This is a genomic window from Paenibacillus lignilyticus (genome assembly GCF_017942085.1).
GTDB classification, from domain to species: domain Bacteria; phylum Bacillota; class Bacilli; order Paenibacillales; family Paenibacillaceae; genus Paenibacillus_Z; species Paenibacillus_Z lignilyticus.
This window is the reverse complement of the sequence record NZ_JAGKSP010000001.1, coordinates 461,373-692,058: the sequence shown is the minus strand read 5'-3', so window position 1 is coordinate 692,058 and position 230,686 is coordinate 461,373. Positions and strand designations below refer to the sequence as shown.

At 50.4% G+C, this 230,686-nt stretch carries 184 protein-coding genes, 1 tRNA gene, 1 pseudogene and 1 riboswitch (2 of these 187 only partly in view); of the genes and pseudogenes, 153 read left to right on the top strand and 33 right to left on the bottom strand.

Annotated elements, in window-relative coordinates:
* Positions 1–694, top strand: partial view of an alpha/beta hydrolase gene (locus tag I8J30_RS03010; RefSeq protein ID WP_210655240.1) — the 3' portion only. It extends 110 nt beyond the left edge of the window; the window shows 694 of its 804 coding nt (coding positions 111–804); its start codon lies off the left edge, out of view; its stop codon occupies positions 692–694.
* 173 nt (positions 695–867) lie between these two features.
* A complete protein-coding gene (locus tag I8J30_RS03005; protein ID WP_210655238.1) occupies positions 868–1,866 on the top strand; it encodes an aldose 1-epimerase in 999 nt (332 codons plus the stop codon).
* A gap of 354 nt (positions 1,867–2,220) precedes the next feature.
* Here the strand turns inward: I8J30_RS03005 and I8J30_RS03000 are convergent, their stop codons facing one another.
* Together I8J30_RS03000 and I8J30_RS02995 are read right to left on the bottom strand one after the other, a co-directional pair.
* Positions 2,221–2,763, bottom strand: coding sequence for a GNAT family N-acetyltransferase (locus I8J30_RS03000; protein WP_210656052.1), 543 nt, complete (start codon positions 2,761–2,763; stop codon positions 2,221–2,223).
* A 15-nt stretch (positions 2,764–2,778) separates the two neighbouring features.
* Positions 2,779–3,639, bottom strand: coding sequence for an AraC family transcriptional regulator (locus I8J30_RS02995; RefSeq protein ID WP_210655236.1), 861 nt, complete (start codon positions 3,637–3,639; stop codon positions 2,779–2,781).
* Between the two features lie 187 nt (positions 3,640–3,826).
* Here I8J30_RS02995 and I8J30_RS02990 point away from each other — a divergent pair, with 187 nt between their 5' ends.
* The 6 genes from I8J30_RS02990 (at position 3,827) to I8J30_RS02965 (ending at position 12,245) form a co-directional block, all read left to right on the top strand.
* Positions 3,827–4,720 (top strand): sugar phosphate isomerase/epimerase family protein, encoded by an 894-nt coding sequence (locus tag I8J30_RS02990; protein WP_210656051.1) that lies wholly within the window; start codon positions 3,827–3,829, stop codon positions 4,718–4,720.
* A gap of 17 nt (positions 4,721–4,737) precedes the next feature.
* Entirely contained in the window at positions 4,738–5,751 is a 1,014-nt protein-coding gene (locus I8J30_RS02985; RefSeq protein WP_210655235.1) for a Gfo/Idh/MocA family protein, read from the top strand.
* A 128-nt stretch (positions 5,752–5,879) separates the two neighbouring features.
* Positions 5,880–7,304: a spore germination protein gene (locus I8J30_RS02980; protein WP_240547750.1), complete on the top strand. Its 1,425-nt coding sequence runs from the start codon at positions 5,880–5,882 to the stop codon at positions 7,302–7,304.
* Positions 7,305–7,311: 7 nt separating this feature from the next.
* On the top strand, positions 7,312–8,397 hold the full coding sequence (locus tag I8J30_RS02975; protein ID WP_210655233.1) for a GerAB/ArcD/ProY family transporter: 1,086 nt from the start codon (positions 7,312–7,314) through the stop codon (positions 8,395–8,397).
* Positions 8,394–9,509 carry a Ger(x)C family spore germination protein gene (locus I8J30_RS02970; protein WP_210655232.1) on the top strand — a complete coding sequence of 372 codons (1,116 nt, stop codon included), beginning with the start codon at positions 8,394–8,396 and terminating at the stop codon, positions 9,507–9,509. Before I8J30_RS02975 ends, I8J30_RS02970 begins: the two co-directional genes overlap by 4 nt.
* Positions 9,510–9,665: 156 nt before the next feature.
* Positions 9,666–12,245 (top strand): discoidin domain-containing protein, encoded by a 2,580-nt coding sequence (locus I8J30_RS02965; RefSeq protein WP_210655231.1) that lies wholly within the window; start codon positions 9,666–9,668, stop codon positions 12,243–12,245.
* A 63-nt stretch (positions 12,246–12,308) separates the two neighbouring features.
* On the opposite strand, the gene fabV is transcribed toward I8J30_RS02965, so the two are convergent.
* On the bottom strand, positions 12,309–13,499 hold the full coding sequence (gene fabV / locus I8J30_RS02960; protein ID WP_210655230.1) for an enoyl-ACP reductase FabV: 1,191 nt from the start codon (positions 13,497–13,499) through the stop codon (positions 12,309–12,311).
* A 232-nt stretch (positions 13,500–13,731) separates the two neighbouring features.
* Here fabV and I8J30_RS33870 point away from each other — a divergent pair, with 232 nt between their 5' ends.
* A complete protein-coding gene (locus I8J30_RS33870) occupies positions 13,732–14,535 on the top strand; it encodes a VOC family protein (protein WP_210655229.1) in 804 nt (267 codons plus the stop codon).
* Between the two features lie 49 nt (positions 14,536–14,584).
* On the opposite strand, the gene I8J30_RS02950 is transcribed toward I8J30_RS33870, so the two are convergent.
* Both I8J30_RS02950 and I8J30_RS02945 read right to left on the bottom strand, forming a co-directional pair.
* Positions 14,585–15,571, bottom strand: coding sequence for a phytanoyl-CoA dioxygenase family protein (locus I8J30_RS02950; RefSeq protein WP_210655227.1), 987 nt, complete (start codon positions 15,569–15,571; stop codon positions 14,585–14,587).
* Between the two features lie 92 nt (positions 15,572–15,663).
* Positions 15,664–16,563 carry an AraC family transcriptional regulator gene (locus tag I8J30_RS02945; protein ID WP_210655225.1) on the bottom strand — a complete coding sequence of 300 codons (900 nt, stop codon included), beginning with the start codon at positions 16,561–16,563 and terminating at the stop codon, positions 15,664–15,666.
* Between the two features lie 201 nt (positions 16,564–16,764).
* Between I8J30_RS02945 and I8J30_RS02940 the strand changes: the two genes are divergently transcribed.
* From I8J30_RS02940 to I8J30_RS02925, 4 genes are all read left to right on the top strand, one after another.
* Positions 16,765–17,466: a copper amine oxidase N-terminal domain-containing protein gene (locus tag I8J30_RS02940; RefSeq protein ID WP_210655223.1), complete on the top strand. Its 702-nt coding sequence runs from the start codon at positions 16,765–16,767 to the stop codon at positions 17,464–17,466.
* Between the two features lie 547 nt (positions 17,467–18,013).
* The gene (locus I8J30_RS02935) at positions 18,014–18,781 is read left to right on the top strand and encodes an IclR family transcriptional regulator (RefSeq protein WP_338044783.1); all 768 of its coding nucleotides are present in this window, start codon (positions 18,014–18,016) and stop codon (positions 18,779–18,781) included.
* Positions 18,782–18,794: 13 nt separating this feature from the next.
* Complete coding sequence (locus I8J30_RS02930) at positions 18,795–19,568, top strand: SDR family NAD(P)-dependent oxidoreductase (RefSeq protein WP_210655219.1); 774 nt, start codon at positions 18,795–18,797, stop codon at positions 19,566–19,568.
* A gap of 77 nt (positions 19,569–19,645) precedes the next feature.
* Positions 19,646–20,554, top strand: coding sequence for a fumarylacetoacetate hydrolase family protein (locus I8J30_RS02925; RefSeq protein WP_210655217.1), 909 nt, complete (start codon positions 19,646–19,648; stop codon positions 20,552–20,554).
* A gap of 30 nt (positions 20,555–20,584) precedes the next feature.
* On the opposite strand, the gene I8J30_RS02920 is transcribed toward I8J30_RS02925, so the two are convergent.
* Positions 20,585–21,355 (bottom strand): endonuclease/exonuclease/phosphatase family protein, encoded by a 771-nt coding sequence (locus I8J30_RS02920; RefSeq protein WP_210655215.1) that lies wholly within the window; start codon positions 21,353–21,355, stop codon positions 20,585–20,587.
* Between the two features lie 118 nt (positions 21,356–21,473).
* On the opposite strand from I8J30_RS02920, the gene I8J30_RS02915 reads away from it, so the two are divergent.
* The 13 genes and pseudogenes from I8J30_RS02915 to phoU (I8J30_RS02860) all read left to right on the top strand — a co-directional run bounded on the left by I8J30_RS02915 (position 21,474) and on the right by phoU (I8J30_RS02860) (position 33,509).
* A complete protein-coding gene (locus I8J30_RS02915; protein ID WP_240547749.1) occupies positions 21,474–22,319 on the top strand; it encodes an amidohydrolase family protein in 846 nt (281 codons plus the stop codon).
* Between the two features lie 158 nt (positions 22,320–22,477).
* On the top strand, positions 22,478–23,104 hold the full coding sequence (locus I8J30_RS02910; RefSeq protein ID WP_210655213.1) for a PadR family transcriptional regulator: 627 nt from the start codon (positions 22,478–22,480) through the stop codon (positions 23,102–23,104).
* Positions 23,105–23,159: 55 nt separating this feature from the next.
* Positions 23,160–24,701, top strand: a complete 1,542-nt coding sequence (locus tag I8J30_RS02905; protein WP_210655211.1) for an MDR family MFS transporter — start codon at positions 23,160–23,162, stop codon at positions 24,699–24,701.
* 137 nt (positions 24,702–24,838) lie between these two features.
* Positions 24,839–25,273 (top strand): hypothetical protein, encoded by a 435-nt coding sequence (locus tag I8J30_RS02900; protein WP_210655209.1) that lies wholly within the window; start codon positions 24,839–24,841, stop codon positions 25,271–25,273.
* Between the two features lie 100 nt (positions 25,274–25,373).
* A complete protein-coding gene (locus I8J30_RS02895) occupies positions 25,374–26,222 on the top strand; it encodes a hypothetical protein (RefSeq protein WP_210655207.1) in 849 nt (282 codons plus the stop codon).
* Positions 26,223–26,506: 284 nt separating this feature from the next.
* Positions 26,507–27,898, top strand: coding sequence for a stalk domain-containing protein (locus I8J30_RS02890; protein WP_210655206.1), 1,392 nt, complete (start codon positions 26,507–26,509; stop codon positions 27,896–27,898).
* 41 nt (positions 27,899–27,939) lie between these two features.
* On the top strand, positions 27,940–28,797 hold the full coding sequence (locus I8J30_RS02885) for a phosphate ABC transporter substrate-binding protein (RefSeq protein ID WP_091214197.1): 858 nt from the start codon (positions 27,940–27,942) through the stop codon (positions 28,795–28,797).
* Positions 28,798–28,882: 85 nt separating this feature from the next.
* Entirely contained in the window at positions 28,883–29,824 is a 942-nt protein-coding gene (gene pstC / locus I8J30_RS02880) for a phosphate ABC transporter permease subunit PstC (RefSeq protein WP_091220154.1), read from the top strand.
* 2 nt (positions 29,825–29,826) lie between these two features.
* Positions 29,827–30,726 carry a phosphate ABC transporter permease PstA gene (gene pstA, locus I8J30_RS02875; protein ID WP_210655204.1) on the top strand — a complete coding sequence of 300 codons (900 nt, stop codon included), beginning with the start codon at positions 29,827–29,829 and terminating at the stop codon, positions 30,724–30,726.
* Positions 30,727–30,762: 36 nt separating this feature from the next.
* A pseudogene (locus I8J30_RS34150) lies at positions 30,763–31,218 on the top strand (CBS domain-containing protein); the annotation flags it as partial.
* Complete coding sequence (locus I8J30_RS33490) at positions 31,204–31,926, top strand: methyl-accepting chemotaxis protein (RefSeq protein ID WP_420831204.1); 723 nt, start codon at positions 31,204–31,206, stop codon at positions 31,924–31,926. The pseudogene I8J30_RS34150 and the gene I8J30_RS33490, both read left to right, overlap by 15 nt.
* A 117-nt stretch (positions 31,927–32,043) precedes the next feature.
* Positions 32,044–32,814, top strand: coding sequence for a phosphate ABC transporter ATP-binding protein PstB (gene pstB, locus I8J30_RS02865; RefSeq protein ID WP_091214203.1), 771 nt, complete (start codon positions 32,044–32,046; stop codon positions 32,812–32,814).
* Between the two features lie 35 nt (positions 32,815–32,849).
* Entirely contained in the window at positions 32,850–33,509 is a 660-nt protein-coding gene (gene phoU / locus I8J30_RS02860; RefSeq protein ID WP_091220157.1) for a phosphate signaling complex protein PhoU, read from the top strand.
* 61 nt (positions 33,510–33,570) lie between these two features.
* Here the strand turns inward: phoU (I8J30_RS02860) and I8J30_RS02855 are convergent, their stop codons facing one another.
* The gene (locus tag I8J30_RS02855; RefSeq protein ID WP_210655199.1) at positions 33,571–34,491 is read right to left on the bottom strand and encodes a LysR family transcriptional regulator; all 921 of its coding nucleotides are present in this window, start codon (positions 34,489–34,491) and stop codon (positions 33,571–33,573) included.
* A gap of 186 nt (positions 34,492–34,677) precedes the next feature.
* Here I8J30_RS02855 and I8J30_RS02850 point away from each other — a divergent pair, with 186 nt between their 5' ends.
* The 15 genes from I8J30_RS02850 (at position 34,678) to I8J30_RS02780 (ending at position 52,047) form a co-directional block, all read left to right on the top strand.
* Positions 34,678–35,616 carry a phosphate ABC transporter substrate-binding protein gene (locus tag I8J30_RS02850; protein ID WP_210655197.1) on the top strand — a complete coding sequence of 313 codons (939 nt, stop codon included), beginning with the start codon at positions 34,678–34,680 and terminating at the stop codon, positions 35,614–35,616.
* A gap of 95 nt (positions 35,617–35,711) precedes the next feature.
* Complete coding sequence (pstC, locus tag I8J30_RS02845; RefSeq protein ID WP_091214209.1) at positions 35,712–36,650, top strand: phosphate ABC transporter permease subunit PstC; 939 nt, start codon at positions 35,712–35,714, stop codon at positions 36,648–36,650.
* Positions 36,647–37,534 (top strand): phosphate ABC transporter permease PstA, encoded by an 888-nt coding sequence (gene pstA / locus I8J30_RS02840; protein ID WP_210655195.1) that lies wholly within the window; start codon positions 36,647–36,649, stop codon positions 37,532–37,534. The genes pstC (I8J30_RS02845) and pstA (I8J30_RS02840) overlap by 4 nt, the downstream gene beginning before the upstream one ends.
* Positions 37,535–37,549: 15 nt before the next feature.
* Entirely contained in the window at positions 37,550–38,308 is a 759-nt protein-coding gene (gene pstB / locus I8J30_RS02835; protein ID WP_091214214.1) for a phosphate ABC transporter ATP-binding protein PstB, read from the top strand.
* Between the two features lie 22 nt (positions 38,309–38,330).
* Positions 38,331–38,990, top strand: coding sequence for a phosphate signaling complex protein PhoU (gene phoU, locus I8J30_RS02830; protein ID WP_210655193.1), 660 nt, complete (start codon positions 38,331–38,333; stop codon positions 38,988–38,990).
* 148 nt (positions 38,991–39,138) lie between these two features.
* Positions 39,139–39,540, top strand: a complete 402-nt coding sequence (locus I8J30_RS02825; protein WP_210655192.1) for a hypothetical protein — start codon at positions 39,139–39,141, stop codon at positions 39,538–39,540.
* 2 nt (positions 39,541–39,542) lie between these two features.
* Entirely contained in the window at positions 39,543–40,625 is a 1,083-nt protein-coding gene (locus tag I8J30_RS02820) for a GGDEF domain-containing protein (RefSeq protein WP_210655190.1), read from the top strand.
* Positions 40,622–41,794, top strand: coding sequence for an EAL domain-containing protein (locus I8J30_RS32780; protein ID WP_210655188.1), 1,173 nt, complete (start codon positions 40,622–40,624; stop codon positions 41,792–41,794). The genes I8J30_RS02820 and I8J30_RS32780 overlap by 4 nt, the downstream gene beginning before the upstream one ends.
* A gap of 1,610 nt (positions 41,795–43,404) precedes the next feature.
* Positions 43,405–46,062, top strand: a complete 2,658-nt coding sequence (gene polA, locus I8J30_RS02810; RefSeq protein ID WP_210655187.1) for a DNA polymerase I — start codon at positions 43,405–43,407, stop codon at positions 46,060–46,062.
* Positions 46,063–46,248: 186 nt separating this feature from the next.
* A complete protein-coding gene (locus I8J30_RS02805; protein WP_338044780.1) occupies positions 46,249–46,734 on the top strand; it encodes a GyrI-like domain-containing protein in 486 nt (161 codons plus the stop codon).
* A 76-nt stretch (positions 46,735–46,810) separates the two neighbouring features.
* Positions 46,811–48,946, top strand: coding sequence for an ADP-ribosylglycohydrolase family protein (locus I8J30_RS02800; RefSeq protein ID WP_210655185.1), 2,136 nt, complete (start codon positions 46,811–46,813; stop codon positions 48,944–48,946).
* 199 nt (positions 48,947–49,145) lie between these two features.
* On the top strand, positions 49,146–50,015 hold the full coding sequence (gene mutM / locus I8J30_RS02795; protein WP_210655183.1) for a DNA-formamidopyrimidine glycosylase: 870 nt from the start codon (positions 49,146–49,148) through the stop codon (positions 50,013–50,015).
* 97 nt (positions 50,016–50,112) lie between these two features.
* Positions 50,113–50,841 (top strand): MntP/YtaF family protein, encoded by a 729-nt coding sequence (locus tag I8J30_RS02790; protein WP_210655181.1) that lies wholly within the window; start codon positions 50,113–50,115, stop codon positions 50,839–50,841.
* Positions 50,842–50,869: 28 nt separating this feature from the next.
* Positions 50,870–51,469 (top strand): dephospho-CoA kinase, encoded by a 600-nt coding sequence (gene coaE / locus I8J30_RS02785; protein WP_210656044.1) that lies wholly within the window; start codon positions 50,870–50,872, stop codon positions 51,467–51,469.
* Entirely contained in the window at positions 51,466–52,047 is a 582-nt protein-coding gene (locus I8J30_RS02780; protein WP_338044779.1) for a lytic transglycosylase domain-containing protein, read from the top strand. Before coaE ends, I8J30_RS02780 begins: the two co-directional genes overlap by 4 nt.
* A 59-nt stretch (positions 52,048–52,106) precedes the next feature.
* Here I8J30_RS02780 and I8J30_RS02775 read toward each other — a convergent pair whose 3' ends face one another.
* The gene (locus I8J30_RS02775) at positions 52,107–52,319 is read right to left on the bottom strand and encodes an alpha/beta-type small acid-soluble spore protein (protein ID WP_210655179.1); all 213 of its coding nucleotides are present in this window, start codon (positions 52,317–52,319) and stop codon (positions 52,107–52,109) included.
* Positions 52,320–52,454: 135 nt separating this feature from the next.
* On the opposite strand from I8J30_RS02775, the gene nrdR reads away from it, so the two are divergent.
* The 12 genes from nrdR to I8J30_RS02715 all read left to right on the top strand — a co-directional run bounded on the left by nrdR (position 52,455) and on the right by I8J30_RS02715 (position 63,526).
* Complete coding sequence (nrdR, locus tag I8J30_RS02770) at positions 52,455–52,919, top strand: transcriptional regulator NrdR (protein ID WP_091214235.1); 465 nt, start codon at positions 52,455–52,457, stop codon at positions 52,917–52,919.
* Positions 52,920–53,085: 166 nt separating this feature from the next.
* Positions 53,086–53,751 (top strand): GOLPH3/VPS74 family protein, encoded by a 666-nt coding sequence (locus tag I8J30_RS02765; protein WP_210655177.1) that lies wholly within the window; start codon positions 53,086–53,088, stop codon positions 53,749–53,751.
* Between the two features lie 149 nt (positions 53,752–53,900).
* Positions 53,901–54,596 (top strand): winged helix-turn-helix domain-containing protein, encoded by a 696-nt coding sequence (locus I8J30_RS02760; RefSeq protein ID WP_210655175.1) that lies wholly within the window; start codon positions 53,901–53,903, stop codon positions 54,594–54,596.
* Positions 54,597–56,066, top strand: a complete 1,470-nt coding sequence (locus I8J30_RS02755) for a sensor histidine kinase (protein ID WP_210655173.1) — start codon at positions 54,597–54,599, stop codon at positions 56,064–56,066.
* The gene (locus tag I8J30_RS02750; protein ID WP_210655171.1) at positions 56,063–57,172 is read left to right on the top strand and encodes a WD40 repeat domain-containing protein; all 1,110 of its coding nucleotides are present in this window, start codon (positions 56,063–56,065) and stop codon (positions 57,170–57,172) included. Before I8J30_RS02755 ends, I8J30_RS02750 begins: the two co-directional genes overlap by 4 nt.
* A 209-nt stretch (positions 57,173–57,381) precedes the next feature.
* A complete protein-coding gene (locus tag I8J30_RS02745; RefSeq protein WP_210655169.1) occupies positions 57,382–58,830 on the top strand; it encodes an ABC transporter substrate-binding protein in 1,449 nt (482 codons plus the stop codon).
* The gene (locus I8J30_RS02740; RefSeq protein ID WP_210655167.1) at positions 58,823–59,704 is read left to right on the top strand and encodes a carbohydrate ABC transporter permease; all 882 of its coding nucleotides are present in this window, start codon (positions 58,823–58,825) and stop codon (positions 59,702–59,704) included. The genes I8J30_RS02745 and I8J30_RS02740 overlap by 8 nt, the downstream gene beginning before the upstream one ends.
* A gap of 14 nt (positions 59,705–59,718) precedes the next feature.
* Positions 59,719–60,597 carry a carbohydrate ABC transporter permease gene (locus I8J30_RS02735; RefSeq protein WP_210655164.1) on the top strand — a complete coding sequence of 293 codons (879 nt, stop codon included), beginning with the start codon at positions 59,719–59,721 and terminating at the stop codon, positions 60,595–60,597.
* Positions 60,598–60,612: 15 nt separating this feature from the next.
* Complete coding sequence (locus I8J30_RS02730) at positions 60,613–61,722, top strand: efflux RND transporter periplasmic adaptor subunit (RefSeq protein WP_210655163.1); 1,110 nt, start codon at positions 60,613–60,615, stop codon at positions 61,720–61,722.
* A gap of 215 nt (positions 61,723–61,937) precedes the next feature.
* Positions 61,938–62,951 (top strand): glycoside hydrolase family 130 protein, encoded by a 1,014-nt coding sequence (locus I8J30_RS02725; RefSeq protein WP_210655161.1) that lies wholly within the window; start codon positions 61,938–61,940, stop codon positions 62,949–62,951.
* 159 nt (positions 62,952–63,110) lie between these two features.
* Positions 63,111–63,183: transfer RNA gene (locus I8J30_RS02720), tRNA-Ala, on the top strand.
* Between the two features lie 178 nt (positions 63,184–63,361).
* Positions 63,362–63,526 carry a hypothetical protein gene (locus I8J30_RS02715; protein ID WP_210655159.1) on the top strand — a complete coding sequence of 55 codons (165 nt, stop codon included), beginning with the start codon at positions 63,362–63,364 and terminating at the stop codon, positions 63,524–63,526.
* 186 nt (positions 63,527–63,712) lie between these two features.
* Here I8J30_RS02715 and I8J30_RS02710 read toward each other — a convergent pair whose 3' ends face one another.
* On the bottom strand, positions 63,713–64,369 hold the full coding sequence (locus tag I8J30_RS02710) for a transcriptional regulator (protein ID WP_210655157.1): 657 nt from the start codon (positions 64,367–64,369) through the stop codon (positions 63,713–63,715).
* Positions 64,370–64,932: 563 nt separating this feature from the next.
* On the opposite strand from I8J30_RS02710, the gene I8J30_RS02705 reads away from it, so the two are divergent.
* The 3 genes from I8J30_RS02705 to I8J30_RS02695 all read left to right on the top strand — a co-directional run bounded on the left by I8J30_RS02705 (position 64,933) and on the right by I8J30_RS02695 (position 67,846).
* Positions 64,933–66,651: a sensor histidine kinase gene (locus I8J30_RS02705; protein WP_240547748.1), complete on the top strand. Its 1,719-nt coding sequence runs from the start codon at positions 64,933–64,935 to the stop codon at positions 66,649–66,651.
* A 182-nt stretch (positions 66,652–66,833) separates the two neighbouring features.
* Complete coding sequence (locus I8J30_RS02700; RefSeq protein WP_240547747.1) at positions 66,834–67,604, top strand: ABC transporter permease subunit; 771 nt, start codon at positions 66,834–66,836, stop codon at positions 67,602–67,604.
* 68 nt (positions 67,605–67,672) lie between these two features.
* Entirely contained in the window at positions 67,673–67,846 is a 174-nt protein-coding gene (locus I8J30_RS02695; protein ID WP_210655155.1) for a hypothetical protein, read from the top strand.
* A 98-nt stretch (positions 67,847–67,944) separates the two neighbouring features.
* On the opposite strand, the gene I8J30_RS02690 is transcribed toward I8J30_RS02695, so the two are convergent.
* From I8J30_RS02690 to I8J30_RS02680, 3 genes are all read right to left on the bottom strand, one after another.
* Positions 67,945–68,799, bottom strand: coding sequence for a carbohydrate ABC transporter permease (locus I8J30_RS02690; RefSeq protein WP_210655153.1), 855 nt, complete (start codon positions 68,797–68,799; stop codon positions 67,945–67,947).
* Entirely contained in the window at positions 68,799–69,680 is an 882-nt protein-coding gene (locus tag I8J30_RS02685; protein WP_091214288.1) for a carbohydrate ABC transporter permease, read from the bottom strand. Before I8J30_RS02685 ends, I8J30_RS02690 begins: the two co-directional genes overlap by 1 nt.
* Positions 69,681–69,780: 100 nt before the next feature.
* Complete coding sequence (locus tag I8J30_RS02680) at positions 69,781–71,097, bottom strand: type 2 periplasmic-binding domain-containing protein (protein WP_210655150.1); 1,317 nt, start codon at positions 71,095–71,097, stop codon at positions 69,781–69,783.
* A 262-nt stretch (positions 71,098–71,359) separates the two neighbouring features.
* Here I8J30_RS02680 and I8J30_RS02675 point away from each other — a divergent pair, with 262 nt between their 5' ends.
* The 14 genes from I8J30_RS02675 to I8J30_RS02610 all read left to right on the top strand — a co-directional run bounded on the left by I8J30_RS02675 (position 71,360) and on the right by I8J30_RS02610 (position 86,350).
* Positions 71,360–73,093, top strand: a complete 1,734-nt coding sequence (locus tag I8J30_RS02675; protein ID WP_210655148.1) for a sensor histidine kinase — start codon at positions 71,360–71,362, stop codon at positions 73,091–73,093.
* Complete coding sequence (locus I8J30_RS33865; RefSeq protein WP_210655146.1) at positions 73,090–74,670, top strand: helix-turn-helix domain-containing protein; 1,581 nt, start codon at positions 73,090–73,092, stop codon at positions 74,668–74,670. Before I8J30_RS02675 ends, I8J30_RS33865 begins: the two co-directional genes overlap by 4 nt.
* A 237-nt stretch (positions 74,671–74,907) precedes the next feature.
* Positions 74,908–76,422 carry an ABC transporter substrate-binding protein gene (locus I8J30_RS02665; RefSeq protein WP_210655144.1) on the top strand — a complete coding sequence of 505 codons (1,515 nt, stop codon included), beginning with the start codon at positions 74,908–74,910 and terminating at the stop codon, positions 76,420–76,422.
* Positions 76,423–76,506: 84 nt separating this feature from the next.
* On the top strand, positions 76,507–77,397 hold the full coding sequence (locus I8J30_RS02660) for an ABC transporter permease (RefSeq protein WP_240547746.1): 891 nt from the start codon (positions 76,507–76,509) through the stop codon (positions 77,395–77,397).
* A gap of 19 nt (positions 77,398–77,416) precedes the next feature.
* Positions 77,417–78,304: a carbohydrate ABC transporter permease gene (locus I8J30_RS02655; protein WP_240547745.1), complete on the top strand. Its 888-nt coding sequence runs from the start codon at positions 77,417–77,419 to the stop codon at positions 78,302–78,304.
* 62 nt (positions 78,305–78,366) lie between these two features.
* On the top strand, positions 78,367–78,645 hold the full coding sequence (locus tag I8J30_RS02650) for a VOC family protein (RefSeq protein ID WP_210655142.1): 279 nt from the start codon (positions 78,367–78,369) through the stop codon (positions 78,643–78,645).
* Positions 78,646–78,721: 76 nt separating this feature from the next.
* The gene (locus I8J30_RS02645) at positions 78,722–79,186 is read left to right on the top strand and encodes a VOC family protein (RefSeq protein ID WP_210655140.1); all 465 of its coding nucleotides are present in this window, start codon (positions 78,722–78,724) and stop codon (positions 79,184–79,186) included.
* Between the two features lie 145 nt (positions 79,187–79,331).
* Positions 79,332–79,700 (top strand): DoxX family protein, encoded by a 369-nt coding sequence (locus tag I8J30_RS02640; RefSeq protein ID WP_210655138.1) that lies wholly within the window; start codon positions 79,332–79,334, stop codon positions 79,698–79,700.
* 243 nt (positions 79,701–79,943) lie between these two features.
* On the top strand, positions 79,944–80,849 hold the full coding sequence (locus tag I8J30_RS02635; RefSeq protein WP_210655136.1) for an aldo/keto reductase: 906 nt from the start codon (positions 79,944–79,946) through the stop codon (positions 80,847–80,849).
* Between the two features lie 325 nt (positions 80,850–81,174).
* Positions 81,175–82,515 (top strand): ABC transporter substrate-binding protein, encoded by a 1,341-nt coding sequence (locus I8J30_RS02630; protein WP_210655134.1) that lies wholly within the window; start codon positions 81,175–81,177, stop codon positions 82,513–82,515.
* A 112-nt stretch (positions 82,516–82,627) separates the two neighbouring features.
* The gene (locus I8J30_RS02625; protein WP_210655132.1) at positions 82,628–83,503 is read left to right on the top strand and encodes a carbohydrate ABC transporter permease; all 876 of its coding nucleotides are present in this window, start codon (positions 82,628–82,630) and stop codon (positions 83,501–83,503) included.
* Positions 83,504–83,522: 19 nt separating this feature from the next.
* Entirely contained in the window at positions 83,523–84,362 is an 840-nt protein-coding gene (locus I8J30_RS02620) for a carbohydrate ABC transporter permease (RefSeq protein WP_210655131.1), read from the top strand.
* Positions 84,363–84,413: 51 nt separating this feature from the next.
* Positions 84,414–85,430 carry a LacI family DNA-binding transcriptional regulator gene (locus tag I8J30_RS02615; protein WP_210655129.1) on the top strand — a complete coding sequence of 339 codons (1,017 nt, stop codon included), beginning with the start codon at positions 84,414–84,416 and terminating at the stop codon, positions 85,428–85,430.
* 83 nt (positions 85,431–85,513) lie between these two features.
* Positions 85,514–86,350, top strand: a complete 837-nt coding sequence (locus I8J30_RS02610) for a phytanoyl-CoA dioxygenase family protein (RefSeq protein ID WP_210655127.1) — start codon at positions 85,514–85,516, stop codon at positions 86,348–86,350.
* A gap of 89 nt (positions 86,351–86,439) precedes the next feature.
* On the opposite strand, the gene I8J30_RS02605 is transcribed toward I8J30_RS02610, so the two are convergent.
* Positions 86,440–87,384, bottom strand: a complete 945-nt coding sequence (locus I8J30_RS02605) for an aminoglycoside phosphotransferase family protein (protein WP_210655125.1) — start codon at positions 87,382–87,384, stop codon at positions 86,440–86,442.
* A gap of 428 nt (positions 87,385–87,812) precedes the next feature.
* On the opposite strand from I8J30_RS02605, the gene I8J30_RS02600 reads away from it, so the two are divergent.
* From I8J30_RS02600 to I8J30_RS02530, 15 genes are all read left to right on the top strand, one after another.
* Complete coding sequence (locus tag I8J30_RS02600) at positions 87,813–89,060, top strand: Bcr/CflA family efflux MFS transporter (protein ID WP_210655123.1); 1,248 nt, start codon at positions 87,813–87,815, stop codon at positions 89,058–89,060.
* Between the two features lie 204 nt (positions 89,061–89,264).
* The gene (locus tag I8J30_RS02595; protein ID WP_210655121.1) at positions 89,265–91,340 is read left to right on the top strand and encodes a methyl-accepting chemotaxis protein; all 2,076 of its coding nucleotides are present in this window, start codon (positions 89,265–89,267) and stop codon (positions 91,338–91,340) included.
* Positions 91,341–91,388: 48 nt separating this feature from the next.
* A riboswitch (TPP riboswitch) is annotated at positions 91,389–91,499 on the top strand.
* A 72-nt stretch (positions 91,500–91,571) separates the two neighbouring features.
* Complete coding sequence (locus I8J30_RS02590) at positions 91,572–92,864, top strand: acetylornithine deacetylase (protein WP_210655119.1); 1,293 nt, start codon at positions 91,572–91,574, stop codon at positions 92,862–92,864.
* Between the two features lie 21 nt (positions 92,865–92,885).
* A complete protein-coding gene (gene tenA / locus I8J30_RS02585) occupies positions 92,886–93,563 on the top strand; it encodes a thiaminase II (RefSeq protein WP_210656033.1) in 678 nt (225 codons plus the stop codon).
* Positions 93,560–94,378, top strand: a complete 819-nt coding sequence (locus I8J30_RS02580) for an ABC transporter ATP-binding protein (protein ID WP_240547744.1) — start codon at positions 93,560–93,562, stop codon at positions 94,376–94,378. Before tenA ends, I8J30_RS02580 begins: the two co-directional genes overlap by 4 nt.
* A complete protein-coding gene (locus I8J30_RS02575) occupies positions 94,375–95,127 on the top strand; it encodes an ABC transporter permease (protein WP_210655115.1) in 753 nt (250 codons plus the stop codon). The genes I8J30_RS02580 and I8J30_RS02575 overlap by 4 nt, the downstream gene beginning before the upstream one ends.
* 13 nt (positions 95,128–95,140) lie before the next feature.
* Complete coding sequence (locus I8J30_RS02570) at positions 95,141–96,145, top strand: ABC transporter substrate-binding protein (RefSeq protein WP_210655113.1); 1,005 nt, start codon at positions 95,141–95,143, stop codon at positions 96,143–96,145.
* 18 nt (positions 96,146–96,163) lie between these two features.
* Positions 96,164–97,177 carry a ThiF family adenylyltransferase gene (locus tag I8J30_RS02565; protein WP_338044776.1) on the top strand — a complete coding sequence of 338 codons (1,014 nt, stop codon included), beginning with the start codon at positions 96,164–96,166 and terminating at the stop codon, positions 97,175–97,177.
* Positions 97,178–97,195: 18 nt separating this feature from the next.
* Positions 97,196–97,813, top strand: a complete 618-nt coding sequence (thiE, locus tag I8J30_RS02560) for a thiamine phosphate synthase (protein ID WP_210655112.1) — start codon at positions 97,196–97,198, stop codon at positions 97,811–97,813.
* A gap of 10 nt (positions 97,814–97,823) precedes the next feature.
* The gene (gene thiS / locus I8J30_RS02555; RefSeq protein ID WP_210655110.1) at positions 97,824–98,021 is read left to right on the top strand and encodes a sulfur carrier protein ThiS; all 198 of its coding nucleotides are present in this window, start codon (positions 97,824–97,826) and stop codon (positions 98,019–98,021) included.
* An 8-nt stretch (positions 98,022–98,029) separates the two neighbouring features.
* Positions 98,030–98,809, top strand: a complete 780-nt coding sequence (locus I8J30_RS02550) for a thiazole synthase (RefSeq protein WP_210655108.1) — start codon at positions 98,030–98,032, stop codon at positions 98,807–98,809.
* A 42-nt stretch (positions 98,810–98,851) separates the two neighbouring features.
* A complete protein-coding gene (gene thiO, locus I8J30_RS02545; RefSeq protein WP_210655106.1) occupies positions 98,852–99,964 on the top strand; it encodes a glycine oxidase ThiO in 1,113 nt (370 codons plus the stop codon).
* 458 nt (positions 99,965–100,422) lie between these two features.
* Positions 100,423–104,889, top strand: coding sequence for an S-layer homology domain-containing protein (locus I8J30_RS02540; RefSeq protein ID WP_210655104.1), 4,467 nt, complete (start codon positions 100,423–100,425; stop codon positions 104,887–104,889).
* 90 nt (positions 104,890–104,979) lie between these two features.
* Complete coding sequence (locus I8J30_RS02535; RefSeq protein ID WP_210655102.1) at positions 104,980–106,080, top strand: peptidylprolyl isomerase; 1,101 nt, start codon at positions 104,980–104,982, stop codon at positions 106,078–106,080.
* A gap of 79 nt (positions 106,081–106,159) precedes the next feature.
* Positions 106,160–107,071 carry an exopolyphosphatase gene (locus I8J30_RS02530; protein ID WP_210655100.1) on the top strand — a complete coding sequence of 304 codons (912 nt, stop codon included), beginning with the start codon at positions 106,160–106,162 and terminating at the stop codon, positions 107,069–107,071.
* A gap of 256 nt (positions 107,072–107,327) precedes the next feature.
* Here I8J30_RS02530 and I8J30_RS02525 read toward each other — a convergent pair whose 3' ends face one another.
* Positions 107,328–108,620 (bottom strand): homocysteine synthase, encoded by a 1,293-nt coding sequence (locus tag I8J30_RS02525; RefSeq protein WP_210655099.1) that lies wholly within the window; start codon positions 108,618–108,620, stop codon positions 107,328–107,330.
* 180 nt (positions 108,621–108,800) lie between these two features.
* Here I8J30_RS02525 and I8J30_RS02520 point away from each other — a divergent pair, with 180 nt between their 5' ends.
* From I8J30_RS02520 to I8J30_RS02485, 8 genes are all read left to right on the top strand, one after another.
* A complete protein-coding gene (locus I8J30_RS02520) occupies positions 108,801–109,910 on the top strand; it encodes a winged helix DNA-binding domain-containing protein (RefSeq protein WP_210655097.1) in 1,110 nt (369 codons plus the stop codon).
* Between the two features lie 20 nt (positions 109,911–109,930).
* Entirely contained in the window at positions 109,931–110,719 is a 789-nt protein-coding gene (locus I8J30_RS02515; protein ID WP_210655095.1) for a GNAT family N-acetyltransferase, read from the top strand.
* Positions 110,720–110,769: 50 nt separating this feature from the next.
* Positions 110,770–111,192, top strand: coding sequence for a DUF421 domain-containing protein (locus tag I8J30_RS02510; protein WP_240547742.1), 423 nt, complete (start codon positions 110,770–110,772; stop codon positions 111,190–111,192).
* Between the two features lie 220 nt (positions 111,193–111,412).
* Positions 111,413–113,515 carry a multicopper oxidase family protein gene (locus tag I8J30_RS02505; protein ID WP_210655092.1) on the top strand — a complete coding sequence of 701 codons (2,103 nt, stop codon included), beginning with the start codon at positions 111,413–111,415 and terminating at the stop codon, positions 113,513–113,515.
* Positions 113,516–113,641: 126 nt separating this feature from the next.
* A complete protein-coding gene (locus I8J30_RS02500) occupies positions 113,642–114,592 on the top strand; it encodes a helix-turn-helix domain-containing protein (protein ID WP_240547741.1) in 951 nt (316 codons plus the stop codon).
* Positions 114,593–114,736: 144 nt separating this feature from the next.
* Positions 114,737–115,576, top strand: a complete 840-nt coding sequence (locus tag I8J30_RS02495; RefSeq protein ID WP_210655090.1) for an MBL fold metallo-hydrolase — start codon at positions 114,737–114,739, stop codon at positions 115,574–115,576.
* Positions 115,577–115,657: 81 nt separating this feature from the next.
* Positions 115,658–116,344: an orotidine 5'-phosphate decarboxylase / HUMPS family protein gene (locus I8J30_RS02490; RefSeq protein ID WP_210655088.1), complete on the top strand. Its 687-nt coding sequence runs from the start codon at positions 115,658–115,660 to the stop codon at positions 116,342–116,344.
* A 4-nt stretch (positions 116,345–116,348) separates the two neighbouring features.
* Entirely contained in the window at positions 116,349–118,367 is a 2,019-nt protein-coding gene (locus I8J30_RS02485) for a TIM barrel protein (protein ID WP_210655087.1), read from the top strand.
* Between the two features lie 23 nt (positions 118,368–118,390).
* On the opposite strand, the gene I8J30_RS02480 is transcribed toward I8J30_RS02485, so the two are convergent.
* Positions 118,391–119,293, bottom strand: coding sequence for an AraC family transcriptional regulator (locus tag I8J30_RS02480; protein WP_210655085.1), 903 nt, complete (start codon positions 119,291–119,293; stop codon positions 118,391–118,393).
* Positions 119,294–119,452: 159 nt separating this feature from the next.
* Between I8J30_RS02480 and I8J30_RS02475 the strand changes: the two genes are divergently transcribed.
* Positions 119,453–120,589 carry a Gfo/Idh/MocA family protein gene (locus I8J30_RS02475; protein WP_210655083.1) on the top strand — a complete coding sequence of 379 codons (1,137 nt, stop codon included), beginning with the start codon at positions 119,453–119,455 and terminating at the stop codon, positions 120,587–120,589.
* A gap of 93 nt (positions 120,590–120,682) precedes the next feature.
* Here I8J30_RS02475 and I8J30_RS02470 read toward each other — a convergent pair whose 3' ends face one another.
* Positions 120,683–122,938, bottom strand: coding sequence for a helix-turn-helix domain-containing protein (locus I8J30_RS02470; protein ID WP_210655081.1), 2,256 nt, complete (start codon positions 122,936–122,938; stop codon positions 120,683–120,685).
* A gap of 229 nt (positions 122,939–123,167) precedes the next feature.
* On the opposite strand from I8J30_RS02470, the gene I8J30_RS02465 reads away from it, so the two are divergent.
* The 6 genes from I8J30_RS02465 (at position 123,168) to I8J30_RS02440 (ending at position 131,255) form a co-directional block, all read left to right on the top strand.
* Positions 123,168–124,091: an ABC transporter permease gene (locus I8J30_RS02465; RefSeq protein WP_210656025.1), complete on the top strand. Its 924-nt coding sequence runs from the start codon at positions 123,168–123,170 to the stop codon at positions 124,089–124,091.
* A 15-nt stretch (positions 124,092–124,106) separates the two neighbouring features.
* Positions 124,107–124,991 carry a carbohydrate ABC transporter permease gene (locus I8J30_RS02460; protein WP_338044774.1) on the top strand — a complete coding sequence of 295 codons (885 nt, stop codon included), beginning with the start codon at positions 124,107–124,109 and terminating at the stop codon, positions 124,989–124,991.
* Between the two features lie 55 nt (positions 124,992–125,046).
* Complete coding sequence (locus I8J30_RS02455) at positions 125,047–126,663, top strand: extracellular solute-binding protein (protein ID WP_210655079.1); 1,617 nt, start codon at positions 125,047–125,049, stop codon at positions 126,661–126,663.
* 88 nt (positions 126,664–126,751) lie between these two features.
* Entirely contained in the window at positions 126,752–128,500 is a 1,749-nt protein-coding gene (locus tag I8J30_RS02450) for a glycoside hydrolase family 35 protein (protein WP_210655077.1), read from the top strand.
* A gap of 51 nt (positions 128,501–128,551) precedes the next feature.
* A complete protein-coding gene (locus I8J30_RS02445; protein ID WP_210655075.1) occupies positions 128,552–129,820 on the top strand; it encodes a Gfo/Idh/MocA family protein in 1,269 nt (422 codons plus the stop codon).
* A 157-nt stretch (positions 129,821–129,977) separates the two neighbouring features.
* Positions 129,978–131,255 carry an L-cysteine desulfidase family protein gene (locus tag I8J30_RS02440; RefSeq protein ID WP_210655073.1) on the top strand — a complete coding sequence of 426 codons (1,278 nt, stop codon included), beginning with the start codon at positions 129,978–129,980 and terminating at the stop codon, positions 131,253–131,255.
* 58 nt (positions 131,256–131,313) lie between these two features.
* Here the strand turns inward: I8J30_RS02440 and I8J30_RS02435 are convergent, their stop codons facing one another.
* From I8J30_RS02435 to I8J30_RS02425, 3 genes are read right to left on the bottom strand one after another with little or no spacing between them, the layout of a single operon-like run.
* Positions 131,314–132,399 (bottom strand): Ger(x)C family spore germination protein, encoded by a 1,086-nt coding sequence (locus I8J30_RS02435; RefSeq protein ID WP_210655071.1) that lies wholly within the window; start codon positions 132,397–132,399, stop codon positions 131,314–131,316.
* Positions 132,396–133,484 (bottom strand): GerAB/ArcD/ProY family transporter, encoded by a 1,089-nt coding sequence (locus I8J30_RS02430; RefSeq protein ID WP_210655069.1) that lies wholly within the window; start codon positions 133,482–133,484, stop codon positions 132,396–132,398. The genes I8J30_RS02435 and I8J30_RS02430 overlap by 4 nt, the downstream gene beginning before the upstream one ends.
* A gap of 23 nt (positions 133,485–133,507) precedes the next feature.
* The gene (locus I8J30_RS02425; RefSeq protein ID WP_210655067.1) at positions 133,508–134,974 is read right to left on the bottom strand and encodes a spore germination protein; all 1,467 of its coding nucleotides are present in this window, start codon (positions 134,972–134,974) and stop codon (positions 133,508–133,510) included.
* Positions 134,975–135,126: 152 nt separating this feature from the next.
* Between I8J30_RS02425 and I8J30_RS02420 the strand changes: the two genes are divergently transcribed.
* The 7 genes from I8J30_RS02420 to I8J30_RS02390 all read left to right on the top strand — a co-directional run bounded on the left by I8J30_RS02420 (position 135,127) and on the right by I8J30_RS02390 (position 143,030).
* Complete coding sequence (locus tag I8J30_RS02420) at positions 135,127–136,155, top strand: ATP-binding cassette domain-containing protein (protein WP_210655065.1); 1,029 nt, start codon at positions 135,127–135,129, stop codon at positions 136,153–136,155.
* Positions 136,152–136,967, top strand: coding sequence for an ABC transporter permease (locus I8J30_RS02415; protein ID WP_210655063.1), 816 nt, complete (start codon positions 136,152–136,154; stop codon positions 136,965–136,967). Before I8J30_RS02420 ends, I8J30_RS02415 begins: the two co-directional genes overlap by 4 nt.
* Before the next feature lie 42 nt (positions 136,968–137,009).
* The gene (locus I8J30_RS02410; protein WP_210655061.1) at positions 137,010–137,468 is read left to right on the top strand and encodes a DinB family protein; all 459 of its coding nucleotides are present in this window, start codon (positions 137,010–137,012) and stop codon (positions 137,466–137,468) included.
* A gap of 153 nt (positions 137,469–137,621) precedes the next feature.
* The gene (locus tag I8J30_RS02405) at positions 137,622–139,634 is read left to right on the top strand and encodes a bifunctional diguanylate cyclase/phosphodiesterase (RefSeq protein ID WP_210655059.1); all 2,013 of its coding nucleotides are present in this window, start codon (positions 137,622–137,624) and stop codon (positions 139,632–139,634) included.
* A 116-nt stretch (positions 139,635–139,750) separates the two neighbouring features.
* Positions 139,751–141,604, top strand: a complete 1,854-nt coding sequence (locus tag I8J30_RS02400; protein WP_210655057.1) for a UbiD family decarboxylase — start codon at positions 139,751–139,753, stop codon at positions 141,602–141,604.
* A complete protein-coding gene (locus I8J30_RS02395; RefSeq protein WP_210655055.1) occupies positions 141,601–141,912 on the top strand; it encodes a hypothetical protein in 312 nt (103 codons plus the stop codon). Before I8J30_RS02400 ends, I8J30_RS02395 begins: the two co-directional genes overlap by 4 nt.
* A gap of 131 nt (positions 141,913–142,043) precedes the next feature.
* Positions 142,044–143,030: a cell wall hydrolase gene (locus I8J30_RS02390; RefSeq protein WP_210655053.1), complete on the top strand. Its 987-nt coding sequence runs from the start codon at positions 142,044–142,046 to the stop codon at positions 143,028–143,030.
* Between the two features lie 547 nt (positions 143,031–143,577).
* Here the strand turns inward: I8J30_RS02390 and I8J30_RS02385 are convergent.
* Genes I8J30_RS02385 through I8J30_RS02375 form a run of 3 tightly spaced genes read right to left on the bottom strand, consistent with a single transcriptional unit; the run spans position 143,578 to position 147,373 of the window.
* Complete coding sequence (locus I8J30_RS02385) at positions 143,578–144,738, bottom strand: Ger(x)C family spore germination protein (protein WP_210655051.1); 1,161 nt, start codon at positions 144,736–144,738, stop codon at positions 143,578–143,580.
* Positions 144,735–145,829: a GerAB/ArcD/ProY family transporter gene (locus I8J30_RS02380; protein ID WP_210655049.1), complete on the bottom strand. Its 1,095-nt coding sequence runs from the start codon at positions 145,827–145,829 to the stop codon at positions 144,735–144,737. Before I8J30_RS02380 ends, I8J30_RS02385 begins: the two co-directional genes overlap by 4 nt.
* Positions 145,826–147,373, bottom strand: coding sequence for a spore germination protein (locus I8J30_RS02375; RefSeq protein ID WP_210655047.1), 1,548 nt, complete (start codon positions 147,371–147,373; stop codon positions 145,826–145,828). The genes I8J30_RS02380 and I8J30_RS02375 overlap by 4 nt, the downstream gene beginning before the upstream one ends.
* A gap of 212 nt (positions 147,374–147,585) precedes the next feature.
* On the opposite strand from I8J30_RS02375, the gene I8J30_RS02370 reads away from it, so the two are divergent.
* Complete coding sequence (locus tag I8J30_RS02370; RefSeq protein ID WP_091214438.1) at positions 147,586–147,837, top strand: YolD-like family protein; 252 nt, start codon at positions 147,586–147,588, stop codon at positions 147,835–147,837.
* Between the two features lie 62 nt (positions 147,838–147,899).
* On the opposite strand, the gene I8J30_RS02365 is transcribed toward I8J30_RS02370, so the two are convergent.
* Complete coding sequence (locus I8J30_RS02365) at positions 147,900–148,334, bottom strand: hypothetical protein (RefSeq protein ID WP_210655045.1); 435 nt, start codon at positions 148,332–148,334, stop codon at positions 147,900–147,902.
* Between the two features lie 244 nt (positions 148,335–148,578).
* Between I8J30_RS02365 and I8J30_RS02360 the strand changes: the two genes are divergently transcribed.
* The 7 genes from I8J30_RS02360 to I8J30_RS02330 all read left to right on the top strand — a co-directional run bounded on the left by I8J30_RS02360 (position 148,579) and on the right by I8J30_RS02330 (position 160,386).
* A complete protein-coding gene (locus I8J30_RS02360) occupies positions 148,579–149,517 on the top strand; it encodes a phytanoyl-CoA dioxygenase family protein (RefSeq protein WP_210655043.1) in 939 nt (312 codons plus the stop codon).
* A gap of 385 nt (positions 149,518–149,902) precedes the next feature.
* A complete protein-coding gene (locus tag I8J30_RS02355) occupies positions 149,903–152,533 on the top strand; it encodes an SLC13 family permease (RefSeq protein WP_210655041.1) in 2,631 nt (876 codons plus the stop codon).
* Between the two features lie 302 nt (positions 152,534–152,835).
* Positions 152,836–154,248, top strand: coding sequence for an allantoinase AllB (allB, locus tag I8J30_RS02350; protein WP_210655039.1), 1,413 nt, complete (start codon positions 152,836–152,838; stop codon positions 154,246–154,248).
* Positions 154,249–154,270: 22 nt separating this feature from the next.
* Positions 154,271–155,518: a Zn-dependent hydrolase gene (locus I8J30_RS02345; RefSeq protein ID WP_210655037.1), complete on the top strand. Its 1,248-nt coding sequence runs from the start codon at positions 154,271–154,273 to the stop codon at positions 155,516–155,518.
* Positions 155,505–156,749, top strand: a complete 1,245-nt coding sequence (locus tag I8J30_RS02340; protein WP_210655035.1) for a pyridoxal-phosphate-dependent aminotransferase family protein — start codon at positions 155,505–155,507, stop codon at positions 156,747–156,749. Before I8J30_RS02345 ends, I8J30_RS02340 begins: the two co-directional genes overlap by 14 nt.
* Complete coding sequence (ggt, locus tag I8J30_RS02335) at positions 156,742–158,343, top strand: gamma-glutamyltransferase (protein WP_210655033.1); 1,602 nt, start codon at positions 156,742–156,744, stop codon at positions 158,341–158,343. The genes I8J30_RS02340 and ggt overlap by 8 nt, the downstream gene beginning before the upstream one ends.
* A gap of 165 nt (positions 158,344–158,508) precedes the next feature.
* The gene (locus I8J30_RS02330; protein WP_210655031.1) at positions 158,509–160,386 is read left to right on the top strand and encodes a methyl-accepting chemotaxis protein; all 1,878 of its coding nucleotides are present in this window, start codon (positions 158,509–158,511) and stop codon (positions 160,384–160,386) included.
* 1,346 nt (positions 160,387–161,732) lie between these two features.
* On the opposite strand, the gene I8J30_RS02325 is transcribed toward I8J30_RS02330, so the two are convergent.
* Positions 161,733–162,428 carry a FecCD family ABC transporter permease gene (locus I8J30_RS02325; RefSeq protein ID WP_210655029.1) on the bottom strand — a complete coding sequence of 232 codons (696 nt, stop codon included), beginning with the start codon at positions 162,426–162,428 and terminating at the stop codon, positions 161,733–161,735.
* Between the two features lie 94 nt (positions 162,429–162,522).
* Between I8J30_RS02325 and I8J30_RS02320 the strand changes: the two genes are divergently transcribed.
* The 18 genes from I8J30_RS02320 to I8J30_RS02235 all read left to right on the top strand — a co-directional run bounded on the left by I8J30_RS02320 (position 162,523) and on the right by I8J30_RS02235 (position 192,655).
* Positions 162,523–163,089, top strand: coding sequence for a DUF1697 domain-containing protein (locus I8J30_RS02320; protein ID WP_210655027.1), 567 nt, complete (start codon positions 162,523–162,525; stop codon positions 163,087–163,089).
* A 44-nt stretch (positions 163,090–163,133) separates the two neighbouring features.
* On the top strand, positions 163,134–164,744 hold the full coding sequence (locus I8J30_RS02315; protein WP_210655026.1) for a gamma-glutamyltransferase family protein: 1,611 nt from the start codon (positions 163,134–163,136) through the stop codon (positions 164,742–164,744).
* Positions 164,745–164,795: 51 nt separating this feature from the next.
* The gene (locus tag I8J30_RS02310) at positions 164,796–165,656 is read left to right on the top strand and encodes a phosphotransferase (protein WP_210655024.1); all 861 of its coding nucleotides are present in this window, start codon (positions 164,796–164,798) and stop codon (positions 165,654–165,656) included.
* A gap of 24 nt (positions 165,657–165,680) precedes the next feature.
* Positions 165,681–166,076: a VOC family protein gene (locus I8J30_RS02305; protein ID WP_210655022.1), complete on the top strand. Its 396-nt coding sequence runs from the start codon at positions 165,681–165,683 to the stop codon at positions 166,074–166,076.
* 604 nt (positions 166,077–166,680) lie between these two features.
* Positions 166,681–168,294, top strand: a complete 1,614-nt coding sequence (locus I8J30_RS02300; RefSeq protein WP_210655020.1) for a response regulator transcription factor — start codon at positions 166,681–166,683, stop codon at positions 168,292–168,294.
* Positions 168,291–170,030 (top strand): sensor histidine kinase, encoded by a 1,740-nt coding sequence (locus I8J30_RS02295; protein ID WP_210655018.1) that lies wholly within the window; start codon positions 168,291–168,293, stop codon positions 170,028–170,030. Before I8J30_RS02300 ends, I8J30_RS02295 begins: the two co-directional genes overlap by 4 nt.
* A 169-nt stretch (positions 170,031–170,199) precedes the next feature.
* Positions 170,200–171,150 carry an ABC transporter permease gene (locus I8J30_RS02290; protein ID WP_210655016.1) on the top strand — a complete coding sequence of 317 codons (951 nt, stop codon included), beginning with the start codon at positions 170,200–170,202 and terminating at the stop codon, positions 171,148–171,150.
* Between the two features lie 9 nt (positions 171,151–171,159).
* Positions 171,160–172,062 (top strand): carbohydrate ABC transporter permease, encoded by a 903-nt coding sequence (locus I8J30_RS02285; protein WP_210655014.1) that lies wholly within the window; start codon positions 171,160–171,162, stop codon positions 172,060–172,062.
* 280 nt (positions 172,063–172,342) lie between these two features.
* Complete coding sequence (locus I8J30_RS02280) at positions 172,343–174,010, top strand: type 2 periplasmic-binding domain-containing protein (RefSeq protein WP_210655012.1); 1,668 nt, start codon at positions 172,343–172,345, stop codon at positions 174,008–174,010.
* Between the two features lie 61 nt (positions 174,011–174,071).
* Positions 174,072–174,350 carry a hypothetical protein gene (locus I8J30_RS02275; protein WP_210655010.1) on the top strand — a complete coding sequence of 93 codons (279 nt, stop codon included), beginning with the start codon at positions 174,072–174,074 and terminating at the stop codon, positions 174,348–174,350.
* A 147-nt stretch (positions 174,351–174,497) separates the two neighbouring features.
* Positions 174,498–180,215 (top strand): S-layer homology domain-containing protein, encoded by a 5,718-nt coding sequence (locus I8J30_RS02270; RefSeq protein WP_210655008.1) that lies wholly within the window; start codon positions 174,498–174,500, stop codon positions 180,213–180,215.
* Positions 180,216–180,444: 229 nt separating this feature from the next.
* Entirely contained in the window at positions 180,445–183,660 is a 3,216-nt protein-coding gene (locus I8J30_RS02265) for a chitobiase/beta-hexosaminidase C-terminal domain-containing protein (protein WP_210655006.1), read from the top strand.
* Between the two features lie 175 nt (positions 183,661–183,835).
* Positions 183,836–185,479, top strand: coding sequence for a glycoside hydrolase family 140 protein (locus tag I8J30_RS02260; RefSeq protein ID WP_210655004.1), 1,644 nt, complete (start codon positions 183,836–183,838; stop codon positions 185,477–185,479).
* Positions 185,480–185,483: 4 nt separating this feature from the next.
* Entirely contained in the window at positions 185,484–187,931 is a 2,448-nt protein-coding gene (locus I8J30_RS02255) for a glucosidase family protein (RefSeq protein WP_210655002.1), read from the top strand.
* A gap of 41 nt (positions 187,932–187,972) precedes the next feature.
* The gene (locus tag I8J30_RS02250; protein ID WP_210655000.1) at positions 187,973–189,277 is read left to right on the top strand and encodes a glycoside hydrolase family 140 protein; all 1,305 of its coding nucleotides are present in this window, start codon (positions 187,973–187,975) and stop codon (positions 189,275–189,277) included.
* A gap of 40 nt (positions 189,278–189,317) precedes the next feature.
* Positions 189,318–191,438: a type 1 glutamine amidotransferase family protein gene (locus I8J30_RS02245; RefSeq protein WP_210654998.1), complete on the top strand. Its 2,121-nt coding sequence runs from the start codon at positions 189,318–189,320 to the stop codon at positions 191,436–191,438.
* A gap of 151 nt (positions 191,439–191,589) precedes the next feature.
* Positions 191,590–192,186, top strand: coding sequence for a TetR/AcrR family transcriptional regulator (locus I8J30_RS02240; protein ID WP_210654996.1), 597 nt, complete (start codon positions 191,590–191,592; stop codon positions 192,184–192,186).
* Between the two features lie 19 nt (positions 192,187–192,205).
* On the top strand, positions 192,206–192,655 hold the full coding sequence (locus I8J30_RS02235) for a DoxX family protein (protein WP_210654994.1): 450 nt from the start codon (positions 192,206–192,208) through the stop codon (positions 192,653–192,655).
* Here I8J30_RS02235 and I8J30_RS02230 read toward each other — a convergent pair whose 3' ends face one another.
* Complete coding sequence (locus I8J30_RS02230) at positions 192,656–193,333, bottom strand: cupin domain-containing protein (protein ID WP_210654993.1); 678 nt, start codon at positions 193,331–193,333, stop codon at positions 192,656–192,658.
* Positions 193,334–193,532: 199 nt separating this feature from the next.
* On the opposite strand from I8J30_RS02230, the gene I8J30_RS02225 reads away from it, so the two are divergent.
* Positions 193,533–194,612 carry an AbrB family transcriptional regulator gene (locus I8J30_RS02225; RefSeq protein WP_210654991.1) on the top strand — a complete coding sequence of 360 codons (1,080 nt, stop codon included), beginning with the start codon at positions 193,533–193,535 and terminating at the stop codon, positions 194,610–194,612.
* A gap of 29 nt (positions 194,613–194,641) precedes the next feature.
* On the opposite strand, the gene I8J30_RS02220 is transcribed toward I8J30_RS02225, so the two are convergent.
* Complete coding sequence (locus I8J30_RS02220) at positions 194,642–195,835, bottom strand: oxalate decarboxylase family bicupin (RefSeq protein WP_210654989.1); 1,194 nt, start codon at positions 195,833–195,835, stop codon at positions 194,642–194,644.
* Positions 195,836–195,931: 96 nt separating this feature from the next.
* The gene (locus tag I8J30_RS02215; protein ID WP_210654988.1) at positions 195,932–196,918 is read right to left on the bottom strand and encodes a LacI family DNA-binding transcriptional regulator; all 987 of its coding nucleotides are present in this window, start codon (positions 196,916–196,918) and stop codon (positions 195,932–195,934) included.
* A gap of 274 nt (positions 196,919–197,192) precedes the next feature.
* On the opposite strand from I8J30_RS02215, the gene I8J30_RS02210 reads away from it, so the two are divergent.
* From I8J30_RS02210 to I8J30_RS02185, 6 genes are all read left to right on the top strand, one after another.
* Positions 197,193–199,643, top strand: coding sequence for a GH116 family glycosyl-hydrolase (locus I8J30_RS02210; protein WP_210654986.1), 2,451 nt, complete (start codon positions 197,193–197,195; stop codon positions 199,641–199,643).
* Positions 199,644–199,798: 155 nt separating this feature from the next.
* Positions 199,799–201,058: a DUF5050 domain-containing protein gene (locus I8J30_RS02205; RefSeq protein WP_210654984.1), complete on the top strand. Its 1,260-nt coding sequence runs from the start codon at positions 199,799–199,801 to the stop codon at positions 201,056–201,058.
* A gap of 45 nt (positions 201,059–201,103) precedes the next feature.
* Complete coding sequence (locus tag I8J30_RS02200) at positions 201,104–201,943, top strand: nucleotidyltransferase domain-containing protein (protein WP_210654982.1); 840 nt, start codon at positions 201,104–201,106, stop codon at positions 201,941–201,943.
* 158 nt (positions 201,944–202,101) lie between these two features.
* Positions 202,102–202,776 carry an NAD-dependent epimerase/dehydratase family protein gene (locus I8J30_RS02195; protein WP_210654980.1) on the top strand — a complete coding sequence of 225 codons (675 nt, stop codon included), beginning with the start codon at positions 202,102–202,104 and terminating at the stop codon, positions 202,774–202,776.
* Positions 202,777–202,792: 16 nt separating this feature from the next.
* Entirely contained in the window at positions 202,793–203,554 is a 762-nt protein-coding gene (locus I8J30_RS02190; protein WP_210654979.1) for a DUF5692 family protein, read from the top strand.
* A 267-nt stretch (positions 203,555–203,821) separates the two neighbouring features.
* Positions 203,822–206,332, top strand: a complete 2,511-nt coding sequence (locus I8J30_RS02185; protein WP_210654977.1) for a carbohydrate-binding protein — start codon at positions 203,822–203,824, stop codon at positions 206,330–206,332.
* A gap of 78 nt (positions 206,333–206,410) precedes the next feature.
* Here the strand turns inward: I8J30_RS02185 and I8J30_RS02180 are convergent, their stop codons facing one another.
* Positions 206,411–207,178, bottom strand: coding sequence for a helix-turn-helix transcriptional regulator (locus I8J30_RS02180; protein ID WP_210654975.1), 768 nt, complete (start codon positions 207,176–207,178; stop codon positions 206,411–206,413).
* 346 nt (positions 207,179–207,524) lie between these two features.
* Between I8J30_RS02180 and I8J30_RS02175 the strand changes: the two genes are divergently transcribed.
* Positions 207,525–210,080, top strand: a complete 2,556-nt coding sequence (locus tag I8J30_RS02175) for a glycoside hydrolase family 2 protein (RefSeq protein WP_210654971.1) — start codon at positions 207,525–207,527, stop codon at positions 210,078–210,080.
* Positions 210,081–210,135: 55 nt separating this feature from the next.
* On the opposite strand, the gene I8J30_RS02170 is transcribed toward I8J30_RS02175, so the two are convergent.
* Genes I8J30_RS02170 through I8J30_RS02160 form a run of 3 tightly spaced genes read right to left on the bottom strand, consistent with a single transcriptional unit; the run spans position 210,136 to position 213,763 of the window.
* Positions 210,136–211,254 (bottom strand): Ger(x)C family spore germination protein, encoded by a 1,119-nt coding sequence (locus I8J30_RS02170; protein WP_210654969.1) that lies wholly within the window; start codon positions 211,252–211,254, stop codon positions 210,136–210,138.
* Entirely contained in the window at positions 211,247–212,341 is a 1,095-nt protein-coding gene (locus I8J30_RS02165) for a GerAB/ArcD/ProY family transporter (RefSeq protein WP_210654967.1), read from the bottom strand. Before I8J30_RS02165 ends, I8J30_RS02170 begins: the two co-directional genes overlap by 8 nt.
* Positions 212,342–212,350: 9 nt before the next feature.
* Complete coding sequence (locus I8J30_RS02160) at positions 212,351–213,763, bottom strand: spore germination protein (protein ID WP_210654966.1); 1,413 nt, start codon at positions 213,761–213,763, stop codon at positions 212,351–212,353.
* A 176-nt stretch (positions 213,764–213,939) separates the two neighbouring features.
* Between I8J30_RS02160 and I8J30_RS02155 the strand changes: the two genes are divergently transcribed.
* Positions 213,940–214,725 (top strand): phospholipase D-like domain-containing protein, encoded by a 786-nt coding sequence (locus I8J30_RS02155; protein ID WP_240547739.1) that lies wholly within the window; start codon positions 213,940–213,942, stop codon positions 214,723–214,725.
* A 166-nt stretch (positions 214,726–214,891) separates the two neighbouring features.
* Positions 214,892–218,038 (top strand): diguanylate cyclase domain-containing protein, encoded by a 3,147-nt coding sequence (locus tag I8J30_RS02150; RefSeq protein ID WP_210654964.1) that lies wholly within the window; start codon positions 214,892–214,894, stop codon positions 218,036–218,038.
* 353 nt (positions 218,039–218,391) lie between these two features.
* Here the strand turns inward: I8J30_RS02150 and I8J30_RS02145 are convergent, their stop codons facing one another.
* Positions 218,392–219,201, bottom strand: coding sequence for a helix-turn-helix domain-containing protein (locus tag I8J30_RS02145; RefSeq protein WP_210654962.1), 810 nt, complete (start codon positions 219,199–219,201; stop codon positions 218,392–218,394).
* A gap of 146 nt (positions 219,202–219,347) precedes the next feature.
* Here I8J30_RS02145 and I8J30_RS02140 point away from each other — a divergent pair, with 146 nt between their 5' ends.
* The 5 genes from I8J30_RS02140 (at position 219,348) to I8J30_RS02120 (ending at position 225,730) form a co-directional block, all read left to right on the top strand.
* Entirely contained in the window at positions 219,348–220,157 is an 810-nt protein-coding gene (locus I8J30_RS02140; protein WP_210654960.1) for a phytanoyl-CoA dioxygenase family protein, read from the top strand.
* 152 nt (positions 220,158–220,309) lie between these two features.
* Positions 220,310–221,056 (top strand): phytanoyl-CoA dioxygenase family protein, encoded by a 747-nt coding sequence (locus tag I8J30_RS02135; RefSeq protein ID WP_210654958.1) that lies wholly within the window; start codon positions 220,310–220,312, stop codon positions 221,054–221,056.
* Between the two features lie 76 nt (positions 221,057–221,132).
* Positions 221,133–221,981: a helix-turn-helix domain-containing protein gene (locus I8J30_RS02130; RefSeq protein ID WP_210654956.1), complete on the top strand. Its 849-nt coding sequence runs from the start codon at positions 221,133–221,135 to the stop codon at positions 221,979–221,981.
* Between the two features lie 255 nt (positions 221,982–222,236).
* Positions 222,237–223,376 carry a metallophosphoesterase gene (locus I8J30_RS02125; protein WP_210654955.1) on the top strand — a complete coding sequence of 380 codons (1,140 nt, stop codon included), beginning with the start codon at positions 222,237–222,239 and terminating at the stop codon, positions 223,374–223,376.
* A gap of 65 nt (positions 223,377–223,441) precedes the next feature.
* Entirely contained in the window at positions 223,442–225,730 is a 2,289-nt protein-coding gene (locus I8J30_RS02120) for an alpha/beta hydrolase (protein ID WP_210654953.1), read from the top strand.
* A 116-nt stretch (positions 225,731–225,846) separates the two neighbouring features.
* Here I8J30_RS02120 and nagB read toward each other — a convergent pair whose 3' ends face one another.
* Positions 225,847–226,587 (bottom strand): glucosamine-6-phosphate deaminase, encoded by a 741-nt coding sequence (gene nagB, locus I8J30_RS02115; RefSeq protein WP_210654951.1) that lies wholly within the window; start codon positions 226,585–226,587, stop codon positions 225,847–225,849.
* A gap of 276 nt (positions 226,588–226,863) precedes the next feature.
* Between nagB and I8J30_RS02110 the strand changes: the two genes are divergently transcribed.
* The 5 genes from I8J30_RS02110 to ptsP all read left to right on the top strand — a co-directional run.
* Positions 226,864–227,733: a PRD domain-containing protein gene (locus tag I8J30_RS02110; protein WP_210654949.1), complete on the top strand. Its 870-nt coding sequence runs from the start codon at positions 226,864–226,866 to the stop codon at positions 227,731–227,733.
* Between the two features lie 30 nt (positions 227,734–227,763).
* Positions 227,764–228,264, top strand: a complete 501-nt coding sequence (locus tag I8J30_RS02105) for a PTS sugar transporter subunit IIA (RefSeq protein ID WP_210654947.1) — start codon at positions 227,764–227,766, stop codon at positions 228,262–228,264.
* A 30-nt stretch (positions 228,265–228,294) separates the two neighbouring features.
* Complete coding sequence (gene nagE, locus I8J30_RS02100) at positions 228,295–229,743, top strand: N-acetylglucosamine-specific PTS transporter subunit IIBC (protein ID WP_210654945.1); 1,449 nt, start codon at positions 228,295–228,297, stop codon at positions 229,741–229,743.
* Positions 229,744–229,824: 81 nt separating this feature from the next.
* Positions 229,825–230,085, top strand: a complete 261-nt coding sequence (locus I8J30_RS02095; RefSeq protein ID WP_210654943.1) for an HPr family phosphocarrier protein — start codon at positions 229,825–229,827, stop codon at positions 230,083–230,085.
* 11 nt (positions 230,086–230,096) lie between these two features.
* A protein-coding gene (gene ptsP / locus I8J30_RS02090; protein WP_210654941.1) for a phosphoenolpyruvate--protein phosphotransferase crosses the window boundary here: on the top strand, positions 230,097–230,686 show its beginning. The gene runs 1,174 nt beyond the window's last position; only the first 590 of its 1,764 coding nucleotides appear in the window; it begins with the start codon at positions 230,097–230,099; its stop codon lies off the right edge, out of view.

Here is a 230,686-nt window from a genome sequence, read left to right as displayed (position 1 = left end):
CAGCAAGAGTGTCGTGATCGTCTGTCCGGGCGGCGGGTACGGCATGCGTGCCGACCATGAAGGGGAGCCGATTGCGCTTTGGCTTAATGGGCTTGGCATTTCGGCCTTCGTGCTCCGTTACCGGGTAGCGCCTTATCAATACCCTAGTGCGTTGTACGATGTGCAGCGGGCCATTCGATATGTTCGGCTTCATGCGGAAGAGCTTGGCGCAGACGCCGGGAAGATCGGCATATTGGGTTTCTCGGCCGGCGGACATCTGGTCTCTACGGCCGGTACTCACTACGATGCCGGAAATCCGGAAGCGGATGATCCGATTGAACGGATGTCTTGCCGACCCGATCTTGCGATTCTATGCTACCCGGTGATTACGATGCAGTCTCCGTTTACACACGAGGGCTCCCGTATGAATCTGCTTGGCGCGAATCCGTCGGCCGAGCTGGTTGAGCTGCTGAGCAACGAACTGCAGGTCACGCCTGACACACCGCCAACATTCCTCTGGCACACGTCCGATGATGGTGCGGTTCCGGTCGAGAACAGCTTATTGTTTGCGATGGCGCTGCGCCGTGCGGGAGTCCCGTTTGACCTTCATGTGTATGAGCAGGGCGCGCACGGTATGGGACTTGCGGAAGCAGACCCTCACGTGGCCAACTGGACGACGGTTTGCGGACTTTGGCTGAAGCGAAACGGCTATTAGGATAGGGAATGGAACAAGGCCTCTCTTGTGAAAGCGAGCTGTCCACATGAATGTGGACGTTCCTTGCAAGGGAGGTTTTTTTGAAAAATACGGGTGATTATCCCCTATAGGCTATGTTAATCTAGTGAGGTAGTCTGAGCGATCCAAGAAGCTAAAGGAGAGTAGAAATGACGATGAGCGAGAATCGAGCTTTTGTAGGCACTTATCAGGGAGAAAAGGCTGTTTGGTTGAAATATGACCGCTACGAGGCGGCAATTCTGCCCGAGGTTGGAGGGAATCTGATCGCTTTCCGCGATGTGGAAAGCGGTACACCATATTTGCATGAGCCAACGCTTGACGAAATGGAATCATTCAAAGCGAGACCATTTATACATGGCATTCCGGTATTGTTTCCTCCGAATCGCTTCGAGGATGGCAAGTTTCCTTGGAACGGACGCACGTACCAATTCCCGGTTAATGAGCCTGCGACGGGCAACCATCTGCATGGCTTTGTACATAGCGAGACTTGGGCAGTTGAAGAGTTCGGCACGACAGCCGGCGAAAGCTACGTTGTTGTTTCGTTAGCTGTGGACGAGCAAAGCGCCGTGTACACGTACCTGCCTCACAAATTTACAATCAAGCTGCGTTATGCGATCAGCGTCGACGGTTTGCACCAGCATGTCATGGTCCGCAATGAAGGCGACGATGTAATGCCATGTCTGTTCGCGTTCCACACCTCGGTGAATGCGCCGTTCGTTCCGGGCGGTTCTGCGCAAGATTACCGCTTGAAGCTGACGATCGGCGAGCGCTGGGAAATGAGCGAGCGCATGCTTCCGACAGGCAAACATCAGCCGCTATCAACCAACGAAGAGCTGATGAAAGGCGACGGTGTGTATCCTTTCTTCGAATCGCTTGACAACCATTACACGGCAGTGGCACAGAATGGCCGCAACCGGATGGAACTGACCGATACGAAACATGGCATCACGCTCGTTTATGATGTCGGTACTTCATATAAGCAATGGATGATTTGGAACAACGGCGCTACAGAAGGTTTCTTCTGCCCAGAGCCGCAAATCAACCTCGTGAACGCGCCGCATGTGGACTTGCCTGCTGATGAAATCGGCTTGTACAGCCTCGCTCCGGGCGAGATCTGGGAAGAGACGGGACGCCTTTACGTGAAGAAAGCTTAACTGGCAGCCTCTTTAAAAGCATCCCCTCGGTTCGTCAGACCGAGGGGATGTTTTTTTCGGGGAACTAAGGGCTTCTGGGTTCGTACTGCAGTTATTCGTTGCCGATTCTAACGGACCGCGGGAAGTGGAAATGTTGCGAAATAAGCAACATTTCATTCATTGGCAGCTCACATACTCGACAATGCTGCTCGAAATGCAACAATTGGCGGGGAAAACGCTTCAAAGTGGCAGTCGTAGGGGGAAATATTGCATTCCATGCAACATTTCCCCTCAAGAGGACCGGAAGGTTCAAAAATGCTGCATAATGGGCAATATTTGACTAGAAGAGTGCGCAGACTGCAGATGCGGACTTTTTTACTTGGAAGAATAACGAAGAATACTGTAGACATGCGTGTCATAAGACTTACCGTCTTGCACGATGTAATCGCGCAGTATTCCTTCCTGCTGAAAGCCGAGCTTCGTTAATACGGTTTGAGAAGCCTGATTTTCCCGAAAAACAACTGCACCGATTCTTGCCAGCTCAAGCTGATCAAAGCCGTAGGCAACGATCCTTGAAACAGCCTCCGTCGCATAGCCTCTGTGCCAATGATCCGGATGGAGCTCGTAGCCGATCTCGGCTCTCCGATGCTTGGGCATCCACGCATTAAATCCGATCGTGCCCATAATCCGGTTATCCGGGCTGTCTTTAAGCTGGATTCCCCACCGAATGCCGCGTTTCTCCTCATAATTCCGTGCGAAGAGTTCTACAAAAGCAGCTGCTTGCTCCAGCCGTTCAAGCGTTTCTTGCCCGTAATAACGCGTGACGTCCGCGTTTGAGAAACAAGCAAATATGTCGGCCGCATCCTCTTCAGTTAACTCTCGTAATATCAGTCTTTCGGTTTCTAATGTCGGAAACAGATAAGTCCCTCCTAATCATAGCTGCGACAGATGCCCCTTGCGAATCGCTGACGGCGTCAAATTGCGGACCTTTTTAAACACTCTGCCAAAATAAGTCATGTTGGAGAAGCCCGCACGCTCGGCAATTTCCGCGACAGGATAATCGGTATCGAGCAGCATCCGCTCGGCTTCCTGCACGCGCAGCATATGGATGTATTCTATTAACGTCTTCCCGGTCACCTGCTTGAAGATTTTGCAGAAATGCGTCGGACTCAGATTCACCATACGTGCAGCATCGTTTACGCTGATCGATTCCCGGTAACGCTCGCGCAGCGTCTGGAGCAGATGGGAGAAATCATAGGACTTCTGTGCGCGCGGCAGCGATAAGTCGGTGTGCTGCTGGGCATAGCGAAAATAAAGCCCGAAGATTCGCAGCAGCTCCGCCTTCACGAGCAGCTCGTACCCCGGCTGCTTCCCTTGGAATTCCTCTACCAGTCTCGCGAAGGAACGATTCATCTCATCGATGCAGGGGGCTGTCGCCTGCATCAAGCTTGGCCACTTCACCTGCTGCTGCAAATAGGGCACAAAATAATGATGTTCCGTAATATCAAGCCCGCTTCCCCGCACCAATGCCTCGTTAAACACGATGCAAATAAGCTCTGTATCCGGCTCGAGGGTCACCACGCCATGAAGCTGCTTCGTATTAATAAAAGCTAATTCGCCCTTATGCAGCGGCATAAACGAAGCATCGACTTGCACACGGGCGCGTCCTTCTTTGACATACACCCACTCCATATGATCATGCCAATGCAAATGCACGTCCTTCACAATGAACACATTGATGGGAAACGTACGGTCGGGAATCCAGGTATTCTCTTTAAACGGACTTACGGTCATAGGGACAGCCTCCTGTCTATACGTACGATTTTACGTCATAAGCAGGTTAAATCTCAATTGGAATCGCTTTAATTGTCTAAATGATCGTAAGATTGTATGAATAATTCGCAATTTTGTTTCTAGTTTCAACCTCCTACTTTCGGTACGATAGGAGCAGATACAGCATCTGGAATCGATCGGAAAGGTGATGAAACAAATCGTGAACAATATTCGAATTGGAACACTTGTTAACGGCAGCACTGCAGCATCGGTCATCCCGCAAATTATTCCTCATGGTTTCGAATCATTTGGCTTAACGTTCTGGCAAACCACGCAAGGCACAGATTTAAAGGAGCTTGCTCTTCGAGTAAGAGAGCAGCTGGCAGAGCGCGATATTGTGATCTCGACTTTAGGCGTATTCGGCAATCCTCTCACCGGCGCAGGCGACAACTATGATACATTAGCCAGCTGGGAGCGGTTAATAGATGCTGCAGATGCTTTTGGCACGGACCTTGTCACCGGATTTACGGGAAGAATGCCCGGCAGCATCGACGAGTCCTTGACGAGATTTGGTGAAGTCTTCGGTGAGTTGAGCAAACGGGCAGAGTCGCGCGGCGTTCGGATTGCGTTCGAGAATTGCGATATGGGCGGCACATGGGGGCGCGGCGAATGGAATATAGCGCATAACCCGACGGCATGGGAAATGATGTTCAATACGGTGAAAGCAGACAACATCGGCCTGCAATGGGAGCCTTGCCATCAGATGGTGAGCCTGATCGATCCGATTCCGCAGCTTCGCAAATGGACATCCAAGATATTCAACGTTCATGGCAAAGATGCTACAATCGCATGGGATGTCGTGAAGGAATATGGCATTCACGGTCCGCGCGAATTTGTCTGGCACCGGACGCCGGGGTTTGGCGATTCCAACTGGACCGATATAATCTCCATTCTGCGTCAAGCCGGCTACAAAGGCAGCATCGATATCGAGGGCTGGCATGATCCGGTCTACAGGGATGAGCTCGAGATGACAGGTCAAGTGCACGGTCTCAACTATTTGAAACGCTGCCGCGGCGGCGACTTTGTTCCTAATCCGGTATAGAAGGAGTTCGATAAACGATGAAGCATCGCATTGTGGTAGCAGGTTGCGGCGGCATGTCCAATACATGGATCGATTACGCGATGGAACGGGAAAATGCTGAGATTGTCGGGTTAGTCGACATCTATGAAGAGAGTGCCAAAGCGCAGGCAGCGAAACGAGGCTTGCAAGTACCGACCTTTACAGATCTTGCATCAGCGCTGGCTGAGACGGATGCGAATCTGGTATTTGACGTGACCATTCCGGCCAGCCATAAGCAGATCGTGACAACCGCAATGCGCGCAGGTTGTAACGTATTAGGCGAGAAGCCGATGGCAGAGTCGTACGCAGACGCGGAAGAGATCGTTGCCGTGAGCGTGGAAACAGGCAAAAGCTATGCCGTTATGCAAAATCGCCGCTATAACAAACAAATTCGATCTTTCCTGGATGTCATCAAGTCGGGTGCGATTGGAACGGTTGGCTCGATTCATGCGGATTTCTTCCTCGGGCCGCATTTCGGCGGCTTCCGCGATTTGATGGATAACCCGCTGATCGTGGATATGGCCATTCACACCTTTGACCAAGCCCGCTTCCTAAGCGGTGCTGATCCGGTATCGGTCTATTGCCATGAATATAACCCTCCGGGCTCCTGGTACAAAGGAAATGCATCTGCGGTTTGTATATTTGAAATGAGCGATGGTTCCGTGTTTACGTATAACGGTTCCTGGTGCGCAGATGGTCTGAACACTTCCTGGGAAGCAAACTGGCGGGTTACCGGCAGCGAGGGTGGCGCACGCTGGGACGGAGCAACGATGCCGTACGGCGAAAGCGTAGACCGTTCGAAAGCGGAGGGCTTTATCCGTGAAATGAAGCGGGTGGAAGGCAGTCAAGAATGGAACGGGCGTGAAGGTCACTTCGGCTGTATGGATGAAATGTTCGCAGCGCTGGAGGAGAATCGTCCGGCCGAAACGAACTGTCATGATAATATTAAGAGCGTTGCGATGGTGTTTGGCGCCGTAGAAAGCGCGCGTTTGGGACAGAAGATTAAACTATAAGCTGTAGTGGATTGGAAGCTGTAAGGAAGAGAGGGTCGGCCAAAGTGGCGGCTCTCTTTTTGTTATGCGGTTAGAGAGTTTCCATTCGATACATAATAACGGAAATCCCATCCAGCGGAGGCATGTGTATGACTTCATCACAAGAGCATAATCTACCTACGCTTGCACATACCCTTCATGAGTTTCAGGACTGTAGTGATCTCATTCACCGATCGATTCCTAGTTTAGGTGTCGATATACTCTTTATAGGCAACCTGATTTCAGGGGACAAACTTTACAGAGATTTGCTGAACCTGATCGAGAATACGGATCCAGAGCAGCTGCTGCAGCTCGTAACGCAGTCGCAGTTTGTTCCTGTGACGGATAGCAAGAAGCTCGTTATCAATATATTGTCCGGACATGCAGCCTTTTTTTATGAAAATATGGCATATGCAGTTGATGTTTCCGGCAACGAGGGACGCTCCGTTTCGCAGTCGGAACAGGAAACAACCATTACCGGCCCCCATGATGCGTTCACAGAGGATGCCGGTGTCGGTCTCGGCTTGCTGAGAAAGCGAATTAAGAGCTCCCACCTTAAAGTAATCCGACTCTCTGTAGGGGAAGTTACGAAGTCGGATGTCTATGTACTCTACATCAAAGACATTGCCAATATGGAGTATGTGAACGAACTGAAGAAACGAATACAGGACATTGAAATAGATGCGGTGCTCGATTCGAACATGCTGATTCAGCTTATCGATGACAGTCCTTATGCGCTTTTTCCGCAAATATTGACCTCGGAGCGGCCTGATGCCATCGCTTCTAAGCTTGTAGCCGGAAGAGTGGTCGGCTTCATGGACGGGAGTCCGACTGCGTTTAGCATCCCGGCTTCATTCGCGGAATTCTTCTCCTCTTCCGACGATTATTACATGCGCTGGATGCTCGGCTCGGCGACGCGAATTTTAAGGTTTATTGCCCTCTTCATCACGATGATCTTCACAGCGCTCTATGTGTCGGTCACAACCTATCATTACGAAATGATACCGCAAAACCTCATTTTGACTCTGGCGGAATCCCGCAGCAGGGTGCCTTTCCCTCCCGTGTACGAGGCGTTGCTGATGGAGCTTACAATCGAGCTGCTCCGAGAAGCCGGCGCCAGATTGCCGACAAAAATCGGGCAAACCATCGGTATCGTCGGCGGTATCGTTATCGGTCAAGCCGGTGTGCAAGCAGGTTTAACCAGTAATATTCTCATTATTGCAGTTGCTTCCTCGACCATTGCTTCATTCGTTATCCCGAACTATACCATGAGCGCTTCGATACGTCTCATCCGATTCGGTCTGATCTTGTTGGCCGGATTCTGGGGGAATCTCGGACTGGCATTGGGCCTGGCTGCTGTCATGATTCACCTGAGCGGTATGACCAGCTTCGGTTCTTCTTACTTGACTCCGATCGCACCTTCTCAGCCCAGCGAGTGGCGTGATGTGCTCTTCCGGGCTCCATTCAACAAACTGTACTACCGTCCTTCTCAGACGCGCACGAAGAATAAGATCAGAAACAAGATGAAGAGGTGAGCTGCCTATGAATGGGTCAGAGAAGCTGTCTGCATTTCATATGACCATACTTGTCTACATGATGCAGTTTGGAGTCGTTATCTTCATGCTTCCGCAGATGCTGAGCAAAACCTTCGGTACGAATGGGTGGATTGTACTGCCCGGCTATGGGCTGATTGTCATCATCAATTTGCTGCTGATCGGGGCTGTTTATAAGCTCGGCAAGGGTAAATCGATCTTCGATATTTTGGAACATGTGATTCCCAGAATGCTGTTGATGCCGCTTTATTTGTTTCTTGTCGGCGTGTGGGCTATGCTGGGTTGTTTGGTTGGCAAGGAATACGTGCTTATTTTTCAAATGCTGGCCTTTCCTACGACTAATCCGATGTTGTTCAAGCTTGTCATGGATGTGCTGATATTCTGGTTAATGATCAAGGGGCTGTACAATATTTCAAAAGCCGCCACGATGTTCTTCTGGTTCTCAGTGTGGATGCTGCTGCTGGTGTTTTTCTTCTATGGCGAATTCAGCTTTGCGAGGTTAACGCCGTTCTTTCTTAAAGGTGGAACAGGCTCTTTGGCGGACTTTGTCGGCATATATTCGGCTTATCTCGGCTATGAGCTAGTGATGCTTACCTTTCCTTCGACCGATGCCAAGACTAAATTTCTCCGCTCAAGCATCCTCGGCAGTCTGCTGACAACGATAATCTATACCTATATTTGCTTTGTCGCATTCGGCTTCTTAAGCCCGAAACAATTGAACCGAATGCTGTATCCACTGCTGGACCTCATGGCGTATATAAAATTCCCATTCGTCGAGCGGCTGGAGAGTTTATTCTGCGGGTTCTTCCTATTCACAACTGTGTTTACAGTCGTCATGTATTTATGGTCGGCAAAGGAGACGGGCCGCAGAATATTTCCGAAAATGAAAGAAAATGTGCTTGCCGGCATCATTGTGCTGCTGTGCTATATTGTCGCCTATGTCCCTGACACGATAAGCGATGTGCAGACATGGTTCAAGGTGTTCAGTGCCGTGGAGTGCATCATTGCGTTTACCTTGCCGCTGCTGCTCATTATAGTGTTGGCACTCACGCGGGAGAAAGTGGCGTCCGCATGAAGCTGAACATGAGAAAAATAATGCTGCTGCTGGTTACACTGACTGTTGCAATGACCTTAACGGGCTGCGGCGATCAGCGGATTCTCGAGAAGCTCGGTTTCTCCCAAACGAGCAGCTATGATTTGGTGGATGACAATAGGCTTGAGATTGCCGTTTCCATGCCGAAGGCGGATCCGCAAGCACGCACGCAGCGCGAGGTGCTGAGCGCGGTCGCAGCGAGTGGGAAAGAGGCCAGAACCAAGCTCGCGAAACAGACCAATCTGCTGCTGGTCAGTGGTCAACTCCGCAATGCGTTATTCAGCATGTCAATTGCGAGAAGCGGAATGATCAAGCATTTGGACACCTTACTGCGTGATCCTTCTATTTCTCCGCGGCTCAAACTATCCGTCGTGAACGGGAATGCCAAACAAATGCTGCAGAAGGACTACAAGCAGCATCCCATTACCGGTAAATACATCGATGGGATTCTGGATAAGGAAGCAATGGGCAGGACGATCCCCTTAACGTCGCTCTACTCGTTCACACGAGATCTGTATGATGATGGAATTGATCCTGTTATGCCTGTTCTCAGAGATTCCGGTGAGCATATTAATATCGATGGTGTGGGCTTGTTTCGGGATGACCGCTACATCACGATGATTCCTGCCAAAGAAGGGATCATTTTTGCTTTTCTTAGAGGTTCCTTCAAGCAGGGCGAGGTCGCAGTCCAATTGAATGGCCATCAGAGTATGGGAGATATTATCTTGTTCAGCTCTCTCATAAGCCGCTGGCGGGTGAAGGTCGGCCGCGATTCATCCGGAGTGCCTTCGGTTCACATTCACATCAAGATCAAGGGATCGGTTCTTGAATACACCGGCAAGCTCTCCCTCACTGAGCCCGGGGACCAGAAACGAATCGAGCAGCAGGTTGCGAAGAAACTGACTGAGCGGGGCCAGAAGCTGATTGCCTTTATGCAGAAAAACCGTGTCGACAGCATTGGAATGGGCATTCCGGTTCGTAATCATATGAGCTATGCCGCTTGGGAGAAATTGAACTGGCCTGAGGTTTATCCCTCAATAAAGGCAACATGCAGCTTCACGGTGGTGATTAATAATACCGGGAAGTCGGCGTAAGGAGAAGAAACAGAATCAAGCAAACAAATAGAAAAATGCAGCAATGTTCCGGCGGCCGACGATTTTCTATACTGAGAATAGGAGGGGAGTGCCTGCTATGGAGATAAGAAAGCAGGCTGGTCGGCATGCAGGAAAGGAGGGAAGCGGCGACCGCAAGTGAGCGGCTGGAAACCGAAGCATTACCATATGATCCGAGAGGAAGTGTATGATATGTTAACCGGTTTGCGCGTAGGTTTGAGAAAGCGGCGGTTCAGCTCGTTACTGCTGGCCTTTGCCATCATGATGGGGGCACTTGTCATTCCGCAGCAAGCATCCGCAGCAGATTACACCGTGCAGAAATGGCAGACTGTCGAGATTTCATTAACCAGCTCCAAGACGTACACAAACCCGTTTCAAGATGTGGATGTGACCGCGACTTTCAGCGGGCCAGGCGGAGTTACGATTACCCGTCCGGCTTTCTGGAACGGCGGAGCCGTTTGGAAGGTTCGATTTGCCCCGACGGTGACCGGTGCTTGGACGATGACGACAGCCGCAAACGATACGACGGATACCGGATTGCACAATGTCACGAAAACGATTCAAGCCGATGCCTATACCGGAAGCCAGGCGATCTATCAGAAGGGTTTCCTGAAGGTAAGCAGCAATGGCCGTTATCTCACGTACAATGACGGCACACCGTTCTTTTACTTAGGCGATACGCATTGGATTTTGCCGCATGAACGGTTCTCGACCTCGAATAAGGCAGGAGTGGCCTCACAATTCAAATATGTGGTGGATAAACGCGTAGGCCAAGGCTTCACGGTCTATCAATCCGAGCCGATCTGGCAGCCGCATGGCGGGGGCACGCATACCGGAGCGGATGAAGAAGCGGTAGCGAACCTTAGTGACGGCTTCTCGAGCACTGACTTGCCCGGCTTTGATAACTTGGATCGGAAATTCAAGTATATTGCCGATCAAGGGCTTGTCCATGCCAATGCGCAAGTAACTTGGGCACTTGATCCGGCTAGTTATAGCGGCGTGTATACGGATGCCTATATGGCGCGAGTTGCGAAATATTGGGTTGCTAGATACGGCTCCTATCCGGTGATCTGGACGATCGCGCAGGAGATCGACCGCAACATGTACAACAACTACAACACCACGACGATGAGCAAATGGTATGCCGTCGGTCAGAGCATTTCCGACAATGATGCGTATAACCAGCCGCTCATGCCGCATATGGAGAATACCGGCACATCGGTCGCATCGAATTCCACTTGGGCGAGCAAGGCTTATCATGATGGCTGGGCGGTTCAGTGGCAAGGGGATATGACCGGCATGAGTACGGCGAAGGACTTCTGGAACTTTGCGACGGCCAAACCTTCGGTCATGTATGAAAGCGCATACGATGGCTTCTGGACGGATTCTCGCGGTGCTTTGGGTGCCGCGTATAAGTCATTCCAGTACGGGATATACGGGTACGGGTATGGAGCTTCGGGCACGTGGAACGATGTGTATTCCGTGTCGGGCGCAGCAGAAGATTTCGGCACCGGCTACGAGCTTCCGGCGCGATATACCTGGTGGTATGATGGGGCGAACTATGTCACGGGCGACCAATTGACTTATTTCAAAAACTACTATACGTCGCTGGAGTGGTGGAAGCTCGTTCCTCGATTCGATGATGCGAGCTGGGGCGCATTCAGCGATACTTCGAGGTCGCTGCTTTCCTCCGACGGAAATTCGGTGTATTCGGTATTCTTCTTTAACGGTACAACCAGCACCGGTACATTAAAGCAGATGGATAATGCGTTCTTGTACAATGCCCGTTGGTTCAATCCGAGAACCGGCGGCTACACCGCGATTAGCAGCAGTGCGCAAGCTTCATCCGGACAGTGGAACATACCGGCCAAGCCGGATTCGAACGACTGGGTGCTGCTTGTTCAGAAGACTTCGACGCCAGCGCCTAACTTAACGAATATGGCCCTCGGCAAAACTTACTCCAGCTCCTCCTCGTGGGATGCGAATCAGCAAGCGCCTAAAGCATTCGATGGCACAACGGCGACGAACTGGCAGGCCTGCAATACCTGCTGGAACGGTCAGTGGCTGGAAGTGAATTTCGGTGCCAACACCACATTCAACAAAGTGGTGCTCACCGAGTATGACAGCCGGACAACCGGGTACCGGATCGAATATTGGAACGGCTCCGCGTGGCAGACGGCCTATACCGGTACGAGTATCGGCGCAAGCTTCGTGCCGAAGACGATTACGTTTAGTGCAGTAACCGGCAGCAAAGCGAGAATTTATTTCACTTCAGGTACGGCGAATGCTCCGATTATTTATGAATTTGAAATTTATTACGATGTCCCGAACCTGGCACTTGGCAAGACATATTCCAGCTCCTCCTCTTGGGATGCCAACCAACAGGCGCCTAAAGCCTTCGACGGCACGACCGCGACCAACTGGCAAGCATGCAGCGGCTGCTGGAGCGGTCAGTGGCTGGAGGTCAACTTCGGCGCGAACACCACCTTCAACAAGGTAGTGCTCACCGAGTATGACAGCCGAACGACGGGATACCGCATCGAGTATTGGAACGGCTCCTCGTGGGTGACGGCTTACACGGGAACATCCATCGGAGCAAGCGGTGTGCCGAAGGTCATTACGTTCAGTGCGGTAACGGGCAGTAAAGCCCGCATCTATTACACGTCGGGAACCAGCTATGCGCCTATTATTTATGAGTTTGAGGTTTATAATCAGTAAAAGAAAGCAGGAAAGGCCGGGCACATCGCTAGCAGCGAGGTGTCCGGCCTTTCTATTGTTGGATTAAAGGATGTTAGGTGCATCCACGTTCGGATCGGTATCTGCTTCATAATCGACGCCTTCGGTTTCGAAACCGAAGAGCTGGAAGAACTCTTTGCGGTAGCCTTCGAGATCCGAAAGCTGCTCAATGTTTTCCGTCGTAATGGCATCCCAGATCTTCGCCACTTCTTCTTGAACATCTTCGCGAAGCTCCCAATCGTCAATGCGAATGCGTCCTTCCGCGTCTACCGGAACCTCGCCGCCCGCATATAGGCGTTCGGTGAACAAACGGTAGGTTTGCTCGATGCAGCCTTCGTGCAGCCCTTTCTCCTTCATCACTTTATAGAGGGCGGAGATGTAGAGCGGTACAACAGGGATCGCGGAGCTGGACTGCGTTACAAGCGCTTTGCTGACGGTAACGAAGGCACGTCCGCCGATTGTGCTTAGCTGCTCACTGAGCTTCTTCGCGGTAGCTTCCAAATGATCTTTGGCTTGGCCGATGCTGCCCTCACGGTAGATCGCTTGCGTAATCTGCGATCCGATATAGGAGTAGGAGATGGTAGTAGCTCCTTCGGCAAGTACGCCGCCTTGCTGCAAGGCGTCCACCCACATTTGCCAGTCGTCGCCGCCCATCACCGTTACCGTATCTTGAATTTCCTGCTCCGTCGCAGGCTCGATCGAAATCGACGTCACTTCGCCGCTGTGGAAGTTGACGGTTTTGTTCGTGTAAGTGGTGCCGATTGGCTTCAACACGGAGTTTGCCGTTTCGCCTGTCTTCGGATCCGTTCTGCGCGCGGAAGCGACGCTGTATACGACCAGATCGACTTGACCCAGTTCCTGCTTGATCAGGTCAACCGCTTTCTGCTTGGTCTCATCCGTGAAAGCATCGCCTGTCACGCTGAACGACTTCAGGCCTGCCTGCTGCGCAGCCTGTTCGAATGCAGCGGAATTGTACCAGCCTGCCGATGCCGTGCGGTTTGCTTTGCTTTCGCTTTGGCGGTAGACGCCGACGGTATTGGCGCCGGCACCGAATGCCGCTACGATACGAGCTGCGAGGCCATAACCCGCGGACGCTCCGATGACGAGTACATTGCGAGGCCCATTGATGGCCGCGCGTTCTTTGACATAATCAATCTGTTCCTGCACTTGAAGGGCACAGCCCGTTGGGTGAGCGGTCGTGCAGATAAACCCGCGTGTTCTTGGTTTGATAATCATGTGTGTCTGTTCAATTCCTCTCATACGTTGTCTCGCATAATGAATAGGGGCAAGGCAATACTCAATGTTCTGATAGTACCTTTATTGAAGCAAATCCGCAACATTTGAAGCGATTTCCGCCGATTTCATGTAGAGTGGAAACATTTTCCTTTGCTATAATAGAACTAACGTTAAGTTGCCGGAGCAAGACGCGGAACAGGCTGGGACGAAGAGCGTAACCTAACGAACGTATGTGGGGGAGTGGATTCAGACGGTTAACGTTATCAGCCCGATTCAACAAGTTGTGGGAAGCGTGTTTGTCCATGTCTCGGACCTCCGCCGATCCGCAGCGTGGTACAGCATGGTGATGGGGCTTCCCGTATTGCAGGAGCGTCTAAACGGAGGCAATGTTTATTGGTTGGCCTTACGAGGAGGGACAGGCCTCATACTGGATGATAACAAGAGCAACACGCCGACTGACATGCCGCATGTCAAATTCATGTATAAAACCGAAGATATAGAAGCGGCTCGCCGATTCCTGGAGGAGAGAGGAATAAGCAGCATCAGCGAAATTGATCGGCCGCATCCGGGACTCTCGTTCTTCCGCTTTGAGGATCCGGATCGCAATTCGGTTATGGTTACGCAATCGGATTATGAGTCGGAGGTCGTGGAACGCGAAGCAGGCACGGAGAGTCCGATCATGAATCAGATCGGCAGTGTTTTTCTGAATGTTACGGATATGAAGCGGGCTGTGAGGTTTCATAGCGAGGCGCTGGGTCTGGCATACAGCCTAGAAGAGATTGGGCCGGAAGACTCCATCTATAGCCTGCGGATGAGGAGCGGCAGCGATATTCTACTTGATAACAACCGTTATCGGCATGGCGATACCTATGAGACGTTGTTTATGTTGGTAACGAATGATATTGAGGGGGCACGCGCTTATTTGGCCTCACAAGGTGTGCCTGTGTTTACCGATATTGAACGGCATGGCGATCGTCTGGCTTTCTTCACGGTGAAGGATCCGGATGATAACGTCATTATGGTCTGTTCGGAATAGAAAGAACGGCTTCTCTTCACATGAACTGCGAGGAGAAGCCGTTCTTGGTTTATTTCTTCTGGCCAATCGGCATCATCATGCCGTTGTCCATGCCCATCATGCTTACGCTGCCGTCCGTGTCATCGCCTTCGTACAGGTACACTTCAGTGCCGAAAGCCGGCTCGGCATAAGGAAGATGCGTGCGGCCGCGGGCGAGAATTTGGCGGTAGTTGCCGGAATCGCCTTCGTAGCCGTCATGATCCCACGGTATCCAGGAGCGGGCATTGCAATAGTGACAGACGTAAGAGCGACGGAAGCGGTCCGTTGTCTTATTCGGATAAGACCGGTGGAACAGATGCGAGTGGAAGAACAAAACGTCGCCAGGCTGCATCGGCACCGAGATCGGAGGCGGGTACTTGGCTACCACCTTCGATAACGTATTCACTTCATCGTCGAGGTGGCTTACATTCTGCACGCCGTTCAAATTCGAGAAGGCATCCAGGGCATGCACGTTGCCGCCGCCGATTTCGGCAGGCGGATAGATCGGTTCATGGTTAGAGCCGGGTGCGACCCACAGGCAGCCATTCTCCTCGTCGACTTCTTCGAGCGCGATCCATGCGCCGATGAGCGTGTCGGGATGCGTCTTGATATAACAAGCGTCCTGATGCCAGCCTTGGCCGCCGCGGCCGGGTGGATTCAGGAACATCATGGATTGTACGGCATATACATCCGGCCCGATGAGCGCCTCGGTCACATCCAGAATGCGAGGGTTCAGCATGCCGCGTTCAGCGGATGGCTCGATGCGAGATAGCATGTGCACGCGTGTCGCATCCAGAAATTCTTCGTGTAACGGGTCGCTGCCGCCGGACTCGCGAGCGGGTTTCTTATTCTTCGTTCTCGTCTTCTCGGCGAGCTCGTAGAGTTCGGCGATGTCTTCTTTTGACACCAAGCCTCTTACGATGAGGTAACCGTTGCGATGATAATGCGCATATTCCTCCACACTGACCAAATAACGGTCAACCCGTTCACGGGACTTAGGCGTATAGTAAGTTGCCATCGATTCTATTCCTCCAGTAACGAGATGATATGCTTTTATTGTGCAATATTAAGAGAGCGGTTTCAATGGAAGGAAAACGATTTTCGATGTGTTTATTTGATATCCGGATTAACAACAATGTGCCGGTTGACGAAAGTGCGGTCCGGATCGGCGCCAATTGCCGTATGGCGAAAAATCGGACCTTTGCAGCGCTCGATATATTCGGTAGCGGTAATGCCGCGGATGCGTTTGTACATTTTTGAGAAATGGTGCTCATCGCCGAATCCGGCCAGGTAGGAAATTTGCTTGACCGTACCCGCACCTTTCATCATCAACTCCTCCGCACGATGCAGCCTGCGTTCGAGCAGCATGCGTTTGGGCGACATGCCGACAGCTTCGACGAACATGCGCGTAAAATGCGCATGGGACCAGCCGGACTGATGAGCAATATTTTCGATCGTAATGGGCTCTGTCAGATGTTCCTCCATGTAGGCGATGCTGTTGGCGATTTGCACAGGGTAGCTGCTCATTGCGAATTCCGGCGTTTTATCGGCGAAAGCTGCCAATTCTTCGATTGCCGTCGTTAACAGGGAGGAGAGCCTGCGCCGCCAGTGGTGGGATTGATGATTGGCGACCACTACGATTTGATTCATAATGGCGCCGATCAAGCTGCCGGGTGCGGCCGGAACGACATGAATGGTGCTGAGAAGCGCGCTGAATCGCGGATCCTTCTCTCGCAGGAGGTCGTAGTCGAAGTGGACGAATAGATGCCGGACATTGCGGTCGCGGTCAAACAAATACCGATGTACAGTATCCGGCTGCGTGAACACGAAACAAGGAGCGCTTAGCCGATGCTGGATCCCTTGGATGTCATACAGCGTACCTGATCCTTCGGGAAAATAGACCAGTTCATAGTCGATAATTGTGCGTGGTCCAATATGGTGACCGCCTGCTTGTACGATAATATCTCCAATACTGTTGATGATTGGGGAACCGTTCTGATTAGGCAGCATACGGCGGACTTCCTTTCTGCGGTGGTTTCGATTAGGTGCGTAGTGCGTAGGGGATACGGTGCCCTTTGGGTATATTATTGCTGAGGTGCGGCACTTGGTGCAATAGATTTGCTGCGAAGGGGCTGGGCTCGCAACTGTTTGGTGCTTATAAGCGTCCATAGTAGATAGGTCCGATTATAAGGGATGCGAGGAGTTGTCTGGATGAAGAAGAAATGGATTGCTATATTGTGCGTCGTTTGTTCGCTTGCAACCGGAACGGCTGTATACGCCGCCGGCCAATTGTCGCTGAAAATAAATGGGGTAGCTGTCAAAGATAGTGGGGCGTATTTGCGTGATGATCGCGTATATGTGCCGCTTCGTATTGTGTCGGAACAGTTAGGCGGGGAAGTGGCTTGGAATTCGGCGAAGAAGGAAGTCAGCATCACGGGTGGAGGAAGCGGTGCGGTTGATATATGGAAGGATGATTCCTTTCCCGGCTATATCCAGTACAACAGCGTCATTAATGTAGTGAACCGCTACATGGCCGCGCTTCAAGGTGCTTTCTCCAGCTCGTATGATGCGGATGAAGATTTCAAACTCGTGCTCTCCGCGCAGGCGATTCAGGATGATGTGCGGGTGTGGCATCCGTTCTCGGGGATGGTAGGCTCATCGATGCGGAGCATTTCGAGCTATAAGATAATCGACGGCAGGACAGTTGGCAAGGATGCCGCGAACCGGCCGATCTATGAAGTCGCCGTGCGCTACAATGTCATCAACCCCGGGGATGACAGCACGTACAAGCAAGTAACGAAGGCATACACCGTAATCACGGAAGTGATAAACAACCAGCTGTTTTACAAAATCGATCAGGAACGCCTCCTCAGCACCGTTAAGCTGAATCAGGAGCCGAGTCCGTTTAAATGACGCGGCCAAGTCCGTTTATGTGATAAGTTGGCAGCGAGAGCGAATTGTCCGCTCTCGCTTTTTTGCGTTGCGCATGAAAAGGCGAACATAGGTGAGACTGCCCTAGTCCGGGTGATTGGAAGGTGATGGAAGATAGAAGGTAGCCCGCTTTAGTTTGGCGAGTTCGGTGTCTGAAAGTGAGGTAACGGTAACCGCTCTTTAGTCGAAAATGGGGCATATCGCTGAATGTGCGGTACGGGTTACCGCTCTTTAAGCTGGAATGCTCTGTTTTGTTTAATGTGAGGTAACTGGTTCCTTACCGATGGACCGGAACCGACCTGTGTTGATTATAATGGCGCTCTTCTGCAGATGTGTTGCTTGGAGAGCATCACTTTGGCTGCCTCCCATTCCCGCGACCTGACCTCAATCAACCCATTCAAAAATCTCCAATTTTCTTATTGAAATTCCATACTGGGCGAGCTATAGTGAAAGTATCAGTTCGGTTTACTATAAAGAAGTTGGTTTTATATACGAAACCAACTCATCAACAATGGATGAGGCGATTGGCGTGTCTGAGGAACGCAAGTACTGGGTGCCTGCGCTGGAGAAAGCGGATAAAGTGCTGGCCGTCATCGCACAGGAACCAGCCAAGCATAAGCTGATCGACTTATCGAAGAAGCTTGAAATCAACAAGAGCTCGATGTTCTCCTTGCTGAGCACGATGGAAATTCTCGGCTGGGTGAAGCGGGCGGCAGGCGATACGTATGCGCTTGGTCATACGTTTGCCGAGTTCGGCTCCTCGTATTTGAAGCAGTATGATTTGCATCAATATTTCTTGGACGAGGCGGTTTCGGTTCGAGATCGGCTGCAGGAGACCATTCAGCTCGCGAAGCGGATAGACGACCAGGTGCTGTACATGGGCAAAGTGGAAGCGATTTCGCCGGTCCGGCTGCAATCCGAGCCGGGGATGCGGCTTCCCGCTCATGCAACGGCACTCGGCAAAGCCATGCTCTCGCAACTGAGCGAGCAAGAACGGCTTGCACTGTACCCGCAGCCGGAGCTGCCGAAGCTAACGCCTCTTACGATTGACAATCGCGATGAGCTGTTTGCTCAGCTGGATGTCATTCGCAAGCAAGGTTATGCGCTAGACGACCAAGAGTCGGTCATGGGCTTCCGTTGCGTGGCGGCTCCTATTATGGCAGGCACGAACGCGAACCAAGCTGCAGCGGTAAGCTGCTCCATGCTGCTTCACCAATGGGAGGTTAAATCGAACCAAGCCATCGAAGAAATGACGGGGCTTGCACAGCGATTATCGCTACCCAACCACAACCTATAAGGGAGATGAGAGAATGCGGTTGCACAATAAAGTAATTCTCATTACAGGCTCGGGTTCCGGCATCGGCAAGAGCACTGCGCTATTGTTTGCGCGTGAAGGCGCGAAGCTCGTCATCAACGATCTGTCTGAGCAGAACGGAACGGCTACGGTGAAGGAGATTCAAGAAGCGGGCGGGGAAGCCATCTTTATCCGTGCGGATGTCACCAATCCGGCTGAAGTATCTGCCATGGTGGATCAAATTATCGCTCACTATGGCGTCATCGACGTATTGTTCAACAACGCAGGCATCAGCGGCGTCGGCCTTCTGCATGAGATCGAGCCGGAAGCTTGGGATCGCGTCATTAACGTGAACATTCGCGGCGTCTACCTGCCTTCCAAATATGTGATCCCTCACATGATGGAGCGCCGTGCAGGTTCGATCATCAACATGTCATCGTGTATCGCCGAGATCGGACTGGCTCGCCGTGCTTCATATGCTGCAACTAAAGGTGCAGTCCTAGCGCTTACGAAATCCATGCAAGTAGACTACGCGCCATACAATATTCGTGTTAATGCCCTGCTGCCGGGTACAATCATGACTCCATTCGTAGAAAACTACTTGAAAACCTCTTACGCCGATCCGGAACAGGCGATTGCAGGCTTGAAGAAACGTCAGCTGAGCGAAGAGCTTGGTTTGCCGGAGGATGTTGCCAAAGCAGCGTTGTTCCTGGCATCCGATGAGTCTTCCTTCGTAATGGGCTCCCCGTTCTACGTGGACGGCGGCGTTGTATTCGGCAAGAACGCTTAATTGTAACCAGCTAATCCCAGCTATCGCTCTAATGCTATTCATTCATTTCTACTATGAGATCGGAGGCCCATTCACGTATGAAACTTATTAGCATTTCCAAACAAGGTCGCAATGCACTTGGCGTAGTGACAGAGAACGGTGTCGTAGACGTAGAAGCAGCCCTTCAGGCATCTGCGGGAAGCGCAAGCGCCGAAGTACCATCGACGGTAATGGCTGTCATTGAAGGCGGAGAGGCTGCAACAGCTTCCCTAAGAAACTACATCGAGTCCCTTCAAGTGGCCGGCGGCGAAGCCTACGTTCGTCAAGAAAGCGAAATCGAATGGGGACCTTGCGTCACGCATCCGAACAAAATCATTTGCATCGGGCTCAACTACCGAAAGCATGCAGAAGAAACGAATGCTCCGATTCCGGCATATCCGATTCTGTTCAATAAATTCAACAACACATTGACCGGACATTTGAAAGACATCGCCGTTCCGAAAGTTACGGAGAAGCTGGACTATGAAGCCGAGCTTGTTATCGTTATCGGCAAGAAAACCAAGTATGTGGCAAAAGAAAACGCGCTCTCTCACGTATTCGGCTACTGCGCTGTAAACGATCTGTCCGCGCGCGACCTGCAGCTTCGTACTCAGCAATGGCTGCTTGGCAAATCCTGCGACGATTTCAGCCCGCTCGGTCCTTACCTTGTAACTGCCGATGAAGTTGGCAATCCGAATGATCTGTGGATCAAGTCCACCGTAAACGGTGAAGTACGCCAGAACTCCAATACGTCGGATATGATTTTCGGCTGCGATGAGATTGTCAGCTATGTGTCGCAGCATATGACGCTTGTGCCTGGCGATGTTATTTTGACGGGTACGCCTGAAGGGGTTGTGCTTGGACTTCCGGTTGAGCAGCAAGTGTACTTGAAGCCCGGCGACGAAGTAACGATTGAAATCGAGAAGCTGGGCGCGCTGACGAACCGTTTCGTAGCAGACACCGAATAAAGAGAAAGGAGTGCCTAGGCACTCCTTTTTTTAGGATCGACGTTCGACCGTTGCAACGACCGGATAATGATCCGAAGGATAGCGGCCGTTATACTGGTTTCGGTCAATATGGACGTTAAGGACTTGGGCATTAGGCGTCACAAAAATATAATCAATCGGAACGCCTTCATCTCCCCCGCGATAGTCGTGGAAGGTGAGGCCGATTGGTTCTCCGGCAAGCGATGTGTAGGCATTTACGAGTTCGAGCTCGTTTAAGGCTTCAATCACATCACTGTCAGGTCCGCAATTGAAGTCTCCCGTAAGAACAGCGGGGATATCACCTGCAAGGGCTGATGACTGTTTCATTCGCTCTACGATCAGTTTGACCCCATTCGTACGAGCCTCAGCACTGATATGGTCCAAGTGGGTATTGAACACGACCCATTCCGCGCCGCCTTGTTGACGGAGCTTAGTCCAGCTGCACATGCGGGGATATGCGGAGTCCCAGCTTGAATAGCCCAGCTGCTCCGGAATTTCAGATAGCCCGAAATGCCCGCTTTCTACGGGCTCAAGCGATGCATGCCGATAGAATATCGCGCAATATTCGCCTTCCAGCTGGCCGGTGCGGCTGATGCCAAGCCAGCGATAGTCAGGCAGCAGCGCCTGTAGATCCTGCAGCATGGCAGCAGTGCCTTCCTGCGTGCCAACGACATCCGCATCCGCTTGCTTAATCGCTTCGGCTGCTTCTTGAATTCGGTTGGGCCACGCGTTGTTGCCGTCTGATTCAACATGGACACGCAGATTAAACGTCATGATCTTCATGTTCGTGTTCCTCCAATCAATATCAATTCAAAGCAATAAGGACTCGTGAAGCCAAAATATACCATGGAAGCGTTTCACCTCACAACCACTAATTGATTCTTAAAGGAGCCCAATAACGATGATAAGAATTGATGCCCACCAGCATTATTGGAAATTAGACCGCGGTGACTACGGCTGGCTGACACCGGCAGCGGGACCCATTTTATTTCGCGATTACGGTCCTGCGGATTTGGAGCCGGCGCTTGAGGCTGCCGGGGTTACGCGCACGATTGTCGTCCAAGCGGCGGCGACGCACGAAGAAACAGCCTATATGCTATCGCTCAGTGATGCTGCGGAATCCATTGCCGGCGTCGTAGGTTGGCTGGATTTCCGGGATCCGAACTGGCGCAGCGTCTTGGACGGCTTCCGACGGCACCCGAAATTCGTCGGTATCCGCGTGATGATTCAAGATATGAGCGATCCATTCGAGGCGCTGAATCCGCAATCGCTGGAGGCGCTTCGTTACTTGGCGGAAATCAAGCTTCCGGTCGATCTGCTCATTGTTTCGCATCAATTGCCTGCGACGCTTGCCTTGCTTAAGCAAGTGCCCGGTCTGCATGCCGTAATCGATCATATTGGCAAACCGCAAATCCGTGAGGGAATCGTCGAGCCATGGGCGGCTCAAATGAGCGAGATAGCTGCGCAATATCCGGGCGTATACTGCAAGCTGTCGGGCATGATTACGGAAGCGGCACATGATGACTGGAAGCCGGAGCAATTTACGAGCTATGTCAGACATATTGCGCAGGTGTTCGGTACGGAACGCATCATGTTCGGCAGCGACTGGCCGGTTTGTCTGCTCGCCGGAAGCTATAAGGATGTATGCGATGTGCTTGATGAAGCACTGCCCGCAACGCTTAGCGAGAGCGAGCGGGAGGCATTATACGGCGGCAATGCGGCAGCCTTCTATAAACTGTCTTTATAGTACATGTAAACCTTGGGGGAGCTTAATCCTATAGCTCATAAGCCCGAGGTTTTTTTTATTTTCTCGTGCTGTAGGCGGTTGACAGTAAGCATTCTATTTCGTATAGTCGAAATGGACTATACGGGTTCGAATCGTATTCTTAAGGGAGTCTGTGAAGGATGGCCAAACGAAAAGTAAGTAACATGCTGGCTCTAGCCGTCTTATCGCTGCTTAATGAACGACCGATGCATCCGTATGAAATCGCCGCCACGATGAAGCAGCGCGGAATACCGGATGTGATCAAGCTCAACAACGGGTCGCTTTATTCGGTCGTGGATTCGCTGCTGAAGCAAGCGTGGATCGTGCCGCTGGAAACCCAGCGGGAAGGGAAACATCCGGAGCGGACGATTTATGCGCCGACGGATGCCGGCGTTGCGGAGTTTCACGATTGGATCCGAGAGCTGATTTATGCCCCAGTGAAAGAATATCCTCATTTACCTGTGGCATTATCGTTTATCGGCCATATTTCACCGAAGGAAACGGCTGCTCTGCTGGAGCAGCGAATGAACTTCGTGCAGAAAGATATCGTGCAGCGACGTGCGGGGAACGATTATGCGGTTTCGCAAGGACTTGCACGGATTTTCATTATTGAGCAGGAGTTTATCGTCAACCAGTTGGAGGCAGAGCTCGCTTGGCTGCGATCGTTTATCCAGGAGATTAAGGATGGCGGCTTGACGAGGCTGGAGGATGGGGAGCGGGTGTGGATTAATTCGACACCTTTGGATGACGAAGACTCCGATGCATGACGGATGAACCGTCTGGACAGAACAAAGATGCACATAATGGAGGGGAACTACCAAAATGATGGCAAAACGAAGTAACGTAGGCATCGTTGTCGCAGGTTTGCTGCTCGGCATTCTTATGGCATCCATGGACAACACCATCGTAGCTACGGCGATGGGTACGATCGTTCATGACCTCGGCGGCATGGACAAATTTGTATGGGTCACATCCGCTTATATGGTTGCTGAGATGGCGGGCATGCCGATCTTCGGCAAACTGTCCGATATGTATGGACGCAAACGGTTCTTTATCTTCGGAATATTAACCTTTATGCTCGGTTCCATTCTTTGCGGTACCGCGCATTCCATTATCGAGCTTAGTATTTACCGCGCGATTCAAGGGATCGGCGGCGGAGCGCTCGTTCCAATTGCTTTTACCATTATGTTCGATGCCGTGCCTCTTGAGAGCCGCGGTAAGCTTGGCGGTCTATTCGGCGCCGTGTTCGGTATGTCGAGTATCTTCGGACCGCTTCTCGGTGCGTATATTACAGACTATATCGCATGGGAATGGATTTTCTACATCAACCTGCCGCTTGGACTGATTGCTTTCCTTATGATTGCCATCTTCTATAAAGAATCGGTCGAGCATGCCAAGCAGCGCATCGACTGGGGCGGCGCTTTCACGCTTGTCGGGGGCATCGTGTGCCTTATGTTCGCCCTTGAGCTGGGCGGCAAGAAGTATGCATGGGATTCTTCCATGATTCTTGGTTTGTTCGCCGGCTTCGCCGTATTGCTTATCGCCTTCATCATGATTGAACGTAAAGTGTCGGAGCCGATCATTTCGTTCAACATGTTCCGTAAACGGCTGTATTGGAGCAGTAATGCGATTGCGATGTTCAGCGGCGCGGCGTTCATTACGGCTTCCGTTTACATTCCGATCTTCATTCAAGGCGTGCTCGGCGGAAAAGCAACGAATGCCGGCATGGTTCTGCTGCCGATGATGCTCGGTACGGTCGTTACGGCGACGGGCGGCGGTTTCTTGATGACGAAGATGACCTTCCGTTCCATCATGATTCCCACACTCGGGATCTTGGTTGCGGGCAACGTGCTTCTTACGACGCTTGGCGTCGATTCGACGCGGTTTATCGTAACGTTGTTTATGATTTTGGTCGGTCTTGGTATCGGAGCATCGTTCTCGGTACTTAGCAACGCCGCCATCTACTCCTTCTCCCCAAGGGAACGCGGCGCTGCGAGCGCAACGCTTAACTTCCTTCGCTCGCTCGGGATGACCATCGGCATTACCGTATTCGGTATCGTCCAAAGTCACGTGATGACGAATAAATTGAAAGACTCCTTCGCCGGTGCGGGAGGGGACGCAGCGGCATTGCCGCCGGGTCTGGATCTCAGCGATCCGCGTGCCATTCTGACACCGGAAACGAGAGAACAGATCCCAGCTGACGTACTGGATAAGATCGTCGCCGCGCTTTCATCTTCGATCACTTACACCTTCATGTGGGCGATCATTCCATCCGTGCTTGCGCTGGCATTCGCCTTCTTCATGGGACGCCAGAAACTCGACGCCATGGCGGAAAGCAGCGAATACGGCACATCCTCGCATTAATGAACAAGAGCTGTCACCGAACGCGCAACTCGCGACGTTCGAGACAGCTTTTTTTATTTTGCATATGCGGAGGAATCGAACTGGATTAAGATCGCCTCTTCTTGTTCATATTGAATAACAAAGGGAGGCTTTTACCTATGAACGGCAATCGAATAACGCCCGCGCTGCTGGCTTTCATCCTCATTGCAGCTATTTTCGGACAACGTGCTCAAGCGGAGCCGAGTGCGTCTTCGGATAGCAAGCAAGTCACCTACATCGATGAGAGCGACTACGAAGGTGAGATTTTACAATGCGTGAAGCTCATTAACAGGAATATCAATTATATGAACGAAGAGGATAATGCCGCCAATAAGGCGATCCTGACATCCGGCTATAAAACCAGAATTAGCGAGTTTACGCCCGGATTCCGAGTATCCGAAGCCAAATTGCGCAACGTGGGCAAAAATCAATACGGCGAATATGTGGCTTATGTAGACCTGGACAGTAAATTAGAGAAGAAACCGATGATTACGACGATCATGTACGTCTTGAAGCAAGAGAACAACAAATGGCTGATTGATCAAACCGATTAGCCGACTCGAGTTCTCCGAAATGAATAAAATTCGACTTCACCGACTGACAGTATACTCGCCCTCCTTCTGGTAAATTGGGACTAAAGGAGGAGGGAGAGATATGCCCAGCCAAGCAGGTCCGCGCACGAGGGCCGCAATAAATGGACTTCATCCGCTGCCGAACTCGCCGCCCCAATGGAATTCTACTAAAGTAACGGTACATATCACGGTTGCGCTGGTACTTGCGTTCCTCAGTGCCTGGTATCTGTCTCAAGGCTATAATCTATCGGCTGTCATTCTATGCGAGCTCTATATGATCATCGCCATTGGCAAGGGCAAGCTGAACCATCCGCTAGGCATCCTGATTAATGAACGAAACCTCATGAGTCTGTCCAGGCTGCAGATTACGCTGTGGACGGTGCTCTTCACATCGACTTATTTTACCATCCTTGTAGGAAATCTCGCCCTCCATCCGGAACATCCGCTGCAGCTCAAGTTTGACTCCACTGTGCTCGCCCTCATGGGCATCAGCAGCGTGTCGGCTATATTTAGTCCCATGATTAACGGAGCGAAGAAAAACCGTGCGATTGATGACTCGCTTAAGAATCAGCTCGTGCAAAGTGCCGCGGAAGCCTACAACATGAGTGCGCAGGAAATCGAAACAAGCATGCAGGGGACGCTCTATGCGAACCCATCTTACAAGGACGCGCAGTTCAGCGATATTTTTGAAGGGGAAGAAATGCAGAACCATGCCTACATCGACATAGCCAAGGTGCAGATGTTCCTCTTTACCATGATGGCGTTAATGATTTACTCCGTTACGATCTACTCGACTCTGATGACGCAAGGCCTAGATGCGATTGAAAGTTTCCCTGCATTGCCGGAGGAGCTTATTGGGCTAATCGGAATCAGCAACGGGGGCTATCTGACCAGCAAGATTATTAACTTTACCAAGTCGACGCCAACTTAAGGTTCCATCACGTAGTACAGAGCCGTTTCTCCAATGCCGACAGGCGGGAGAGGCGGCTTTTTTGGTGCGGTCGAAAGTTGAAAGCCGTTTACCCAATCTTTCGATGGTCTAAACCGGTCAATTAGGCCAAATGGCACATCTTAACAAATCCTTCACAATACATTAACCGCTGCTTTACAATACCAGCCTCACCATTAACTGCCGTTTTACAATGGGTACTTATAATCAGAATTGTACATAACGAAAACGACAATAAACCATTCCAGAAGGGTGATACGAGCTAAATGTCTATGAAAAAAACGCTAATGATTTCCGCGCTTGCCGCAGCACTGAGTACTTCGGCAGTGAGTGCAGTCTCCGCCGCATCCGTAACAAACGCAACGACGGTAAATATCACAATCAATGACACGGCATTCCATGTCCGTTCCATCCAAGCAAACAATACCGTGCTTTACGCACTGAGAGATTTGGGAACGGCGGCAGGCGTGCAATTCATGGTCAATGTTAAATCGGGCGTAACGGCATATTTCAACAACCACGCGATCGAGCTTCATGCAGGTTCGAATGCTGCATTGGTTGACGGAGAGGCAATAAGTTTAGAGCAAGCGGTACAAAGCGTAAACGGCAGCTATTATGTAGCGCTCGAAGATTTTGTAAGCGCGTTTGGTGTTGATTCCTCGACTGATGCTTCCGGCTTGATCGCAATTGATGCAGTAGCTAAAGTCCACGCGGATGACATTCGTTGGATAGATGCAGATCGTTTGCTGGCATCCCAATTGACTGAAGAAGGCCGTATCGACTATATCGTTAACGCTCACACAGGTGCATATACGCAATTGCTGGTTTCCACAGCGGCTTCCGACCTGACTGTAGCTCCTAATGGCAAGCTGGCTGTTTACACAGATGGGGATGGCATCGTAAATGTCATCGATCTGACCAGCAAGGTTCCGGCTGCCAAAGCGGTATCGACAGACAACTCCATTAAACCAGAGCTTGTCTGGTCGGCTGACAGCTCCGCGATCTACTTCCTCCAAGGTGATAAAGGCTCCGTCATCGCGAAGTTGAACGTTGCCGATGGCGTAATTACGAAAGTTTTGGACGACAAAGTGGATTATAAATCCGGACTGGCTGTTTCCGCTGACGGCAAGAAGTTCTTCTACACGGTTATCAAGCCGGGCGCCGTAACTGCCGATGCCAACAAACCGGTTGATGATGACGATGTGGCAATCGACAACACGGGTACGGAGCCGCAGCTGTACAGCTTTGATTTCTCGGTGAAAGACAGCAAGCCTGTAAAACTGACGACGACAACAGATGACAAAGTGTTCGTAGGCGGAGCGGCAGACGGCAGCAAAGCGTTCTACGTAAGCGTTGAAGACAACAAGCCATCTTCGCTCGTAGCCGTGGCACTGGACAAAACAGTAACGAAGCTGATCGGCGATAAAGATGTATTGCAAGCTATCGTAGTCGGCGACAAAATTTACGCTCTTGCGGATTCCGCGGACGTAACAAGCGCTTACGAAGTAAACATCGCTACAGGGGCAGTAACGACGCTTGGCAAACTAGAAGGCAACGTAAGCGAAGTTGTAGCCGCACCCGGAACGCCAATCGCATTCGTAATCGACGATGCCGTTTATGTGAAGTCGGACAGCGGCCTGAAGAAAGTAACGAACTAATTCAATCTTAGCGTTCTAAATTGAGAGGAGAACTTCCACAGATGAAAACAAAATGGTTTAAAAGCTTAAGCTTCGCCCTTATCGCGCTTACAGTCGCATTCGGTTCCGTATCCGTTGCGAGCGCATCCAGCAAATTGAGCGGCCGTATCGTTATCAACGGTTCATCGGCGCTTCTGCCGCTGACGCTGCAAGCAGCCAACGAGTTCAAGAAGCTCAACCCGAAAGTCAGAATTTCCGCATCGGCTGCAGGTTCCATCACGGGTCCTCAATCGGTACGTAAAGGCATTGCAGACATCGGCGCGGTAGACTGGGATGCAACGAAAGATGTACCTGGTTTCAAAGCGTTCACAGGTCAAGTTGCCAATAAAGTAGCTGTTATTCCTTTCGCGGCAATCACGAACAGCAATGTAGGCGTAAGCAGCTTGTCCACTGCACAGCTGCAAGGCATTTTCTCCGGTAAAATCACCAACTGGAAAGAAGTCGGCGGAGCGGATAAAGACATTATCGTGGTCAACCGCGCATTCGGTTCCGGTACGCGCGTCAACTTCCAAATCAAGGCGCTCAATGGTACGGATTTCATGACAAAAGGCTCCAACTATAAAGAAGTAAAATCGAGCGGCGATATGAAAACTGCCATCGAAACGACGCCAAACGCAATCGGTTATATCGACCTTGTGTATGTGACAAGCAAAATGACCGCAGTGAAAATCAACAACGTTGCACCGACAGAAGCTAACGTAATCAACGGTACTTACAAGGTGTGGGGCTACGGCTACTACATGACAAAAGGCCAGCCAACCGGCGCAACGAAAGCGTTCATCGACTACGTACAAAGCAAAAAGTTCCAAACCGGATCGCTGAAGAAGCTTAAATTTATCCCGATCTCGGCCATGAAATAAGATGCAGCGGAGCCGGCTTATCGCATTAGCAACTGCGAGGCCGGCTCTAACTTTGAACACTTGAAAGGAGAGCAGCGTCATGAGCATGATTGACATCCCTGTGTCCAGCGAATTGGGACGTAGCCTTGAACATTCATCGGGTCGCAAATTCAGCCGCAAAGCACGGCTTTCGTTCTATAACCGTACGTTCCGCATCATCTGTATCGCAAGTGCTGTCTTCGTATGTGTCATTCTATTCTCGATTTTGTTTCTGATGGGCCGCACGGGCGTACTGACGTTCGAGACGGTTTCCGTGAAAGATTTCTTCTTCTCTACGGAATGGGTACCTGAGAATGATCAATACGGCGCATTTATCTTTATTTTCGGTACGTTCGCCTTAACACTGCTGACAATGGTGATTTCCGTACCGCTGTCTGTCATAATTGCAATTTTCTTATCCGAAATGACGCCGGCATGGCTGAAGACGATGCTGCGTCCAGTACTTGATTTGCTCGTCGGTATTCCTTCTGTCGTTTATGGTTTTCTGGGTATGACCGTTCTCATTCCAATGCTTCGTACCGTAACAGGAACGAATATGGGCGATGGCATTCTGGCCGCAGCTATCGTGCTCACCATTATGACGTTGCCGACCATCAGCCGGATCACGGACGATTCCATCGTAGCGGTTCCGAAGAAATTCCGGGATGCTTCCTATGCCCTAGGCTCCACCAGGTTCCAAACGATTGTCAGAGTCGTACTCCCTGCCGCGAAAAGCGGTATCCTGTATGCCGTCATTCTGGGCATGGCACGTGCGATCGGCGAAACGATGGCCGTCGTTATGGTTATCGGCAATACCCCTCAGCTGGCGGATGCACTGTTCAAGCCGACGGCTGTATTGACGAGTAATATCGTCATGCAAATCGCGAATGTCCCGTTTGATTCCGCATGGAACTACGCGCTATATATGATGGGCTTTATCCTGCTCATTATCTCGCTCCTCATGATCGTAATCGTAAGGCTATTCCAAGGCAGAGGAGTGAAATCATAACGATGAGTAATGGCAAAGGAACATCGGTTCCGAATCCGTTTGAGGCAGGCAAAGGATTCAATCACCTGAGCAACAGGCTATTTACCTCAGTGGTGTGGATTATCGGGATGTGCACCATTCTGTTTATATGCGGATTGTTATTTCTAATCTTGCAGAAAGGGCTGCCGGAGCTCGACTGGGGCTTCTTGTACGGGCTGCCGAGTGAGATTGACGAAGGCGGCGGTATCGGGCCGTTAATCTTCAATTCGTTCTATGTGCTTGCGATTTCACTTGTGATTTCAATCCCGCTCGGGATGGCAGCCGGTATTTACTTGGCTGAGTTCGCGCCTGCCACGAAGTTTATCGCCTTTATTCGGATTTGCGTGGAAGGACTCGCTTCCGTGCCTTCGATTATTTTCGGTCTGTTCGGTATCGCATTGTTCGTGGAAGCATTCGATATTGGGCTTACGATCATTGGCGGTGCCGTCAGCTTGGCTTTCTTGAACCTGCCGGTGCTGACCCGGGTAACGGAAGAAGCGATTCGTGCGGTACCGAAGGAAATGAAGCATGCATCGTTCGCGCTCGGAAGCACGCATCTGCAAACGATCCGCAGCGTCCTTATTCCGGTTGCATTGAACGGGATTATTACCGGTATCTGTCTGACCGCGGGCCGCGCCTTCGGAGAGAGTGCCGTTATCATCCTGACTGCCGGTGTATCTTCCTCCGGCGAAATGTGGGATTTTAGCCTGTTTTCCCCGGGTGCCACGCTTGCGGTTCACCTTTGGTATGTACAATCGGAAGCCATCGTCCCTGATGCGCAGCTTATTGCGGAGAAAGCGGCTGCCGTTCTTGTCTTCGTCGTTCTGCTCATTAATATCGTCTTCCGTTTGCCGCTGTGGCTGAATGCGCGCAGAACACGTTAAACCAGCAAGCTTGCCGAATTGAAAGGAGAGATATGCATGACAATTGCTGTATTGGAACGGCTGACAACTGAAGAACGGCTTATGAATATGCCGACTGCAGAAGGACAGGTAACGACTTCAGATCATGCATTATTGACAGCTTTCATTAGGGAAGCAGCAATCGTGAACGTATCTCATACTTGCCAGGATGTCATTTCGCAATTCGCGTTAACACCGGATCATGAATGTGTCGTAGTTTGCGATGACATGGACCGGCCGATTGGACTTGTTATGCGAAATAAACTCACGATCATTCAGACGCATCGATTCGGCAGAGAGCTGTATTACGGCCGTTCGATTGCGAAGCTGATGGATCGTCAGCCGCTTATCGTGAATCAAGGGATTTCCATGCAGGAGCTGCTTGACCGCGCGCTTGGACGTGAAGAGAAAACGTTGTACGATTGTGTACTTGTTACGGAGAATGATCGATTTATCGGCATGCTGACCATGGCGGATTTACTGAAAATGTCCCGATTGCTCCAGCAGCGGAGCGTAAAAGCTCAAGTGAACATGATACGCGGTGCAGAAGTGATGATCGAAGAAATCGATCGTTCTATCGTCCATGTGCAGGAAGCTTCTCTGTTAGGCGAATCGATGTCCGGAGAAATGCTGGAATTGACGCTCAAAGGCAAGAACGAGCTCGATAAAGTATCGATGGCCTTTCATAATCTGACGAAACGCACGGACGTTCAGGAAAACCAAATCAGCGATCTGCAGGATCGTGCCGGATCGATTGACAAGGTGTCGAAGCTGATTCGCGGCTTAGCGGATCAATGCAATTTGCTGGCGGTTAACGCAGCGATCGAAGCTGCTCGTGCCGGCGAGCATGGCAGAGGATTCGCGGTTGTTGCCGATGAGGTTCGTAAGCTTGCTACGCAGACGAAGGAGTCCGCAGAGGATATCAATCGCATGATTGGCTCCATTATGGAAGCGGTCAAAGAAACGGTTCATCTGGTTAGCTTGGGCAAGACGGAAGCAGATACGAGCCAAATATACATAAAAGAAGCGGCGGACGTATTCCAGCAGCTGTTCCATGCAGCCGCAGGAAGCAGCGACAGCTCCGGCGAGATCGGAAGGCTGTCGAACCAAGCGTATTTGCAATCGCAGCGCGTAACGGAGCAAATGAAGCATTTGATCCAGGATTTGCAAGTGAAAGAGTGAATTTTAATACTGCGTTTACAAAACGAACATATTCGATAAACAAATTCACGCTATCCTAGTTCAAGGAAGGCCTGAAACGGACGGTTAAGAAGTCCACCCAATACGGAGGAATATGCCATGCAATCAACAGCTTCCCAGACTTTGATAGATATTCATAAATTAAATTTACATTATGGACAATTCCACGCCTTGAAGGACGTAACGATGGATATTCCGGAGAAAGCGATCACGGCTTTCATCGGGCCCTCGGGCTGCGGGAAATCGACGCTGCTTCGTACGCTTAACCGGATGAATGATATGATTCCAGGCACAAGAATCGAAGGCAAGATCACAATCGGCGGTGCGGACATCTATTCGAAAGAAGTGGATGTGGAAACACTGCGCAAGAAAGTCGGCATGGTATTCCAACAGCCGAATCCATTCCCGAAATCCATCTATGATAATGTTGCCTACGGCCCGCGTTTGCACGGCATTCGCAGCAAACAGAAGCTCGACGAAATCGTGGAATCCAGTCTTCGTTCCGCAGTATTGTGGGATGAAGTCAAGGATTATCTGAAGCGTTCGGCGCTTAGCCTCTCCGGCGGACAACAGCAGCGTCTCTGTATTGCGCGTGCAATTGCCGTTAACCCTGATATTCTGCTTATGGATGAAGCGACTTCCGCACTTGATCCGATCTCGACACTGAAGATCGAAGAACTGGCACAAGAGCTGAAAGATAAATATACAATCGTCATGGTCACGCACAACATGCATCAAGCGGCACGTGTTTCTAATCAGACGGTATTCTTCCTCAATGGTGAAGTAGTGGAGTTCTCGGAGACGGAGAAACTGTTTTCCAATCCACGCGATCAACGCACGGAAGACTATATTAGCGGCCGATTCGGCTAATTCCTAAACCACAGAGGGAGAGCATTTAAGTGATGATGACGAAGCGCAAAGAATTTGATCATGGACTCGAGGAATTGAACGAGCTGATCGTAGATATGGGTCAACGCGTAGAGGCGGTTATCGCGAAGGCGATGAACGCATTGGAAACGATCGATGTGCCTGCAGCCAAGCAAATCATTCAAGATGACAAATCGATCAACAAAATCGAAGAAAAAATTTCGGAATTAGGCGCGATGCTGATTGCCACCCAGCAGCCGGTTGCTAAGGATTTAAGACGTATCCTGGTCGCTTTCCGAATTGCCTCCGACTTGGAGCGGATGGGCGATTTGGCAGTAGACGTAGCAAAAGTCGTGCTGAGACTGGAAGGGCAAGTATTGATCAAACCGTTGATCGATTTGCCTCGAATGACGCAGATCGTGCAGATGATGACTTATGAAGCGATACAATCGTTCGTTCAAGAGAATGTCAACATGGCCTACAAAATGGCTAAAGACGATGATCTCGTCGATGCGCTTTATTCGCAAATCATCCGCGAGCTGTTCTCGCTCATGATGGAAAATCCGAAAACGATCTCCCAAGCCAACCTGCTTAGCTTCGTCGGACGTTACATCGAACGTTTCGCGGATCATGCAACGAACATTGGGGAATCGGTCGTGTACTTGGTAACAGGTTCAAGACCGGATCTTAACTCCTGATTCACTCAGCACTTATAACTCTAAATAGCATACCCCAAAGCAGCCGATTCGAAGCGAAACTTTACTTCGAATCGGCTGTTTTTTGCAGTTTAGGGAGCTCTTTAAGCAAAGCGACCATGCGCTGCTGCTGTACCGGATTCCAATAATCCGAGCGCCAGGCTGCAACCAGCTTCCAGCTTTGCTGCTGGCCGGGAAGAGGGAGCCGAAGAATACCTCCGGACAATGGAAGAGCTGCGGAGCTGGGGAGCAGCGCCAGCAAAGAACCGGCTCGGACCGCATTCAAAGCCAAATCGATCCGATCCGTCGAAAGCGGACTGCTAAGTTTGAGCTGTTCCTTCGCGAACCAGCTGCTAACCGCTTCCTCAATGGATGGATCGGCAAGCTTTACATAAGACTGACCTTGAAGCAAATAAGATGATGCGGTGCCTCCCTGTTGTGCATCAAGCAGGGGATGGGATTTAGTCGTAAACAGCGAGAGCCGGTCCTCAAGCAGCAGTTCCGATTGGCAGCCTTGCAGCTCCCGTTCATAAAGCGGAGAATCCCCAAACACAATAAGGTCAAGTTTCCCTGTATGAAGCTGCTCGAGCAGGCGGTTGGTTTGATCGGTAATGAGGTTGATTTGTAAAGTAGAAGCCTCTTCTGCGAGACGATACCAATTCCCGCTAAATAGGACGGAGGAAGCCGCGTCTGTACAGCCGATGACGAATTGATGTTTCCCTTGCCGACGGTAAGAAGCGAAACGCTCCTGAGCCTCGCGATAGAGGCGGTCAATGCCTTCGGCATACTGATACAGCAGCTTGCCGGATTCCGTAAGCATCACCTTTCCTGTTTTCATCTCGAAGAGCGGCATTCCCCATTCTTCCTCGAGTTTCTTCATATGAAAGCTCACCGTAGGCTGCTTCATGCCAAGCTCATCGGCGACTGCAGTCACTTTGCGGAGCCGCTCGATTAATACCAAAATCTGCAATCTTAATATATTCATAATAATAACGCTCCAGTTTCGATTTGGTATTCAATAATTCTATAGTAAGCAGTGTATTTATACAATTCCTCTATGTAGTTTTTGCATTGCGTTAACACTTCGAAAATATCAGATTAATACGGGACATCTATACTAAGTCTTGTAAAACAAATAACCGCGCAGGAGCGGAAGGAGAAACGAACTGAAATGAAAAAGGCATTACTAATTGTTGTAGCACTTATGTTGACGATCGGTTTGGCGGCTTGCGGCTCGAAGAATGAAGAGAGCACGAACACCAACTCACAAAATAGCGGTACGAATAACGCAGGCGCCGGTGAAGCTTTGAGCGGATCGATTCTGGCAACAGGTTCATCAGCTCTTCAACCGCTTGTTGAGCAAGTTTCCAAGAAGTTCATGGAAGACGCGAAATACTCGGGCATCACGGTTCAAGTTCAAGGCGGCGGCAGCGGCACAGGCTTGACTCAAGTATCCGGCGGTCAAGCAACAATCGGTAACTCCGATATTTTCGCGGAAGAGAAGTTCACGGATGCGGATGCGGATAAAGCAAAAGAATTGGTTGACCATCAAGTAGCGGTTATCGCTATGGCAACTGTAGTCAATAAAGACATTGCGGTAGACAACCTGACAAAACAACAGCTTGTAGACATCTTCACCGGTAAAGTGACGAACTGGAAAGAAGTTGGCGGCGCAGATGAGAAAATAACGATCGTAAACCGTCCGGGCAGCTCAGGCACTCGTAAAACATTTGAGAAATACGCACTGGGTACGAAATCCGAAGACGTTAAAGGCTCCATCCAAGAAGATTCCTCAGGTACCGTTAAGAAGCTTGTTGCCGAAACACCCGGCGCTATCGGTTACCTTGCCCTTTCCTACATCGACGACACTGTAAAAACAGTGAAATATGAAGGCGTAGAAGCTACAGAAGCAAACATTGTAATAGGCACTTATCCGGTATGGGCTTACGAGCACATGTACACAAAAGGCGAGCCGGATGCAGCAACTAAAGCATTCCTGGACTACATGACCAGCGACGAGATTCAAAACGCTGATGTTGTGGAACTTGGTTACATCCCAATGAGCAAAATGGAAGTAAAACGCGATGTTGACGGCAAAATCACGAAATAAGTAAAACCCTAAACAAATAGCACAGTCATTAGAGGTGGATACACTCCGCCTCTAATTGCCTGTCATGAGAATGCTAGTTGAAGGAGAGAACATTCATGGAGCAGCCCGCTCGTACAGATAAGAAACGGATTCAAACGGGGAAGTCAACAAGAGCTATTGTGAAACCGCACGTCATGGAGGAATGGGTAGGTAAAGTATATACAACGCTGTGTATTCTAGTCCTCGTGATCACGATTGCAGCTATTGTCTATTTCGTTTCTTCCCGCGGTTTGACTACGTTTATTATGGATGGCGTGAGCCTCGGCGGGCTGCTAAGCGGCTTGAAATGGGATCCGGAAGGTGATATTCCGCTTTATGGCGCATTGCCATTCATCTTCGGATCATTCAGTACTTCGCTTCTTGCAGCGTTGCTCGCGGCACCGCTTGGTATCTGCGCGGCCGTGTTTATGACGCAAATTATGCCCGGTGTCGGCAAAAAGGTGCTGCAGCCCGTTATTGAGCTGCTAGCCGGTATTCCATCTGTTGTATTCGGATTTGTCGGACTGAGTATTGTTGTACCGGCCCTAAGGGCTTTATTCCCGGGCCAAGGTATCGGAATTGCGGCGGGATCCATCGTGCTCTCGCTTATGATTTTGCCAACTGTAACGACGATTGCCACGGATGCGCTGGCTGCATTACCTCGCGGGCTGAAGGAAGCTTCTTACGCGCTTGGTGCTACACGCTGGCAGACGATTTACCGCATTGTACTGCCAACCACGCTGCCATCGCTCTTAACGGGGGTTGTTCTGGGGATGTCCCGGGCCTTTGGCGAAGCATTGGCTGTACAAATGGTCATCGGTAACTCGCCTCATATCCCGCATTCCTTGTTTGAATCAGCTTCGACGCTGACGAGTGTCATCACACTCGATATGGGTAACACCGTTATGGGCTCCACGCACAACAATGTCTTGTGGTCGCTCGCGCTCATTCTGCTTAGCATGACCTTTGTCTTTGTATTCATAGTCCGCTTCCTGGAAAGGAGAAACCAACGATGAACGCCAAAACCGCAGATCGGCTTGCCACAGGCGTTATTATCGCCGTCGCCTCACTTATCGTTCTTATTTTGGCGGGATTGCTCGGTTTTATCCTTTTCCGCGGAATAGGCCATATCAGCTTCGATTTCCTGACCTCCGCACCTCAAACCATTAAGGCCGGAGGCGGTATCGGACCGCAGCTCTTTAACTCCTTGTTCTTGCTTGTATTGACCTTGATCATCACAATCCCGCTCGGACTTGGTGCCGGGATCTATATGAGTGAATACGCAAAGCCGGGCCGTCTTACGGATTCCATTCGTTTGGTCGTCGAAGTGCTTTCGTCTTTCCCTTCGATCGTCGTTGGTTTGTTTGGACTCCTAGTTATTGTAAACTTATTCGGCTTCGGGTTCTCGCTGTTCTCCGGCGCGCTTGCGCTGACCGTATTCAACCTGCCGCTTATGGTTCGAATTACAGAGCAATCGCTCAGCGGTGTGCCGCGCGAGCAGAAGGAAGCGAGCTTGGCGCTTGGCTTATCGCGCTGGAAGACGATCACATCGGTTATGCTGCCGATCGCAATGCCGACGATTGTCACAGGTACCATTCTTGCTTCGGGCCGTGTATTCGGTGAAGCGGCTGCGCTGCTGTTCACTGCCGGCATGAGCTCGCCGCGCCTGGATTTCACGAATTGGAATCCGCTCAGCCCATTCTCCCCGCTGAATCCGTTCCGTCCGGCAGAGACGCTGGCGGTGCATATTTGGAAAATCAACAGTGAAGGCTTGGCTCCGGATGCCGCAGAAATCGCTGCAGGTGCTTCTGCCGTCTTGCTCATCATGGTTCTCTTGTTCAACTTCTCCGCCAGATGGTTTGGAAGATATTTGCATCGTAGATTTACGGCAACCAAATAGGGAAGGGTGACGAACATGCAAACAGAAGGATTGGTAGCCAAAGATCTTCATGTATTCTATGGAGAGAAAGAAGCAATCAAAGGCGTATCGCTCGCATTCGCCGCGCGTGAAGTAACGGCATTGATCGGGCCTTCAGGTTGCGGTAAATCTACATTTCTGCGCAGCTTGAACCGGATGAATGATACGATTGACGGTGTCCGCACATCCGGAGAGATCTGGATGGATGGCGAGAATGTGAACGAGGCCGGCGTCGATGTCGTTCAACTGCGCCAGAAGATCGGCATGGTTTGGCAGCGTCCGAACCCGTTTCATAAATCCATTTATGAAAATATTGCTTTCGGACCGCGTTACCATGGCGTACGGAACAAGAAGCAGCTGGACGAAATCGTGGAGGACTGCTTACGCAAGGCAGCACTTTGGGATGAAACGAAGGACCGGCTTCACAACTCCGCGCTTGCACTTTCAGGCGGTCAACAGCAGCGTCTGTGCATCGCGCGTTCGATCGCCGTTAAACCGAAAGTCATCTTGATGGATGAACCCGCTTCAGCACTCGATCCGGTATCGACTGCGAAGGTGGAAGAGCTGATTTCGGAGCTGAAGCAGGATTTCAGCATCGTCATCGTAACTCACAATATGCATCAAGCGGCAAGGGTGTCGGACAAGACCGCGTTCTTCTATATGGGCAAAGTCGTGGAGTATGATCAAACGGACAAAATCTTCACGAATCCATCCGAGAAAGCTACCGATGATTACATCTCGGGCCGTTTCGGGTAATCCATCGCAGGAGGCGACGCAGATGATCAAGCGAAAAGAGCTGGACGAAGGGTTAGAGCTGCTGAAACAGAAGCTCATTGAGATGGGTAACCGCGTTGAAACGGGATTAGCCGGCGCGATGAAGGCGCTCGAGGAGTTAGACGTTGAAGCGGCACGCATTATTATTGCGGAGGATATTAGGCTTAATCGACTGGAAGAGAGCATCGACGAGATCGGTGCTCGTATGATTGCTACGCAGCAGCCGGTCGCGAAGGATTTGCGCCGCATCCTGATCGCCTTCAAGATGGCGGCTGATCTGGAGCGGATGGGCGATCTGACGGTCGATATCGCGAAGGTCGTCGTACGCCTTGAAGGGCAGACGCTCATGAAACCGTTGGTTGATCTACCGCGCATGGCCGAGATTACCGGCCAAATGATTCGTGAATCCATCCAATCCTACGTACAGGAAAATGTAAATCTCGCCTGCAAGATGGCCAAGGACGATGATCAAGTGGATGCGCTGTTCGCGGAAGTGATCCGTGAGTTGTTCGCCGTGATGATCGAGAATCCGAAGACGATTTCGCAAGCCAGCTTGATCAGCTTCGTCGGCCGTTATATCGAGCGGATCGCCGACCATGCCACGAATATCGGCGAAAGCGTCGTTTTTCTCGTGACAGGCAAACGACCCGATTTGAATATGTAATTCATAGGTATAAGCCGGTGCTGCGCATGATGCGCGATACCGGTTTTTTTACGTGGAGTTAACAATAGGACAATACTTCCATCACACTTTATTCCTACAATGGAACTTATGGGATAGTCAAAAAGACTCAGGCCTAAGAGGGATTCATATGAACGAAATCAGCTACGGATTATTAGACAAAACAATGCTGCATCGTTTACAGGAAAGTTGGCATCATGATGGCATTGGTGTGATTGCCTTACAGCTGCTTCAGGGCACGCCTGCCGCGGTTGATGAAGTCTTGAATGAATGGGTGAACGAACAGGATGGGCTCGTGTGGAACAGCACGATGGGGGATGACCGGTTTTATTTCTTAGCTTGCGGCCTGGCGGGGGCTGAGGGACTGGCGTCAAAGCTTCGACTTGGAATCGATCATTTGAAAGAGAAATTATGCAAATCTTTCGAGGCTATTCGGATCGGCAGCCTGAAAGAACCGGATGGAAAACCGGAGTTTGCGGTAGGGTATGCCGTTTCCTTTCCTTCAGGGCAAATGGCCGCTCCATGGAAGTGAGTATGTATGAAGCAATCAAGGAAGCCAGCGAGATGGTGATCAGTCTCAGGTCGGGCGAGCGTGATGAACAGCAGAAGCACCGGCAGGAAGTGTTCTTCAGCAGCGTCCCCTCGTCGGTGTCGATAGGTTCTTTAGCCAAGACGGTACCGATGTTTGCCCCGGGCTCGCTTGTTTCCGACCTATCGCGCATGTTCGAATCCAATCCGCATATTCAAGGCGCGGTTGTCGTACAAGAAGGCAGGCCGATTGGGCTTGTCATGAAAGAAAATATGAATCAGCTGCTGGCAGGGCAATTTGGTCTGCCGCTCTATTGGAATCGGGCGATTGCCCGAATTATGGACAAGGAAGCGCTTGTCGTTGATGCGGAGCTGCCGGTGGAGCAAGTGGTACAGCTTGCGATGGCCAGGGATATTTCCCGCCTCTATCATCTCGTCCTTATTACGCGAGGCGACAAATTTGTAGGCGCGGCATCGGTCCGCTCGATTCTGGAGTGCATGACGCAGCTGCGCACGGAGGAAGCGCGGACTGCGAACCCGCTTACGGGTCTGCCTGGCAATGCGTCCATTCAGCGCGAAATGCAGCGACGGATCGATGCAGGCAGGCCATTCACGATTATTTATGCGGATTTGGATTATTTCAAATGGTTTAATGATTGCTTCGGCTTCAGCCAAGGGGATGCGTTGATCCGTTTTCTTGCATCCGTCCTGCAGGAGGTGGCGCAGGTTGGCGGGAAACGGGATGATTTTATCGGCCATATCGGCGGGGATGATTTCATCATGCTGACCGATCGCTTGGAGTCGGAGAAGCTGTGCCGTCTGCTGCTTGCAAGGTTCGATAGCGGCGTTAAAGCCTATTACGGGCCAGCGGAAGTATTGAGCGTTGTTGATCGCAGCGGAGTGGCGGTGCAGCAAGAAGGCGTCACTTTATCGCTGTCGCTGCTCAGCTGGAATGGGGCCATTCCGTTAACGACAGCCGTTATTTCGCAAGCGGCGGCGCGGGTAAAGAAGCAGGCGAAAGGAATTCGCGGCAGTGCCTACGTGGCAAGCGATGTATTCGGAGAGCAGCTGGGAGAGGGAACAACGTGACAGTAACTAGGGAAACCAATCAGATGGGCATTATATATTTCGCTTGGCAAGGCAAAGCAATTGAGCAGGAAGACGTAAAGGTGAAGCTGGATGCCAAGTGGCGTCGTTTCGCCGAACAGGTGATGACGGAGCAAAATGCTGTCAGTGCAACCGGACTTTCGAAGCTATGGATGCGCGATGACCTGTTTGTATGCCTGGCCCTTCCTCCTTCACGTTTCAGGTCACCGGAAGAGGAACTGTTGACGTTAGGCAGCAGACTGAAGCTCGACTGGGAAGAGCGGTTTATGGCCGCTGAGTTCGGCGGTGCGATTCCGGAACTCAAGCTTCATGCAGGTGTTTCCTTCTTGAATGGCAGCATTTTGTCGGAGGAGGAGCGGTTGTATGATGGCATTAAACGCGCGATCATTCACGGACAGCCTACCGGCGCAACGGAACGCAGCTTGAAGCGCAGAGCGCTGGAGCACATTCTCATGGAGCGGCTCATTCATCCGGTTTATCAGCCCATAATCTCGCTGCAATGCGGGACCGAGGCTGCATACGGATATGAGGCGCTTTCTCGCTTGCCCGATAGACGCTGGTTTGACGGACCGCTGCAGCTGTTTGATTTTGCCTCGGAAGAGGGGCTGACTTATTCACTGGACCGGCTGGCTCGGGAGCGTGCGATCGAAGGAAGCGCAGGCTTATCGGCAGGGCAGAAGCTGTTTATCAATATCACGGCCAAGATCATGAATGACCCTTCCTTCACTACAGGGCGGACGATGCTGCTGCTCGAGCAATACGGGCTGTCTCCGCATCATGTCGTGTTTGAAATTACGGAACGCAGCTCCATTGAGGATTTCGGCGCGGCGAAGAAGATTTTGCAGCATTATCGTACGCAAGGCTATCAGATCGCCATCGACGATGCGGGGGCTGGATATTCTTCCCTGCAGTCCATTGTAGAGCTGGAGCCGGATTATATCAAAATCGACCGCTCCCTCATTCATGGCATCCATCAGGATAGCATGAAGGCCCATCTGGTCCAAACGTTTACGGAGCTGGCCGCCAAAATGGGCATCTCGCTGGTAGCGGAAGGGATCGAGGTAGAGAGCGAGCTTCGCTATATCAAGTCCATCGGCGTCCATTACGCACAAGGGTACTTACTTGGCAGGCCGCAGCCTTCCATTGCGTAGCAACTTGAAGTGAATGGGGGATTATCGCGTAAAAGTTGCAAGGCGTGCAGCCGCCCACGTGCTGCACTCCCTCGCCGCGCTCATTCACGTGCCGCTATACCTCCTCAGTTTGCGAACTTCATGTATCCAGCTAGGGGATACGCGCAGCAACACGTGAGTTGCGGCATGTATTGCGAGGCAAAGCGGCATGTGAGTTGCGGGGCCGGCTCTCTAACGAATCGTACAGGTCTTATTTGCCCAAAATAGCTCCAAAAAAATTCTAACGAATCGTAGCGGCGTTATTTGATGGTTTTAAGTCGTTTTGGAGCCGATTTCCTTCAAATAAGGCTTTTACGATTCGTTAGATTTCCCAGAAACGAGAAAAACGGTGAAATAAGGCTTTTACGATTCGTTAGAATTTCGCGGCCTATGAATTGGGAGGTGTGGTGGCATGCGGATTGAAATGTGGTAGGTTGCGAGCGGAATGAAGTGGAATTTGGTATGCGAAAGATTGTATGCAGTACACAGGCAGCTCGTGGCACGCCAGATGCGGCATTCGCGATGAGGCAGTGCGGCGAACGGCCAGCGATGGAGTGCAGCAAGTGGCATGGGAGTTTCGGGGCATGATTCTCTAACGAATCGTACAGGCCTTATTTGCCCCAAAATAGCTCCAAAAAAATTCTAACGAATCGTAGCGGCGTTATTTGATGGTTTTTAGTCGTTTTGGAGCCGATTTCCTTCAAATAAGGCTTCTACGATTCGTTAGAATCCCAGAGACGAGAAAAACGACGAAATAAGGCTTCTACGATTCGTTAGATTTTCGCGGCATGTGAACCGGGAGTTGTGGCGGCACGCGGAATGAAATGTGGAAGGTTGCGTGCGGAATGAAATGTGGTAGGTTGCGAGCGGAATAAAGTGGAATTTGGTATGCGAAAGATTGAATACAGTACACAGGTAGCTCGTGGCACGCCAGATGCGGCATCCGCGGCATTCGGGATGAGGCAGTGCGGCTCACGGTGCGAGAGATGGAGCAGCTGATGAATGCATGTGGATGCAGGTGTGGAGAACGAGCGTTCAGCGGTGCTGATATCTAATCACGAATTCAATTTTGTGATCCGATGGTATAGGGGAAAACCCTGTGCCACTTTTTTATTAGCGTACCGATTCCAGCATATTGTGTTTGCGCAGCATGCTGCAGTTGAAGCTTAGCTTCGACTCATCATGCTCATCTAGGGTAGAAGGTTGCTTGAGAAACTTACTTTCAGCGCATCATGCTCAACCCGGCAGCAAGCAGCTTTGAACTAAATTTCAGCGCATCATGCTCAACCCGGCAGCAAGCAGCTTTGAACTCACTATCAGCGCATCATGCTCAACCCGGCAGCAAGCAGCTTTGAACTCACTATCAGCTCATCATGCTCAACCCGGCAGCAAGCAGCTTTGAACTCACTTTCAGCTCATCATGCTCTGCCCGGCAAAAAGCTGCATCGAAACTCACATTCAGCACAGCAATCTCCGCCACGGCAGAAAGAAGCATCGAAACCCACATTCAGCGCAGCAATCTGCCTGGGAAAGTGTGTTCGCTTTATGCTATGATAAGCACTAGGAATAATAAGGTGAGGTGTGCTTGTCGGATGGATAAATGGGTATTGATTGATGGGAACAGTATCATTTATAGAGCATTCTTCGCGATGCCGCCGCTTACGAATTCGTCGGGGCTGCATACGAATGCGGTGTACGGTTTTACAACCATGCTGCTGAAGCTGCTGGAGGAAGAGAAGCCGACGCATATGCTTGTTGCTTTCGATGCGGGCAAGACCACGTTCCGTCATGAAGGATACGCGGAATACAAAGGCGGCCGGGAGAAAACGCCGTCCGAGCTGTCCGAGCAATTCCCCGTGCTCAAGGAACTGCTGCGCTCTTTCGGGATTGCGCAGTACGAGCTGCCGGGCTATGAGGCCGATGATATTATCGGGACGCTCAGCCGATTAGCGGATGAGGGCGGAGTAGAAACCGTCGTCGTATCCGGCGACAAGGATATGCTGCAGCTGGCTTCGGACCATGTCACCATTGCGCTCACGCGCAAAGGGGTCACGGACGTGGAACGCTACGATCCGGCCGGCATCCAAGAACGATACGGTTTAACGCCGCTGCAAATTATCGACCTTAAAGGTCTGATGGGCGATACATCCGATAACATCCCGGGCATTCCGGGCGTCGGGGAGAAAACCGCGCTGAAGCTGCTGCACGAATTCGGCAGCGTAGAAGGCGTGCTTGCCAATACGAGCGAAATCAAAGGCAAGATGAAGGAAAAGGTTGAAGAGCATCAGGAAAGTGCGATTATGAGCAAGAAGCTCGCTACGATCTACCGCGAGGTGCCGCTTGAGAACAAAGCGGATGAGCTCGTTTATAACGGCTATGATGAAGTAACTCTTGGCGACATGTTCCGCAAGCTGGAGTTCAAGTCGCTGATCGAGCGGCTGCAGCTTCCTGAAGCAGGCGGAGCCGACGCTAATGCGCTCGCAGTAGCAACCTATGAGGTTGTGACCGCGAGCGGGCTGACAGCAGATGCTCTCACGGAACTGCTTGCGACTTCCGAAAGCTTCTATATTGAAGCGATTGGCGACAATCCGCATCAGGCACGATTCATCGGACTAGCTGTGACTAGCGGCGAACGCGTCGTCGTCGTCACTTACGACGAACTGATGGATGCGAAAATATCGGCTCCCGTGCGTAAATGGCTCCAGGATGCGCAAGCACCGAAGAAGGGCTACGATCTGCATAAGGCAGAGCTTGTCCTTTCCTGGCTCGGCGTTGAGCTGCGCGGGACAACCTTCGATGCGCTGCTTGCCGCATATCTTCTGGATCCAACCGAATCGAGCCAAACGTTGGCTGCGCTCATTCAGCGTCACGGACTTGCAACCATTCAAACGGACGAATCCGTTTATGGCAAAGGCGCGAAGTTCCAAGTGCCGGCTTCGGAAGTGCTCGCCGGCCATCTGGCTGCTAAGGCAGATGCCGTCCGCAGACTCGTTCCGATGCTGACCGAAGAGCTGGAAACCGGCCACATGAGCAAGCTTTGCTATGAGCTGGAGCAGCCCTTGGCTGTGGTTCTCGCCGGTATGGAGAAGCAAGGCATTAAGGTGAATGCCTCGGTGCTTGAGGATCTCGGTGCTGAGCTGGAGAAGAACATCTCGCAATACATGAGCGACATCTACATGCATGCCGGAATGGAGTTCAACATTAACTCGCCGAAGCAGCTGGGAGAGGTGCTCTTCGAGAAGCTGGGCCTTCCCGCATGGAAGAAAACGAAAACAGGTTATTCGACCGATGCGGAAGTGCTGGAGAAGCTCGAACCTTACCATGAGATCGTGAAGCTCATTTTGCTGTACCGCCAGTTGGCCAAGCTGCAATCCACGTATGTGGAAGGTCTGCTGAAGGAGATTCGCCGCGATACGGGCAAGGTGCATACCTTCTACCGTCAGACGATTGCTGCCACGGGACGTCTATCGAGCCAATTCCCGAACCTGCAGAATATTCCGATTCGCTTGGAGGAAGGGCGTCGTATTCGCAAAGCTTTTGTACCTTCTGAGCCGGGATGGACGATTCTCGCAGCCGACTATTCGCAGATCGAGCTGCGCGTTCTGGCGCATATTTCCGGCGATGAGAAGATGAAGACTGCCTTTATCGAGGATACCGATATTCATACGAAAACAGCGATGGACGTCTTCGGCGTCACTGCGGACCAAGTCGATGCGAATATGCGTCGTCAAGCCAAAGCGGTTAACTTCGGAATCGTGTACGGCATCAGCGACTTCGGTCTGTCGAACAACCTTAACATTGCTCGCAAAGATGCAGCGAAGTTTATCGAGCAATATTTTGAAGTATTCCAAGGGGTTCGGGCTTACATGGACAATATCGTGGCCCAAGCCCGCGCTGATGGCTTTGTGACGACGCTGCTGGAGCGCCGCCGTTATTTGCCGGAAATTAAAGCGTCGAATTTCAACCTTCGTTCGTTCGCCGAACGGACAGCGATGAACACGCCGATTCAAGGTACTGCGGCGGATATCATCAAGCTTGCGATGGTGAACATGGACAAGGAGATTCGCGATCGCGGACTCCGCAGCCGCATGCTGCTGCAGGTGCACGATGAGCTCGTCTTCGAAGTGCCGGCCGAGGAGCTGGAGCTGATGAAGACACTCGTACCGGAGGTTATGGAAGGCGCGCTGAAGCTGGATGTACCGCTTAAAGCAGACGTGAGCTTCGGCGATAACTGGTATGAAGCGAAATAGAAATTCGCAGGAATAGAAAAAAATGATTAGGAAGCTTTGGTACGTTCTGCCGCATATAGCGGCTGGGACGTTCCGGAGCTTTTCTTTATTTGCTATCTTGTTTTCCAGAATGGAATCTGGTAAAATATTACTAGAACATATGTTCGCTAAATGGGTGGTTTTATTACGGATACCGGAGGGGAAAACGTGGCCGAAATCATGGAGAAACAATCATTTGCGGTAATTGGTAAAGTGGGACAGGGTCTTGCAAATGTGGGAACGGCATGGATCGCGCCTTTGTGGCAAGAAGCCGATCGTAATTTCCATGAAATAAGCAGCCTTGCGAAGGTAGATGACGAAGGAAATATCGTTGGAATTTGGGGAGCGATGAGTGATGTTGATGAACACTTTGAACGCTGGCAAGATGAGGGCAAGTATTTAGCGGGATGCGAAGTAGCAGATCATGCAATTGCACCAAGCGGATGGACCAAGTGGGTCATACCGGCTTTTAAATATGCTGTAGTTAACTGCACGCAAGATACTTATAACGAAACGTTCCATCGAATGCTTTCGGAGTATATGCCGGCTCATGCCTATAAACTCGCCGGAGCCGTGCAAGAATACTACAATCCTAAAGCTAATCACGGAGAACTGGCACTTTACTTCCCAATTGAAAGAATAGAGAGCGTTTAATACCGATTGGCTATTCTCGCCATTCCTTCCATAAGGTAAGCTAGGGAGGAAGGCAAGAGTAGACGAGGAGGCCAATATGACTAGTATTCCTAATGATTATGTGGAACGCGTTTACGCCGGCTGGCTCGGTAAAGTCATCGGTGTGCGGCATGGCGGTAATATCGAGCAGTGGACATATGATCGAATTGCCCGTACGTTCGGTGAAATAACCGGTTATTTGCATGCATTTCGAAACTTTGCCGCCGACGACGATACGAATGGGCCGATGTTTTTCCTTCGAGCCCTGGAGGATTATACGCACACCAGCGACATTACAGCGGAACAAATGGGGCTCACCTGGCTCAACTATGCGCCGGACGGTCATGGTTTCTATTGGTGGGGCGGCTACGGCAAATCGACGGAGCATACGGCGTACCAGAATTTGAAGAATGGGATTATGGCCCCTCGTTCCGGATCAATCGCTCAGAACGGTGCTGCGGTTGCGGAGCAAATTGGCGGACAGATTTTCATCGATACATGGGGATTGATCGCACCGGGCAATCCTGCGCTTGCAGCCGAATACGCGGAGAAAATTGCAAGCGTTTCCCATGATGGAAACGGCAAATACGGCGGCATGTTTATTGCAGCTTGTATTGCGGCGGCTTTCGTCCATAAGGATATTCACGAAATACTGGAAGCGGGGCTTTCTGTCATCCCTGCCGATTGCGCATATGCCCAAATGACAAGAGCGGTCATGGAATATCATGCAGGGCAGCCTGAACAATGGAGGGATGCGTTCCGCTTCGTGGAGTCGCGTTACGGCTACCACCTCTACCCGGGCGAGTGTCATATCATTCCGAATGCCTCTGTCATCATTCTCTCCTTACTTTACGGAGAAGGCGACTTCTCGCGTGCAATCAACATTTGTAATATGTGCGGCTGGGATACGGACTGTAACGTTGCTAATGTAGGTACCATAATGGGCGTAATGAACGGCCTTGATGGGATTGATGCATCGTGGCGTCAGCCGATCAATGATTTCCTGTGCTGCTCCAGTGTGATCGGCACATTGAATATGTTGAATATCCCGTGGTGCGCAACATATATTGCGAGCCTGGGTTACAAAATCGCAGGCAGTGAGGTGCCGGAGCGCTGGGCAGCGATTCTAAGCGGTGAAGCCGCTCAGTTTCATTTTGAGCTGCCGGGATCGACGCATGCATTCCGAACGGATTCGGATGACAACGGCGTGCATGTTACAAGCTTCGTCCAGAACTCGGACGAGCTGGCAGCAAGCGGTTTACGGTCGCTGAAAGTCGTATATGACAGAACGATGGGCGGCTATGGTTATCGAGTCTACCATAAGACCTACTATCGCCCGCATGATTTTAACGACAGTCGGTATGACCCCAGCTTCTCGCCGCTCATCTATCCTGGGCAATCGATCACAGCGAGTCTGATGGTGCCCGACTATATCGGAGCTCCAATCAAGGCTCGGCTTTATGTGAAAGACGGCCATGCCAACGTTCGCCACTATGGTGAGTCTGTCCTCCTGGCGAAAGGGGAATGGACGTCGCTTACGTACGAGCTGCCCTATATGGCGAATGTCTGCTTGGAGGAAGCGGGAATCGAGCTGGTACCGCTTGAAGGCTGGCATGACAATTTGATTGCTTACGTCGATCATATGCATTTCTCCGGTATTCCGAATTACTCGGTTGACTTCAAGCATGAACGGACGGAGCGCTGGCATGGCTTGCATCAGGAAGTTAGCCAATTCACCTATCTGCGCGGCTTGTGGGCGCTGGAGAACGGGGAACTGTCCGGCAGCTACAGCGGCGAACCGGCTGAATGTTATACGGGAGATTTGAAATGGCACAATTACGAATATGAAGCGGTTATTACGCCTCAAGCAGGTGGTCATCATAATATGCAGTTCCGCGTACAAGGCGGTATCCGTTCTTATGCCGTCGGGCTTGCACCGGGGAACCGGTTAAAGCTCTACAAGAATGCGAATGGATATAAGGAGCTCGCGGCTGCAGACTTCGAGTGGGCATATGGCCAAGATTATACGATCAAGGTCGCTGCGCAAGAGAACCGCTTCAGCATTTCCGTCGGCGGACAGCAATTGCTGCAAGTCGAGGATACGGATGGGCCGTATTTGACCGGTCAAGTCGGATTCTCAAATCTGCATGGCAGCCATACTCATTATAAGCAGTTTTCGGTGCGCGGTTTGTAGATTAGAAGATCGCGAATGATGCGATCGATTGAACTCGAAGAGGCCTTCAATTCGCTGTTGGTATCAGCGTGGAAGGCTTCTTTTTGTATGGAATTGCGGTTCCGTGAATAGATGGCTTTCAAGTAGGGAAGACGGCTAGGAGATTTGGCCTTGCTGAGGTATAATGAGGTCTGAACCATGGCTTGGGAGGGAATTTGCAATGCCGGAACTACCTGAGGTTGAAACCGTTCGGCGAACGCTGAACGAATTAATTAGGGGAAAACGGATCGAGCGGGTAACCGTGTCGCTTCCGCGTATTATACAACGACCACATGAGCCTGAGATATTTGCCGCTGCACTTGCGGGTCATACCATCGAATCCGTGGAACGCCGAGGTAAATTTCTGCGCATTCTGCTAGATGGCCTTGTACTGGTATCGCATCTTCGCATGGAAGGCCGTTATGGCGTCTACGAAGCAGATGAACCGGTGGAGCTCCACACCCATGTTCGTTTTCATTTCGAAGATGGTACGGAGCTGCGCTATAAAGATGTACGGCAATTCGGTACGATGCATTTGTTTGCACCGGGCGAGGACTTAGTCCTTCCCCCGCTTAACAAATTAGGCATTGAACCGTTAAACAAAGAATTCACATTGCAAGCCTTCAAAAAGGAAGTCGCTCATCGTTCGACGAAGATCAAGCCGCTTCTGCTGAACCAGGAATATATCGTCGGACTCGGCAATATTTATGTGGACGAGGCGCTCTTTACGGCTGGCATTCACCCCGAGCGGACAGCGGATTCCATTAAACCTGCAGAATGGACGAAGCTTCATGAAGCGATTCGAGCGACACTATCGCGAGCAGTCGATGCAGGCGGATCGTCGATTAAGTCCTATGTTAACGGCCAAGGCGAAATGGGGATGTTCCAGCACGAGCTGCTCATTTATGGCCGCAAGAACGAGCCTTGCCGCAAGTGCGGTGCAAGCATAGATAAGACCGTCGTTGGCGGCCGAGGCACACATATTTGTCTTAAATGCCAGCCATTTCCGAAGAAGCGTGGCAGTAACGCAGCCAAGCCAGCGTCTAAATAAGGAACGACTCTGGGCAGCGTGCATATGATGTACCATTCATGTTTTCTGGGCGAGTGCACAGAACCTGCGCTTTCGTCATCATGGGAGGGACATCAAGTTGCTCATTCATGCTGCATCATTGCTGCTGCTTGCTTTTGCCGTTAGCTTGGATGGATTCGGCGTAGGCGTTACGTACGGACTTCGGCGCATCCGAATTCCGGTGCCGTCGATTGTCATTATTGCCTTTTGCTCCGGGTTGGTCGTCTGGCTGTCCATGCAGATTGGCGCGCTGCTTACCGGTTACATGTCGCCGGATGTGGCCAAATGGATTGGTGCGATCCTGCTGATGCTGATCGGCGTTTGGGCGCTAATCCAGTATTGGAAGCGCAGAACGGAAGGGAACTCGGAGGATGCCGAGGACGCCTCTTCAACCGGTTCCGCCGACAATGGCGCGAATGATGGTACCGGCGCTGTAATGGCTGCAGGCAACATTCGGATGGCGGCATCCACGATCGTGATTCTCGAGTTGAAGCGATTAGGCATTGTCATTCAAATTTTACGGACGCCGCAAATGGCCGACGTCGACCGATCCGGAATTATTTCCGCATCCGAGGCCGTGCTTCTCGGTTTCGCATTATCACTTGACAGCTTCGGAGCGGGACTTGGCGCAGCGATGGTTGGCTTTAATCCACTGCTCACTGCGGTGGTCATTTCAGGCGCGAGCGGGATCTTTCTGCTAGCTGGTATGCGGCTTGGTTTCCGTTTCGCAGCCTGGCGCGGTATGCGTGCATTGTCGGTGCTGCCCGGTATTATGCTGATTGTAATGGGCGTTATGCGTTTAATGTAGGTGTAGGACAGAATTTGAGGTGAACGTAGTGATACTGGGATTAACCGGCGGCATCGCTTGTGGAAAAAGCACCGTCAGCGCCATGCTTGTGTCGCATGGCGCCAAGCTGATCGATGCCGACCAGGTCGCCCGGGAGGTCGTACTCCCCGGCGATCCGGCGCTGGCAGCGATCGTTGCTGAATTCGGACAAGCTGTCTTGAATGATGACGGCACGATGAATCGAGCTGAAGTGGGCAAGGTCGTATTCGGCAATCGCGAACGGTTGACGAAGCTCGAAGGCATTCTGCATCCTGCAATTCGCGAGCGAATGTGGGAGCGAATCAACGCCTATGCGGCGGAAGATCCGAATCAATTGATCGTAGCCGATATTCCTTTATTATATGAAACCGGACAAGCCTCGTTGTATGAGGCCGTGATGGTCGTATATGTACCAAGGGAGATTCAGATCGAGCGGCTGATGCAGCGTAATTCGCTAACCAGGGAACGGGCGGAGGAGCGCATTGCGCTGCAGATGGATATCGAAGAGAAACGGCGTCTCGCGGACATCGTCATTGACAACAGTGGAACGATTGCCGAAACGGCGCAGCAAGTGGAACAGTTTTGGCGTGGGCAGGGATTACAGCTATGACGATGAGAAAATTACGAAGAAGAGTTATTTTAATTATTACGTTAGCTTTTGTCGTACTGCTGTTTGTCCGATCGGAGTGGATGAGCCACTGGATGTATCCTGTCCACTTCCGAGAGGATATCGTCATCAGTGCGGATAATTATAAGCTTGAACCCCATTTGGTGGCCGCCATTATAAGAGTAGAAACCAATTATAAGACTGGGGTTGTATCGCGTAAAGGCGCTATTGGCGTTATGCAGCTGATGCCGGACACAGCAAACTGGATTATTCAGAAGGGCGGCTTTGGGAAAATATCGACCGAAGCGATCTCGAATCGGGCGGATGTGAGCATTGAAATCGGGGCTTGGTATTTGAATGCATTAAATCAGCAGTTCGATGGCAATATGTATACTGTGATCGCTGCATACAATGCGGGGCCAGGCAACGTGAGCCGATGGCTTGCTGACGGAACTTGGGATGGGAAGCTGGAAACCGTGGATCAGGTGCCTTTCGGGGAAACAAGACACTATATACAGCGGGTCATTTATTATTATAATAAGTACAAGACCCTTTATCCGAATTTATTAGTAGCTAAATAAATAACTTTGGCCGGCCGCCCACAGGCAGCCAGCCAAAGCTTGGAGATTACAATCTTCGATTATCGACCTGCAAGAGATTGTTCGGCGATTTGTACCAGTTTGCGGGTAATGCTACCCCCGATGGAACCGGCATCCTTCGTTGTGATGTTACCGTAGTATCCATCTTGTGGAAGGGAGATACCCAGCTCTTGTGCGACCTCGTATTTCATTTGGTCTAATGCAGCACTAGCTTGTGGTACAACCAGTTGATTGCTGCCGCTGTTGTTGGCCATTGTCGTTCACCTCCTTGCGGTTGGTAACTGTATTATGTGCGTTAGTTCATTTTTCATTACAGGTAACGATTGGGAAACGATAAATAGCGTGTTATTTCGTATTCACTATGGATCTAGACGGAGGAGCTTTAGACGATGAAATGTCCGTATTGCGATTATGCTGGGACGAAAGTGCTCGATTCCAGACCCGCTAACGAAAATAAATCGATACGCCGTCGCCGTGAATGTGAGAAATGCACGCGGCGGTTCACGACCTTTGAGATGGTGGAAGAAACGCCCTTGATCGTCATTAAGAAAGACGGCAGCCGGGAAGAGTTCAGCCGCGACAAAATTTTGCGCGGACTTATCCGTGCTTGCGAGAAACGTCCCGTATCCGTAGATCAGCTGGAAATTATCGTGTCCGAAGCCGAGAAGGAGCTTCGCACGACAGCTCAAGCCGAGGTGGAGAGCCGTGAAATCGGCGAGCTTGTCATGTCGCAGCTGTATCCGGTGGACGAAGTGGCTTATGTGCGATTCGCGTCGGTCTATCGCCAATTCAAGGATATCGACATGTTTATGAAGGAATTGAATAGCCTGCTGAACAAGCATCCTTTGAATTAAGGCAGCTTGGACGAGCATCAGAAACCTGCATCCGCGATCGTCGTGATTTGCAGGTTTTTTTATCCCAATTTCGTGGCGTGAATAGGATATGCTGTGAGCGGAGAATGTGTTATTTTCTAAGTAGGCAGGAAGAAGCATCCAGTGAGTACCGGAGGGAGGGGATTGCTTGAACCGTGAATATGGACTTGCAGAGCGGTTTGCTATCGCAGCCGCTGATGTCCCTGCGCGCGGCATGTATGGCTTAAGCCGAAGCTATCTGGAGATATACGTGGTAGGTGCTGCCATCATGGAGCTGATTATGAAGGATCGGCTTTCGGTGGATCCTAAAGGGTACCTGCACGTGATGGATAACGAATCAATTGGTCAGTCGGACAGCTGCTCCATCCGGTTGGAGGAACTGATCCGGAATGCGCGTAAACCTAAGAAATTAAAGGGCTGGATTATTTATTTCTACTCGTACGTCAAATCTCGTCGCGCGATGTTCGGACCGCTGACGGAAGCTTTGTTCGATGAAGAGGCACTCACGATAAAGAAGAAGAAATTCCTTTATATCTTTCCTTATCGGCGTTATTTCACCACCTCCGAGCACAAGGAACGCATCATCCGGCGCCTTCGGGCCGAGCTGCTGGACGATGGTCCGGTTTCCAAGGAAACGGCGGTGCTGGCCATGCTGCTCGAGACCTCGAAACAGCTTAAGCGTTATTTCTCCCGTTACGAACATTCGGAGTTGAAGAGAGCGATAGCGGAGCTGCATGAATCGCAAAGCGAGGAATGGAAGCACGTCCTGATGATGCGCAGAGCGATGGAAGAGATGGAATCTTCTTATGGTTAATTGGCTTCGATTGTGCACCCGCGAGGGTGCTTTTTTATTTGGTCCATAGGGTTAATAGGCAGAAGGAGCGGGGCTGATCGTTTGACAGAAAGGATGAATAAGGGTTACATCTATAATAAGGTGAACATCGAGGAAGGAGGCTGTCATGCGTGGATAAAACGAAAATTCTCATTATCGAAGACGAGACGGCGATTGCCGATCTGCTCGCATATGGATTAACGAGGGAAGGCTTCTTGACCAGAATCGCCCCAAACGGTGCGGAAGGCATTGAGGCGCTGGGTCAATTCAACCCCGACCTGCTTCTGCTGGATTGGATGCTTCCGGATCAGAGCGGCCTTGATATATGTAAACGCGTCACGGCAGAATCCAATATTCCGATCGTGATGATTACGGCAAAATCCGATATTACGGATAAAATTCTGGGCCTGGAATTCGGAGCCGACGATTATATTACGAAACCTTTTGATCTGCGAGAAGTCATCGCGCGCATCCGTACCATTCTTCGCCGCTTCGCGAATGCGAATCGAACGGAAGTCGCAGAGGAGCAGCCGCCGCTTCGGTTCCACGATGTCGTTATTGTAAAGAATGAACGAATCGTCCGAAAGGGTGAAGAGCTCATCGATCTAACGCCGAAGGAATTCGACTTGCTGATTAAGCTGTGCGGCAATCGAGGACGGATTTTCTCGCGCGAGGAGCTCCTGGAATTGGTTTGGGGTTATGAGTATGCGGGAGAAACGAGAACGGTCGACAACCATATTCAGCGGCTGCGGAAGAAGCTGGACGCGAATGAATACATTACGACTGTCTTCGGCATCGGCTATAAATTCGAGAAAGGGACGACGTAGATGTTCCGTTCTATCCGCGCTAAGTTCATTGTCGGTTTCTTTCTTATTTTCTGCATCGCGTTCGTGCTCATTAATCAGACCGTCTCCCAAATCATCCAGACCAGCAATCGCAATATTATTACCGAGGATCTGATTGGACTCAAGAAAAACAGTAACGGCTTTGTGCGTCAGGCTTTCTTAATTAATCATTTTTCGAACAATGATCTCTATTTCGGGCAAATTGCCGAGGAGATCGCTAGTGATTTGCACTACGCAACCTCAAGCGAAGTGAGCGCCTATACTGTTGACGGTGTATTGCTGCATTCGACCAACCCGGCCGCTTTTACAGGTGCAACGACGGATGATCTCAAACAAGCTTTGCGCGGCGCGACGGCCTATACGATTTCGTATGACAAGGGCACCGCATCCGTTGTTTATGCTTATCCCGTTATGATTGACGGCGTAAAGGTAGGCATTCTGCGATATGCCAAATCCTTCAACCTGCTATACGAGCAGAGCGGCCGCATATTGGATGCGATCTTCTACTTTGCGCTCGCCATCTTCGCCGCTGCGTTCTTATTCTCATACTTGCTGTCGAGGCATATCACGATCCCGTTGGTCAAGATGGCCAAAGCCTCTGAAGAAGTGAAAAACGGGAACTTGGCTATCCGGCTGGCGATCAAGCGCAGAGACGAAATCGGGTTGCTTGCCGGCAATTTCAATGCGATGATAGGACGAATCAGCAGCCAAATCGAGCGAATCGGACGAGACCGCGATCGACTTGAATCGCTTAATTCGGAGCGGAAGCAGTTCTTCGATAAGGTGACCCATGAGCTGAAAACGCCGCTTACTTCCATCTTGGGCTATGCGGAATTGATTCGGGAAAATGGTGAAAGCGATAAAGCTTTCTTTCACAAAGGGATGAATCACATTGTCGAGGAGAGTCAGCGGCTGCATAGTATGGTGCTTTCGCTGCTGGAGGCTTCGCAAGACAGAGAGGGCTGGCAGGATCGGGTACGCGTAGATTTCAGCTTAATACTGCGCGATGTCTGCGAAGCGATGGCCTTTAAGGCGCAGCGATACAAGAAAACGATTGCCTTAGAAGCCGGGGAAGGCCTTTATGTGCTGGCTCAGCCGGACAAGCTGCGCCGGTTGATCATTAACTTGCTCGACAATGCGATCAAATACAGCTTCGCGCATTCGGAGATTCGCATTAACGCCGTAATGGACGATACTGGGATCATACGTCTGGCTATCGTGAATCAAGGGGAGCCGATTGCCGCGGAACAACTGGCGCGCATCTTCGAGCCGTTCTTCCTTGCGGATGGGGACGGCAAACAGAAGGAAGCCGGCAGCGTTGGGCTAGGTCTCAGCATTGCTCAATCTATTGTCCACGAGATCGGCGGAAACATTGACATGATCAGCAAAAATGGAGAAACGGCCGTTTATGTAGCGTTACCGTATCTGAGAGAGGAGGGCGCACCGGAATGAACATACGGATGAATGCGATCTTCCTTGCGTTCTTCTTGCTGGCTGCGCTTCTGACAGGCTGCGTGGGCGGTCTCAAATCGGAAACGATTACGATTCCGGATTCGGCGGAAGAGGATGCCGGCTTACCTGAAAGCCAGCCGTTTGCGGTGAAGACGATCTACCGACTCCCGTTATCCGGAGAGAAAGGGATCTACGGATGGAGCGGTCCTCAAACCCTTGATCATGTCACCACAATTGGGCTGGCGCATGAACGTTTTGCCCCACCTTACTCCGAATCGAACAAGCTGCCCGTGCTTACGGACGCATCGATACAGGCTGATGAAATATCTCCTGATGGCGGCTATGTTTCCGGGTATTCATCGACGAGGGAGGGCTTGTCCCTATGGATCATCTCATTAGCTGATTATCGGAAGAAGCTGGTTCAGACCGTGCAGTTCTCACGGCTGGGCACAGGACGGCTGATGTGGTCGGGGACTGACAACTATGTCTCCTATGTTGGCACGGATGAAAGCGGCGATTATATCGGTGTCTATGATACGAAGCTTGGCACGCAGAAGCGTTATACGATTCCGGAGTGGAATCGTTCTTACAGCATCCAATCGGTCAAGATGTCTGACGACGGTCGGAACGTCTGCATCATGAAGGATGAAAACGGGTCTTCCGGGCTCTTAATCGGTTCTTGGCAAGGCGATCACTTTGAACGGAGCTATGAGCACAGGATCAGTCACGATACGCGGCCGGCTTGGCTGGGTAACAATCAAGTGGCATTCGTCGGAACGGACGATACGCTGTTTGTGTATGATTTGCGCAATGCTGAAATCAATGTGCTGCATGACCGTGTCGGGAGCTTCGCCCTGTCGAACGACCGCAAATGGATCGCATTCACGACAGATCAGGTCGCTATCAAAGCAGCGAAGCTGCAAGGCAATAACGTCCTGCAGGAACAGACGATCTATCGCGGTCTTGTGCCGACGGATATGGGGTGGAGTCCGGATGGCAGCCGACTGCTCGTAACGGGGCGCAAGCCGTATGAAACATCGTCTTCGCAAGCAGCGCCTGCAGTCGAACCGCAAGACAGCGGTCCTTTAATTATACAGTTCCAGTGAAGCGCGAAATAACGAAGCATCTTGTCGAAGGTACGCATCCGTGAGGGGTGTAGGTGCCTGAGACAAGATGCTTTTTGGCGTTGGACATCCATCCTCGTGACAACTTGTTTACAAGTTGAGGAAGTGTTGGTGACATCGATGGCTTAAAGTATAGAAGTCGTCGAACGAGCAGTTACATTGGTCTTGCTATACGAAAGGGGAACTTTGCAATGAAAAAAGGAATCCACGCGCTCACCGGTCTGCTGCTTCTCTTCAATTTGACTGCGTGCAGCGGCACGAACAATGGTTTGAAATCGGCTGGCACCGACGTAGGGAATGCTTCTGCATCGAATCAATCCCAGCCTCTCACTGACGATAAGCCTAGTGGCACCGTTCAAGATCCGGGGAACGCTGGTGACGGAGAACCGGAGAATGGCATTGGAGCCGATATCGGCAAGAAAACAATCGTATTCTCGACCTTCTTCCCTGACGAACGATTCAAGGCAGCCAAGAAGAAATACGAAGCCCTGCATCCGAATATCACGATTAAATTGCAGGACGTCGAAGTGGATGACTCTCATCTGGAGGCTGCAATGGAGAAATATGTGACCACGACGAATACGGAGCTGCTGGCGGGTAAAGGGGCCGATTTGATCCAAATGGATCTACTGCCCATCGATAATTATGCCAGCCACCATTTGCTCGCTGATCTAGTCCCGATCATGGAAGCGGATAAGTCGTTCAAGAAGACGGATTTCTTCAGCAACGTGTTCGATAATGTACGCATTGGCGAAGGTCTTTACAGCATGCCGCTAGCTTTCTTCCTCAAAGGTTTTGCCGGCGATGACAACGCGATCGCTCAAACAGGCGTTACGTTTGATGACAAATCGTGGTCTTGGAACGACTTTATTGGGACCGCGAAGCAAATGACCTCCAAGGGCGGCTATTCAACGGCATTGGTTTATGGAGGTCCGGAATATATGCTTGCCAATATGGTCAATGACAATTATTCCTTGTTTGTCGATACGGCTGATAAGAAGGCCTCGTTCGATTCCTCGACTTTCACGGGGCTGATGAAACAGGTCAAAGGTATGTTCGATGATGGATTAATCAATTCCGATGGCCGCGGTGCTTCCTACTTCCAGGACATCCAAATCAACTCGCCGTGGGATTATCTGGTTTCGCTGCGCGAGGTCGGGGAGAATTCGAGCTTGTATGCTAAACCGCACGCACAGGACGCGAAGGTCGGCGGCTATTTTCAAACCTATCGTAATGTTGCGATTAACGCCGGTTCAGCTGTAAAGAAGGAAACGTGGGATTTCATGAAATTTATGATGTCCGATGCGGTGCCAACGCCGCCTACATCAGCGGGATTCCCGATCAATAAGAAGATGTTTGCGAAGCAGATCGAGCAATTGAACAAGGAAGGCACCGTGCAGGCCTATAAGGAAGGCCCGCTACATGGATTAACCTTCAAGGTGGATCAAACGAAGCTGGCTAAGCTCGAGGCTTACGTGAACGGAGCTGTCCATCCGGTCGAACGCGACTCCGCCAAGGTGGGCGGCGAGGTAGGCAAGGTCATTATTGAATCCGCGACAGCGTATTTCAGCGGACAGAAATCCGCCGAGAATGTCGCCAAGCTCATTCAGAACAAAGTGACCACCTATTTGAATGAATAGGCAGCTAAGGAAGAGAATCCGATACGGAGACGGCTGGAGAGCGATGTTATTCTTGGCTCCGAGCCTGGCCGGCTTCGCGGTATTTTATGTCATTCCCTTCGTGATCGGGGTTTGCGAATCATTCATGGATCAAGCGCTTGGCGGCGATTTCGTTGGCTTGGCAAACTACAAGGAGCTGCTGGCCAGCGGCTCCTTCCGAAAGGCCGTGTCCAACACACTCCTCTTTACCGGAATCGGTGTCCCGCTCTTAATTGTGGTTTCTTTGGCGCTGGCACTGGTGCTGAACCGGCAGTTCCGGCTTCGCAGCTGGCTCCAGACCGCCTTTGTCCTGCCGCTGGTTGTTCCGGTTGCTTCGGTTGTGTTGGTCTGTCAAATTTTCTTGGATTGGAATGGAACGCTGAATGCTTGGCTGCATGCCCTCCACTACGAGCGGATCGATTGGATGCAGTCCAAATGGTCGATGAGTGTGCTTGTGATGATGTACATGTGGAAAAACATCGGCTACGATATGATTTTGTTTCTGGCGGGTCTTCAATCGATCCCCAAGGATTACTACGAGACGGCGCGGATCGAAGGTGCGGGGCGGCTCAGGCAGCTGTTCCATATTACGCTCGTTTACTTGACGCCGACTATGGTCTTCGTTGTGCTGATTTCGATTATTAATTCCTTCAAAATATTCCGCGAAACCTATTTGCTCGCAGGGAATTATCCGTTTGATCGCATCTACATGCTGCAGCACTATATGAATAACATGTTCTTCGAGCTGGATATCCAGAAGCTAACGGCTGCTGCGACGCTGATGGTAGGCTGTATTGTTGTGCTGGTCACGGGACTGCTGCAAGCAGAGCGTCGTTTCCGAACGTTTATGGAATGAAGCGGGAGGTAGGCATGAAGACATTAACGAGAATCCCCCAAGCATTGCTAAGTTTGCTGCTTGCAGCCGCAGCCATCGTAATGCTGGTTCCAATTGGGCTGACGTTTACGAATTCGCTGATGACGGAGCAGGAAATGAGGTCGAATTATCATCTCATTGGTCAAATGACGGATACGGCACTTGGGGGACAGCAACAATTCGTCAATCTAAAGCTGATTCCGGATTGGCTGTCATGGACTCAGTATGCGCAGGTGCTCATTCTGGCGCCAAAGTTTCTCCGTATGTTCTGGAATTCCGCGGCGCTTGTCGTGCCGATCATCGTGGGTCAGACGGCGGTAGCGACGCTTGCGGCTTATGCCTTCGCCAAGCTACGGTTCCCCGGACGCGAGAAACTGTTCATGATCTATATCATGACAATGCTTATGCCCTTCCAGGTCACGCTTGTGCCGAATTATTTGGTAGTGAATAAGCTTGGGCTGATGAATAGCGACCCAGCCATCATTCTGCCTGGCATCTTCGGCGCATTCGGGGTTTTCATGATGCGTCAATTCATGGCGCATATTCCGGGCGCTTACGTGGAAGCGGCCAAAATGGATGGTGCCGGCCATTGGGTGATTTTCACACGTATCATTCTGCCGCTCGTTCAACCCGGATTGGCTGCGCTGACCGTACTGCTGTTCGTCGATAATTGGAATATGATCGAGCAGCCGCTGATCTTCCTTCAGGATACCGTGAAACAGCCGTTGTCATTGTATCTCGCCCAAATTGACCAAGAGGCGAGAGGGATCGGCTTCGCCGCTTCCGCCTTGTATATGACGCCGATGATCCTGCTTTTTCTTTATGCGGAGTCTTATTTTATTGAAGGCATTCAATTGTCGGGCATTAAAGGTTAGTTCAGGAGTGAGCTTATGGAAGATGAGAAATTGCGTTCTCGAAAACGCGGCATTCGCCTGGTTGCAGGTTTGTTTCTAGTGGTATTAGTCGGTTTAACGCTGGCCGGCAATACGCTCCAAGCGCTGTCGTTAACCAAGGTCTATACCATAGAAGCAAGCAAAGGACAGCTGTCGCATAGCTATGAAGGGACAGCGACGGTAGTCCCTTACGACGAAAGAGGGATCGCGAACCCGGCTGGCTGGACGGTCACCCGTGTACATGTGAAGAAGGATCAGGCCGTACACAAGGGGCAAACGCTTGTCGAATACGACGATACGGAAGCGAAACAGCAAATAGCCGCAGGGCAATCCGTGCTGAAGAAGCTGGAGATGTCGATCGAAGGCCTTCAGCACAATTTCATCCAGGCCAGCAGTTCCGAGGATCCCTCGGCCAAGCTCGCAGCCAAGCTTGCGATTGAAACGGCCAAGCTTGATATCGCCGATCAGAAGCTCGCAATAGAGCAGCTTCAAGCTTCCGCCGCGGCGAACAGCCGGATTACGGCGCCGTTCGATGGAATCGTCACAGACATTCACGCCGAGGTAGGCTTGAAGGGCGATGGGGCACCGGATATTCGGATCTCGAATGCGGCGAAAGGGTATCGATTCGAATTGCCTGTTCCGTCTGATGTTGGCGAGTTGCTGCAAGTGGGGGAGAAGCTGGATGTATTGAAGCTCGGCAAGGAGAGCGCGGTGCTGACAGGGAATGTTGCCGAAATCAAAGGAACGGTTCAATCCGAGGGGGACGAAAGCGGGGGGATGCCAACGAATTCGATTGTCTTTTCCGTTCAGGAGAAGTCGCTTCGCGGCGGAGAACGAGTTCAGGTGGTGATTACGAAAGATAATCCGAACAGTGAAATGCTCGTTCCTAAAGCAGCCGTTCATGAAGACAGCGGCGGCGTGTATATCTACACCTTCGAGGAGAAGCAAGGTCCGCTCGGCAATGCTTATTACGTGGCGCGCATTCCAATCGAAGTGATGGATGAGAACGATACGACGGCCGCTATTCGAGGCGGGATATTCGAGCAGCAGTCGATCATTCTGGACAGCGATCATCTCATTATGGAGGGTGAACGAGTTAGACTTTAACACAAAGGAGTGTTGCTGCCAGCCGGAATGGCAGTCAGGTGTGATCGGGCGTGCAATAGGGGGAAAAATGTTTGAATAGGGTTTGTTTTGGTTTGAACTTGCCCGAATCCGGTTCACACCCTGTATTCGGCGTGATATAGTGGGGTGAGATTTGCGAATGGATGATGGAAGTAGCTAATTCGCATTCAGCTCATCATGAAAGAGGTTGATCCAGGATGAAGATTACGCGCTGCGCGGCAAACCCAATCGTCACGCCCGGTCTGTATGACTGGCGCAAAGCGACGGTATTTAACCCGGCCGTTATTATCGAAGGCGATAAATTTTATATGATTGAACGGACGGCGGGCAGTCTGGATCCGTTCCAATGCTTCTTGGGGTTACTCGAAAGTGACGACGGCATCAACTTCCGCCATGTGCAAGATACGCCGGTTATTCACCCGGAGCAGTTCGGCTTCCCTTATGGCAGCATTCAAGATCCACGGGTCGTGAAGTTTGATGACACGTTCTATATGAACTATGCGCTGCGTCCTTGCTCGATGAGCTACTATCCGACCGGCGTCGGACTTCCGAACAACTCCAAGCCGGAGTATCCGAATGGCTGGGGCAAGCCGGAGGATTGGCTGACGCGTTCGTCCATTGCAACCTCCAAGGACCTGATCAACTGGGAGTTCCTATGCGATACAACGCCGCTCGATATCAATGATCGCGATAATATTTTGTTCCCTGAGAAAATCGGCGGTAAATACGCGCTCCTTCGCCGCCCGGAAGAGTACATTGGCGAAGAATACGGCACAGAGAAGCCGGCGATGTGGATTTCCTATTCCGAGGATATGATGCATTGGGAAGAGCCGATCTTAATTGCGAAAGCAGAGCAGGAATGGGAGTTTAAGAAGATCGGAGGCTCCACGCCGCCGATTAAGACCGATAAAGGCTGGTTGACGCTCTATCATGGCGTAGGTCCGGATCATATCTATCGTGTCGGCGCGATGCTGCTTGATCTGGAGCATCCGGAGAAAGTGGTCGCCCGTGCGCCGGGCTTTATTATGGAGCCGGAAGAGTATTACGAGAAATTCGGCCTATTTATTCCAAACGTTGTATTTCCAACGGCAAATGTTGTGAAGGATGGCCTGCTTTATATATACTATGGCTGCACGGACACGGCTATTGGTTTGGCAACGGTTCCGCTTGATGAGCTGGTTGAGTATATCATTGCGGAGAGCAATAAGTGAAGTAATAATGAGGAGTTTTGGGTAACCGGAGCTCGGATTGTTAGATTGAAAACAGGGCGGAACAAACGCAGGTTTGCTCCGTTCTGATTTAAGCATTGAAAATGCGTTGACAGCGCATTCAAGCTCGTGTTAAGATAACGTTTGTCACTGATTTATTACGGGGCCTTAGCTCAGCTGGGAGAGCGCATCGCTGGCAGCGATGAGGTCAGGGGTTCGATCCCCCTAGGCTCCATACAAGATTGAACAGCCATCCTTCGGGATGGCTGTTTTTCGTATGGGCAGCACAACGGCGACGGGGGAGCACCAATTGGACCGTTTGGGGCAGTCCTCGCGGTTGGAATGCAGCGGAGGAGCACAGCGCCGGCGGAATCTATCGCTAAGCTGGTAGCCCCAATCGGGGGGCGAACCGCTTGGGTGCAGTCCGCGCGGTCGGAATGCAGTGGAGAAGCACAGCGCCGGCGAAATCTACCGCTAAGCTGGGCAGCCTCAATTGGGGCGAAGCGCTTAAGGGTACAGCCCGCGCGGTCGGAACGAAGTGGAGGAGCACAGCGACGTCGGAATCTACCGCTAACTAAGGTAGTCTGCGTCGTATAGGCTTCTGATTCGGACAATAGTGACCGTTAGCGACGATTTTTTGGTATTCTAGCTTGCTAATGGTCATTAATGTCCATTAGCAAGGGAATTGTCAGAGAAAATCGTGAAGTATTCGTTCTAATGGTCATCGGTGTCCGTAAATACCGCGAAAGTACCTTGTTTTTGTTCTAACGGTCAAAATCGACCGCTTGGTAGGTTCGATAACGCTGTTGTCCATTCTGAACAGTGAATACGTTCATTGCTACGAGCTTGTCTAATATACGTCTCGTCTGTCTAGTGGATCGATTCAGGTGCAACGAAAGTTCATCTGAGCGAAACGGCCGAATGACTCCGCGCGCAAACCGCAAAGTCTCTGCTTCAATCCAACTGAGCGAATGATGGGTTGGACTAGACACAAACTTACCGACAAAAGACAAAGCCATCTGCTTGATAACCTCCGGTTCTTCCTCGATCGATAAGTACGCTACAGGCAGGAACAGCCAATCTCCCAATACGAGGTATGCTTGTTTCTTGCATAAATCCCTGAATCGCCATGATTCGATATCTCTGGCATGAGACCGGTAACCATGGATTTCGATACAGCCTTTGGCCCCGCCGGGCATATAGGCAAGATCCAGATAACGATATCGGTTGCCATAATCCCGAACTTCCCATTCCGCATACAAATGATTAAAGTTCCCTACGGCCGGATACCATATCGTTCTCAAAAACTCTTTCGTGCCGTGCCCAATCTCCTGTTGTAGGATTTCGCGTCTTCTCGGATTTTTCTCCACCGCGAGTTGATCGTGCAGCCATTGGTTCATCTTTGTCTCAAAAGCACTCATCGGCATCCCCTTCTTTCGATCCGGAAAATGAAAATGCCGCCTTGATCCGGAATCCCAAGAGATCCTGATCAAAGCGGCATGTGCTTCACGCCAATACATAATTTTCCACAAGTATATTTCATGGGCTCAGCTTTGGCAATCATTTTCTGGGCGTTGATTAGTTTTAGATTTCGTTGCCATGATGCGTGTTCAACGCAAGCGCTCTTGTTCTACACTGAACGTGTAAATCGAATCTTGCAAGTTAGATTTCTACTACGAGCCTAGATTCAATCCGGTTTTGCTTATGTCCGATGATTAGGAAAGATGCGTATGCCCCATGATAAATGCAAGAGGCTTGACAGCATGAGGGCAGCTGCCGTCAATCTTGATAGCCGTGCTGTTCGTCGCTGCTTGAATCCGCATTAGAGCCTGACCGTACGTAATTCCTTTAACTTGCTTGCGAAGCAAGCATAGCGTGCCGGGGATGGCCTCTTAAAGGCGTCTCCGGTATTTTCTCTTTTTTCCCCGGTAATTCCGCTGGTTCAACGGAATCCGGGCAACCACTTTCGAAACAGGGTGTCCCAATGGCGCGTTTATTTTCCATTCGCAATTATTTGCCGTTCACGTACAAAATGATGATTTCCTACCTCTTGCTCGTGCTCGTCACGGACTTCGCGATCGGCTACGTATCGTACGGGATGCTCGTCAAGTCGCGTACGGAGGTGGCCGAGACCGGGATCCGGGCGGCACTCGAGCAGACCAGGAATAACGTCGATTACCGGATGACCGAAATTCGGCGCATTTCCGATCAATTATTCGGCAATTTGGCGTTTCAGCGAGCTTTGCAGCGTCAGGGAGACCGGCTAAGCATGTATTACACGATGATCGACGATATTTTTCCGGAGCTGCAAGCGCCGCTTAATCTGTTCGGAAGTCCCATCCGCCTGACGCTGTACGCCGTTAACCCCCTAATCGGGGAAGCGGGCAGATCGAATGCCGCAAGTCCGATCACGAAAAGCGAATTCTTGGTGCAATCGTATGACGTCCTGAAGAATCGCCAGTGGTTTCAGCAGCTGCAGGCTTCCGCTACGGATAAGAACATCTGGATACAAGCCGATTCGGACAAAGAGCTGGGCAACCTATCGATTTTTCGCAAGCTTGTCTCATTCGGGGATTATCGAACTGCGATCGGCTATATCCGAATTACCGTCAACATTGACAGCCTGATCGGCAATCTGACCAAATATCCGAAAGAGCAGGGCATGGGCATCCGCGTCATTGACCGCGCCACCGGCAAGGCGATGTACGAACGCGATTCCGCGTTGCCCCAAGCGGCCGGAAAGGCCTACTTGAACTTGCGCGAGGAGGCGGCGGAGACGCCGTTCTCCATCGAGGTGCAAGTGCCTCGCGAGTACTTGAGCAAGGATGCGAAGAAGCTTCAGCGGACGCTCGGTTTGATCTGCGCAGCAAGCTTCGCCGTCATGGCGGGCATCGGATTCGCCGTGGCGGCCTTGTCGGGTCGAGGGATGAAGCGAATCGTCTCGCTCATCCGCGCTTTTCAGGACGGCAAGCTGGATCGCAGGCTCGAAGCGAACGGCAATGACGAATTCGGGCTGATCGCCCATTCGTTCAACAGCATGGCGGCCAGCATCCAGACGTTGATTCAAGATGTGTACTTGCAAGGCATTCATAGGAAGCAGGCGGAACTTGAAGCGCTGCAAGCCCAAATAAATCCGCATTTTCTGTACAATACGCTGTCGACGATCAGCAGCCTGAATAATCTCGGCAAGAAGAAGGAAGTCACCGAAACCGTGAAGCTGCTGTCGAGATTTTACCGGTTAACGCTCAATAACGGCCAAGTGATCATTCCGCTCGAAAATGAACTGGAGCAAGTGTCGGCTTACCTCGATATTCAGAGAGTCAAATATGCCGACGCCTTTCAGGTATACGTGGACATGGATCCTGCGGTTAAAGATGTGAAAATCATTAAACTGCTCATGCAGCCGTTCGTCGAGAACATATTCAAACATGCTTGGTTTGGAGAGACGATCGCGATACGTCTGACGGCCAAGAGGGTCGGGAATGATTTGGAACTGAAAATTATCGACACCGGCATCGGCATGCGTCCGGATAAAGTCGACCGGTTGCTTTGCGGCGCCGCGGAGTCGAACACTTATGGGCTGAAGAACGTGGAGGAACGGATCAAGCTTCGGTACGGTCCCGAATACGGCGTGCAAATTGCCAGCGTGTACGACCGTCCGGCTGCTGCTTCCCATTCAGACGGAAGGATCCGATCTGCGTGAAGATACGAGTTATCCCGGCAATCAAAGCTAAAGGAGACATCAGGGGGGCCGGGAGAATATCGGAAAAAGAATAAAAATGAAGTTCATCGTTGAATTCTTTTAGTTATAGTTGCCCCGCTTACTTATGTCGAATCCTGTCTCTTTCTTATAATGAGTCCAGTAGATAAGAAAGGAGTAGAGGCATGATGACAGAGAAACGGCATACCTTCTGGCGCGACGTCGTGAAGTATCGAACGATGTTGATCATGATCTCGCCGGCCGTGTTGTTGGTCTTGCTATTTTCATACGTTCCGATGGCCGGGATTGTGATCGCATTCAAGCAGTTCAAATACACGGGCGGCGTGTTCGGAAGCCCTTGGGTGGGGCTCGACAATTTTAAATTCTTCTTCCAATCCGGCGATGCTTGGCGCGTCACGCGGAATACGGCGTTATACAACATCGGTTTCTTGGTGCTTGGGAACCTGCTGCAGATCGCGGCAGCCGTCCTGCTGTTCGAAGTCGGGGGCAAATGGTTCCGCAAAATCATTCAATCGGCGCTGTTCCTTCCGTATTTCATTTCGTGGGTCGTAGTCGGCTCGATCGCATACAATTTCTTCAGTTATGATGTCGGTGCAATCAACAACGTACTGGCTTCGCTTGGAATGGAACGCATCGACATCTACAATACGCCGGCTTATTGGCCCTATATCCTCGTATTCTTCCATACGTGGAAGCTGCTCGGCTACGGCACAGTGATGTACTTGGCCGCCATTACGAGCATCGATACGGAGATGTACGAAGCGGCAGAGATGGACGGCGCGAACGTCTTCCAGCGCATTATGAAAGTAACCGTCCCGAATTTGACCCCGACCTTCATCATCCTCGCGCTGCTGGCGGTGGGCAATATTTTCCGCGGGGACTTCGGCTCGCGGTTGAGCCGCAGACGGAAGCGTTCAGCGCGGACAATACGATAGACGGGTATACGCGTCCTTACGGCGGCCCGCATCTTTGGCTGTCAAAGCCGATGGAGCACGAGGAGTGGGTGGAACTATCTTGGCTGTCGTCGGTCGAAGCAGGCGTCATCCATGTCACGTTCAACGATGACGTGAGCGAGGATCTGATCAATCTGCACCATTACGAGACACCGTTTAAAGTCATGCCCGAGTTGGTGCGCGATTACTTCGCTAGCCGCAGGGCTCGGACTTCCCACAAGTGACGGATCGAAAAGGGGCCATACATTAAAAAAAAGAAGCCCTGCAGCCTAACAGGCTGCAGGGCTTCTTCTATAGGAGCATTCTTGTCTATCGGGATCAATCAGCCTTTAACGCCGCCGGCGGTTAAACCTTCAATAATTTGCTTCTGAAGGACGGCGTAAATAATCATGACCGGCACGATGCTGTATACGATTCCCGCCGACATTTGAGCGTAATTCGTGTTATAGATATCGCGGAAACCGACCATCCCGACCGGCAGCGTTCGCAATTCATCGGTGGAGATGAAGAAGTTCGCCATTAGAAACTCGTTCCAGTTTCCGATGAAGTTGATGATAAAGACGGTTACCAACGCCGGAACTGTGATCGGCATAATGATTTTAGCGAAAATTCCTTTCGCACTCAATCCATCCACGACAGAGGCTTCTTCGATTTCACTCGGGATCGATTTCATAAACGCCGACAAGATGATAACCGTAAATGGGATCGCCCCGGCGGTGTAGGGGAGAATGAGTGCCATGTGGGTACCCAACACAGGTTGACCGAAGATCACCAACTTATTCAATAAGATGAAAATTGGCAGAAGTAACGCGCCGCTCGGAATGAGCAGGCCGATCAGTATGAATTGGTATAATCCTTTGCTCATTTTCTTATATCGCATCCGTGTAATCGCAAAAGCTCCCATAGAGGAGAAGATAATCGTCGCGATGGAACACAGCGTGGCGATATACAAACTATTAAGGAAGTAAACGCTGATTTTCGCATTCACCCAGGCTTCATAGTAATTTTCAAAATGAAACGAGGAAGGGAAGCCGAACGGATTGCTTGCAATCGCTTGATTATCCGACTTTATGGACGAGAAGAGAACGAATAGAAACGGATAAAGGGTCACGACTAAATAACCTAATAAAATAATATGCGGGATACTTTTCTTCACTGATCTTAGTGTTATCGTCATTAGTATTCGACCCTTTCGACTCTTCTGGCAACTAAAAATTGGTACAATGCTGTAAGAATGAGAGAGAAAATGAAAATCAACACCCCGATGGAGTTGCCATATCCGTATTTCGCGTTCGTGATTCCGTATTTTATGAGATAGGTTGCCATGACATCCGTTACTCCGCCCGGGCCGCCATCGGTCATTACAATGATAATATCGGCCGCTTTCATCGCACCCGAGATGGAAAGCATAATCACAACGGAAATGATAGGCATAATAAGCGGCACCGTAATTCGGGTTGCGCGGGTCCAAGCGCTGGCTCCGTCGACAATTGCAGCTTCATCTATTTCTCTTGGAATGGACAATATTGCAGCAAGGACCATCACGACGTAGAATCCCGTCCACTGCCACGCGTTGGTTATCAAGATCGAAAACATAGCCCAACTGGTGTCGGATAACCACATGACAGGCTGTAATCCGATTTTAGTCAAAATTTGATTGAACAAGCCGATGTCCGGTTCGTAGATGAAACTCCACAAGATTCCGATTACCGCAGTGGACATGACGGAAGGGACGAATACGGCCGTTTTATATAAACCCTTGAGTTTCTTTACATTACTGATTAACAGCGAGAAGAAGATAATGAGAGGCACCTGCACGAAAACCGAGAACAGAATGAATTTCCCGTTATTGAGAACGGAGTCCCAGAATAAAACGTCCCCAAACGCATGCTTAAAGTTTGTCAGTCCATTAAATTTGGCTTCGGTAAGACCGTTCCATTTCATGAAGCCCGTAGTGAAAGCAGAAATCATCGGATAAATGAAGAATAAGAGATAGAGTAGAAGGAGAGGCAGTAAAAACAGGACATAGGTCCAAGGGTTTCTTAATGTTTTATTCATCGTTTCCTCCGCGATAATCAGACATTGGCTGCATGAATCGTTCTTATGAAAAAAGTACCACCCACTCTGAGGCGGGTGGTACTTTCCTTGCTTATATCATTTAGAAATCGTCGTTGTTTGCTGCATTCTGAGCTTTTTGCACGGCGTCCAGCATGGCTTTAGGCGTAATTTTGAGTCCGATTAGTTTTTGAATGCCTTCGCTGAGCGCCGTATTGACATCAGGCTGAACCAAGGAATCGAATGCCGGGAAAGCGCCGCTTGCTTTGTTGCCTACTTCGATAATTTCTTTTACGAGGTTGGAGGCTTTGGCTTTAGCCAATTTCGTGCTGTTTACTTTCATGGAAGGCAGGACGCCGTCTGCTTCAAGCCCGCGAATTTGCATTTCATCGTTGTACATGTTCTTGATAAACGATTTAACAAACGCTAATTGCTTTTTGTCGTTTTTAACTTTGGCGGAGAAACCGTAACCGTTGGAGAAACCACCGTTAACGGCTGTTTGGCTGCCTTTTCCACCGGCTACCGACGGCAATGGGAAGTAGCCCACTTTGTTAGTCAAATCTCCGGCTTGTTTAGGATCCGCGAATACGCTGGAAGCCCACGAACCGTCATACATCATAATAGCCTCGCCACGAATGAGTTGGTTGCGTTGTTCGGCATAATCCAAACCGAGTTCGCCTTGTTTAAAGTAGCCTTTTTTCACCCAATCTTGGTACTTCGTAAAGGCTGCTACCATTGGAGCGCTGTTCCATTTCGTTTTACCGGTTGTGAAGCCATTCGTAATATCCGGACCTGCATAACGGGCCCACAGGGTGTTGGCTGTCATTAACGGTACCCATGCGGCTTTGGATGCTTGCGCGAAAGGCGTTTTGCCGTCTTTTTTAATCGTTGCAGCCAATGTCTCAAGTTCTGCCAATGTTTTAGGAGTTTTCAGACCTTTGGCTTTAAAGTACTCTTTATTGTAGAAATAACCTTCTTGGTAGCCGCCGATTGGCAGACCGTATATTTTGCCGTTCACTTTAAATTCATCCAAGGAAATAAACTTATTAGACAAGCCGAGCTCTTTCAGAATCGGTGTTAGATCCAGCAGTCTGTTTGCTTCAACGTAAAGCTGCGTATCAGCTCCGCCGAACAGATCGAAGATTGCAGGCGCTTTGTTAACGACCATTTCAGAACGTAATTTCTCTTTGCGGTTGACGTCCGAATCTACGCCGTCCAGTTTGTATTTTACTCCGGGAACTTCTTTTGAAACCCTGTTCAAGACATCTTTAAGGATATTGAAACGTTGTTGTTTCGCCTCGCCCAATTGCGTATGTCTGATCACGATGGTGTCGGATTTTGTTGCCGCACCAGCTGAACTTAAGACAGTTGTCGACGCAAGTACTACGCTAAGCGCTGGGACCAGAAGTCTCTTTTTCATTGTAAATGAACCTCCCAATATGGTTTATGTATCTATTTCAGAATAAGATTATTAGTAAATTTAGGATAGGGCTATATTTCTATTATTAAAGGATAATTTTGTATAATGACGGGTGACAAGGGAACATGGGATCATATCGCTAGGGAGAATGGCCTAGTTAGTTCGAGGCGGAATCGCACGTAGTTTTGAGAGGTCGTTTTTGATAAGATGCTATAATCAGACTTGCTGTAGTTGTGGGACATAATGGAGATAAGACGGTGAGATGATGTTGGCTGTGAAATGGAGTTTGTCTTCGAAGAAGCAAGTTGTGTTTATCATGATGATTTTTGTTATCCCGCTTGTACTGCTGCTAATCATTTACAATATTTATGTAGTCAACGTATTAAATAACAAAATTGAACAAACGAATCGGAATTCCATTATGCTGTATCAGAACGCGTTCGAAAAAAATCTAAGCAATGCGGATACCTATATGTCGAATTTAGTATCGAGCGACACCAGTTTTATGAAATTAATGTTTAAACAGGATCCGATAGATTTGCAATTTTATGCGCAAGACATGATGAAGAAATACCAGGGCTATTTTCAGACGAATGAAATTATCGGGGGCATGTTCGTTTATTCCAAGCCGAATAACCTCTTTTATAAAACGTATCGTCATAACTATTCCCATGACGTACGAGAGGGTACCGAAAGTTTTTTGAAAGCCGTCCTTCAAACGAAAGAAAACTATCGGTCGCGGGGGTGGTTCCCGCAAGAAATCAACGGCAGCTATTATTTGTTCCGTATATTAGGATCCCGGGATACATTTACGGTTTGTATGATCGATTTCAATGACATGATCATGCCGCAGCATTTCAGTCAAAAGCAAGGAGGCAGTTTCTTCGCCTTCGCCACACAAGAGGGTGTGCCGCTGACTTCCATCGCTACGATTCAGGACAAGGGAATAGCAATTCGAAAGCATAATGAAACCCATTATATTTCCGGCAGTCCCCAAAAGTATTTTATTGTGCAGAACTACTCGGCTTCTGCCAAATTAAATTATATTTATATCATGCCGTATCGAGGTTTCCTGTTCAATCTGGACACGGTCCAAATCGCTTTCTTGGTCGGCTCCGTGTTCATCTTATTGCTGATGTTTATTTCGTTCCTGTTATTGGAGCGTTCTTACTTTAAACCGCTGAAGAGAATGATGGCCACGATGAAACAAATCAAGAACGGGCATGTGAATGCGACCATGAGTACAAGCTCCGGCGTCAACGAATTTAGGCAAATGAGCAGTACCTTCAATGAAATGATGACGGAAATCAAAGATTTGAAAATCGAAAGCTATGAGAAAGAGATGAAGAAGCAGCAGGCGGAGCTGCAATTTTTGCAAATTCAGATTAAACCGCATTTCTACTTGAATGTGCTTAAAAACTTGTTCGGGATCGCGGAACAGAAGAAATACGATCAAATACAGGAAATGATCCTCTTACTGTCGCGGCATTTAAGATATATGTTCCAAGAGAACTCTTCCTTGGTCCCGCTCGCGGATGAAATCGTAAGCGTAGAGAACTATATGCAATTACAGCAGATGAGCGCTTCTCGTAAATTGATTTGCAAAACGAACGTAGACGGCCGGTTAAAGGATTTTCGGATTCCGCCGATTTCGATATTGACGTTTGTAGAGAATGCCATTAAACATGCCGTTTCCATCCATGGCCCGTTAATCATTTCGATCAAAGCCGCTCTGCTTGAAACGAATGAAGATAAATTCGTTAACATTACGGTCATGGATAACGGAGCCGGATTCTCTGATGAGATGCTTGTCCTGTTGAATGATCCGAATCCGTCTTCTTCGAAGGACCATGTCGGCATATTGAACGTGATCCGAAGATGCAATGTGATTTATCAGAATAAGTGCACGTTTTTATTCAGCACTTCAGGCGGTGCTTGCATCGATATATTTATTCCGTATCATTCGGATGAAGAGAAAGGGAGAGTTTCCAGGTGAACGTACTCATCGTAGACGATCAGACGCAAGTGGTAGATGGCTTGTTCTTCGGAATCGACTGGGCGAAAATCGGCGTAAAGGACGTGCTGAAAGCTTATAATGCTTTCGAAGCGCGAGAAATTCTAAGCAGCCGCCCCATCGATATCATGCTGTGCGATATTGAAATGCCGGCTGAAACCGGGCTAAGTTTATACCAGTGGACACGGGATCGGAAGATCGACATCGAATGCATTTTTTTAACGGCGCACGCCGATTTTACATACGCGAAGACGGCGATGCAGCTGGGGGGATTCGATTATATTCTCCAACCCGCGAGGTATGAAACGATCGAAAGCACGATCCGAAACGCCATTCAAAAGATCATTCAGAAGAACGAAACGAAAAAGTATTACGCTTACGGTAAGATGTTTCAGCAAAACAAAGAGATCCTGCTGGATAATATTTTTAAGGATTGGATATTCCGCAAAAGTAAAGATTCGGCAAGCTTCATCAAGGAACTTAGCCAAATTCAGGTTTCGCTGGATCCGCAAGATCAAGTCTACCTCGTGACGTTGAATGTCTTTCGTTTGAAGGAGACGATGGAATCCTGGCGCAATGGGATGTTGAAATTTACGATCGGCAATATCGTAACGGAGCTGTTCGCGCGATACGGCCAGCAGGTGCTGGTCGCCCAAATCGAAGACGGAAAATTGTTGTTGCTCGTGTATTCCCCCGAGCGGCAGCTGATCGATCAAGAGGGCGTTTTGCGGCAGTTGAATAAATTGATCGAGGTCTACCATGCTTATTACGGCTGCGACATCGCCTGTTATACCGGCGACAGAATCGTCGTTTCGGAAGCGCCCGAGCAGGCAGGACAGCTGCTCGAGATGATGCAGAACAATGTGTCACTCGCGAGCAAAGTGTTTCATTTGAAGGATCGAATCGAACAACAGACCGTTTCCTATTCGATTCCGAACGTGAGAATGTGGAGCAAATTGCTTGAGCAAGGCGATACGGAAGTCGTTCACGACCAAGCCTGTGCTTTATTGAATCAACTGGCGATCGACGGAAAAATCGACGCTGAATTTCTAAAGAGGTTCTATCAGCAGTTTATGCAGATGCTATATACGACCGCGGAGACGAGAGATATTCCGCTTGATCGCATTTTCCAAGACGAGCACCGTCTCGAGAAATGGTTAAACTCTTATTCGAACGTGGACGATATGAAAGAATTGATTGCCTATACGACGAAGTTTTTCAAGCTGTTTCCCGGATCAGAAGAAGAAATGAAAAATCAAGTCGATCTTATTATCCAGTATATCCGCGATCATATCGATCAAGATATCCGGCGCACGGATATTGCCAGGGAAGTTTATTTGAATCCGAACTACTTGTCCCGATTATTTAAATCTGAGACGGGAACGTCTCTGAAGGAATTTATCGTGACGGAGAAGATGAAGCTGGCACAAGCCATGCTCAAATCCACCAAGCTGCCGATCAGCATTATCGCGATGAAGGTCGGTTACGCGAACTTCTCCCATTTCTCTCAGGTGTACAAGAAGACGTATAACGTCACGCCCGCCGAGGATCGCGGGTAATAGGGAAAGCAAAGGAATACCCTCCGCATGCTTGCTGGCGCGCGAGAGGGTATTCGCTTTGAAGTTACAAATTGAACAGCGAAAAGATACATTTACAACAATGGCCATTGCTTCGGTGCTGGACAGGATTAAAAGTGATAATAAACGTAACAAGATCGGTAGAGAGAGAACCTGTATTTTATTTAAGATGAATACAAGCTTTATCACATACTAAGGTTTCGAGGGGAGTCTACAGCAATGAAACAGAAAAAGATGTTCACGTTACTTTCGGTATTGGCTTTGTCGACTGCATTGTTTACTGCTTGCGGCAGCAACAACGGCACCAACAACACCTCAGGCGGCGAGAACGCCAAGCCGTCCCAAAACGCGGTCGCGGAGAAACCATACACGGTTGATCTCTTGATGGTAGGCGACGGCAAGGAGGAAGACGTTCAAGCCGTAGAGGATGAAATCAGTAAAATTACGAAACCGCTCATCAATGCGGACGTCAACATCACAAGAGTCGGTTTCGGGTCGTTCCAACAACAGGCTAACCTGTCTTTGTCGTCCGGTGAAAAGATGGATCTGTTCGTTACGTTCGCCCTGGATATCAGCTCGCTCTCGAGCAGCGGTCAAATTTTGCCGATGACGAAACTGCTTGAAGGCCATGGACAAGACATTCTGAAAAACTTGAGCGAAGGCGATCGTCGAGCAGTATCAATTAACAATGAAATCTACGCAATCCCGACCGCAAAAGAAAAAGCGACGAATTACGGCTATATTATGCTGAAAGAAATTGCCGACGAAGTTGGCTTCAAGCCTGAAGAAGTGAAAACCTATGACCAGCTTGAGGCAATCATGACGAAAGCGAAAAAATTGCATCCCGAGATGTATCCGATTGGGCTTGATTTCACGAACGTCTATCGTCCGGGCACGGAAGATAATCTAGGCACGGGCTCAGGGGTTATCGACGGATTGGGAGAAAGCACGAAAGTGGTTAACATGATCGAAACGGACAGCTATAAAGACTTCGTCAACCATATGTACAAGTGGTCGACCAGCGGTCTGGTCATGCCGGACGCAGCCAACAACTCCGAAAGCAGAATCAGCCTGCTCAAAGCCGGCAAAGTGATGGGCGGCTTCAGCGGATTGAATCCGGGCAACGTCGATGACATCGCAAAGCAAGTAGGCAAACCATTCACCGTCATTGAACTGACGAAGCCGTTCTCGATTACGGGGCATGTTTCCGGAATGGGATGGTCGCTTGCAAGCAGCAGTGAAAATCCGGAAAAAGCGATCGAGTTCTTGAATCTGGTGCACACGAATGCGGATATTTCAAACTTGCTTGTCTATGGCGTCAAAGATCGTAACTACGTGATGGTGGATGAAGCGAAGGGCATAATCGACTATCCGCAAGGTGTAGACGGAGGGAATACGGGCTGGATGTCTCTGCCATGGGCAACGCCTAACGCTTCGATCGCCTATATCTGGAAAGGCGAGCCTGAGGATAAATGGGACTATCTGCAACAGTATAACAGTTCCGCACACCAATCTCCGGCGAAAGGTTTCCGTTTCAATGCTGAAAGCGTGGCGAATGAAATTACGATGGTAAGCAACGTTGACGCGAAATTCGCTCTGGCTTTGGAATCGGGTACCTTGGATCCTGAGAAGACGCTGCCTAAGTACTTAGAAGAATTAAAGGCTGCCGGCGTTGACAAAATTATCGCAGAAAAACAAAAGCAGCTGGATGCATGGCTCGCGGCGAATAAATAAGAGCTCTTGACCTATTCGGCGGATAGAGGATAAGCGGAGGGTGCCATGTTACTGCTCACCAAAAAAAAGATAGAAAGATTCAAAATGTTTATTCCGCTCTATTTGATGCTCATTCCGGGATGTATCTATATCTTGATCAATAACTACATCCCGATGAGCGGTCTTGTGATTGCCTTCAAGAAGATCAACTATCAGATCGGGATCTGGGACAGCCCTTGGGTCGGATTCAAAAACTTCGAATTTCTGTTCAAGACGAATGAGGCATGGACGATAACCCGAAATACGATTCTGTACAATGTAGTCTTTATCGTACTGGGGACCGTTATCGCGGTAGGCGTCGCCATGTTACTCAATCAGATTAGTCAAAATGCGGCGCGGAAGTCTTATCAAACGGTCATTCTGCTCCCCCATTTAATTTCGATCGTTGTCGTGAGCTATCTGGTGTTCGCTTTTCTGAGCTCGGAATCGGGCTTTATCAATAACAGTATTTTGGAACCGCGCGGCTTGAATCCAATTTCTTGGTATTCGACGGCAAAATACTGGCCCTATATCATCGTTATCGTAAGCATCTGGAAGTCCTTTGGGTATAGCTGCATTATTTATTATGCGACGCTGGTCGGCATCGACAAGTCTTATTACGAAGCCGCGGTGATCGACGGGGCGAGCCGTTGGAAACAGATGAAGCATATTACGCTTCCCGGACTCAAATCCATTATCATCATCCTGACATTAATGAGTATCAGTAAAATCTTTTATTCCGACTTCGGGTTATTCTACCAGGTTCCGATGAATAGCGGCGCTTTGATCGACGTTACGAACACCATTGATACTTACGTGTATCGGGGATTAACGAAACTCAACAATGTAGGGATGGCATCGGCAGCCGGGTTTTATCAATCCATTGTGGGATTCGTCCTCGTAATCGCAGCCAATTATGTTGTCAAAAAAATAGATCAAGACAGCGCCTTGTTTTAGCGGAACGGAGTGAATCAACTTGGTTGACAATAATAAAGGATTTCAGCTTTTCGCGCATCTCATGATGATTCTGCTAGCGTTATTTTGCTTGCTCCCATTCGTGCTTCTGCTCGTCTCATCCATTACGGATGAGAAGATGCTGATTCAAAACGGGTATTCGTTTATTCCGTCGGCATTTAATTTCTCGGCGTATAAGTTTCTGTTGCAGGATTCGAACTCCATCGTAAACGCCTATAAGGTCACCGCGTTCGTAACGATACTCGGCACGGTAACGAATATCCTATTAACGACCTTGATGGCGTATCCGTTATCGAGAAAGGATTTACCCGGAAGAAACATTTTCTCGTTCTTTATTTTCTTTACGATGTTGTTCAGCGGAGGGCTGGTACCGTCGTATATGATGTGGACGCAATATTTCGAAATTAAAAATACGATATGGGCATTGATCGTTCCGGGCATGCTGCTCACGGCGTTTAACATCATTATGATGCGTACCTACTTCACGACAAACATCCCCGACGAAGTTATAGAAGCCGCAAAAATAGACGGGGGAAGCGAGTCCAAAATCTTACTAAATGTGGTCCTTCCGATGTCTTTGCCGATCATGGCGACCTTGGGGTTGCTCGTAGGCTTGTCCTATTGGAATGATTGGCTGAACGGCCTCTATTATGTCACGGACGCTGATCTGTTTAGCATTCAGGTTCTTCTCAATAAAATGCTGTTGGACGTTCAATTCCTGATGAGCAGCGCTTCAACCGGAATGGGCAGCAGCTTGTCCGCAAGTCTACCTTCAACAGCGATCAAAATGGCCGTTGCGGTGCTCGGCGTTTTACCGATTATGGTGATCTATCCATTCTTCCAGAAATTTTTCGTTAAAGGAATTACCGTTGGCGCGGTAAAAGGGTAAGCAGATAAGACGTTGTCCACTTAAGGGCAACGTCTTTTTTGTGCTTAGAAGGATTAAGATCCTTGCCTATGGTGCAATTTGGCTTGTTTCCGGATCGGAATGGGGATTTGATTCTCCCATCGGGACAAATCCTCTATTTATTACCATTCAAACCTTCAGACATGATCAATGACGTGATTGTGCCCGTTTTATCTTTTGAGGTTGATGCTATTATGGACGTGTATGCCAGACTTAAGAACAATGGCATTCAAGTTGGCGAATTAGAAAATGTGATGACAGGCAAACACTATTTCTTCCACGATCCGGACAACAACCGTTTCGGCATCTATCAATCCCAATAATTTTCAAATGGAATGACGGATTTTCGAATTGGCGTTCGTCTATTTATTGAATAATCAATATGGGAGGATGATGAGCATGAATGAGGAATTGTTGAAAATGAAAGAGAAGGCAGAGCAAGAGGTTAAACCGCTTCTGAAACGAGTATCCCATAACTATTTGCCGGTTTCGGATTTACAAAAAGCATTAGCATGGTATATGAAATACCTTGGTTTAAAGCATATTAGCGATAATCGCACGCCAAGAAACGATGGCGGGATTCTTATCCTTGGCAATGGGCAATGGTTGTTTCTGCTCGAGTCCAAGAGCAATAAAAATGCAAACTTTGTTACGGATGATTGGGAAGGCGACAATTACGAAATGTTTTCGCTCACCTTCGAGACCGATGATATTATTACGCTTCATGCGTCCCTTCGACAGAGCGGAACCCATGTAGAACCGATCGTTGATCTGGGGGGATGCGGCCTGCAATTTAAGTTTAAAGACCCGGATGGGAATAAATTTAATGTCTGGCAGGATCCTGATAAGGGGTCGGCTCTATAACTATTCAACCACGTCCATTGGGCGTGGTTTTCATTATGAGCGGATGAGTGCTAATAAATGCTTTACAGGACACCTAAAGGTGTTATATTATGAATTAGGACACTGATTGGTGTCCGATTAAAACGATAAAGGAAGTGGATTTAACGTGCATATACTAGCCATTATTCTACAAAGCTGGCTGCTGTTCTCCATGGCATTCTTCGGTGGAAGCAAGCTGGCTGGAGCCAAGCATCAAGTCGACCTATTTGATTCGGTTAGACTTCCCCAGTGGTTCCGCGTCATTACGGGCATCGTTCAAATTGTTGCATGCGTTGGACTCATTATCGGCTACTGGTCAGCGGGCTATGCCGCATTGGCAGGAATATTGGTCGGCGTTATGATGATCGCAGCCCTGATTGCGCATCTTAGAGTCAAACATCCATTCGCCAAATTGTTCCCGGCTCTGTTAAACCTGTTGATAGCTGCCGGAGTAGTTAGTCTATATGCAGATGATCTGTCCAATCTTCTCGGATAGGCTGCTCTAGGAGTCCGCGATTAGTTTCGTGGGCTTTATTTATTTCGTGGCTTGATAGGTGCACTAACCCCAAGGTAACCTACTGAAGTTAAAGTGCGTACTATTCAATTTCGGCATTGTTGTTTATATTCTTAGTAATGGGACGTTTAGGACAGACATTCGCGAACGAAAAAACACCATGCAAGGCGTAATCCAGAGCACATCATCCGATCTGCATAACAATCAGAAATGGAGTGAAAATGGATGCAAAAACGACAATTGGGACGTACCGGACTGGAAGTTACCTCACTGGGTTTCGGTGCAATGGAAATTCGGGGACCTCGGATCTGGGGTGGCCGTCCCGTCACGGATTCCGACGCGGAGCGGATCCTTAATGCCGTGCTGGATGCCGGGATCAACTTTATTGATACCGCTTATGATTATGGACGAAGCGAGGAATACATCGGACGGTTTATCAGCCATCGGCGCAGCGAATATTTCTTAGCTACCAAATGCGGCTGCACGGTCGTCGATGCAGGCGATCATGATGAGACGCCTCATGTATGGACAAGAGATAATTTATTGCGCAATGTTGATGTCAGCTTAAGAAGAATGAAGACCGACTACATCGACCTTATGCAGCTTCATAATCCTACCATTGAACAAACCGATGAAGGTCAATTGATTGATGTGCTGAAGGAAATTCAAGCCACAGGCAAAGTGCGGTGGATCGGAGTATCTTCAACGCTTCCCCACATCACGAAGTACATCGAAACCGGCGTATTCGACAGCTTCCAAATCCCGTATTCTGCATTGGAGCGCGACCACGAAAATGTGATTTCAGCTGCAGCCCAATCAGGCGCCGGAACCATCATCCGCGGAGGAGTTGGACGCGGTGAACCCGGTGTAGGGCTGGGCAACGGAGATAAGTGGGCAGCCTGGGAAAAGGCCAAGCTTGATGAGTTGTTGGACGAGGGCGAAAGCCGCACGGCGTTCTTGCTGCGCTTTACGTTAAGTCACCCTGACTTGACGACAACGATCGTCGGGACTAAGAGTCCGGAGCATCTGACGGAAAACATTAAGATTGCTCAGAAAGGCGTACTCTCGGAAGAGGTTTATGAGGAAGCCAAACGCCGTCTCCTTGAAGCGGGTCAGTCGCCGAAAGCGTAGATCAATCGTAAATGTAAAAAGAGCGAACCACTTCGACAAGAAGTGGTTTTTTATTTGCCGTCAGCCTATTTTGTCGAATTATAACAACTTCGATCGAATGGCAAAAACGGCCTTGTAATCGCTTTCAACTGAAATTATAATGAAGGCGCAGTCTTCCTTAAACGTTTCGGAAGGGGCGCTAATTCATTTTTAACCGGAAAGGAGTGCTTGGGTTCCACTTTTTCATGCGACACAGTATGGTAACCATTCGAACTGATACCCACCGCATTTTCAGTCATACTTCACTCAAGCGGAAGTAACGAGCTAAAATTAGGGAGGTTTATCTGTGAAGAAAATAAGTTTCTTACTCGTTGCATTACTTCTTGTTCTATCGTTGGCGGCTTGTGGCAGCAACACCAATAATGGCGGCGAATCCGCAAATTCGAACAGCGGCACCGACAAAGCAGATACCGGCAAAGAAGTTGTCATCAAGTTCCCAAGCTACAAAACCGGAAACAACGTCGGAGCCATCTTCTACCTTCCTCAGATCGAACGCTTCAACCAGAAATATGCCGGCAAGTACAAGATTGAAATCGAGGAAATCGTGCAAGACGAATACTCGAAGAAAATTAAACTCCTCTACCAGCAGAAGAAGCTACCCCCGCTTATCGAAGTCGATAAAGAGCTTGCCGACATTATGATTAACAACGGCGATCTCCTCGATTTGAAACCTTACATCGACAACAATCCGGAAATCAACTCTATTCTGATTGAGGATTCAGTGAAATATAACACGGACAAGAACGGCAAAATCGTATCGCTGCCACTCGCCTTCGAGCGTCCGATCGGCCTGTATTACAACAAGGAATTGCTTCAGAAAGCAGGCATAACGGAGCCGTCGGCGACATGGGACGGATTCTTCAGCGATCTGGACAAATTGAAAGCGGCCGGGGTTACGCCGTTAGCGCTGATGACCGGCGAGAATGGCTGGACGACGATGTTGCTTGCATCAGCTATGATTGCCTCGGTGCCGGAAGGCCAGGATCTGCTGGCAAAAGGCGATATCGTAACGAACTTTAATTCGCCGTTATGGATCAATACCTTTGCCAAGGTGCAAAAGCTGCTGACGGATTACACAACAAAGTCCGCGCTTGGTGCGACGTATTCCATCGCAGCGAATGAATTCTTCAGTGATAATACGGCGATGATCGCGAACGGTCCTTGGATGGTTGGGGATTTCAGCAATCCTGACAAAGCCTCCGATGGTTTCGCAGGTAAAGTAGGCGCGACCATTTATCCGAACGGCGTTGCGCTCGGCTCTGCTGACGGATACTGGTATTCCATTCCGAAAGATACACCGCAGGAAACGGTGGATGGTTTGATTGAATACTTCAAATTCATTTATTCACCGGAAGAGTTGAATGCATTCCTGGTCGCGGAAGGCGGCTTTGCTCCCAAATTGCCGATGCCGGATGATGCGAAAGCAAAACTGGATCCCATCCTGAGACAGTTAAACGATGAAGTTGGTTCGAAAATGAAAACGCTCAACCGATTGATCTATGATATCGTACCGCAATCCGTTTCGGATTTGTTTGCTAAAAACTTGCCGCTGCTGGCAACAAACGATATGACGCCCGAACAGTTCTGTAAAGCGATGACAGACGCAGCAGAGAAATTTAAGAAATAATGTTGGCCGGATGGGGCCGGCAAGAAGCGTATGGCGGTCGCCAATGCGCTTCTTGCCCGTACCATCTAGACCGGCATGCATCGATTACCGCTCTTCGGGGAGGAATGCCGTCATGTATAAGTACAATAAGCTGTGGGTGTATCTCTTTATCCTGCCTACTCTGCTTGTCTTTCTGACTTTTTATTTTGTTCCGATCCTAACCGTGTTTACAACCGGATTCATGGAGTGGAATGGCTTTAATACGGCGAAATTTATCGGATTCGATAATTATAAAATGATCTTCCTGGATGACAACTCCATTATCGTCTCCTTAATGAATCTGTTGAAATGGTCGCTCATCGCCGCTTTCATCCATGTCCCGTTCGGTGCACTTGTCGCGTTCATTATCTTTAAGCGGCCGGTAGGCTGGAGATTTGTACGCGGGGTATTCATGATTCCGAACGTAATCGCGGTATCGGCATGGGCGATCATCTACCGTTTTATTTTCAATGACCAGATGGGGCTGCTGAACAATTTCATAAGAAAGCTCGGCTTCACGAACTTTCATACGAACTGGTTCTTCGATCAGCAATACGCGTTTTCCGCAATCAGCTTGACTTGGGTGTTCTATGCGGTAATCGTGACGCTGCTTGTTTTATCCGACCTGATGGCAATCCCCAAGGAGCTGCATGAAGCGGCCAAAATCGACGGCGCAACCGAAGCGCAAATCCACTGGAGGATCAATTTGCCTCTGATTCGCGGTTCGCTCGGGACAGCAGTCATCTTATCGATCATTGCGAGAATTACGATGTTCGAAGCGATCTTCTTGACGACCAAAGGCGGGCCGGGCAACTCCACCTATAATATCTCTGTCATGCTCTACGATGGCATTATTAACTATCAATTCGGCTATGCGAATGCGGTCGCTACGATCATGATTATACTTGGGATCGGCGTGCTGGCCATTACGACCAAAGTGTTCAAAATGAACAAAAGCGTCTACAACTGACAGGGGGTGATCCTGCTTTATGAAGGCTGAACCTTTGAAACGCGGCCTGGTAGGGGTTTTCAGTTATTTGGTGCTCTTATTCACAGTCTGCATATCGCTCGTCCCGCTGCTCTGGATTGTCGTTTCCTCCTTTAAATCCAATAAAGCGATATTAAACACGCCGTTCGCGCTCCCGGTGGACATTAATTTTCATGCCTATTACTCCGTGCTGAAGATGAACAATTTCTTAAGCAATACGACGAACTCTGTATTGATTTCGGTCACTTCGACGCTGATCGCGCTGCTGTTCTATGCGCTGGCGGCGTATTCTTTCGCGAAATTCGATTTCAAAGGCAAACATATCTTGTTTGTTCTGTTCTCGATTACGCTGCTCATACCCGGTCACGCAACGGCACAGCCGATTTTCTCATTCATTAACCTAACCGGACTGTACGATACGAGACTGGCGCTTATTGTCGTATATATCTCAGCCGGACTTGCCGTATCGCTGTTCATCTTACGGGCTGCGTTTCTGTCCATACCAAGAGAGCTCGACGAAGCCGCTTATATGGAATCAGCTACCTTCTGGCAGGTATTTTTCTATATCAATTTGCCGCTTGCCAAATCAGGCTTGGCAACAGCAGGCATTCTCATGTTTCTTGGCAACTGGAACGAGTTCTTCTATGGATTCATGCTGACCGCATCTGCAGAGAATCGGACGCTGCCTGTCGCGTTGCAGTTTTTCACGGAACAATTCTCTTACAACTACACCCAGCTGTTCGCAGCGTTGACGCTCGTTACGCTGCCAAGCATTATTTTATATATGGTGGCTCAGGAGCAGGTGCAGCAAAGCGTTGTCAGCGGCGGCGTGAAAGGCTGATCGGAGCAAAATGGTTCGTGTACCTATTCTTACTGCGGCAGGTGAGTGCTATTGGCGACGATTAAAGATATTGCAAGGATGGCCGGCGTGTCGACGACTACCGTTTCCAGAGCGCTGAACGGATATGATGACGTTAGCCAAGATACCAAACGGAGAATTCAAGAAATTGCCGAGGAGCTGGATTATTCCCCGAATGCGGTAGCGAGAAGCTTGGTATCGAGCAAGACGCGCACGATTGGCGTTATTTTCTCGGGACTCAAATATACGGGGGGAAAAGATAATCTTGCCTTCGAGATTTTATGCGGGATCAATGATCGGGCCAATGAGATGAATTACGATATCTTGTTGTTCAGTACCAGTCCTTCCAAACAGCGGATCAAATCCTATTACAACTTATGCAAGGAACGAAATGTAGACGGAGCGATCATATTCGGCTTAAAGGTGGACGATCCGTACTTGGAGGAAGTCATTAAGAAGTCTAATTTTCCGTGCGTCCTAATCGATATCCCGTTCTCCAACGAAATACTGGGGAATGTCACGACCGACAATATCGAAGGAGTTCGATTGGCCATTCATCATTTGATGGAGTGGGGCCATACGAATATCGCGATGATCAACGGCTATGCCGAAGCACATGTCAGCGAGCAGCGGTTAAGGGGCTTTAAGAAGGCGCTCTTCGAACGCGAATTGCCCTTTCATGCCTCGAAAATCTTCGACGGGCAGTTCTCCGAAGAAGGCGGGGAACAAGCGATGATGCGCATTTTGGATGAACATCCGGGTGTTACGGCCGTATTTTGCTCCAGCGATTTAATGGCGCTTGGCGCGATGAGAGCGCTTGAGAAGAGAGGGAGAAAGGTCCCCGATTCCGTATCCGTAGTCGGATATGACGACATCATTCTCTCCTCGTACTGTTCGCCGAAGCTGACTACCGTTCATCAGAACAAATACGAGATGGGCTGGGCATCGGCAAAGCTGCTGATCGAGATGCTTGAAGGAACGGATATTGACCACAATGTGGTGCTCAAGAATGAATTGATCATACGGGAGAGCACTAAGCGATTACTGTAATTCGGCTGTATTCATCGTGCACGGGATGATCCTAAACGTTTAAGTAGCGATTCGATAAATACTCAAGTGGAGGTTGGTATGCGATGAGACTTAGCGCCGAGGAATTGGAAAGCGGCAAGTTATCCCCGGAAACGTTAGAGCTTGCGATTCAACTGATCAAAGTCAACGGGTACGTGTTATTCGAGGAAGTATTGCCAAGAGCTCAAGTGGATGAGCTGTTCAACAGCTACGCAGCCATACTGGATCCTTACTTCGAGGAGCATCGCGAAGAGATTCTGAATCCGAAAAATGGATTTAATGACGGTACGAATCACGTTCGTCTTTATTTGCCGTTTGAGAAGCCTTTCTGCGACGAGGCGATTATTGCGAACCCGTTCGTGACCGCAATCGTGGATCGGATCTTGGGCGAGGATTGCTTAATGACCTATTTTGCAACGAATACCTCCATGCCCGGCGGTAAGAAATCACAGCCCGTTCATGCGGATACTTCCTCGCGCTACGGGGACAAATATGAAGCGAATCTGCCGATTGCGAACCTGATTGTCAATTATCCGCTTGTGGATGTGGACGAGAATAACGGTCCGATGGAGATATGGCCGGGCGGGACGCATCTGCATCCGGATAACTGGTATGCGCCTAATGCATTCAACAAATCCAAGCTCGCGGAGCATATGCATGGCATTAAGATGCTCATGCCGGCAGGCTCTATCTTAATTCGCGATGACCGCGTATGGCACCGCGGCACGCCGAACAAGTCGAACAAGCACAGACCGAATATCGCCCTCATTTACTCGGAGAACAGGCAGCGAGAAGGCACGATCCAAATTCCGCAGGAAACGTACGATCAGCTGCCGGTGAAAGCACAGCGGTTGCTGCGAAATGAGAAGATTGGCTTCCCTGTTGCGGCGCCGAAGCATTAGACGTGAATGAGCAAAAACCGCATTGCACCCTGAGAAGAGGGTTGCAATGCGGTTTTTGGTGTGTGCTGTGTGGCGTTCCGCGGTACGAGTTAAGATTCGTATCTATTCTTGAAATCAGTAAGCACTTCATCAATAATTCGTTTTGCGACGGTGGCAAATACAGGGTTGGTGTCCTTGTAATACGGCAATGCGAACAAGCCCATCGACAATGCATAGCCGCGGCCTCGAGCCCAGGTTGCGTCATCCGGCTGCAGCACAGCACGGAATCTAGGCCGCGTTGCATCGGTGAGGATACTCCAAGCAAACAGCATGTCGCATGCGGGATCGCCGAGGCCCATACAGCCAAAGTCGATCACGGCGCTAATGCAGCCATTCTCTATGAGTACGTTCCCTGCGTGAATGTCACCGTGAATCCAGACACCAGCTCCTTCCCAATCGGGTACTCCAAGAGCTTCTTCCCAAGCTGTGAGCGCCGCTTGTTGATCAATTATGCCTTCCAGCTCAGCGATTGCCTTGCGAACACCGCTATCTCTCGGTGCCAGCGACATACCTCGCGAGGATGACGGAGGTATGACCTCGCTGCCAAGGTCGATACGCTGCATGGCGCCGACGAACTGCGCGATATCAGCTGCAGCTTGACCCAAATCGTCAATTCTCCCGACAATGGCATCCGCTCCCTTAAACCATCGATAGACAGCCCACTGCCAGGGATAACCTTCGGCAGGGACCCCAATAGCGAGCGGGGCAGGAATGGGAAGCGGCAGATGTGGAGCAAGTTTTGGCAGCCAATACTGCTCCAATTCAGCTTGACCAGTTGCCCAATCAATGCGAGGCATTCGAACGGCTAAATCCTCGCCAAGCAGATAAATCGCGTTGTCCGTTCCGCTGGACTGTATCCGAGTAAGCGGAAGCTCCGCCCACTCCGGGAATTGCTCCTCGAGTAACCGTCTCACCAGCGAGGCGTCAATCTCAACCTCGTTATTGTGCATTTTGACAGGTTTTGAAGCGGGTTTTAATCGATCTATATTTGTCATAGAACCTCCTGAAAGTGTTGTGCGTTATGGCTGCGGCTTCCAATAGTTGTATGGTTTTCATTGCAATCACGCTCGCTCTCGAATAGAATACAATCATTGTAGGCGTATTTTTTTCTGGAAGCAAGGTTGGATGAGCTAACGAACCGTACGGCGCTTATTTGTCCATTCTACGATTCGTTAGAATCTCGAAGCACCGAAATTCAGCCGAATAACGCCTCTGCGGTTCGTTAGAGTGTCACCGCATGCAAAATGCAAGGTGCCAGTCCTGGAGTAAGCCAACCCGTGATCACGGGTTGGCTTATTTTGTGTGCCTGCGTTTGTTGTCGGCATCCGTACAGTTGTGATAGGATGAGAAACAGACTCTCAGCTCGGAATCGAGCCAATAAGAGTCTTGGATTTGGATAGAAGAATAGGAGATTTGCTTGATTATGACGAACAAGAACAGTCGGAACGTGTTTAGATTAGCGATGCTGCTCGGTATATTCTCGACACTCGGGCCTTTTACGATCGATATGTATTTACCTGCTTTCCCGGAAATTGTGAAGCAATTCGATACGACAGCTTCACTGGTACAACTCAGCTTAACCGCTTGTTTACTCGGACTCGGCATCGGCCAACTGGTCATGGGTTCGCTCAGCGATGTATATGGCAGACGTAATCCCCTGCTGATCGCTATGGCTGCTTATGTTGCCGCTTCGTTAGCTTGCGCAATCTCGCCTACTATCGGATTGTTGATCGCATTCCGGTTCGTGCAAGGGTTCGCCGCAGCGGCTGGCATTGTTATATCCCGTGCGATTGCACGCGACCTGTACAGCGGTCATGAACTTACGAAGTTTTTCTCGATGCTCTTGCTGGTCGGTAATTTAGGTCCGCTCGTGGCACCGGTTTCCGGCAGCGGTGTTCTTTCTTTCACGACGTGGATCGGGGTATTTATTGCACTGGCACTACTGGGAATCTATCTATTAATCATGACTAAATGGGGGCTGCAGGAGACGCTGCCATCTGATCTTCGCAGGCCCAGCAATTTCATGGAGCAGTTGCGGAACTATGGATCGCTCCTGCAAGATCGCCAGTTTCTCGGCTATATGCTTGCACAGGGCATCATGATTGCAGGGGTTTTCGCCTATGTTTCGGGTACGCCATTTATTTATCAAAATATCTATGGGGTCTCGCCGACCGTATTCGCTCTATTATTTGCATCGAACGGCATTAGCTTAATCATGGGATCCCAGCTGGTTGGACGGATGTCGCATCGCGTATCCGAACAGGCCTTTCTGTTATTCGGCCTTGGGCTTGCCTTACTGGCAAGCGTCACCGTCTTAATTGTCGGCATCGTCCATGGACCGCTCGTCGCGCTGGTAATTCCGCTGTTTATCTTCGTAGCGGCTATTGGCATCACATCAACGGCAGCATTCCCGCTTGCGATGGAGAGCCAGGGGCATATGGCGGGCAGTGCGGCTGCGCTGCTTGGCGTTGTTCCCTTCTTACTTGGAGCAGTTGTCTCCCCGCTTGTCGGTATTGCAGGAGAAGACACCGCCGTTCCGCTAGGCGTCATTATATTATTGACGAGCCTCACCGCGTTGCTGGCTTATTACTTTCTGGTAAGAAGGAGCCCGCGTACAGCAGCTCACGTTAGCAGCATGGGGGTAAACGGAAGTGAACAGCTTTGCGAGTAGCTGGCTAAGCTGAGTAGTTTGCTGCTGGTGTATACATTATTTTGCAATTTTTACTCGAATTTCAGGGATTTAGTCTTGTTTGACATCCATATTTTAGTATAATAGACAGACAAACATTCGTGTTTACTAAACCTCTTATTTATTAAGAGGTTTTTTATTATGTTTGCGAGATTATACATCGATGAACAAGAAGGGGCATCCTAGATGAAAACCGTCAAAACAAAGATTATGATTGCCATTATTATGTGCTCGGTTGTCGCAGTACTAGTTGTTGGATTAATAGGAATCAATACAGCCAATCAAATGCTGAAGCATTCCTCCGACGAGGCGGCCAAGCTGAACGTCGATTCCAATGCGAAGAGCTTGAATCTTACGATTGAGGCGATCGAGCAGTCGGTGAACGGACTTGCTGTCTCGGCCATCTCGATGCTGGATGATGTACAGAAATTTAAGACAGACGCTGGTTACGTGAAGGATCTTCAAGAGAAAATTAGACCCTTGGCCGAACAATTCTCGCAAAATACCGAAGGCGCCATGGCGTTCTATATCCGGTTCAATCCGGATTTCACCGCTCCTACATCGGGACTGTTCCATGCGGATTCGGACGGCGATGGCAAGATCGAACAATTGACGCCTACGGATTTCAGTCAGTATGATCCGACTGATCTCGCTCATGTGGGATGGTATTATATCCCGGTGAACGCTGGCAAACCGGTGTGGCTTGATCCTTATATGAACGAGAACATCAACGTCAAAATGATCAGCTATGTCGTACCGATCTTCAAAGAAGGCGAGTCCATCGGTATCGTAGGCATGGATATTAACTTTAACTTATTTACAGATATCGTCAGCAGCATCAAGCCTTATGCGAATAGCTATGGCGCGTTGCTTAATGCGAATCTTGATTTCCTCATTCATCCGCAATTGAAGCAAACCGATAATTTGGCGAAGATTCATGCGAATTTAGCGGAACAGATCAAGAAGCAAGAACTTGGAGTCACGACGGTGCAAGAAAACAACGAAGACAAGATGATCTCTTATGCAAAGCTGTCCAACGGGCAAACGCTGCTGATTGATTCTTCGAAAAGCGATATTTATCGTGATGTGTTCACGCTCAGGAAGCGTATTATGATCGTATTAATCGGCGTCGTGCTCCTAGCCGCACTAGTTGCATACTTGATGGGCAGAAGAATTTCGAAGCCGCTGAAGACGCTTATTCTCGATATGAGACGGGTCAAGGAAGGCGACTTCACGATTCGCACATCCATCCTCGGCAAGGACGAAATCGGTGAGATTGGATCGAATTTCAATCGTATGGTGGAAGAGCTGGAGAACCTCACGAGAAACATTCGCACGGTATCCGGTCATATTCATTCTTCGTCTCGTTCTCTTGCTTCCGTAGCGGAGGAGGTAACGGCATCTTCAGAGGAAGTTTCGGCTTCCTTGCACGAGATTGCCCAAGGCAATAAGATGCAATCGTATTCGATTGAGAAGAGCTCCGAAATATCCGCGAATCTATCGAATAAATTTAAGCAGCTATATGACAATACGCATGTCATTCTTCAAGTCGTGGACGGCATGCAGGTCAGCAACGAGAACGGAATGTCGCTCATGCATGATCTGAATGCGATCAATCAAGATAACGGATCGGCGATTAACAATATCGAGCGGGAAATTTTCAATCTAAATGACAAAACGCAAAACATCAGCACGATCATCGAGCAGCTCACCCATATCGCGACTCAGACCAATTTGCTGGCGCTGAATGCATCCATTGAATCATCGAGAGCGGGAGAAGCCGGGAAAGGTTTCGCTGTCGTGGCGAGCGAGATTAGGAAGCTGGCGGAGCAGTCGCGGAAATCGACGGAAGACATTAGCGAAATCATCCTGAATGTGCAGTCGGATGCCAACCATACGGTCGGTGCCATGAAGCAAGTGAAGGAGAGATCGCTGGAGCAATCCGAGGCCGTTCACCAGCTAAGCCAGGCATTCGGAATGCTGTCGGGCACGATCAACCAAATTACCGATATCCTTCAAACGAACGGCGCGTTCATCACCGAAGTATCCGGAGATTCCAATCAATTAGCCGGCGAGGTTCATGAGATGTCGTCCATCTCCGAAGAGAGCGCGGCATCCTCCGAGCAGGTATCGGAAACGATGGCAGAGCAGGTGAAGGGCTTCGGGAAAGTCGTGGAAGAGGCGGATGCGCTCAATGCATTGTGTGTGACGTTGAATGATCTCGTAAAGAGATTTCACGTGAACGAATCGTCTAAAGTTTAACTTTTGTTGTCAATTGCAGCTTAATAAGCTATAGTGAGGATAATTTCATATTGAAAGTACGGGTGCTGGATGGAGTCTGGCTGAGATAGGGAACGTTATTTCCCTGACCGTTAATCTGAACCAGGTAATGCTGGCGTAGAGAACGTATCGAATTCAAACCATTCGTATATTCTCGGATGGTTTTTTTCTGTTGTTCGTGCCTGCTTTCCTACGGAAAGGAGAAGATAGGTATTGGAAGATTCCTTTATTTCACGTGTGCAGCAACAGGTAGAGGAACGACAGGATGAACTGTTTGCGCTGCTGGCGGAATTGATCGCTTTCCCGACCGTCAGCCCGCCTGCGCGAAACACGTTAAAGGCACAGCAGTTCTTGGCGGAATATCTCCGAACGAATGGTTTCGAGACGGAGTTGTGGGAGGTTTATCCCGGCGATCCTAACGTGACTGCGATCAAATACGGCACGCAGCGGGAGACGCATCAAAGTCTGCTGCTGAACGGTCATATGGACGTAGCCGAGGTTGGAGATAGCAGCGAGTGGGAAGAGACTCCTTTTCGGCTAACCCTGAAAGAGGGTAGAGCCTACGGCAGGGGAACAGCGGATATGAAAGGCGGGCTGGCCGCGCTGCTATTCGCCGTGAAACTGCTAACCGAGGCGGGCGTAGAGCTAAGAGGCGATCTGCTGTTCCATTCGGTTATCGGAGAAGAGGCCGGTGAAGCGGGGACGCGCGCTTGCATGGAACGCGGTTATAAGGCGGATTTCGCCGTTGTGGCGGATACAAGCGGAATGGCAATACAAGGACAAGGCGGGGTCATCACCGGCTGGGTGACGATTCAAAGTCCGGTTACCTATCACGATGGCATGCGAGCGCGAATGATCCATGCCGGCGGCGGCATTCAAGGGGCCAGCGCGATCGAGAAGATGGCCAAACTGATTACAGGGCTTCAGGAGCTGGAGCGCTACTGGGCAGTGACCAAATCTTACCCCGGTTTTCCGGCCGGTTCGAATACGATCAATCCCGCAGTTATTGAAGGGGGTCGCCACGCGGCCTTTATTGCAGATAAATGCGCGTTGTGGATCACGGTGCATTTCTATCCCGATGAGGATTATGAAACGGTTGCTGCCGAGATCGAGGAGCATTTGCTCGCCATTGCGCAAGCCGATCCTTGGCTGCGGAACAATCCGCCTGTTTTCCGATGGGGAGGGAGGTCGATGATCGAGGAGCGCGGCGAAGTCTTTCCTTCTCTGAAGCTGGACAGGGAGAGCGAGGGGCTGAAGGCATTGTCCGCCAACCACCAGCAAATGCTAGGTGCCGAACCGCAGTTGGGCATGAGTCCATCCGTAACGGATGCAGGCTGGCTGGGGCGGGCAGGCATACCGACGGTCATCTACGGTCCCGGCGAGCTTGAGCATGCGCATGCCGTTAATGAAAGCACAGATATGAAGGAACTGGTGGATTATGTCAAAGTCATGATCGGCTTCATTGCGGATTGGTGTAATCGGAGAAAGCCGAGCCATGAAGGATAGAACCTGCAAGAGGATGGAGGAATACCAGTGAGTCGATTTAGTGATAGGCTGTACCATTCAGCGCATGAAATTTGGGCCAAGAGCCATCAGCATCCTTTTCTGACGGAATTGCGGGAGGGGACGCTTGATCCGCGGCGGTTCATCTATTATTTGAAGCAAGATTATGTCTATCTGATCGATTACGCCAAGCTGTTCGCGTTCGGCAGCATGAAGGCCGGAGATATGGAAACGATGGTAAAGTTCGCAGAATTGCTTCATTCCACGCTGCATGTCGAGATGGCGCTCCACCGAGGTTACGCGGAGCGATTCGGCGTGACGAGAGAAGAGCTGGAGCAGACGCATCCTGCGCCTACTACGGTTGCGTACACCAAATATTTGCTGGATGTCGCTCAACAGGGATCGCTCGCAGAAGTCGTAGCGGCGCTGCTCCCCTGCATGTGGAGTTACCAGGAGATCGGGGCAACGTTCATGAAGATTCCGGGGGCGTTGGAGCATCCGCTGTATCGGGAGTGGATCTTGATGTACGGCTCCGAGGAGTTCGAGGCACTGACGAATTGGTGCATTGGTTTAATGGATCGTTTGGCAGAAGGCCTTCCTGAACGAGAGCTTGCGCAGCTGGAGGAGCGTTTCCTCATGGCTTCCAAGCTTGAATATCTGTTCTGGGATATGGCCTATCGGCAAGAGGAGTGGCCGGTTTGAGCACAACAGTAGAAGCAGGAAAACAGCAAGCCGCGTTATCGGTACGCGGGCTTAGCTTCTCTTTTCCGCAAGAATCACCCTTGTTCGAAGCTTTGAGCTTCGATATTAAACATGGCGAGTTTGTCAGCATTCTGGCAGCAAGCGGGATCGGCAAAACAACCCTATTCCGGCTGTTGTCCGGTCTGCTTGTTCCTACAGCGGGCACGATTGCGATAGGTGAAGCGGGCAACTCCGCGAGAGATGCAACGAAGCTGGGGAAGATCGGCTATATGCCGCAAAAGGACTGCCTTCTCTCATGGAGATCCGTGCTGGATAATGCCGCAATTGGCTTGGAGCTGCGCGGAGCGTCCAAGCGGGAAGCCCGTCGCCAAGTGTTGGAGCTGCTGCCGGGTCTGGGGCTTGAAGGAACGGAAAGCAAATATCCGCATGAGCTATCCGGCGGCATGCGCCAGCGCGTATCGTTTCTGCGTTCCCTTCTGGGCGGTGGAGAGCTGTTTCTGCTGGATGAACCGTTCAGCGCTTTGGATGCGATGACGCGGATCAGCATGCAAGAGTGGCTGCTGCAAGTATGGGAGCAGCATCGCAAGACGATTCTGTTCATCACGCACGATGTTGACGAGGCGCTGCTCCTATCTGATCGGGTACTTGTCGCTGCGCAATCGCCCATTACGACTCTTCGTGAGCTGAACGTAAATCTGCCTCGCCCCCGCAGCTATGAGGCGGCGCTGGATGAGACGTTCATCGGCTTGAAGCGACAGCTGCTGGATTGGATCGGTTTTGGAGCCGGCGGCTCGAATGGAGGAGGCCGGTCATGAAACGACGTTTAATCGCTAATGTACCTGTCCTTCTGTTCGTGCTGCTGCTGGCTGTGTTATGGGAAGTCGGAACCAGGGTTATGAACATCCCGCATTACATCATTCCGAGGCTATCCGATGTGTTTGTCTCCATGTGGGAGAATAAACAGCTGCTTGGGAAACATTTTGGCGTCACCCTGGGAGAATCCCTGCTCGGATTAGGAATTTCGGTGCTGTTCGGAACGCTGGCTGCCGCTTGGATTGAAAGCTCCGGCTTAGCGAAGAAGACGGTTTACCCGCTTATTGTCGGTTCCCAGACGATTCCGATCATCGCTTTATCGCCGATTATGGTGATGTGGTTCGGCTATGAGATCTGGAGCAAGATTGCCGTGGTCGTGCTGTTCACCTTCTTCCCGCTTGCTGTGAATACGGCGGATGGGCTTCGCTCGGCAGATCCCGATATCGGGGAGCTGATGCGAACGATGGGGGCACGCAAACGCGATCTTCTTACGAAATGGAAGATTCCGTCTGCACTTCCGGGATTCTTCACGGGGCTGAAGATGGCAGCCGCGATCAGTGTCGGTGGCGCTACGCTTGGGGAATGGCTCGGAGGCGAGAACGGCCTCGGGATGTACACGAAGCGGGCATCCAATATGCTGCGCGGTGAAGCGGTGTTCTCAGGCGTGATTTTGCTGTCGGTTATGGGGATCATCTTGTTCCTCGCGGTTCAATGGTTAGAGCGCGCATGCCTTGGTCATCGCAGAAGTTAAGGTTAAAGGAGAAATGACAGTGAATCTACGTAAATGGTCGACAAGCACATGGAAAACGACAGCTCTTGCACTGGTCTTGCTGGTGGTTGCAGGCTGCGGGTCCAATAAGCAAGCTAACGGGGAGACGGAAATTACGGTACTGCTCGATTGGTATCCGAATGCGGTGCATACATTCCTGTATGCGGCGCAAGAGCAGGGATATTTTAAAGACGCAGGCTTGAAAGTGAATCTGCAAACGCCGGCGGACACCAACGATGCGCTGAAGCTGGTGGCGACCGGGAAAGCGGATCTAGCACTGAGCTATCAAATGCAGGTGGCGATTTCACGTTCCGAAGGGATTCCGATTGTGTCTGTCGGCGCAATCGTTCGTCATCCGCTTAATCAACTGCTTGTTCTGGATTCAGAAGGCATTAACAGTCCCAAGGATCTGGTCGGCAAAAAAATCGGTTACCCTTCGATTCCCCTCGATGAAGCGATTGTCAATACGATGGTGAAATCGGACGGAGGCGACCCATCGAAGCTGTCGTATACCGACGTTGGCTGGGATCTGATCCCGGCGATGACGACGAAGAAGGTTGATGCCATCATTGGCGGTTATGTGAATCATGAGAAGCTGTTATTGGAGAAAGAAGGCGAGAAGCTGACGGCCTTCGATCCTTCTAAATACGGCGTGCCGGATTACTACGAGCTGGTACTTACGGCAAGCGAAGAAGGGCTGAACAATAAGAGCGCCGCGATTAAGAAGTTTATAGAGGCCGCTGCCAAAGGGCAGGCGTATACGGCGAGCCATCCGGATGAGTCGCTGCAGCTGTTGCTGGATGAACAGAGCGAGGAGTTTCCGCTGGACGCTGCGGTTGAGAAGCAAAGCTTAGCGATCTTGCTGCCGCTGATGGATGCGGGCACAGAACCGTTTGCCAGTCAGTCTGAGCAATCCTGGAACGACGTGATTACTTGGCTGACAGAGCAGGGTCAGATCTCGAAGAACGTGAAGGCAGCAGAAGCATTCCGCAATTTGTAGGCGAGGAGGGTCGGACAGGTGAATGAACGATATTCCAGGCAGATGCTGTTTGCGCCTATCGGGGAAGCCGGTCAGCAGAAGCTGAAGGAAAGCGCGGTCTTAATTGTTGGCATGGGCGCGCTGGGCACCGTGCTGGCTAACCATATGGTAAGAGCCGGCGTGGGCTTGGTGCGGTTTGTGGACCGCGATTATGTGGAGCAGAGCAACTTGCAGCGGCAAATGTTATTTGATGAGGAAGATGTCCGGCAAGGATATCCCAAGGTTATAGCGGCAGAGAAGAAATTGCGCAAAATCAACTCCGATGTCCGGCTCGAAGCGATCGTGGCCGATGTCACCGTTCATAATATGGAATCCCTCCTGGTGGGAATCGATTTGGTGCTCGATGGGACGGATAATTTTCAAACGAGATTTCTGCTCAATGATGCATGCTTCAAGAAAGGCATTCCGTTTACGTATGGAGGTGCGGTCAGCTCGCGGGGGATGAGCGCGATTCTGGTTCCGGGGAGCACGCCTTGCCTGCGCTGCTTCATTCAATCCGCCGATGCCAGCGGGCAAACCTGCGATACGATCGGCGTCATTGCGCCTGTCGTCGATATTGTCGCTTCCTATCAAGCCGTCGAAGCGATGAAGGTTCTCGTCGGCGCGCATGACAAACGCAGAAACAGCCTGGTGACCTTCGATCTGTGGGCGAATCACTATTACGATATGAAGCTTGGCGAGCCGCGAAACAACTGCCCATGCTGCCAGTTAAAGCAATATCCCGCTCTGGATCGGGCGGAACAAGACTCGGCGATCTCCTTGTGCGGACGAGAAACGGTGCAAATGGCCGGGAATGGCCCAATCGATTTGGAGATATGGCGAGCGCGGCTAGAGCCTGCAGTGGTGCAGGTGAGCGTGAATGCTTATTTGCTTCGGGCGGAGCTGCCGGAGGGAGAGAGACTGGTGCTTTTCCCGGATGGACGTGTATTTGTGCAGGGAACGGATGATTTGGTTCGCGCCAAGATTTTGTATGCCCGCTATATCGGAGCTTAATAGGGAGGGAATAGTAGAATGAAAGAGTTTCGTTTATATGCGATTACTGGCGAGCAGTTCCACCCGGGCAGGGACATGATCGAAGTCATGGAGGAAGCGATTCTCGGCGGCGTGGATATCATTCAGCTGCGGGATAAAACAAGCGGTAAACCGGAGCTGCTGCAGAAAGCGAAGGCGCTTAGGGAGCTGACTCGGAAGCATGGCGTTACGTTTATCGTGAACGACCACATCGACGTTGCGATGGAGGTCGACGCGGATGGCATTCATCTGGGTCAAGATGATGTGCCGCTGCACGAAGCAAGACGGATCGTTGGCGACAAAATCATCGGCATCTCGACGCACAAGCTAGAAGAAGCGTTGCAGGCAGAACGAGACGGAGCGGATTATATCGGCGTCGGTCCCGTCTTCGCTACGAAGACCAAAGTCGATGTCGTTGATCCGGTAGGCGTATCGTATGTACGCGATGTCGCTGCCAACATCCGCATTCCTTTTGTCGCAATTGGCGGCATTAAACTTGGCAACGTAGATGAAGTACTGGCTGCCGGAGCTACGCGTATCTGCGTGGTTAGCGGAATCGTAGGGAGCAGCGATGTGCGCGGGACTTGCGAAGCGTTCCTCGGGAAGCTGAATAAATAGGGGTGAGCGTATGGTGCTTGTAATTAACGGACAGAAACAGGAGCTGGAAGTTCGGACGATCCAAGATGTCATTGCCCATTACGGGTTAGCCGGCAAGCCGATCGTGGTTGAGGCGGACGGGGCTGTTCTTACGGCCGCGCAATGGGAGACCGCAACCGTTCGTCCGGACATGCGAATCGAGCTAGTACATTTTGTCGGAGGAGGTTGACGGATCGAATGAAGCAGGATGTGTTCAAGATTGGCGGCCGTGAATTATCTTCTCGTTTCTTTATCGGTACAGGACTTTTTCCTAATCCCTATGTGCAAATGGAAGCGATCAAAGCTTCGGGTGCCGAGGTGCTGACCTTTGCCATTCGCCGCATTAACTTAGAATCAACGGAGGACGATTCCATCCTTCAGCATTTGCAGGATGGCGAATATATCTATCTTCCTAATACGTCCGGTGCGAGGACGGCGGATGAAGCGGTTCGTATTGCCCGATTGGCCCGTGCTTCCGGCCTAAGCGACTGGATTAAAGTCGAAATTAGCGCGAACGAGCGCACGCTGCTGCCGGATCCGATCGAAACCTTGAAAGCGACCGAGATTCTCGTCAAGGAAGGGTTTACGGTGCTTCCTTATATCACGGATGATCCGATTATGTGCAAAAGACTTGAAGAAGCGGGCGCAGCGGCCGTTATGCCGGGTGCAGCGCCGATCGGAACCGGACTTGGCATACTGAATCCCTATCATCTAAGCCTGATCGTTGAAGATGCGCAAGTGCCGATCATCGTGGATGCCGGCCTTGGTTCGGTGAGCGATGTCACGCAAGCGATGGAGCTAGGGGTATCGGCTGTACTGATGAACACGCCTGTTGCCAAAGCGAGAAATCCCGTCGGCATGGCGCAAGCGATGAGAATGGGCATCGAAGCAGGCCGCCTTGCTTATCTATCGGGCAGAATTGAGAAGAAGCGGTATGCGTCGGCGAGCAGCGGGTTGGATGCGTATAAATTGAAATAAGCGAGCCGGAACGAGTGAGAGCTTGGGAGAGTTGGGTTGGAAATGAAAGAGAGCATTGTGGTCATGGGAGGCGGCGTCATCGGGTTATCCTGCGCACTGGAGCTGCAGCAGCGGGGACATCAGGTCACGGTTCTGGAAATCAATCGCTGCGGAGGTCAGGCATCCGGCGCTGCTGCCGGCATGCTGGCGCCATATTCCGAGAATGTGGAAGGCTCCGATGCTTTTTTTCGGTTTTGCTTAGAAAGTCTGCAGCTGTATCCCGAATGGCAAGCAGGCGTGAAGGAGATTTCCGGGCAGACCTTCGAATACACGAACTCCGGCAGTCTCTATATTGCTTATCATGATGCGGATTTGCTGGCACTGGAAGGCAGATTGCTGTGGCAGAGTCAGTACGGTTCTTCCGGCAGTATAGTCGAGGGTGATGCGCTGCTTCGCCTGGAGCCCCATCTGTCGACGAATGTAAGGGCTGCGCTGCATACGCCGGAGGAGAGCCATCTCTATGCCCCTCATTATGTCAAAGCATTGGAGCAAGCTTGCCGCGTGTTAGGGGTATGTATCCATGAGAATCTCCAGCGGGTCAGCGTTGATGAGTGGGAGAGCGAGATACGCATCCAATCAGCAGATGGACGCTATTTCAATGGCGATCGCTTACTGGTTTGCTCAGGAGTATGGGCGCAAGAGCTGTCAGATACATTCGGCATCCAAATTCCCGTATATCCGATTCGCGGACAAATTTGTGCGTATGAAGTAGAAGCAAAGCCGGTCCGGCACATGGTCTTCGGCAATCAGGGGTATCTGGTGGCAAAAGAAAACGGGACCGTCGTGTGCGGTGCTTCCGAGGATGTTGCCGGCTTCGATACTACCGTAACGGCCAAGGGAATCGAGCGGCTTACAAGATGGAACAAGAAGGTTTTCCCTTTTCTCGGCGAGCGGGAGCCGTTTCATCGCTGGGCCGGATTGCGCCCTTCCACGCAGGATGGATTCCCGCTGATCGGTGCAATCGACAGCACGGACCGCGTCGTGTTTGCGGTCGGGCATTACCGCAACGGCATTCTGCTCAGTCCGGCAACCGCCAAGCTGGCTGCGGACTGGGTCGAAGGGAAGCGGGAAGCGGCGGGAGATTATGACGCTTTCTTACCGGGGCGGTTTTCCTAAACGGAATAGAGCAATCATTAGTCAGTACGTTTACTTATTTGATCGATCGTATGAGGCAAGACTTTCACATTCAGTTGTGGAGTCTTGCCTTTTTGCTTTTGCTGGGATATTGCGAGCCTAACGTTCGAATCCATGTATAAATCCGACTACATTGTTTTTCGTCATATAAACGTTAATGGGGTCATGCTGCTTCGTAGTTTACATACGGTGATCAACTATATGATAAATAGGCTGGTGAAGAAATGGTGCACCGTTATGAAATCGCTCACATTTCTTCATCTCGACTATCCATTAAAAGGAGAGATCGTTAAATGGTAAGGTTTAACAAGGTCATCAAGTTATTCTGTATACTTACTCTGTTTGCATCATTACTAAGTATACATCCAGTGGCAGCCGGTGCATCGTCTCTAAATACTTACTATGTGGATTCAGTTAACGGAAATGACAGCAATAGCGGATTGAGTCAAGGTCAGGCCTGGAAAACGTTAGACAAGGTAAACGGCACGGATTTTGTGCCGGGAGATCAGATTTTGTTCAAAGCAGGCGGCAGTTGGAATGGTCACTTGACCATAGATGACTCCGGTTATGGTGCAAACCGCATTACATTCGACAAATATGGTGAAGGTCCGAAACCGATTATTGCGGGAGGCGGCGTTCCGAAAACGATCTTTTTACATAATGCGGAATACGTGACGATCCGAAATCTGGAAATTACGAATGATGCGCCTGAAAATGATCACCGTTACGGAATTTTTGTGTCAAACGATACAGGCCGAACATTAAGGAGTTTGCACTTTGAGAGTTTGGATATTCACAATGTGAAAGGTAATTATGCAGGCAGCTTACGTTTTTGGTCGGCCGCGATAGGCTTCAATGCGTATAAAAGCAATTCCTCTTATGATGACTTCCTTATCGCGGACAGCCATATCTACGACAATGAAAGCCATGGCATTCAAAGCGACGGAGATGCGGCTGTCAAAGAGAGTACGTTCTATACAAACGTAGTGATCAGAAATAACTTCTTCGAAAGAAACGGAAATGGAGACATCGTTGTCGGCCTTTGCGACTCTCCTTTGATCGAATACAATACTTCCTACGATCAGGGCGGCGGCTTCGAAGGGTACGGATATACCGTTTCGATGTGGGAATGGCTCAGCAAGAACGCGGTTTTCCAAAATAACGAAGTCGCCTACACGAATCATGACCCGTTGCAAGATAACGACGACGGGGATTCGCAGGCTTTCGACGCCGACATCGCGACGGTTGACAGAGTTACGTTCCAGTACAATTACAGCCATGACAACGCGGGCGGTTTTCTGCTGGTGATGGGCAATTCCCAGGAGAACTACAAAGGTGCGACCGTGAGATACAACGTGAGCTTCAACGACCATAAAACCAACGTCAACGAAAATACGACCTTATCGATCAATCACGCGGGTTCGGAAGGATCGTACATTTACAATAACGTATTCTACAACAACATCGAAGATGAAGGAATCCATATCAAGTCGCTCGCTACTGAAACGGCTAAAATTTATTACCAGAACAATATTTTCTATGCGAACGCAGCTTCGACCTATCCATCGGCTTCCGATTCCAATAACGTTTTTGACTATAACGGCTACTTTGGAACGGGAAATATTGCGCCGGTTGAAGACTTGCACGCCGTAACCGCGGATCCGAAATTTGCCGACCCTATTCCGGCGGTTCCTACGGATGGCATGGAAGGCGCCGACGTATTCAAGTTGAGCTCGGATTCTCCGTATATCAACGCGGGAACAGTCATTGCGGATAACGGCGGCAGAGATTTCTGGGGCAATGCGCTCTATAATGGCGCTCCGGATATTGGGGCACATGAGTATGGCAGTCCCAAAGCGGAAGCGGTGACCGTAACTCTCAAACCGCTGATTATTCCTGATGCGGTAGATCCGGCTATTCACGCCGGAAGATGGTCCGTGAAAGCCGTTTCCACAGGCACGGCTTCGAATAACGAAATGAAGCAAACCCTTTCAGGTGTACAACCAAATCAGGAGTACAAGGCACAGGTTTGGGTGAAAGGCACGGGCGGGTATACGTTATCGGTCGGAGACGGAAATACCGTTATCGATCAAATAGCCTTTGAAGCTTCAAGCGAATGGACGCAAGTCCAGCTGCCCGTTAATAGCGGAAATTCCGCGACGCTGGTTTATGCGCTGACGGAGACAGGAGGAGCGGCTGGAACAGCGTACTTCGACGATGCGTTTCTGGGCGTCGCCGACGGTCCGAATTTGCTCGAAAACAACAGTTTTGAATACGGCGTAAGGCCCTGGACAATAGGCAATGTGTTCTCTCTGTACCATACTATTGCACCTATAGATCCTGATGATCCGACGCCGGAACCGGAGCCTGAACTGCCGACAACGGCGGAACAAGTGAATGATGATTTCGATAGCACCGATTTAAACGCAAGGTGGAAGTGGATTTCAGAAGATCCGTTAAAATGGAGCCTGTCCTCGAATCCGGGAAAAATGAATATCGCGAGCAGCGGAGGAGATGTCGATTCTACTAAAAACGTCTTGCTCCAATGGGCGCCTAAAGGCGATTTTACGATCGAGACCAAAATATCCGCAATCCCCACGGCGGATTGGGAACAGACCGGTCTATTGGTTTATATCGATGGCGCAAACCACATTAAACTCAACCGGGTACATGACGGCGAACTGAAATTCCAGTTTGGGTATAAGCAAGACGGCGTATGGAACAGCAGTACGTACACGAATATCAACGATTCCGACGATGATAACCCCGACTATTACCTGAAGCTGGAGAAGAGAGGCGCAACCTATACGGGGTACTACTCGCAAGACGGTACTGATTATACCAAAATAGGAAGCTATACCGTTTACTTCACCGGTAATAAACGGATCGGTCTGTATAACTGCAATGGAACGAACGTCATTGCCGATTTCGATTATTTCCGTATGACAAGCTTGGATACCAATGCAGGCGAACCGACAGCGCCGCCGACAACACCGCCGACGGTACCTAACGAAGCTCACAGCGGCGATTACGCGATCAAAGTCGACAAAAACTCGGCTGGAAGTGCCTGGAAGTCTATGGGATACAATGATATAGCGGTTACGCCGAATACCGCTTTGCAATTCAAGGCATGGGTGAAAGGAAGCGGGAAAGTTAAATTCGCATACACTGCAGATTGGGCTAAGTTTTATGAGTATGACCTGACCGCGACCGACGAATGGAAAGAAGTAATCATCGACTTTAATCCCGGAACGGATACTGTTATTAATGTCAGTATCAAAACGACGGATGCATCCAGTACGATGTTCATCGATGATGTCTTCTTGGGAACATCCGGCGGGGAGAACCTCATCAAGAACGCCAGCTTTGAAGATGGGTCGGGTCCTTGGTGGGGCGTGGAAGCTCCTTTCTCCCTCGTTGAAGTCATCGATGCAAACAGCAAACCTGAATTTTATCCGTTGAGGGACAAATCGATTCGTGAAAACAGCCCGCTGGTGTTCACGATTCATGCAACGGATAAGAATGAAAATCCATTGACTTACAGTGTGGAGAATCTGCCAGCAGGCGCTCAATTCAATGCTTCATCCCGTAAATTCAGCTGGACGCCTACGTATTCGCAAGCAGGCGTATACACGGTTACGTTTAACGTGACCGATGGAACAAGCACCGTTTCTGAAGATGTACAAATCAGCGTGCTTGACGGACCAACGCCGCCAACGATACCGTCAACGACACCGCCAACGACACCGTCCCCGCACCCCGGGACCGTGAAGATTGCAGCCATCCCCGACGGTAACGGCAAAGCTGTCGTCGAGGTGAAGGCAAACGAGATTCAGGCAGCTCTGCTTGATTCAAAAGAATCCATTGTAGAAATTATCGTTGAAGGAGCAGCATCGGCTAAAGAAGTAACCGTTAATCTGTCCGGCGATGCAGTTCAAACCGCTCTTGTCAATAAGATTAAGCAGTTCAATATCAATACCGGACTTGCCGTGATTTCGATACCGACGGAACTGTTGAAGAAGCAAGACGGAGCTTCCGGAAATGTGCAGCTTTCCGTTACGAATGTCGATTCCTCGGCACTATCGGGTGAAGCGAAAGAAGCGGTTGGAAGCCATCCGGTCTACGACTTCAACCTCAGCATCGACGGGAAGAAAATTAGCCAATTCGGGGATCAAGCCGTAACAGTGAAGCTGAACTACAAGTTGAAGTCCGGAGAAGACTCCCATCAAATCATCATTTATTACCTGAATGATAACGGCAAGCCGGAAATCGTAAAAAGCGGCAAATTCGATTCCGCAACCGGTCAAGTCACGTTCAGTACGAAGCATTTCAGCAAATTTGCAATTGCCTTTAACGAAGTCAGCTTTAACGACATTGCCAACGTAGCCTGGGCGCAAGACAGCATCGAAGCATTGGCGGCAAGAGGCATTATTAATGGCGTTGGGGGAGACAGCTTTAAACCCAACGATCAGCTGACAAGAGCAGCATTTATTACGATGCTGATGAATGCCTTTGATTTGATCGACAGTAACGCCAAAACTTCGCTAAGCGATGTGAAGAAGGATACATGGTATTCCAGTGCAATCGCATCGGCACAACAACTCGGTATTGTTCAAGGAAAAACGGACGGTACGTTTGGCGTTAATGATAAGATTTCGAGGCAGGACATGGCCGTCATGCTTTATAACGTCGGATTACTGGTAAAGGCAAGCTTTAACGGGAACGGAGAAGCAGCTTCCTTCCGCGATCAATCCGAAATCGCGGCATACGCCGTAAATGCGGTAGCGGCGATTCAACAAGCCAAGATCATCAACGGTGTAGGCAATGGGAATTTCGCACCGCGGGATGTGGCAACAAGAGCGCAAGCAGCCGTTGTCATTTGGAACATGTTTGCTAGAACGAAGTAACGTCACTGCAGAAACGATAATAGAATACTCATTCATTCAAGAGATGGCTCTTGTACTCAAAGAGCCGTCTCCTGAAAGGAGGAATTAGGCATGGGGAAGCGTGTTATAAACAAACGGAATCGTTTCAAAAATACCTATCTATGGTTATTTGTCGCAGTTATTGCGGTGTGCTGTACGGCTTTTATACTGGCAGGCAAAAGCAGTGATGAAAATTGGAAGTCCGGTGTTGTCGCTACTGTAGACGATGAGCCTATAACCGTGGAAGAGTTCATGCCCAAACTAGTAAAGCATCGCTCTGAAATATTGGCGTATTTTAAGAAGAAACACAACGTTGAACCTGATAAAGGGTTCTGGACGAGCAGTTACGATGGCGAGATACCCGGAGAAATGCTGAAAAAGGCTGCTTTGGATGAGTGTATCACGATAAAAGTGCAGCAAATCGCGGGCAAAGAAAAGGAACTGGTCAAGGATATCAGCTATTCCCAATTTCTCAAAGATCTTCATGCAGAAAATGCAAGACGGAAAACGGCTGTCGAAAATAAGAAAGTGATCTACGGTCCCGAGCAGTATACGGAAGACGTTTATTTCTCGAAATTGTTTACAGACATGACTCATAAGTTAATGGACGAAGTAAATGAACAACATCCTGTATCGGAGGAAGAGATCAAGCATTATTATGATCATGCCATCAGTGAAAACAAGTATAAGAAGATAGATCAAGTAAAGGTAGAGAAAATAGCTTTCCTATTTAAAGCCGGAGATGATAAGAGTAAGGCAGCTGCAAAGGAACTGGCTGAAGAAGCACAGCTTAAACTCGCTGACGGAGATCATGTTCAAGCTTTATCCGCTCGGTATGGCAAGAATTCCGCAATTCATATCGAATCCGGCGAACAAATTTTTGATTCTACGACCAGTCATGACGATTATATGCCGGCAACGCATGAATTTACCGAAACTGCCGTTGGCTTAGCTGTAGGACAGGTGAGCGGGGTTTTCGAGTACAACAAAGCTTATTATGTGGTTAAATGTATCGAAAAAACAGAAGAGGGATTCAATAAACTGGAGGAAGTCAATGATTCTATCGCACAAGCCGTAAAAGAACAGAAGTTTGCCTCTTACGTTGACGATTTGGTCAAGAAGGCCACCGTTGTTATCGATAAAGAAGTATATAGCAAGCTTGAAATGTTATAGGTTGTACGCCTTCCTACTATCAGTATGATATAATAGTCCTATTGATAGGCTAATAGACCTACTACATGGAGGGATCGGGATGAGGTTAGTCACAAGATCGGATTTCGATGGATTGGTTACGGCGGTTCTGTTCAGAAAGTTAGGCATGATCGACGATATGAAGTTCGTCCATCCGAAAGATATGCAAGACGGCTTGGTCGAGATTACGAGTAACGATATATTGACGAATGTTCCTTTTATAGAAGGCTGCGGTTTATGGTTCGATCATCATGCCAGCGAGTTGAAGCGTTCGCAAGAAGAGGGATTTACATACGAAGGCGAGATCAGAATCGCGGATAGCGCTGCGAGAGTCGTTTATGATTTCTATGGGGGACGAGACAAGTTCGGTCCATTCTTCGATAGCATCATGGAAGGCGTAGACAAGGCGGATGCCGCAAAGTTTAGCAGAGAGGATATATTGAATCCGCAAGGCTGGGATTTACTTTCCTTTATAATGGACTCTCGGACCGGGCTTGGACGTTATCGCGATTTCCGTATAAGCAACTACCAGCTGATGGAGAAGTTGGTCGGGCTTTGCTTGGAACAATCGCTGGAAGAGATTATGCAGGATGAAGATGTGAGACAACGTGTGGAGCGGTATTTTGAATTGGATGCGTTGTTCCGTGACATGCTTATCGCGCATACGCGTGTAGAAGGAAATGCGATCATTACCGATCTAAGAGGCGTGGAAACCATCTATCCGGGCAATCGTTTCTTGGTATACGCTCTTCATCCCGAGCAGAACGTATCGCTGTGGATTGTGGACGGGTTCCAGAAACAAAATTGTGCGATCGCTTGCGGACATAGCATCGTGAATCGGTCATGCGGCGTTCAGGTCGGATACTTAATGAGAGAATTCGGCGGCGGCGGACATGAAGCTGCCGGAACTTGCCAAGTATCGTACGAATCCGCGGATGAAGCCATCGAAGCTATTATTCAACGATTTAATTGAGATGGATTGATATAACCACCTCAACGACGCGAATCAATTGTATGCAATGTCTCCATTATTATGTTACTTGGGACCCGAAGTTTCCCCGAGGCTGCAAAGCGTTCAAGTTCAAATCGTCCGCGATGCCCAGTGCTGCCGTTCTCACTTCATCCGGCAAGCCATGCATGAACTTCGAGGCGAAGCTGAAATAGTTAAAATAAAGGGCATCGATCCTATTGCGATCGATGCCCTATTCTATTACTCGCAAGCTTAGCGATTATTGCTGGCTCGCTTTAATCGCTTGATCCAGATCATGAAGAATATCCGCGATGCCTTCCGTACCGATGGATAAGCGAATCATCCCCGGGGAAACGCCGGTCGCAATCTGCTCCTCTTCCTTAAGCTGCGCATGCGTGGTGCTTGCCGGGTGAATAATAAGCGACTTCGAATCGCCGACGTTCGCCAAGTGGGAAAACAGCTTCACGTTTTCGATTACCTTCTTCCCCGCATTCAAACCGCCTTTAATCCCGAACGTCAGAATAGCGCCTTGGCCCTTAGGCAGATACTTTTGCGCTTTGTCGTAGGACGCATGGCTTTGCAAGCCCGGATAGCTAACCCACTCTACCGCCTCATGCGCTTCCAGAAACTGCGCCGTTGCCAGTGCGTTAGCGGAATGGCGCTCCATACGCAAGTGCAGCGTTTCCAAGCCTTGCAGCAGCATAAAGGAATTAAACGGCGATATTGCGGCTCCCATATCACGCAGCAATTGCACGCGTGCTTTAATAATATAAGCGATCGGTCCCACAGCATCCGTATACACAACGCCATTATAGCTCGGATCCGGTTCCGTCAGGCCCGGGAAGCGACCGCTTCCTTTCCAATCGAATTTACCGCCATCTACGATAATGCCGCCGATCGAAGTGCCGTGACCGCCAATGAATTTGGTTGCGGAATGAACGACAATATCAGCTCCGTATTCGATCGGGCGAAGCAGGTAGGGGCTTGGGAATGTATTATCTACAATCAGGGGAAGACCGTTCTCGTGGGCAATGGAGGCTACGGCTTCAATATCAAGCACATCTCCCTTCGGATTGCCGATGGTTTCAGCGAAGATGGCCTTTGTTCGCTCATTAATGGCACTGCGGAAATTGTCCGGGTTGCTTGGATCTACGAAATGAACTTTAATGCCAAGCTTCGGCAATGTAGTGGAAAATAAGTTATAAGTGCCGCCGTACAAACTCGCTGCAGAGACAATTTCATCTCCTGCTTCGGCAATATTCAGAATGGAGTATGTAATGGCTGCCATCCCTGAGGAAGTGGCTAATGCTGCCGGCGCGCCTTCGAGCGCTGCAATTCTTTTCTCGAATACATCTGTTGTTGGATTCATAATACGCGTGTAGATATTGCCGAATTCTTGAAGCGAGAATAAATTTGAAGCATGCTCGGAATCGCGGAACCCATATGAAGTCGTTTGGTATAGCGGTACTGCACGCGACATGGTCGCGGGATCAATCTCTTGGCCAGCGTGTACAGCTAATGTTTCTATGGAATATTTGCGTTCTTCTGCCATTTCTACAATCATCCTCCTCGAATCTGGTTTCACTACTAGTTTCTCATAGTCTGATAGAAATTTCCATCCAGGCAGACTCAAAAGGATATGAAAATAGGGAAGAGGAAATCGACGAATCGTAGAGAAGTTGTTTGCAAAGAACCGAACGAAACGATCAATGGCTGAAAAGAGGGATGAGACATGAAGAGTGATACGGTTCCGGTACTTGGAAAACGGGCTTTGAACCGTGCGCTGCTTGCCAGGCAGCAGCTGCTGAAACGAGTCGATCTGCCGGCATTGGATGCGGTTGAGCAATTAATCGGTTTGCAGGCTCAAGCTCCGCATTCCCCTTATTATGGTTTGTGGACGCGGCTCGAAGGTTTCCGGCAGGAAGAATTGAGCCGGCTGATTCAAGAACGGCAAGCAGTCCGCATGGCGCTGATGCGCTCGACCTTGCACTTGGTTTCTGCTCGCGATGCATTGAAGCTGCGTCCAGCGCTGCAACCTGTCCTTACCCGAGGACTTCAAGGCAGCTTTGGCAAAAGTCTTGTCGGTATAGATGAGAAAGAGCTTGCTGACGCAGGCCGTGCAATAGTCGAAGCGGAACCGATGACAGCAAACGAGCTTGGCAAGCGACTTAACCAGAAGTGGCCGGACAAGGATCCCGAAGCCCTCGCGGCCGCCATCCGAAATGCCGTGCCGCTGGTTCAATTGCCGCCACGCGGCGTTTGGGGCGAAAGCGGTCAAGCCATCCATACTTCCGCAGAAGCTTGGTTAGGTCAATCTCTATCACCGGAGCCGTCGGTAGAGGAGATGATTCTCCGCTATTTGTCAGCCTTTGGCCCGGCATCCGTGAAAGACATGCAGATGTGGTCGGGTTTAACGGGGCTGCGCAGCGAGTTCGAGAAGCTCCGAGCCGGGCTCGTCAACTTCCGTGACGAGATGGGAAATGAGTTGTTCGACTTGCCGAATGCACCGCGGCCCGATGCGGAGTGTTTGTCTCCACCGCGTTATCTCGGTGAGTTTGACAATATTCTGCTGTCCCATGCCGATCGCACACGGATTATCGACGATGCTTACCGTAACCGAGTGTTCACGAAGAACGGCATCATCCGATCCGTTATTCTTGTTGATGGATTTGTTAGTGGCATATGGAATCTTAATCAAGGGCGCGGAAAAGCTGTTTTAACGATTGAACCATTCAGGAAACTCACTTCACGGGAAACCGACGAACTGGCCGAAGAAGGAAGGCATTTGTTGAAATTCGCGGCCGGTGAGGAGCAAACGGCGGAGATTCAATTTACCACTTAAGAAGAGAGGGGCTGCTTGGGATGATCACGAGACCATGTCAAATCAGTGAGATTCAACATCTTGTAGAAGCCTATATTGCTGAACTGTCTTCGCCTTTCGATTCCTTTCTGGAGGAGCATATTCTGGCATCGACGTTCTACATCGTTGAAGAAGGGACAGCCGCCATCGGCTACTTTGCGATTCATCATAACGAAACGCTCACCCAGTTCTACATCAGCCGTCCCTACCGGAAGCATGCTCAGCCGTTATTTAGCAGGGTACTCGAAGAGAACTCGCTGACAACGCTATTCGTTCCGACCTGCGATGAACTGTTTTTAAGTCTGGCTATAGATAAGGATTTCAAGTTGAATAAACAAGCTTACTTCTTTCAAGACAGTCTGGCGGAGCTTTCGGAAAATCAGGGGTCAGAGGATGATTCCTTCCGCCCCGCTGAACCGGGCGATTTACGGCAAATCGAGCAGGTTTGCGGCGATTTTCTCGATCACTATGAGCGGCGTATCCATAACGGGGAACTATTCGCTTATTATCGAGGTTCATTGCTGCTTGGCATCGGAGTTATGGAGCAATCCAAACTGATTGCAGGCGTGGCCAGCATTGGGATGATGACCAATGCGCTGTTTCGGAAGCAGGGGATTGGGAGGACCATCATACTGCACATGAAAAAATGGTGTTATGAGCACAATTTAACGCCTATATGCGGCTGTTGGTATTATAATGAAGCTTCTAAATTAACATTGGAAAGCGCGGGGATGGTCACGAAGACCAGACTGCTGAATATCAAAGTCACTTCACCCAGCCGCTCCGGATAAGCAACTGACGTACGAGCAGCGGAAAAGTCCATGTGTATGGATTTGCCAAAATGATGGGACAGCGTTCCATATCGCAGCTTCGGTTCCTTGATTTCATTATCGCGCTGACTCTCGGCAATATTATTGCCCATCCGCTGTCGGATGAGCATCTCGGGCTCAAGGGATCGATGATTACGACGATTTCGCTTGTGCTGCTGTACTTAGCAGCGATCTGGCTTAGCTTGAAGGTGCCGCTGCTTAAACAATTTTTCGATCCGTCGGCGATTACCCTTATCCAGAATGGGAAGCTTGATTACCGGAATCTCTCGAAAGCGAAGCTCGCCATTGAATTCTTGTACGCAGAGTTACGCAAATCGAATGTGGAAGACATCACGAAAGTTGCTTTTGCTTCATGGGAGCCGGGCGGTACGTTGTCCGTCTTCGTCCATGCAAGGACCATGTATGGCTGGAGACGGAAATTCAGCCCGTTTTAGTGAAAAACGTGATTAGCAACCGTAGACAGCAAACTGACCGTGCAGGTACACGTGGTGCGATAGGGCAGCAGGTTAGGCGAATCGTAAGACCAGGCTCGAACGATACCCGACCCGGTTCCGACCTTAGACTGGGGGAAAACTAAACCTCAGGCTGTTAAAGCCATCCTCGAATTCCCGTAATATGTTGGCATAACTCAAGATGCCAAAGGGGATTTGTTCGATGTATGCTTTACTTTATGGGCTGGATGCCCTCGCTACGGTATTACTGGTAGTCTTCGGCTGGATGGCCGGAGGCAAAGCAGGCCGACTTGTTTACAGCTCGTCGTACAAGAAGCTGAAACATAAATCAAGAACCATTATGGTGTTGTTCAGTCTATCTGTGCTGGCGTTCGCAGGTAAAATCTTCATTGCGCAGCAGATCTACACAAAATTTGGCTGGCTATTCTCGCAAGATCGCATTCTCCTCCAGCTTCCGCCTCTTCTGATGGCAGTGCTGGCAAGCGTTGTCTACGGCATTCCACGAATCGTCCGCATCTTGCGGTTGTCGGCCGAGAATCAAGATACGCCCCTCGATGCGGCAGCCTATCGTCTGGCAGGCGACTCCTCTCTGATCATTCCGTTCAAAGCAATCAAATACACCGCATTGGCAAGTTTGTTTTTCTATTTCGTTCCGGTTGTCCCGATTAGATGGTTGGACGCGGCGGCGGTTCTACTCGTACTGCTGGTGTTCATCACGATTATGGTTTACCGTGTGCTTAATCGCAGCAAGAGCATTCATCAACATGAGAATTGGGTTCCTCTGGGACGTAAGCTGCGTGTGGCCAAAGGAGTTGCCGAAATCCTGATCATGATGCTGATCGTCGTCGGTGGCTGGATGTATGAAAGGAATGTAAGCCGTCTCCCGGAAACGATGAGCATGATGACCGGATCAGCCGATTTCGGCGGAGGTAGTGGAAGTGCGAACGCTCATCAGCATGCTGTAACTACGGGCGGGAAAGCCGATGTCAGCGTGGAGACGTTAACCGGCCCCGAAGAGGGAGAACCGGATCGCCGATTCACGCTGACGGCAGAGAAGAAGCTGGTTCGAAGCAGCTCGGGCAAAATGGTGGAGGCATGGACGTATAACGGTCAAATTCCCGGACCGGAGCTGCGGATGCGGCAAGGGGAACTGATCGAAGTTACATTGATCAATAACAACGTTGATGTAGGCGTTACGTTACACTGGCATGGCCTGGATGTTCCCAATGCGGAGGATGGCGTCGCAGGCGCGACCCAGAATGCGGTCATGCCGGGGCAGATGCATACGTATCGATTCATCGCGGAACAAACCGGTACCTTCTGGTACCATTCTCACCAAGACTCAGCCGAGGCGGTGAAGAAAGGGTTGTTCGGTGCATTAGTGGTGGAGGATCCTGCTGATGCTGCAACTAAGTATGGAATTGATCGGACGATCTTGACCTATTCGTTAAAGAATAGCGGATTCTCCTTTGGCGAAGGGGCGGATGCGAAGCTCCTCGAACATGTGCAGGCTGATCCGGGCACGCCGGTGCGGCTGCGCCTGATTAATACCGAGAACTGGGTGCAGCGCGCATTCACCGTTGTAGGCGTTCCTTTTCAAGTAGCGGCGATCGATGGTACGGAACTAAACGGACCAACGGATTTGAGCAGCAATACGCGGCTTGAAGTAACGACATGCGGCCGGTATGACGTGACCTTCGTAATGCCGGAGACGCCGGTCTTTATTAACATCGGCGATGATGCTAAGAAAGGCATTCTCTTTAGCCAGAAGGGCAATGGCGAACCTCTTGATTTGCCAGAGAGCATTACGATATTCGATCCTTCCGTTTACGGAACACCGGAAGTGCTGCCATTTGGTTTAGACAGTCGCTTCGACAGAGAGTTTCTGATGGTCCTGGATAATCAATTCAGTTTCTATAACGGCAGCTTCGGCGCCTTGTACACCATCAATGGCAAGCTGTTCCCGAATACGCCGATGTACATGGTTAAACAGGGGGATTTGGTCAAAACAACCATTGTTAACCGCGGCATGGTCGAGCATCCCATGCATTTGCACGGTCATCATATGCTGGTATTGAGCCGTAACGGCAAGTCGGTAAGCGGCAGTCCGTGGTGGTCCGATACGCTGTATGTCGGCCCGGGCGAGCGATATGAGGTTGCGTTTCTAGCGGATAATCCAGGGATATGGATGGATCATTGTCACAATCTGGATCACGCCAAGGTTGGCATGTCGATGCATCTCGCCTATGAAGGGATTACGACACCCTTTGCACTTGGGACGGAATCGCATAATCACCCCGAATAGGATGGATTCAACCGTCAGTTGAATTGACGCGTTCAACTGACTATTGATAGAGTAGAGCCACCGAGCGTGCTATGCTGATTGCAGGCAGTGCGCACTGTACAATCGAATAAGCGGAGGCGTTCTACAATGGAAATGCGTAAGATCGGTGCTTTCATCTCCAGTCTAAGAAAAGAAAAAGGGATGACGCAGGCGGAATTCGCCGAGCGTTTGGGAATAAGTCATCAAGCCGTATCAAAGTGGGAGCGCGGCGAGTCGCTGCCTGATATCGGGATGCTGCCGGCGATCAGCCGGTTGCTCGAAACGTCCATTGATGAGCTGCTGGCCGGTGAAAGCCGGATTGTGCTTGCGCAGGAAACAGCATCCGCGCAGGCTGCTGCAGGTGAAGAGCTTCGCAGTATCGAGAAAACTCAGGAAATAGAAGGATCAGATGAAGAAGTAGAAGATAGTGAGCCTGCCGAAGCTCAGGACGAAGAGCAGGACGAAGAGCAGGAGTATGGTTCGGACGCATCCGATGATGATGATGATGGCTCGCATCCGAGTTTGCACGCGATTTTGCAGCTTGCACCGTTTCTGGGGAGCGACACGATTGATGAGATGCTCCGTTACGTAGAGGAAGGTCGTCTGAGCGCCGACGCCATTCAGGGCTTGGCACCTTTTATAAGCAAAGGCTCATTAGCCCGTTTGGTGGATAAGGCCATTGTCGGAACGTTCGACATGCGGCAGCTCGTAGGACTCGCACCTTTCCTGGACACCGAACAAATCGACCGGCTTGTCCGGCAAGCCGAGGAAGGCACGGTCGATTGGGATATCGTTCAAGCGTTGGCGCCTTTTATTAGCCGGGATACGCTGGACCGATTAGTTGATCGCATTGCCGACGGTGGCATCGATGCCGGCCGAATTGTTGGACTCGCCCCGTTCCTATCGAAGGGGAGTATGGAGAAGCTGCTGTTGCATGTGGAGTCCGGATTCCTGGGTGCCGATATTCTCTCCGCTATAGCGCCATTCATTCATAAAGATGCGCTGGAGAGACTGGTCCGAGGCATGCTGGAGAAGACGCTGACGCGTTCAGCCGAATAAGGGGATGGTCATCTGCCATTCTGCGAAATTAATTAGCCAGGGCTCCTTACGACGGAGTCCTGGCTTTTTCAAGTGAGAAGGTTTACTTGTATCCAGTGTAGAAGATGAAGGAGTACGGATCTTGAATAACGGAGGAGAAGAAACATGAATATCCCTAACGTACGTACAGGTGAGGCGCTAATTCGGGAGATTGACGAAACCCGTGTTCCATACGGCATGCTCGCCATTTGGTTTCTTGGGCAGGTCAGTGTCATTGTCAAAGGGGGCGATAAGATCGTTTATATCGATCCGTATTTGGCTGATTCTCCATATCGGCGGTTTCAGCCGCCCCTTCGCCCGGAGGAGGCGGCGAACGCCGACTGCGTGCTTATAACACACGATCATATCGATCATTTGGATCCGGATACGATACCCGGGATGGCGAAGAACCGCAGCGATACGGTATATGTGGCGCCGGGATACTGCCTCGATGCACTCGCTGAATTCGGCGTGTCACCGGAGCGGCGTATTCATGCGATAACAGGCGAATGGCGGGAGCTCAAAGGTTTTCGCTACAAACCGATTCCGGCGGCTCATGAAGAATTGGAGTACGATTCCGCGCTTGATCACCGGTTCGTCGGCTATGTGCTGAACTTAAACGGGGTGACGTTTTATCATGCGGGCGATACGACGGTTTATCCCGGACTCGTTGATACCGTGAAAGCAGAAAACGTCGACTGCGCGCTTCTGCCGATTAACGGACGCGATCCGTTCCGGCTCGCGCGTAATATCGTCGGCAACATGAACTTCCGCGAGGCTGCCGAGTTTGCGGTCGCGGCCGGGATCGATACCGTTATTCCGGCGCATTACGACATGTTCGAGGGGAACACGGAGCATCCGGGACATTTCATCGACTATTTGCACGAGAATTTCCCTACTCAGAAGAGTCATGTAATGGCGCGATTTGAGAGGTATGTGTACGTGTCCGGCCGCGCGTTGAAATAACAAACAAGGGGAATTCATACGGAAAGAGCAGCGTTCCCATTTATAGGCAGTTACACGATAGAAGGGGAGGATACGACTATCATGGAGCCGATCGTACAAATTTCACTGGATTTGACTACCATCAAGGAAGCATTGGCAATGGCCGAGATTGCCGTAGAAGCAGGCGTGGATTGGATTGAAGCAGGGACGCCGCTGTTGCTTGGGGAGGGTCTTCATGCAGTTGCGGCAATACGCCAAGCTTTCCCGGATCACCCGATCGTGGCCGATCTGAAAACGATGGATGGCGGCTATCTTGAAGCCGAAATGATGGCAAAAGCCGGAGCTACTCACGTAGTCGTCATGGGCGTGGCTCATCCGGCGACGATTCGTGCCGTTGTTAAGGCAGCCCGCGATTACGGTATCCAGGTAATGGGCGATATTATGGCTTCTCCGGATCCTGTGGCATGCGCGACAATGTTGGAAGAAAATGGGGTCGACTTCATTATCGTCCATACCGGTTTCGATGAGCGCGGCGAAGATAAGGAACGTACGCCGTACGATCATCTGGCTGCCGTAGTCGAAGCGGTGAAGGTACCTGTACAGGCGGTTGGCGGACTTACGATCGACCAAGCCGCCGACATGCCGAAGAATGGCGCCCCGCTGGTCGTAATCGGCGCTCCCCTCGTCATCGATAAGCAAGAGTTCAAACCAAGCCAAGACCGTGAGCAGTTGAAAGGGATCTTGCAGCAATTCGTGTCCCGCGTCAAAGCGAATCGGATGGAGGGGTGAGGCGATGACAACGACAGCCCGAGTAGCGCTTTTTCCGAAAGGATTTATGAATGAGTTGTCGGATGGCACGATGAGTTTATGGGAATGGATCGAGATAGCCGGAACGCTCGGTGCAGATGGGCTGGAGATGTATCCGCGTTTTCTGGAAAGCACGGAGCCGTCCTACCTTCTAGCTGTTCGAGAGGCGTGCGACAAAGTGCGTTTAGCCATCCCGATGATGTGCTCGTCACCGGATTTCACGCAACCGGATCCTGCGTTAAGAAGAGAAGAAATTCAGCATATCAAGACGATGATCGATGTCATGGCGATACTCGGTCCGGAAGATTTCAGAAGCTGCAGAGTGCTGTCCGGACAAAGGCGGATTGAAGTTTCCAGGGAAGACGGCATTCGCTGGACCGTGGAATGCATTCAAGAGCTGCTCGAGTATGCCGCCGAGAAGAAGGTTGTCCTGGTGATGGAGAACCACTATAAGGACGGTTACTGGACAGCGCCTGAATTCGCTTTGCCATGCGATATTTATTTAGAGATCATTAGTCAGATCGAATCGCCTTGGTTCGGAGTGAATTATGATCCTTCCAATGCCATCGTTGCCGGCTATGAGCCCATTCGATTGTTAGAGCAGGTCAGATCCAGAGTGATAACGATGCATGCCAGCGACCGCTATTTAAAAGAAGGCTATTCGATGGATGACATTCGGGAGTTTATGGACCAAGGCTACTCCCATGCACTCGAGCATGGCGTCATTGGCAAGGGCATGAATGATTACGGCATGATCTTCAGGATTCTTCAAGAAGAGAAGTTCGCCGGCTGGATCTCCATCGAAGATGGCGTGAACGGGCTGGAAGAGCTGGAGGAATCCGTTCATTTCATTAAAAATCAAATTAAGCGGTATTTAAGCTATTCTGAAGTGATGAAAGCGATTGTATTGAAAAATGCCAATTCTGAATCAGCGGCAGTCACGTTATCGGAAAAACCTCGCCCGGAATTGAAGGCCGATCACGAAGTATTAATCAAAGTGATTAGCGTCGGACTCGATGGTACCGACAAAGAGATCATCATGCATCGTTACGGCGTGCCGCCGGAGGGAGAGGAAGACCTGATCATTGGCCACGAGCTGATCGGTGTAGTGGAACAAGCCGGAGCCGCTTCCGGATTTAACGTTGGAGACGCTGTCACCGTGTTGGTAAGGAGGCCATGCCCGGAACCGGATTGTCAGAATTGCCGCGCAGACCGATCTGACTATTGCCAGAGCGGAAACTACATCGAAAGGGGCATCAAGGGTTCTCACGGATTCATGTGCGAATACGTGGTTGAGGATGCCGACTATGTCGTAAAAGTTCCGGATGGGATGAGCCATTTGGGCGTATGGGTAGAGCCGCAAAGCATATTCGAGAAACTATGGTCGACAATCGCCCATTTCCAGCAAAGATTCGTTTGGAAGCCTAAGCGGGCATTGGTGCTGGGTTCCGGTCCGATGGGCTTGCTGTCCGCCTTGTCGCTCCGGACCATGGGCATTGAAACGCATGTGTGGTCACTGCATGCAGTGGACAGTCTGCAAGCGAACGTGTTGTCCAAGATCGGCTCTCAATTCCAGAGCGCGTATAACGACTCTTCGGTTGGTGCCGCCGAGCATGGACTTGCAAGGCACTATGGCAGCAAACGAAAACTGAATTTTGATATCGTGCTGGAGTGCACCGGATTCACCCCTCTGCTTGTTGAAGCGGCTCACTTGCTTAACCGAAACGGAATTATCGGGTTGCTCGGTATTTCTTCGACGAACCGCCACATCGAGGTGCCGATGGATCAGATTAACCAGCATTTCGTCATCGGCAATCAATGCATGGTAGGTTCGGTTAATGCCTCCAAACCGGATTTCATCCGTGCGATCGATCGGATTGGGCAAGTAGAGCGCTGCTATCCGGGTACGTTGAGCAGCCTGATCACAGATGAATTTACTCCTGAACAAGTGGCTTCCGTTCGATTCGATCGAATTGGCATCAAAGGGGTCGTACGAATGAGCTAATCCCTGCGGAAGGGAGCACCCTCCTATAAAATGCTGCACAGCTTCCGGTACTCCCGCGGCGAAACCCCTTGCCAACGTTTAAATACATGGCTGAAATGGTGCAGGCTGTCGTAGCCGATGCGCATGCCGATCGCCTCGATTTTCATATCCGTTTCTCTCAGGCACCGCTTGGCCTCTTGATGGCGGAGATGCTGAACATATTGATTGGGGGTTACGCCGAACTGTTCTTTAAACAGCCGGATAAAATGATCCTCGCTGACGTTCAAACGCTCCGCCATCACCGTGTTCGGCCAAGTCAAATGCAAGCTGCCGCTGAGCTCGTCGACCAGCTCCCGAAGAGCCGTCAAATAAGTCGCGGAGGCGGTTCGTCGCGGAGCGCTCTGCAATCTTAGAATCGACGCGAGCATCTGCAGCATGGCTCCTCGGCAGACCAGCTCATAACCGGCCCTTGCCATTGTGAATTCTTCGCAGATCAATTCCATGCTTTTCACGATAGCAACGGAAAGCGATGAATATTTGCGGGTGAAAAGCCGCTCCCCGCCTGGATCCAGCGGCTGCTGACAGAACAACGCTTCTTGGACACGCGATTCATCTACGACCATATGGATCTCAGACGTCAGCTCGAACTCATCATAGAAGTCGAAATGGACACCGAGCAATTGGGCACCGCCTGCAGTTGGAATTTCAATGCGATGTCTTTCCCGGGCGCTTAGAAACAAGAGGTCGCCGGGGAAGTAACGAATCGACTCGGGTTCATCGATGAAATGGACGATCATTTCCCCGGAAATGACGTACATCACTTCGAAGTCATACAGACGCCGCTCATTGCCTTGATAATAGGCAGAGTCCTGGAACTGGGCCCAGTGAATGCTGGGTATCCAAGTCATGTTACCTTGCTTGCTGCTGTCAGAGGAAGATAGTGCCATTGCGTCCATGCCCCTTAATCCGGATAAAAGTCGATAATAGACAACTTTATAGCGATATAGAGTAAATACATCTTATGGAACCTATAGTATCATTCGAATTAGTTAGCGACAATAAACAACTATAACTAAGACAATTGATTAATATGGGGGATTTGCGACATGGCAAAGCGAATTGGAATCATCGGGTATGGACTCAGAGTCAGCGGCTTGTTTGGCCAATTGGATGAACAGGAAACGGGCTGCCGAATCGTCGCCATTGCGGATCCCCGTGAGCAGGAGCTGGCCGCTCGTATGGGCGAGGCAGCAAACGACATCGAATGGTACGCGGACGCGGATGATATGCTGGATAACGCCGGACTGGATGGGGTCGTAATCGGAACCCGATGTAATTTGCATACGGAGATGGCACTTAAAGTATTGAAACGCAGTCTGCCGTTATTCCTGGAGAAACCGGTTGCCACGACCTATGAAGATTTATATCGATTGAAAGCAGGCTACGAGGCTTCGGACTCGCAGGTAGTGGTTTCATTCCCGCTGCGCAATACTCCGCTTGTAAAGCTTGCCAAGGAAATCATAGATTCGGGTAAAATCGGAACCGTAGAGCATGTGCAGGCTGTGAACAATGTACCTTACGGCGGTGTCTACTATCATAGCTGGTACCGCGACGAGAGCATAACCGGAGGATTGTTTCTGCAGAAGGCGACACATGATTTCGATTATATCAACTATTTGCTGGGCGCGAATCCGACCGCCATATCGGCCATGAAATCGAAACAAATATTCAAAGGGGATAAGCCTGACGGCCTGATGTGCCGCGATTGCGACGAGAAGCATTCCTGCGAGGAAAGCACGCTCAAGCCGGTGAATCGTGATCGAGGGAGCTATTGCAGCTTTGCGACGGATACCGGCAACGAAGATTCCGGCAGCGCCTTGATTCGTTACGAATCAGGCATGCACGTAACCTACTCGCAGAACTTCTTCGCAAGAAGAGGCGCACAGAGACGCGGAGCGCGACTGTTAGGTTATAAAGGAACGCTGGAATTCGACTGGTACACAGGCGAACTGAAGGTCTTCATGCATCATGAGGCGCGAGTGGAAACCCATCAATTCGACTTGAATGCGATGGATGGGCATGGCGGGGGAGACGGCATGCTGCTGCGCAACTTCTTCCGGATCGTGAACGGAGAAGAGCGTTCATCGACCTCGCTCGACGATGGACTTCTGAGCGCGCTGCTTTGCCTGAAAGCCAACGAGTCCGCGGATACGAATACGTTTCAGCAAGTAGCTTGGAACTAGCTGGCGGCATGCTTCACTAGAACAGAAAAGCGGTTTTCCATCGTCAACTCATGACGATGGAAGACCGCTTTTCAATTTATCCGGCAGCATGCTTTACCGCTCGCCAACAGCAGCATTGCGTCTAAACTCCGTTGGCGTAACGCCGGAAATCTTCTTGAAGGAACGGTTGAAGGAGCTGAGCGTCGTATAGCCGACTGAGGTCGCGATCTCTTGTATTTTCATCTCCGACAGCAGCAATAAGTCCTTCGCTTTCTTCACGCGAACCTCGTTCACGAAGTCCACGAAATTCGTCCCCATTTTCTCTTTGAAATAGGTGGAGAGATAACCGCTGCTAATATTCAATTTGCCGGCGATGAGGTCCAGGGACAGCTCTTCCCCATAATGGGCCTCCGTATAGCTGACGGTAAAGCTGATGATCGGATCGCGTTCTTCTTTCTTCAATCGAACAAGCCGTCCGGCCTCGCTCACCAGCTTCTCCAGATAACAGTCCAATTCTTCGATGGTATGCTGCTTCTCAATGGAAGGCAGCATGCAGGACAATGCATCCGTATCGATTTGCATGCTATGAAGCACGCGCATGACCTTGTCGGTTGTCTCCTCCGCGAAACGATGGAACTTGATTGCGGGGATGTTCCGTTTCTTCATCTTCGCCAGCATTCGGCGCAGCGACTGCATGGCAAGCAGATCATTCCCTTCCTGCAGGCTCACATTCAGTTCCTGTTCCAGAATGGAAGTCGTCAGCATCGGCTTCTCGTTCGCTTCGCCGGCCTGAGACACGTATGTCGTATCATCGAAAGGCCTCAGCTTCACAAGCTTCAGCACTTCCGCGTAAGCACTTGTCATTTGAGAAGAATGAGGGTAATACGAGCTCACGGCGATGGTACAGAAACTATAGGCGTTATCCGTCTCCAGCACCGTCTTGATGTCCGATAGGACAGCGGAGAGGCGGTTGTCATCCTCATCGTTCAAGTAGATGACGGATAAGATCTGGTTGGTCTCGATTTGGAAGGTTTGCGCGCCTTCCATCTCCCGCCCGATCGCCTGAATCATATATTCGCGGATAAAAGCAATTGTCCGTTCTTCTTCTTCGGGCATCTCATCCCAGAATCGCTGTTTGAAATTCATTTGGAAGAGAACAAAACGAAACGGCCTGTAGTCCTGCTCGGCTGCCGGATCCGAGTCCTCATATTCAATGCGGATGCGTTTCAATACATTCATGAGCGAATAATGGCGCAGATGGTTTTTCCTGCTTTCGAGACTGCGCTGTGCTTCCTGATTCACTTTGATCATGTGGCCGATGTTGGCATGGATCAGCTCAAAGTCATTAGCTGCACCGCGAACGATCTCCTTATTCTCATTTAAATTCCGAATCGACTCCACGATTTTACGAACCGGATTGTTGAATCGTCTGCTGAAGATGACGGACAAGACCAAGCTGACTACAGAGGTGACAACGAGCAGCACGATCAGGGTAACCGTGAGCTTTACGATTTTGCTCGATACGCTGCTGTCCGGAATGATATTCACATAAGTAAGCTCGGATGTTGTGCCTTTCTGATAGAAGAAATAGTAGCCGTTCTGCTTCACCCAGTTTCTCCCGGGCTTCAATTCCGGTAAAGCTTCGTGAAATGCCGGATCGGAGGTATAGATCGTGTCCCCTTGCGGACTGAGAATATAGAACGTGTTGTTAATCGATTGATGGTAATTGCGATACAGCTGATCGGCATCAATGAATGCAAGGAACTTGAAATCGGGATACAGCTGGCTTCGGAACAAATAAGGGATGACGATGCCGGGCTGAGAATCTTGATAGGTCGGCGGCGGACTCTTGAATACAGCGGCCGGATACAGCTTGGATGCGGAGCCGGCCGTGGACAGTTCCTTTTCCCAGAAGGCGGGCGTGTAGGTACCATTCACGTAGTGTTCGGTGAACATGACATCGAGCGAACTGCCGCGATACTTGTCTAATATGTAATGATGCTTCACGTCGTACATAAATAAATTGTTCAAGTAAATTCTCGGATTCACCGTGATTTGCTCTAAATCGTCGATGATGTTCCCGGCGGCCATATAATAAGGCTTCGATTTCTGCAAGTCATTGAGATGATCATTTAAGTACATGCCCACGATAACGTTATCCAGCAGCGCGAAGTACTGTTCGAATCCGCTCGTTGTATGGGACAGATTCGCATCGTTATACGTAATAATCTCGCCGTGAATGCTTTTTCTGAACAAGGTGAGGGAGATCAAATTAAAGGAAACAAATAACAAAATAATGGCCATAAAGCTGAGTACCATCTTGGATAAGATCGAACGGGTACTAATCTTCCATTGCAAAATCTGCCTCATGTATAAACCCCTTTTGCCCTGGTCTGATCTTATTTTCGAAAACTGTGCAATTTTACGGAAACCTTGAAATTCGCGGGAAATCGGTCATATTTCCGATGTTCTTCAAGGCGTGACTCTTATAGTATAGCGCTAGGAATGAAAAATCAAGATTCATCCGCTACAAATAATCAGAGGGGGATCATCATTGAATAACTACACAAATCCAGGTGCAAACGCACCGGCAACAGTTATGGCTCACAGGGAAAGAAAACGTTCCTTCGTGGACAAGCTGTGGAATGAGCGCTACCTGTTCCTGCTTCTCCTCCCGGGACTTTTATACTTTATCATTTATCGGTATATTCCGATGCTGGGAAACATTATCGCTTTCCAGGATTTCAGTCCATTTCAAGGCTTCATGCACAGCGATTGGGTCGGACTGAAGCATTTCAAGAAAATCTTCGAAGATAGTGAAGTCATCCGAGTCATTTGGAACACGCTCTATCTCTCGTTCCTGCAAATTGCCTTCGCCTTTCCGGTGTCGATCGTGCTTGCGATCATGCTTAATGAGGTGCGCAACGAACGATATAAGCGAGTCATTCAATCGCTTGTCTATTTGCCTCATTTCTTATCCTGGGTCGTTGTAATCGGGATTGTAACGACATTCCTGAAATCCGAGGGGATTATTAATCAACTCATTCAAATGGTTTTCGGAATCGAACCGATTCCGTTTCTGACGTCGGCTCATTGGTTCATGCCAATCATCGTGCTAGAGGTGATTTGGAAAGAGTCCGGCTGGGGGACGATTATTTTTCTCGCGGCATTAGCCGGGGTTAACCCGCATCTGTATGAAGCGGCCGTCGTCGACGGCGCAAGTCGAATGAGGCAGATCTGGCATATTACGCTGCCTTCGATCCGCAGTACAATCATTATTTTGCTCATCCTAAGGCTCGGAAGCGTGCTTGATGTTGGATTTGAACAAATCTTCCTCATGCTGAACCCGCTCAACAAGGAGATTGGGGATGTGCTTGATACGTTCGTGTATTACAAAGGGATCGAGAATTCGGACTTCAGCTTCGCAACGGCGGTAGGGCTGTTTAAGTCGCTCGTCGGGTTAGTTCTAATCGTTGGAGCGAATAAGTTATCCAAAAAATTCGGAGAAGAAGGAATCTACTAAGGAGGCGGTGGAGCAGTGGTTAAAACGCATTCCATTTCGGAAAAATTAGCAAATGCCCTCAACGTGATCTTGCTTGCCGCGGTCGGGCTTGCAATGCTGTTTCCGTTCTATTACATGATCGCGACCTCATTTACTTCGGTTTCGGAGAGCGCTGCCAAGCAGTTTATCCTGTTTCCTGAAAAATGGGTCGTGGATGCTTACGAATACATCTTCCATTCCAAGGTGTTTGTCCGGGCGCTCATCGTCACCATCTGCGTTACGGTGGTAGGTACGCTCTTCAGTTTATTGCTCACCTCCATGATGGCCTATTCGCTGTCGCGGAAAATTACGGGGCAGAAATTTTTTCTTTTCCTAGTGTTGTTTACATTCGTCTTCGGAGCGGGTATTATTCCGTCCTATATGGTTGTAAAGGAAACGCATTTGCTGGATACCTACTGGGCGCTTATTATTCCGGGGGCCATCAATTCCTTTAATTTGATCGTGCTCAGGCAGTTCTTTCTTGGCATTCCCAATGATCTTACGGAAGCCTCGGTGCTCGACGGCGCGAATGACTTGCAGATTTTCTCGCGCATCATTCTTCCGCTGTCCAAACCCGCGCTCGCCGCATTCGGACTTTTCTATGCGGTGACGAGCTGGAACACTTATTTTACGGCACTTATTTATATCAGCGATCCGAGCAAGTGGACCATACAGGTCATATTGCGGCAGATTGTCATCTTGAGCCAGCGTCTCGATTCTCTCTCGGACGGGCAGCAAGCCGCACTCGCGAATGCTTCTCCGCCGGCTGAAACGATCGGCATGGCGGCGATTCTGATAGCAACGATTCCGATTCTTGCGCTTTACCCGTTCCTGCAAAAGCATTTTGCGAAAGGGGTGATGCTCGGTTCCGTGAAAGGCTAGCTTTCATGTAAGTGAGGATCATCGCTGTGCCCAACATAAAGAGGAGGTCGAAAGTATGCGTAACAAACTAGTTTCATCTGTTCTGGTAGTTGCACTATCCGGCTCTATTCTTGCAGCATGTTCATCCGGGAATGAGGATACCAATTCGAATACGTCCTCCAACGCGGGTACGACAAACAATGGTGCTGCGACGACAGCAGACCCGCATGCCGAGAAGTTGACGATTGATTGGTTCGACGGCACGTGGGAAGATCCGGTTCCAACCGGGAACAGCGAAGCCGTGCATAAAATCAACGAGAAATTCAATGTCGATTTTAAACCGCAATACATTCCTTTTGATACGTATGAAGAGAAGCTTGCCGTGAAAATGGCATCCGGCGATATTCCTGATGTTATCGGGATGGAAGAAGTAAACGCGAACTATACGAAATGGGCGAAGCAAGGGGCATTCCTGCCGCTGGACGAGTTCTTGAAGCAGTATGAGTCGACCAAGGCCGTGCCCGATTATTCGTGGGACTCTTTGAAAGTAGGAGGGAAAGTGTATGGCATCCCAACCTACTTCTCCTCGAAAGGCGGCAAGAAGCCGATCATCCGCAAGGACTGGCTGGATAAGCTGGGTCTAAAAATGCCAACGAATTATGAAGAGCTTAAAAAGGTTGCCATCGCCTTCACCAAAGACGATCCGGACGGCAACGGCAAAGCGGATACGATCGGTCTGGGTCTGGCCAAAGGTATTTATTACGATCCATCGTTTGGGGCTTATTACGGCAATGCGGTATGGTATCACAAGAACAGCAGCGGGCAGCTGATCCCGGGCATTATCGCTGACGGTAATAAAGAGAAAGTCACTTTCCTTGCTGATCTGCAAAAAGAAGGCATCCTGCAGGCGGACTGGGCAGTAACGGCTTACAAGGATATTTTCAAAGCGTTTAATGCGGGGAAAGTCGGCATTTGGTATGAACAGCCGGGCAATAGCGGAAATAACGGCGTATTGTTCGATGTGCTGAAACAAAACGCTCCGAATGCAGTCGTGGAGCCGATTCCGCCGTTCAAAGCTCCGGATGGTTCAGAAGGACTCACCATCAACGGCAGCTGGTACCGGATGTATATGATCTCGGCGAAATTGAAGGATCAGCCGGAGAAAGTCAAACGCATTCTCGAAATGATCGATTACTTCCACAAACCGGTCACGTTCGAAGAGCGTAACCCGCAAAACGAATACTTCGACTGGCTCTATGGCGGAGAAGGCAAAGGCTATCAAATGGTGGATGGCGTAGCACAGCCAATCGCCGAGAACCGTTCGAACGTCGCTCCGGGTGCTTACATTACCGAAGGCGGATGGTTCATGAACGACGAAGATCTGTTCACGTTTGCCAAGATCGCCAAGACGCCCGAGGATCAGAAGTTCCAACAAACGTTAGCCGACAGGCTGCATAGCATGAAGTTTTACGTGAATCCGACAAGCCGGATCATCTCGCCGCTGCTCATGGAGAAGAGCGGAGAGCTGCAGACGTATATTACGGATGAAACGACGAAGATGATCTTCGGCGAAAGACCGCTCAGCGACTGGGACAAAATGGTCGAGGAGTACATGGCCAAAGGCGGTAAAGAAATGATTGACGAAGTCAATAAAGAATTAGAAGCTAACCATGTCCAAGGCGAGTGGAAGTAAGCGTAAGTGATTCCATAACAGACAGCCCGAACCTGCGCGGTTCGGGCTGTCACAACTTGTTCGCATCATGATGTAAAGGGGTATCGCTATGCCAATATTGACGACTGACAAACAACAATTCCTGCTCGATGGCGAGCTGTTTCGCATCCTGTCAGGGGCTATTCACTATTTTCGCGTTGTACCGGAATATTGGCGGGACCGCCTTTGGAAGCTAAGGGAAGGCGGCTTCAATACGGTTGAAACCTATGTAGCCTGGAATATTCACGAGCCCAAGGAAGGCCAATTCGCGTTTGAGGGCATTGCGGATCTCGTTCGATTCATTGCGATTGCAGGGGAGCTGGGCTTGCATGTCATCGTTCGTCCGAGTCCTTATATTTGCGCGGAGTGGGAGTTTGGCGGTCTGCCTGCTTGGCTGCTTGCTGATCCGGGCATGCGTCTGCGCTGCTATCATCAGCCTTTTCTCGATAAAGTGGATGCGTATTACGACGTACTGCTGCCTAAGCTGGTACCGCTTCTCTCGACCAATGGCGGTCCGATTATCGCGATGCAGATTGAGAATGAATACGGCAGCTACGGGAACGACAAGAAGTACTTGAAGTATTTGGAGCATGGCATGAAGAACAGAGGCATCGACGTGCTGCTGTTCACCTCCGATGGACCGGGCGATTTCTATCTGCAGGGCGGAATGGTGGAGGATGTTCTGGCGACCGTGAACTTCGGATCGCGCGTGCAAGAGTCATTCGATAAATTAGGCGAGTATCAGCAAGATCAGCCGCTGATGTGCATGGAGTATTGGAACGGCTGGTTCGACCATTGGGGCGAGCAGCACCATACACGCGATTCGGAAGATGCGGCACGCGTGCTGGATGATATGATGGCTGCAGGCGCTTCGGTGAATGCCTATATGTATCACGGCGGAACGAACTTCGGTTTCTATAATGGCGCGAACTTCGGCGAGGAGAAACACCAACCGACGATTACAAGCTATGATTATGACGTGGCTATCAGCGAGTCCGGCGATCTGACGGACAAATTCTATAAATTCCGCGAGGTTATTTCGAAGTATGTCGAGCTTGGGCCGCTCAATCTCCCGGAGCCAATCAAGAAGAAAACCTACGGCAGCGTTACCTTGACAGAGCAAGCTCCGCTCTTCGCGTCCTTAGACATGCTTTCCGTTCCGGTAGAGCGTACATGCCCGGAAACGATGGAGCAGCTTGGGCAGGATTACGGTTTTATTCTGTATTCGACGCGCGTGATCGGGCCGATTGCCGCTTCCCGTCTTAATTTGCAGGATGTGCATGACCGCGCACTTATTTTCTTAAATGGGGAGTACAAAGGCACGATCGAACGCAATAACAAAAACCATGACGTGCTGCTCGATATCCCGGCAGAAGGGGCGACACTGGACATTCTGGTCGAGAACATGGGCCGCATTAATTATGGTCCCTATATGAAAGATCCGAAGGGCATTACGGAAGGCGTACGGCTTGGCCAGCAATTTCTGTACCATTGGACGATCCGCCCGCTGCCGCTGGATGACCTCCGCAAGCTTGTCTATCAAGAGAGCAGCGTGAAGCAGGAGCAGCCGACGTTCTACAAGTCTTCCTTCCAAGTCGATGAAGCGGCGGATACCTTCCTCGCGCTGAGCGGTTGGACGAAAGGCGTTGTCTATGTGAACGGCTTCAATCTGGGCCGTTATTGGGAGATTGGACCACAGCAGACGTTATATATTCCGGCGCCGCTGCTTCGTGAAGGTGCGAATGAACTGATTATTTTCGAGCTCCATGGCTGTAACGAGCCTGTCGTCAAGTTGCAAGACAGCGCAGTGCTGGGCTAACTGCGGAATAGGGAAGAGAAATCATTCTGGGAATCAAATGGGGGAGACAACATGGCTCAACTTACTGCAATACTAATTGGGGCAGGTGCACGGGGAGCGGGCAGCTATGCTCCTTTTGCTCTGGACTATCCGCATGAATTGAAATTCGTTGCGGTAGCCGAGCCGGATGCGAATCGCCGCGAGAAGTTTGCGAAGCAGCACAATATTCCGGAGGCGATGACCTTCGAATCTTGGGAGCAGCTGCTGGCGAATCCGAAGCTTGCGGATATAGCCGTTATTTGCACGATGGACCGGATGCATTTTCACCCAACGCTACAGGCGTTAAACAACAAATACCATGTTCTGCTCGAGAAGCCGATGTCCCCGGACCCGCTGGAGTGTCTGCAAATGGAACAGGCGGCTCGCGAAAATAATTGTTTGTTATCCATCTGCCATGTGCTGCGGTATACGCCGTTCTGGAGTAAGATTAAGCAAATTCTGAGCGATGGGCATATCGGCGATATCGTATCCATCCAGCTCAACGAGAATGTGGGCTATTGGCATATCGCGCATAGCTTCGTCAGAGGGAACTGGAACAATTCCGAAACCTCCAGCCCGATGATCTTGGCGAAATCATGCCACGACATGGACGTTCTGTCCTGGCTCATGGATCAGCCCTGTGTTCGGGTGAACTCCTACGGGTCGCTCATGCACTTCAATGAAGCGAACGCACCGGAAGGGTCGGCCGATCGTTGTCTCGATTGTGCGGTAGAAACGACTTGTCCGTATTCGGCGCCTCGTTTCTATTTAAGCGAGCAATTTAAAGGCTGGGCCAGACATTTTACCCCGGAGCTTACCAAAGAAAATATCGTCCAAGGCTTGCGCGAAACGAATTACGGCCGCTGCGTGTATAAGAGCGACAATAACGTGGTCGATCATCAAGTCGTCGGCATGGAGTTTGCGAACGGGGCAACGGCGATGTTCAGCATGTGCGGCTTTACGTTCGAGCAGGAACGCAGAATTCAAATTATGGGCACGCGCGGCGAGCTGCGCGGCGATGACGATAAGATCACCTTGTTTGATTTCCTGACGCATCAGAAAACCGAAATTACGATTCCTTCGCAATCGAGCGGACACGGCGGCGGTGATGCCGGTATCGTCAGAAGTTTCCTGACCGATGTGCGGAATTATCACGGTCAAGAGACGTTAACATCAGCAGTCGCTTCCGTACGCAGCCATCTGATGGCGTTCGCTGCCGAAGCGTCCCGTCTTGATGGCGGCAAATCGATTGAATTAACGGCTTACGCGGAAGAATTGATGAAGCAAAGCGTTACGAAATAACGAGAAGGACTGCTTAGCGATAAGCAGTCCTTTTTTATTTTTCAGAAAGGTTAAAACTTACTGGAGAATATGATTGATTCCGAAGAGCAACCTATAGTATATTTTTAGAATTATGCGAAGGTGTACGGTGCCTTTAGGTGTTTTAGGAGGACATGAATTGGAGAAGCACAGTTTCATTCAAATCTTGCAAAATGAGCTTGTCGTCGCGCTTGGCTGTACGGAACCGGTTGCGATCGCCTTAGCTGCGGCAAAAGCCAAAACCTACTTGCCTGATCCGATTGTACGCATCACGGTTAAAGCGAGTGCAGGTATCATTAAGAATGCGTTGGCCGTGGGAATACCCGGCACGGAGCTGACCGGCATTGATTTTGTCGCTGCGTTAGGTGCATTGGCCGGCAATGCCGACAAGCAGCTGGAAGTGCTCGCCGACATTACGTCCGCGGATATCGCCGAGGCGCAAGCCATGGTGGAGCAAGGTACGGCCACTTTTGAGCTTGCGGACACGCCTCGGAAATTATATATAGAGGTTATTGCCGAAACGGAAGATCGCTATGCGAAGGTTGTGATTACGGATAATCACACGAATATTACCCTTATTGAAGTAGATGGGAAGGTCGTAGAATCAGGCGGCTGCGCGAATGTTAGCTTCAAGAGCTCCAAGGAAGAACGCGGCGCGCTATCCATCGATGCTATTGTGGATTTTGTGAATACGATCGATCCGGAAGAACTCCGTCTGGTGAAGCAAAGCATCGAGCTGAACCGAAAAGCCGGGCTGGACGGATTAGCCCATTCCTATGGGCTTGAAGTCGGGAAGACGATTAAAGAAAATGTGCAAAGAGGCATTCTGTCCGATGATTTAATCTCTCACGCGATGGCTCTGGCAGCGGCAGGATCGGATGCGCGTATGGCCGGATCTTCGATGCCTGTTATGGCGAATTCGGGAAGCGGCAATCAAGGCATTGCCGCGACGAATCCTGTCATTGCGGCGGCAGAGAAGCTGGGGACATCGGAGGATAAATTGATCCGCGCGGTTGCGCTCAGCCATCTAGTCACGATTTATATTAAATCGAAATTCGGCCGTTTATCCGCATTATGCGGCGTGACGGTATCCGGTACGGGTGCAAGCTGTGGCATCACCTATTTGCTCGGCGGTGGCAAATCGGAGATAAAAGGCGCGATCCAGAACATGCTCGGCAACGTAACCGGGATGATGTGTGATGGTGCCAAAGGCGGCTGCGCCATGAAAGTAGCGACCTGCACAAGCGCAGCCGTTCAATCGGCGCTTCTGGCTTCCAAAGGGATGACCATTTCATCGACCAATGGTTTTATCGAGAACGATGCGGAGAAAACGATCGATAACTTCTGCCGGATCGGAAATGAAGCGACCTCGGATATCGATAATCTGATTCTCGATATGATGCTGAATAAGGAATAAACGAAAATCCGCCTTCTCGGCGGATTTTTTGTATGCTGACCAAGCGAGGTTAACCGATTTATTTCCTGATTCCCATTTCCGAAAGCTTCACCTTAACGTTTAACTTTACGTCTATCGTTGGATACTGTTGATTCCATTCCGCTTCGTTCCAATTTCTCGTCTTGCTCCTAACGAAATCCCCTAATCCAAACGGGTCGATCCCTTCTTTTTTAAACCTTTGTATCAGATCCATTCCGGTTGAGGTTATATCCGCTTCAAAGCTTTCTACCATCTTCTGCTGTTCATGCAAGGTTAAGCGAATCCCCCTCGAATCAATTAATTCGCTGTTCATGTTTAAATTTATCGTTACCTTTGGACGCTGCGTATCTTTCCCCACGCGATATTTCACCTTCGAACCTACATTTTTCAAGGCGATGTAAGATCCGTTGTCCAATTTGGTTTCAAGAATACCGCCATGTTTCACATTTTCCATAAGCAGCTTCATGACTCGCATCTGCTTCTCGTTCAGTGACAGGATATATTTGTCATCCTTAAATAACGCTATACCGGAAATCATCACTTGATTGTTTTGCAGTTTAATGAGCGGCAGAAAAGGGTCCATTCCTTTTCCCAGATAAGCGTACTCGAAATCATGAAGATTTTGCCTCGGAACAAGTCCGTTCCGCACGTTCGTATCGAGCAAATTAAACAAGAACATGCCTTTCTCCTCATCGGAACTGAAATTCGATTGCAATAGCTCCTTTGCTTTTCCATCAACAACAGCTAAATACATCCTTCTTGAAGCAAGAGGATCCCGCAAAACGACATCCAATTGATCTGCCAATCCTTTTGCCGCCAACTCTTGTTCAAATAGGATTACCGAAGCTTTTCCGGGTTTAATGGGACGGTTTAATTGCATGTCCATCAATTCTGTAATGTTCTTGGTCGTGTGGCCAACCTTGGAGTACAAGATATTGGTAACGGTAGCGGATTTGCCGGCTTGAAATTTAGGCGCCGCTATCGTAAATTCGATATCATCGTTTGGCGCTTCATCGAATGCGCAAACAAAAGTAATGGTTATTTTCTCCAACACTTCTTGCTTGACGCACCCACTCAGCAACAGCAGAAAACAGGTAAGCAGGAATAAGGGGAAAAATCGAATCATACGGTTCTTCTCACTTTCATTCTGACCACGTCGACGATAAATACGAATGGAATATACGCATAAATCATGTAGAATCCGATCTCGGATAACAGGTTTTGTAAGGCCTCAATGCCAGTCCGACCCGGAATCAGACATACAAGAATGAAGACCACAATTAATAAGACCGGAAGGACAGTCAATTGTTTTACGGAGAAAATCAGCTTGCACACTCGACTTGAAGCCCAGAGACTGAGGCATATGATCGGAATCACCCATAAAATCTGTGATGTAGCTCCGATATATTCAAATCGTTCAATGAACGGAAAATGCACGAATTTATACTTGCTTAACTGCGGCCATATTTCAGTCGATAATTGTTCGGGTTTGAACAACAATAATGAAAAGAAAATAATGATTAAATAAGAAGCGGTTGTAATTCCATTGGCCAAATGAGCCCACTTTTCGGATTTTCTTGGCATTCGGATGAAGGTGTAGCAGAACAAGAGCACTTCCACGCCTAAATAAGGAAATGTCAACGTCGTACCTGCTTGGACGATTTCATTTAACGAATGATCCAGAACCGGTGATAAATTGCTGAAATGATAAAAAGTCGAAGGGAAAAACAAAGACAATATTGTAATATACCTCAGCATGCTAAACAGACATATGCCCACGATCACACGAAAACCTCCTGCGACGATGTAATAAACGAGCAGGAGCAGCACAAACGCTAACGGCCATGTATTCAGATCAGGAAACAGCCAGACTTGGATAATCTCGATAAACATGCGTAGTAGATAAGTTGCTATAAGCAGGAAGTAACCGATAAAGATAAAATTAAGACCTCCACCTAACAATTTCCCGAAAAATCGTTTATGAATTTGGATAAGGTCAGTCTCATTCCGGTTGAGAATGCGATACATCATCCAAATAATAATATGGAAACTGATTCCGCATAGGATGACAGAAATCCATGAATCTTGTCCTGCCAATTGAATGGGTTTGGTCGACATAGAGACATATTCCGGCCCGAACTGCATGGCATGAATCAATATAAAAACGAGAAAAGGGGAGATGGTAAAACGCAGATGTTCCGTTGACTTCATGGTTGCATCACCCCCAGAGCTAATCATTCATCTATGTCCCTCTTTTTTAGGTCCCTCTTTTTGTTTGCATTTTTCTTGTCGAATCTTACGGGTTTAGGCGATCTCAAGAAGCTGAATCGATGATGAAACTTCGAGTAAGGCGGACGAACGACCGTATCATATAAGTCTGAAGTGCGGAATGGATAGATCGGAACCAAGTAAGGCATCCCGAGAGAGGTTAAGCGCAATAAATGGGCAACCAAGGCAAACGTGCAAATGAAAATGCCTAATAAGCCCCATATCTGCGCGGCGAAGATAAATGGAAAACGCAAAATGCGGATCGTTGAGCTCATTCGAAAGATAGGTGTCGTGAACGAAGCCAATGCCGATAACGCCACGATGATCAATAAAAAATTACTTGTAAGCGCGGCTTCTACGGCTGCCGTACCGAGCACGATACCTCCGACAATCCCAATGGTTTGTCCGATTTTCGTAGGCAATCTTGCGCCGGCTTCCCGTAACAATTCAATGACAAGTTCCATAATGAGGACTTCTACGATTGGAGGAAAAGGGACATTGATCCTCGAGGAAACGATCGTGGGCAGAAAGACATTAGAAATTCCCTGTCCGTGATAGGTCATAACAGCAACATACAACGAAGAGGCATAGACGGAAAACAGCACCGCAAACACGCGAATCATCCGTAATAAGGAACCGACGATCCAAGGCAAATAATAATCTTCATAAGTAATGAAAAACGACCATAGGTTGACCGGGGCAAAAAAGGCAGTCGGGGACCCATCCTTCATTACGCATAGTTGCCCAGAGGAAACGGCCCAGGCAACGTAGTCCGCTCTTTCCGTGCCGATCGTCTGCGGAAAGATGGAATTGGAATTATCCTCGATCATTTGTTGAAGCAGCGTGCTGTCCGTGATTTGATCGAACTGCACATCCTCAATGCGCTGTATGCATGTTTGTAAATATTGTTCGTTCGCTATGCCTTTTATGTAAACAATCGCAATCCTCGACTTGGATATGCTCCCTACAGTGAGCTCTTTCACACGTAAATCAGGATAGGGAAGGCGCTTGCGTACTAAGTTAAGATTGACATCCAACGATTCAACGAAGGCCTCTCTGGGTCCTTCCACCGTGAATTCGACCTCGGGAATCGTGACGTTGCGCCCCTTGGATGCAGCCGCATTGATCAAGATACAATGATGGCTTTGCCGGCCTAATTGAATCGCAACATATCCCCGATAAATCTTGCTTTCGATAAGATCCCAATCGGAGGATATTTCTTTTTCCGCTACGGGGACACAGTGGTACAAGTCCTCGAAGGACATGTCGGAATGGTTGCTTAGGCAGCTAAGGATATGCTGCTGCAAGACTTCTTCCTCCGTGAGAGATTTAAAATAGCCGATGTACAAAGTGCCCGCGTTTATTTGATGTTCGTAACATACGAAATCCGCGGACTCACCAAGCTCCTTCCAAGACTCTGGGACCGTACTCACTTCTAATCCCTCTTTTCACTATAATTCCTCCATAAATTGTGTCACGAGAAGAGGGTAATTATTCAAAATCGGATCCGCCGGCTGATGGTTCACATTCAGTTCATAAAGTTGAGCTAACATCCTAGGTAATCAGTTATCTAGGAGGAATTGCAATGGTTTATGGAAACAAAAGCGGGTCAAACGGCGATTGGGCCGTTGAAGCACAGGGGCTCGTCAAAACATTTGGCGATAACCGTGCAGTAGATGGCGTGGATCTGCAAGTGCGTACCGGTTCGATCTATGGTGTACTCGGTCCCAATGGTGCAGGCAAAACGACAACGATTCGCATGCTGGCAACGCTGCTCCGGCCGGACGCGGGTTCGGCGAGAATTTTCGGTCACGATGTGGTGAAGGAATCACAGATTGTCCGTCAATTGATCGGAGTGACCGGCCAGTATGCCTCTGTCGATGAGTCCCTTAGCGCTACCGAGAACTTGATTATCTTCTCTCGGCTGCTTGGGCTGGGGCGGGCGGAATCGCGCCGTAAAGCAGAAGAGCTGCTTGAGGAATTCGGTTTGACCGAGGCTGCCAAGCGTCCGCTTAAGAACTTCTCAGGCGGCATGCGGCGCCGGCTGGATCTGGCTGCAAGCTTGATCGCGCAGCCTCCTCTCATCTTCTTGGATGAGCCGACTACCGGCTTGGATCCGCGAACTCGTTCGCAGATGTGGGACACGATCCGCCGGCTTGTGAAGACGGGCTCGACGGTCCTGCTGACTACGCAGTATCTCGATGAGGCCGATCAATTGGCTGATCGGATAGCGGTTATCGATACCGGCAAAGTAGTCGCGGAAGGTACCGTAGATGAATTGAAAGCTTCCGTAGGTACTTCATCGCTGCATCTGCGGCTTGCGGATCTCGAGGATAACAACAGTGCGCGTCATATTATTGAACAGGTGCTGGGCGTTCCGACCAAAATCTCATCCGAAGCGGGCAAAATTACGGCACCGATGGCAAATGCCGACCTCGTTACCGATCTGCTTATTGCGTTGCGTACGGCCGGCATTCACCTGTCCGAGATGAGCGTACAGAAGCCGACGCTTGACGAAGTATTCCTAACGATTACAGGGGAAGGCGTAAAGGAAGATGCCTCAACGACGCAGGCATCCGATGACATGTATAAAGCGAAGGAGGCAAGAGCATGAGTGGCACTTCCATTAAATCAGCCGCAGAGCTTAAATTAAAGAACCACACAAGCCTTGGACAGACACTGCGTAATTCACTGACCATGGCTTACCGAGGACTACTGAAGATTCGGCGCACGCCGGAGCAATTGTTCGATGTTACGCTGCAACCGATCATTTTCACACTGATGTTCACTTATATCTTCGGCGGCGCGATCTCCGGAGACGTTGCAAGCTACTTGCCGGTCATCATTCCCGGTATTCTTGTTCAGACGGTGATTACAACCTCCATCGTCACAGGGGTGCAGCTGCGGGAGGACATGGATAAAGGGGTGTTTGACCGATTCAAATCGCTGCCGATCGCCCGTATTGCGCCGCTTGCGGGAGCATTGCTGGCCGATACCATAAGGTATACAATAGCGACGGTGCTTACATTCAGCATGGGTTACATTATGGGGTATCGACCTGAAGGCGGTTTGGAGCACGTTGCCTTAGCCGCTGTACTTGTCATTGCTTGCTCTTGGGCAATGAGCTGGATCTTCGCCTTCTTCGGCGTCATCGCCCGTACCGCTTCCAGCGTACAAGGGATATCGATGCTCGTGCTGTTTCCGCTTACGTTCTTATCCAATGCGTTTGTACCGACGGAGACGATGCCGAACTGGCTCCAATGGTTTGTTAAAATCAATCCCATCTCGCATCTCATTTCGGCCGTCCGGGATTTAACCAACAAAGGTACGGTAGGCTGGGATCTGGTCATCTCCCTCATCGGTGCTGCCGTGATCGTGGCCATATTTGCACCAATTACGGTAAGAGCTTATATGCGCCGGACTTAGTGCATATACTACGTGCTGAGAAACCTAAGGAGCACGCCTCAGATGACAATGATCAACGGATTTATTTCAGACTGGCTGAGCCATCGCAGAGTTTTGCACCACATGCTGACGGATGTAACAACCGAGCAGCTCCGGATGAAGCCGTGGGAGAAAGGCATGTCCCTATCGGGTCTTGTCCTGCATATCACCGGATCGATGGGGATGTTTGCTTCAACGGTACAGAACGGAGCCTATACGCCGGCAGTACCGCCGAAACCTTTCTCGACAATTGAAGAGCTGAAAGCCAATATCGAGGCTGAAACTGCGCAAACGGAATCGATTCTGAGAACGATTACGCCGGAGCAATTGGATCAACCGATCGATTTCTTCGGCAATGTTCTTCGCGGCAGCGTCTTGCTTCAGAATGCCAAGGATCATGAAATTCATCACAAAGGTCAAATGTTTATCTATCTGCGAATAGCCGGTATCGATAAACTGCCGTTTTTCGTTAGCCGAGGATAGAGGAAGTTATGCATGAAAGCCGTTTCGATCAGAAGCGGCTTTTTTTGATCTATTTTGACATCAAATATTTCTGCTATCAGAGAAATGTCGAATAACATATAATAGGAGTACTTATATTATTTCGTCCGGAAAGAAGGGGTTCCCATAGAGCGCATGCAGGGTCACTATAACATATGGATTGTCCTTCTATCTTTTGCGATTGCCGTTATGGCCTCGTATTCAGCATTGAATCTAGCAGGTAAAATTACAAGATCGAGTGGCAGAACACGTACGATTTGGTTGATAGCAGGTTCAGTGGTCATGGGGATGGGCGTATGGTCGATGCATTTTGTCGGGATGCTGGCCTATCACATGGATACGACAGTGACATACGATACGACTACGACGATTCTATCGTCGCTTGGAAGCATCCTGGCATCGTTTATCGCCTTTCGAATTACGGCCAGAAGCCAGTCCAGCCCGCTTAGGTATGCTTTAGGCGGTTTGATTATGGGATGCGGCATCGTGGCGATGCATTACGCAGGCATGAGTGCGATGCGGATGCCGGGAGAAATTACATATGATGTACCGTTATGGTTACTATCTGCTTTCATCGCGCTGGCAGCCTCTTACGCTGCACTTTATTTGTTCCACAAACTTCGCTACTCTCCTGATTTCACTTTATGGAAGCTCATTTCTGCAATCGTAATGGGTATCGCCATTTGCGGCATGCATTACACGGGCATGGCGGCAGCGAAATTTACTTCAAGCGGGGAGATCCATCATGCGATGGGCAGCGGAGAACCGCAGTTTTTTCTGCTGTTCGGCGTAACCGTATCGACCTTCTTTATATTGGCTGTTTCGTGGGGCGCGGTTTTCTTCGATCGGCATGTACTGGAGAAGATGGCTTATTACGATCAGTTAACCAATCTGCCTAATCGGCATGACCTTCAGCGGTTTTTCAACGAGAAGAATGATCGCCTGACGCAGGGCGCTTTTCTCTTTATTGATCTGGATCGGTTTAAAATGATTAACGACACGCTCGGACATGATGTCGGCGATATGCTGCTTCAGCAGGTCGCGGATCGACTGCGATTATGCGTAACCGACGGGGAAATGATATTCCGACTTGGAGGCGACGAGTTCCTGGTCGTAGCAAGAACGCCGGAAATCACCGTATTGGAACAGCTGGCTCATAATTTGTTGAACCAGATTAAACAGGCGTACTTTATTGAAGCGCATGAGCTGTACGTGACCTGCAGCATCGGAATCAGCCATGCCCCTTTCCATGGCGTTGACCGATCTTCGCTGCTTAAAGCAGCGGATACGGCGATGTATGCGGCGAAGGTGGATGGCAAGAACAGATTCCGCATCTTCGATGAAGAGATGAGCCGCAACCAGATCCGCAAGCTGGTGCTGGAGAAAGATATGCGCAAAGCGATGGTTCACGGCGAGTTCACGATCATGTATCAGCCGAAGTGGGATACCGGGTCTGACCAATTGAGCGGCATGGAAGCTTTGATGCGCTGGCAGCATCCTGAGCTGGGCTCCGTATCGCCAAGCGAGTTTATTGCAGTAGCAGAGGAAACGGGCATGATCATTCCGATGACACGCTGGATGCTGCAAGAGGTGTGCAAGCAGAACAAATATTGGCAGGAGAACGATAACATTCACACCTGTATCTCGGTGAACATGTCGATTCGGATTTTCGAGAGCCAGCTGCTGTTCGAGATGGTGGACGAGGCATTGCGGATATCGGGATTACCGGGCCACTATTTGGAGCTGGAGATAACGGAATCCATTGCGAAGAGTGATGTTAACGATATTATCGAGCAATTGCGCAGCATCCGCGATCTGGCAGTGAAGGTATCGCTGGATGATTTCGGAACGGGCTATTCCTCGCTTGGCACATTGGACGAGCTGCCGGTGGATACGCTAAAGATCGATCAAATCTTTATTCACAAGAGCGCGCAGCTGTCCAAGCAAGCGATTATCAGCAACATCATTGCCATCGCCAAGAACTTGAACCTCGAAGTAGTGGCCGAAGGCGTGGAGACGCAAGATCAAATCGACATCCTGCAGTCCAGAGGCTGCCATGTCATGCAAGGCTTCTATTACAGTAAGCCGATGTCGGCTCAGGATATGACGGCTTGGCTGGAGCAGAAGCAGCAAGCGGTTACGGTATAATATCGGCCAGCACTTCTTACGGAGCGTTCCGAGTCCACTCGGCACGCTCTTTATTTTCCTAACGATAAGGCTATAATGAAAGATAGCAAAGGAAGCTCAGAGATTGGAGTCATACAATGAACTATCGAAGTTTGGAAGAATGCATTACTGATCTGGAACGAAACGGCCATTTGGTCCGTGTGCGGGAAGAAGTGGATCCACATCTGGAGATGGCGGCGATCCATATGAAAATGTTCGAAATCGGCGGTCCTGCCTTATTATTCGAGAATGTCAAAGGTTCGAAATTTCGGGCCGTATCCAACCTCTTCGGAACGGTGGAGCGCAGTAAATTTATTTTTCGGCATACCTGGGATTCGGTTCAGAACGTCATTGCGCTGCGCAATGATCCTATGCAAGCTCTTAAGAACCCGTTCAAACATATCGGGACAGGCCTTGCTGCGCGGAAAGCGCTGCCGGTACGAAAGTCCGGTGGAGGGCCTGTTGCCATGCAGGAAATTCAAATCAGCGATCTTCCGCTGATCAAACATTGGCAGGACGACGGCGGTGCCTTTGTCACCTTGCCGCAAGTGTATACAGAAGATCCCGAGAAGCCGGGCATTATGAATTCCAATTTGGGGATGTACCGGATTCAGCTTAGCGGCAACGATTATGTGATGAATAAAGAAATTGGCGTTCATTATCAAATTCATCGCGGAATCGGCGTGCATCAGAAAAAAGCGAACAAGCTTGGCGTCCCGCTCAAGGTAAGCTGCTTTATCGGCGGCCCTCCGGCGCATACGCTTTCTGCGGTCATGCCGCTGCCGGAAGGCATGAGCGAGCTTACGTTCGCGGGATTACTCGCAGGGCGTCGGTTCCACTACAGCTATATCGATGGCTTCTGTATCAGCAATGATGCCGATTTTGTCATCACCGGTGAAATCCATCAAGGGGAGACCAAGCCGGAAGGGCCTTTCGGCGATCATTTGGGCTATTACAGCCTCACCCATGAGTTCCCGGTCATGAAGGTGCATAAAGTATATGCCAGGCCGGGCGCGATCTTCCCGTTCACCGTTGTTGGTCGCCCGCCTCAAGAGGATACGGCATTCGGCGCGCTCATTCATGAACTGACGGGAGATGCGATTCAACAGGAAATTCCCGGCGTCAAAGAAGTTCATGCTGTCGATGCTGCAGGCGTTCATCCGCTGCTATTTGCGATTGGGAGTGAAAGGTACACGCCCTATACACAAGTCAAGCAGCCGGCGGAGATTCTCACGATTGCGAACCGCATTCTCGGAACGGGGCAATTGAGTCTGGCGAAGTATTTGTTTATTACGGCAGAAGATGATCAACCGGTGGATACGCATGATATTGAAGGGTTCCTCACCTATATTCTGGAACGAATGGATCTCCGGCGCGACATCCATTTCTACACGAATACGACTATCGATACGCTGGATTATTCCGGAACCGGCTTAAATACCGGCAGCAAGGTGATTTTCGCCGCGGTGGGGGATAAGAAGAGAGTGCTGTGCCAAGAGGTCCCAGAGGTTCTGAGAGATCTTCCCGGATATGAGCATGCCTCGCTTGTAATGCCGGGCATTGTCGCCATCCAAGGGTCTGCATTCAGCAACTACGCCGAAGCTGAGCAGCAATTCAAGGCGTTGTCCGAGGCGATTCACGCCAGAGGCGCGATCCATGCCTGTCCGATGATTATTGTTTGTGACGACAGCCGATTCGTAAGCGAAACGCTGAATAATTTCTTGTGGGTGACCTTCACGCGCAGCAATCCCTCCCATGATATCTATGGCGTGAACAGCTATTACGAGTTCAAGCATTGGGCATGCGATAATGTGATTATCGACGCTCGCACGAAACCGCATCAAGCACCGCCGCTGCTGCAGGATCCTGTAGTGGAGGAGAACATTAAGCGCTTCTTCGCAGAGGGTGCCAGCTTAAGCGGTGTCTACCCGAAGATTGGAGGCCGATTATGAGTCAGCGTTACCGCATTACGAGATCGTTACAAGCCCATGAGGATGCTGCCGCACAAACGATTTCGCTGGAGGAGTGCAAGCAGTATTTTGCGTCCAAGCCGGATTTCACCTATACATCCGTTTTTACCGTGAAAGGAGCGACTACCATGTCCATAGAAGGTGATTTCTTCATGTGGAACTATGGGGATATCCAGATCCCTTTCCGTCATTATCAAGGGGATTTGTACGTTTCCGGTACGAATGAAGCGGTCATTCCGAAGATGGTGGAAGTCGCAAGCGACCTCGTGGCAGACATCGAAGAAGGGTAATTTTTCATCGCAAAGTTAAAGTTTTTATTAATTCTGTGAAAATGTTAATCCTACAGGCGCAATTAGCTGTGTTATAATTTTGCCCAGAGCAAGTTTGGCAGATTATACTACTGATGAGCTTGGAGGTATTCATGATCAGACCATTCAAGCCGCTTATCGTAACGATGGCTTTGGCATTACTTCTGATTGGAATTGGGCCAATGTCCATCGTTTCAGCAGCGGAAACTACTAATAAGACCCCTATTGCGATTGAACTGAATGGCGAGACGGTGAAGCTGGCCGATCCTGCAATTATGGTAGAGAACAGAACTTACATACCCGTAGCTCGCGTTGCGCGGCTGCTCGGTGCTAAGACAAGCTGGAACAAAGTGAATGAGGAATTAACGATAAACACGGCGCTCGGCGATAAGATTGTGCTTGGAAATGAAGTTCCCGTCGTTTATTTCAACGGTGCACGTTACCGCATGGAGGCGCTTCCATTTCTGGCGGATGACAGACTTTATGTGCCATTGCGTCAGCTCTCGGAATTGCTCCACGCCGAGTTGAAATGGAATGCCGACACAGATGTTATCGAACTGAAGACTGTTGAACCTGCAGAGATTAAGGACGAATATGGTTTGGACGAAATCAGCCAGCAATTCGGCGTCACGAAGGAAGAGCTCCTTAAGCGTAACGGTCTATCCGGCGAGTCGAAGATTGCCGCGAACAAGAAGATAAAAGTTGTTGTTCCTTCGTTCTTTCATAAAGCGGCCAAACCATTCACGGAAGCGGATCTCTTGCTGCTTGCCAAGATTACGATGGTGGAAGCCGGTTATGAGTCGTATGAAGGTCAGCTTGCACTAGCTAACGTGATTTTGAATCGAGTGAAGGATTCGAAGTTCCCGGATTCGATCCGCGATGTTATTTATTCGGGAAGACAATTTCCGCCGGCCCACAACGGGATGCTCGACAAGAGCCAGCCGCATGCAGGTGCGCTGCGTGCAGCCAAGGATGCTCTCAATGGGAAGAATAACGTGAAGGATGCCGTTTATTTCTTCAATCCTGCCGTTTCCAAAGGATCGTTCTGGTCCAGCTTGGAAGTAATTTCGACTATAGGCCATCATCGCTTCGCCAAATAAAACGATAAAGAAAGCTGTCTCAAAAGTCCCCGGCAATCCGACTTTTGAGACAGCTTTCTTTTGCATGCGAAATGGTTGGTGGCGGAAACAAGAGCGTGCGATGTCTCGGTTCATGTGGGTATTCGTGATGTGACTCGAGCGGGCATAACCTGAATTGTTGTAACGGTCATAAATGGACATTACAGTCGGTTTTCGGCTTTAGTCCCACTGTACCGGTTATTTTTGTCCGTTAAAGCTGAATCAAAAGCGATTTAAGCAGGTTTTTGATTCCAATGGACATTTTTGACCGTCAAATTTCTTCTATTGGGTTTACTGGCTTGTAACGGACATTTTTGACCAGTGGAATGCTGCATGATCTGCAACATTCTGACCTAAGTATGAGAACCGACGGAGAGATGTTGCACGTAATTGCATATAAAGCAACATTTTGCACTGCACACGGTGGGAGTGCCCTCTGGATGATGGTCATGCGATCGCCACAGTAGTTAAAAACACGGTGATCGGCAATGCCGGCTATGGCGGTGAAGAGTGCCACGCCAAATATAGGCTACAAAGGACTGTACAAATCGACGACACCCGTACTCTTAATCGCCACTTTCAGCTTGATATTCACATTCGCATCCGCGAACGCAGCTCCCCAATCATCCTGAACAGGCTTCCAAGCTTTATACTGGTAAGCTCTGGCGTAGATGCCGAACCCGAAGGGATCAATTTGCTTGTCCTGACATCTATGGATGAGCTGCTGGAACTGCTGCTGAAGTTTAGTTGCAATTAGACGCTGTAATTTAGGTGTTGTTTCCTTGGCGTATTCGGGATCATCGGTTTGCATCGTCGTTACGATTATGTTGAGTTGCATGGTTACGTCAAATATAAACCTTCCATCCCGTACGTTTGTACCTACATCGTACCTGCTTTTTAAGATCTCGAACGCTACAGCATTCTTGACGGCATGGTTACCATCCTCACTTTCTTCTTGGACGCCATCCAATTCGAGAATGAACGAAGGTGTCCCTGTGAATTGATGCTGTAAGAGAAGAAATAAGGTTGTTTCTTGAAGCGAGAAATGCTCTTTCAACTGACCTTGCTTGTTCAGCAATGCAGTGCCGGTTACAACCACGTTTTGCTTCTCTTTTTTCAACTGCGTTAAAGAGGCCGTCATTCCTTTGTCTTTCATTTCTCGCCGCAGCTCCTGCAAGTTCCTCGAAACCGTGATGTTGCCCTTATTCGCTGTTTCGATGAGCTTCCTCACATGAAGAGATAGCCGTGGCTTATCAATCGGCTTATAGTGAAAGATGTTCTCGATCGGCCCGTCAACAACGACAATGATAGGCGTTTCTGTCTGCTTCGGCACACGATAGAAGAGATCGAAAATATCGTACCAATCCTTCTGCTGCAACAGTCGTTTGCCAACCAGAATCGATTGCAGCTTCCCGCCGGTTGTAATCCCGGTTAACATGGAGTCAAACTTAGCGCGGGCGAGCCTAATTGAATCGGCACGTACGAACGCGGATTCCGTTTTTTCCTTGGCTTCTCTATAGAAGACAGGACTTTGTGAGTAAATGACAATTTGATTATCCTCATCGACATCAATGCCGAGCATGAGCGAGATGGAAGCATCCTCTAGATTCATCTGATCGAAGCAGCCGGGGAGCAGCATCACAAACATGGTGAGTGTGAAGAGGACTTTTATGAATCGAATACCGGTCATTGTAATCCTCCTCTGGGCTTAAACACGCTTGTGTACGCCAATAGGATTAGGGGCAGCGCAAATGCGAAGTACCACCCCGCATTACCGAACAGCTTAAGCATAGATACAAATTCAGAGGAGGAAGGTCTATAGAAAGTCGATAGAATAAGCATGCCGATTATGGCGAGTCTAACAAAGGGTTTGTGGTCTTGTTTCCCCAGCAGTCGACTAATGCCGAACGTTGATGCGTACAGATAATGGGTCCATACCCGGAAGATCAAGAACAAGTAGGCAACCAAGACAATAATTTCAATCCGTTCCATGAAGCGAAATTCAATGATCTTTAATACTTTTAAGGTTGGATATTTGTAAGAGGTGATATCGTCCGGCGAGAAAAATAGGAAACAAATCAGGATCACGATCATATAGATCACAAGCGTAATCGTATTTCCTGCGATAATGCCCATTGCCGCCTTCTCTTTATGTTTAAGGAACGGGTAAAGAATAAAGCTGATTTCAAATCCGAGGAAAGAGAGTCCGGTCGGGTTTGCCGCTTTCAGGACCGGTCCCCATCCTTCTTTGAGAACGGGCAACAAGTACAACCAGTGCGATTCTTTCAAGGGATATAGGATGATAAGCAGAATCCACAGGAAACTCCAAAACGTGATTTCCGCATATCTCGCCAGAATGCGAACATTGTTACGGGCGAGCTGGTAGGTAGGCAAGGCAAACAAGAGTACCAATAAGAAATTCGGCGTATTTGCCAAGAGCTCTAGTTTGAAGAAGCCAACGGCGGATAAGAACGATACAAAGAAACCGAACATGAAAAAGACGATCATGCAGCTGTTCAGGATAAAGCCCAGAACTTTGCCGAAGTAGCGAGGAATAAGATCATAGATCGTATCATCCTGGTGTTTTTTCATCACTTGGACAATAAAGAGACTGGCAAGAACGGCAAGTGCCCATCCGATCAGAAGGGAAATCCAGCCGTCCGTTCCCGCATACATCGCTAAATCCGCTGGCAGCGACAATAAACCAAATCCTAACTGCGTCGCGTGGATCATGAAGATATATTGCAGTACCGTAATCTCGTTCAGCGCATATTTTTTCAATTTTTATCACCTCTGTCAGAAGCTTGCTTCTTACTCTGAATGCCTCTGGCACTGAGTGGACGCGTAGTCATTTTCCATATCGGTAAACGGATGATCGTATCCTTCAAATCTCTAAACCTGACCGGGCTGAAGGGGCTGAAGTAAGGCGTGCCAAGCGACTCGAGTGAAATCAAATGGATAAGCAGCACCAGCATGCCAATGGCCACGCCAAGCAGGCCATAGATGAACGCAACCAGCATCATGGGGAAGCGAATTAATCGGATGGCGGATGACATGTCGTTATTTGGGATGATAAAGGAAGACAATGCCGTCAGCGAAACGACGATAACCATGATATTGCTCACGACTCCTGCTTGCACTGTCGCTTGTCCAATTACGATCGCACCGACGATGCCAACGGTCTGACCAATCGGAGCCGGCAGTCGAATCCCGGCTTCTTTCAGCATTTCAAGCGTAATTTCCATAATAAAAGCTTCGAGAATCGGGGGGAACGGAACGCTTGCCCTGGATTGCCCAACCGACAATAACAGTCGAAGCGGGATGACCTCAAAGTTGTACGAGATGACGGCGATATAGAACGAAGGCAAGAAGATCGTAATAAAGAAGGCGAGAAACCGCAGTATCCGAATAAAGGACGACACTTGCCAGCGATTGCTGTAGTCATCGATCGTTTGGAAGAACATCGCGAAATTGGCCGGACCGATCAGAACCTCCGGAGATTTATCGATTACGATGGCTAAGCGGCCTTGCAGAATTTGCGAAGCTACAGAGTCCGGTCGTTCTGTCGTTACAAATTGCGGAAAGGGAGAGAACGAGTTGTCTTCGATGAACTCCTCCAGCTCGCCCGAGGATAGGATTGCATCCACATCGATTCGATCGATTCGGTCGAGTAACTCTTGAAGCACTTGCGGATTAGCCACGTCAGCCAAATATAAAATACTGATTTTGGTTCTCCCGCGTTCTCCGACGCTGGTTTCTTTTATTTTCAATTCCCGGTTCGGAATGTATCTTCGAATAAGGGCGATATTCTGGCAGCCCGTTTCCACGAACCCTTGGTGAGCCCCTTTTAATGAAGCTTCCATTTGGGGATCTTCGATGGCTCTTTGCGGCCAGCCATGCGTATCCAGAAGAGTAGCCGTGCTGTTGTGATCCACGAATAAGACACTGGTTCCTTGCAAAACGGCTTGCTCGATTTGATATAAATCGGTTGCTGTACGAATCCCGCCGACGGTAATGATATGTTCGATCTGGGGATCGGCTGCGGTTTCATGCATGAGCGGACGAAGGATATCGTTATTGATGGCAACCTTGTCGGACATATTATCAAGATAGACCAGGGCTGCACGCTCTTGCGTCGATTTAATTAGAAATCGGCGTGTAATGAGTTCGGGAATTTCGGTGAGCAATGCCTGTAGATCAGATATATTGGTGTCCATTTCGCTGCAGATCGGCTTCGCAGCCTGCGGCTTCTTCGGTTGCGGTGCCGAATCGTAATGCCGGCTGCGTTGCCGCTTACCTCGAAGTATGTTGCGGAACAACCCCATCGCTGAACACCCCCCCAATACGCTCAATATGGTTATTTTGCAACAAATTGGGATATTTATGCACTTCCATCTCGTTCTCTTTCTAGTGCTGAAAGGTTTTTTATTTGTAGTAGAAATTATTTGGTATAATAGGATGTCTGGGCTCTTGATAGAGTCTCGTGAGCAATTCAACAACAGAAATGACGGTTTCATATAGATAGGGAGTGACGGCAGTGGCAAAAGCTAAGGTTCCAAAAAGGCCGACTCGAGACGAGTTCGTACTGGAGGAATTGGGGAATCAATTGGTTGAAGCGTACCAAGAGGAATCCATCATCGTGTTATCGGTGTGGGGAAGAGAAGAGGCTGTCCAAGGTCAAATCGTCACGATGGATTCACGGACAGGTCGGGTGCATGTGGAAACTGCCGAAGGCTTGCAGAAGGTTCCGTTCATGGACATCATGCAAGTGAATTATCCAAGAGCATAAAAGGGCAAAATAAAAAGCTGCCGGCTGGTACCGGCAGCTTTTTTGCGTTCTGATGGACAGCCTTAATAACAGCTTTCATCAACTTTGATTTCCTTATCGGTTACCTTCACTTTCGTATATCCGGTGACATGTTCCGTATAGGAGCAAACAGAGCGCTCGAAGGACTCCCCGTTTGAATTGGTAAATTTGAGGTAGATGCCGCCTTCTCCGACGGAGCTTAACTTCGGTTTGATGTGCTGGCTTGTCCCGCTGCGAATGGGCTCTGCATGGAAGTTGGGCTGTACCTTGATCGTTTTCCCGGCATCGTCGCTTGTCAGCAAACCGGTTTCAACGGCGACGAGGTCGTAGCTGGATTTGTTATCAATTCGGACAGAGAAAGCCCGATTCTCTTTGACGATGTCTAGTTGCAGCACATAATTGCCAAGCAGAAGAAGTCCGGCGAGCAGGGCGGCAAAGCAGATGAAAGTTGCAATTACAGGCTTGGGGATGCGTTTCATTGTGTTCCTCCTATTACATTGCATGTATTCCACTATTACTATAGACGTTCCGGATGGCGAAATGTTATCAGCCCATAGGGTAGGAATTTTGTGTCCAGAACCTCCGATAATTGTTAGAAGTCTTGCAGAGCTTCCTACGATATTCCCAGTAGCTTATGAAAATCCTCTCTCCCTCTGAACCTCTAAAAGCGCTAACATAAGGACAAGCAAGTTCAACCATCTCACAACTTAGGGAGTGTTTAGATTGCCTAAAGTACTTTCAGAAGAACAAGTGAAGCATTTTATAGACAAAGGCTGGGTAAAAGTCGAGCAAGCTTATCCGCGGGAAGAAGCGCTCAAGGTGCAGGATTTCCTGTGGGAGGAGCTGGCGAAACGCGGCGTGCATAGAGAGGATCAAAACACCTGGACGCAGCCTGTCGTACGGCTCGGCGACTATGTCCATCCGATCCACAACGGCTTGAATTCGGATCGATTGACAGGCGCAATTGAGGATTTAATCGGCGAAGGACGCTGGCAGCTGGGCAAAGAAAGAGAGAACGTCAGCTGGGGCGGCTACATCGTTAACTTCGGACCGGAGGTGCCGGGCAACTGGCATTACGACGGCAGCCACTTCCGCCATTACCTGGACAGCTGGGAACAAGGCGTGCTTCTCGTTTGCTTATTCTCCGAGGTGCGCAAGGGCGGATCGGGAACGTTGGTGGCCGAAGGCTCGCATAATATCGTAGCGAAGATGCTGGAGAAACATCCCGAAGGAATCGGTCTTGGCGAGGCGATTCGGGAGTGTAATAAGCACCCTTGGCTTGCTGATTTGCTTGGCAAGAACAAACCTGTCTCCGATGACATCTATGCAGAGACGCCTTCCGACAATCGTCAAGCGAAGAAGGAGCGCCTGCAGAAGTTTATGGATACAGCTTACGAAGATCCGGACGGATACTCCCTTCGCGTAGTGGAGACAACAGGCGGACCCGGCGACATGGTAATCTGCCATCCGTTCCTGTATCATGCTCCATCCGACAATGAGCTGGGCGTTCCGCGTTTCATGTGCAACCGCGTAGCGCCGACGCATGAACGAATGAATTTCAATCGGGAGAATCCCGAGGATTATTCGGTTGTGGAACGCATGATACGTACGGCACTCGGCCTGAAAGACGGGGAACCGTGTACTTGGGCCAGAGCGGAATAGAGAAGTTGAAGTCCACGATCTCGTATTCGTGGACTTTTCTTTATTTCATTGTAGGAAAATGGTTGTCACGAGAACTGGGTCATGCGTTCCTCCTGCTGCTTGTTTGACCGCCGCGTCGAAGGCACCAAATGTTATGTCTGTCCGCGTATGACGCCGGAAGAGCGGGAAGCAAGAGCCAAAGAGATGCTGGAAAGCATACCTTCTTAAGCGGGCCATAGAGGAGCCATCGAACACGCCGAATGCGGCGTGTTTTTTGTTGCTTTCTAAGGCGGTAACCGCGATGCTCCGAAATTATCGCGGGCAAAAGAAGGGAACAAGGCGCATTATGTCGTAAATCATAGAAGATTATCTGAAGCTATAGGTCAAAAGTTTGGGAAGAGGGTCCATGAAACTAATTGAAATTGAAATGTTTAAGCAGCTTTCCAATATGGAGCTGGCGAAGCTGCTCGGAAAGCTGGAGAGGCTTACGCTGCAGGCCGGAGCTACCTTGTTTGAACAAGGGGATCCCGGGGATACGATGTACATTATCGACAGCGGTACCATTGAGCTGTTTACACGCTCGGATGGGATGCGGCATTCGCTTGCTTTTCTGCATGAAGGGGACACGCTTGGGGAGATGGCTCTGCTGACCGGCGAGGCTCGTTCGGCCATGGCGGTCGCGACAACAAATGTCGTATTGATGCAGCTGGATCGGGAAACCTTTGATGCGCTTATTACGGAGCATCCGACGATTTCGGCGTATTTTATCAGACTCATCTCGCAGCGTTTAACGCATACGAATGAACGATTGCGCGATTCGAAGGAAATGCGGTCGCAATGGATCATGCAAGAGCTGAAGCAGCTGCCGGAGCCGCTTGTCCAGTTCCTGCTCTGGTCCGCTCATTTGGCTACGATTCACAACGGGCTGATCGAACTTCGTTTCGGCTTCTCTCTTCAAGAGAAGATGAAGCAATATCCGGTCCTGACCAAATTCCTATCCGTAGATGATGATGGAATGAATGAGCCGCAGTGGAGCAAAATCAAGCTCGAAGCCAAGTCAGCCCTGATCGAAATGGCAACCGCTGCGCACAGCTACAAGGAGAAACGGCAATGGATCGAAGATGCGCAAGCCTTCTATACCGAACAGGAGCAGTGGCTCGCACTTGCGGTTATGTACAAGGAAGAAGGCAACTGGGATAAGGTTGTACACACCGTCATCCGGCAGCAAGCGATGTCGGAGCCGGAAGAAACGCAGACATTCGGATTGCTCTTGGAATGTCCGATCGAGGTATTGTTACGCTGTTATGCTGCACTGGAGCTGGCTGTTCGCTTAGGTTTGGTTCATGGCCCGGAAGAAGGCCTTCGGATCGTGGAACATGCCGTGAGAGAAGGCACGCTGAATGACAACAAAGTGAAGCTCATTTCGCTATACGAATGGGGAGCTGAGTTAAGCCGCTTGCTGCATAATCGGCATAAGGCACTGGAGTACCTGCAGTTGGCAGAAGCGGCAGCACAGGTGTTATCAGGTCGCTGGCCGCAGGCGATTCAAGACGAGGAACGGGAATATCAGCTTGCCCAGCAGAAGCTGACGAATCGCAAAAGCATGTTCTTCGCGGAACGGGCAAGCCGTCTCATTAATCCGAGTCAATGGGCTCGCTGGCTCGCCCTCGTTATGGCGCTCAGCATGATTGTGATCTTCTATTTCATGCCGCCGGCCGCCGGTCTGACCGACAAAGGCATGCTGTTCATCGGAATCGCCATCGCCGCGGTTATTTTATGGATCGTCAATATTATTCCGGACTATATTGTAGCGTTGGGAATGGCGATGCTGTGGGTGCTCGGAGGCGTCGTTAAGCCGGAAGTGGCCTTATCGGGATTCGCTTCCCCAACTTGGCTGTATATGATCTTCATCATGTCGATCAGCGTTGTGATTACGAAATCAGGCATTCTTTATCGGCTGTCCTTGCATGCTTTAAAAAGATTTCCGCCGCATTTTCGCGGCCAGCTCTGGGGGATCGTGGCGGGAGGCATCGTGCTGAATCCGCTCATTCCATCCTCCTCGGCCAAAGTTTCCTTAGGGGTTCCGATCGCCCAAACGTTATCGGAGTCGATGGGCTTTAAGGATCGAAGCCATGGCGCTGCCGGTTTGGGACTCGCGGCTATGGTGTTCTACGGATTTACGGCGCCTTTTGTGCTAACCGGATCCTACACCAACGTCATGGCGTATAGCTTGGCGGGAGCCGCGGTACCGGTCACCTGGTTGGAATGGGCGCTCTATGCGCTGCCTGCTTTCGCCGTCTTCGGGACCGTTATGCTGGTAGCGCTGTCGCTCATGTTTAGTGGCAGTACGATTGCGGTCAAACAAGTTTCCGGAAAAGTGCTCGATGAGCAAATCCGTCTGCTGGGGCCGCTGACCAACGAGGAACGGATATCGGTCTGTACCGTGGTCGGATGTATCGTGCTCATGATGCTGCAGCCACTGCATGGCATAGACAGTACGTGGATTATGCTGATCGGCTTCTCGGTTCTGGTCATTAGCAGCGTGCTTGACAGGCAGTCGCTCATCAGCGGCATCGACTGGACGTTCCTCATCTTCCTTGGCATCGCCTTTAGTTTCGCGAATGTGGCCAATGAGCTTGGAATCGTGGAGTCGCTGACAGATTTTCTGGGCTCCAACATGTCTTTCTTTATCAGCTCGCCTGCGTTATTCCTGACAGCTGTTATTGTATTGTGCTTTATCGTGACTCTGATTGTCAGAGACGATCCTGCGGTAATCTTGCTGGTGACGGCATTGCTTCCGTTATCCCAGCAAGCAGGCGTGCATCCTTGGATCTTGGTGTTTGTCATCTTGCTATCGACAGATCCATTCTTCTTCAGCTATCAGTCGCCTACTTATTTGACCGCTTATTTTAGCTCAGAGGAGCGAGCGTTCAGTCATCGGCAGGGGCAAAAGGTTGCTTTCGGGTATGCGCTAGCCGTACTGTTGGCCGTTGTCGTTTCCGTTCCTTATTGGAAGTGGATCGGGCTGCTGCACTAATAGTTTCGTTTAGAAGAGTCGCGTTTCGTGACTCTTCTTTTTTATTATGTAAGACTATATAACGCTGAATTGCCTGATAGCCCTTGAAAAAGCTCGTTCTAGTTGATGATTTAGCCGCATAGGGTAGTACTTGTATGAATTAGGCAGTGACATTACGAAATAATCAGGATAATATAAATTTACTGGCAATACTGTGTTATGTAATCTGACACATCGGATTTAAGTATAGCAAGGCGGCAAACTTTGAGCGTGGTTTCAGGCGAGGTTTGCCGCTTTTATGTATAAATAAGGAGGTAGACGAGATGCGCGATAAGCAATGGGATCTCCTCATTAAAGGCGGCAGCGTCGTGCTGCCGGACGGCGTTGAGGTACTCGACATCGGGATTACAGATGGACGAATAACCGGCTTGGCATCGAATCTATCGACGGAGGCCGCGAAGCTCGTCATTTCAGCAGCAGGCAAGCATATTTTCGCCGGCGTAGTGGATGCCCATGTGCATTTCAATGAGCCCGGGCTTGGAGATTGGGAAGGTTTCGCTACCGGGACTGCGGCACTGGCTGCCGGAGGCTGCACCTCGTTCATAGATATGCCGCTTAATGGACTGCCTCCAACCATAAACCTACCCGCTTTAAAATTGAAGCTGGATGCAGCAGCCGGAGAGAACGGTTCGCGTGTGGATTTTGCCGTCTGGGGAGGGCTTGTCCCTGGAAATATCGGCGATTTGGCGGCACTATCGGAAGCGGGAGTGGTCGGGTACAAAGCATTCATGTCCTACCCCGGTGACACGGGAGATGGCTGCTTCATGAATGTAGACGCCGAGACATTGCTGGAAGGCATGAAAGTTATCGCCTCGCTGGGCGGGATCTTGGCGCTTCATGCGGAGGATGAAACGATTGTATCGGCGCTGGCTGCTGCCAAGCAAGCGGAAGGCAAGGTGAGCATGCGAGATTATTTGGATGCCAGGCCGCCGGCCGCTGAATGGGAAGCGGTGAAGCAGGCGCTGCATATGGCGCAGCAAACGGGCTGCAAGCTGCATTTTGTCCATATCAGTACGCCTGAGGCGATTGATCTTATTAGCGAGGCTAAGCAATCGGGACTCGATGTCTCCGCGGAAACCTGTCCGCATTATTTGGTTTTCACGGACGAGGATGTGATACGGATTGGCGCCGGCGCGAAATGCTCGCCACCGATCCGATCCCATCGAGAACGCGAAGGGTTATGGGGACAGCTTGCTGAAGGCAGAATTGATAGTATCGCTTCCGATCACTCTCCTTGCCCGCCGGGGATGAAGGAAGTGAAGGATGGGAATTATTTCGGCGTTTGGGGCGGCATACTTGGCGCGCAGAGCTTGCTTGAAAGCATCGTGAGCGAGGGCGGGTTGAAACGCGGCATTCCGCTTCACGTATTGTCGAGGGCCATGTCGGCAGCGCCGGCAGAACGATTCGGATTCGGGGATAAGAAAGGGCAGATATCGCTCGGATTTGATGCCGACTTGGCTATTGTGGATTTGGCTTCTCCCTATGTGCTTACTGAGCGGCATTTGAAATATCGGCATCCGCATAGCGCATACGTCGGTTATGCGTTTGGCTGCCAAGTAGACATGACTCTGCTGCGCGGGAATATCCTCTATAACAGAAGCGCAGATGCAGGTGACAAGGATACAACTGTCCGATCGATGGGTCAGCGATTGCGGCCACATGCTTCTGGGATTTGAATAGGCGGGGAGGGGCTCTACTGTGAAGGCAAGCAAAGGGACATCAGAGCTGCTGGCGGAGCTCGCGACGATTGGCGAAGATCCGCGCGGAGGCGTCACTCGGCTGCTGTATGATTCAGCCTGGCGGCAAGCGCAGCAAGCGGTTGCTCGCATGATGGCTGATGCCGGGCTCGCTGTTGCCATCGATGAAGTCGGCAATGTATATGGGACGCTGGCCGGATCTGATGCCGCAGCGTCGCATGTGCTGACCGGGTCGCATATCGACACGGTGCCATGCGGAGGACACTATGACGGCGCTCTGGGAATCGCAGCCGGCATCGCGGCGCTCTCACAGCTGCAGCTGCAGCATGGACAGCCCCGCCGCACGCTTGAAGTGGTATCGTTCTGTGAGGAAGAAGGGAGCCGCTTCCCGCTGGCGTATTGGGGATCGGGCAATGTTACGGGCAGCAAGCGCTTCGATGGAGCATTGGCAGCGAAGGATTCCGAGGGCATCTCGCTACGCGAGGCGATGATAGGCGCGGGATTCGAGCCGGATGCGCATCGGCGAAGCAAGCGGACGGACATCGGCATGTACATCGAGCTGCATATCGAGCAAGGCGAAGTGATGGAGCGGGCGCAATGCGATATCGGTGTCGTAGATGCCATCTGCGGACAGCGGCGCTACTTCGTAGCTATAGAAGGGCGCAGCGGCCATGCGGGCACGACGCCAATGGCGATCCGCGAGGATGCATTGGCAGCGGGAGCGGAAATGCTCGTCTGGCTGCGCCAAGCTGCCGTAGAGCAAGGGGATGGTCTTGTGGCAACGGTGGGGAAGATGGATGTTTCGCCTAATATCGCCAACGTCATACCCGGCAAAGTTCGCTTCTCCGTAGACATTCGGCACCGGGATGAAGCCGTGATTACCGCTTTCTGCGAGCGGACGTTTGAAGCATTCAATGAGGCAGCGGCTCGTCATAGCTGCGGTATGACGATGTCGTGTTGGCTGAACGAACGTCCTGCGCCAATGGACGCTGCGATACAAGAGCGCATAGCTCGCATTGCCGATTGGAAAGGGTATTCGCATATGACGCTCAGCAGCGGAGCCGGCCATGACGCTGGATTGTTCGCGCCGCACTGTGCGTGCGGGATGATCTTCATCCCGAGCCAGGGCGGCATCAGTCACTCACCGCTGGAATATACAGCCCCGGAAGCCATTGCGCGAGGCACTGAACTGTTAACTGAACTACTCTATCAACTTGCCTATGTGGAGGAGTCCCATGAAGAGATATAAGGATTTATCTCCCTCGCCCCGTATTATACTGACACCGGGTCCCGTCGAGGTTGATCCGCGTGTATCCAGAGCCCTATCCTATCCGATGCTCGGTCAATTCGATCCGGAGTTTACGGCGCTCATGAATGAGACGATGCAAATGCTGCGCGAGCTCTTCCGAACGTCCAACCGATGGGCCTTCCCGGTAGACGGTACTTCCCGTTCAGGGCTGGAGGCGGTGCTAACCGGACTCATCGAGCCCGGAGACCGGGTGCTCGTTCCGATCTTCGGCCGATTCGGCTATTTGCTCGCCGAAATCGCGGAGCGCTGCGGCGCGGAAGTCGTGACCATCGAGACGGAGTGGGGCACTGTGTTTGATCCGGGCGAAGTCATCGATGCCATCGACAGACTCAAGCCGGATCTCATAGCCATCGTACATGGCGAGACTTCGACGGGCCGCATGCAGCCGCTTGAGGCGATTGGCCGAGCCTGCCGCGAACGGGAGCTTCTGCTCATCGTGGATGCGGTTGCGACAATCGGCGGCGTTCCCGTCGAGACGGATGCCTGGCAGCTCGACGCCGTGATCGGCGGAACGCAGAAATGCTTATCTGTTCCATCCGGCATGTCTCCTATCACGTATAACGATCGGGTAGAGGCGAAGCTAATGCGCCGCAAAAGAATTGAGAAGGGCATTCAGCCGGATGGATACATCGAGAAGGACCCCTCCTTATTCATTCGCAGCAATTACTTGGACCTGACGCAGCTGCAGGACTATTGGAGTCCGCAGCGGCTGAACCATCATACCGAAGCGACGGCGATGCTGTATGGACTTCGAGAAGGGCTGCGTCTTGTACTGGAAGAAGGACTGGAGGAGCGGTTTGCGCGTCACCGCCTGCATGAGCGTGCGCTGGTTGCGGGACTCGAAGCGATGGGACTAACGCGATACGGCGACGATAGCTGCAAGATGCCTGTCGTTACTTGTGTTTGCATTCCCTCAAACGTGGACGGAGAAGCGGTACGCAGCCAGCTCTTAGCGGATTTCGGCATCGAAATCGCGAGCTCATTCGGCCCGCTTAAGGGTCAGATTTGGCGGATCGGCACAATGGGCTACAGTTGTCGCAAATCCAATATATTGCTTGGCTTGGCAGCGCTCGAAGCGGTATTGCCGCTGCACGGCGCAAGCATCGTTCCGGGTGCGGCAATTTCGGCGGCGCTCGTTATTTATGCGGAAGGGGCGAAGCCGGATGCATAACTTGATGCCGCGATCTTATCGCGATATGGTGACGACGCCGCATTACTTGGCGAGTCAAGTGGGAAGCGCGATTCTCATTCAAGGCGGCAATGCGATAGACGCTGCCGTGGCGGTCAGCGCTGCACTCGCAGTCGTGTATCCGCATATGACAGGGCTTGGCGGCGACAGCTTCTTCATGATCTATTCCGCGCAAGCAGGTAAGCTCGTTGGCCTTAACGGCAGCGGTCGAGCAGCAGCGGCAGCGAATCCGGCTCATTTCCTTAGGGATGGGATGAGTCGCCCTCCTGATCGCGGTGTGCAGAGCGCGATAACGGTTCCCGGCATGGTGGATGCATGGTGGGAAGTGTGGTCGAAATACGGCAAGCTGCCATGGGAAGATCTGCTGCGGCCTGCGCTCCGATATGCGGAAGAAGGCGTACCGATTTCGCGCAATTTGCATGTATGGATGGCTCGCGATGAGCCGTTGCTGCGAGCTGATCCTATTTTGCGCGACTTGTACATCGATCCATTAATGAACACCATTAAGCCTGAAGGGGCGAAGCTCAAACAGCCTCAGCTGGCCGATTCGCTGCGCACGCTGATGCAGGAAGGTCGCGATGCCTTCTACGAAGGTTCACTGATGAAAGCGATCATCGATGCGGTGCGTGCGGACGGCGGTTTACTTGCCGAATCGGATTTCACCTCGCACCGCAGCGAGTGGGCGGAGCCGCTCGCTGTAGAATATAGAGGGGTGCAGGTCTGTCAAATGCCCCCCAACTCGCAAGGCTTTTCCCTCCTTATGATGTTGAATATGCTGGAGCTGTTTGATCTGAAGCGTATTCCGCGCAACTCTTCAGCCTTCTATCATTTGGTAACCGAGGTGGTGAAGCGGGCATTTCGTTACCGGGATATGCATCTCAGTGATCCGGCATTCAACTCGATTCCGCTTGAGCTGCTGCTAAGCAGAGAAATGGCGGAGCAGCTGGTCGACGAGATACGGAAAAACCCTGCGCAGACAAGTGAATTCGAATCCGAGCCCGCAGGTCAAGACACCGCATATGCGGCAGTAGTCGACGAAGAGGGAAATGCCGTGTCATTCATTCAAAGCCTCTATTATGATTTCGGCTCCGCATATACGGCAGGGCAGACAGGCATTATTTTGCAAAATCGCGGTTCCTACTTTTCTCTGGATCATGCTCATCCTAATGTGCTGGCACCGGGAAAACGTCCCTTCCACACCCTTATGCCAGGTATGGCGCTGAAGGATGGGAAGCCGATTATGCTGATGGGCACGCAGGGAGGAGAAGGGCAGCCGCAGACGCAGCTGTCGCTTATTACCGGAGTATTGGACTACGGCTGCTCGATCCATGAAGCTATTAGCTTACCGCGGTGGGTGTACGGTCGCACTTGGGGCGACGATAGTGATCGGCTTCGATTGGAGAACCGCGATCTCGGCGATGCCGCTGAGCGATTGAAAGCTTGGGGGCATAAGGTCGATGTGGTAGATGGCTGGGACGGCATGATGGGCCAGGCGCAAGGTATCCTCATTGGCTGTGACGGCATTATCAGCGGAGCGGCGGATCCAAGGGGAGATGGACTTGCTATAGGCAGTTAGCGTACATAATGCGATGATAAACTAACATTTTCTTAACTTTTCTTGTAAAAACTCGTTTTGATCTAATTTTTATGCATAACCTTCTTAAACATTTACCGCTTAAACTTGGAGATAGCTGGGAGTTAACCAGAAACTATTCACTTCAAGTAGGGGGCAAATCAAGAGATGGTTCGAAAAGCACTTCAACTGTTCACATTCCGCAAGTTAGCAACACGGTTCTCAGCAGTAACCCTATTCATCATGATTACCATCGTTGCAGCCATGTCAATCGCACTTTTCTTGCCCAACTCCACCTTGTTTCATAATCAGATCGATCAAGAGTTGGCGTTAACGACAGAGAATATAGCCACTTCATTTGATCATAACCTGCAGGCAGAGTTAACCAAGCTGGAGTCCATTGCAAGCTACGCACAACTGCTTGGCCCTGACAAAGCGCGCCATTTGGAGCTGGTTAAAGCCTTTGCTTCGCAGCACAAAGAATTTGGGCAAGGCGTTTCCATCTCCATGGATCTGGAGGGCAAGAACGCCGTGTTAAGTACGGGGTTGAGCATCGACCTATCGGGAAGAACTTATATACCGCAGCTGAGACGCGGAGAGTCGGCGATTGCGCCTCCTGCACGTTCCAAGGCCGATCCTTCGACTTTGATTGTTCCTTTTGCAGCTCCGCTGATGAAGGATGGCATTACTTACGGTTTCTATTCCTCGGCTATTGAAATCAATGAAGCTACCCGCGTTATACGTGATACGAAAGTCGGCGACACCGGCTACGCAATCCTTCTGGATATGAACGGGACATTCGTCTATTATCCGGATTCCTCTTATATCATGAAGAAAAATATTGCTGATCTGGGTGTTCCTGAGATTACTGCGGCGTTTGAGTCGGCGAAGCAAGGGAAACCAACCGCCTATTCCTATGAATTTGGCGGCGTGAAGAAAATCGGTTTCGCTTACGGAACCGAAACCGGCTTTGTGACCATGCTTGCCGTTCCAGAGAGTGAACTCATGGCACCCATCAATAAAATGATGCGCACTACGCTGATCACGGCACTCGTTGTGGCTTTGGCCGCTTTGATCGCGATTTATGCGTTTACTACCAGAATGGTTAAGCCGATCATCTATATTACTGCTATGGTGAAGAAGTTGTCGACCGGCGATTTCCGTCCGAGAATCGAAATTCGCTCCAAGGATGAACTGGGTGAATTAGCCGCCCATATGAACGGGATGCTGGATGGGTTATCCAGCATGATCGAGCAGGTTTCGAAAGCTTCCGTGGGGGTTGCATCTTCCGCTGAACAAATTACGATCAGTACGGATGAAGTAGCCAAAGGCAGTGTAGATCAGGCAGCGCAAGCAGGTGTCATGTCCGAATTGTTCGGTAGTCTGGATAATTCCATCCGGTCCGTTTCGACAAGCGCAAGGGAAGCGAAATCGCTTTCCGGCGAAACGGTGAACATTGCAAAAGAAGGCACGAACCTGATCAATCAGACGATCGGTCAGATGGACGAAGTGAACCGGCATATGGCACAGCTGGAGAGCGATTCGCGCAAAATCGGGGATATTAGCGGGGTTATCAACGATATTGCGGAGCAAACGAATCTGTTGGCCTTGAATGCGGCAATTGAAGCAGCGCGTGCAGGCGAACAAGGACGCGGCTTTGCGGTTGTTGCAGATGAAGTGCGCAAATTGGCTGAACGAAGCGGTGACGCGACCAGACAAATCGCAGGGATCATTAAAGTCATGCAGAACAGCGCGGAGAAGAGCGTGCTTGCGGTTGGTGAGAGTGTGGCCCAGTTTGCCAAAACGAGAGATTCCTTCAGCGATATCGTCATGAATGTGCAAATGACCTCAAGCAAAGTCGAAGAAATCTTCAAGGACAGCCAGGGACAAGCCGCTGCATCAGGCGAGGTTATGCAATCGATCAGCTCGGTTGCGGCGATCAGCGAACAATCCGCAGCAGCAGCAGAAGAGACGGCCGCTTCCTCGCAGGAGCTGTCCTATATGGCCGCGAAGCTTAATGAATCGGTTGAGAAGTTCAAATATTAATCGTTCTCGCGATGCGGGAATAGAGGGAAAAGACGTGCCGGTTGGCGCGTCTTTTTTATATTGGCATTAAGGAGGAACTTCCGAAAATCCGGCGAAGCTAGTGCTTCCGCGGTTCGTTGGAATATCGGAATCCCGGTAATCCTGGGCCAATAAGGCTTCCGCGGTTCGTTGAATTTCGCAACCCCGGTAAACCGGCGAGCAAATGCCTCCGCGGTTCGTTAGGTTGTCGTGGTAATGCGCATATTTGCCCCCGAATAGTCCAAAAAAATTCTAACGAATCGTACAGGTCTTATTTGCCCTAAATTAGCCCAAATAAAAAACTAACGAATCGTACAGGTCTTATTTGTGGGTTTTTGGGGATTTGGCAGTCGTTTTCTCCGAAATAAGACCTCCACGATTCGTTAGATTATCGGAACCTCGAAATCCGACAAAATAAGACCTCTACGATTCGTTAGCTGTTCGCGCCACGTGGAATGGGAGTTCTAAAAGTAGATTGCGGAATGTAGAATGTGTGATTTGTGATGTGGAATGCGAATATTGGATGTAGATGGCGAATGTAGAATGTAGATTGCGTGAAGTGTGATTTGGGATGCGAATATTGGATGTAGATTGCGTGACGTGTGATGTGGAATGCGAGTATTGGATGTAGATGGTGGAATATAGAATGCAAAAAGCAAAATGCGAGTTGCGGTATTTAGTAGGTTTATTTGTGATGTGCGAGCTGCGTGACGTTTATTGTGTAATGGGAGTTTCGAGTTCTTGTCAGTTGTACAATGCGGACTCCGGCATGCGAAATGCACTTTTTGCCCTAACTTAGTAGGCTCAAAAATTCTAACGAATCGTACAGGGCTTATTTGTCCCTAAATAGTCCAAAAAAAATTCTAACGAACTGTACAGGTCTTATTTGAGGATTTTTGGGCGTTTGGCAGTCGATTTCACCGAAATAAGTCCTCTACGATTCGTTAGATTCTCGGAACCTCGAAAACCGGCAAAATAAGACCTCCACGATTCGTTAGCTGTTCGCGCCGCGCGTGGAATGTGATTTGCGGTGAGCAGGTTGCAAATTGAGAGGAGCGAGGGACGTGACGCGGAATGAGGAATGAGAGGAGCGAGGGACGTGATGTGGAATTAGGAGTGTGAGAAGCGAGCGGCATGACGCGGAATGCGAGATGCAAAATGCGAGTTGCGCCATGCAGCGCGGGCGAAATAACGCGCTACTTGTCCCCCAACTAAAAACGCGCAGGACTCAATGTCTTGCGCGCTTTTACCGCAGGTTGGCTGCGAGGTTTACAGTATGATTATGCAAGGTTGTACTTGCGATTGTTCAACTAGCAGGTGCGCCAGAGCTATGCGTTTCTGTTGCGATAGAGCAAGAAGATGAAGAACGGCGCTCCGATGCCCGCTGTAAAGACGCCGACCGGAATGTCGTAAGGCAAGAAAGCGGTGCGGGCGACTGTATCCGCTAGGACGACCATGAGTCCGCCGATCAAGGCAGCGATCGGAAGTACGCCGCCGAAGGCCGGGCCTACGAGCTTGCGAGTCATATGCGGTGCGATCAACCCGACGAAAGAGATGGCTCCGCCGACCGAAACCGCCGCACCGGCTAACGCGACGCTGATCATAAGCAGCACGAAACGTTGACGCTGCGCGGCGCTGCCTACCCCTTTGGCAATATCATCGCCCATCTGCAGCACATTGACGTTCCGTGCGAACAGGAAGGAGAGGGGGATAAAGACGCAGACCCATGGCAAGATGGTCCATACCATTTTCCAATCGGTGCCGTAGACTGTACCCGTAAGCCAGACATAAGCTTGCGAAGCGGTATAGATCGGATTCATAACGAGCATGACCTTCGTAACCGAGGCAAGCAGAAAATTGATGCCGATGCCGATGAGCACGAGGCGAATTGGCGTTACGCCCTTCTTCCAAGCGAGCAAGTAGATCAGGATCGAGGTTATGCCTGCGCCTGCCATAGCCGCAACCGGCAGCCACGCGATGCTAAGCGTACCCGAGACGATTATGATAATCGTTCTCAATTGCATTTGTCAATGAATTCCTGCTGATCCTATACGCCCCAGAGCGCGGATATGGTAGACTATTGAAAAATAGCTTTTACAGAAAGTGGTGTAAGCGTAGATGGCGATTCAGATTGCTTTGTTGCGCGGTATCAACGTTGGCGGGAAGAACAAGATTAAGATGGCAGAGCTGCGGGAAGCGCTTGAAACACTGGGTTTATCGCGAGTTCAAACGTATATTCAGAGCGGCAATATTTTGTTCGAGTCGGAAGAAGATGAACCGGCATTGCGCGGAAAAATCGAGGCTCTGATCGAGAGCAAGTTTGGTTTGTCCATTCGCGTCATTATTCGCACAGCAGATGAGCTTGCAGCAATGGCTGCCAATCGGCCATTCTCGGATGAAGAAGTTGCGGCAGCCGAAGCTTCTTTTGAAGGAGAATGCCTCTATATTGCGATGATGCTCGATACACCGCAGGCGAATAAAATAGAGAAGCTGGAGAGCTATGATTTTAAAGAGGATCGTTATGTGATCGCAGGCAGGGATGTTTATCTGTTATTTCGACAAAGCGTGCGGGATTCCAAGCTTTCCGTACAAGTGGACAAGCTGAACGCGCCGGTGACCGTACGAAATTGGAATACACTGACGAAGCTTATTGCGATGTCGCAGGAAATGGGTAATGCCAATTAAGGGGAGCAAATCTCACGATCTACACGTTAAGGGGGAAGCCTATCATGTTCAATCTATCGGAGTATCCATATCCATCCAGAAGGACGGCAGTCGTAGCGAAGAAAGGAATGGTTGCCGCCTCGCAGCCGCTCGCTTCTCAAGCGGGACTTCGCGTATTGCAGCAAGGCGGGAATGCCATTGATGCGGCGATTGCAGCCGCTGCATGTCTTACGGTAGTAGAGCCGACAGGCAATGGCATTGGGAGCGACGCGTTCGCGATCGTTTGGTATAAAGGGCAAATGTATGGATTGAACGCGAGTGGAGGAGCGCCTGAGCTGTTGACGCCGGAAGCGGTTCGGCAGCGGGGATTTGAGGCGGAAATGCCGTCAAGCGGATGGCTGCCGGTGACCGTTCCCGGCGCGCCGGCAGCCTGGGCCGGTTTATCCGCTCGATTCGGCGCATTGCCATTCGCGCAGCTGCTCGAATCCGCGATTGATTATGCCGAGGGCGGTTACCCGGTTTCCCCGGAGCTCGCGGTGAAATGGCAGCGTGCTCACGAGGTGTATTCGCAGAGAAGCGGGAATGATCCTGATTTCGCAGAGTGGTTTCGTGTCTTTGCCCCGAATGGACGAGCACCGAGGGTCGGCGAGATATGGCGGTCACCGGATCATGCACGGACGCTTCGGCTGATTGCGGAAACCGGCAGTGAATCGTTTTACCGTGGCGAGCTGGCAGAGATCATCGATCGGTATGCCAGAGAGAGCGGGGGGCTGCTTCGCAGCACGGATCTTGCACCGTTTCAACCGGACTGGGTGGACCCGATTTCAGTGGCTTATCGAGGCTATGACGTATGGGAGCTGCCTCCGAATGGGCAAGGACTTGTCGCTTTGATGGCTTTGAATATGTTGAATGGACTGGATCTTTCCGGTTATGAGAGCTCAGACAGGCATCATGTTCAGATCGAAGCGCTGAAGCTGGCTTTTGCAGACGGGAAGCATTATATTACGGATCCTAACCGAATGAAAGCAACCGTGGAACAGCTGCTGTCCCCTTCCTATGCCGCACTTCGCAGCAGCTTGATCGGTGAACGGGCTTTGATGCCTGAACCGGGGCAATTGCCTAAGGGCGGAACTGTTTATTTGGCTACTGCTGATGGAGAAGGGAACATGGTTTCTTTTATCCAAAGCAATTACATGGGATTTGGTTCGGGGATTGTGGTGCCGGGAACCGGGATCAGCCTGCAGAACAGAGGGGCTTCCTTCTCCCTCGATCCTGCGCATGCGAATGTACTGGAGCCGGGGAAACGGCCTTATCATACGATTATTCCGGGTTTTATTACGAAGGACGGAGCACCGATCGGCCCATTCGGCGTAATGGGCGGCTTTATGCAGCCGCAGGGTCATCTGCAGGTAATCTCTCAGTTATTGGATCATCATCAGAATCCGCAGGCTGCGCTTGATGCGCCTAGATGGCAGTGGATGGAAGGCAAACAGGTTGCCGTTGAAGGTGAGCTGCCGACCGATATTGTAAAGGAGCTAAAGCGCAAAGGCCATGAGATTCAGATCGTACGAGATCGTAAAGCGTATGGCTGTGGGCAGGTTATATGGCGGGATGAGAATGGCGTCCTGATTGGCGGAACCGAACCGAGAACAGACGGTTGCATAGCTTCGTGGTAATGATAGATCGACTGGTTGAAATTCTATAAAGGAATGGAGTGTGTGAACACGATGGAAGCAGAACAGACGGCGAGTCCGGATATCTGTAAAATCATTCAAGAGCTTGCAGGCAAACACATCATCCATCCGGATACCCGGCTTATGCATCAGGTGAGCGGCACGACAGAAGGGCGCGTTTACATCTTGATGGCGGACGAGCAGCCGCGTTATGTGCTGAAGCTGGAAGACGCGGAGTATTTGTCAGTCGTGTCGCAATTTCTGAATGATTACGCGGCTAGTCCGCTGCTGCCTAAGGTTCATTTTACAGCCCCGGATAACTCTTATATCGTCTATGCATTCGTGCGCGGCACAACAGGCGGCGAGCGCGGATTAAAGCAAGATTGGTTGCCTCGTTTAACGGCAGACCTGTTGAATCATTACCGGGAAGTGGAGCAGTCGGACCCGTCTTTAGTGTGGGATGATCATACGCTGGATGGTTTGGATTTTGCAAAAAACGAAATGGGAAGCTTGCTCCCGGAAGCCGATTATGAACTGGTGGTTTCGATTGCGATAAAGCTGCTCGTGTACAGAGAAGCACGTCCCGATTATTGGCTACACGGCGACTGCGGTGTTCATAACTTCGTGTACCGTGAACAGCAGCTGGTGGGGGTTATCGATCCGACTCCGATGGCCGGACCGCTGCTCTATGATTTCATCTTCGCATTCGTTTCTTCGCCGGATGACTTGACGATGGAAACGCTGCTTGCGGCATTGGAGCTTCTTGACCATGAGCCGATGGAGCGCGAGGAGCTGGTCTGGGAGGTCGTGGTTGGGCTTTATTACCGGATTGGGGTGTGCTTGCTTCACCATCCTCATGATCTGCCGGCGTATCTGGAAGCATGGAATTACTGGAAAGCACTTGTACGTGAATAGGATTGTCAATAAGGGGGGAATCGGATGTCGCAGGTACGGTCGCAAACTACAGCAACATCAATCGCACCTTGGATTTCGGTTCGCAGTGCGGTTGAAGCTTTAACGTTCTATAAAGCTGCATTCGGCGCGGTCGAGCTCTACAGGCTGGAGGAAGAAGAGGGAAAGCCGATTCTAGCGGAACTGTCGGTGCAAGGAGCGGGCTTCTGGATTCAGGAGGACCCGGAATCAAGTCCGAAGCCGGATGTGCCGGGCTCCATTCGAATGATTCTTACTGTAGCTAACCCGGACACACTGTTTGAGCAAGCGATCTCGGCAGGTGCTGAGGTAGTTGTACCTGTCAATGAAGGCCACGGCTGGAGAATCGGACGGCTGATTGATCCGTTCGGGCACCATTGGGAGATTGGCAAGCGGCTGGTGTAGCGGCGAGCCGCTTTATATGGATCGGAGCGCCTGGGGTAATCCCAGGCGTTTCGTGATGATCTACTTCTCACTTTCATCCAAGAGCTGTCTCTATCATCGTTTAGATGATAGGGGCAGCTTTTTTAATGGATAATGATCGAAGAGAGGTACTGGTTACCGCTCTTATACGATAGTTGGTGGTTTGAAGACGAAGAGCGGTACTAGTTACCGCTTATTGGCGCGAAATGGTAGTTCTCTGTCGAAGAGAGGTACCTAGTACCGCTCTTGAGTAAGAGTTGGTAATTTGGAGTCGAAGAGAGGTACTGCGTACCGCGCATGTGAAATAGAGTAGATCCTCCAGAGATCTACATCGGCGTGAATTTGGAGTAATGGGAGAAAGCAGCTCACCTAGGGATCTTCACTAGCGAGAATCCGGAATGGTGAGAGATTTCGCACCGCGCCGAACCAACTCGACAGCTTCACTTTCGAGGATACCGCGGCTCGTGTTCGTCAAAGGCTAAGCTTCTCACCTCCATTCAGCGAGCCAAAAACATCTTGCTATTAAAACGCTTTCACTATATTTTTAGGGTAACAGAATCAGAAAAAGGGTTTGAGGGGGACTAGCATGTATAGGATGTTCATCGTGGATGACAACAAGTACGAGCGCAATGGTCTTAAAAATCATATTGATTGGGCATCGCTAGGCATAGAAGTGGTGGCAACTTTCCCGAATGGCGCGGAGGCGCTGGAACGAATTGACGAACTCAAGCCGCATCTCATCGTAACCGATATCGCGATGCCGATTATGAACGGCGTCCAGTTATCGGAGCAAATTTATCAGCGGTACCCCGATATAAAAGTCATTTTCATCAGCTGCCACAGCGATTTCGAATTCGCCAAGTCCGCCGTCGACTTGGGCATCTACGGCTATGTTCTCAAACCGATTATTGCCGATGAGCTCGTGACGGCGGTCAAGAAGCTCGTCCACGATATTGATATCAAGCATTCGCAATCGATGGAGAAAGAACGCATGCTGCAGCAGCTGGAAATGATGCTGCCGCTCGTACAAGAGCAGTTCTTCAAAGAACTGCTGCTCGGCAATTTCCATAACGAAGCCGATATTATCAAACGGATGGCGTTCCTGAAGATTGCAGTTCGGCCGCATGACCGGATCCATGTGCTGTCGATCCAGCTTCACGAAGCGGAAGAGAAAGCGATCGATCATGGCGTGGCGGATGCGTACTTCGTCTCCTATTCCGTCAAGAGAAGCATTACCTCCTTAAGCACAGGCAACCGTTATATCTATCCGATTCAATTCTCCTCCCTGGATTTTGCCGCCATTATCTTCGAAGCGGATGATGAAGACAACATCATGAATACAGCCGTAGAAATCAGTATGGAGATCAGCAGAAGAGTCGAGCTTACGGCTATTACCGGCATCAGTAAAGTTTCCGAGGAGATCGCGGATATCTCGGCACTATATAAGCAGGCACAGAAAGCCGTCCACACCCGATTCTACAGCGGCAGCAACCCGATCATCACCTTTGAAGAAATCGAAGATCGCACGGATGTCCCATTCGAGGATCTCCCAAATCTCGAAGCGGTTTATCAGGATTTGAAAACACTGATGATCTACAGCACGGCTGCGGACGTCAGAGAGTTTGTTGATAAATACCTAGGCGATCGGGTATCCCGGCATGATGCCAATTATGTGAAGAGCTTTGCGTTCATGGTCGTGAATATTACGCGAATCATTCTACAGGAAGCTAATCAAACGTTCCGTGATCTGGCGGAGGATGATATGAAGGTATGGAAACAATTCAGCCAGCCGGATACGCCGATCAACGTGAGCGAGAAGATCTACCAATGGCTGATGTCCATTATCGATCGTTTGTCTGAGAAGAACACGAGTAAGAATACGAAGGTCGTCGATACGATCAAAGAGATCATCAAAGCGAAGTACCATGAGCAGATCACGATCGAGGATATTTCAAAGTCAGTCTACTTAAGCGGCAGATATGCCAACGCGCTGTTCAAGAAAGAAGTTGGCAAAACGATTTTCGACTATGTCATTGAAGTGCGCATTGATGCGGCGAAGAAGCTGCTGAAGGACAAAGACAGCAGAGTGGCGTCCGTTGCCGAAGAGGTCGGCTACATGAATACGTCGTATTTCTGCCTTGCATTCAAGAAGAACGTCGGGATGACGCCTGCTGAATACAAGAGTAAGGCTATCTTATGATCGGGAAGCTGTCGTATCGCCACAAAATCGCCGCGATCATCTTCGTGTTTGCTTTTCTGCCTATGATTATTCTCGGTTCCTTGATGATTCAGAAAGTATGGAGCGCCAAAGTACAAGAGATTATTAACAAGAACGACATTCAACTGACCAGCAGCGTGAACGGGATAAACAGTCTGCTGTCTTCGAACATGGATAAGCTGATGGCGATTAACAACAACTTCTATATTTTTAATTATTTGGATACCAAGACCGATCAGAACCTTGTTGGGGTTATGAATTTCAGTGACTATTTGCAGAGCGTCATTAATGCAATGAAGTCGGATAATCGGGATGTGAATTTCCAGATTTATGCCATTGAAGATACGAACTATGATGGGGATTATTTGCGAAGCATTCAGAACCTGGAGAACGTACGGGGAACGAACGGCATCAGTTTGAAGGATGAAATTTTGCAGTATGACGACTCCCAGATTTTATGGAAATATCGGACGATTAAAGCCCAATTCAGCGATGCGGAATCTAACTTTCTGTTCGGCTATAAGAAGATCATGTCGCTCGGCAAGCCGCTGGCTATTATTGAGCTGCAAATTCCAATTCAACAAATTACGGACTTCTTCACCTATGAAATTCCGGAAGGCAGTTATATCGTTTACGAGGTCGATGGGAAGAAGCAATGGGTGATAGGCGAGGAGGAAGAGACGATCCCGGAGGGGGATTCGGCCGGAGACGACTATTATATCATCGACAAAGAGCTGAAGCCGGGGATCGGCGATATCTCGATGTTCGTTCCGAAAAGCCTGGTATTCGAGGGATTAAAGGGTTATTTGATCACGGTGCTCGTTATTTTCATTTTCCTCATCGGTATTCTGTTCGTTACGGTCGAGATGGTTTCTTATTTCCTGACGAAGAAGCTGGAGGCACTCTTTAGAAAAATGAACACCAATGTCGAAAGCTTAATCAGCAGCGACAGCTTCGTGCCTTTCGAGGAAACCGAGGATGAATTCGGGAAGATGGGAAGGATTTTCTACGAGCTGACGATGCGGATCAAGGAATATTATCGCAAAATTACCGACTACGAGCTGGAGAAAACCGTATTGGAGACGCAGCTGCTGCAGGAACGGTTCAATCCCCATTTTCTGTACAATACGCTCTCGACCTTCAGATGGATCTATAACGATCCGAAGGTTCATGAGGTCGTGGATTCGATGGTGAAGTACTACCGCATTGCATTGAACAAAGGAAGCAGTATCATTACGATTGAGCAGGAAACGGAAATGATCCGCGAGTATTTGCGCTTGCAGATGTTTGCGTACGGCAATGATTTTGATTACGACATCCACATTGAAGAGGACACCGGACAGCAGCTGGTCCTCAAGAATTTACTTCAGCCGATTGTGGAGAATGCGTTTCTGCATGGGATAAGCGGACGCGAATCAGGCGGTCTCATTACGATTCGGGTCAGCACAAATGACGACAACGAAACGATCCGCTTCGAAATTGCAGATAACGGACTTGGAATGGGACCCGAGAAGATTAAACGCATACTCGAAGGCGCGGAAGAAAGCAAATACAGCGGCTACGGGATGAAGAATGTCCGCAATCGGATGGAAACCTATTACGGGTCAGGCTACGGCCTTGAAATCGAAAGCGAGCCCGGACGAGGAACGAAGGTGATTCTGACGACACCATCCAATTACAGCGCCGATCGGATGGATGCGAAAGCCATTTCAGCGTAATAAACGATGACCTTATTCCGATTGCGATACCGGGATAAGGTCATTTTTGTGAAAATAAGGAGATCCTTATTCTGTTATTTGTAATCCGTATTTTTACTATTTCCAGAAATGAAAGCGTTCTATAATTCAATCATACAAGAGAAAAGCTAGTGACGAGAGAGGAGGGAATATGTTGAAAACGATTGCAACTCAAGTGCCTGTGAAGAGAACGGTACGTGCCAGAATGCTGAAAAACATTCAGACGAATATGTTTGGTTACCTGCTAATGCTGCCTTCCATCGTTTTGACTTTCATATTTTCCTACTTGCCGATGCCCGGATTATTGTCAGCCTTTCAAGACTACAATATGTTCGCCGGATTATGGAAAAGCGATTGGGTGGGATTGGTTCATTTCAAGGAAATCTTCCAAATTCCAATGCTGTGGGGCTCCATTATTAATACGCTGAAACTGAGCGTGCTCACTATTCTCGTCGGATTCCCGGCGCCGATCTTACTGGCGCTCATGATAAATGAGTTGAAGAACGGCTTGTACAAGCGAAGTGTTCAAACGCTGACTTATCTGCCTCACTTCTTGTCCTGGATCGCCGTTGTAGGTCTCTGCTACTCCTTCTTCGATTCCTACGGACCGCTGAACGATCTGCGCGTTGCGGTGCTCGGACCGGATACGGAGCGGGAAATGTACTTGTCCCAGCAAGGCTTGTTCCTCCCCTTGCTGCTGCTGCTAAGCGTGTGGAAGGAAGTCGGCTGGGGGACGATCGTATATCTCGCAACGATTACATCCATTGACCCGCATCTCTATGAAGCCGCTAAGATGGATGGTGCCAATCGGTTCAAACAGCATCTGCATATTACGCTGCCGGGGCTGAAGCAAACGACGATTCTGCTGCTGCTGTTCACACTCGGAACGTTGTTCGCCAGCAACTTCGAGCTTGTCTACGGGATGCAGAACGCGTTTATTAACTTCGATGTTATCGCAACCGTTATCTTCTCCTCGGGTATTCAACAAGGCAGCTACTCATTGGCTACCGCGGTTGGATTCGCACAAGGGTTGGTCGCATTGCTGCTAATCATCATTGCAAACAAGATATCCAAGAAAATATCAGGCGTATCGATATGGTAGGAGGCCCAGATGAGTCACGAATCCAATGCATACAAACTATTTAAATACGGGAACATCAGCCTCCTGTTTATCTTGGTCGTAGCGATGATTTTTCCTTATGTGAATGTACTCGCGATAGCGTTTAACGATCCGATGGATTCGCAATTCGGAGGCATCACGTTCTGGCCGCGGGTGTTCACCATCGATAATTTCAAAGTGCTGCTTCAGAACAAAGACGTGATTACGGCGACCGGCATATCGGTCTTGCGGGTGATCATCGGGACGCTCATTGCGCTGGTCGTCCAATACATGTGCGCTTACGCCTTTACGATCAAGGACTTCAAAGGCAAAGCGGTAGTCCTGATGTTCTTGATGATCCCGATGTATTTTAACGGTGGACTGATCCCGCAATACCTGCTCTTCTCCAAAATGCACATGCTGAACAGCTTTCTGGTGTACGTGCTTCCGGTTTCCTTCAGCTTATACAATATGGTCATTATCCGGTCGTATCTGTACAGTATCCCGGGAAGTCTTGCAGAATCAGCACGAATTGACGGAGCGAACGAGTTCATCATTATGTTCCGGGTCTATGTCCCCTTATCCATGCCGATTATCGCGGTTCTGGCCTTATGGAGTGCGGTTGGTCATTGGAATGATTGGACGACAACGCTGTATTTTATAACCGACAAGCATTTGTATACGCTTCAATATATATTGATGCAAATCTTGAGGGAAGGCGAGAGAGTCACGAAATTAATGGAGGAAGCCATTCGAATGGGCACGATGGGTGCAACGAGTTCGCCGCGCCAAATGACGCCGGCTGCGATTCGGGCAGCTAATATCATCATTACGACCATCCCGATTGTCATTATCTATCCATTCCTGCAGAAGTATTTCGTGCAAGGCATTACGCTCGGAGCCGTGAAGGAGTAACGCGTTCAATTCCATTAAGGTGGTGAGGCCTACAGTTGTCTGTGATAGAGTAGTAATGGGGAAATCAAGCATGGAAGAATAAGGGGATCATACGGTTGCAAGGCCATGAAAAAAGAACATATCAAAGAGTGAAAGCGGGCTAATCTGTCGCCAAACCTACTAGCCGGCCGATCTCATGAATATGTTCTCGAGATTGTAGCACTTCTATTATCGCATATCTTTACGAGCTCATTCCATACCTAATTTTATAAACGGCTACATAAATAAGGGAGGATTATGTGTGAAGAAGCAACTATCAACAGGAGTACGCCTATCGCTGACAGCAGCATTGTCTGTGGCCATGCTGGCCGGCTGCTCGAGCAATAATAATGAACCTGCAAAAAACGATACAAGCGCTGCCGCTAATACGAATACGGAAGCTGCGGCAGACAATACAACGAATGCAGCGAACACGACTGAAAATGCAGCTCCGGCTGAGCAATTCTACTATGACATGTATGATAAAGTAACAGACAGCTCGGACTTTCCGGATTGGAAAGGGAAACAGCTGAAATTGAAGTTGTGGTATTCCCACGGTACTGGCGAGCCCACTCATAATTCGGCTGAGCAAGACGTTGTAACACCTGAAGCGAAGCGTGTAACCGGCGTTGAGATCGACCAAGAAAACTCCTTCGATAACGGCGGTCAGGATTTGAACGTGAAGATGGGCATGCTGAACGCGGCCAACGATTGGCCGGATGTCGTCATGAGTTCGGATACGTCCGCATTGGCGGAGCTCGTGAAGGCTGGAAAGGTATACGATTTGACCGAAGTCATCTCCAAGTACGCACCGAACTTAGCGAAGAGAACGCCTTTCGACAAACTTCCAAAAGTGCTGGAAAATATTACGATCAAAAATTTGGATGGCAAAACCTATGGGTTCCCGCTGGAGCTTGGTGACCCGGACAACACATTGAAGGTCCTTGATCCATCGTTCGTCAGTCCAAACTCCCAACAAGCGCCGGATGGAATGGGCTCCATCTGGGTACGTGACGACCTCTTGAAGAAGCTGTACCCAACAGCCAAAACGCAGGACGAAATCGATGCGCTATATGTGAAGAACGGCGGTAAGTTCTCCAAAGAAGAACTGTACGACGTGCCGCTCAAAACAAAGGATGACTTCTACAAGTTCCTGTATGACATGCAGGCGCTGATAAAGAAAGAAAACATTAAAGAAAACGGTAAGCCGGTTGAAACCACCTATGCATTTGGCGGCGGCGACAACTGGAGTACGCTGACCATGCTTCAAACTTACCTTAACCGTATTCCTGCAAATAACAACTACTTCACGTACTATGATAAGAAAACGAAAGAAATCGAGTTCATGTTCCAACAAGAATGGTTTAAGCAAACGCTGCTGGAGTTCAATAAGCTGGTTCGGGATAAAGTAATGGATCCTAAATCGCTGCTTGAGAACCAAGCGACACATACGGAGAAAATGAATAACGGTCAATATGCGGTCGCTTATCTGTGGGATACTCCGGATGAGAGCGTATTGAAAGCGGCCGGCAAGAAGTACAGATACAGAAAAGTGTTCCTGGATTCGCCGGCGAATACCGATCAGTTCATCTCCCCTGCAGGACCTAGCGGCAATAACCAAACGATCTTGATCTTCAAAGATAAAGTAGCGGAAGAAGATTTGCCGCAAATCATCCATTACCTCGATTACATGGTCTCTGAAGTCGGTGAGAAAATGTACACTTGGGGTCCAAGAAGTGCAGGACTGTTCGATGAGAAAGACGGCAAGCGCGTATTCAAGGATAAAGATCTTGAAGATGCAATGGTGTACAACAAAGACAACGGCGCCAACAATAAATACAACCTGCACAACAACAGATTAGGTTCCTCGTCTAAACAATGGCCGCCATACCCAACTTACATGTGGGGGGGGTTCCACTGTAACACCTAGCTATGCATACGAAAGAGTGCTGTCCCCAGCCGACGGCCTCAGCTTCTTTAACCCAGGAAACTTGCCTAACAATTCAACTTCAACGATTACAACAACGATTAAAGTAGATCCGGCCATTTGGAATTTCTTTGGTCCGGTACCGAGCGCGGATAAATTCTGGAAAGGCAGAGATGCATTCGAGAAAGCGCTGACGAAAACAATGGCTGCGAAAGACGATGCTCAATTCGAAGAATTGTGGAAAACGTTCAGCGGCATTGCAACGAAGAACGGTGCAAATGATCAAACGCTGAAAGAAATCAATGATTACTTCTTGAAGAGCAACGAAGGTATGTTGCCGTAACAAGTAGCCTCTAAGAATGACGCTCCCTGGTTTTATATGAATTTTCACTTCATGTAGAGCCAGGGATCTCTTTTGCCTTTTTTCGCGAAAATGGCCTTAAAATCGTTCGATCGTGAAAGCGATTACAAATTTTTAGGAGGTTTGAGCATGTCCGCATTGCAACGAAATAAGAAGAAGCTGCTGCGAGCTGCAGGCTCCGCGCTGCTGGCAATGACGATTATCGTCCCCTATTTCGCACCTATTGAGAAGGTCCAAGCAGAAGAGCTTGGTTATTATGTAGGCGGTGCCAACGCCTCGGACAGCAACCCCGGAACATCCGCGGAGCCGTTCGCAACGATTCAGAAAGCAGCCGGTGTAGCCGCGGCAGGTGACACGGTATGGATACGAAGCGGGGTTTATCGGGAAACCGTTACGCCTGCCAATTCCGGAACGGAAGGCAATCCGATCGTGTATCAGCCTGACGGCGATGCGGTTGTAACGATTAGCGGTGCCGATGCTGCGGATGGCGACTGGTCGGTCTACCAAGGCAACATCTATCAGAAGACAATTTCTCTTCCTGTGAACGGCTATAACGATCATATGACCACTAACGATACGCTGATGGCGAACCAAGTGTTCGTAGATGGCAAAATGATGATCGAAGCACGCTGGCCGAACGTATCGAACTCCGATGATCTGATGAACCGCGCGGATTGGAGAGGCGCCGAGCATGGCACTTGGGCTGCAGCAGGTTCCGGTATGACCGTAGACGATGCCGAGATCCCGAATATTGATGGCGGTTGGGTTGGCGGTCAAATGTGGATGACAGGCTGGTTTATTCCGTCTACCGCACAGATCACGGCTCAGAGCGGCACGAAGTTGACGCTGTCGAAGAACACAGTTGAAGCGTTTCGTGATTATTACTATCTCACGGGTAAGCTGGGAGCACTCGACAGCGCAAAGGAATGGTTCTATGACGGCACGAAGCTTTACCTCTGGGCTCCAGATGGAAACAGTCCGGAGAATGTTGAGGTGAAGAAACGCAACTACGCTTTTGACTTAAACAACAAATCCAATATCACAATCAACAACATCCATGTAGAAGCAGCTTCATTGGTGACGAATGTCAGCAGTTCGAACATCACAATCGACGGGCTGAAAGCAAAATATATCAACCACAGCGTAACGCTGCCTGGTCCGGACTTGACTTACTCTCACTCGGACGAAACAGGAATCAGGCTGATTGGTCCTGGAAGCAGCATTAAGAACAGTGTTATCGAGTACAGCTCCGGAGCGGGTATCGTACTTGGTGAAGGCAACTCGGCAAACAACAACTTGGTGCATGATATTGCCTATGATGGAACCTATGCCAGCGGTATCGTGCCGAAACCTTTTACAGGCAACCAAACGATTACGCACAACACCATCTACAGAACAGGTCGTTCCAGCATCGACATGTACAATAATCCGAATGTCGAGATTGGCTATAACGATATGTACGACTACGGCTTGGCCAATATGGACTTAGGTGCGGTCTATTCTTCCAGATCTTCCGATCTGACGGGAACGCGAATCCACCACAATTGGATCCATGATAACAAAGCACCTTATAATATCCCGGATACCGGGATCCAAACAGGGGTTTATCTCGATCAAGGATCGGGTCCGGCACAAGTCGATCACAATGTCCTCTGGAATAATATGATTGATTATTACAACCAACATGAATTTGGCGAGGGCAAGCCCATCAAGATTTTTAATACCTATAACAATACATTCGGTTCAATGGCTACAGCGTCTTACACCACTTACACAAGCCCGGCGATCGATGTGAATCAGAATAACATTCACCGTGACGCGATCCTTTCCGTAGATAATGCGATCAATGCCATCAGACAAAAAACAGATCCTAAATTCGTCAATGATGGCCATGGCGGGCTGAAATACCGCTTGAAAGCAGAATCTCCCGCGGTGGATCATGGCGGAGTTGTTGCCGGCGTAACGGACGGTTTTGTCGGTACAGCTCCCGACATCGGCGCTTACGAGCTGGGCGGCGACGAGTGGGTACCGGGCTATACGGCCGACGGTTATGTACCGGCTTATTACGCTACGGAACAACCGCTCGAACCAACGCCTCAGCCACCGACGCCTCCTCCGGTGCTCGGCATGGTCACGATTGACGATGCAGAGACAGGGACGGCTGAATTGAAATACGAGTTTGTCGGCGATTGGAATGCAAGCGCAAATGACAAAGCTTATATGGAAACCGATCATTTCAACAACAAAGCTGACGATTATTACCAAGTCAAATTTACCGGAACGCATATCCGCGTGTACGGAGAGAAAAACAACGGCTTTGGCATTGCTGCCGTTTCCATCGATGACGGACCGGAAACCATGGTCGATTCGTATAGCGCAACGCGGTCGGTTAATACATTGCTGTTCTCCAGTGAGACACTTCCGCTTGGCAGCCATACGTTGAAAGTCCGACTGACCGGAGAGAAGAATGCAAGCTCCGGCGGAAACTGGGTAACTGCCGATCGCGTAGTCGTCACTACGGGAACGGTGACGGTGGATGACAATGAGACAGGTACAGGTCTTTATAAATATGAGTTTGTAGGCGGATGGAACTTGAGTCCGAACGATCAAGCTTATATGCAGACCGATCATTTCAGCGGAACTACTAACGATTACTATCAAGTTAAATTTAACGGCACGCAAATTCAAGTGTACGGGGAGAAAAACAGTTCCTTCAGTATTGCGGCTTTTTCGATTGACGGTGGCGAAGAAACGCTGGTAGACAGCTACAGCGCTACCAGAATTGTAGATACGCTGCTTTACACCAGTGCGGAGCTGCCAAAGGGCGAGCATACGCTGAAGGTGAGATTGACCGGAACGAAGAACGAGAGTTCCGGGGGTTACTGGCATACAGCGGATAAGGCTGTCGTGATCCTGGGATCTGTCGATGCCCAAACCACAACCGTTGACGATGATGATACCGGTACAGATGAGAATCAATATGAATTTGTGGGCTCTTGGAATGCAAGCGCAAATGTTGAAGCTTATCTGCAAACCGACCACTTCAGCGGAACGGCAAACGACTATTACCAAGTGAGATTTACGGGCACCCAAATCGAAATGTATGGCGAGAAGAACGATGCCTTTGGTATTGTCGCCGCATCGATTGACGGCGGTCCTGAAGTGCTGATCGATCTTTACAATCCGACACGTAAGGCCAATACGCTGCTTTACACAAGCCACACGTTGTCTAACGGAAGCCATACACTTAAAGTCAGAATTACCGGACTTAAGAATGCATTATCGAAAGGCATCTATACAACGGCAGACCGTGTTGTGATTACGAGCAGTGATACTGAGCCTGCGCAGACATTAACGTTCGACGATACGGATACAGGTACGGACGAGAACCAGTATGAGTTCGTTGGTTCTTGGAATGCAAGCGCGAATGGTCAGGCTTACATGGAAACCGATCATTTTAACGCGACAACAAATGACTACTACCAATTTAAATTTACGGGTACGCAAGTGAAGGTATATGGGGAGAAGAATAATGCCTTCGGTATCATTGCGGTCTCCGTGGACGGCGGGCTGGAAACGCTCGTTGATTTGTATAATGTTTCACGCGATGCCAATACGCTTCTTTACACAAGCCCAGGCTTACCGCTTGAGCAGCATACGGTGAAAGTGAGAATTACAGGGAAGAAGAATGAGAACTCGGGCGGCACCTATACGACCGCAGACCGAATCGTCATTACAACTAGCGGAGCGATTGATGAGCCGACGCCTACGACGGTGCCAACGCCGGAAGATCCGACGGATCCAACAGATCCGACAGATCCGCCAGTACCGACGGCAGAGACGGAGCCGGACCCAGGTGTAATCTATGAAGCGGAGGCTGCCACGCTTGAAGGCGGAACGGCTCTGGCAACCAATCATGACGACTTTACGGGCACAGGCTTCGTGGACAGTTTCAATGGTCAAGGAGCAGCAGTAACCTTCACCGTAAATACCTTCGCAACCGTGACGAAGGATGTTACGCTGCGTTACGCCAACGGAGACTCGGATATCCGGTCCCTCAGCGTTTATCTCAATGGCGAGAAAATCAAACAAACGCGTTTGATGGGTACCGGCGGCTGGGATGGTTGGGGTTACAAAACCGAGCAATTGGTTCTGCAAGCAGGTGAGAATACGATCACCTACAAATACGATGCAGGCGATACCGGTGCTGTAAACGTCGATAACATCAGCATTCCATTGGATGCGAATCAAGAACACGCACCAGGCATGAAGTATGAAGCGGAACTTTCCGCATTTAGTGGGAATGTCAAAGAAAACACCGATCATCCCGGTTATTCCGGAACCGGATTTGTTGACAGCTTTAACGGAGACGGTCCATCCCTTACCTTTACGGTTCATGCAGCTGCCGCAGGCAGCAAAGATGTGACCATCCGTTATGCTGATGGAGACGATGATCGAACATTATCGCTTTACGTAAACGGTACGAAGATTAAGCAAGTTCACTTCTCCGGCACCGGCAACTGGGATACATGGGGCAATCGAACCGTGAAGCTGACACTTGCCGAAGGAGAGAACACGATCGCCATTAAGAAGGATGCCGGCGACACGGGTCTCATCAACATCGACTATATCAGCATTGCGGGTGAGGAAGAGACGGATCCTACAGATCCCGAGGAACCGATTGATCCGACACCACCGGCTCCACCGGCACCAGTGCAAACACCTTATCAGAATTCAATCAGCAGAGATGCCGATGGTGTGTCACTTAAAGTGACAACAAACGATGGATTCCTGCTTAATCAACTCGGCGGTACGGATAAAAGGCTGACAATCGACGTGTCGACAACAGAAAAGGTTGATCATGTTCAAATTGATCTATCCGGTGAAGTCATTGCGAAGGCAACTGAACTTGGCAAGCCGATTGTCATCCAAAGCAATGGCATGCAGCTGCAATTTGACCCAAGCGCAATTGCTGCGAAGAAAGGCGAAAATGTCAAATTGAGCTGGTCAACAACAAACAGCCAACCGACATCGGATACCATGCAGCAATTATCTGACATTTACGATTTCAACTTAACGGTAGGCCAAGATGCCATCCATTCGTTTGGCGGCCATGTAGAAGCCCGCTTCACAGTCGATGCTTCCAAGATTGCAGATAAAGACAAAGTCGGCGTCTACTTTTACAACGAGACTACAAAACAGTGGGAATATGTTGGCGGCACGCTAGTGGATGATCACACGATCCTTGTACAGCTATCGCATTTCTCCAAATATGCCGTACTGGAATCCGATAAGACCTTTAGCGATATTCAAGGGCACTGGGCGCAAGCGGCTATTGAACGAATGGCTGCCAAACAAATCGTGAACGGTGTATCCGAGCAATTGTTCCAGCCGAATGCTACCGTAACTCGCGCTCAATTCGTGTCGATGATTGCACGCGCGTTGAAACTTCCGGCTGCATCCGCTTCATCGATGGGAGCATTCACGGATGTTTCGCATTCTGCATGGTACATGGACAGCGTGTATGCTGCGAGCCAAGCAGGCATCATTAAAGGCACGTCTGCCACAACCTTTGCGCCGGATGCCATCATTACACGTGAACAAATGGCTCAAATCGTTGTTCAAGCATATCTCTACGCAAACGGCGGTGCGAAACCTGACCCGGCAGCAGCTTCCACATTCGCGGATCAAGCGGCAATCAGCGGCTGGGCTTCCGATTCCGTACAACTAGCTGCCCAGCTTAACCTGTTCAAAGGCTTCACAGATGGCAGCTTTGGACCGCAGCTTCAAGCCACCAGAGCGCAAGCAGCTGCAGTAATTGATATCCTGCTAAACACTACGAACTAGTAGAGAGCAGCTTCACCGGGAGGTCCTGCGTCATTATCGTAGGGCATGGGACCTCCCGTTTTATATGAAAAAGAACGATAAAGGGGGTGAATAATGAACCAGCTTTCTTAAAGATTCCAGAAGAAGTAAGCGCTTCCGCTCTCTGCATTTGAGAGAGAATTGCGATGTGGTAGTTTTACAGTGAAAGGCCAAGTGAAGCATAACATCATTCGAGGGGGATTATGTGCGTATGAACTTTTCAATGAAAAGCAGCAGCTTTCTTCGCAAAATGGTCTTATTGGCAATGACCGCAACACTCAGCATTCCTTTTATTTCTCCTCCACAGCATGCGGCCGCGGCAGGCGCCACCTTTTACGTAGGCGGTACGGGCGCTTCGGACAGCAATCCGGGCTCTTCGTCCCAACCGTTCGCGACCATTCAGAAAGCGTCTACAGTTGCAACTGCGGGCGACACGGTTAAGATTCGCACCGGTATCTACCGCGAAACGATTACGCCGACGAATTCCGGTTCGGCCGGCAATCCGATTATTTATGAGCCGGATGGCGGCGCGGATGTTACGGTCAGCGGTGCCGATACAGCCGATGGCGGCTGGTCGGTGCACAGCGGCAATATTTATAAGAAAACGATCTCCATGACGAACGGCTACAATGCGAATATGACTAACAACACGACACTGCTCGCCAATCAAGTGTTCGTGAACGGGCAAATGATGATCGAAGCCCGCTGGCCGAACCTGCCGGACTCGAACGATCTGTTTAACCGTAACGATTTCCGCAACGGTACCCTTGGCACTTGGTCAACATCAGGTGCGCAAACGGTAAATGACTCCGGCATTCCAAGCATCAGCGGAGGCTGGGTTGGCGGTACGATTTGGGTAAACGGCTGGTTTATCTCGCAGACCCGTACCATTACGGCACAAACGGGAACACAGCTGACCCTATCCGGCGGCATCATCGGCGGAGACGACAGACTGCGGAAGTACTATTACTTAACGGGACGCCTTGGCGCACTGGACGTTGCGAAGGAATTTTTCTACGATGGCACGCAGCTATATCTGTATGCGCCGGGAGGAGGAAGCCCGACGAACGTGGAAGTGAAGAAACGGAACTATGCGTTTGACCTTAGCGGCAGATCGTATATTACGATCCGGAATTTGAAACTGTTCGCGGCTTCCATTACGTCCAATACCAGCAGCACGAACATTACGCTTGACGGACTGAATGCGAAGTATATCAACCATGGGGTTACGATTACAGATTCGGATGTCACCTACACGCATACGGGTCAAGTTGTGACAGGCGTAGGTACGGGAATTCGCTTGATGGGTGCGAACAGCATTATTCAGAACAGCGAAATTGCGTACAGCTCAAGCGTAGGTATTGCACTCGGCTCGAACACGACAGCGAACAACAATAAGATCCACGACATTGACTATGAGGGCACGTACGCGAGTGCAGTCATGCCTGTGGATGGCACGAATGGCCAAACGATTACGAACAATACCATCTATCGCACAGGCCGTGCGAGCATTGACTTCATGAACAGCCAGAACGTGAATGTCGGCTACAACGATATGTATAACTTCGGAATGCTGAATATGGATATGGGAGCGATCTACTCCTCCCGAGACTATGTAACGGACGGATTGCGCATCCACCACAACTGGATTCATGACTCCTCGGCGCTGTCGACGGGGGAAGGCATCCAAGTAGGTATTTATTTTGACCAAGGTTCAGGCTTGGCTCAGATCGATCATAACGTGCTGTGGAACAACGTGGTTGCGGATATTTATATTCAACATACTTCCTCCGCCGATGTTCAGAAGATATTCAACAACACGCTAGCAACGTCAGGTTATGCATCCTACGTAACCTACTCCAATGAAGCGACGGATAATATGAAAAATAATATTTTCCGCGATGACGTCATCAACTATAACCCATCGACGACTTCTATCTTCCAAACGACTAACCCGCTATTCGTAGGCAGCGGTACAGGCGGATTGCAGTATCGCATCACGACTTCGTCGCCGGCCAAAGATGCAGGAGCGGTCATCTCCGGTGTAACAGACGGATATGTCGGCACTGCACCGGACATCGGAGCCTATGAGTTTGGCGGCACGGATTGGGTTCCGGGTTATGTAGCTCCCGTTGCAACGGTGGCAACACCGACGTTCAGCCCCGGAGCGGGAACGTATGCTTCTGCGCAGTCGGTTACGATCTCAAGCTCTACCTCCGGCGCTGATATCCGGTACACAACCGATGGAAGCACTCCGACAGCTTCTTCGACACTGTATACGGGAGCTGTCAACGTCTCGTCATCTCAGACATTGAAGGCGATTGGCATCAAGGCGGGCATGACGAACTCTGCGGTAGCCACTGCAGCGTATACGATCAATTTGCCGGGAACGACTACAGTGAATGATACCGTAACAGGTACGGGGCAAAATCAATTCGAGTATGTCGGCTCATGGGGTTCGGGTCCAAGCACGGGAGCCTATATGAACGATGAGCACTACTCCGGGAACACGAATGATTACTATCAATTCGATTTCACCGGAACGAAGGTAGAAGTATACGCGCAGAAGTATAGTTCTTCCGGCATTGCCGCGGTTTCGATCGACGGCGGAGCGGAAACGAACATCGATCTTTACAATCCAACACTGCTGCTCAATACGCTTATTTACACAAGCCCGACGTTAACGAGCGGCACGCATACGGTGAAGCTTCGCGTAACGGGTACGAAGAATGCCAGCTCATCGGCCTACTGGCTCGTTGCGGATCGTATCGTCGTAACCGCTTCAGCAACGCCTGCGGCTACGCCGACATTTGGCCTTGCGGCAGGCACGTATAGCGGTACGCAATCGGTTTCGATCTCGACGGCAACCTCCGGCGCTGATATTCGTTACACAACGAACGGCAGCACGCCGACAGCTTCTTCCACGCTGTACACCGGTCCGGTAAGCGTTTCGTCGAGCATGACGCTGAAGGCGATTGCCATCAAGTCCGGCATGTCGGACTCTTCCATAGGAAGTGCCGCGTATACGATTACGACAACGGTTAATGATTTTGTGACCGGTACGGGACAGAACCAGTTCGAGTTCGTTGGCTCATGGGGTTCCGGAGCGAGCACAGGCGCGTACTTGGATGATGAGCACTACTCCGGCAATACGAACGATTATTATCAAGTGGATTTCACCGGAACGAAGGTAGAACTGTATGGCCAGAAATACAACTCTTCGGGTATTGCAGCGATTTCCATTGACGGCGGAACCGAAACCATGGTGGATCTCTACAATGCGACGCTGCTTAAGAATACGCTGATCTACACCAGCCCGACGCTCTCGAGCGGCAGCCATACCGTTAAAGTTCGCGTTACCGGAACGAAGAACGCGAGCTCTTCCTTCACGTGGGTAGTAGCGGACAGAGCGCTTATTACGAACTAATGCTTTCTTCCAAACAGCCAGCCGGAATGTTCCGGGTGGCTGTTTTTTTTGGTTTTTCACATTTCCAGATTGCAGCATAAGTTAGCCGTATATTCACTATTTTCCTTGATAGCGCTTGCACTAGAATAGAGTTGGCGACAAGTAAGCGGAAGTTATTTTGGAGGAGGTGACGGGCTTGAACCGCAACGTGGACACGAAAGTATGGGAATGCGCAGAGCTAGTTTTCAAAGCAGCGGAAGGGTACGATAATCCTTTCCTGGAAGTGGAGCTGCAGGCTGAGTTTGTCGGTCCTAACGGAGAGACGCTGATGATTCCCGGCTTCTGGGACGGGGGCAGTTTGTGGAAGGTCCGTTTTGCTCCGGTCACTGCGGGAGAATGGCATTATACGACGATATGCTCCGATCAAGCGGATGCCGGACTTCACGGCCATACGGGCATCGTAACCGCCGCCGCCTGGCAAGAAGAGGAGCTTCAGCATAATCCGAATCGAAGAGGTTTCGTGCGCATCCATGAATCGGGCAGATGGTTCGAATACGGGGATGGAACGCCGTTCTATTGGATGGGGGATACTTTATGGTCCGCGCATACGCTGCGCTGCGACTTGAAGAAAACGCTTCCGGCCTATTTGGAAGACCGCAGGAAAAAAGGCTTCAATGTGATACAGCTGGTTGTCGGCCATCCGACAGCGGACCAATTCGGCGAAGAAACTAGCAGCTACGTCAGATATGAGCCGGAGTATTTTCTCAATGAAGGCGGAGCGCCTTATCTGGAGCGGTATTCGCTCATTAATCCGGCTTATTTCAGCCATTTGGATCTGCGCATTCGCCTCATGCTCAGCATGGGATTCGTTCCTTGTTTAATGGCCATGTGGGGCCAGGATTTGCAAGGCATTAAGGTGGAAGGCGGCAAACATTATCTCCGTTATCTTGTCGCACGATATGCGGCATTCAACGTGATGTGGTCGCCGGCAGGCGAATATCTGTTCACGGATGACGTGGAAGGCTGGCGCGAGCTGGGGAACGAAATTCATCGCTGCGATCCGTACGGTCATCCGACCTCGGTTCATTCCGTCGCGCCGCACAGCGGCAGCCGGCATTACCATGCGGAAGAGTGGTACGATTTCAACCTCATTCAAGTGGGGCATGTGCTCGGATTCAAAAATTTCATGGAAATGCTGCCTTATCTCGATTATCAGATGCAGCCGCCCAAACCCTCGATTATGAGCGAATCCTGGTATGAGAATCATCCCAACTGCGTGCTGGATGACGGCATTCGCATAAACGATCAGCATATCCGTTTCGCCACCTATGTTCCGCTGCTGCAGGGCTGTATCGGGCAGACGTATGGAGCACATGGGATTTGGTCCTTATATAACGGGGAGCAGAAGGATAAATGGACGGATCAGATGAGGCCTGATTTATGGCAGGATGATTTGCATCTGCCCGGGTCAGGACAGATGAAGCATGTACGTGATCTTATGGAAACGGTCAATTGGTGGGAGCTTGAGCCTCATCCGGAGTGGGTGAGTACGGTGGCGGAAAGCAATGTGTATTGCGCAGCCATTCTGAGGGAGCAATACATCATCTATTGTACAGGCGGCCAAGCTCCGGTTCCGGTCCTCGTCATGATCTTGGGCGCAAAACAAGGCGGCGAAACCTATGAAGGGAAATGGATGAATCCTCGTACGGGAGCGTGGCATGCGGTCCGAAATGAAGACTTCCAGTATCACGGGTACGGCAGCGGGATGATGTGGAGAACGTTCGCGCCGGATCACGAGGATTGGATACTTAGCTTAAAACGAGTGAAAGAGGAGAACTGACGAGATGAAAACGACTTATAGCGTAAACAGAGGTTTAATCGAAAGTGAGAAAGGCATCCCGGAATCGCCGAGATGGTTCTCGGACAGCCGATTGAATTTTCAAATCGATGAGAATGCCGTGACCCAGGTGAATTATCACAACCCGCTTGCCATCCGCGGATGCAACACGATATTTCTGCAGCGGTTATGGGATGGGTTTAGACATTTTGTCGAGTTGGACGGCGTAACACAGAAGCTCTCCTATTCGAATTCCAAACTATGGCCGTTTGGCGTTGAATCCGAGTGCGAGGTGCATGGCGTAAAGCTTCAGCACCGGATGATGGCGGTTGAAGAGTCGATCGTATTTCAAGTGACGACACCTCAGGAGCTCCCGCTTTCTTTTCGCTACAAAATGGAGTTCTACAAGGACTTCGCCTTAATCCCAGCGGATTCGCAGGACTTCCGGTTCAGCGCCGGCGGCACAAGTCGTGTGTGGGAGGAATGGTCCTATGATGAAGCAGCCGGTCTGCTCCACGGCTCTTTCCTGGACATTCAGAAAGAGCGGGAAGCGGGCCATCCCGATGATATCAATATCAATAATCCGGATGTGAGTAAATACGACCGCGAGGAGCCGGTTCCGCTATTTATTAGCATTGGCGCGGATTTTCCGATTGGCTATTCCAAGAGACCGCTTAATTCGAAATATATTCTCACTGGCGGCGAGGCTTTAGAACCAAACCGGACTTACAGCTTCATAATCAGTTTTGATTGCGATAAGGAAGCGCTGCTGAATAAAGCCTATGTGATGTCAGCCGAAATCGAGGAAGCCGTGTCGAAGCAGTATGCCCGGTATGAACGGATTCGGGAGCGCTCGCCCATTCTGAACAGCCCTTATGAAGGGTTAAATGATTTCATGAGTCTGATTCCGCTGTACCACGAATCCTGCAAAGTTACGGACGTTCCCGGCGCGATTAAAGCGAAAAACAAGCAGTACTGGGTATGGGGCTGGGACGGCATTACGAGCAATTACGCCTCGCTCTATTGGGGCGATCAAGCGTTTATCGGCGACATGCTTCGCTTCTACGAAGAGACGGCAGACGCGGAGTGGGGCATTGCGCACAGCTACCGCCATGACATGAGCTTGAACAGCGTCAGCGCGCTTCCGGCGCAGAGCATGTATATTTCGCTGCTTCAGCAGTATTATGCGACAACGGGCAATAAGCAGGATGTGCTGGATCGATATGATTTTGTCAAACGGATCTTCAACCTTATTCTGACGCGGGAAGTGCAAGGAACGGGCTTTTGCGAAGGGGCTTCCTTGTTTCCGGACTTTCCGGCATTCATGCATGAAACGGGGACCAGCGACATTAGCAGCTTGAACAACACGATATTCTACTGTGCGGCGCGTTCGATGGAGTACTTGGCTGAGCTCGTAGGCGACCAGGAGACGAAGGATCGCGCGAAAGCCGTCTTCAGCGGGATTGAGAAGAACTTTCTGCCGCTATTCTATGATGAAGAAAAGCAGTTCGTCGTTAGTTCCATCGATTCGCGGACGCTGCAGAAGCGCAATTCCTTCAACGCCAACGCGGTCAAATGGGAGAGCCATTATTTAAGTGATTTGATGGAAAAGGTGAATGCGGGAGCGCTGGAATTCTTCGCGAACCACATCGTCTGCAAAGCGGGCTTGCGTGAAATTCCGATCTGGTCGGATGCCTTTGACATGGATGCGAACCAGCTGCATTGCTGGTGGCCGGTAACCGGCGAATACTTCATGCAGCTGATTAACGACGGCAATCGTCCTGATCTGATTGAGCAATGGATCGGTTGGGTGAGCTATTGGACCGGGAAGCTGACATGCCCGGAAGGCATTTCCTGTTATATCGATACGGCAGAACCGGACGTGGACCGTTGGAATACGGAGAACGGCACATGGCATGCCTATTCCATGAGAGGCTGGTATCAAGCAGCGATTCATGGCGTGGTTGGTGTCTCGATGGAAGCGGGAGGCATCACCTTCCATCCGTATGCCGGCGAGGAGATGACGCTGGAGGGGCTATATTTCGGCGAACAACGCCTAGATATTGCGATGATCGGCTCGGGGCCGTATGTGGAGTCGATTGAAGTGGAGGGTCACGTGCTGGAAGCGACTAACAAGCTGCCTGTGGATGCTGCGGGAGCCGGGCAGGGTGGGGCTTCGCAGATAACGGTGCGCCGAGTTCAAGCGAACCCATATCCGTTTAGCATTCAGAAAGCATTCGGCATCGAGCTTTCGGACTATTCCTATGCAGACGGCGTCATTCGCGCGCAGATGGAAGGCGCGGGAACGAGCAGGTTGAAGCTGATCGCACAGCGGGAGCCCGTCGTCACAATCGGCGGCAAAAGCATGTCCGTCCTGTATGATGCAGCGGCGGGTAAAGCAACCGTGGAAGTGGATCTGAAAGCGGGGCGACGCGAGGAACTGGTTATCCAGTAGTTCGATAATCAACAGGTCTAATCAAGGGGAGGTGTACGACAGTGGCAATTAAGGGGTATTTGCAAATAGCAGCAGATCAGCGAAGCTTCCAAGACGGAGAAGGGAAGCCGGTTTTCTGGCTGGGGGATACGGCTTGGGCGTGTCCGGGACGAGCGACGTGGGAGGAATGGGTGGACTATGTGGATATCAGGTCCACTCAAGGCTTTAACGTGATTCAGCTCAATTCGCTGCCCCAGCATGATGCATTTCAGCCGATTTTTCGAGGAGAACGCCGACCGTTCGCACTTCTTAATGATGAGAGCGCGGATGGCCGGATTTTCAACTGGGATTATGATGCGATTCAGGATGTGTATTTTGACAGGCTGAAGAAAATGATCGCGTATGCCAATGACAAAGGGATGGTCATCGCGCTCATCGTGCTGTGGTTCGAGCATGTCCCGAATTCAAGGCTGGATGTCATCCCCGTTCATCCGGGCATGACGGTGCAGCAGGCGATCCGTTACGGATCTTATTTGATAGAGAAGCTGGAAGAGTTGAATATTGTATGGGTCGTTAGCGGAGACGATGAATTCAAGGGCGAAGGCGTCGCAGCATTCTATAACGAGGTCGGCCTTGCCATGAAAGAAGCCGAGCCATACGGACGACTGATCACGACTCATCCGGTGCATAAATCCGGCGATACGTACCATCATGCGGGCTGGCTTGATTTTAATATGGTGCAAAGCGGGCATGGTCTGAATCAAGAATATAATCTGGGCCTTATTCGGGAGGAATGGGATAAACAGCCGCCTAAGCCGGTGCTTAATGCAGAGCCATGCTACGAGCATCATCCCATGAGCGGACGCGAGCGGCGCTTCGACCGTCATGGGGTTCGGCGCGCCGGCTGGCGGAGTGTGCTGGAGGGATCGTTAACGGGGATCACTTATGGTGCCCATTGGATCTGGAATTGGGCGAAGATCGGTGAAGCTCCGCTTGGCGGAGCCCCGTCAGCATACAGCTGGAAAGATGCAATAGAGCTGCCCGGCGCCTATGATCTGGTTCGCATGATGCAGCTGCTTACAACATTGCCATGGTTTAACCTCCGGCCAACATCTGAGAGAGTGCGCAGCAAGCATCCTTTTACAATATCGGTGGCAAGTACGGAGGATGGCAGCCTGCTGCTGGCTTATTTGCCGGAGAAATGTGAGATTTGTCTGGATGTAAGCGGGCTGGCAGTGGAGGGGAAGACGGCAATTTGGTGGAACCCGGAGAGGGGAGAGCGCATTGCGGCATCCGATCAGTTCGACGGCAATGAGTTCGTCGGCAGCTCGCCTTTTGAGAAGGATGGGCTGCTAATCATTAGTTAACGCGGAGCAGCTGATGCTGCGGGAGAGAAGGGGAACGTTCATGTACTCGGCACCGATTATGCTATTGCTGGATACCAGCATGACAATGGATCATCATCGCATTCGGCAGGCGGTTTCAGATATTTACGAGAAGGGCTTCGATACGGTTTGTGTGGAATTCCGCAACAATATTTATGATGAATACGATCCGCAGGGCAAAGCGGCGGTTCAAGTCGTTTCCGAGGCATGCACGCGGCTTGGCTTGCAATTTCTGATGATCATGCCGATGCTCGGTCCGAATATCGTCAAGGAGCATCCGGAAGCGCGCCAATCTTGGGCGGTTGAGCATACGGGGCAAGTCGTCGATAAGCGGTTCTCCATAGCGATCAAGCGCGTGCATAATGTCGGATTCGTCCATACCGATCCAAGAGTCCGGGGCGTTGCCAAAGCGTTCCATATCATCCGAGACGCAAGTCGGCGCATTATAGAAGCCACCGACATTACGGACCGGATTACGTTCGCCATCGACATGAACATCGAGACTACACTTGCCGGCGCCTATGAGCAGGATGGAGAAATTCTCGTCTATGCGAGGTATGATACGGATTATATGGATTTTGCATATCGCGGGATGCACAAATCGGTGGACTCGTTCTTGGAGCAGTATGAAGGGTTGCCGCTGGACGGCTATGCGATCGATGAATTCGGAGCGGGCTGCAGATCGAGCGAGGACGTGTATTTTGTCGGGAGCCATTTTCTAGCGGCTTTCAAGGCCAAATATGGCTATGATTTGCTGGACCGAATCTACCTGCTGAAGAATGAAGCGGTCGATGCGTGCGCTGGAAAAGTGCGGTACGATTACTATCAGTTAACGATCGACCTGACCTATGACTTGCAGAAATACGTAAAAGACCGCTACACGGAGCGTTTCGGCGAGAACCTGTTCGGCGGCTTCCACAGCACATGGTGGGGGGAAGGCAACTCAGGCGATCTGTGGGCAGGAAATATCGACTATTTCAGGCTGACGGACAATTTGAGCGGCGGGTTTGTAGATGCACAATTTGATGCCGAACGAACGATGGTTTCCATGACGATGCTTGCCGAGTCGCTTGCCAAATATTCATCGAGCGGCCATGCCTACAATATGTGCTGGGATCGAAATACTACGAAGGAGAAGCTGGATTATTACCAGCGGCTGCTGGCAGTCCGCAATGTGAGATGGGTCGGCCATGCATACGGCTACGTAGGGCCTTTTGGCCCCGGATATCCCGACCACAGCACCTGGGCCGATACGAAGATTTGCCTGGAGCGGCAGAAAACGTTCCAGCAGTTCATTGGCACAGCAGTCAGCAAGCCAAAGCTTGCGATGATGTACGTCTGGGAATCGGTCGCGTTCTTCAACAATGAATACATGCATTACCACAGGCTCAGTCTGAAGGCTGTTCTCGATAAAATGATGCAGGAGCACATCGAGATCGACCTGATTCCGACAAGCGAAGCAGATTTGGCGCGTTACGATATGTTAATCGTGTTATGGCCGACGATGTTGCCGGAGGCTGCGTGGCAATCGATTCAAGGGTATGCCGCTGCGGGGAGAAGAGTGATCTTCATCGGTCCGCCGGCGCAGTGTACCGTGGAAGGCCGTGATATTCGCAGTGAATTCGAGCAATTAACCGGCGCCCAAAGCGTGAACCCGTTCGCTGGCAAGCTCTATACCGGCGATTATGAATACGTCGAGTGGGATATTTGGTTCGCCAAATCCAAAATCGAGATGCAAATGTACCCGCTAACGCCAATAGACGGCGAAACAACGCTGATTCATGATGGCGACATCATCGGGGTTAGCAAATCGAACGTGGAATATTTTTCGTTTGAAATGCCTCTTACGTCGTATTTTGAAACCTTAATGGCTACACTTACGCGTGCGCGAGAGCTGGATCTCCCGCCGAATACAATCAGCAAAGTATCCTGCGATGGCGACAATTCCGTTCTCTCGTTGACAGGACGCTGGGAAGCGCGGATCAACTGCAGCTTTACTTTTAGAGGCAATAAGATCACGATTACAGATGGCGTTCTCGTCGGCATACGTTTGAAGGGGAACCGAGTAGTTGAAATTATTAGCGATGCCGACTGTACAATTGAAGTGAATGGCAGCAAACGAGAATATGTGACGATTGGATAGCGGAAGCAGCATGGGAAGGCCAGGCATCTGAAAAAAATGCTTGGCCTTTGCTTTTTACCTATTTACAAACCGCTGGTCGGTTTCTATAATAAAGACAACAACCAACAACTGGAAATACACGCACAACTACATCAACAAGGCGGTGTCGAAGGTGAAGCAAGAGGAACGCAGAGAGCAAACGATTCGCTTATTGCTGGAAGCAACCAAATCGCTTGTTCGAGAGAAAGGCTGCTCGTCGTTAACGCTGAAGGACATTATGGAGCGATCGGAGCTTTCGAAGGGGGCCATCTTTCATTATGTGAAGAGCAAGGATGAATTGTTTGCCTGGGTGCTGCTGGAGCGGCTTGAGGAAACAAACAACCGATTTATGAGCGAGGTGGGGAGAAAAGGCGGCGAGTTTGAGGGGCCGATGGGGAGTATTGCCGGTAGTCTAAACAGCTTGGAAGAATCGGATGACGTTACCAATAAAGTGTTTGTTTATTTGCTGGGCAAGGAAGAGGAGCCGGCCGTAGCGGAGGCGCTGAATCAATTCTATGAGCGCTCCGTTCAATTGTCGCGAAGCTGGATTACCGCGGGTCAGCAGCGTGGCGTTATCCCGGCGGCAATCGATGCGGATCGTACGGCAGAGCTGTTTGTTTTGATTTCGTTAGGGCTGCGGGTCCGATCTTCATTCTCCATCGTAAACAGCCAATTCACAGCTGCCCAATTCGTGCAATTGATTACCGGCATGCTTAAACCTACAACCTAATATTAGGAGGAATGTTGTTATGGCACCTTTTATTGTATTGGCAGGTTCATGGTTATTGTTTCGTTGCTTGGGATTGGCAGGCTTGTCCTACTTTGACGGTTGGCAGACGCCGCTTCAAGCTGCGGTTGCCCTTATGCTGCTGTTGACCGCATCGGCGCACTGGGGGAGCAGGCGGCCGGATCTGATCCGGATGGTACCGCCATCCTTGCCGAAGCGGGAATGGATCGTTTCCGCGACGGGATGGCTGGAGCTTGCCGGTGCAGCGGCCATCCTAATTCCGCTGACGGCGACTGCCGCAGCCATCTGCTTGGCGCTTCTGTTCCTTGCGATGTTCCCGGCGAATGTGCGCGCGGCAAGGGAGAAGCTCACCATCGGCGGCAGACCCGTACCGGGCCTCCCGCTCAGGACGCTCCTCCAGCTTGTTTTTATCGCAGCCGTTCTGCTTGCCTCGCCAATTGTTCAGCTCTAATTAGTACTGATACCATCCGTTCCCGATGACGGTTCGCTTCGGATAGGAATAGCCGGTTACAGGCACGGGTGCGGGTGCAGGTGCAGGTGCAGGTATGCTGGGAGCCGCTGCCGCCACGCCTTGCACCATTTGTCCTGCTTTGTTGCATGTATTAGGCGGGCCGATAAGTACGGTTTGCGTAATTGGCGCCAGCGTTTCCTTCACCATCGCTTCGTTGAGGCAATAGGTATGTGCAAGAATATTCGCCGGGGTCAGTCTTAGCAGGTCGGATCCCCCAATGAACTGAGGAACCGGTGCGTCGAATATGGCCAACACATGGGTATTATCCATCGTTGCGACTTCATAATGCCACCATCCCTGCGGAATATTGACCACCTGTCCCGGCTGGCTGATCGGAAAGTTAAGCAGCTCGTTCGTAAAAGGATTGATTAACGAGACAACCATGGCGCCGGAGATCAGATAAACGAGTTCGGCCGCATTCTGATGATAGTGGGGCTCGACGACATTTCCTTTACTCATGAAGATGTCCAGCAGCGACACATCGACAAGCGTATTCAATTGTTGATTGGATAATGTATTAATATAATTGCGGGCATCTTTTCTGAACGTGGTATTGTTGTTGAGATTATACGTGAATTGGACCGACGGAGACGTGTAGTCCATGTATGAAACCGTCATAGCTCTCCCTGCTTTCTTTGTATAATAGGCATTTGGCATGGGATATGTTATGTCGGCTGCGGATGGAACGTGTTTCCCTTCCTAAAAAATGCATCGTCCCGTGACTTGTCGAACGCGCCTAATGGCGTGTTCTTTTTGCGTTAAAGGGGAAGTCGTTGTATTGTAAAAAGACGTTATAGAAGCAGGAAGGTGGAAGTGAATGTGGAGTACGCTGCTCACAGCACTAATCGGAGGAGCCGCATTCAAGCTGATGCATGCCCCGATCCCGTGGCTGCTCGGACCGATGATCGCAGTATTAATTGGATCGAATCTGCTGGGCAGAACGTACAGGTGGCCGGTGCAAGCAAGAAATGCCGGCATGATCGTCGTCGGTTATGCGATCGGCTTATCGATGACAGCAGAAGCGCTGCGGGAGATCTCCTATCAGCTTCCTTCCATGATGCTGATGATCGTATTATTATTGCTGTTTTGTACGGGAATTGCTTATATCGTATCTAAACTATCGCATACGGATTTCAAAACGGCTTTGCTGGGCAGCGTGCCAGGCGGGTTAACGCAGGTTCTTGCGCTTGCGGAAGAGACCAAAGGAGTTAATCTGACGATCGTAACGGTGACGCAGGTGATCCGGCTCATGATGATCATTATTTGCGTGCCGTTGCTCGTATTTAATCCGTTCTTCGGCCAATCGCATTCGGAAGGAGCGGCAGCGGTGTCGCAAACCCTGGCCGCAGCAGCAGAATGGGGCGGCTTGTTTCCGAATATTCTTCTCTTCGCCCCGGTTAGCGTTGCATGTGCGGTATTTGGCAACAAGGTAAACTTCCCAACCGCCTACTTGCTTGGGCCGGCTCTTGGAACGGCGATCCTTCAGCTCAGCGGATTGCATGGTCCACCGCTGCCTTCGCTGCTGATCGATGCCGCTCAGTTCATGATTGGAACGTATGTAGGGCTGCTCTTGAAACCGCAGCAGCTGCCGAATAAGCTGCGGACGATATCGCTGGCTCTCGGAAGCGGGCTCCTGCTGATCTTAGGGGCATGGGGATTCGGCGCCGTGCTGACAAAACTTCATCCGATCTCCATGTCTACAGCTCTGCTCAGTCTTGCGCCGGGAGGCATGGACCAGATGGGCATCATCGCGCATGAAATTCAGGCGGACCTGTCGATGGTGGCGGGGTATCAGCTGTTTCGCACCTTCTTTATCTTCTTCGCGGTTCCGCCGCTTCTTCGGATGATGTTCAATTACAGCTTAAAGAAACAGAAGAAGCAGGAAGCAGAATCATAATCGGCTGCGACGCCGTTAGCTCGCAACACTTACTTCGGGTAATACGTGAAACCCGGGAATTTCACGACAGCTTGTTCTTCCTTGCGCAGCGCATCGAGTACCTCGGAACCGACGTTCAAATTACGCGCTACGAGATTCCGAGGGGTCAGCGCCATCCATTGATTTAAGGAAATGTCTTCAAATCGATCGCTTTTGAAAATTTCCAGAAACCACAAGGATTGGCTGCCAGTGTTCTGAATATAATGGCCATTGGCAAAAGGGACGTAGCCGACATCGCCCGCTCTGTAATCAAAGGTCCGCGCTGCGCCGTTGCCGGCGAATACCGTCATTCTCCCTTGGCCGGTCAAATAATACTGCCACTCATCATTGTTGGGATGCCAGTGCAGCTCCCGCATGCCGCCGGGTTCGATTTCGACCAGTGCCGCAGCTACGGTTCGAGAGATCGGGAAGTTGGTGGAGTCCACGATTCTGACATTGCCTCCCGATGATTTGACCGGGGTTTGGGCGAGCAAGCTGTGCTTGAAGGTGAGAGGCACGGTGCCGTAAGGCGATTGGATGGCCTGTTCCGCGATCGTACCTGGAATATTATCTTGGAAGATATAAACCTGATCGTCCGGAATGGCGTCAAAAGCGCTTTGCGGTACGCCGAAGTTGGCGGACAACACGTCTTTGGGCGTATGGGCAAACCAGTCGGAGATGGATAGGGTATTCAAATCGGAGAAAGATCCGTCATCGAAGACAAGCAGAAATTCACAGCCTTCTTCCAGCCCTTGAATGGAATGAGGCAAACCCGCCGGAAAATACCACAGGTCTCCCGGACCGACATCGGCAATAAAATTGCGCCCCTGCCAATCCATGGACGTAATGCGCGCGCAGCCCCGTATCATGTAGGACCATTCCGATTGTTGATGCCAATGCAGCTCTCGAACGCCACCGGGCGTCAAACTCATATTCACGCCGGCGAGCGTTGTCGCGATGGGCAGATCCCGTACCGTTATTTCACGCGACCAGCCGCCTTTTTTGAGTACCATGTGGGTATCGGAGAACGACATTTTCAAATTCGGCACCAAGCCTGCATCGGTTGCAGGAGGCACAAGCATATCCGGATTCTCCATATCTCTCATAATATCGCGCGGCCCTAAATCAAGACCGCCTGCGCCATCGCTTCTGATCGGCTGCGGAATGTGAAATGGCTTCCAATCGTCCGGGGTAGGATTTGTCATAAACTCGATTCCTCCTATACGTCTCTGGTACATCCCCTATATGTATGAGCGACAGCCTGGCTAGAAGACCAATTTCACCCCGTATATGCGCCGACGCTAAAGCGAATCCCGTTCAATAATTGCGTAGCCAACATGGGTACGTCGCGGAATGTCTCGGCCTTGAATGCTGGCAATCAATTGTTCAGCGGCTCTGCGACCGATCTCGTCAACGTGAAAATCAATCGTGGTCAGCGCAGGATCCACATAGTGCAAAATATCGATATTATCAAAGCCCATCACGCCCGCCTGCTCCGGTATCCGAATATCATTCACCTTCAGAAACCGCATAACGTCGAGGGCGTAGATATCGCTGCTGCAGAGAATGGCGGGCTTCTCGTCCGATTCCGCTATCAGCCGGAGCAGGCTCTCCAAGTAATCATAATCCGTAATTACGGTATAAGAGATATCCGGCAGCTCGGTACAGGCCTCGATAAACCCTTTATAGCGCTGCTCCGGCACGTAAATATTACTCTTGCCCTTGTAACGCAGCGGTGGACTTACATACAGAATGCGTTGATAGCCTTTGGATGCGATATGGTGAACGGCTGTTTTCATCGCTTGTTTGTCATCGATCCAGACGAACGGCACCTTAGCCGATACCCGATTGGTGAAGGTGACGACCGGTACGCCGGATTCCTTCAAGAATGAATCTAATGTCGGGCCCATATTGACCGGTGACATCGCAATACCATCGACCTTGCGGTCCAGCAGGTTGTTGAGATATTCGATTTCAAGTGCTTTGTCTTTATTGGTCAGCACGAGGTAGACAAAATAACCGTGTCTTCTTGCTTCCGCCTCGAAGGCGTGAAACAGCTGCGAGAAGATGCGATTATACATGTCGAACAGCACGATGCCGAGCGTCTTCGTTTGTCCTTTGACTAAGCTTTGGGCCAGAAAATGCGGTCGGTATCCCAGTTCACCGGCAACTTTCATGATTTTCTCACGCGTAGCTTCATTGATTCCGGGACGGTTATTAAGCGCACGGTCCACCGTTCCCCGAGTTACTCCGCACAGCTCCGCGATTTGTTTGCTTGTCACTTTCATCAGCTTCCGGCAGCCCCCGACTTTGGATTCATCGTTTGCGATAATCGTAGTATAGAATGCGGGTTCAGGTCAATCCGTTCATGTGCACGAGAGGCCAAAAATCAAGTTTTATCGAAAAAATAATAGCGTTTACAAAAATATACATGGCTGTTACAATTAAAAACGTTCACGTGCACGGTGACGCCGTGCACGTCGATTTTTACATTCATTCTCGAACGAACATCACCTCATTAATAGCCGAACCCTAAACGAGCCTATAAGGAGCGATCGACAAATGGTTTATTCGAAAGAGCAATTATTCGATTCAACGGGGCAGCGCACGTATTCGGAGGAAGCAAAGGAAGCGGCTTTTCTGTTAGGCGGAATCGGGACCGGTAATATCTCAATCGGCAGCCGCGGCGAGTTCAGAGATTGGGAGATCTTTAACCGTCCGGGCAAAGGAGACCTGCTGCCGAATACGTATTTCTCCATCTGGGCGAAGCAAGAAGGCGAAGCGCCTGTCGCGAAAGTGCTGGAGTCGAGACTGCCGCTGCCTCACAGTCGATCGCATGGCTATCATCCCATTACAGGCGCCGGATTGCCTCGTCTTGAGAAGTCGAGGATGCGCGGCGAGTATCCGCTCGCGTGGGTCGATTTTGAAGATAAAGAGCTGCCCGTACAGGTTTCGCTTGAAGCTTTCACGCCGTTTATTCCGCTCAACACGAACGATTCCGGCATTCCCGGCGCATACATGACTTATACCGTCACCAATACGTCGAATAAGCCGGTTGATGTCACGATCGCAGGCTCACTGATGAATCCGATCGGCGGATTGAATTATGATTCATTCGGTAACTTGGATGTTCGAAACGCCGGGGGAAATTTCAACGAGTTCCGCGAGGATCATGGTTTCACCGGTTTGAACTTTACCTCTAACGCATTCGGCGAGGGCGATCTGAATTTCGGCAGCCTTTCCCTGGTGACGACGAATCCGAAGGTAACCTATAAACGCGCGTGGTTTCGCGGCGGGTGGTACGATTTTCTGCAAGAGTTCTGGGACGATTTTGTCCAGGATGGCCAGCTGAATGACCTCGGCTACGATACGCCTTCCGAGAAGAACCGGACGGATACCGGCTCCCTTGGCGTATGCGAGACGTTGGCGCCCGGAGAGACGAAGACATTTGCTTTCATGCTGGCATGGCATTTTCCTAACCGCGTCAACGGCTGGAATGATCATATTTGCGTGAAGGAAGAAGGACGGCAAATTAAGCAAAACTACTACGCAGGTTTGTTCGACAGCGCTTGGTCTGCGGCTTCTTATCTGGTGAACCATCAAGCTCGACTGACGCAAGAAACGAAACTCTTTCACAGTGCGCTGTTCGCGTCCACGCTCCCATCGCATGTACTTGATGCCATAGCAAGCAACATCACGGTGCTACGCAGTCCAACCTGCTTCCGGTTTATTGATGGGCGATTCTTCGGCTACGAGGGCTGCTTCGATCATCAAGGCTGCTGCGACGGAAGCTGTACGCATGTGTGGAACTATGCTCAAACGCTTGCGTTCCTCTTCCCTGAGCTGGAGCAGAACATGCGCAGAACGGAGTTCCTGACGGAAGTCGAAGAAGACGGCAAAATGAATTTCCGAGCGTTCAAGATGTTCCAATCGGAATGGACGTGGCAAGGAACTTCTGCACCTGCCGCAGCCGACGGTCAGATGGGCACGATCATGCGCGCCTACCGCGAGTGGAAACTGACAGGCGATGATGATTTTCTGCGTGAGCTGTGGCCTTCCATTCAGAAGACGCTGAATTACGCGCCTCTGCACTGGGATACCGATGGCGACCTGGTGTTTGATGGGGTGCAGCATAACACGTATGATATCGAATTCTATGGACCGAACCCGCTGACCGGCGTTTTCTTCTTAGGCGCGCTTCGCGCGGGGACAGAGATGGCGGCTTATCTTGGCGAAGAAGAAACCGCGAAGAAATATGAAGCCGCGTTCGAAACGAGCTCCAAACGTCTTGATGAGCTGACATGGAACGGCGAGTACTATGTGCAGCGTCTTGATGATGTGGATGCGCATAAGTATCAGCATGGCATCGGCTGTTTGTCGGATCAGCTGCTCGGCCAGCAGCTTGCACATCTGTACGGGCTCGGTTATTTGCTGCCGAAGGAACGCGTGCAGAGCGCGATTCATGCGGTGTTCAAGCATAACTTCAAAGAGGATTTCTACAACCATGTCAATTGCCAGCGGACGTACACGCTTAATGATGAGAAAGGCTTGGTGCTGTGCTCGTGGCCCGAAGGCGGCCGTCCGAAGCTGCCTTTCGTCTATTCCGATGAAGTGTGGACCGGTATCGAATATCATGTGGCGACACATCTGATCTACGAAGGGTTCATAGAAGAAGGCCTCACGATTGTCAAAGCGGTGCGCGATCGTCAAGACGGTTTCCGCCGCAGCCCTTGGAATGAAGTCGAATGCGGCCATCACTATGCAAGGTCGATGTCCAGCTGGGGACTTCTGATTGCGCTGAGCGGCTTCGAATTCGATATGGCTCGCGGCGAAATGAAGTTTGCGCCTGTCATTAATGAAGCCGAGTATACCGGCTTCTGGAGCACAGGGCGAGCGTGGGGAACGTACAGTCAAAAGCAGATTGATGGCGGGTATGAAGTCGACGTGAAGGTGCTGTATGGTGATGCTTCCGGCGTGAAAGTCAGAGCGGGCGGCAAAGAGTTCACCCTATAGGAGCAAGTGAAAGGCTGTCCCGGAAGTGCCGATTACGGCATTCGGGACGGCTTTTTGTTTTGCCCATGTCCTTGCTATGCAACAATCTCCTCATAGCTTCGTCTAGATAGGAAAGAGACTGACCTATCCATACCAATAGAAGAGGTGTTCGAAACATGAAGAAATGGTTGATCGGCATGCTGGCATGCACGTGCCTCATCGGCACCGGAACCGGCTTAGCCCAAACATCCGAGGCGCAAGCTGCCGCTGCCATCACAGTTACTGTCAACGATCGCTTGATTGATTTTGATACCGAACCGATGAATGATCATGGCACCGTATTTGTCCCGCTTCGTTTTGTCGCGGATGAGCTGGGCGGCCGAATAACAAGCTGGAGCAACAAAGAGGTAACCGTCACGAAAGGAACCGCAACGATCCGCATGAAGATTGGTTCCAAGACGATCATGATCAATGAGGCGCAGCTCGAGCTGCAAGCAGCGCCTAAATTAATAGACGGGCGAACGCTCGTGCCGCTTCGCGTTCTCTCTGAGGTATTCGGAGCCACCGTTCAATATGCGAATCATCAAGTTCTCATCCGCACAGCGGTCGCCGAACCGATCCATGGCAATACCATTGGCAATCTCAATAATGGCGGCTGGTATGTGAGCGACGAAGAATGGATCTATTACAACAATCAGCATGATAGCGGCAGGCTGTACAAAGAGAAGTATGACAGCTCGGAGAATCAACTGGTCAGCGACGATAAGTATGTTGGTGCTCTGAATCTGGTTGGGCAGAAGCTATACTATACAAGCGACAATAAGCTGTTCACAATCGATATCGATGGGGCGAACCGAGCGCTTGTGCATGATTTTGGACTGGGGGCAAACCTTGTATCTATTGAAGGAGACTGGATCTACTATACGCAGGGCACCTATATGTATAAACCGCTTTATCGCATGAAGCTGGACGGGACATCCGGAGAGCTGCTTGAGAACCATCAGGTATCCAGCATTGCGGTGATGAATGGGAAAATCTACTATACGATCGAAGCGCAGAAGCTATTCGTGATGGATGCCGATGGACGCAATAAGAAGAAGCTGCTCACCGGGAATTACATTACTTGGGTTGAGGTGCAGGGCCAGTCGCTGTATTTCAATTTCAAAGGGAAACTGTACTCGATGCGTACAGATGGAACGGCCTTAACGAAACTCTCGGATTTGGATGCGCGCAATCTTAATATGCAAGGTGACCGGCTCTATTTCAGCAACTATAGCGAATACAGCAAGAAACTGTACCGGATGAATCTATCGGATCACGCCACGCAGAAGCTTAGCGACGATAAGGTGTATTATATTCATATATTGGATAAGAAGCTGTTCTTCTACAACCCGGACATCCGCGTCGTTGAAGAGATTGGGATTGAAGGGGCATAATGATATACAGGAAGAACGCAGCTATTTGAGGTGATGATGATGGAAATGGAGCAAAGACTTACGAATATCGTAGAGCGATTGAAGCAGGTTCCCGGCATTGCGGGCATTGTACTCGGTGGCTCTCGGGCTACGGGAACGCATACTGCGGAATCCGATGTAGATATCGGTCTCTATTATGATGCGGCTGAACCCCTCGATATCGCAGCGTTGTCCGTGGTTGCGACGGAGTTGGACGACTCCGGGAGAGAAGAGCTCGTTACGCCAATCGGAGGGTGGGGGCCTTGGATTAATGGCGGCGGTTGGCTCCATATTGGGGGAATTGCCGTCGATTTGCTATATCGGGAGCTGGATAAAGTAACAGCCGTAGCGATGGATTGCCAGCGTGGAAGCCTATCCGTTCATTATCAGCCGGGGCATCCGCATGCCTTTTGCAGTCCGATCTACATGGGTGAGGCAGCCGCTTGCCGCATCTTGTGGGACCCGCAAGGACGGATCGAGCAGTTGAAGAGCTTGTGTAGTCCCTATCCCGATGCGCTTCAGAAGGCGGTTGCGGATACCTTCATGTGGGAGGCAGGCTTCTCGATAGCCAATGCGCATAAAGGCGTGAAGCGCGGCGACGTTTCTTATGTTGCAGGCCACCTGTTTCGCGCGGTGAGCTGTATGGCACAGGTGTTATTCGCACTCAATCGGACGTATATGCTGAACGAGAAAGGTGCGGTTGCCGCTTGTGCGCGTTTCCCTATTAGTCCCGTAGACTTGGCGAATCGCATTCATCGGAGCTACGCGCAGCTATCGCCGGAGCGAACTGTCCTGGCGTCCGCCGTGGAGGAGATGGATGCACTGGTGAAGGATACGGAACGATTGAAGGCAGAACTATTGCGATAGATGTATGGCTGATTGGCCGGCCGAGCAGGGGGAAACCTGCTTGGCTTTTTTTATTTTGATTAGCAATCCTGCAGGTCCTTGAAATCTACTGTTCAGCGATCGTTTAATTTGCTATCGTTGGTAGATAACAGATGAAGAAACGAGAGGGGGAGTTCATAATGAAAGTACTATTATTCGGCGCAACGGGCATGGTAGGGCAAAGCGCGCTTCGCGAATGTCTTGTCGATCCGCAAGTTACGGCGGTCACCTCCGTCGGTCGGAATGCGACCGGTCAGAAGCATGCTAAATTGACTGAGATCAAGCAGGCTAATCTGCTCGACCTCTCTACTATCGAGAATCAATTAACGGGCTTCGACGCCTGTTTCTTCTGCCTCGGCATATCGTCGGCGGGGATGAGCGAGGAGCGATATACTGCGATTACCTATGATCTGACGCTAAGCGTGGCGAAGACATTGGCGCGATTGAATCCGCAGATGACGTTCATCTACGTGACGGGCAGGGGAACGGACAGCACGGAGAAAGGACGCAGCATGTGGGCGCGAGTAAAGGGGAAAACGGAGAACGATCTGTTGAAGCTTCCCTTTAGAGCGGCCTACATGTTCCGTCCCGGCGGAATTATTCCCCGGCATGGCGTAAGGTCGAAGACCAAGCTTTATCAAGCGATATACATCATTATGAGACCGTTCTATCCGCTGCTGGAGAGAGCGTTCAAGAGCGCCATGACCTCTTCGGATAAAGTCGGACGCGCCATGATCGCAGTTTCGCGGCATGGTTATGCAACACCGTTCATTGAAAGCGATGATATCAATCGAATCGCTTCACAACACACATGAACAGCGAGGAATCCAGATGTCGATGAAGCCGGCACCGCTTCCGCAATCCATACTATTTGAGCTTATTCTGGCAGTAATCGTCGGTGGAACGGTGATCACCGCATTCTCGCCGCTTTATGGGAACGGTATTATTAATGTCGTCGTACCGATCGTTATTTTATTGGTCTTAAAGGCTGATTTCTTTGAAAAGATGAAGCTTTCCACACTGCTGATCGGCCGAATATTGGTTGTCGTGACCTTCTTAGGTTTCTTCCCCGACAACTGGCTCGTCCCAACCATCGTGTGGCTGCTGCGCCTCAATATCTTGGAAGCGGCTCTGACCGATTACAAGAATCGAAGCTATTGCAACGTTATCTCAGGCATCGCTTTGATAGGTTCATCTTTTGTGCTTCACGGAGAGTGGCTCGGAACGCATTACGTCACGACAAACGAAGCGATGATCTATTGGGCGATTGCCTACACGCTATGGAATTGGAACTTCGTCATCTACCAATTCAAGCAGCAAATCGGTTTCTATCATATGGCTGTCCTTATTGCACCAATGCTAATCGTGCTCGGTGCGTGGAACCCGGGATTATGGCTGATCATGCGAGCAAACAGCTTGACGGTTGCAGGAATTTTTCAAATTTCTTGCAAAAGCTACCTGGAACAGAACCTTCGTAACGATTCGCTCGCTTCATTCATTGCTGCGGTTAAGCGAAAACCTACACAGCTAGTCGTTATGGTTGTCAATGTGCTGCTCTGCGTACTTACGCTAGTTCTTGCAGGATTAGGTTAACGAACGTGTGTCGAGAGAGTCCATGAGACTTTCTCGGCATTTTTTAGGCATCCGCCGCCATAAACCGTGTTATTCGTAGTAGAAGAGCTTCGGAAAACTGATGAATCTATGGAAAACAGAGTTGCTGCGATTGCCAAATAAAAACTATGATGTGATTGTGAAAGCGTATACATAGCAACATTTTGGCAGATGCTGAAGGGCGGTGCATGGAGGGAAGAAAGCATTGGACGGATGGACCAACTCTATGAATCACAAAGGAGAATAACAATGAAGAAGATGACGCTTGTTTTATTGGCCTGCTCCATGGTGTTCACCTTGTTTGGTTTTCGTCTTACCGTAGATCAAGGCTCGAAAGCTGAAGCTGCCGGCTACACGGCCAAGCTGCCCAAAATGCCGGCGACATCGGCCGTCGTTGTTCTGGACATTACGAAGGACAAAAGCGAGCATTCGTGGGAATCCACGGAGGCGCTGCTGGCAATCACGACGATTCAAGGGATCGTCAATCGTACGAGCAGCACGAAAATTTACTTGGTGAACGCGCCGCAGAAATGGACGGGGATCTGGAATCCGCCTGCGACAGATCAGTGGGCGCTCGATGATGGGCTCGTACCCGGTACGAAGACGTACCCGACCTTGAATCCATCCAAGCGGTTCCCTGTACTCAGCTACTTGGTGCAAAATTATGCGTCTTATATTAAAGGAAGCGTCTTATACCCAAGCTTGTCCACGACCGTCAATGACAGCGCGGTAATGGCGGCGATTACGGCAGCAGCGCAAACCGATGCGATTCCGTTGTCTTCGGCTATTCAGAGCTATTTGTCAACGACGGAGGGCAAGACGTATACATCGCTTGCGGATACACGAGGCTTTGCGAATGAAATCGACGCATTCCGCTGGGCGAAAGCGAACTACTTGAATGCGAATACGACGAAAGCCTTCGTAGCCAAACATGGCTTTAAGTATTGGGGCGGAAGTCCGGCGCTTGTTCCGATGACCTTCGACTATTATGTGGCAAGTAAAGCGTTCATCTACAGCCTTGACTCGAATAAAACCAATGAGAGGGCAGAGGTTGCAAGCTTGCTGAATACAAGCAATTATCCTGCAGGCACACCTGTGCTTGGCGAAGTTAACGGCGAGCTTTCGGAGCTGCAGGAAATCGAGGACCGCGGTTATTTCTTCACCTTCCTCGATGGTGCGAATTACTCCGTCCATAGCTCGTACGCATCCGATCCTGCGGCGATTACAGCGCCGGCTGCTCCGGCAGCGTCGACCATCGACAATAACGGCGTCTTCGTTGCCTTCTACGTCACCGACGGCGACAACTTGAGCATTGCGGAATACAACCATCACAACTATTGGCGCAATTCCGGATATAAAGGACAAGTGCCGATGGGCTGGTCATTGCCGCCAATGCTGCTTGATCTGTATCCGAAGAAGCTGCAGTGGCTATCTGCGAACAATTACAATAACAACTATGAGCTGATTGCCAATTACAATGATGGAAGCGCGCCGAACACGGCCGCAGGCGAAACGGCATTCACAACCGCTTATAAAGATTATCTGAGCAATTCCAATGGACTGTTTAGAACGATGAACTATTTCGACACCTCGGCTGCGTCGAATAGCATCATTACCACGATTAATCCCTACTTCTCCATTCGCGGCTATCAAGGGGCAACGAACGGAAATCCGGTTTCTTGGTCGTCCATCGGTCAAATCCCGGATACGACCATAAGCGGTTCCACGCAATCTTCCGCAACACCGCAAGAGATTGCCAATGCCGCCAAATATGTAGCCGACCACACCGCTGCAGGAACGCCTGCGTTCGTCGTTGTTTCGGTTGGAGATGGAGGCCACTCGGGGGATCCGTCTGAGGATGCTGCACTTGCGAAGGCGATCATGCTTAACAATGCGGGCGGACGAAATTATCATTTCTTAAGACCGGTCGATCTGGCGGCAACATGGAAGGCTTACTCGTCACCGACTGCACCGTCAGGCAATTATGAGGCAGAAAGCGCAACATTGACCGGCGGGGTAGCAACCTATACGAATAACTATGCTTCAGGTGGACAAATTGCCGGCTCGTTCTATCAAGGCGGCGCAATCAGCTTTGCCAATGTCGCGTCCGGCAGCTCGGTACAAATTCGGTATGCGAACGGCTCGACTGTGCAAGGGAAGGCCAGCTTATATGCGGGAGGCACCGATGTCGCGCAAGTGACGCTGCCGCCGACCGGAAGCTGGGACACATTTAGCACGGTTACGGTGAATGTCGCCGTAGGCGGAACCGTCAAGCTTCAGATTGATGCCGATGATGCGGCGACAATGGGCGGAAGCTTTACGACCGCAGGCAACATCGACAAAATCACGGTGTCCGGCACGGGCGGAGGCGGCGGTCAAAGCAGCTTCGAGGCGGAGGACGCTACGCTGGCAGGCGGGGCTGCAATCTTCACGAATGGAGGCGCATCCGGCGGACAGATCGTCGGCAGCTTCTACCAAGGCGGTTCACTGACGTTCACCGGAGCAGCGAGCGGCAGCAGTCTTACCGTTCGTTATGCGAATGGCTCCACCATTACGGGACGAGCCAGTCTATATGTGAACGGAGTGGATGTGGCGCAGATCGTACTGCCGCCGACCGGAAGCTGGAATACATTCAGCACGGTAACGGTGAACGGAGCCGTTCAAGGCACGATTAAAATTCAAATCGATGCCGACGATGCTTCCGCGATGGGCGGCAGCTTTATTACGGCAGGTAATCTCGATAAAATTACGATCAATTAATGAAGAAAAAGGATACAGCAGGGACGATGTCGTCCAGGCTGTATCCTTTTCTTTATGAACCTGTAACCCTACGTTGGTCTAACTGCCAAGAGAACGGATGTCATCCCGGATAGGCTGGTTCTCTTTTCGATATTGCGCAGGCGTGATGCCGTAGTTTTTCTTGAAGATCGCATAGAAGGAATTCAATGCCGAGAATCCGGCATTCCTTGAAATATCTTCAACCGTGCGGTTTGTCTCGACAAGCTGCCGTTTGACCTCTTCCAGCCGCAGCCCCGTAATGTAATCGGATAATGATTGATTCATGATTTCTTTGAACAACGGTCTTAAGTATGGAACCGACATTCCCAGCGCATCCGCTACGAATTTGGAGGAGAGATTCACATTGCCGATATTCGATTCTACAATCGCGCGAATGTCATTCATTAATTTGGAATGGCGGTTTGATTTGGCATTCTGATTCGTTTCCAGCACGGAGGCGATAACGGAATGCAGCCATTCCATGACGTTATCAATCGTCTCTATACTGTCCAGCTGCATCTCGATATGCGTCAGACTCCACAGATGAGGTTCGCTGTAATCATGCCTGATTTGCCGGACGGTCTTGCCCAGGTTGATCATGAAATGCGTTAACGCAAGTCTGGACTCGGAGTATGAATAAGGAACCAAATGTTTAACAAACTGCTCCAGATGGGAAATACACTCCTCTTGATGTCCCAATCTCAGGGCAGCCAATACGGCACGTTCTTGCTCCTCCGGATAAATATAGTCAGCTGCAGCCTCGCTTTGCGCCTCCAGGAAGAAAATCCGCCCCCTGCCGCTTTTAAATCGCTCGTTCGAACGTTCCAAAGCATCTGAATACGAACTATGGAGCGAGTTGAAGGAATTGCAGATGCCGCTGATCACAACCGTAGTTAGCGACGCCGATCGAAACCGATATTCTGAAGCCGCTCGGACTCGGCGTGCTGGATTCCTCGAAAGGATTCGCATCTGCTGTGGATGCGGCTAAAGAAGCAGGAGGACAAGTCATCGTCGACGAATTGAATAAGCAATATGCAGCGTTTACAGCAGGCAAGTAAGGGAAGCGAGAAGGCGGGCGGGGCATTGTCCCGCCTTTTCCATGTTTCTTTCAAGCAGCAGAAGAAGGCGGACATAAGTTCCGCCTTGAACACGAACTCTCGAGAGGGGCTTGTTTATGACTAATCGCATCTTGCTTAGCGGCACGGAATGGACAGTGACGGGATGGAATCGCAATCAGTGGAAGCTCGGCATGAGTATGGAGCTGGGTTTTAGCATCAATCCGATGCTCCCGGCAGTTAAGGCTGTAGTTCCGGGGGCAGTGCAAAGAGATTTAATCGCGGCAGGCTGGCTGCCCGATCCGAACGAGGGCTTGCGCAGCATGGAACTGGAGTGGGTGAACCATCGGGACTGGGTGTACGAACGAAGGTTCGAAGTGCCGGAAGACTGGGTGCAGGACCGCTGCGAATTGGTGTTCGAAGGATTGGATTACAGTGGATTCATCTATCTTAACGGCGAGGAAATTGCCGCTTTCGATGGGATGTTTCTTCCGGTAACGATAGATGTTGCGGCTAAGCTGCATGTAGGGGCGGGAAATGAGAACAGGCTTCAGCTTGTATTCCTGCCGAGTCCCGAGGTGGATGGGCAGATCGGCTACTCGAATGAGATCAGCAAGGTGAAGTCGCGCTTCAATTACGGCTGGGACTGGTGCCCCCGCATGGTACCGGTTGGGATATGGAAGGATGTAAGTCTGCGGACTTATTCCGCGCTGAAGCTGATTGATTTCTATCCGAAGGCTGTTCCTGCCGAGGATGGTGAGGGAGGCGTGGTGAAGTATGGTTTGGAAGCTGAAATTTGGGGGCCGGGCAGCTACACGCTGGCCAGTGAATTAGTCGATGCTGATGGCGAAATCGTACATAGTGATGAGCTTACATATGAGCTCCGCCGCGGTGGAATAAATCGAATCGAGTATGAGATGTCCATTGAAGCGGTTCGCCGTTGGTGGCCTAATGGCTATGGGGAGCAGCCGATATACCAGGCGAGAATTACGGTTTATGATGCGGAAGGCCGAGTATGTGCGGCAGATGGGAAGACAGTTGCTTTTCGCACGCTTCAGTTCGTTCAGAACGAGGATTCCCCTGAGGGTGCGCTGCCTTATACGCTGCTGGTGAACGGAGAGCGGGTATTCTTGAATGGCGTGAACTGGGTGCCGATTTCTCCTTACTTCGGAGGCGTAACGAGCGAAGATTACGCGCATTACCTTGGTCGCTTTAAGGCGATGAACGTGAATGTACTTCGCGTTTGGGGCGGCGCGATTACGGAGAAGGAAGACTTCTATGCGTACTGTGACCGGAATGGGCTGCTCGTCTGGCAGGAGTTTCTGCAGTCCTCAAGCGGGCTGAACAATTGTCCGCCGGATAATGCTGCTTTTCTGAAAGAGCTGGCGCGTGTGTCGCGGGCGGCTGTCATCGAGAAGCGCTCGCATCCAAGTCTGATGGCGTGGTGCGGCGGCAATGAGCTGATGTGGGAGAATTTCTCTCCGGTTGACGAGAGGCATGGGAATATTGCAATGCTGAAGAAGCTGGTTGAAGAGCTGGACCCCGGTCGTCCGTTCTTCCCGTCAAGCGCGTCCGGCCCGAGATTCGGTGCGACCGAAGAGGAGTTCGGCAAAGGACTTCATCATGATGTTCATGGACCATGGCTCTATCTGGGGGAAGGGAACCACTATCGATTCTTCAATCACAATGACAGCTTGATGCAGACGGAGACAGGAACACCCGGAACCTCAAGGGTGGAGCGGATTCGCGGGCTGGCTGATCGCATGCCACCGTGGCCGCCTACTAGGGAAAATGCCTATTGGCTGCACTGCGGCGCATGGTGGATTCAGTGGGAGCAGCTCTCCGATATGTTTGGTCCTTGGGACAAGGAGCGGGACGAGCTGGAGCAGTACTGTCAGGCTAGCCGGTATTTGCAGCTGGAATCGCTGCGGTACATGGCGGAGGCGACACGTAGGAGAGAGCCCAGATCCTCGGGCTTCATTATTTGGATGGGCAATGAACCGTTCGCCAATAATGCCAATACCTCCTTGCTTGAATATGACGGGATGCCAAAGCCGGTTTACTATGCAATGAAGAAAGTGTTTGGCGGGTTGCATGTATCTGCGCAGTATGAACGCCTTTCTTACCGCGCCGGCGAGTCGTTTGGCAGCGAGATTTTCCTGCATGCGGATCGTGCGGATCAACGGTCTTTGCCATTTGCAGTGGAAGCACAACTGGTGCAGGCAGACGGTTCGGTAATCCAAAGCCAGCGTTTCTTGGCTGAGGCAGGTCGCTTGAACGGCTATATTGGCAAGCTGGAATGGCAAGTAGAGGATGTGCCGGGTTCTGTGCTGATCTTGCGGTTGGCTGTATGCGACGAGCATAATCAGCAGCTTGCAACAAATGAGTACCTGTTTACCATGAACGTGGCTTGTCCGCTTGAGCCGCTCAGGAGACTGCCTGCAGCAGAGGTTCGATTGCGCCAAGGCGACCGGCCGGAAGAGCTTGTCGTGGCCAATTTGTCAGAGATGGCCGCGGTCGGCGTGTATTTGATTCAGCGGGATGCCGGACAGTTGATCCATCTGGATCGCAATTATTTGACTTTGCTTCCGGGAGAACAACTGACTGTTACTTCGATGAATGGTCCGGTGGCACCGGAGCAGTTCTATGTTGAGGGAATGAATTTGGGAGGATGACTAATGTAAGCGAAATGAACAAGGATGGCCCTGGGCCATCCTTGTTTGCTGTCTCTTAGGATTCAATCATCCCCGCATCTCGGACGTTGATGACGACGTTAACTTTGACGGGAACTGTAGGATAGACGGTTTTCCAACCGAGACGTTTCCAAGCTTCGTATGGCATGCTGTTTCGCACGGCGATGCCGAAACCTAAACTGTCGGTGCCAAGCGATTGCAGCCGGTTAACGATGAGCTGTAATTCTTCACGCAATGCCATCGACGTATCTTGCTCCAGCTGGGTGAAGGGGGTATCCTTCTCCAAGTGCCGTTTACCGTCATATTCGAGGATAATGCCGCTGACGCGGACGTTTAACGTAACCTCGTGCGAGGAGCCGACCTTATGAACGGAAATCGAGCGTTTCGTAATCAATTGGGAGAGCATGGCTCTTTCCTGCAAGCCCGTAACGCTATTGCGAAATTTAAGAAGCATCTCGCCGTTCTTCATGTTCTTCAGCATCAATAAGAACTGGACAGCCTCATCGGATCCCAGCTTTCCCTTGTAGCTGTCATCCCTAAACAGTGCAATGCCGTCAATTTGCACGTAGTCCTTCTCTTGCGCGATCAGCGGTAGAATCGGATCGATGCCGTCATCGTAATAGTCGCGTACAAATTCGTAGAGGTCTCCGGCGGGAACTTCGTTTATTTTCCCTTCCTGCTCGACGAGAGCGCTGATATGATCGCTAATGGAAGGGATACCGGGGTATGGATGGGTGAGCAATGAAACGGCGCTCCCATTAGCGATGATGATGCGGATTTTCTCGCCAACCGAATAGTCGCGGCGATAGGAGTCCAAGTATTTCCATATTCCTTTTTTTGCAAGTTCATTGCCGAATATCAAATTCTGCAGCTGACCGGAGACGAGAATTTGGCTCGTTTTCAGTGAAAGCTTACGGCGTGCTTCCTTCGTAGACTCCGATTCCGTCTGCAAATTCGTCACTTGTGTCTGACCACCGGGGCCAATTCGGGGGATTGCGACGGCGACCGTGATCTTATTGCCTTTCGCAGTGCCATCCTCTTGTTTCGCTGCATCGACGGCAGCGCTGTTTACCATTCCCAAGTCCTCTAGCTTCTGTTCCCTGATGCATCCTGACAGCAGGAGGAGCAGAAGCAGTATAAATCCTCGTCTATACATGTTTCGGCCGCTCCTTCCGGTGATGGATATAAATGAGAATAAGCAGCAATGCCGGCAGTAGAAACGCGACTCCGATTTCTGTAATTCCAATATAGTGAAGCAAGCGTTCGGTTTTCTGCAAATCGCCGCGATCCCACATCGCGATAATCGCTGCGAGTAGTGACACAGCCACATAAGGAATCAGCCGATTCTTTGCGGTTGCCACCATATTTTTGACCAATTCAAGTGCCGCCCAAAGATACATGGTCGTAATAATAAGTGCCCGCAGCAGAAAGAGATTGAAGATGAAATCATCCACCCGCTGCACGAACGGGAAGCGGATAAACGATAATGTATTTAAAGAAGGATAGGCCAGCTGCTTCAACTGTTCGAAGCTATAGAAGCTGAAGGTAAGGAACGCAATAAAACAATAAACAAGCGTCACAATGAGGTTTGAAATTTGAAAACCTTGCATTAAGCGAGTCTTTTTGCCTGAATAGGGAAATAGCAGCAGACACAATTCATAGCCTAGGAATGCAAAATAGATGTTGAGCATACCCCGTAAAGTAAACCCGGCATCTTTGAACAAATAAGGTGTGAAGCGGGCAAAGTTGAAATGATTGCTTAACGTTGCCGGTACCAGGATTAGCAGCCAAAACACACAAACAAAGAAAATCACGGTAGCCGTAGCTATACCAATGATGTCTTTGCTCAACATCAATAGAACCAGAGCTCCGAGCAGGATATATAAGTAGAGAGGGTTAATTGTCGGAAACGACGTGGAGCGCAAGATTAGTAAATATTGTTTGCTAATCAGGACCCCTAACACGGTCCATAGCAGAATAAGCAAAGAGCAGAGAGGAACCACAACACCGGAAGGCAGTACGCGTCTTGCGATCTTGTATATACTGACCCCCTTGCCGAAACGGTAGACTAAAGCGATCAGCCATAAATTAATCGATGCCAACGCGCCGAATCCGAACAGGGAAAGCCACCCGTTATAGCCAAATTCTTCAGCCAGATAGCGCGGCATTTCGAACGAAATAATGCCGTACTGCAACGTAATGGCCAGGATAATGACTTGTGAAAAGGTTAGTTTCGCATTCATGAGGAACTCCTAGCGTAAGGGCGATTTGGCGTGCTTTCTGGCTTTATCTATCCATTGTACCGGCGCGCGTACGATCATATCGAGCCAATTGCCGGGGGACATGTACGCACCTGCACCGCCGAAGGCATTTTTACCGGACAGCTGGATGACGAACAATGCGAGCCCGATAACGAATCCGAAGTTGCCAAGCAAACCGGCCAGTATGATGATGCCAAACCGAAACAGCCGAATCGCCGAGCTCATGGAATAGCTCGGAATGACGAAGGAGGCAATTGCGGAAATCGAAACGGAAATAATGAGAATATTGCTTGTTATCCCGGCTTGTACGGCAGCTTGGCCAATGACGATTCCTCCGACGGTGCCGATGGTTGTCCCGACCTTGGTTGGCAGTCGGGCTCCTGCTTCTCGCAGCAGCTCGATGGTGAATTCCATAATAATGGCTTCCATTAAAGGCGTAAACGGAACCTTGTTACGAGACTCCATCAAGTTATTTAGCAGCGAAGGCGGAATCATCTCGTAGTGATAGGTGACAACAGTAACGTAGAACGCCGTAAAGCCCAGCGTAATAAACAATGCGATATACCGCAGAAGCCGTATAGCGGAAGAGACAAGCCAAGACATATAGTAATCGTCCGTTGAGGAGAAAAATTCATAGAAGGTAGCCGGTGCGCTGAATGCGACCTGGCTTCCGTCCAGCAGGCCGACTAATTTGCCTTTAGCAAGCTTACTTACAGCTACGTCCGGACGTACGGTTGTTAGAAACTGCGGGAAAACCGTGAAACTTCTGGGATCCAAATATTGCGTGAGCGTGTTCGTATCCAGTACGGTATCCGTGTGAATGCCACGCAGTTTCTCGCACATCAGCTGCACATCGTCAGGGTCGGCTTCGCCTTCGAGATAGAGCAGCGACATCGTAGAGCCTGATTTACTGCCGAGCTTGAAGGAGAGCGATTTTAACCGCGCGTCTTGTAGTCGTCTGCGGATGAGGGATAAATTTGTGCTTAGCGATTCCGTGAACGAATCCTGCGGTCCGCTGATGACGGTTTCGGTATCCGATGACGTGATGGAGCGGGCATCCGGCGAATACGAGTCGTACAGAAAAGCTTGACCGCCGTAGTAAATGGCAACTTGTCCGCCAAGTATGCCTTGCGTTACCTGCTCCGAAGTAGCGGCTTGGACATATTGGCTTTGCGTAAGCTTCTCTTTGATTCCAGCCTCGTGGTTGTCAACTGCTCCGAACGGTTCCAGCACATCTTTGCGCAGTTGTTCTTTTCCCGTGAGATGAGCGAAATAAATCAGATCTATGGCATGAAGGGGAAACTTCTGATGCACGAGGTCCGCACAATGATCGAGCGCTTGAAGCGTACGGCTAAGCAATTCCGGTTCCGTTTTCTTCCCAGCATCCTTCACAACAAATTCCACACTTTCTTCGTATCCTATAATGGCCTTGCTTTAGTATGAAGATCGGCTGGGATTTTTATGCAAATAGAAGGGTCAGCATTGTATGAGGTAGGATTAGCTGCAACGGTTCGTTGGCTGATCTTTGCCGCTTCGTGGTAGACTAGGATAAAACGCGTAAATGAAGGAGTCTCTTCAGCATGAAAATCATGAAATATATCCTTTCTGTTATTATTCTGGCAGCTTGTGCTGCAGTGGGCGTCATCTATGCCTCTTCCTCGTCCTCCCAGCCCGCTACCGTGAAGGATATCGAAGCGGAATGGGCTTTTACGCAGGATGGCGGACAGCCGGATCAACTGCTGATAGGCGTGATCAATGACGCGGAAACCTCGCTTGATATCGCGATCTACAGCTTGACGAAACCGGACATCGTCGATGCGATCAAGAAAGCAAAGAAACGCGGAGTTAACGTTCGGATCATAACCGATAAGACGCAGTCAGGCGGCAAAGCGCAGAAGGAAGCGCTCAAGCTGCTCGGCAGCGCAGGCATTCCGATGAAAATCAACAAACACAGCGGGCTGATGCATTTGAAAATGACGATTGCCGATGGCGCGATTGCGACAACCGGCTCGTTCAATTATTCGAAATCAGCCAGCACCGATAATGATGAGGTATTGATGGTGCTTCGAAACAGCGAAGTTGCGGAGTCTTTCGCGGCGCAATTTCAAGAGATGTGGGAAGACACGGGAGGGTTCCAAGCGATAACGCCGATCATCGCGGAGGACGCGCTTGAAGTGACTTCGCCGCTGGATGAAGCAGAGAATTCCGATGCTGCACAGGATGCAAAGTCTGCCTCAGACAAAGCCGTTGTTTATCGGAGCTGCGCTGCCGTGAAGGAAGCCGGCAAAGCGCCGCTGCACAAAGGGGATCCCGGTTACAGCACGAAGCTTGACGGAGATCGTGACGGCATTGCTTGCGAGAAATAGAAGGTGGGGGCCCGCGCTTTGTGCGGGCTTTTTTGATGCCTATTCACTCGACATAAGTCGACAGAAATGTAAATCCGTATTAGAGGATTGGACTCGAAAATGTCGAATAAATGCTAAAAGAAGGATAAATATGTTTACGACTTACAGCAGGGGGAGTTGACTGCCAATGAAAGCCTTTCTTCCTAATCGATTTAATATCAACATGCTAAACAGCAGACTCCGTATGCTGGGTGTCATCTTCGTACTCCTTGTCGGCGTATTCTGCACGGCGATCTTCTCCTATTTCGAGATGGATCATCAAGAACGCGATATTCATAATCAACTGGAACAAACCATTAGACTGCAGCAGCAGTATATTGATAAATGGATGTCCGACCGGATGTCGGAAATGAGCATGATCGCAAGTCTGCCTACAGTAACCAGGTGGGAGAGAAATGAGATTGGAGCCATACTGAAATTGTCCCAAAGCAAACATACAGATTTTAAGGCGCTGAGTTTGATCGACAAAGACGGCTTCAGCGCCTTAACTGAAAGTGAGTTGAACGTGCAGGACCGGGCTTATTTTATTGCTGCCCGGCAAGGCGAAGAATCCATATCGGATGTGATTGTGTCTCGAATGGATGGAAAGAGGATCATCGTGTTCGCAGCTCCGGTCCTAGATGCGACAGGGCAATTTATCGGACTTGTCGCCGGAACGGTTGATCTGACGACAATTGAAGGTTTAATGAAGCAATTCACCTATGGGAAGAGTGGACAAACCTATCTTGTCGATTCGGCAGGGATGTTAATTACGGGAGCAGGCGCGGGGACAGGCGAATTCGATTCGAAGCCCATTCAATCCGCCATTGTAGAGAGGGCAAAGACGAGCAGCAAGTCCAAGTCTGCTTATACGAATTACCGCGGTGAAACCGTCTATGGTGCGTATACATATGCGAATAACGGCAGATGGCTTGTCATCGGTGAAGCGGCGAAGGCAGATGTATTTGCCTCGCTGTATACGGAGCTCAAATATACGAGTCTGTTCATATTACTCGCGATGGCGGCATCGGTCTTCATTATGTTCAGAACCGCAAGGAAGATCACAGATCCGCTGAACCATCTGTTAACGGGCGTAAAACAGATCAAAGAAGGCGGTTACCATTACCGCATCGAACCGGAAGTGTTCCGTAACGCGACGCTGGAATTTCGGCAGCTGTGCAGATTGTATAACTCGATGTCGGATACGATATTGGATCAGATCGGGGCTCTCAGGACGGAACGAAACTTTGTTTCTTCGATTATCGAGACAGCTGCTTCTCTCGTTGTCGTTATCGATCCGGATGGTCATATCATTCGTTTCAATCAAAGCTGCGAACAGATTACCGGCTATGTTTTCGAAGATGTGGATAGACTTTCGATCTTTGAATTTCTCGTTCCGCTGGAAGAACAGCCGGCTGTACGGGTGCATTTCAATAACCTTGCAAATGACAACGGGAAGACTCGCCATGAGAATCATTGGCGGACACGGAGTGGAGAGCTTCGGCTGATTGCTTGGTCGAATACGATTCTGAAAGGCTCGCAGGGCGAACGTGATTCGATAATTAGCATCGGCATTGATGTAACGGAGCAGCGTTCGGTTGAGCAGGCACTGATCGAGAATGAAGAGCGGATCCGACTGCTGGTTGGGTCGATGGACGAGGTGGTATCCACTTTTGATGCGGATTTGAAGCTCACCGGCGTGTACGGCAGAGCCATGGATTCGATTATCCACGATCCACATGCGTTCTATTCCGGCAAAACCATCCATGAGCTGCTTAATGCAGACAACGCGAAGCTTCATGAAGAGGCCCAGCAGAAGGCACTGCTCGAGAGAAACACCGTGCTGGATTGGTCGATCAGCTCGCCAACCGGCTCTACCTACCATCAAACCTCGTATTCGCCGCTGCGGGATAACGGCGGTCAGGTGAAAGGTGTCGTTTCCGTCAGCCGAGAAGTTACGCTGTTGAAGCAAACAGAAGAAGCGTTCAAGGTGACACAGACCCGTTTGAATAATATTTTGGAAAGCATTACGGATGCCTTTATGGCACTGAATAATGACTGGACGTTCACTTACGTAAATCGTGAAGCTGAGCGGATTCTTGGCAAGAATCGCGAGCAAATTATGGGCAGGCTGCTGTGGGATAGTTTCCCTAAGATCGTCGGTACTGCCATATTCAGCTCTTATCACGAAGCGATGGAGAAGCAGCTGCCGGTCTTTACGGAGGAATATCTTCCGTTCATGCAAGCATGGTATGGCGTGCATATTTATCCTTCGAAGGATGGGTTGTCCATCTACTTCCAGAATGTGACGCAGCGTAAGGAACTCGAGCAAGCGGCCAAAGACAGCGAATCGCGTCTAAGCACGATTATCGAAACCGTCCCGAATGCGATAGTCGTCGTGGACAATACGGGACAAATTACGATGGCCAACCAGATGGCAGAGGATATTTTCGGACTGGATAAAGAAGCCATTCTCAGCCGGACCTATGCGGATGAGGCTTGGGTGCTGTATGATTTTGGCGAAAATCTGATGCCGAAGGAGGACTATCCGGTCGCACACGTGTTTCGTACGGGGCAAGTGGTAGCCAATTCCGAATTCGTGTATAAACGGGCTGACCAGTCCACAGTCATCGTATCCTGCAACGCAGCGCCGGTTATGGACAGCCGCGGGCAGATTACAAGCGTGCTGGTTTCGTTATCGGATATTACCAGCCGAATCGCCGTGGAATCCAAGCTTCAACGGGCTAACGACGAGCTGAAGAAGCTGTCCTCCTTGGATGGATTGACAGGCGTGTACAATCGCAGATATTTCAATGAGCAGCTGCGTGCGGAGTGGGAGAAGCATAGGGTTGATCGTGCGCCATTGTCGCTCATTATGCTGGATATCGATTTCTTCAAAAGCTACAATGACACTTACGGTCATCAAGGCGGCGACATGTGCCTCAAGACGGTAGCTTCAGAAATCCGGGATTCGCTGCTGATGCCGGATTCCTTCATCGCTCGTTATGGCGGCGAAGAGTTCGGTATCGTGCTTCCGAGTACAACGAAACAAGAGGCGGCTGAATTGGCGGAATTCGTAAGGGTACGCGTGGAGAATAACCGCATCCCTCACAGCAAGTCGACGGTGAGCGGTTATCTGACGATCAGTTTGGGAGCTGCGACGTTGATCCCGACCATCGAGCAAGACGAAGAGATGTTGGTCGCTTACGCCGACAAATGCCTCTATGAAGCGAAGAGGACGCGTAACCGCGTCGCCGTTTATGAACAGTTGGAAGCGACTTTTTCTGAAGGATAGACAATGAACGGTCGATCGGAAGTTCATTTAAGGTGGTAGCTTGTCGGCCAGCGAGTAGTCAGGCCCGTAATAAATGTTGCTAATAATGCAACATTTCAGACTGTAACTTGCTTATCGGGACCCAATGTTGCGTGAAAAACAACATTTTCGCTGAACAAGACCATTATAGGTAACCTTAGGCGTGAAATGTTGCTTTTTGAACAACAACCGGGAGAGGGGAGTGGATATTGCGGTTAAATGCTGCATGTTATGCAATATTTCTATCATTAGATGATTTCCGCTACTCCAGCTTTCCGCACATCTGCGTTCCTCGCTTCCACGTTCGGCATTCTTCGCTGCCAAGCACCCATAGCTTACAACTCGCGATTCTTATACGCTCGTGGATTCATGCCATATCGTTTGCGGAATTGACCTGCGAAGTGATTGTAGTTCTGGAAGCCGACATCGAGCGCGACTTCGGAGGCCTGCCGGTCGGTATGCTCGAGCAGGAGGGCGGCTTGGCGGATGCGCATGTCATTAAGCGAATCTACTATAGATGACCCGGTGGATTCTTTATATAAGTGCGACAGTCTCGATGGAGATAGGCCGACTGCACGGGCCAGCTCATCGATTCGAATCGGATCCTGCATACGCGTAGAGAGCAAGTGCCGGATCTCCTCAATGCGGGGATCCACCTGCTTGGACAGCCGCTGAGCGAGCAGCAGCAGGATTTCGCGCATCGTACTCTCGCATAATTCGTTCCAGTACAGGCTGCGCTCGATCGAATCGGAGATCAGCCGGTTGAAAGCTTGATGGATACGATTTCTGGCCACGTTGCTGTCGATCGCATGAATAAGCAACTTCTCGTTTGGAATCAGGCTTGTCTCCATGAACCGCGGCGTGAAGTGTGCCCATACGAAATTCCATGTGCTGCCTCTGCGCGTGCCGTATTGGTGGGGCACACCGGGCTGCATCAAGGTCACATCGCCTGTCTGGCAGAATCGTTCCACTCCATCAATCTGAAAATAGCCTTCGCCGGCAATCGTGTAGGTGATGAGCCAATCTCCCATTCCTTCAGACCGTTTCATAGTGTAGTTGTCAGTCTGTTGAAAATGCTCGGCGATGACCATGTTTCCGCCTTGTTCTTTGATATAGGAAGGCAATTCGGGTCCCTTTGCACTCATGTCAGGATCACTCCTCTGACACTCATTATAGCAGGATAGTAGGAGTAATTAGCAACATTCTTACTTCTGCATTCGCATGAAATTAACTACAATAAAGATACAGCGATGCACTGTTATCATCTACTTATTTACTAGGGGGAAGAGGAATGTCAGACGCTTTGCGAGTTCTCACAGCAGAACAAAAACAGCAATTCGATAAGGAAGGTTATCTCATTGTGAAAGGGTTATTCGCACCTTCAGATCTGTCTGAAATTGTAGAGAACTTTGATACGATGAGTCATGAGACGATTCCGGGTTATTTCGAACCTAACCTCCAGCCGGGTGTTACCGATCCGCTGCAGCGTTATCCGCGTGTCATGCATCCGCATCGGTATAACGAAACGGCGATGAAATATATGCTCCATCAACCGGTTATGGAAGTGCTGGCTGATCTATACGGAGAAGAGGCGTATGCGGCGCAAAGTATGTTCTACTATAAGCCGCCGGGCTCCAGAGGCCAAGCGCTGCACCAAGATAATTTCTATTTACAGGTGGAACCCGGCAACTGCATCGCGGCATGGACCGCAGTCGATGATGCTTATGAAGAGAATGGCGGCCTGCTCGTTGTTCCGAAGACGCATGCACATGAAATTTCATGTCCGGATGAGGCGGATACGACGGAATCCTTCACGACCCATTATGTGAAACCGCCTAAAGACGGCGTTGTCATGCCGGTCATTATGGAGAAGGGCGATGTGCTGTTCTTTAATGGGAATTTGATCCACGGCTCTTACCGGAACAAAACGAAGGACCAATTCCGCCGTGCGTTCATTTGTCATTATGCGAACTCTTCCGCGAGCCGGATAAACGTACATTATAACCCGCTCTACAAAGCAGACGGGACAAAGGTCGAGCTGGAAGGAAATCCGGACGGCGGTCCATGCGGCCTGGAAATGGGAGAATTTACGTATCATTAATGAGCTGATTATGCGAGCCGCAGCACCGGACGGTGCTGCGGCTCGCAGTCATTGCCGAAGATATGCATAGTTTATCGGTGAAGATGCGAAGCAGAAGTGTGCGGATCAAGCGATAATAGATTCAAAGATGATATCGCTTAGGAGGCATTCACATGTCCAATATCGCAAATGGTCGATTGACGCAAGCAGAAGTGGATTTTTACAATACAAATGGGTATACCTTATACAAGAACCAACTGTTCAGCGCCGAGAAGCAAGCTGAATTATCCGCTATTTTCGAGGAACAGTGGGAACTGGTCGGCCGTCGCTTGAACAGCGAGCTCGACACGCCGCATTTCCGCGATGAGCGCCTGTTGAAGTTTCTGCTTAGCGACGAAGTGCTTGATTTGGTGGAGCCGATTATTGGACCGAACATCGGTTTGTGGTCGAGTCACTTTATCTGCAAGGAGCCGCTCATTGGTAAACAGACGCCTTGGCATGAAGATTCCGCGTATTGGAAAGGCCGTCTGAGCCGCTATGACAAAATCGCAACCGTATGGCTCGCGATTGACCGCAGCTGGAAAGAAAACGGCTGCATGCGCGTTATTCCGGGTACTCACAGCAACGGCTTCTCCGATTATGAAGACGTGGATACGGATGACAGCATCTTCAACACGCAAATCAAGAATATTGATGAATCGAAGGCGGTATACTTCGAGCTTGAGCCGGGACAATGCTCGATCCACGATTCGCGGATTATTCACGGCGCTACGCCGAACCCGAGCCCGTTCCGTCGCTGCGGATACACCATGCGTTACTTCTCGACAGAAGCACGCGTGATTCCCGAGAAGAACCCGAACTTCAAGATTTGGCTTGCTCGCGGTAAAGATATCGCGGGAAGTGACTTCGTTAACGTATAATGCGGATAACGATCTGAATAATTCGGTACTTCGAATCGAAATCAAACCAACACCAACAGGCGAAAGGTAGAGTGAGATGAGCGTCTATAAAGGCCCAGAACGATTATTAAACGACAGTTATATGACTTTGTCTGCTCCCTTCCGCCTCTTCAAGCATTCCATAGACGGATTGATCGATACGCATTGGCATGAGTTTTTTGAAATGGGCTATGTTGTATCCGGAAGCGGTACGCATGTGCTCAATGGCGTGCCTACTCGACTTACGAGAGGCTCGGCTTTTCTGCTGACTCCGGCCGACTTCCATAGCTTAAAGTCCGATCCGGGAGAGACGCTCCAGCTTTACGATTTTATCTTCAAAGAGCAATTCATCCGCGAACCGCTGTTCGAGCTGCTGTTCGGTCCGAATACGGAGCATACGTACTGGTATGTCGGTGAAGAAATTGATGCGATTGAACGGGAGTACGAGCGCATTTGGGATGAGACGCTGCACTGGCAAGCGGGAAGCGATTTGTTGATCCAAGGCAGTGTGGAGCGCTTGCTCATCGACTTGTCACGCAAATGCAAAGGAACTCAGCCCACACTGGTTTCGACACCCGATCCCATGCAGCCGGTTCAATCATCGGTGCGCAAAGCGCTGATTTATATCCAGCATCATTTCCGCGAGGCTATTCCACTTGAGGAAGTGGCATCCTATTGCGGACTGTCCGCTAATTATTTCAGTGAATGCTTCCGAAAAGGGACAGGCTCTACGTTCCAAAGCTACGTCCAGGAGCTGAGGCTGCAATTTGCCAAGTCTTTGCTTAAGACCACGCAATTGCCTGTCACGGAAATTTGTTTCGCATCAGGCTTTAATACGCTGCCGCATTTTGAACGTGCCTTTAAGAAGCGATTCAGCTTGCCGCCAAGGCTATTCCGGAAACAATAACATAACCGCGGTACCACCCGGTCCGGCTCTCGCCCCCCAGCAGAGCTTGGCCGGTTATTTGCGTTCACGAACCGAGCAACGAACCTGTGTACCGTGGATTTGGGTGTTGTGGATCGCAATTTTTTGTGATTTTACAGAGCTTAGCGGCTGTAGTAAAATCGCTATTTTCATATGGAATCGGTATACTATTAGAAGTGAGTTTAAGAGGTTCAGCGAAAAAAGAAATCGTGGAGAAGCTCCATGCGGGGAGGCACTATGGCAGTCAGGTTGACCATCATTTTATCGATATTTCTAGGCTTGCAGATTTACATCGGTTGGCATTTGCAGTTATTTATTTCAGCGGCGGGCGGTGATATCCCGGCGGCGTTGTTTTGGCCGGTGTTTGGTATTGTAGCCTTCTCTTATCTCTTAGCGAGGCTGCTGCGCCGGGCTTTACCGGGATTTATGGCGGAGGGGCTGAAATGGATCGGTTCCTACTGGATTGCTGTGATGCAATATAGCGTGCTGCTGCTTCCCTTTGCCGATTTGGCTGCTTGGGGGCTTCGCGTTGGTTCGTACTCAAACGGAGATTCGATCCTAATCACAGGCATTGCTGTAATGGCGATAATTGGCATCATTCTGGCTGTGGGCTCATTCAATGCCTGGAGTCCGATTGTTCGGCGCTATGAGGTTACGATTCCGAAGGCAGCGGGAGATGGGCTGCCGCTTCATATTGCAGTAGCTTCGGATCTGCATCTCGGTTCGACCGTGCGCGCAAGGCATTTACAGCGTCTTGTGGATCAAGTGAATGCGCTCAAGCCGGATCTTATGCTGCTGCCGGGCGATGTATTGGACGATGCCGTGGAGCCTTTCGTGAAACATAAATATGGACGCAAACTGGCGGAAATCCGAGCGAAATACGGTACGTTCGCTATACTCGGCAATCATGAGAATTACGGCGGCGGCGTTCCCGTTTATGTCAACGAAATGCGGGAAGTTGGTATTCCGGTGCTGCTGGATGAAGCAAAGCTCATCGACAATCGATTCTATATCATCGGCCGCAAGGATAAATCCGATCATGACCGAAAATCTGCCCCGGAGCTGGTAGAGGGACTGGATGACTCTCTTCCGTCCATTCTTATGGATCATCAGCCTAGCTCAATCCGCGAAATTGCCGAAACGGGAGTCGTTGATCTTTCTGTGCACGGTCATACACATCGGGGGCAGATGGCGCCGAATCATTTGGTGACCAGACGGATATTTGAGCTGGATTACGGTTATTTGCTTAAAGGCGGGCTGCACGCATTTGTTTCTTCCGGGTTCGGAACGTGGGGGCCGCCAATTCGGATTGGGAGCCGGAGCGAGATTTTATCCATTAAGGTAAATTTCGCGAGTCCCGGCAATGACAACAAATAGCTGTTGGTTGCGTCTCAAATGCGGCGTATAATCGAGATATAATCTGTGAATCCGAGGAGCCAACTATGGAACTTGAACTCATAACGCCGATGCCGGCGCCTCCTGCGAGAGAGAGCTTCTTGAAGAGACTTGCGAGTTGGCTGCTGGATCGGGCTGCACATACCTTTCAATATGACACTGCCATTTGGCGCTATGCTTTAGTCGGCGTGTGGATCGTGTGCAGTACATTACTCATTATTGCAGCACTCGGGATGCCGACGGGGATTGGTGTCCTCTTCGACTGTGTGCTTATCGTTCTGCTCGGTGTAATCGTAATAGGTGCGGCAGGTGTGATAGGCGCTTATTTACTGACGCTTTGTTATGTGCCTGTGCCGCGGCTCACGCTAGCCGTGTTCGGCATTGCCGGAGCGATTATGTATAAAATCTGCGATGAAACGGATATCGGTAATCCGTTATCCATCCTTATGAGTGCAAGCTTCGCCTTGATTGGCTTGTTAGGCGGATTGATCATCGGTATGATCGCAAGCCGGAGGATCGCTGTTCTGGTTAAGGTGACGCTTGTAATTACCCTTACATTGACCGGGTTGACCTTCGATAAGTGGCCGATGAATGTACAGTCTGCTGCGCTTCCTGTAACTGTAATACCATCCGAGGATGCAGGATCTGCGGGAGTTGAGCTGCTGCAAGCCGACAATCCGGCAGAGCCGGGACTGTACCGTGTTCGTAGCTTCACCTACGGCAGCGGGAATGATACGCATCGCGACGAATTCGGCTCAGGTGTAGATCTAACATCGCAATCCGTGGATGCATCGACATACATTAAACGCTGGAATTGGCTGCGTCATTTCTTCTGGGGTTTCGATCAGCAAGAGCTGCCTTTGAACGGCCGTGTATGGATGCCGGAGGAGAAAGGGAATTATCCGCTTGTACTCATCGTTCACGGAAATCATCTGATGGAGCAATTCTCGGACGGCGGCTATGAGTACCTCGGTGAAATGCTGGCGAGCAGAGGGTTTATTGCCGTTTCGGTCGATGAGAATTTCCTCAATTACTCCTTCTGGGGCAACATCCCGAACAATGATATGAAGGTCCGGGCATGGATACTGCTGAAGCATCTGCAGCAAATTGCCGTATTCAGTGAACAGAAGGATAATCCGTTCTATCAAGAGGTGAACCTGCAGCAAGTAGCGTTAATCGGTCATTCCAGGGGCGGACAGGCCGTTGCGATGGCGGCGGACCGCAACAAATGGTTTAAGGATGACAAAACGTTGGCAAGCATGAACGGCATCCACATTCAGGCAGTTGTTGGCGTCGCGCCGACAGATACGAATGTCGATAAAATGAAGGCGGAGTTGAAGGACAAATATTATTTGTCGCTGCAAGGCGCAAGTGACGGCGACGTGGATACCTTTAACGGGGAGCGTCAATTTATTCGCACCTCGTTCTCACCGGATTCGGAACGTTTCAAAGCGACGCTCTATATAGGGGAAGCGAACCACAGTCGCTTTAACACGGACTGGGGAACGATGGACGATAGCCTGCCCGGCGGTCTGCTGCTGCGAAGAAGCGGGATGATTCCGGCGGAAGATCAGCGTGAAATTGCCAAAGTGTATATAAGCGCATTTCTGGAAGCGGCGTTGTATGGAAAGAAGGAATACGAACCGCTGTTCAGCGATTATCGCACAGGGTTAGAGTGGCTCCCGCAAGCTTCGTATATTAACCGATATGAGGACGGCAGCTTCTTGCCGCTTGCTCGAATGGACGAAGACTATGACAAGGCGAAGATGAGCGGCGGCGTTAAGGCCAAGGCGGAGAATTTGCAGTGGTCGGAAGAGGGAGCAGAGGACCGAGACGGGAATAAGAAAGGCTCCCGCGGCGTCGTGCTTCAGTGGAAAGAAGAAGATGGCAGCTTTACACTCGAATTGCCGGACACAGTCGGGGAGCAGGTAGCTGAAGCGGACGAGGACCAGCAGCTCATTTTCTCGATGACCAATCTTGAGCAAGACTTGAAGGATGATGATGAAGGGCTCGATATCCCGCTTCCTGACATCGATGTCGAGCTGAAGAGCGAGGATGGCGCAACGGTTCGCCTGCCGCTTGACGAATTCAAGCCGGTAACGCCGCTGCCTTATACCATCTTTACTCGGTTTCCGTGGCTGGAGAAAACGATCAAGAACGGAAAGTATAAAGTGCCGACTGAAGCCGTATTTCAGACGTACAATTTGCCATTCGAGCGCTTTGAGGAAGCCAATCCGGAATTCGACCCTGCGGAGCTGTCGCAAGTTACCTTCTATTTCACGAGCACTCAAGGCAAAGTGATGATGGACGATATCGGAATCGGCGATGAATTATGATTGAAACACGAAGAGCCGTGCCGTGCCAGCCGCTTCCAAAGCGGACTGACCGGAACACGGCTCTTTTTCTATCTTCTAAGTGCTGCACACAGGGCAAACGCATGAATACAACCAGGCTACTTGAAGAGCCCCTTAACTTGTTTTCCGGCCGCTTCATCAAGCAGCACCACGAGATGAGGGTGTGTTTGAAGCAACGATGCGGGGCACTCCGTCGTTATCGGTCCGATCAGTGCCCGATGTACGATTTCGGCCTTGTCCGCGCCTCGGACGGCGAGAACGATCATCTTAGCCTGTAAAATCGTGCCGACTCCCATGGTGATGGCTTGGCGCGGAACCTGCGCCGGCTGATCAAAGAAGCGGGCATTCGCTTTGCGCGTCTCTTCGGCGAGCTCCACGATGTGCGTGCCGCGCAGCAAGGCATGGGCCGGTTCATTAAAGCCGATATGCCCGTTATGGCCAATGCCGAGAAGCTGAAGATCGATCGGACCGACGCGCTCGATCAGCTCATCATAGCTGCGGCATTCCGCTTCCGGGTCCGGGGCGTTGCCGTTTGGAATATGGGTCTGCTCCGGCTGCAGGTCCACATGGTCAAACAAATGCTCCTGCATATACGTGCGATAGCTTTCGGAGTGATTGCTCGGTAATCCTACGTATTCGTCCAAATTAAACGAGGTAATTCCGCGAAAACTGACAAGACCGCGCTTGTAATCCTTCACGATCTGCTCATAAATGCCGACCGGCGTTCCGCCTGTAGCTAAACCAAGCACCGCGTGCGGATTCGTCTGAACGAGGCTGGTGATAATATTTGCCCCGGCTTCGTTAAATTTCTCCTGAGAATCAAAGGTCAACACATTCATAGTTATGTCCACACTCCTTGCAAGGCCAATGGTTGTAGGTTGTCCAGCCGGGCTCGGATTGCATGCAAACAGAGCGGCGATCCGCGAAATCACACTTGACGATATCGCTTACATCATCTATATTAATTTCATTGTGCATATACACAAGCCATTTGGCGTGTTACTAGCCCGACTAGGCATGAGCCAAGGAAAGAGAACACCGGAGCAATCCGGTGTCTCTTTCCTTGGTTTTTTTGCGTTCAAGTGGGGATTTTAAGGGCAAAGGAGGGTTTCGACGTGGGGCTGAAGGGTTTGTTGGGGATTGATCGCATCGTTGGCAATAATGTCCTTCTAACGATTGACCCGGCATCTTCGCTCGAGTACGTGCTGTTTGGCAAAGGGATTGGGTTTGCCTTCAAAGGACTCGAGCACATCGATGCGGAGGACCCTCGAATTGAGAAACGGTACCGGCTCGATGATAAAGATCAAGCCCGGCAGTATCACACTTTGCTTGAGGAGCTGGACCCGGCGGTCATCCAAATTTCCGAGCAGATTATCGACGACGTGCAGAAACGGCGCGGCTCGCCGGTTGACCCGAAAGTGTATTTCGCGCTCCCGAGCCATATACAATTTGCGGTGTATCGGCTTCGGAATGGCATGGACATCACGAATCCCTTCCTGTACGAAACGAAAATGTGCTATCCCCAGGACTATGACATCGCCACCCGCGCGGCGGAAATGATCAGCAACCGGTTCGATGTCGTCATACCTGAGGATGAAATCGGCTTTCTGACGTTTCACATCCATTCGGCATCGGGTGCCGTATCGGCCGGGCAGCTCGTTAGGCTGACGGAAGTGATGCATGCGATCGTAGAGCGGATCGAGAGCTGGCGAGGACATCCGGTTTCCAGAGAAAGCGGCGATTATGTGCGGCTTATCACTCACCTGAGGTATGCGCTCGAGAGGATCATTCAGCATAAAGTGGTCGACAATCCGTTCGTGAAGGAGCTGTGGGATCAGTTCCCGGAGGAGCTTAAGCTGGCACGACAAGTAGCACAGATGATTCATGACGGGCTTGGCGTGGAGGTCCCTCAGGATGAAATCGGATATCTAATGATGCACCTGTACCGTTTAAACCGCACGATCGATATGGGCGCTCAATCATAACAAACAGACAAGAATAAAGGAGTGGGCAGTATGATTTCCAAACTTTTTGGCGGAAAAGCCTCGAAAAAAACAGTGGACATCGCAGCACCGGCGACCGGGGAGCTTGTTCCCTTGCAGAGCGTGCCGGATGATGCATTCGCGCAAGGATTGATGGGAGACGGCATTGCGATCGAACCGTCGGAGGGGCTGGTCGTTGCGCCGTTCGACGGCGTAATCAGCCATATCATTGATACGCATCACGCTATTATCGTGGAGCATTCTTCCGGGCTTCAATTGCTAATTCATATCGGCATTAATACGGTCGCACTGAAGGGTGAAGGCTTCAAAGCGCTGGTAAATACGGACGATAAGGTGAAGTCCGGCCAACCGCTCATCGAATTCGATCCGGACTTCATTCGCAGTTCCGGGTATTCCACGGTAACGCCGATCATTGTCGTTAACGAAGATGGAGCGGAGAAGGTGGATTGTTCGTTCCATACGGTAAATGCCGGCGATTCGGCAGTCATTAAGGTGACGTTGAAATCGTCGTAAACTCGAGAGGATATAGGAGGAAAGATTCCCATGTTAGCGTTCCTGCAAAAAATAGGGAAGTCGTTGATGCTTCCCGTGGCGGCATTACCGGCAGCGGCGCTGCTGCTGCGATTCGGTAATATCGATTATGTAAAGGATTTCAATATGGCCGGGGCAGGCGAATTTCTGAACAAGTACATTGCTCCGTTCTTGGCTGCGGGTGGCGCTGCGATATTCGACAATTTGCCGCTTATCTTCGCAATCGGAGTCGCCATTGGCATGGTCGGCGATGCGGTTGCTACGCTGGCCGCGGTCATTGCCTATTTGGTGTTGACCAATGTATTGACGAAGGTGCCGACCGTATTTACGACCATGGTCGATCCGGAAACGAAGTTGAATATGGGTGTACTCGGCGGTATCCTTGCCGGTCTGGTCGCATCGTATTTATACAAGCGATACCATGATATCAAGCTGCCGGATTGGCTGGGCTTCTTCGGCGGCAAACGGTTCGTGCCGATTATCACCTCGTTCGTTATGGTCGTGGTCGGTCTGGTGTTCGGTTTGATCTGGGGTCCGGTACAAGAGGCGCTGGACGAATTCGGCCGATGGATCGTTGGGCTTGGCGGCCTGGGCGCGTTCATCTTCATGACGGCCAACAGATTGTTGATTCCATTCGGTCTTCATCATGTTATTAATTCCATCGCGTGGTTCCAGATCGGCGACTATACGGATGCGGCAGGCAATGTGGTGCACGGCGACTTGCATCGCTTCTTCGCCGGGGACAAGTCGGCAGGTATGTTTATGACGGGCTTCTTCCCGATTATGATGTTTGCCTTGCCGGCAGCGGCATTCGCGATCATTCATACGGCAAAACCCGAGAAGCGGAAGATGGTATCCTCGATTTTCATCGGTACGGCCCTTTGTTCGTTCTTGACCGGCATTACCGAGCCGCTGGAATTCGCCTTTATGTTCGTGGCACCGCTGCTCTACATTGTGCATGCGATTCTAACCGGGGTTTCCGCGTGGGTCGTCACCGAGCTTGGCATCCATCACGGGTTCGGATTCTCGGCAGGCTTCCTGGATTATGCCATTAACTATCCGCTCGCGACCAAGCCGCTTCTGTTGATTCCGATAGGCTTGGTATATGCAATCGTGTACTATGTGCTGTTCCGCGTCATGATCGTTGCGCTTAATCTGAAAACGCCGGGACGTGAAGACGATACCGCCGAAGAAGCCGCGGTTGCGAAGCCCGGCGGCGCTACCGAGGATGATAAAGCCGAGCGGGTGCTGGCGGCGCTTGGCGGTTCGGCTAATATCGAGAGCATCGATGCGTGTATTACCCGTCTGCGTCTGGTCGTGAAGGACGATCAAGCCGTCAACGATTCGGAGCTCAAGAAGCTTGGCGCTTCAGGCGTCATGAGGCTGGGCAAAGGCGCGGTTCAAGCCATCTTCGGCACGCAGTCGGAGCGATTGAAAGAGCAAATCAAACGCAAGATGTAGAAGATGTTGTCGATCATAGATGTTGTCGATCATAGATGTTGTGGATCATAGTAGGATTTAATGAGGAGGAGAAAAGTGAGGATGGAACAATCATTCGTCGTAGTGAACCCGACGGGCATTCATGCCCGTCCGGCTAAAAAAATCGTAGAGGCCGCGAAACTGTGCGGCGGCACGGTGTTCTTTGAAAAGGATGGCAAGAAGGTAAGCGCGAAAAGCCTCGTCAATGTGCTTGCGCTCGGTGCGAAGCTTGGGGATACGGTTATAGTAAGCGCCGAAGGAGAGCAGGCGGAAGCGGCAGTAGAGGCGATTGGAGCAGTTTTCGCGGCCGTGGAAGTACACTAGGAGGCTGAGTCATGGCACAGTGGGAATTGAAGGGAATTGCCGCGTCTGAAGGCTTGGCGATCGGCCGTGCGGTTGTAATGCACGAGGAGGCCGGCCCTCAAGGAATAGCATTTATAGAGGTTGGCCAAGAGGAAGCGGAGCTTAAGCGATTCGCTGCGGCGGTCGCTCGGGCTGCTGATGAACTGGAGTTGCTGCGCAGCCGAATGGCGTCGGACGGACGTGAGCAAGAAGCCGAAATTTTCGAAGCGCACCTCATGCTGTTAGAGGACGAGGAACTGATTGGGCAAGCGCAAGAGTCCGTACGCACGGAGCGCTATACGGCTGAGTCGGCCATGTCCGATGCGGCTGAGAAAGTGGCGACGCTGCTGGCAAGCTTGGATGACGCTTATCTGAAGGAGCGTGCGGCCGATATACGGGACGTGAGCCGCCGAGTGCTTCGTGCGCTGCGCGGCGGAAGCGGTGCGGAGACTGCCGGCATCGCAAGCGGGCAGAATGGCGCCGAAAAGTCAATCTTGGTCGCGCACGATTTGACCCCATCCGATACGGCGCAGCTTGACCCGGCATCGGTGGCCGGATTCGTGACCGCAATTGGCGGCCGTAC

Bases quoted from the DNA above. Each gene is read 5' to 3' on its own strand.
- I8J30_RS02190 (WP_210654979.1), top strand. From the start codon at position 202,793: ATGTCGATGAAGCCGGCACCGCTTCCGCAATCCATACTATTTGAGCTT.
- thiE (WP_210655112.1), top strand. From the start codon at position 97,196: ATGAAAGAGTTTCGTTTATATGCGATTACTGGCGAGCAGTTCCACCCG.
- I8J30_RS33490 (WP_420831204.1), top strand. From the start codon at position 31,204: ATGCTGACCATGGCGGATTTACTGAAAATGTCCCGATTGCTCCAGCAG.
- I8J30_RS02105 (WP_210654947.1), top strand. From the start codon at position 227,764: ATGATTTCCAAACTTTTTGGCGGAAAAGCCTCGAAAAAAACAGTGGAC.
- I8J30_RS02645 (WP_210655140.1), top strand. From the start codon at position 78,722: ATGAATGAGGAATTGTTGAAAATGAAAGAGAAGGCAGAGCAAGAGGTT.
- I8J30_RS02535 (WP_210655102.1), top strand. From the start codon at position 104,980: ATGGGGAAGCGTGTTATAAACAAACGGAATCGTTTCAAAAATACCTAT.
- I8J30_RS02145 (WP_210654962.1), bottom strand. From the start codon at position 219,201: ATGAGTGCAAAGGGACCCGAATTGCCTTCCTATATCAAAGAACAAGGC.
- I8J30_RS02175 (WP_210654971.1), top strand. From the start codon at position 207,525: ATGACTAATCGCATCTTGCTTAGCGGCACGGAATGGACAGTGACGGGA.
- I8J30_RS02775 (WP_210655179.1), bottom strand. From the start codon at position 52,319: ATGGCCAACAACAGCGGCAGCAATCAACTGGTTGTACCACAAGCTAGT.
- I8J30_RS03005 (WP_210655238.1), top strand. From the start codon at position 868: ATGAGCGAGAATCGAGCTTTTGTAGGCACTTATCAGGGAGAAAAGGCT.
- I8J30_RS02780 (WP_338044779.1), top strand. From the start codon at position 51,466: ATGACGATGAGAAAATTACGAAGAAGAGTTATTTTAATTATTACGTTA.
- I8J30_RS02500 (WP_240547741.1), top strand. From the start codon at position 113,642: ATGGAAATGCGTAAGATCGGTGCTTTCATCTCCAGTCTAAGAAAAGAA.
- I8J30_RS02755 (WP_210655173.1), top strand. From the start codon at position 54,597: ATGTTCCGTTCTATCCGCGCTAAGTTCATTGTCGGTTTCTTTCTTATT.
- I8J30_RS02675 (WP_210655148.1), top strand. From the start codon at position 71,360: ATGATGTTGGCTGTGAAATGGAGTTTGTCTTCGAAGAAGCAAGTTGTG.
- pstB (WP_091214214.1), top strand. From the start codon at position 37,550: ATGCAAACAGAAGGATTGGTAGCCAAAGATCTTCATGTATTCTATGGA.
- pstA (WP_210655195.1), top strand. From the start codon at position 36,647: ATGAACGCCAAAACCGCAGATCGGCTTGCCACAGGCGTTATTATCGCC.
- I8J30_RS02235 (WP_210654994.1), top strand. From the start codon at position 192,206: ATGGCACCTTTTATTGTATTGGCAGGTTCATGGTTATTGTTTCGTTGC.
- pstB (WP_091214203.1), top strand. From the start codon at position 32,044: ATGCAATCAACAGCTTCCCAGACTTTGATAGATATTCATAAATTAAAT.
- I8J30_RS02930 (WP_210655219.1), top strand. From the start codon at position 18,795: ATGCGGTTGCACAATAAAGTAATTCTCATTACAGGCTCGGGTTCCGGC.
- I8J30_RS02215 (WP_210654988.1), bottom strand. From the start codon at position 196,918: ATGAAAGTGACAAGCAAACAAATCGCGGAGCTGTGCGGAGTAACTCGG.
- I8J30_RS02890 (WP_210655206.1), top strand. From the start codon at position 26,507: ATGTCTATGAAAAAAACGCTAATGATTTCCGCGCTTGCCGCAGCACTG.
- I8J30_RS02220 (WP_210654989.1), bottom strand. From the start codon at position 195,835: ATGACAAATCCTACCCCGGACGATTGGAAGCCATTTCACATTCCGCAG.
- I8J30_RS02505 (WP_210655092.1), top strand. From the start codon at position 111,413: ATGTATGCTTTACTTTATGGGCTGGATGCCCTCGCTACGGTATTACTG.
- I8J30_RS02455 (WP_210655079.1), top strand. From the start codon at position 125,047: ATGCGTAACAAACTAGTTTCATCTGTTCTGGTAGTTGCACTATCCGGC.
- I8J30_RS02710 (WP_210655157.1), bottom strand. From the start codon at position 64,369: ATGAGTGCTTTTGAGACAAAGATGAACCAATGGCTGCACGATCAACTC.
- I8J30_RS02265 (WP_210655006.1), top strand. From the start codon at position 180,445: ATGAACTTTTCAATGAAAAGCAGCAGCTTTCTTCGCAAAATGGTCTTA.
- I8J30_RS02575 (WP_210655115.1), top strand. From the start codon at position 94,375: ATGAAACGACGTTTAATCGCTAATGTACCTGTCCTTCTGTTCGTGCTG.
- I8J30_RS02340 (WP_210655035.1), top strand. From the start codon at position 155,505: ATGAAGAGATATAAGGATTTATCTCCCTCGCCCCGTATTATACTGACA.
- I8J30_RS02390 (WP_210655053.1), top strand. From the start codon at position 142,044: ATGATCAGACCATTCAAGCCGCTTATCGTAACGATGGCTTTGGCATTA.
- I8J30_RS02490 (WP_210655088.1), top strand. From the start codon at position 115,658: ATGGAGCCGATCGTACAAATTTCACTGGATTTGACTACCATCAAGGAA.
- nagB (WP_210654951.1), bottom strand. From the start codon at position 226,587: ATGAATGTGTTGACCTTTGATTCTCAGGAGAAATTTAACGAAGCCGGG.
- I8J30_RS02515 (WP_210655095.1), top strand. From the start codon at position 109,931: ATGATCACGAGACCATGTCAAATCAGTGAGATTCAACATCTTGTAGAA.
- I8J30_RS02445 (WP_210655075.1), top strand. From the start codon at position 128,552: ATGGCTCAACTTACTGCAATACTAATTGGGGCAGGTGCACGGGGAGCG.
- I8J30_RS02320 (WP_210655027.1), top strand. From the start codon at position 162,523: ATGGCGATTCAGATTGCTTTGTTGCGCGGTATCAACGTTGGCGGGAAG.
- I8J30_RS02135 (WP_210654958.1), top strand. From the start codon at position 220,310: ATGTCCAATATCGCAAATGGTCGATTGACGCAAGCAGAAGTGGATTTT.
- I8J30_RS02310 (WP_210655024.1), top strand. From the start codon at position 164,796: ATGGAAGCAGAACAGACGGCGAGTCCGGATATCTGTAAAATCATTCAA.
- thiO (WP_210655106.1), top strand. From the start codon at position 98,852: ATGAAAGAGAGCATTGTGGTCATGGGAGGCGGCGTCATCGGGTTATCC.
- I8J30_RS02400 (WP_210655057.1), top strand. From the start codon at position 139,751: ATGAACTATCGAAGTTTGGAAGAATGCATTACTGATCTGGAACGAAAC.
- I8J30_RS02200 (WP_210654982.1), top strand. From the start codon at position 201,104: ATGGAGCAAAGACTTACGAATATCGTAGAGCGATTGAAGCAGGTTCCC.
- I8J30_RS02980 (WP_240547750.1), top strand. From the start codon at position 5,880: ATGACTTCATCACAAGAGCATAATCTACCTACGCTTGCACATACCCTT.
- I8J30_RS02800 (WP_210655185.1), top strand. From the start codon at position 46,811: ATGACTAGTATTCCTAATGATTATGTGGAACGCGTTTACGCCGGCTGG.
- I8J30_RS02620 (WP_210655131.1), top strand. From the start codon at position 83,523: ATGAAGGCTGAACCTTTGAAACGCGGCCTGGTAGGGGTTTTCAGTTAT.
- I8J30_RS02165 (WP_210654967.1), bottom strand. From the start codon at position 212,341: ATGAATGCGAAACTAACCTTTTCACAAGTCATTATCCTGGCCATTACG.
- I8J30_RS02915 (WP_240547749.1), top strand. From the start codon at position 21,474: ATGATAAGAATTGATGCCCACCAGCATTATTGGAAATTAGACCGCGGT.
- I8J30_RS02825 (WP_210655192.1), top strand. From the start codon at position 39,139: ATGAACGAAATCAGCTACGGATTATTAGACAAAACAATGCTGCATCGT.
- phoU (WP_210655193.1), top strand. From the start codon at position 38,331: ATGATCAAGCGAAAAGAGCTGGACGAAGGGTTAGAGCTGCTGAAACAG.
- I8J30_RS02300 (WP_210655020.1), top strand. From the start codon at position 166,681: ATGTATAGGATGTTCATCGTGGATGACAACAAGTACGAGCGCAATGGT.
- I8J30_RS02685 (WP_091214288.1), bottom strand. From the start codon at position 69,680: ATGAATAAAACATTAAGAAACCCTTGGACCTATGTCCTGTTTTTACTG.
- I8J30_RS02205 (WP_210654984.1), top strand. From the start codon at position 199,799: ATGAAGAAATGGTTGATCGGCATGCTGGCATGCACGTGCCTCATCGGC.
- I8J30_RS02900 (WP_210655209.1), top strand. From the start codon at position 24,839: ATGAACGGCAATCGAATAACGCCCGCGCTGCTGGCTTTCATCCTCATT.
- polA (WP_210655187.1), top strand. From the start codon at position 43,405: ATGGATAAATGGGTATTGATTGATGGGAACAGTATCATTTATAGAGCA.
- I8J30_RS02680 (WP_210655150.1), bottom strand. From the start codon at position 71,097: ATGAAAAAGAGACTTCTGGTCCCAGCGCTTAGCGTAGTACTTGCGTCG.
- I8J30_RS02605 (WP_210655125.1), bottom strand. From the start codon at position 87,384: ATGACAAATATAGATCGATTAAAACCCGCTTCAAAACCTGTCAAAATG.
- I8J30_RS02660 (WP_240547746.1), top strand. From the start codon at position 76,507: ATGTTTATTCCGCTCTATTTGATGCTCATTCCGGGATGTATCTATATC.
- I8J30_RS02665 (WP_210655144.1), top strand. From the start codon at position 74,908: ATGAAACAGAAAAAGATGTTCACGTTACTTTCGGTATTGGCTTTGTCG.
- I8J30_RS02450 (WP_210655077.1), top strand. From the start codon at position 126,752: ATGCCAATATTGACGACTGACAAACAACAATTCCTGCTCGATGGCGAG.
- I8J30_RS02415 (WP_210655063.1), top strand. From the start codon at position 136,152: ATGAGTGGCACTTCCATTAAATCAGCCGCAGAGCTTAAATTAAAGAAC.
- I8J30_RS02125 (WP_210654955.1), top strand. From the start codon at position 222,237: ATGGCAGTCAGGTTGACCATCATTTTATCGATATTTCTAGGCTTGCAG.
- I8J30_RS02495 (WP_210655090.1), top strand. From the start codon at position 114,737: ATGAATATCCCTAACGTACGTACAGGTGAGGCGCTAATTCGGGAGATT.
- I8J30_RS02475 (WP_210655083.1), top strand. From the start codon at position 119,453: ATGGCAAAGCGAATTGGAATCATCGGGTATGGACTCAGAGTCAGCGGC.
- I8J30_RS02705 (WP_240547748.1), top strand. From the start codon at position 64,933: ATGGCGCGTTTATTTTCCATTCGCAATTATTTGCCGTTCACGTACAAA.
- I8J30_RS02420 (WP_210655065.1), top strand. From the start codon at position 135,127: ATGGTTTATGGAAACAAAAGCGGGTCAAACGGCGATTGGGCCGTTGAA.
- I8J30_RS02465 (WP_210656025.1), top strand. From the start codon at position 123,168: ATGGCTCACAGGGAAAGAAAACGTTCCTTCGTGGACAAGCTGTGGAAT.
- I8J30_RS02140 (WP_210654960.1), top strand. From the start codon at position 219,348: ATGTCAGACGCTTTGCGAGTTCTCACAGCAGAACAAAAACAGCAATTC.
- ggt (WP_210655033.1), top strand. From the start codon at position 156,742: ATGCATAACTTGATGCCGCGATCTTATCGCGATATGGTGACGACGCCG.
- nrdR (WP_091214235.1), top strand. From the start codon at position 52,455: ATGAAATGTCCGTATTGCGATTATGCTGGGACGAAAGTGCTCGATTCC.
- I8J30_RS02295 (WP_210655018.1), top strand. From the start codon at position 168,291: ATGATCGGGAAGCTGTCGTATCGCCACAAAATCGCCGCGATCATCTTC.
- pstC (WP_091214209.1), top strand. From the start codon at position 35,712: ATGGAGCAGCCCGCTCGTACAGATAAGAAACGGATTCAAACGGGGAAG.
- I8J30_RS02435 (WP_210655071.1), bottom strand. From the start codon at position 132,399: ATGATTCGATTTTTCCCCTTATTCCTGCTTACCTGTTTTCTGCTGTTG.
- I8J30_RS02600 (WP_210655123.1), top strand. From the start codon at position 87,813: ATGACGAACAAGAACAGTCGGAACGTGTTTAGATTAGCGATGCTGCTC.
- I8J30_RS02895 (WP_210655207.1), top strand. From the start codon at position 25,374: ATGCCCAGCCAAGCAGGTCCGCGCACGAGGGCCGCAATAAATGGACTT.
- I8J30_RS02570 (WP_210655113.1), top strand. From the start codon at position 95,141: ATGACAGTGAATCTACGTAAATGGTCGACAAGCACATGGAAAACGACA.
- I8J30_RS02850 (WP_210655197.1), top strand. From the start codon at position 34,678: ATGAAAAAGGCATTACTAATTGTTGTAGCACTTATGTTGACGATCGGT.
- I8J30_RS02885 (WP_091214197.1), top strand. From the start codon at position 27,940: ATGAAAACAAAATGGTTTAAAAGCTTAAGCTTCGCCCTTATCGCGCTT.
- thiS (WP_210655110.1), top strand. From the start codon at position 97,824: ATGGTGCTTGTAATTAACGGACAGAAACAGGAGCTGGAAGTTCGGACG.
- I8J30_RS02245 (WP_210654998.1), top strand. From the start codon at position 189,318: ATGTACTCGGCACCGATTATGCTATTGCTGGATACCAGCATGACAATG.
- I8J30_RS02225 (WP_210654991.1), top strand. From the start codon at position 193,533: ATGTGGAGTACGCTGCTCACAGCACTAATCGGAGGAGCCGCATTCAAG.
- I8J30_RS02305 (WP_210655022.1), top strand. From the start codon at position 165,681: ATGTCGCAGGTACGGTCGCAAACTACAGCAACATCAATCGCACCTTGG.
- I8J30_RS02355 (WP_210655041.1), top strand. From the start codon at position 149,903: ATGAAACTAATTGAAATTGAAATGTTTAAGCAGCTTTCCAATATGGAG.
- I8J30_RS02405 (WP_210655059.1), top strand. From the start codon at position 137,622: ATGCAGGGTCACTATAACATATGGATTGTCCTTCTATCTTTTGCGATT.
- I8J30_RS02595 (WP_210655121.1), top strand. From the start codon at position 89,265: ATGAAAACCGTCAAAACAAAGATTATGATTGCCATTATTATGTGCTCG.
- I8J30_RS02325 (WP_210655029.1), bottom strand. From the start codon at position 162,428: ATGCAATTGAGAACGATTATCATAATCGTCTCGGGTACGCTTAGCATC.
- I8J30_RS02995 (WP_210655236.1), bottom strand. From the start codon at position 3,639: ATGACCGTAAGTCCGTTTAAAGAGAATACCTGGATTCCCGACCGTACG.
- pstC (WP_091220154.1), top strand. From the start codon at position 28,883: ATGATTGACATCCCTGTGTCCAGCGAATTGGGACGTAGCCTTGAACAT.
- I8J30_RS02290 (WP_210655016.1), top strand. From the start codon at position 170,200: ATGTTGAAAACGATTGCAACTCAAGTGCCTGTGAAGAGAACGGTACGT.
- I8J30_RS02255 (WP_210655002.1), top strand. From the start codon at position 185,484: ATGAAAACGACTTATAGCGTAAACAGAGGTTTAATCGAAAGTGAGAAA.
- I8J30_RS02480 (WP_210655085.1), bottom strand. From the start codon at position 119,293: ATGGCACTATCTTCCTCTGACAGCAGCAAGCAAGGTAACATGACTTGG.
- I8J30_RS02095 (WP_210654943.1), top strand. From the start codon at position 229,825: ATGGAACAATCATTCGTCGTAGTGAACCCGACGGGCATTCATGCCCGT.
- phoU (WP_091220157.1), top strand. From the start codon at position 32,850: ATGACGAAGCGCAAAGAATTTGATCATGGACTCGAGGAATTGAACGAG.
- fabV (WP_210655230.1), bottom strand. From the start codon at position 13,499: ATGATTATCAAACCAAGAACACGCGGGTTTATCTGCACGACCGCTCAC.
- I8J30_RS02170 (WP_210654969.1), bottom strand. From the start codon at position 211,254: ATGTATAGACGAGGATTTATACTGCTTCTGCTCCTCCTGCTGTCAGGA.
- I8J30_RS02485 (WP_210655087.1), top strand. From the start codon at position 116,349: ATGACAACGACAGCCCGAGTAGCGCTTTTTCCGAAAGGATTTATGAAT.
- I8J30_RS02925 (WP_210655217.1), top strand. From the start codon at position 19,646: ATGAAACTTATTAGCATTTCCAAACAAGGTCGCAATGCACTTGGCGTA.
- I8J30_RS02385 (WP_210655051.1), bottom strand. From the start codon at position 144,738: ATGACCGGTATTCGATTCATAAAAGTCCTCTTCACACTCACCATGTTT.
- I8J30_RS02990 (WP_210656051.1), top strand. From the start codon at position 3,827: ATGAAACAAATCGTGAACAATATTCGAATTGGAACACTTGTTAACGGC.
- I8J30_RS02410 (WP_210655061.1), top strand. From the start codon at position 137,010: ATGACAATGATCAACGGATTTATTTCAGACTGGCTGAGCCATCGCAGA.
- I8J30_RS02725 (WP_210655161.1), top strand. From the start codon at position 61,938: ATGAAGATTACGCGCTGCGCGGCAAACCCAATCGTCACGCCCGGTCTG.
- I8J30_RS02270 (WP_210655008.1), top strand. From the start codon at position 174,498: ATGTCCGCATTGCAACGAAATAAGAAGAAGCTGCTGCGAGCTGCAGGC.
- I8J30_RS02120 (WP_210654953.1), top strand. From the start codon at position 223,442: ATGGAACTTGAACTCATAACGCCGATGCCGGCGCCTCCTGCGAGAGAG.
- I8J30_RS02735 (WP_210655164.1), top strand. From the start codon at position 59,719: ATGAAGACATTAACGAGAATCCCCCAAGCATTGCTAAGTTTGCTGCTT.
- I8J30_RS02315 (WP_210655026.1), top strand. From the start codon at position 163,134: ATGTTCAATCTATCGGAGTATCCATATCCATCCAGAAGGACGGCAGTC.
- I8J30_RS02920 (WP_210655215.1), bottom strand. From the start codon at position 21,355: ATGAAGATCATGACGTTTAATCTGCGTGTCCATGTTGAATCAGACGGC.
- allB (WP_210655039.1), top strand. From the start codon at position 152,836: ATGCGCGATAAGCAATGGGATCTCCTCATTAAAGGCGGCAGCGTCGTG.
- I8J30_RS02940 (WP_210655223.1), top strand. From the start codon at position 16,765: ATGAAGAAGAAATGGATTGCTATATTGTGCGTCGTTTGTTCGCTTGCA.
- I8J30_RS02625 (WP_210655132.1), top strand. From the start codon at position 82,628: ATGTATAAGTACAATAAGCTGTGGGTGTATCTCTTTATCCTGCCTACT.
- I8J30_RS02945 (WP_210655225.1), bottom strand. From the start codon at position 16,563: ATGCTGCCTAATCAGAACGGTTCCCCAATCATCAACAGTATTGGAGAT.
- I8J30_RS02970 (WP_210655232.1), top strand. From the start codon at position 8,394: ATGAAGCTGAACATGAGAAAAATAATGCTGCTGCTGGTTACACTGACT.
- I8J30_RS02950 (WP_210655227.1), bottom strand. From the start codon at position 15,571: ATGGCAACTTACTATACGCCTAAGTCCCGTGAACGGGTTGACCGTTAT.
- I8J30_RS02470 (WP_210655081.1), bottom strand. From the start codon at position 122,938: ATGAGGCAGATTTTGCAATGGAAGATTAGTACCCGTTCGATCTTATCC.
- I8J30_RS02230 (WP_210654993.1), bottom strand. From the start codon at position 193,333: ATGACGGTTTCATACATGGACTACACGTCTCCGTCGGTCCAATTCACG.
- I8J30_RS02375 (WP_210655047.1), bottom strand. From the start codon at position 147,373: ATGGGGTTGTTCCGCAACATACTTCGAGGTAAGCGGCAACGCAGCCGG.
- I8J30_RS02285 (WP_210655014.1), top strand. From the start codon at position 171,160: ATGAGTCACGAATCCAATGCATACAAACTATTTAAATACGGGAACATC.
- I8J30_RS02700 (WP_240547747.1), top strand. From the start codon at position 66,834: ATGATGACAGAGAAACGGCATACCTTCTGGCGCGACGTCGTGAAGTAT.
- I8J30_RS02195 (WP_210654980.1), top strand. From the start codon at position 202,102: ATGAAAGTACTATTATTCGGCGCAACGGGCATGGTAGGGCAAAGCGCG.
- I8J30_RS02985 (WP_210655235.1), top strand. From the start codon at position 4,738: ATGAAGCATCGCATTGTGGTAGCAGGTTGCGGCGGCATGTCCAATACA.
- nagE (WP_210654945.1), top strand. From the start codon at position 228,295: ATGTTAGCGTTCCTGCAAAAAATAGGGAAGTCGTTGATGCTTCCCGTG.
- I8J30_RS02210 (WP_210654986.1), top strand. From the start codon at position 197,193: ATGGTTTATTCGAAAGAGCAATTATTCGATTCAACGGGGCAGCGCACG.
- I8J30_RS02910 (WP_210655213.1), top strand. From the start codon at position 22,478: ATGGCCAAACGAAAAGTAAGTAACATGCTGGCTCTAGCCGTCTTATCG.
- I8J30_RS02610 (WP_210655127.1), top strand. From the start codon at position 85,514: ATGAGACTTAGCGCCGAGGAATTGGAAAGCGGCAAGTTATCCCCGGAA.
- I8J30_RS02820 (WP_210655190.1), top strand. From the start codon at position 39,543: ATGTATGAAGCAATCAAGGAAGCCAGCGAGATGGTGATCAGTCTCAGG.
- I8J30_RS02635 (WP_210655136.1), top strand. From the start codon at position 79,944: ATGCAAAAACGACAATTGGGACGTACCGGACTGGAAGTTACCTCACTG.
- I8J30_RS02855 (WP_210655199.1), bottom strand. From the start codon at position 34,491: ATGAATATATTAAGATTGCAGATTTTGGTATTAATCGAGCGGCTCCGC.
- I8J30_RS02690 (WP_210655153.1), bottom strand. From the start codon at position 68,799: ATGACGATAACACTAAGATCAGTGAAGAAAAGTATCCCGCATATTATT.
- I8J30_RS02330 (WP_210655031.1), top strand. From the start codon at position 158,509: ATGGTTCGAAAAGCACTTCAACTGTTCACATTCCGCAAGTTAGCAACA.
- I8J30_RS02730 (WP_210655163.1), top strand. From the start codon at position 60,613: ATGGAAGATGAGAAATTGCGTTCTCGAAAACGCGGCATTCGCCTGGTT.
- I8J30_RS02745 (WP_210655169.1), top strand. From the start codon at position 57,382: ATGAAAAAAGGAATCCACGCGCTCACCGGTCTGCTGCTTCTCTTCAAT.
- I8J30_RS02520 (WP_210655097.1), top strand. From the start codon at position 108,801: ATGAAGAGTGATACGGTTCCGGTACTTGGAAAACGGGCTTTGAACCGT.
- I8J30_RS02740 (WP_210655167.1), top strand. From the start codon at position 58,823: ATGAATAGGCAGCTAAGGAAGAGAATCCGATACGGAGACGGCTGGAGA.
- I8J30_RS02750 (WP_210655171.1), top strand. From the start codon at position 56,063: ATGAACATACGGATGAATGCGATCTTCCTTGCGTTCTTCTTGCTGGCT.
- I8J30_RS02550 (WP_210655108.1), top strand. From the start codon at position 98,030: ATGAAGCAGGATGTGTTCAAGATTGGCGGCCGTGAATTATCTTCTCGT.
- I8J30_RS02430 (WP_210655069.1), bottom strand. From the start codon at position 133,484: ATGAAGTCAACGGAACATCTGCGTTTTACCATCTCCCCTTTTCTCGTT.
- I8J30_RS02185 (WP_210654977.1), top strand. From the start codon at position 203,822: ATGAAGAAGATGACGCTTGTTTTATTGGCCTGCTCCATGGTGTTCACC.
- I8J30_RS02155 (WP_240547739.1), top strand. From the start codon at position 213,940: ATGAAAATCATGAAATATATCCTTTCTGTTATTATTCTGGCAGCTTGT.
- I8J30_RS02395 (WP_210655055.1), top strand. From the start codon at position 141,601: ATGAGTCAGCGTTACCGCATTACGAGATCGTTACAAGCCCATGAGGAT.
- I8J30_RS02150 (WP_210654964.1), top strand. From the start codon at position 214,892: ATGAAAGCCTTTCTTCCTAATCGATTTAATATCAACATGCTAAACAGC.
- mutM (WP_210655183.1), top strand. From the start codon at position 49,146: ATGCCGGAACTACCTGAGGTTGAAACCGTTCGGCGAACGCTGAACGAA.
- I8J30_RS02975 (WP_210655233.1), top strand. From the start codon at position 7,312: ATGAATGGGTCAGAGAAGCTGTCTGCATTTCATATGACCATACTTGTC.
- I8J30_RS02530 (WP_210655100.1), top strand. From the start codon at position 106,160: ATGAGGTTAGTCACAAGATCGGATTTCGATGGATTGGTTACGGCGGTT.
- I8J30_RS02130 (WP_210654956.1), top strand. From the start codon at position 221,133: ATGAGCGTCTATAAAGGCCCAGAACGATTATTAAACGACAGTTATATG.
- I8J30_RS02510 (WP_240547742.1), top strand. From the start codon at position 110,770: ATGATGGGACAGCGTTCCATATCGCAGCTTCGGTTCCTTGATTTCATT.
- pstA (WP_210655204.1), top strand. From the start codon at position 29,827: ATGAGTAATGGCAAAGGAACATCGGTTCCGAATCCGTTTGAGGCAGGC.
- I8J30_RS02905 (WP_210655211.1), top strand. From the start codon at position 23,160: ATGATGGCAAAACGAAGTAACGTAGGCATCGTTGTCGCAGGTTTGCTG.
- I8J30_RS02525 (WP_210655099.1), bottom strand. From the start codon at position 108,620: ATGGCAGAAGAACGCAAATATTCCATAGAAACATTAGCTGTACACGCT.
- I8J30_RS02365 (WP_210655045.1), bottom strand. From the start codon at position 148,334: ATGAAACGCATCCCCAAGCCTGTAATTGCAACTTTCATCTGCTTTGCC.